176 protein-coding genes, 3 pseudogenes, 1 riboswitch and 1 other annotated feature (1 of these 181 only partly in view) are annotated in these 196449 nt (G+C 52.1%); of the genes and pseudogenes, 76 read left to right on the forward strand and 103 right to left on the reverse strand.

The features are described 5' to 3' along the window. The 7 genes from FDX22_RS07575 to FDX22_RS07605 form a co-directional block, all read left to right on the forward strand. On the forward strand, positions 1-127 hold the final stretch of the coding sequence (locus FDX22_RS07575) for a 1-propanol dehydrogenase PduQ (RefSeq protein ID WP_115258149.1). It extends 986 nt beyond the left edge of the window; only the last 127 of its 1113 coding nucleotides appear in the window; its start codon lies off the left edge, out of view; the stop codon is at positions 125-127. After that, positions 124-1479 carry a cobalamin reductase PduS gene (gene pduS / locus FDX22_RS07580; protein WP_137362955.1) on the forward strand — a complete coding sequence of 452 codons (1356 nt, stop codon included), beginning with the start codon at positions 124-126 and terminating at the stop codon, positions 1477-1479. The genes FDX22_RS07575 and pduS overlap by 4 nt, the downstream gene beginning before the upstream one ends. A gap of 2 nt (positions 1480-1481) precedes the next feature. Then, complete coding sequence (gene pduT, locus FDX22_RS07585; protein ID WP_146716952.1) at positions 1482-2036, forward strand: propanediol utilization microcompartment protein PduT; 555 nt, start codon at positions 1482-1484, stop codon at positions 2034-2036. Further along, entirely contained in the window at positions 2036-2386 is a 351-nt protein-coding gene (gene pduU / locus FDX22_RS07590) for a propanediol utilization microcompartment protein PduU (protein ID WP_096756638.1), read from the forward strand. The genes pduT and pduU overlap by 1 nt, the downstream gene beginning before the upstream one ends. Positions 2387-2390: 4 nt before the next feature. Further along, positions 2391-2843, forward strand: a complete 453-nt coding sequence (pduV, locus tag FDX22_RS07595; protein WP_135911850.1) for a propanediol utilization protein PduV — start codon at positions 2391-2393, stop codon at positions 2841-2843. Continuing rightward, the gene (locus tag FDX22_RS07600; protein ID WP_146716953.1) at positions 2828-4042 is read left to right on the forward strand and encodes an acetate/propionate family kinase; all 1215 of its coding nucleotides are present in this window, start codon (positions 2828-2830) and stop codon (positions 4040-4042) included. The genes pduV and FDX22_RS07600 overlap by 16 nt, the downstream gene beginning before the upstream one ends. Before the next feature lie 94 nt (positions 4043-4136). Beyond that, on the forward strand, positions 4137-5003 hold the full coding sequence (locus tag FDX22_RS07605; protein WP_146716954.1) for an L-threonine kinase: 867 nt from the start codon (positions 4137-4139) through the stop codon (positions 5001-5003). Between the two features lie 41 nt (positions 5004-5044). Here FDX22_RS07605 and FDX22_RS07610 read toward each other — a convergent pair whose 3' ends face one another. The 7 genes from FDX22_RS07610 to phsA form a co-directional block, all read right to left on the reverse strand. Further along, positions 5045-5380: a DUF496 family protein gene (locus FDX22_RS07610; RefSeq protein ID WP_003834176.1), complete on the reverse strand. Its 336-nt coding sequence runs from the start codon at positions 5378-5380 to the stop codon at positions 5045-5047. A 238-nt stretch (positions 5381-5618) separates the two neighbouring features. After that, positions 5619-6677, reverse strand: a complete 1059-nt coding sequence (locus FDX22_RS07615) for an FUSC family protein (protein ID WP_146716955.1) — start codon at positions 6675-6677, stop codon at positions 5619-5621. Positions 6678-6784: 107 nt separating this feature from the next. After that, a complete protein-coding gene (gene sbmC, locus FDX22_RS07620) occupies positions 6785-7252 on the reverse strand; it encodes a DNA gyrase inhibitor SbmC (protein WP_117343309.1) in 468 nt (155 codons plus the stop codon). A gap of 124 nt (positions 7253-7376) precedes the next feature. Further along, the gene (gene dacD / locus FDX22_RS07625; protein ID WP_146716956.1) at positions 7377-8549 is read right to left on the reverse strand and encodes a serine-type D-Ala-D-Ala carboxypeptidase DacD; all 1173 of its coding nucleotides are present in this window, start codon (positions 8547-8549) and stop codon (positions 7377-7379) included. A 150-nt stretch (positions 8550-8699) separates the two neighbouring features. After that, positions 8700-9467 carry a thiosulfate reductase cytochrome B subunit gene (gene phsC / locus FDX22_RS07630; RefSeq protein WP_146716957.1) on the reverse strand — a complete coding sequence of 256 codons (768 nt, stop codon included), beginning with the start codon at positions 9465-9467 and terminating at the stop codon, positions 8700-8702. Further along, positions 9464-10042, reverse strand: a complete 579-nt coding sequence (gene phsB / locus FDX22_RS07635; protein WP_115258140.1) for a thiosulfate reductase electron transport protein PhsB — start codon at positions 10040-10042, stop codon at positions 9464-9466. The genes phsC and phsB overlap by 4 nt, the downstream gene beginning before the upstream one ends. Positions 10043-10056: 14 nt before the next feature. Then, positions 10057-12330 carry a thiosulfate reductase PhsA gene (gene phsA, locus FDX22_RS07640; protein ID WP_146716958.1) on the reverse strand — a complete coding sequence of 758 codons (2274 nt, stop codon included), beginning with the start codon at positions 12328-12330 and terminating at the stop codon, positions 10057-10059. A gap of 399 nt (positions 12331-12729) precedes the next feature. Here phsA and sbcB point away from each other — a divergent pair, with 399 nt between their 5' ends. Then, on the forward strand, positions 12730-14154 hold the full coding sequence (gene sbcB / locus FDX22_RS07645; RefSeq protein WP_135911843.1) for an exodeoxyribonuclease I: 1425 nt from the start codon (positions 12730-12732) through the stop codon (positions 14152-14154). A 102-nt stretch (positions 14155-14256) separates the two neighbouring features. Here sbcB and FDX22_RS07650 read toward each other — a convergent pair whose 3' ends face one another. The 4 genes and pseudogenes from FDX22_RS07650 to FDX22_RS07665 form a co-directional block, all read right to left on the reverse strand. Further along, a complete protein-coding gene (locus FDX22_RS07650; protein ID WP_162604171.1) occupies positions 14257-15618 on the reverse strand; it encodes an APC family permease in 1362 nt (453 codons plus the stop codon). Continuing rightward, positions 15608-15670, reverse strand: a complete 63-nt coding sequence (gene yoeI / locus FDX22_RS07655; RefSeq protein WP_101706264.1) for a membrane protein YoeI — start codon at positions 15668-15670, stop codon at positions 15608-15610. Before yoeI ends, FDX22_RS07650 begins: the two co-directional genes overlap by 11 nt. Before the next feature lie 212 nt (positions 15671-15882). After that, a pseudogene (locus FDX22_RS07660) lies at positions 15883-16816 on the reverse strand (LysR family transcriptional regulator). 41 nt (positions 16817-16857) lie between these two features. Continuing rightward, positions 16858-17682: an SDR family oxidoreductase gene (locus tag FDX22_RS07665; protein WP_117343303.1), complete on the reverse strand. Its 825-nt coding sequence runs from the start codon at positions 17680-17682 to the stop codon at positions 16858-16860. Positions 17683-17857: 175 nt separating this feature from the next. Between FDX22_RS07665 and hisL the strand changes: the two genes are divergently transcribed. The 9 genes from hisL to hisIE all read left to right on the forward strand — a co-directional run bounded on the left by hisL (position 17858) and on the right by hisIE (position 25180). Beyond that, on the forward strand, positions 17858-17905 hold the full coding sequence (hisL, locus tag FDX22_RS07670; protein WP_100250077.1) for a his operon leader peptide: 48 nt from the start codon (positions 17858-17860) through the stop codon (positions 17903-17905). Beyond that, positions 17881-18003, forward strand: a sequence feature (His leader region). (Overlaps the previous gene by 25 nt.) Before the next feature lie 46 nt (positions 18004-18049). Further along, positions 18050-18949: an ATP phosphoribosyltransferase gene (gene hisG, locus FDX22_RS07675; RefSeq protein ID WP_146716959.1), complete on the forward strand. Its 900-nt coding sequence runs from the start codon at positions 18050-18052 to the stop codon at positions 18947-18949. 96 nt (positions 18950-19045) lie between these two features. Beyond that, a complete protein-coding gene (gene hisD / locus FDX22_RS07680; protein ID WP_146716960.1) occupies positions 19046-20350 on the forward strand; it encodes a histidinol dehydrogenase in 1305 nt (434 codons plus the stop codon). Continuing rightward, positions 20347-21426 carry a histidinol-phosphate transaminase gene (hisC, locus tag FDX22_RS07685; RefSeq protein ID WP_146716961.1) on the forward strand — a complete coding sequence of 360 codons (1080 nt, stop codon included), beginning with the start codon at positions 20347-20349 and terminating at the stop codon, positions 21424-21426. Before hisD ends, hisC begins: the two co-directional genes overlap by 4 nt. Continuing rightward, the gene (gene hisB / locus FDX22_RS07690; RefSeq protein ID WP_146716962.1) at positions 21423-22490 is read left to right on the forward strand and encodes a bifunctional histidinol-phosphatase/imidazoleglycerol-phosphate dehydratase HisB; all 1068 of its coding nucleotides are present in this window, start codon (positions 21423-21425) and stop codon (positions 22488-22490) included. Before hisC ends, hisB begins: the two co-directional genes overlap by 4 nt. Continuing rightward, positions 22490-23080, forward strand: coding sequence for an imidazole glycerol phosphate synthase subunit HisH (hisH, locus tag FDX22_RS07695; protein ID WP_117343300.1), 591 nt, complete (start codon positions 22490-22492; stop codon positions 23078-23080). The genes hisB and hisH overlap by 1 nt, the downstream gene beginning before the upstream one ends. After that, positions 23080-23817 (forward strand): 1-(5-phosphoribosyl)-5-[(5-phosphoribosylamino)methylideneamino]imidazole-4-carboxamide isomerase, encoded by a 738-nt coding sequence (hisA, locus tag FDX22_RS07700; RefSeq protein ID WP_146716963.1) that lies wholly within the window; start codon positions 23080-23082, stop codon positions 23815-23817. The genes hisH and hisA overlap by 1 nt, the downstream gene beginning before the upstream one ends. Then, positions 23799-24575 (forward strand): imidazole glycerol phosphate synthase subunit HisF, encoded by a 777-nt coding sequence (gene hisF / locus FDX22_RS07705; RefSeq protein ID WP_096756618.1) that lies wholly within the window; start codon positions 23799-23801, stop codon positions 24573-24575. The genes hisA and hisF overlap by 19 nt, the downstream gene beginning before the upstream one ends. Next, a complete protein-coding gene (gene hisIE, locus FDX22_RS07710) occupies positions 24569-25180 on the forward strand; it encodes a bifunctional phosphoribosyl-AMP cyclohydrolase/phosphoribosyl-ATP diphosphatase HisIE (RefSeq protein WP_146716964.1) in 612 nt (203 codons plus the stop codon). The genes hisF and hisIE overlap by 7 nt, the downstream gene beginning before the upstream one ends. Before the next feature lie 59 nt (positions 25181-25239). Here the strand turns inward: hisIE and wzzB are convergent, their stop codons facing one another. Next, on the reverse strand, positions 25240-26223 hold the full coding sequence (gene wzzB, locus FDX22_RS07715) for an LPS O-antigen chain length determinant protein WzzB (protein WP_146716965.1): 984 nt from the start codon (positions 26221-26223) through the stop codon (positions 25240-25242). 350 nt (positions 26224-26573) lie between these two features. Between wzzB and FDX22_RS07720 the strand changes: the two genes are divergently transcribed. Further along, positions 26574-27578, forward strand: a complete 1005-nt coding sequence (locus tag FDX22_RS07720; RefSeq protein ID WP_146716966.1) for an NAD-dependent epimerase — start codon at positions 26574-26576, stop codon at positions 27576-27578. Between the two features lie 62 nt (positions 27579-27640). Here the strand turns inward: FDX22_RS07720 and ugd are convergent, their stop codons facing one another. From ugd to FDX22_RS07880, 32 genes are all read right to left on the reverse strand, one after another. Then, positions 27641-28807 carry a UDP-glucose 6-dehydrogenase gene (gene ugd / locus FDX22_RS07725; protein WP_146716967.1) on the reverse strand — a complete coding sequence of 389 codons (1167 nt, stop codon included), beginning with the start codon at positions 28805-28807 and terminating at the stop codon, positions 27641-27643. 206 nt (positions 28808-29013) lie between these two features. Continuing rightward, on the reverse strand, positions 29014-30420 hold the full coding sequence (gndA, locus tag FDX22_RS07730) for an NADP-dependent phosphogluconate dehydrogenase (protein ID WP_146716968.1): 1407 nt from the start codon (positions 30418-30420) through the stop codon (positions 29014-29016). 149 nt (positions 30421-30569) lie between these two features. Further along, positions 30570-31241 carry a DapH/DapD/GlmU-related protein gene (locus tag FDX22_RS07735; protein WP_146716969.1) on the reverse strand — a complete coding sequence of 224 codons (672 nt, stop codon included), beginning with the start codon at positions 31239-31241 and terminating at the stop codon, positions 30570-30572. 32 nt (positions 31242-31273) lie between these two features. Then, positions 31274-32317 carry a DUF1972 domain-containing protein gene (locus tag FDX22_RS07740; protein ID WP_146716970.1) on the reverse strand — a complete coding sequence of 348 codons (1044 nt, stop codon included), beginning with the start codon at positions 32315-32317 and terminating at the stop codon, positions 31274-31276. 15 nt (positions 32318-32332) lie between these two features. After that, the gene (locus tag FDX22_RS07745; protein ID WP_146716971.1) at positions 32333-33451 is read right to left on the reverse strand and encodes a glycosyltransferase family 4 protein; all 1119 of its coding nucleotides are present in this window, start codon (positions 33449-33451) and stop codon (positions 32333-32335) included. A 4-nt stretch (positions 33452-33455) separates the two neighbouring features. Beyond that, a complete protein-coding gene (locus FDX22_RS07750) occupies positions 33456-34574 on the reverse strand; it encodes a hypothetical protein (protein WP_146716972.1) in 1119 nt (372 codons plus the stop codon). A 105-nt stretch (positions 34575-34679) separates the two neighbouring features. Continuing rightward, a complete protein-coding gene (gene wzx / locus FDX22_RS07755) occupies positions 34680-36005 on the reverse strand; it encodes an O-unit flippase-like protein (RefSeq protein ID WP_146716973.1) in 1326 nt (441 codons plus the stop codon). A gap of 71 nt (positions 36006-36076) precedes the next feature. Next, the gene (rfbC, locus tag FDX22_RS07760) at positions 36077-36634 is read right to left on the reverse strand and encodes a dTDP-4-dehydrorhamnose 3,5-epimerase (RefSeq protein ID WP_146716974.1); all 558 of its coding nucleotides are present in this window, start codon (positions 36632-36634) and stop codon (positions 36077-36079) included. 3 nt (positions 36635-36637) lie between these two features. Continuing rightward, a complete protein-coding gene (rfbA, locus tag FDX22_RS07765) occupies positions 36638-37516 on the reverse strand; it encodes a glucose-1-phosphate thymidylyltransferase RfbA (protein ID WP_146716975.1) in 879 nt (292 codons plus the stop codon). A gap of 54 nt (positions 37517-37570) precedes the next feature. Beyond that, positions 37571-38470, reverse strand: coding sequence for a dTDP-4-dehydrorhamnose reductase (rfbD, locus tag FDX22_RS07770; protein ID WP_146716976.1), 900 nt, complete (start codon positions 38468-38470; stop codon positions 37571-37573). Further along, on the reverse strand, positions 38470-39555 hold the full coding sequence (gene rfbB, locus FDX22_RS07775) for a dTDP-glucose 4,6-dehydratase (protein WP_146716977.1): 1086 nt from the start codon (positions 39553-39555) through the stop codon (positions 38470-38472). The genes rfbD and rfbB overlap by 1 nt, the downstream gene beginning before the upstream one ends. A 374-nt stretch (positions 39556-39929) precedes the next feature. Next, the gene (galF, locus tag FDX22_RS07780) at positions 39930-40823 is read right to left on the reverse strand and encodes a GalU regulator GalF (protein WP_146716978.1); all 894 of its coding nucleotides are present in this window, start codon (positions 40821-40823) and stop codon (positions 39930-39932) included. Positions 40824-40988: 165 nt separating this feature from the next. Continuing rightward, complete coding sequence (gene wcaM / locus FDX22_RS07785; RefSeq protein WP_146716979.1) at positions 40989-42383, reverse strand: colanic acid biosynthesis protein WcaM; 1395 nt, start codon at positions 42381-42383, stop codon at positions 40989-40991. 11 nt (positions 42384-42394) lie between these two features. Continuing rightward, a complete protein-coding gene (gene wcaL, locus FDX22_RS07790; RefSeq protein ID WP_146716980.1) occupies positions 42395-43615 on the reverse strand; it encodes a colanic acid biosynthesis glycosyltransferase WcaL in 1221 nt (406 codons plus the stop codon). Next, positions 43612-44892, reverse strand: a complete 1281-nt coding sequence (gene wcaK, locus FDX22_RS07795) for a colanic acid biosynthesis pyruvyl transferase WcaK (protein WP_146717041.1) — start codon at positions 44890-44892, stop codon at positions 43612-43614. Before wcaK ends, wcaL begins: the two co-directional genes overlap by 4 nt. A gap of 65 nt (positions 44893-44957) precedes the next feature. Then, complete coding sequence (locus FDX22_RS07800; protein WP_146716981.1) at positions 44958-46436, reverse strand: MOP flippase family protein; 1479 nt, start codon at positions 46434-46436, stop codon at positions 44958-44960. 2 nt (positions 46437-46438) lie between these two features. Further along, on the reverse strand, positions 46439-47833 hold the full coding sequence (gene wcaJ / locus FDX22_RS07805; RefSeq protein ID WP_096756594.1) for an undecaprenyl-phosphate glucose phosphotransferase: 1395 nt from the start codon (positions 47831-47833) through the stop codon (positions 46439-46441). Between the two features lie 54 nt (positions 47834-47887). Next, positions 47888-49258 (reverse strand): colanic acid biosynthesis phosphomannomutase CpsG, encoded by a 1371-nt coding sequence (gene cpsG / locus FDX22_RS07810; RefSeq protein ID WP_146716982.1) that lies wholly within the window; start codon positions 49256-49258, stop codon positions 47888-47890. Positions 49259-49407: 149 nt separating this feature from the next. Continuing rightward, complete coding sequence (gene cpsB, locus FDX22_RS07815; RefSeq protein WP_146716983.1) at positions 49408-50844, reverse strand: mannose-1-phosphate guanyltransferase; 1437 nt, start codon at positions 50842-50844, stop codon at positions 49408-49410. A gap of 3 nt (positions 50845-50847) precedes the next feature. Then, positions 50848-52071, reverse strand: coding sequence for a colanic acid biosynthesis fucosyltransferase WcaI (gene wcaI, locus FDX22_RS07820; protein ID WP_137399498.1), 1224 nt, complete (start codon positions 52069-52071; stop codon positions 50848-50850). Next, positions 52068-52547: a GDP-mannose mannosyl hydrolase gene (locus tag FDX22_RS07825; RefSeq protein WP_146716984.1), complete on the reverse strand. Its 480-nt coding sequence runs from the start codon at positions 52545-52547 to the stop codon at positions 52068-52070. Before FDX22_RS07825 ends, wcaI begins: the two co-directional genes overlap by 4 nt. 2 nt (positions 52548-52549) lie before the next feature. Beyond that, the gene (locus FDX22_RS07830) at positions 52550-53515 is read right to left on the reverse strand and encodes a GDP-L-fucose synthase (protein WP_146716985.1); all 966 of its coding nucleotides are present in this window, start codon (positions 53513-53515) and stop codon (positions 52550-52552) included. Positions 53516-53517: 2 nt separating this feature from the next. Continuing rightward, positions 53518-54639 carry a GDP-mannose 4,6-dehydratase gene (gene gmd, locus FDX22_RS07835; protein WP_146716986.1) on the reverse strand — a complete coding sequence of 374 codons (1122 nt, stop codon included), beginning with the start codon at positions 54637-54639 and terminating at the stop codon, positions 53518-53520. 24 nt (positions 54640-54663) lie between these two features. Next, complete coding sequence (wcaF, locus tag FDX22_RS07840) at positions 54664-55218, reverse strand: colanic acid biosynthesis acetyltransferase WcaF (protein WP_096756587.1); 555 nt, start codon at positions 55216-55218, stop codon at positions 54664-54666. Positions 55219-55227: 9 nt separating this feature from the next. Beyond that, a complete protein-coding gene (gene wcaE, locus FDX22_RS07845; protein ID WP_146716987.1) occupies positions 55228-55974 on the reverse strand; it encodes a colanic acid biosynthesis glycosyltransferase WcaE in 747 nt (248 codons plus the stop codon). A gap of 5 nt (positions 55975-55979) precedes the next feature. Next, positions 55980-57197, reverse strand: coding sequence for a colanic acid polymerase WcaD (gene wcaD, locus FDX22_RS07850; RefSeq protein ID WP_135911806.1), 1218 nt, complete (start codon positions 57195-57197; stop codon positions 55980-55982). Next, the gene (gene wcaC, locus FDX22_RS07855; RefSeq protein ID WP_146716988.1) at positions 57172-58389 is read right to left on the reverse strand and encodes a colanic acid biosynthesis glycosyltransferase WcaC; all 1218 of its coding nucleotides are present in this window, start codon (positions 58387-58389) and stop codon (positions 57172-57174) included. Before wcaC ends, wcaD begins: the two co-directional genes overlap by 26 nt. Beyond that, on the reverse strand, positions 58386-58874 hold the full coding sequence (gene wcaB / locus FDX22_RS07860; protein ID WP_146716989.1) for a colanic acid biosynthesis acetyltransferase WcaB: 489 nt from the start codon (positions 58872-58874) through the stop codon (positions 58386-58388). The genes wcaC and wcaB overlap by 4 nt, the downstream gene beginning before the upstream one ends. A gap of 2 nt (positions 58875-58876) precedes the next feature. Further along, entirely contained in the window at positions 58877-59719 is an 843-nt protein-coding gene (wcaA, locus tag FDX22_RS07865; RefSeq protein WP_096756582.1) for a colanic acid biosynthesis glycosyltransferase WcaA, read from the reverse strand. A gap of 75 nt (positions 59720-59794) precedes the next feature. After that, positions 59795-61957: a tyrosine-protein kinase Wzc gene (gene wzc, locus FDX22_RS07870; protein WP_146716990.1), complete on the reverse strand. Its 2163-nt coding sequence runs from the start codon at positions 61955-61957 to the stop codon at positions 59795-59797. Then, positions 61954-62403, reverse strand: coding sequence for a low molecular weight protein-tyrosine-phosphatase Wzb (gene wzb / locus FDX22_RS07875; RefSeq protein ID WP_096756580.1), 450 nt, complete (start codon positions 62401-62403; stop codon positions 61954-61956). The genes wzc and wzb overlap by 4 nt, the downstream gene beginning before the upstream one ends. A 5-nt stretch (positions 62404-62408) precedes the next feature. Beyond that, positions 62409-63548: a polysaccharide export protein gene (locus FDX22_RS07880; protein ID WP_096756579.1), complete on the reverse strand. Its 1140-nt coding sequence runs from the start codon at positions 63546-63548 to the stop codon at positions 62409-62411. 655 nt (positions 63549-64203) lie between these two features. Here FDX22_RS07880 and FDX22_RS07885 point away from each other — a divergent pair. Next, positions 64204-65790 (forward strand): TerC family protein, encoded by a 1587-nt coding sequence (locus tag FDX22_RS07885; protein WP_115259923.1) that lies wholly within the window; start codon positions 64204-64206, stop codon positions 65788-65790. A gap of 48 nt (positions 65791-65838) precedes the next feature. Here the strand turns inward: FDX22_RS07885 and asmA are convergent, their stop codons facing one another. The 3 genes from asmA to udk all read right to left on the reverse strand — a co-directional run bounded on the left by asmA (position 65839) and on the right by udk (position 69033). Continuing rightward, the gene (gene asmA, locus FDX22_RS07890) at positions 65839-67692 is read right to left on the reverse strand and encodes an outer membrane assembly protein AsmA (RefSeq protein WP_146716991.1); all 1854 of its coding nucleotides are present in this window, start codon (positions 67690-67692) and stop codon (positions 65839-65841) included. A gap of 26 nt (positions 67693-67718) precedes the next feature. Continuing rightward, the gene (gene dcd, locus FDX22_RS07895) at positions 67719-68300 is read right to left on the reverse strand and encodes a dCTP deaminase (protein ID WP_096756576.1); all 582 of its coding nucleotides are present in this window, start codon (positions 68298-68300) and stop codon (positions 67719-67721) included. A 91-nt stretch (positions 68301-68391) separates the two neighbouring features. Beyond that, positions 68392-69033, reverse strand: coding sequence for a uridine kinase (gene udk, locus FDX22_RS07900; protein WP_005128328.1), 642 nt, complete (start codon positions 69031-69033; stop codon positions 68392-68394). A gap of 315 nt (positions 69034-69348) precedes the next feature. On the opposite strand from udk, the gene FDX22_RS07905 reads away from it, so the two are divergent. Next, positions 69349-72678 carry a diguanylate cyclase gene (locus FDX22_RS07905; protein WP_146716992.1) on the forward strand — a complete coding sequence of 1110 codons (3330 nt, stop codon included), beginning with the start codon at positions 69349-69351 and terminating at the stop codon, positions 72676-72678. On the opposite strand, the gene alkA is transcribed toward FDX22_RS07905, so the two are convergent. Then, entirely contained in the window at positions 72646-73515 is an 870-nt protein-coding gene (alkA, locus tag FDX22_RS07910) for a DNA-3-methyladenine glycosylase 2 (RefSeq protein WP_146716993.1), read from the reverse strand. The two genes, FDX22_RS07905 and alkA, sit on opposite strands and share 33 nt — an antisense overlap. A gap of 137 nt (positions 73516-73652) precedes the next feature. Between alkA and yegD the strand changes: the two genes are divergently transcribed. Further along, positions 73653-75005 (forward strand): molecular chaperone, encoded by a 1353-nt coding sequence (yegD, locus tag FDX22_RS07915; protein WP_146716994.1) that lies wholly within the window; start codon positions 73653-73655, stop codon positions 75003-75005. 99 nt (positions 75006-75104) lie between these two features. Here the strand turns inward: yegD and FDX22_RS07920 are convergent, their stop codons facing one another. Further along, the gene (locus FDX22_RS07920; protein WP_106672390.1) at positions 75105-75164 is read right to left on the reverse strand and encodes a type I toxin-antitoxin system Ibs family toxin; all 60 of its coding nucleotides are present in this window, start codon (positions 75162-75164) and stop codon (positions 75105-75107) included. 278 nt (positions 75165-75442) lie between these two features. On the opposite strand from FDX22_RS07920, the gene FDX22_RS07925 reads away from it, so the two are divergent. The 9 genes from FDX22_RS07925 (at position 75443) to yegQ (ending at position 90807) form a co-directional block, all read left to right on the forward strand. Continuing rightward, entirely contained in the window at positions 75443-76690 is a 1248-nt protein-coding gene (locus FDX22_RS07925; protein ID WP_146716995.1) for an MdtA/MuxA family multidrug efflux RND transporter periplasmic adaptor subunit, read from the forward strand. Beyond that, on the forward strand, positions 76690-79812 hold the full coding sequence (locus FDX22_RS07930) for an MdtB/MuxB family multidrug efflux RND transporter permease subunit (protein WP_137362238.1): 3123 nt from the start codon (positions 76690-76692) through the stop codon (positions 79810-79812). The genes FDX22_RS07925 and FDX22_RS07930 overlap by 1 nt, the downstream gene beginning before the upstream one ends. After that, positions 79813-82893 (forward strand): multidrug efflux RND transporter permease subunit MdtC, encoded by a 3081-nt coding sequence (gene mdtC / locus FDX22_RS07935; RefSeq protein ID WP_117343265.1) that lies wholly within the window; start codon positions 79813-79815, stop codon positions 82891-82893. Beyond that, on the forward strand, positions 82890-84302 hold the full coding sequence (locus FDX22_RS07940) for an MFS transporter (RefSeq protein ID WP_137399511.1): 1413 nt from the start codon (positions 82890-82892) through the stop codon (positions 84300-84302). Before mdtC ends, FDX22_RS07940 begins: the two co-directional genes overlap by 4 nt. Further along, complete coding sequence (gene baeS / locus FDX22_RS07945) at positions 84302-85705, forward strand: two-component system sensor histidine kinase BaeS (RefSeq protein WP_096756568.1); 1404 nt, start codon at positions 84302-84304, stop codon at positions 85703-85705. The genes FDX22_RS07940 and baeS overlap by 1 nt, the downstream gene beginning before the upstream one ends. Next, positions 85702-86424, forward strand: coding sequence for a two-component system response regulator BaeR (gene baeR, locus FDX22_RS07950; protein WP_115258084.1), 723 nt, complete (start codon positions 85702-85704; stop codon positions 86422-86424). The genes baeS and baeR overlap by 4 nt, the downstream gene beginning before the upstream one ends. A 79-nt stretch (positions 86425-86503) precedes the next feature. Continuing rightward, positions 86504-88612 carry a DUF4034 domain-containing protein gene (locus FDX22_RS07955; RefSeq protein WP_146716996.1) on the forward strand — a complete coding sequence of 703 codons (2109 nt, stop codon included), beginning with the start codon at positions 86504-86506 and terminating at the stop codon, positions 88610-88612. After that, complete coding sequence (locus tag FDX22_RS07960; RefSeq protein ID WP_186805284.1) at positions 88612-89325, forward strand: tetratricopeptide repeat protein; 714 nt, start codon at positions 88612-88614, stop codon at positions 89323-89325. The genes FDX22_RS07955 and FDX22_RS07960 overlap by 1 nt, the downstream gene beginning before the upstream one ends. A 120-nt stretch (positions 89326-89445) precedes the next feature. Then, positions 89446-90807, forward strand: coding sequence for a tRNA 5-hydroxyuridine modification protein YegQ (gene yegQ, locus FDX22_RS07965; protein ID WP_115258081.1), 1362 nt, complete (start codon positions 89446-89448; stop codon positions 90805-90807). 246 nt (positions 90808-91053) lie between these two features. Here yegQ and clpA read toward each other — a convergent pair whose 3' ends face one another. Together clpA and clpS are read right to left on the reverse strand one after the other, a co-directional pair. Further along, positions 91054-93330, reverse strand: a complete 2277-nt coding sequence (gene clpA, locus FDX22_RS07970; protein ID WP_096756564.1) for an ATP-dependent Clp protease ATP-binding subunit ClpA — start codon at positions 93328-93330, stop codon at positions 91054-91056. Positions 93331-93359: 29 nt separating this feature from the next. After that, positions 93360-93680 (reverse strand): ATP-dependent Clp protease adapter ClpS, encoded by a 321-nt coding sequence (gene clpS / locus FDX22_RS07975; protein ID WP_003036810.1) that lies wholly within the window; start codon positions 93678-93680, stop codon positions 93360-93362. A gap of 322 nt (positions 93681-94002) precedes the next feature. Between clpS and cspD the strand changes: the two genes are divergently transcribed. Beyond that, positions 94003-94227 carry a cold shock-like protein CspD gene (cspD, locus tag FDX22_RS07980; RefSeq protein WP_096756563.1) on the forward strand — a complete coding sequence of 75 codons (225 nt, stop codon included), beginning with the start codon at positions 94003-94005 and terminating at the stop codon, positions 94225-94227. Positions 94228-94311: 84 nt separating this feature from the next. Here cspD and macB read toward each other — a convergent pair whose 3' ends face one another. Together macB and macA are read right to left on the reverse strand one after the other, a co-directional pair. Continuing rightward, the gene (macB, locus tag FDX22_RS07985; protein WP_117343262.1) at positions 94312-96258 is read right to left on the reverse strand and encodes a macrolide ABC transporter ATP-binding protein/permease MacB; all 1947 of its coding nucleotides are present in this window, start codon (positions 96256-96258) and stop codon (positions 94312-94314) included. After that, on the reverse strand, positions 96255-97370 hold the full coding sequence (gene macA / locus FDX22_RS07990) for a macrolide transporter subunit MacA (RefSeq protein WP_115258079.1): 1116 nt from the start codon (positions 97368-97370) through the stop codon (positions 96255-96257). The genes macB and macA overlap by 4 nt, the downstream gene beginning before the upstream one ends. Positions 97371-97539: 169 nt before the next feature. Between macA and FDX22_RS07995 the strand changes: the two genes are divergently transcribed. Next, positions 97540-98487, forward strand: a complete 948-nt coding sequence (locus FDX22_RS07995; RefSeq protein WP_146716998.1) for a VirK/YbjX family protein — start codon at positions 97540-97542, stop codon at positions 98485-98487. On the opposite strand, the gene FDX22_RS08000 is transcribed toward FDX22_RS07995, so the two are convergent. Next, the gene (locus tag FDX22_RS08000) at positions 98484-100142 is read right to left on the reverse strand and encodes an ATP-dependent endonuclease (protein ID WP_096756559.1); all 1659 of its coding nucleotides are present in this window, start codon (positions 100140-100142) and stop codon (positions 98484-98486) included. The two genes, FDX22_RS07995 and FDX22_RS08000, sit on opposite strands and share 4 nt — an antisense overlap. Before the next feature lie 371 nt (positions 100143-100513). Between FDX22_RS08000 and aqpZ the strand changes: the two genes are divergently transcribed. The 4 genes from aqpZ to hcr all read left to right on the forward strand — a co-directional run bounded on the left by aqpZ (position 100514) and on the right by hcr (position 105165). Next, positions 100514-101209 carry an aquaporin Z gene (aqpZ, locus tag FDX22_RS08005; protein ID WP_186805285.1) on the forward strand — a complete coding sequence of 232 codons (696 nt, stop codon included), beginning with the start codon at positions 100514-100516 and terminating at the stop codon, positions 101207-101209. A 269-nt stretch (positions 101210-101478) separates the two neighbouring features. Next, positions 101479-102378, forward strand: coding sequence for a lysine exporter LysO family protein (locus tag FDX22_RS08010; RefSeq protein WP_096756557.1), 900 nt, complete (start codon positions 101479-101481; stop codon positions 102376-102378). Positions 102379-102532: 154 nt separating this feature from the next. Continuing rightward, on the forward strand, positions 102533-104185 hold the full coding sequence (gene hcp / locus FDX22_RS08015) for a hydroxylamine reductase (protein ID WP_096756556.1): 1653 nt from the start codon (positions 102533-102535) through the stop codon (positions 104183-104185). 11 nt (positions 104186-104196) lie between these two features. Beyond that, complete coding sequence (gene hcr / locus FDX22_RS08020) at positions 104197-105165, forward strand: NADH oxidoreductase (protein ID WP_096756555.1); 969 nt, start codon at positions 104197-104199, stop codon at positions 105163-105165. A 165-nt stretch (positions 105166-105330) separates the two neighbouring features. Here hcr and FDX22_RS08025 read toward each other — a convergent pair whose 3' ends face one another. Beyond that, a complete protein-coding gene (locus tag FDX22_RS08025) occupies positions 105331-106224 on the reverse strand; it encodes a dihydrodipicolinate synthase family protein (RefSeq protein ID WP_146717000.1) in 894 nt (297 codons plus the stop codon). 63 nt (positions 106225-106287) lie between these two features. Beyond that, on the reverse strand, positions 106288-107178 hold the full coding sequence (locus FDX22_RS08030) for a DMT family transporter (RefSeq protein WP_146717042.1): 891 nt from the start codon (positions 107176-107178) through the stop codon (positions 106288-106290). Between the two features lie 104 nt (positions 107179-107282). On the opposite strand from FDX22_RS08030, the gene FDX22_RS08035 reads away from it, so the two are divergent. After that, positions 107283-108617 (forward strand): PLP-dependent aminotransferase family protein, encoded by a 1335-nt coding sequence (locus FDX22_RS08035; RefSeq protein WP_146717001.1) that lies wholly within the window; start codon positions 107283-107285, stop codon positions 108615-108617. 175 nt (positions 108618-108792) lie between these two features. Here FDX22_RS08035 and FDX22_RS08040 read toward each other — a convergent pair whose 3' ends face one another. From FDX22_RS08040 to FDX22_RS08050, 3 genes are all read right to left on the reverse strand, one after another. Next, complete coding sequence (locus tag FDX22_RS08040) at positions 108793-109233, reverse strand: GNAT family N-acetyltransferase (protein WP_115258074.1); 441 nt, start codon at positions 109231-109233, stop codon at positions 108793-108795. Between the two features lie 130 nt (positions 109234-109363). Then, positions 109364-110068 (reverse strand): class I SAM-dependent methyltransferase, encoded by a 705-nt coding sequence (locus FDX22_RS08045; RefSeq protein WP_146717002.1) that lies wholly within the window; start codon positions 110066-110068, stop codon positions 109364-109366. 156 nt (positions 110069-110224) lie between these two features. Beyond that, positions 110225-110677 carry an NUDIX hydrolase gene (locus tag FDX22_RS08050; RefSeq protein WP_146717003.1) on the reverse strand — a complete coding sequence of 151 codons (453 nt, stop codon included), beginning with the start codon at positions 110675-110677 and terminating at the stop codon, positions 110225-110227. 671 nt (positions 110678-111348) lie between these two features. Between FDX22_RS08050 and FDX22_RS08055 the strand changes: the two genes are divergently transcribed. Beyond that, complete coding sequence (locus FDX22_RS08055) at positions 111349-112965, forward strand: FAD-NAD(P)-binding protein (RefSeq protein ID WP_146717004.1); 1617 nt, start codon at positions 111349-111351, stop codon at positions 112963-112965. A gap of 74 nt (positions 112966-113039) precedes the next feature. Here the strand turns inward: FDX22_RS08055 and FDX22_RS08060 are convergent, their stop codons facing one another. Continuing rightward, positions 113040-113474, reverse strand: coding sequence for a DoxX family protein (locus FDX22_RS08060; RefSeq protein ID WP_115258070.1), 435 nt, complete (start codon positions 113472-113474; stop codon positions 113040-113042). A gap of 151 nt (positions 113475-113625) precedes the next feature. Here FDX22_RS08060 and poxB point away from each other — a divergent pair, with 151 nt between their 5' ends. The 4 genes from poxB (at position 113626) to FDX22_RS08080 (ending at position 118935) form a co-directional block, all read left to right on the forward strand. After that, the gene (gene poxB, locus FDX22_RS08065; protein ID WP_117343253.1) at positions 113626-115344 is read left to right on the forward strand and encodes a ubiquinone-dependent pyruvate dehydrogenase; all 1719 of its coding nucleotides are present in this window, start codon (positions 113626-113628) and stop codon (positions 115342-115344) included. Between the two features lie 36 nt (positions 115345-115380). After that, a complete protein-coding gene (gene ltaE, locus FDX22_RS08070) occupies positions 115381-116382 on the forward strand; it encodes a low-specificity L-threonine aldolase (protein WP_146717005.1) in 1002 nt (333 codons plus the stop codon). Between the two features lie 10 nt (positions 116383-116392). After that, positions 116393-117823 carry an SDR family oxidoreductase gene (locus FDX22_RS08075; RefSeq protein WP_117343251.1) on the forward strand — a complete coding sequence of 477 codons (1431 nt, stop codon included), beginning with the start codon at positions 116393-116395 and terminating at the stop codon, positions 117821-117823. Between the two features lie 98 nt (positions 117824-117921). Beyond that, positions 117922-118935 carry an NAD(P)-dependent oxidoreductase gene (locus FDX22_RS08080; protein ID WP_096756546.1) on the forward strand — a complete coding sequence of 338 codons (1014 nt, stop codon included), beginning with the start codon at positions 117922-117924 and terminating at the stop codon, positions 118933-118935. On the opposite strand, the gene FDX22_RS08085 is transcribed toward FDX22_RS08080, so the two are convergent. From FDX22_RS08085 to cspG, 6 genes are all read right to left on the reverse strand, one after another. Next, positions 118932-119762: an N-acetylmuramoyl-L-alanine amidase gene (locus FDX22_RS08085; protein WP_146717006.1), complete on the reverse strand. Its 831-nt coding sequence runs from the start codon at positions 119760-119762 to the stop codon at positions 118932-118934. The genes FDX22_RS08080 and FDX22_RS08085 overlap by 4 nt on opposite strands. Next, complete coding sequence (locus FDX22_RS08090; protein ID WP_096756544.1) at positions 119759-120082, reverse strand: heavy metal-binding domain-containing protein; 324 nt, start codon at positions 120080-120082, stop codon at positions 119759-119761. The genes FDX22_RS08085 and FDX22_RS08090 overlap by 4 nt, the downstream gene beginning before the upstream one ends. A 119-nt stretch (positions 120083-120201) precedes the next feature. Further along, positions 120202-121500 carry an AppA family phytase/histidine-type acid phosphatase gene (locus FDX22_RS08095; RefSeq protein ID WP_146717043.1) on the reverse strand — a complete coding sequence of 433 codons (1299 nt, stop codon included), beginning with the start codon at positions 121498-121500 and terminating at the stop codon, positions 120202-120204. Between the two features lie 286 nt (positions 121501-121786). Further along, complete coding sequence (locus tag FDX22_RS08100) at positions 121787-121960, reverse strand: GnsA/GnsB family addiction module toxin (RefSeq protein ID WP_096756542.1); 174 nt, start codon at positions 121958-121960, stop codon at positions 121787-121789. A gap of 294 nt (positions 121961-122254) precedes the next feature. Further along, positions 122255-122443, reverse strand: coding sequence for a cold-shock protein (locus FDX22_RS08105; protein WP_115259921.1), 189 nt, complete (start codon positions 122441-122443; stop codon positions 122255-122257). Between the two features lie 10 nt (positions 122444-122453). Then, positions 122454-122666: a cold shock protein CspG gene (gene cspG, locus FDX22_RS08110; protein WP_046479624.1), complete on the reverse strand. Its 213-nt coding sequence runs from the start codon at positions 122664-122666 to the stop codon at positions 122454-122456. Between the two features lie 542 nt (positions 122667-123208). On the opposite strand from cspG, the gene FDX22_RS08115 reads away from it, so the two are divergent. The 7 genes from FDX22_RS08115 (at position 123209) to yegS (ending at position 128759) form a co-directional block, all read left to right on the forward strand. Continuing rightward, the gene (locus FDX22_RS08115) at positions 123209-123724 is read left to right on the forward strand and encodes a lipoprotein (RefSeq protein ID WP_115258065.1); all 516 of its coding nucleotides are present in this window, start codon (positions 123209-123211) and stop codon (positions 123722-123724) included. 226 nt (positions 123725-123950) lie between these two features. After that, positions 123951-124679, forward strand: coding sequence for an arginine ABC transporter ATP-binding protein ArtP (gene artP / locus FDX22_RS08120; protein ID WP_096756540.1), 729 nt, complete (start codon positions 123951-123953; stop codon positions 124677-124679). Positions 124680-124695: 16 nt separating this feature from the next. Further along, positions 124696-125427, forward strand: a complete 732-nt coding sequence (gene artI / locus FDX22_RS08125; protein ID WP_096756539.1) for an arginine ABC transporter substrate-binding protein ArtI — start codon at positions 124696-124698, stop codon at positions 125425-125427. A gap of 6 nt (positions 125428-125433) precedes the next feature. Then, complete coding sequence (gene artQ, locus FDX22_RS08130; RefSeq protein WP_096756538.1) at positions 125434-126150, forward strand: arginine ABC transporter permease ArtQ; 717 nt, start codon at positions 125434-125436, stop codon at positions 126148-126150. Beyond that, positions 126150-126818 carry an arginine ABC transporter permease ArtM gene (artM, locus tag FDX22_RS08135; RefSeq protein ID WP_096756537.1) on the forward strand — a complete coding sequence of 223 codons (669 nt, stop codon included), beginning with the start codon at positions 126150-126152 and terminating at the stop codon, positions 126816-126818. The genes artQ and artM overlap by 1 nt, the downstream gene beginning before the upstream one ends. Before the next feature lie 179 nt (positions 126819-126997). Continuing rightward, entirely contained in the window at positions 126998-127729 is a 732-nt protein-coding gene (gene artJ / locus FDX22_RS08140) for an arginine ABC transporter substrate-binding protein ArtJ (RefSeq protein WP_096756536.1), read from the forward strand. A gap of 130 nt (positions 127730-127859) precedes the next feature. Next, complete coding sequence (gene yegS, locus FDX22_RS08145; protein WP_096756535.1) at positions 127860-128759, forward strand: lipid kinase YegS; 900 nt, start codon at positions 127860-127862, stop codon at positions 128757-128759. On the opposite strand, the gene FDX22_RS08150 is transcribed toward yegS, so the two are convergent. The 7 genes from FDX22_RS08150 to fbaB form a co-directional block, all read right to left on the reverse strand. Further along, positions 128756-129529 (reverse strand): ABC transporter ATP-binding protein, encoded by a 774-nt coding sequence (locus tag FDX22_RS08150; RefSeq protein WP_146717007.1) that lies wholly within the window; start codon positions 129527-129529, stop codon positions 128756-128758. The two genes, yegS and FDX22_RS08150, sit on opposite strands and share 4 nt — an antisense overlap. Further along, a complete protein-coding gene (locus FDX22_RS08155) occupies positions 129526-130398 on the reverse strand; it encodes an ABC transporter ATP-binding protein (RefSeq protein WP_117343245.1) in 873 nt (290 codons plus the stop codon). Before FDX22_RS08155 ends, FDX22_RS08150 begins: the two co-directional genes overlap by 4 nt. Beyond that, a complete protein-coding gene (locus FDX22_RS08160) occupies positions 130370-131275 on the reverse strand; it encodes an ABC transporter permease (protein WP_096756532.1) in 906 nt (301 codons plus the stop codon). The genes FDX22_RS08155 and FDX22_RS08160 overlap by 29 nt, the downstream gene beginning before the upstream one ends. Next, complete coding sequence (locus tag FDX22_RS08165) at positions 131272-132309, reverse strand: ABC transporter permease (RefSeq protein ID WP_115258061.1); 1038 nt, start codon at positions 132307-132309, stop codon at positions 131272-131274. Before FDX22_RS08165 ends, FDX22_RS08160 begins: the two co-directional genes overlap by 4 nt. Further along, the gene (locus FDX22_RS08170; protein WP_096756530.1) at positions 132306-133922 is read right to left on the reverse strand and encodes an ABC transporter substrate-binding protein; all 1617 of its coding nucleotides are present in this window, start codon (positions 133920-133922) and stop codon (positions 132306-132308) included. Before FDX22_RS08170 ends, FDX22_RS08165 begins: the two co-directional genes overlap by 4 nt. A gap of 73 nt (positions 133923-133995) precedes the next feature. Further along, positions 133996-135150, reverse strand: a complete 1155-nt coding sequence (locus FDX22_RS08175) for a mandelate racemase family protein (protein WP_146717008.1) — start codon at positions 135148-135150, stop codon at positions 133996-133998. A gap of 259 nt (positions 135151-135409) precedes the next feature. Continuing rightward, a complete protein-coding gene (gene fbaB, locus FDX22_RS08180) occupies positions 135410-136462 on the reverse strand; it encodes a class I fructose-bisphosphate aldolase (protein WP_005129139.1) in 1053 nt (350 codons plus the stop codon). Between the two features lie 253 nt (positions 136463-136715). Between fbaB and FDX22_RS08185 the strand changes: the two genes are divergently transcribed. From FDX22_RS08185 to FDX22_RS08195, 3 genes are read left to right on the forward strand one after another with little or no spacing between them, the layout of a single operon-like run. Further along, positions 136716-137993 (forward strand): nucleoside permease, encoded by a 1278-nt coding sequence (locus FDX22_RS08185; protein WP_117343241.1) that lies wholly within the window; start codon positions 136716-136718, stop codon positions 137991-137993. Beyond that, complete coding sequence (locus FDX22_RS08190; protein ID WP_146717009.1) at positions 137990-138994, forward strand: ADP-ribosylglycohydrolase family protein; 1005 nt, start codon at positions 137990-137992, stop codon at positions 138992-138994. Before FDX22_RS08185 ends, FDX22_RS08190 begins: the two co-directional genes overlap by 4 nt. After that, positions 138991-139956: a PfkB family carbohydrate kinase gene (locus FDX22_RS08195; RefSeq protein WP_117343239.1), complete on the forward strand. Its 966-nt coding sequence runs from the start codon at positions 138991-138993 to the stop codon at positions 139954-139956. The genes FDX22_RS08190 and FDX22_RS08195 overlap by 4 nt, the downstream gene beginning before the upstream one ends. On the opposite strand, the gene FDX22_RS08200 is transcribed toward FDX22_RS08195, so the two are convergent. Genes FDX22_RS08200 through thiM form a run of 3 tightly spaced genes read right to left on the reverse strand, consistent with a single transcriptional unit; the run spans position 139930 to position 142314 of the window. Beyond that, positions 139930-140676 carry a GntR family transcriptional regulator gene (locus tag FDX22_RS08200; RefSeq protein ID WP_146717010.1) on the reverse strand — a complete coding sequence of 249 codons (747 nt, stop codon included), beginning with the start codon at positions 140674-140676 and terminating at the stop codon, positions 139930-139932. The two genes, FDX22_RS08195 and FDX22_RS08200, sit on opposite strands and share 27 nt — an antisense overlap. A 52-nt stretch (positions 140677-140728) precedes the next feature. Further along, the gene (gene thiD / locus FDX22_RS08205; RefSeq protein WP_146717011.1) at positions 140729-141529 is read right to left on the reverse strand and encodes a bifunctional hydroxymethylpyrimidine kinase/phosphomethylpyrimidine kinase; all 801 of its coding nucleotides are present in this window, start codon (positions 141527-141529) and stop codon (positions 140729-140731) included. Further along, positions 141526-142314, reverse strand: coding sequence for a hydroxyethylthiazole kinase (gene thiM / locus FDX22_RS08210; protein ID WP_096756523.1), 789 nt, complete (start codon positions 142312-142314; stop codon positions 141526-141528). Before thiM ends, thiD begins: the two co-directional genes overlap by 4 nt. Before the next feature lie 32 nt (positions 142315-142346). Continuing rightward, positions 142347-142443: riboswitch (TPP riboswitch) on the reverse strand. A 267-nt stretch (positions 142444-142710) separates the two neighbouring features. Here thiM and FDX22_RS08215 point away from each other — a divergent pair. The 6 genes and pseudogenes from FDX22_RS08215 to FDX22_RS08240 all read left to right on the forward strand — a co-directional run bounded on the left by FDX22_RS08215 (position 142711) and on the right by FDX22_RS08240 (position 145889). Further along, positions 142711-143205, forward strand: a pseudogene (locus FDX22_RS08215) (Hcp family type VI secretion system effector). Then, entirely contained in the window at positions 143205-143573 is a 369-nt protein-coding gene (locus FDX22_RS08220) for a tlde1 domain-containing protein (RefSeq protein ID WP_146717012.1), read from the forward strand. Before FDX22_RS08215 ends, FDX22_RS08220 begins: the two are co-directional and overlap by 1 nt. A 2-nt stretch (positions 143574-143575) precedes the next feature. Further along, positions 143576-144022, forward strand: coding sequence for a Shiga toxin A subunit (locus FDX22_RS08225; protein ID WP_146717013.1), 447 nt, complete (start codon positions 143576-143578; stop codon positions 144020-144022). A 662-nt stretch (positions 144023-144684) separates the two neighbouring features. Further along, complete coding sequence (locus tag FDX22_RS08230; protein WP_096756520.1) at positions 144685-144912, forward strand: hypothetical protein; 228 nt, start codon at positions 144685-144687, stop codon at positions 144910-144912. 8 nt (positions 144913-144920) lie between these two features. Next, positions 144921-145091, forward strand: a pseudogene (locus FDX22_RS32570) (hypothetical protein); the annotation flags it as partial. A gap of 465 nt (positions 145092-145556) precedes the next feature. After that, positions 145557-145889, forward strand: a complete 333-nt coding sequence (locus tag FDX22_RS08240; protein WP_096756518.1) for an RcnB family protein — start codon at positions 145557-145559, stop codon at positions 145887-145889. A 43-nt stretch (positions 145890-145932) separates the two neighbouring features. On the opposite strand, the gene FDX22_RS08245 is transcribed toward FDX22_RS08240, so the two are convergent. The 6 genes from FDX22_RS08245 to apbC all read right to left on the reverse strand — a co-directional run bounded on the left by FDX22_RS08245 (position 145933) and on the right by apbC (position 152741). Continuing rightward, on the reverse strand, positions 145933-146955 hold the full coding sequence (locus FDX22_RS08245) for a fimbrial protein (protein ID WP_146717015.1): 1023 nt from the start codon (positions 146953-146955) through the stop codon (positions 145933-145935). Positions 146956-146973: 18 nt separating this feature from the next. Beyond that, positions 146974-149454 carry a fimbrial biogenesis outer membrane usher protein gene (locus FDX22_RS08250; RefSeq protein WP_146717016.1) on the reverse strand — a complete coding sequence of 827 codons (2481 nt, stop codon included), beginning with the start codon at positions 149452-149454 and terminating at the stop codon, positions 146974-146976. 12 nt (positions 149455-149466) lie between these two features. Further along, positions 149467-150150, reverse strand: coding sequence for a fimbria/pilus periplasmic chaperone (locus FDX22_RS08255; RefSeq protein ID WP_146717017.1), 684 nt, complete (start codon positions 150148-150150; stop codon positions 149467-149469). A gap of 114 nt (positions 150151-150264) precedes the next feature. Continuing rightward, positions 150265-150807, reverse strand: a complete 543-nt coding sequence (locus tag FDX22_RS08260) for a fimbrial protein (protein WP_146717018.1) — start codon at positions 150805-150807, stop codon at positions 150265-150267. A 278-nt stretch (positions 150808-151085) separates the two neighbouring features. Continuing rightward, entirely contained in the window at positions 151086-151367 is a 282-nt protein-coding gene (locus FDX22_RS08265; protein WP_115259920.1) for a DUF2574 family protein, read from the reverse strand. 264 nt (positions 151368-151631) lie between these two features. Continuing rightward, positions 151632-152741: an iron-sulfur cluster carrier protein ApbC gene (gene apbC, locus FDX22_RS08270; RefSeq protein WP_096756512.1), complete on the reverse strand. Its 1110-nt coding sequence runs from the start codon at positions 152739-152741 to the stop codon at positions 151632-151634. A gap of 163 nt (positions 152742-152904) precedes the next feature. Here apbC and metG point away from each other — a divergent pair, with 163 nt between their 5' ends. Next, positions 152905-154938, forward strand: coding sequence for a methionine--tRNA ligase (gene metG / locus FDX22_RS08275; protein ID WP_146717019.1), 2034 nt, complete (start codon positions 152905-152907; stop codon positions 154936-154938). A 76-nt stretch (positions 154939-155014) separates the two neighbouring features. Here metG and FDX22_RS08280 read toward each other — a convergent pair whose 3' ends face one another. The 3 genes from FDX22_RS08280 to FDX22_RS08290 are packed head-to-tail and all read right to left on the reverse strand — an operon-like array spanning position 155015 to position 157933. Beyond that, positions 155015-155485 (reverse strand): DUF1456 family protein, encoded by a 471-nt coding sequence (locus FDX22_RS08280; protein ID WP_115259919.1) that lies wholly within the window; start codon positions 155483-155485, stop codon positions 155015-155017. A gap of 46 nt (positions 155486-155531) precedes the next feature. Continuing rightward, positions 155532-156251: a two-component system response regulator BtsR gene (gene btsR / locus FDX22_RS08285; RefSeq protein ID WP_115258047.1), complete on the reverse strand. Its 720-nt coding sequence runs from the start codon at positions 156249-156251 to the stop codon at positions 155532-155534. Next, positions 156248-157933 carry a sensor histidine kinase gene (locus FDX22_RS08290; RefSeq protein ID WP_096756509.1) on the reverse strand — a complete coding sequence of 562 codons (1686 nt, stop codon included), beginning with the start codon at positions 157931-157933 and terminating at the stop codon, positions 156248-156250. Before FDX22_RS08290 ends, btsR begins: the two co-directional genes overlap by 4 nt. Before the next feature lie 226 nt (positions 157934-158159). Here FDX22_RS08290 and mlrA point away from each other — a divergent pair, with 226 nt between their 5' ends. Beyond that, on the forward strand, positions 158160-158891 hold the full coding sequence (gene mlrA, locus FDX22_RS08295; protein WP_115258046.1) for an HTH-type transcriptional regulator MlrA: 732 nt from the start codon (positions 158160-158162) through the stop codon (positions 158889-158891). A gap of 52 nt (positions 158892-158943) precedes the next feature. Beyond that, positions 158944-159051 (forward strand): protein YohO, encoded by a 108-nt coding sequence (locus FDX22_RS08300; RefSeq protein ID WP_003027354.1) that lies wholly within the window; start codon positions 158944-158946, stop codon positions 159049-159051. Here the strand turns inward: FDX22_RS08300 and FDX22_RS08305 are convergent. The 5 genes from FDX22_RS08305 to bglX form a co-directional block, all read right to left on the reverse strand. Next, the gene (locus FDX22_RS08305) at positions 159032-159763 is read right to left on the reverse strand and encodes an ABC transporter permease (RefSeq protein ID WP_135911741.1); all 732 of its coding nucleotides are present in this window, start codon (positions 159761-159763) and stop codon (positions 159032-159034) included. The genes FDX22_RS08300 and FDX22_RS08305 overlap by 20 nt on opposite strands. After that, the gene (locus FDX22_RS08310; RefSeq protein ID WP_115258044.1) at positions 159747-160694 is read right to left on the reverse strand and encodes an ABC transporter ATP-binding protein; all 948 of its coding nucleotides are present in this window, start codon (positions 160692-160694) and stop codon (positions 159747-159749) included. The genes FDX22_RS08305 and FDX22_RS08310 overlap by 17 nt, the downstream gene beginning before the upstream one ends. Then, the gene (locus FDX22_RS08315) at positions 160687-161835 is read right to left on the reverse strand and encodes an ABC transporter permease (RefSeq protein WP_146717020.1); all 1149 of its coding nucleotides are present in this window, start codon (positions 161833-161835) and stop codon (positions 160687-160689) included. Before FDX22_RS08315 ends, FDX22_RS08310 begins: the two co-directional genes overlap by 8 nt. Before the next feature lie 33 nt (positions 161836-161868). Further along, positions 161869-162786: an ABC transporter substrate-binding protein gene (locus FDX22_RS08320; RefSeq protein WP_115258042.1), complete on the reverse strand. Its 918-nt coding sequence runs from the start codon at positions 162784-162786 to the stop codon at positions 161869-161871. A gap of 229 nt (positions 162787-163015) precedes the next feature. Beyond that, a complete protein-coding gene (bglX, locus tag FDX22_RS08325; protein ID WP_117343472.1) occupies positions 163016-165313 on the reverse strand; it encodes a beta-glucosidase BglX in 2298 nt (765 codons plus the stop codon). A gap of 232 nt (positions 165314-165545) precedes the next feature. Between bglX and dld the strand changes: the two genes are divergently transcribed. Beyond that, a complete protein-coding gene (dld, locus tag FDX22_RS08330) occupies positions 165546-167258 on the forward strand; it encodes a D-lactate dehydrogenase (protein ID WP_135911736.1) in 1713 nt (570 codons plus the stop codon). Positions 167259-167322: 64 nt separating this feature from the next. Here dld and pbpG read toward each other — a convergent pair whose 3' ends face one another. Beyond that, the gene (gene pbpG, locus FDX22_RS08335) at positions 167323-168270 is read right to left on the reverse strand and encodes a D-alanyl-D-alanine endopeptidase (protein ID WP_146717021.1); all 948 of its coding nucleotides are present in this window, start codon (positions 168268-168270) and stop codon (positions 167323-167325) included. A gap of 180 nt (positions 168271-168450) precedes the next feature. After that, positions 168451-169038 carry a Yip1 family protein gene (locus FDX22_RS08340; RefSeq protein ID WP_146717022.1) on the reverse strand — a complete coding sequence of 196 codons (588 nt, stop codon included), beginning with the start codon at positions 169036-169038 and terminating at the stop codon, positions 168451-168453. Positions 169039-169201: 163 nt separating this feature from the next. Between FDX22_RS08340 and FDX22_RS08345 the strand changes: the two genes are divergently transcribed. After that, positions 169202-169780: a DedA family protein gene (locus FDX22_RS08345; RefSeq protein ID WP_115258037.1), complete on the forward strand. Its 579-nt coding sequence runs from the start codon at positions 169202-169204 to the stop codon at positions 169778-169780. An 18-nt stretch (positions 169781-169798) separates the two neighbouring features. Here FDX22_RS08345 and mdtQ read toward each other — a convergent pair whose 3' ends face one another. Continuing rightward, entirely contained in the window at positions 169799-171238 is a 1440-nt protein-coding gene (gene mdtQ, locus FDX22_RS08350) for a multidrug resistance outer membrane protein MdtQ (RefSeq protein WP_117343469.1), read from the reverse strand. Positions 171239-171407: 169 nt separating this feature from the next. On the opposite strand from mdtQ, the gene FDX22_RS08355 reads away from it, so the two are divergent. Further along, positions 171408-172142: a bifunctional 2-polyprenyl-6-hydroxyphenol methylase/3-demethylubiquinol 3-O-methyltransferase UbiG gene (locus FDX22_RS08355; RefSeq protein ID WP_146717023.1), complete on the forward strand. Its 735-nt coding sequence runs from the start codon at positions 171408-171410 to the stop codon at positions 172140-172142. Positions 172143-172211: 69 nt separating this feature from the next. After that, a complete protein-coding gene (yohP, locus tag FDX22_RS08360) occupies positions 172212-172295 on the forward strand; it encodes a small membrane protein YohP (RefSeq protein ID WP_000698460.1) in 84 nt (27 codons plus the stop codon). Between the two features lie 56 nt (positions 172296-172351). Here the strand turns inward: yohP and dusC are convergent, their stop codons facing one another. Further along, positions 172352-173290 carry a tRNA dihydrouridine(16) synthase DusC gene (gene dusC / locus FDX22_RS08365; RefSeq protein ID WP_115258034.1) on the reverse strand — a complete coding sequence of 313 codons (939 nt, stop codon included), beginning with the start codon at positions 173288-173290 and terminating at the stop codon, positions 172352-172354. A gap of 214 nt (positions 173291-173504) precedes the next feature. Between dusC and FDX22_RS08370 the strand changes: the two genes are divergently transcribed. The 7 genes from FDX22_RS08370 to preA all read left to right on the forward strand — a co-directional run bounded on the left by FDX22_RS08370 (position 173505) and on the right by preA (position 179498). Next, positions 173505-173903, forward strand: coding sequence for a CidA/LrgA family protein (locus tag FDX22_RS08370; protein ID WP_146717024.1), 399 nt, complete (start codon positions 173505-173507; stop codon positions 173901-173903). Beyond that, complete coding sequence (locus FDX22_RS08375) at positions 173900-174595, forward strand: CidB/LrgB family autolysis modulator (protein WP_096756493.1); 696 nt, start codon at positions 173900-173902, stop codon at positions 174593-174595. The genes FDX22_RS08370 and FDX22_RS08375 overlap by 4 nt, the downstream gene beginning before the upstream one ends. A gap of 147 nt (positions 174596-174742) precedes the next feature. Then, a complete protein-coding gene (gene cdd / locus FDX22_RS08380) occupies positions 174743-175627 on the forward strand; it encodes a cytidine deaminase (RefSeq protein ID WP_146717025.1) in 885 nt (294 codons plus the stop codon). A 205-nt stretch (positions 175628-175832) separates the two neighbouring features. Then, on the forward strand, positions 175833-176552 hold the full coding sequence (gene sanA, locus FDX22_RS08385; protein WP_117343464.1) for an outer membrane permeability protein SanA: 720 nt from the start codon (positions 175833-175835) through the stop codon (positions 176550-176552). Between the two features lie 2 nt (positions 176553-176554). Further along, entirely contained in the window at positions 176555-176794 is a 240-nt protein-coding gene (locus tag FDX22_RS08390; RefSeq protein ID WP_096756490.1) for a DUF2542 family protein, read from the forward strand. Between the two features lie 233 nt (positions 176795-177027). After that, on the forward strand, positions 177028-178269 hold the full coding sequence (locus FDX22_RS08395) for an NAD(P)-dependent oxidoreductase (protein ID WP_146717026.1): 1242 nt from the start codon (positions 177028-177030) through the stop codon (positions 178267-178269). Then, entirely contained in the window at positions 178263-179498 is a 1236-nt protein-coding gene (gene preA / locus FDX22_RS08400; RefSeq protein WP_096756488.1) for an NAD-dependent dihydropyrimidine dehydrogenase subunit PreA, read from the forward strand. Before FDX22_RS08395 ends, preA begins: the two co-directional genes overlap by 7 nt. A gap of 61 nt (positions 179499-179559) precedes the next feature. Here preA and mglC read toward each other — a convergent pair whose 3' ends face one another. From mglC to folE, 6 genes are all read right to left on the reverse strand, one after another. Then, positions 179560-180570 (reverse strand): galactose/methyl galactoside ABC transporter permease MglC, encoded by a 1011-nt coding sequence (mglC, locus tag FDX22_RS08405; protein ID WP_115258030.1) that lies wholly within the window; start codon positions 180568-180570, stop codon positions 179560-179562. A 15-nt stretch (positions 180571-180585) separates the two neighbouring features. After that, a complete protein-coding gene (gene mglA, locus FDX22_RS08410; RefSeq protein ID WP_096756486.1) occupies positions 180586-182106 on the reverse strand; it encodes a galactose/methyl galactoside ABC transporter ATP-binding protein MglA in 1521 nt (506 codons plus the stop codon). Between the two features lie 71 nt (positions 182107-182177). Further along, a complete protein-coding gene (gene mglB / locus FDX22_RS08415; protein ID WP_096756485.1) occupies positions 182178-183176 on the reverse strand; it encodes a galactose/glucose ABC transporter substrate-binding protein MglB in 999 nt (332 codons plus the stop codon). Between the two features lie 296 nt (positions 183177-183472). Next, positions 183473-184495, reverse strand: coding sequence for an HTH-type transcriptional regulator GalS (gene galS / locus FDX22_RS08420; protein WP_096756484.1), 1023 nt, complete (start codon positions 184493-184495; stop codon positions 183473-183475). Positions 184496-184639: 144 nt separating this feature from the next. Continuing rightward, entirely contained in the window at positions 184640-185797 is a 1158-nt protein-coding gene (yeiB, locus tag FDX22_RS08425; protein WP_146717027.1) for a DUF418 domain-containing protein YeiB, read from the reverse strand. Positions 185798-185810: 13 nt separating this feature from the next. Next, positions 185811-186479 (reverse strand): GTP cyclohydrolase I FolE, encoded by a 669-nt coding sequence (gene folE / locus FDX22_RS08430; protein WP_096756482.1) that lies wholly within the window; start codon positions 186477-186479, stop codon positions 185811-185813. 322 nt (positions 186480-186801) lie between these two features. On the opposite strand from folE, the gene fghA reads away from it, so the two are divergent. Both fghA and FDX22_RS08440 read left to right on the forward strand, forming a co-directional pair. Continuing rightward, the gene (gene fghA, locus FDX22_RS08435; protein ID WP_096756481.1) at positions 186802-187638 is read left to right on the forward strand and encodes an S-formylglutathione hydrolase; all 837 of its coding nucleotides are present in this window, start codon (positions 186802-186804) and stop codon (positions 187636-187638) included. A 275-nt stretch (positions 187639-187913) separates the two neighbouring features. Then, a complete protein-coding gene (locus FDX22_RS08440; RefSeq protein WP_115258026.1) occupies positions 187914-189899 on the forward strand; it encodes a ligand-gated channel protein in 1986 nt (661 codons plus the stop codon). A 67-nt stretch (positions 189900-189966) separates the two neighbouring features. Here the strand turns inward: FDX22_RS08440 and lysP are convergent, their stop codons facing one another. Next, positions 189967-191442 (reverse strand): lysine-specific permease, encoded by a 1476-nt coding sequence (gene lysP / locus FDX22_RS08445; protein ID WP_096756479.1) that lies wholly within the window; start codon positions 191440-191442, stop codon positions 189967-189969. A 160-nt stretch (positions 191443-191602) separates the two neighbouring features. Further along, positions 191603-192472 (reverse strand): DNA-binding transcriptional regulator YeiE, encoded by an 870-nt coding sequence (gene yieE, locus FDX22_RS08450; protein ID WP_115258025.1) that lies wholly within the window; start codon positions 192470-192472, stop codon positions 191603-191605. 131 nt (positions 192473-192603) lie between these two features. On the opposite strand from yieE, the gene FDX22_RS08455 reads away from it, so the two are divergent. Both FDX22_RS08455 and nfo read left to right on the forward strand, forming a co-directional pair. After that, positions 192604-193653, forward strand: coding sequence for a YeiH family protein (locus FDX22_RS08455; protein ID WP_146717028.1), 1050 nt, complete (start codon positions 192604-192606; stop codon positions 193651-193653). 149 nt (positions 193654-193802) lie between these two features. Then, positions 193803-194660 carry a deoxyribonuclease IV gene (gene nfo, locus FDX22_RS08460; protein WP_115258023.1) on the forward strand — a complete coding sequence of 286 codons (858 nt, stop codon included), beginning with the start codon at positions 193803-193805 and terminating at the stop codon, positions 194658-194660. A 63-nt stretch (positions 194661-194723) separates the two neighbouring features. Here the strand turns inward: nfo and fruA are convergent, their stop codons facing one another. Continuing rightward, entirely contained in the window at positions 194724-196409 is a 1686-nt protein-coding gene (fruA, locus tag FDX22_RS08465; RefSeq protein ID WP_117343459.1) for a PTS fructose transporter subunit IIBC, read from the reverse strand. Between the last annotated feature and the right edge of the window lie 40 nt (positions 196410-196449).

Raw genomic sequence — 196449 nt, forward strand, 5'->3', positions numbered from 1 at the left:
AAAGCAAACCTGGTCACAGCGTATTCCCTCGATGGTTCAGGCGGCTCTGGCGGATGCCACGCTGCAAACGAATCCCCGCGATGCTGATGCCGCTGCCATCCAGGAACTGCTTGAGGAATTATTATGAATACAGCCATGACGGCTGAACCCATTTGTTATGATGCTCAGACAATACGCGATCGCGTGCGCGCTGCAGGTGTAGTGGGAGCCGGTGGTGCCGGCTTTCCTGCCCATGTCAAACTGCAGGCGCAGGTCGATACGTTTCTGGTCAATGCTGCAGAATGCGAGCCGATGCTGAAGGTTGATCAGCAATTAATGGCCGTGCAGGCGGCCCGACTGATACGCGGCGTGCAGTATGCCATGAAGACCACTGGCGCCAGCGCCGGCATTATCGCCCTTAAAGAAAAATATCAGAAAGCCATCAGTGCGTTAACACCTCTCCTGCCCGCCGATATCAGGTTACACATTTTGCCTGATGTCTACCCGGCTGGCGATGAAGTGCTGACAATCTGGATGGCAACCGGACGGCGGGTGCCTCCTGCTGCTCTCCCGGTTAGTGTGGGCGTGGTGGTCAATAACGTCCAGACCGTACTTAACATCGCACGAGCCGTTGAACAGCAGTTCCCCGTTACGCGTCGTACATTAACCGTCAATGGCGCAGTTGCCCGGCCGGTTACCCTGACCGTACCTGTCGGTATGTCGCTGCGCGAAGTGCTGGCATTGGCTGGCGGCGCTACCGTCGATGACCCCGGATTTATTAACGGCGGTCCGATGATGGGCGGTCTGATTACTTCTCTGGATACACCAGTCAGTAAAACGACCGGTGGCCTGCTGGTACTACCGAAATCCCATGCGCTGATCCAGCGACGAATGCAGGATGAACGGACCGTGCTCTCAGTTGCCAAAACCGTCTGCGAGCAGTGCCGCTTGTGCACGGATCTGTGTCCACGACACTTGATTGGTCATGAACTCTCACCACATTTGCTGGTTCGCGCGGTCAACTATCAGCAGGCCGCCACACCGCAATTACTGCTCACCGCCCTGACTTGCTCAGAATGCAACGTCTGTGAAAGCGTGGCCTGTCCGGTGGGGATTTCTCCGATGCGCATTAACCGCATGCTGAAACGCGAGCTACGTGCGCTCAATCATCGTTATGAAGGCCCGTTAAACCCTGAAGATGAAATGGCGAAGTACCGTCTGATTCCGGTGAAACGGCTTATTACCAAACTGGGTCTCAGTGACTGGTATCACGATGCACCATTAGACCAGACAGATCATCCCACTGAAAAAACAACGTTGTTGTTACGCCAGCATATTGGTGCCAGTGCCATTCCTTGTGTGCAAAAAGGGGAGCGCGTTGTGCGCGGCCAATGTGTTGCAGAGATCCCCGAGGGCGCATTAGGTGCGCAGGTTCACGCCAGTATTGACGGTATTGTCAGCGAAATCACAGATCAGTCCATCACGGTAATAAGAGGTTAACCATGTCTCAGGCTATAGGGATTTTAGAACTCACCAGCATTGCCAAAGGAATGGAAGCCGGCGATGCGATGCTGAAAAGCGCTAATGTGAATTTGCTGGTCAGTAAAACCATCTGCCCGGGAAAATTTTTGCTGATGCTGGGTGGTGACGTTGGCGCAATACAGCAGGCCATTGCCGCAGGAACCTCACTTGCTGGAGATATGCTCGTCGACAGCCTGGTCCTGCCTAACATTCATGCCAGCGTTCTGCCGGCGATCAGCGGACTCAATAGTGTAGATAAACGTCAGGCGGTAGGGATTGTTGAAACCTGGAGCGTTGCGGCTTGTATTTGTGCCGCCGACCGCGCGGTAAAAGCCTCCAATGTCACGCTGGTAAGAGTGCATATGGCGTTTGGTATTGGCGGTAAGTGCTACATGGTTGTCGCGGGCGATGTTTCCGATGTGAATAACGCCGTGACGGTCGCCAGCGAAAGTGCTGGTGAAAAAGGTCTGCTGGTCTATCGCTCGGTGATCCCACGTCCGCATGAAAGCATGTGGCGCCAAATGGTGGAGGGGTGATGGAAATGCAGCCGACGACGGATCGTATGATTCAGGAATATGTGCCCGGAAAACAGGTCACACTGGCGCATCTTATTGCTAATCCTGGTAAAGATTTGTTCAAGAAACTTGGCTTGCAGGATTCAGTCTCGGCGATTGGCATTTTAACTATTACGCCCAGCGAAGCCTCCATTATCGCCTGTGATATCGCCACTAAATCGGGTGCAGTAGAGATTGGTTTTCTGGACCGCTTTACCGGCGCAGTCGTATTAACCGGTGATGTTTCGGCCGTTGAGTACGCGCTGAAACAAGTTACCCGCACGCTGGGCGAAATGATGCGTTTTACCGCCTGCCCGATTACGCGGACATGACGTAATGAAACGCATCATGTTCATTGGACCCAGCCAAAGTGGGAAAACATCGCTCACCCAGTGTATGCGTGGCGAAGCGCTTCATTATCAGAAAACCCAGGCTATCGTCTGGTCTCCCACGGCGATAGACACACCTGGGGAATATCTGGAGAACCGCTGCCTGTACAGTGCGCTGCTGGTCAGCGCCTGTGAAGCCGACGTTATCGCGCTGGTGCTCAACGCTGACGCGCCCTGGTCACCTTTTTCTCCTGGATTTACCGGCCCCATGAACCGACCCGTTATCGGTCTGGTGACCAAAGCCGATTTAGCTAACCCGCAGCAGATTGCCCTCGTCGAGGGTTGGTTGATGCAGGCCGGGGCGCAAAACGTTTTTATTACCAGCGCGGTGAACAATACCGGCGTTGATGAGATGTTCAATTTTCTGCACGCAAAGGAATCGTCATGTCTCACAAAATAATGGCCATTAACGCAGGCAGCTCTTCTCTGAAGTTTCAGTTACTGGCGATGCCACAGGGCGAGATGCTCTGTCAGGGGCTGCTCGAGCGCATCGGGATGCCTGATGCAAAGGTCACGATAAAAACCCCGGTGCAAAAATGGCAGGAAACACTGCCGATTGCCGATCACCGTGAAGCGGTAACGCTGTTACTGGAAAAACTGCTCAGTCACAGCATCATTAATAGCTTACAAGACATCGACGGTGTTGGGCATCGCGTCGCGCACGGCGGAGAATCCTTTAAAGATTCAGTTTTAGTCACCGATGAATCGCTGGCAGAAATAGAACGTCTGGCAGAACTGGCTCCGTTGCATAACCCGGTTAATGCGTTGGGCATTGCTGTTTTTCGCCAACTGTTACCGTCGACACCTGCTGTAGCAGTTTTCGATACGGCCTTCCATCAGACGCTCGACGAGCCTTCTTTTATTTATCCCCTGCCCTGGCGTTATTATTCGGAGCTGGGTATTCGTCGCTACGGCTTCCATGGTACCAGCCACAAGTACGTCAGCCATACGCTGGCAGAAAAGCTGGGTGTGCCGCTCAGCGCTCTGCGAGTTGTGTGTTGCCATCTGGGCAACGGCAGCAGTATCTGCGCCATCAAGGGCGGACAATCCGTTAATACGTCAATGGGCTTTACCCCACAGTCTGGTGTGATGATGGGCACCCGTAGCGGCGACATCGATCCGTCGATTTTGCCGTGGATTGCCCAACGTGAAGGCAAAACACCACAGCAGCTAAATCAGCTACTCAACAACGAGTCGGGGTTACTTGGCGTATCCGGCATCTCTCCTGACTACCGTGACGTGGAACAGGCGGCTGATAGCGGAAACCGTCAGGCAGCGCTGGCGCTGACGCTGTTTGCCGAAAGAATTCGAGCCACCATTGGCAGCTACATTATGCAAATGGGCGGTCTGGATGCGCTGGTGTTTACCGGTGGTATCGGCGAAAACTCTGCTCGTGCCCGGGCAGCAATTTGCCACAACCTCAATTTCTTAGGGCTGGCGGTAGATGAGGACAAAAACCAACGTAATGCGACCTTCATTCAGACAGAAAACGCGATGGTCAAAGTGGCCGTCATCAATACCAACGAAGAGCTGATGATCGCGCAAGACGTAATGCGTATAGCGATTGCAGAAACTGTGACGCTGAGCATTCCCGCTTAACACTGCTGCGCCGCAGATTGCGGCACATCATGGTAATAGCGCGATCGCCATGACACTATGCGCCGAAGATTGCTAATCACAAAGGTGAAAAGACGTGGCTGTTGCGCAATGCCCCGCATCATGCGGAGAACTTATCCAGGGCTGGATTCTGGGCAGCGAGAAATTGGTCTCCTGCCCGGTTGAATGGTACAGCACCGTTGAAGTCAGCTCCGGCTCGCCGCTTGCCGATGAGCGGCCTCTTTCACGGTCGATGGTTGACCGCTTGTTGCAGCACTGGCAATATCCGGCACATGTCAGTCAGGATATTCGTATTGATATCCACTCTACGATCCCCATCGCCAAAGGGATGGCCAGCAGTACGGCAGATATTGCCGCCACCGCCATCGCTACCGCCCACCATCTGGGCCATCAGTTAGATGAAGCCACGTTAGCGCAGCTTTGCGTTTCGCTCGAACCTACCGACAGCACCGTTTTTCGCCAGTTAACGCTTTTTGATCATAACGACGCATCCACTCAGATCGCCTGCGAAGCGCAGCCCCACCTCGACCTGCTGGTTCTCGAAAGCCCGGAAACGTTACGCACGGCAGACTATCACCGGATCCCGCGCCTGGCCGGGTTACAGGCAGGCGCACCTGCCCTCAAACGAGCTTGGGAAAAAGTGCAGGAAGCTTGCTCAAGTCAAAACCCGTACCGGATGGGCGAAGCGGCCACGCTAAGCGCCATTGCCAGCCAGATGTTGTTGCCAAAACCGGATTTCGATTCGTTATTATCGCTGGTTGAAGAATGTGATTTATACGGTGTGAACGTTGCCCACAGCGGCAGCGTGGTTGGCCTGATGCTGGACAGAACGCGTCATGACATTGACTACATCAAATGGATGCTGGTGCAGAAAAAACTGACTACACACTGGCCGGAACAGCATTTGCTACGGATGGTAACGGGCGGGGTTGAATTACAGTAGGGACGATAGGGGCCGCATTACGCCCCTATCGTTTGCAACAATTACTCTGCTTTCGCTTCGCCGTTTTTCACTTCGCCCATGGCTTTAAGCTTTTTAGAAATGTCGCGACGCTCTTTAGAGATCTCGGCATTTTTGATGATGTAATCATCCACGCGATCTTCATAGTCGCTTTTCATGCTGGCAATAATGCCCTGGATCGCTTCAACGCTCATACCTGGCTTGATGTAGTCGCTCAGGTTGTCCAGCAGCAGGACACGTTTCTGGTTGTCACGGATCTTTTTCTCAACGTCCTGGATTTCACGTTGCAGTTTGTTCTTACGACGGAACAGACGAACAAATTCCAGCACGTCCTGGAAAGAAGGCTTGGTAGTTTCCATTTTTACACCCCTGATAATGTGAGATTCGGATTCGTTTAAACAACGGCTAAAGTGGGTCAACATTACTTTCATGCCCGCCATACTTCAAGTTGCATCTGCATTGACAATACACGGTTGAAACCTGAATTATCGAGGGTAAAGCCATTGCAGTTACCAATGGTTTTAGCCTTTTTCAGTATCATACCCTTAATCGTTGCTGAATCGAAGCAGCAGTAGAACCAATCCCCTCATCTGCGCTTTATTTGCGCAAAGCACGACATATTAAACGTGAGAGGAGTTCCAGCTGTCGTGCCATCTCCATATTCAGCCAGACATAACCATGAATAGGTGTTTCTGCAACGTTGTCGCCCTTATGTTCATCAATGAGCTGACGCATCTCGGTCACCGTATCATTGAGTTTTTCGGTGTTGGCAAGCACCGGTTGCGGATTACCTTCATAGAGAGCGTGCGTTATCGTCAGCAGCGCCTGTTGCATTCTGAGCTGAGTTTCACGCAGCGTATGCGCATTCAACATCACAAAATGACTGGACCGCGTTGCCCACAGCGCGTTGATTTGCAGTTCAAGCATGCACACCAGATTTCGATTAATCGTTTGAATGGCTTCAAAAACTGATTTTTGAATGCGCGTTTCTTTGCTGGCCGGAATGATTAAGCCGCGCATTTTAACGACGTCACTCAGCAACTGCTGTAAGTGCTTATCCAGCCGGGGTTGTTCGAGTAAGTTGGGTGATAGCGCGGCCTGATATACACGGTTATAGCCGGTAATGCAGTGCGCCAGTTGGATACGCCAGTGTATAAATGCGCGTTGCGGCCAGATCCAGGTAAACAGCATTGCCAGTAGCGAGCCGAGAATCACATCCCCCCCGCGCCAGAGTGCCGTGTTCATATCGCCCGCAGGTGCGCCAACCACGACGGCCAGCGTGATGCCGATCAGCAGCGCTTGATACGGTTTTTTACCCAATGCCAGCCAACCGCACAGGAACATCGCCACCGCACACCATATCAGCATCAGCGGCAATGAAAAGAGCTCCAGCCGGAGCGCCACCAGCCCAAGGACCGAACCCAGAATCGTGCCACCAATACGCTCAAAAGCTCGGGGGACGACATTGCCCCAAAAGGAAATCGGCCCCATGATCACCACCAGCGTGATCAGAGGCCAGGTACCTTCAGGGATGTCCAGCAGGCGAACCAGCAGAAAAGTGAGAAGAAACGCCAGCGAGATGCGAATACCATGCACCACACGATAATGACGATACAAGCGAATTTCAAAAGGACTCAGTGACTTATCTGCACGCACTCATGCACTCCGTCAGGGAATAGCAAAGAACAGAATTGTACCTGTTTTTTCAGTGAAAACATCACCGTTATCAACAGGCCTTTTATCCTGATTCACACCCAAAACCGTTACTTCGCCTGCACCGGCACGTACATTTCAATATCCCAGTATCCGTCCTCCACACCATTGTTTCGGTAAATTTCAAAACACGGTTTGGCCGATAACTGCCAGGACGAATCCTGCAACAGACGGTCAAAAAACTGATACCAGGGTGTGGCAAAGTCATGGTTTTCAACACGGGCAACGGCCACGGCATAGTCGCCGCCCGCCAGTTCAGTCAGGATCACCCCTTCGCTGTTTTCGGGGATCTCAAAACCTTCAGGCACTGAAACTACGGTATCGCAGCGCAGTTTATCTGCCGGAACCACGTCTGGGTTGTCGTAATAGACGGCTATCCATTCCAGCGGCACAATCTGGTTACCGTCGACCCACATAACCAGCTGTTCAAACCCCTGCTTTACCGTGTGTTCCCACGGTCCAACCATGTGAAACCCGGCAATCCTGCGTCTTTCTACCTGCTTTATCTCATACTCCATATAACCTCCCGCATGATACTGTATAAAAATACAGTATAATTTCTGCGTATTACGGCCTCAAGGAAATAGTGATTATTATGTGAGCAGATTCGCAGTCTTGCCAGTTTGGTGCACAAACAGAAATCTACACCTTATGGTGAAAATAATCGCTCAGGCGCGAAAACACGCCCCCCTCACCGACTGACTCCAGCGTCATCAGCGGCCAATGCGCCACCAGCTGATCCCGGTCGTAGAGTTCAATTTCGCCCACGCGCTGATGTGCGGCAATGGGGGCGACCAGCTCTTTCTTATCAAGCACATACTTTGCTTTAATATTCGCCACTTCGGCTTTAGGCAGCGCCATCCAAAAATCCTGCTCGGTACCGAGACTGATTTTTTCTTTATCGCCATACCAGATCCGCTCAACGCCGACCTGCTTACCACTTCGCAGAACCTGCACTGTGTCAAAGTTTTGCTGTCCCCATTGCAGCAGCTTACGCGCCTGATCTTCACGCCCCTTCGCACTCTCGGCCCCCATTACAACGGCGATTAATCGACGCTGTCCGTCTACCGCAGATGCAATCAGGTTAAACCCGGCACCAGAGGTATGTCCCGTCTTTAGCCCATCCACGTTCAGGGTTTTATCCCACAATAAACCGTTACGGTTCTGCTGGGTGATGCCGTTCCAGGTGAGGCTTTTCTCGCTGTACATATGATAGAAATCAGGCTCGCCGTGAATGATAGCCCTCGATAACACAGCCAGATCGTAAGCCGAACTGTGCTGGCCTGGGGCATCCAGTCCGTGCACCGTTTCAAAATGGGTGTCCTGCAACCTCAGCTTTTGCACATAACTGTTCATCATCGCGACAAACTGTGGCTGCCCACCGGCGATATAATCCGCCAGCGCAACGCAGGCATCGTTGCCGGAATCGACAATTAAGCCGCGACTTAAATCACGTACTGAAACGCGGTCACCTTGTTTTAAAAACATTAACGATGAACCGACAAATACCGGATTGTCTTTCGCCCACGCGTCACGCCCAACGGTGACAATATCTGACGGGCTAATACGCTGGCTGTCGATGGCGCGGTCAACAACATAGCCGGTCATCAGCTTGGTCAGACTGGCGGGGTTGCGCTGCTGGTGCTCATTACCTGCGGTAAGAATTTGGCCTGTGGTGTAATCCATCAGCACCCACGCACCCGCATTGATAGCCGGAGGTTGGGGAGCAAAACTGGCGACATCCGCCGCAAAAGCGGAGGAAAAACTCATCGCGAAAAGGGAAGCGGTAATAAACAAACGGCGTTTCAACAGCATGTCCTCAGGAAAAGGAAAAATAGCCGTTCTTTTTACGGAAATTCTGAAGAACAAACAGGGATAAATTGCAAGAAAATGTGACTTAAAGCACATTTTCTTGCAATGGAATGCAGGTATCAGATAAACGGGTAGTGATAAATTCGCACAATATTACCCTTTCCGCGGTGATACATCTGCGTGATGGCTGCGATGCCGGTGATAGCCGTCGATCATGCTGCGAAAGATTTGCCCCGGCGTGTCGCCCAGTGTGCACAGGTAGATATGCGCACAAATAAACAGAATGCCAATAATCGCCAACGCCATATGCAACACCAGCATAACCGGACCTGCGCCGATAACTTGTGGGTAAAGACACAACAAACCGGTGATGATCAACAGCGGTACCAGCGCATACATGATGGCCAGATAGGCCAGTTGTTGTAGCGGGTTAAATTTACTCTCTGCCGTCGCGGCAAACGGATGCGCTTCACCCTTCATTATCCCATACAGGTAAAAGCGCGTTTGCTGCAGGCAGCGCGAAATCAGTCCGCTACATTTCACCCGATAGTGGCAGCCGTTGCCGGTAGTGGCATTTATCAGCACGAAACCCACCCAGAAGGCCAGTAATGCAAAGCCACACCAGGTGTGTACCTGCACCATGAGCGCCACCGGCCCTATCGAAAAGTGACCAAACAACCCGCTTACCAGCAGCAGAACGAACAACAGCGCATTTCCCCAGTGCCAGCGGCGGACCGCTAACGAGTAAAGGTAGTCACGATGCTCTTCACCGGTTGCGGTTTTAGGTGCCAGCATCCGTCGCAGCAGCGCGTGCGCTACCAGACCCACAATCATCAGCTGGATGACCACACCTGCGTAAATGAGCCACAGCGGCCAGTAGTCCGGCGCATAGTTAAGCTCTGCTCCCCAGATAGCATTCATACTTTCCCCTCCTGATGATACTCTTTACGCCGATAAAGACTCACCTCACCACTGCGCGTATCCTGCTGGCGATATACCTCTTTTTGACTTATCCAGTGCTGGATCTCCGGGTCGTCGCGACGGCCAAACTTCAGCGCATCGGTTGGACAAACAGAAACACAGGCCGGCGCTTGCCCGGCATCGAGGCGGGTATCTGCACAAAAATTGCATTTGTCAGCGATACTCGTTTGAGGATTCAGATAACGCACATGGAACGGGCAGGCCGCAACACAATAGTCGCAACCAATACAGCGCGACTTGTCCACCTGCACAATACCGTTTTCGTCACGAAATGAAGCACCGGTCGGGCAAACGCTCACGCAGGGCGCATCTTCACAGTGCTGGCAAGAAACCCGCACAAACTGAAAATGAGACAGGACGTCTGACTCTTTTTCCGGGGTGCGGATCTGCACCTGCAGGCGGCTGTACCCCTCCGGCACATCGTTCAGAACCTTGCAAGCAACCGTACATGCCTGGCAGCCAATGCAGCGTTTTTCGTCATGCAGCATGACATAGGGGTTTGTGGATTGATTCATGATGTTCTCCTTGTTCATGCCCGACGCAGCGTCACGCCAGCGGTGTGCACCACCGTTCCGGAAACCGGACTGGTCACGTGCGGAAGTAAATTACCGCAGTGAATACCGTGCGTTGTTGCCGCCGTTTTAGCCCCGGCCTTGGCGCCAAACCCCATATAAACGAACAGCGTATCGGGTCGAATACCGGCCGTGACCAGCGCCTTACCTTTTTCTTTGCCGGTGGCGTTTTCCAACCAGATGTCGTCACCGCTTTTAATCCCTTTTTCACGTGCGGTCGTCGGGTGGATCCACACCGCGTTGTCCCACATCAGTTCACTGAGTAAAGGCACATATTGCGTCGCTCCGTTGGTGTGAACCGCTACCTTGCCCTGGATGAAATAGAGTTCATTTTCACCCTTCAGGGCAAAATTGCGGGCGCGTGGAATACCGTAGCCGGGAAGTAACGATTCCAGCTCTGCGGAATAAAGCTCGATTTTGCCTGACGGGGATTTGAATCGCAGTTGCTCCCCGTAGGTACCATCGCTGTCCGCGGGCACTGCGCCAGGATAGCGCGCGACAAACTGGCGCACGGCCTCAGGTTCACGAAATAACAGCGGTACGCCCCACTCCCGATATCCCTTCTGACGCAGTTCTGCGGATAAAGCGTGATCGCCATTGAGCTGGTACAGCTGGCGCGTCTGCATATCCTGCCACGGGTAAAATTGCCCGAGACCCAACTGTTCACCCAGTTCTTTCCAGATTTGCCAGCTCGGACGAGCATCGCCAATGGGCTCAACTACCTGTTGGCGTAATGCATAAGCTGGATTCAGCCCTGACATATCAGAGACTTCTTCATCACGCTCAAGGTAGGTGCATTCCGGTAACAGATAGTCAGCATAGGCCGCGCTTTCACTTAAATAGACGTCGCAGCTGACCACCAGATCCAGTTGTTCCACGGTTTTGACCAGATCGGGTCGGCAGGTCACGGTCTGGAAAGGATTATGTCGGGACATGATCCATCCCTTCACCGGGTAAGGAGTCTGCTTTAACACGGCATCAATAATGCTTTGCACGACCCCGCCACCCGCGGCGATATATTTAAACTGCGGTGCCACCAGATCAATGCGCTGCGCGGTTGGCTTCGGTAATTTCACATCCGGTTTTGCCAGCACCGGCGCGACCTTTTCGCCAGCCAGCTTGTTGTAGGTTGCCGCCGCCTTTTTCTGGTACATGCCACCTTCACGTTCGATATTGCCCAGCAGCACGTTGAGGGTGAAGATCATCCGCCGCATGTCGATCTCTTCCTGAGAAAACGTCGCGCGGTGGCCTGGGCTGACGATGGCACGAGGCGCGCTGGCCGCCATTTCTCGGGTTACGCGGGTAATAACTTCAGCAGGAACATCAGCCAGCTTTTGCGCCCATTCAGGCGTTGTCTCTTGTACGGCCTCTGCCAGCTGTGCAAACCCCGTGGTATAACGCTCCACAAACTGCGCGTCATACAGGTTTTCTTTAATCATGACGTGGCACATTGCCATCAGTACCGGCAAGTCGCCGCCAGGCCTGATGGCATGCCATTCATCCGCTTTACTGGAAAATACGGACAAGCGAGGGTCGAAGCTGACCATCTTCGCGCCTCTCTCCTGCGCGGTCATCAGTTCGTGCGTGTCGGCAACCTCAATACCTTCATAGAGGTTATGGCCAAAAGAGACCATATAACGGGTGTTGGCAATATCCATGGCCAGATCGCCGCCCATCATCACTTTAGCGGCAATGGATTTCCCGGCGGGACATGTCGAGGCATGGGTAAAAGTGTTCGGCGAACCGAAGGCCGTCGCCAGGTGAAATAAATGACCGGAAAGCGAGCCGGATTTAGAAGAGAAGACAACGCCCTGAGGACCATATTGCGCTTTTATGGCACTCATCTTTTCGGCAATTTCTTGATAGGCTTGCTGCCAGCTAATGACCTGCCATTCTCCAGCGCCACGCGGGCCAGTGCGCTTCATCGGTTTAACAATACGGTGCGGATCGTTAACCAGGCTCACGCCGCTGCCCCCTCGGGCACAGACCCGGGTACCCTGCTGCGGCGCATTAGGGTTCCCCTGGATGAAAACGGTTTTATTATTAATGACCTGAGCTTGAATGGGACAGCGAAATGAACACATTTCGCACAGACTTGGCGTGAGTGAGGTTTTCCCCTTGATACTCTCTGGTGCATTACGCGCCAGTGCCCCCGGTGGAAAAGTTCCTATTGCGCATGCGGAGCAGCCAATACCCACGCCGCGCAAAAAGTTACGTCGACTAATGCTCATATAACCTCCTGTTATTAGATATATCCAATTATTATATGGAGTTTATATTATTAATTTTTAACCTCACTCACATTTCCTTACAATGAAGCAAGAACATCCTGACGAATCAGAACCTATTGTTTACAAAGACTTTTAAAACTTCCAAAACTCAACAATTAACCGTAAAAATAACAATAATGGTTATCAATAAAATTATTAAAATGAAATTATCCTTGATGATAATCATGCCAATAAATACAGTTTCGGTCGTTTAATTAATTCAATAAATATATAAAAGCACCGTTCATCTCAATTTTATTGCGACCTGATTCCCCGAACAGATAATCGCTTTGCTGATTACCTCGCTAATTTTTGGTACTCTTATAAAAGCGCTAAATTGATCCCGGACATAACTGAACAATGAATGACGGCAAGCAGCACCCTACGTTTCTCTTCCACGATTACGAAACCTTTGGTACCCATCCGGCGCTGGACAGGCCCGCGCAATTTGCGGCCATCCGCACGGATAACGATTTCAACATTATCGGCGATCCAGAGGTTTTTTATTGCAAGCCTGCGGACGACTATCTGCCGCACCCGGAAGCGGTACTTATAACAGGTATTACCCCGCAGGAAGCGCGTGAAAAAGGAGAGAACGAAGCAACGTTTGCTGCCCGCATTCACGCCCTGTTTACCGTGCCCAAAACCTGTATTGTGGGCTATAACAATGTGCGCTTTGACGACGAAGTGACGCGCAATATCCTGTACCGCAATTTCTACGACCCCTACGCCTGGAGCTGGCAGCACGATAATTCACGTTGGGATTTACTGGATGTTATGCGCGCCTGTTATGCCCTGCGTCCGGAAGGCATTAACTGGCCAGAAAACGACGACGGGTTACCCAGTTTCCGCCTTGAGCATTTGACCAAAGCCAACGGCATTGAACACGCCAACGCCCACGATGCGATGGCCGACGTGTACGCCACCATTGCGATGGCGCAGTTGGTTAAGTCGCGTCAGCCTCGTCTGTTCGACTATCTCTATAGCCACCGGAACAAACACAAGCTGGCCGCCCTGATCGATGTCCCACAAATGAAACCGTTGGTTCATGTCTCAGGCATGTTCGGCGCATGGCGCGGCAATACCAGTTGGGTTGCGCCGCTCGCCTGGCACCCGGACAATCGCAACGCGGTCATCATGGTTGACTTAGCCGGTGATATTTCTCCCCTGCTTGAGCTGGATAGCGACACGCTGCGTGAGCGCCTTTACACCGCCAAAGCCGACCTGGGCGATAACGTAGCGGTACCCGTGAAACTGGTGCACATCAACAAATGCCCGGTTCTGGCACAGGCCAACACACTACGCCCTGAAGATGCCGACCGACTGGGAATTAACCGTCAGCATTGTCTGGATAACCTCAAAATCCTGCGTGAAAACCCGCAGGTTCGCGATAAAGTGGTGGCTATTTTTTCCGAGGCAGAACCCTTCACACCGTCAGACAACGTGGATGCCCAACTGTATAACGGTTTTTTCAGCGATGCCGACCGCGCTGCGATGAAAATCGTGCTGGAAACCGACCCACGCAATTTACCGGCACTGGATATTACCTTTGTTGATAAGCGTATTGAAAAGCTGCTGTTTAATTACCGCGCGCGTAACTTCCCCGGCACGCTGGATGAGTCTGAACAGCAGCGCTGGCTGGAACATCGCCGTCAGGTGTTTACCGCAGAGTTTTTACAGCAATATGCCAATGAATTGCAGATGCTGAGTCAACAGTATGCGGATAATAAAGAGAAGCTGGTGCTGCTGAAATCACTCTGGCAATACGCCGAAGAGATTGTGTAAGAAGAGAAACTGACACGCAGGTATAAAAAAACCGGAGAACATGTCTCCGGTTAGGCAATTTGCCGGATGGTGGCGCAAGGCCCCCAGTCCGGCAAACATCAATTACTGCGCGATATCTTCGTACTGTGGAACCGGATTGCGGAAGCTTTTGGTCACGCAAGCCAGGTAAACCAGACCAATACCCGCCCAGATCAGACCCAGAACCATCGAGCTTTCTTCCAGGTTAACCCACAGTGCGCCGACGGTCAGAGCACCACACACCGGCATGACCAGGTAGTTGAAGTGGTCTTTCAGCGTCTTGTTGCGTTTTTCGCGGATCCAGAACTGTGAAATCACAGACAGGTTCACGAAGGTAAACGCCACCAGCGCACCGAAGTTGATCAGCGCCGTCGCCGTCACCAGGTCAAATTTGATTGCCAGCAGCGCAATCGCACCCACCAGCAGCACGTTCCATGCAGGAGTACGCCATTTCGGGTGAATATAACCGAAGAAACGGGTCGGGAAAACGCCATCGCGCCCCATCACGTACATCAGACGAGAAACGCCCGCATGTGCCGCCATACCGGATGCCAGTACGGTGACGCTGGAGAACACCAGCACGCCCCACTGGAAGGTTTTACCCGCAACGTACAGCATGATTTCCGGCTGTGACGCGTCCGGATCTTTAAAGCGAGAGATATCCGGGAAGTACAGTTGCAGGAAGTAGGAGGCACCAATAAAGATCAGGCCACCAATCAGCGCGGTCAGGAAGATAGCCTTCGGAATAACGCGCTCTGCGTCTTTGGTTTCTTCTGACAGCGAAGAGATGCCGTCAAAACCAAGGAACGAGAAGCACAGGATAGTTGCACCGGTAATCATCGGCACCACATGCGCGCCTTCAGACCAGAATGGACGGGTGCTGGTCAGCGTGCCTGCGCCTTCGCCGTGCATAATGCCGTAAATGATCAGGCCAACAATCACTGCCACAATACCCATCTGCAAAATAACAATCAGGGTATTGAAGTTCGCGACGGCCTTGATGCTGCGCAGATTCGAGATGGTCATAAAGCCCACCAGCGCGACAACAAAGATCCACGACGGTACCGACGGCACCAGCGCTTCAAAGTAGATTTTAGCCAACAGGATGTTGATCATCGGCATGAACAGATAGTCCAGCAGCGATGACCAGCCCACCATAAAGCCTACGGTCGGGCTAATGGATTTCTGAGCATAGGTGTACGCAGAGCCAGCAGACGGGAAACGGCGAACCAGTTTACCGTAGCTCAACGCAGTAAAGAGAATGGCAACCAACGCAAAAGCATAAGCCGTCGCGACATGACCATCGGTCAAGCCCGAAACGATACCAAATGTATCGAACAGCGTCATCGGCTGCATATAGGCAAGGCCCATCATGACAACCGGAACCAACGTAAGCGTTTTACGTAATTCCACGCGAGAGGTGTTTGGAGTAACGTTATGCGACATGGTCATTCCCCTTTACGGTGAATACCGTCGCGTAAGCAAAAAATTGCCCCATTTTTACGAATTCCTCAGCGACAACAACTGTCGGTTTTTAGTAAGTATCTATCCGGTACGAAGCCCGGCCTCTTTTATGAATGATTGGTTTGATGCAAAAAAATAACCGACGCGTATTAAAACGTCGGCTAATGTCATTTTTTGCAAGCGGCGTATTTTGCACTAAATTGGAGAGAAATAACAAGAGAATGAGATAGCCAAAAATAAATATTTTTATCTAACCGCCTGATTTATCGACACTCGATTTTACATAAACGCCTGCGATAGCACTATTTGCTAAAATCTGATCTCGCCACCAGGCGCTGGCTAATCCTGACGTCTGTTCATTCCAGCCAATCCACACCGGTTCAAACATAATTTGTGCGACCACTTTCTTCTCTATCAGGGCACCGCTGTCCAAAAAACGTTGTGCCAGATAGCGCGGTAAATACCCGCATCCCAGCCCACTGATCTGCAGTTCCAGCTTGGTTTTAAAGTCAAAAACGGTGATTGCATCCTGATCGTCAAGCAGTTGAGAACCCGACAAGCTCGCCAGATGAGGACTGTCCCCCACCACAATGGCACGGAAACGTTTAATGGTACGCCGTTGCAGTGGTTCGTCTTCCTGCGCCAGCGGATGATGAGGTGCGATCACAAACACCTGTTCGAGGTCACCTAAACGCGCAAAACCAAAATTACTCGCGGAAGGCGGTTCATGCATCGCCCCGACGATAATATCGGCCCGCCCTTGGGTGAGCGCCTCCCAGGAACCGCCCAGTACACCGTTGATAAATTTAAGCCGCGTGACGCTGTGGTGCTGGTAGAAGGATTCGATAAGCGGGGCCAGCAGTGAAAAAGGAAAGGTGTCATCCACGCCAATAACCAGCTGGTTCTCCCAACCTTCGTGCAGTTTGATGGCCTGTTTTTCGAGTTCGCGGACGGTATGCAGTACCTCCCGCCCCTTTTCCAGCAGCATCTGCCCGGTGCGGGTAAACGTCGCCCGATGCCCGCTGCGATCCAACAATTGAATATTCAGATCGCTTTCCAGCTTATGGACGGTATAACTCAGCGCGGACGGCGTCTTAAACAATTTTGCCGACGCCGCAGCGAAACTTCCCTCTTTATCTAACGCGTCGAGGATGATCAGAACGTCCAGCAGTGGTTTCATACTCGCCCCCTGGCGGTATATGACGGCACGCTGCTGGTCTGTCACTCCATCGGCATCACCAGCGGGTCGGGATACTGGTACTCAAACCCAAGTTCATTGCAAATTCGGTTGCCGTCAATGACTTTACCTTTACCGTTATCCACACCGTCCCGGAATTCCGGCGGTTCCAGCCCCAGCAAACGCGCCATCTGGGGATAGAACACATTACGCGCCGGATGCATAGGCGCACATATATTATAGATGTGTCCTCCTTTCGGTGCCTGGAGCAGCAGGGTGATTGCAGACACGACATCATCCAGATGCACCAGATTGACGCCATGCTGTCCATCCGGTGCCGTTTTACCGGCGAAAAAACGCCCTGGGTGTCTGCCCGGTCCAACCAATCCGGCGAGGCGCACAATGTCTACCGAGGTCCCCGGCAGGTTATGCAACCAGTCCTCAAGTTCTTTCAGCACACGACCGCTTGCCGTCACCGGATTACGCGGAGAGCCTTCTTTCACGGCACCCTGTACGTCACCATACACCGACGTCGAGCTGGTAAAAATAATCCGTGGAATGCGGTATGCCAGCGCACTGTCGACCAGCTCCTGCATCGCCTGCAGATAAAAATCTTCACCCGGACCGCTACGGCGGGCGGGCAGCGTGATGACCAGCGCATCGACATCCATCAGCGCATCGAGATCGTCTGACGCGCACACCAGCTCAGGTTCAAGGCGCAGCGAGTAGCTTTCGATACCGCTCATACGGGCCGCTTCCACCCCATCCAGCGTGGTTTTGCTGCCGGTGACCTGCCAGCCTCGCGCCGCCAGCGACATGGCTAACGGCATGCCTAACCAACCTAACCCGACAATTGCGACCTTTTTCATGCCTTCTCTCCTGACTTGTGGCCTGTTACCCAAGGCTACGCCAGCCCACGGTGGCTGACAATTCATAGTATCAATATGAAATGAATTAATGATCAAAAAAAGCCCTTGCTATCGGTGACTAAAGTGGTTTAGGTTAAAAGACATCAAATGAATAAACATTCATCGAGAAAATTTTATGACACGCGCTCAATTTAAACACCATCATCACCATCATCCTGACTAGTCTTTCAGGCGATGTGTGCTGGGAGACATTTAACTCTTCCAGTGGTGCATGAGCGCATGAGAAAGCCCCCGGAAGAATTCTTCCGGGGGCTTTTTTTTGGTGCGTGACCCAGACCGATTCAGACAGGATAACGAGGACAAGAGAATGTTAGACAATACCCGTTTACGCATAGCTATGCAGAAATCAGGCCGCTTAAGCGATGATTCACGCGAATTACTGGCCCGCTGTGGCATTAAAATTAATCTTCACACCCAGCGCCTGATTGCGATGGCAGAGAACATGCCGATTGATATTCTCCGCGTGCGTGATGACGATATTCCGGGTCTGGTGATGGACGGCGTGGTTGACCTCGGCATCATTGGCGAAAACGTTTTAGAAGAAGAGTTGCTCAACCGCCGGGCGCAGGGCGAAGATCCGCGCTACTTTACGCTGCGTCGTCTCGACTTCGGTGGCTGTCGCCTCTCGTTAGCCACCCCGGCTGACGAAGCCTGGGACGGCCCGGCTTCGCTGAACGGTAAACGTGTTGCCACTTCCTACCCGCACCTGCTGAAACGTTATCTCGATCAGAAAGGCATCACGTTTAAATCCTGCCTGCTAAACGGCTCGGTGGAAGTTGCCCCGCGTGCGGGCCTGGCCGATGCGATTTGCGATCTGGTCTCAACCGGTGCCACGCTGGAAGCCAACGGCCTGCGTGAAGTCGAAGTAATTTACCGCTCCAAAGCCTGCCTGATCCAGCGCGACGGCGAGATGGCGGAAGCCAAGCAGCAGCTGATCGATAAATTGCTGACCCGCATTCAGGGCGTGATCCAGGCCCGCGAATCCAAGTACATCATGATGCACGCCCCAACCGAACGTCTGGACGAGGTCATCGCCCTGCTGCCAGGCGCAGAGCGCCCAACTATTCTGCCACTGGCAGGCGATCAGCAGCGCGTGGCCATGCACATGGTCAGCAGCGAAACCCTGTTCTGGGAAACCATGGAAAAACTGAAAGCGCTCGGTGCCAGTTCGATTCTGGTGCTGCCAATTGAGAAGATGATGGAGTGATCCACATCCACTTAACGTTGCCCGGTGGCGCTTTGCTTACCGGGCCTACAGGCCCCGTAGGCCGGATAAGCCATCCGGCAAAAAAGGAAGACGATTATGAGTTTTAATACCATCATCGACTGGAATACCTGCAGCATCAAACAGCAACGCGAATTGCTGATGCGCCCGGCAATCTCTGCCTCAGACAGCATCACCCGTACCGTCAGCGACATTCTGGATAACGTCAAATCACGCGGTGATGCGGCGCTGCGCGAATACAGCGCCAAATTTGATAAAACCACCGTCAGCGCGCTGAAAGTCAGTGCCGAAGAGATTTCCGCCGCCAGCGCGCGTCTGAGTGATGACCTCAAGCAGGCGATGGCGGTCGCGGTGAAAAATATTGAAACGTTTCACAACGCGCAAAAACTGCCCGCGGTAGATATTGAAACGCAGCCCGGCGTGCGCTGCCAGCAGGTAACCCGTCCGGTCAGCTCCGTCGGTTTGTATATTCCGGGGGGATCGGCCCCACTCTTCTCTACGGTATTAATGCTCGCCACTCCAGCCCGTATTGCCGATTGCCAACGCGTTGTGCTGTGCTCGCCACCGCCTATCGCCGACGAAATTTTGTATGCGGCGCAGCTGTGCGGTGTGCAAGAAGTGTTTAACGTCGGTGGCGCCCAGGCAATTGCCGCTCTGGCCTTCGGTAGCGAATCGGTACCCAAAGTCGACAAAATTTTTGGCCCCGGTAATGCCTGGGTAACTGAGGCCAAGCGCCAGGTAAGCCAGCGTCTGGACGGTGCGGCCATTGATATGCCGGCCGGACCTTCCGAAGTCCTGGTGATTGCCGACAGCGGCGCGACCCCGGATTTCGTCGCCTCCGATCTGCTCTCGCAGGCCGAGCACGGCCCGGACTCTCAGGTGATCCTGCTGACGCCAGATGCCGGGATAGCCCGCCGCGTGGCTGACGCCGTTGAACGCCAGCTTGCTGAACTACCACGCGCGGAAACAGCGCGTCAGGCGCTGAGCGCCAGCCGTCTGATTGTGACCCGGGATCTGGCGCAGTGCATCGCCATTTCTAATCAGTACGGCCCAGAGCACCTGATCATTCAGACCCGTAACGCCCGTGAACTGGTCGATGACATCACCAACGCCGGCTCCGTGTTTCTCGGTGACTGGTCACCGGAATCCGCCGGTGATTATGCCTCAGGGACAAACCACGTGCTACCGACCTACGGTTACACCGCGACCTGTTCAAGCCTCGGGCTGGCAGACTTCCAAAAGCGGATGACCGTCCAGGAACTGTCGCCACAAGGTTTCTCAGCTCTCGCCTCAACCATCGAAACGCTGGCCGCCGCGGAGCGACTGACCGCCCACAAAAATGCCGTCACCCTGCGTGTTAACGCCCTCAAGGAGCAAGCATGAGCACTGACAACATTCTTAGCGTCACCGATTTAGCCCGTAAAAATGTCCGCGAACTGACGCCCTATCAGTCTGCCCGTCGTCTGGGCGGTAATGGCGACGTCTGGCTGAATGCCAACGAGTTCCCGACGGCCGTTGAGTTTCAGCTCAGCCAGCAGACGCTTAACCGTTACCCGGAATGTCAGCCAAAAGCGGTGATTGAGAATTACGCACAGTACGCGGGCGTTAAACCGGAGCAGGTGTTGGTTAGCCGAGGGGCAGATGAAGGTATCGAACTGTTGGTACGCGCGTTTTGTGAACCCGGCCAGGATGCCATTCTTTACTGCCCGCCGACCTACGGCATGTACAGCGTCAGCGCTGAGACCATCGGCGTGGAATGCCGCACCGTGCCTACGCTTGCCGACTGGCAGCTCGATCTCCAGGGCATTGCCGACAAGCTTGATGGCGTGAAGGTGGTTTACGTTTGCAGCCCTAACAATCCGACCGGCCAGTTGATTAACCCACAAGATCTACGCTCGCTGCTTGAAATGACCCAAGGTAAAGCCATTGTGGTCGCCGATGAAGCGTACATTGAGTTCTGTCCGCAGGCGACGCTGGCCGGCTGGTTAACGGAATATCCACACCTGGTGGTTCTGCGTACCCTTTCCAAGGCGTTCGCGCTGGCAGGGTTGCGCTGCGGATTTACGCTGGCCAATGAAGAGGTGATTAACCTGCTGTTGAAAGTGATCGCCCCCTACCCACTGTCGACGCCGGTAGCCGATATCGCCGCCCAGGCGCTGACGCCACAAGGCATTGCCGCCATGCGTGAACGCGTAGCGCAGATCCTGCTAGAACGTCAGTATCTGGTGGATGCACTGAAAACCATTCCGTGCGTGGAGCAGGTTTTCACCTCTGAAACCAACTATATTCTGGCCCGCTTTACCGCTTCCAGTTCTGTGTTTAAATCTTTGTGGGATCAGGGCATTATCCTACGAGACCAGAACAAACAACCTTCATTAAGCGGCTGCCTGCGGATCACCGTCGGCACCCGTGAAGAAAGCCAGCGCGTCATTGACGCTTTACGTGCGGAGCAAGTATGAGCCAGAAGTATCTTTTTATTGACCGTGATGGAACCCTGATTTCAGAACCGCCAAGTGACTTTCAGGTTGATCGCTTTGACAAACTAGCCTTTGAGCCAGAGGTTGTCCCCGCCCTGCTCAAACTGCAAAAAGCCGGTTATAAACTGGTGATGATCACCAACCAGGACGGATTGGGAACGCAAAGCTTCCCGCAGGCTGAGTTTGACGGGCCGCATAACCTGATGATGCAGATTTTCAACTCGCAGGGCGTGGTGTTTGATGAGGTGCTGATCTGCCCGCACCTGCCAGCAGACGAATGCGACTGCCGTAAACCAAAAGTGAAGCTGGTCGAACAGTATCTGGCTGAACAGGCGCTGGATACCGCGAACAGCTACGTGATTGGCGACCGCGCAACCGACATTCAGCTGGCTGAAAACATGGGAATCGGCGGGTTACGCTACCACCGTGACTCCCTGAACTGGTCGATGATTAGCGAACAGCTGACCAAACGCGACCGCTACGCCCACGTTGAGCGTAATACCAAAGAAACGCAGATTGACGTCAAAGTGTGGCTGGACCGCGAGGGCCGCAGCAAAATTAATACCGGCGTCGGCTTCTTTGACCACATGCTGGATCAAATCTCGACCCACGGCGGTTTTCGCATGGAAATCACCGTCAAGGGCGACTTGTATATTGACGATCACCACACCGTAGAAGATACCGGTCTGGCGCTGGGCGAAGCGTTAAAACTGGCGTTGGGTGACAAGCGTGGCATCAACCGCTTCGGGTTTGTGCTGCCAATGGACGAATGCCTGGCCCGCTGCGCGCTGGATATCTCCGGACGTCCGCACCTGGAATACCGGGCTGAATTCACCTATCAGCGCGTTGGCGATCTGAGCACCGAGATGATCGAGCACTTTTTCCGTTCGCTCTCTTACACCATGGGCGTGACGCTGCACCTGAAGACCAAGGGCAAAAACGATCACCACCGTGTGGAAAGCCTGTTCAAAGCCTTTGGCCGCACGCTGCGCCAGGCGATTCGCGTTGAGGGCGATACCCTTCCCTCCTCAAAAGGAGTGCTGTGATGAACGTGGTGATCCTCGACACCGGCTGCGCCAACCTCAACTCGGTGAAATCTGCTGTGGCGCGTCACGGTTATGACCCCATCGTCAGCCGAGACGCCGATGTGGTACTGCGCGCCGATAAGCTTTTTCTGCCCGGCGTCGGGACCGCGCAGGCGGCGATGGATCAGCTGCGTGAACGCGAACTGATTGAGCTGATCAAAGCCTGTACCCAACCGGTTCTGGGGATTTGTTTGGGTATGCAACTGCTCGGTCGGCGCAGTGCAGAGAGCAATGGCGTCGATATGCTGGGTATTATTGAGCAAGACGTACCTAAGATGACCGACTTTGGTCTGCCGCTGCCGCATATGGGCTGGAACCGGGTGTATCCGCAGGCGGGAAATCGTCTGTTCCGCGGCATTGACGATGGCGCGTATTTTTATTTTGTTCACAGCTACGCAATGCCGGTCAATCCCTCAACCATTGCCCAGTGCCATTACGGTGAACCGTTCACTGCAGCGGTACAAAAAGATAATTTCTTCGGCGTACAGTTTCACCCCGAGCGCTCGGGTGCCGCTGGGGCGCTGTTGCTGAAAAATTTTCTGGAGATGTGATGATTATTCCGGCATTAGATTTAATCGATGGCACAGTTGTGCGTCTCCACCAGGGCGATTACGCCACCCAGCGTGATTACGGCAACGATCCCCTGCCGCGCTTGCAGGATTACGCCGCACAAGGTGCACAGGTTCTGCACCTGGTAGATTTAACCGGCGCGAAAGATCCGCTCAAGCGTCAGATCCCGCTGATTAAAACGCTGGTCGCCGGTGTCAACGTACCGGTGCAGGTTGGCGGCGGTGTGCGCACAGAAGAGGATGTTGCGGCCCTGCTGGCAGCCGGTGTGGCGCGCGTTGTGGTTGGCTCGACGGCGGTAAAATCACCTGAAGTCGTCAAAGGCTGGTTCGAGCGTTTCGGTGCGGATGCACTGGTGCTGGCGCTGGATGTGCGTATTGACGAACAAGGCAACAAGCAGGTCGCGGTCAGCGGCTGGCAGGAAGACTCCGGCGTTTCGCTGGAAGAACTGGTGGAAACCTACCTGCCCGTTGGCCTGAAGCATGTGCTGTGCACCGATATCTCCCGCGACGGCACGCTGGCAGGCTCTAACGTATCGCTATATGAAGAAGTCTGCGCTAAGTATCCGCAGGTGGCCTTTCAGTCATCCGGCGGTATTGGTGATATCGCCGACGTTGCCGCCCTGCGCGGAACCGGCGTGCGCGGCGTGATCGTCGGACGCGCGCTACTGGAAGGAAAATTCACCGTTGAGGAGGCGATTCAATGCTGGCAAAACGCATAATTCCGTGTCTGGACGTTCGCGATGGTCAGGTAGTGAAAGGCGTCCAGTTTCGTAATCACGAGGTCATCGGTGACATCGTCCCGTTGGCGAAACGCTATGCCGACGAGGGCGCAGATGAGCTGGTGTTCTACGATATCACCGCCTCCAGCGATGGACGTGTAGTCGATAAGAGCTGGGTATCGCGCGTAGCAGAAGTGATCGACATCCCGTTCTGCGTGGCGGGCGGGATTAAGTCAGTGGACGATGCTGCGAAAATACTGACTTTCGGCGCTGATAAAATTTCTGTCAACTCCCCTGCGCTGGCTGACCCGTCGCTGATTACTCGCCTTGCCGAGCGCTTTGGCGTGCAGTGCATCGTGGTTGGGATCGATACCTGGCATGACGCCGAAACCGGGAAGTATCACGTTAATCAATACACTGGCGATGAAAGCCGAACCCGCGTCACCCAGTGGGAAACCCTCGACTGGGTTCAAGAGGTGCAAAAACTCGGCGCAGGTGAAATCGTCCTCAATATGATGAACCAGGACGGCGTGCGTAACGGCTACGATCTCGAACAGCTGAAAAAAGTACGTGAAGTATGCCACGTTCCGCTGATCGCCTCCGGCGGCGCAGGAACCATGGAACACTTCCTTGCTGCCTTCCAGGATGCGGATGTCGATGGCGCGCTCGCCGCTTCAGTGTTCCACAAGCAGATTATTAATATTGGTGAATTAAAAACGTACCTGGCAACGCAGGGCGTGGAGATCAGGATATGTTAACGAAGCAACAATGCCACGAACTGGACTGGGAAAAAACCGACGGACTGATGCCGGTTGTCGTACAGCATGCGGTCTCCGGCGAAGTATTGATGCTGGGTTATATGAACCTTGAAGCACTGGACAAAACGCTTGAAAGCGGCAAAGTGACCTTTTTCTCGCGCACCAAACAGCGCCTGTGGACCAAGGGCGAAACCTCCGGCAACTTCCTCAATGTGGTCAGCATTACGCCCGATTGCGATAACGACACGTTGCTGGTGCTGGTGAACCCGATAGGGCCCACCTGCCATAAAGGAACCAGCAGCTGTTTTGGCGAGGCCAGCCACCAGTGGCTGTTCCTGTATCAGCTTGAACAGCTACTTGCTGAGCGTAAAACGGCGGACCCGGAGAGTTCCTACACGGCTAAGCTGTATGCCAGCGGCACTAAACGCATCGCCCAGAAAGTCGGTGAAGAAGGCGTGGAGACCGCGCTGGCCGCAACGGTACATGACCGTTTCGAACTGACCAATGAAGCATCCGATCTGATGTACCACTTGCTGGTACTGCTGCAGGATCAGGATCTCGATCTGACCACGGTAATAGAGAATTTGCGTCAGCGGCATCAGTAAACTTCGGGCGTAAAAAAACCGGGCGGTACCCGGTTTTTTTAGCTCTGCGTCATACTGACTTACTGCGCTTTTGCTTTGTAGCCCCGTAACGCATTGCGCCCCAGCACTACGCCCGCGCCAATCATCCCACCGAGCAGTACCGCCAGTACCAGCGTAATGGCTTTCTTCGGGCTGTCACGACGAATCGGTAACGTCGGTTTCATTACATAGCGGTAAGCGTGCACACTATCCGGTTCCACTTTCAACGCCTGAACAGACAGCAGATTTTGACGCGTCTGATAGTATTGGTCAGAGAACGTTAACGGGCGAGTCGCTTCGTTCTTCACCATGGAAGAAAGCGCCTCACTGCCCAGCATAAACATGGTGTCCTGAGAAACCTGATCGGCCTGCTGGACCTGTGGCAACTTAATATTGGACTGTTCCGCCACCTTGAGCGCCTGAGTCATCTGCGCAATGCGCAATGCTTTTTGCTCTTCCGCCACCGTTTCTTGTGCTTCGAGCGACTTTTGCAAATCTGCGACTCGGTTTTTCACGCTCATGGACAGGTCAGCATTCAACTCCTTCGCCACACTTTCATCGACCTGCTGAATATATTGCGCCAGCGTTTTTTGTGCTTCCTCAGCAGTACGGCTGGTGTAGGAAACCTTTAACGGTAATGTCTGACCTTTCACCGCCGCATCAATAGTCAGTTTTTCCGGCATATCCTGGTTATCCAGCGTTTCCGCTAATGCAGAGAATGCTGAGCTAAAACGACCAATAAACCCCGTCTGCACATCGGTGACTTTGGGCGCATTGTCGCCAAACAATACACTCATGGCATTATTGTAGCTGGCTAGCTGACCTACATCTGGCTGAGTCACAATCGCCGTCGAGGTCCATTTCTCTTTCGCTACCGCCAGATAGCCCACTGCAAGGAGGATAGCAACAACAACACAGACAACAATCGTCATTTTGCCGCGCCACAACTGCATCACTAAATCAATTAAATCAATCTGTTCCGGATCGTTACTGCGCCCGGATATGTTGTTATCACCGACAGACATAATTACCCTAAATGAGGAAAGACTTAACGCCAATAGTTTAGCCATAAATTCAGGTAATGCCATAGGATTACTGATAAAAAATACAGATTATTTAAGTGATATTGATTGGTATTTTAATCACTACTTAAAAAGTTAAGCGGGCAATCATCGCAGTCAACAATGAAAATCTGACTGGCGCGACTATTCATGCCATCCTATCAATTCACGTTGTGAATAAAATTGACGTAACCAGAAAAACCGAACAGGGTAATAACAGATAACGATTATCTTTTTTATCGTCAAACGGTATGATTCTCCCTTTCTGGCGCCTGATGGCGCCTGGCAACAATAAAGCCAGACAGAGGTAAAAAATGAAATACCTGGTTACGGGTGCCGCCGGTTTTATCGGCTTCCACGTTAGCAAACGCTTGCTGGACGCTGGCCACCAGGTGGTCGGTTTGGATAATCTCAACGATTACTACGATGTCAGCCTTAAGCAGGCGCGCCTGGCGTTGCTGGTACACCCCGGATTCCATTTTCATAAGCTTGATTTAGCTGACCGGGAAAGCATGGCGGTACTTTTCGCGGACGAGCGCTTTGATCGCGTAATCCATCTCGCCGCACAGGCGGGCGTTCGATACTCAATCGACAATCCACATGCTTACGCAGACTCCAATCTGACCGGCTTTTTGAACGTACTGGAAGGGTGTCGGCATAACCAAATCCAACACCTGCTCTATGCCTCCTCCAGCTCGGTCTACGGCCTGAATCGCAAAATGCCTTTCTCAACGGATGATTCCGTTGATCACCCCGTATCCTTATATGCGGCAACCAAAAAAGCTAACGAACTGATGGCGCATACCTACTCTCATTTATATGGCCTGCCGACCACGGGGTTGCGTTTCTTCACCGTGTACGGCCCGTGGGGTCGCCCGGATATGGCGCTGTTTAAGTTCACCAAAGCAATGCTTGAAGGGAAAAGCATCGACGTCTATAACTTTGGTAAAATGAAGCGCGACTTTACCTATATTGATGATATCGCCGAGGCGATTGTTCGCTTGCAGGACATTATTCCGCAGACCGACGCACAATGGACCGTTGAAACCGGCACTCCGGCTACCAGCATTGCCCCCTATCGCGTCTACAATATTGGCAATAGCGCCCCGGTCGAGTTGATGGATTACATCAAGGCACTGGAAGAAGCGCTAGGTATTGAAGCCACTAAAAATATGCTGCCACTGCAACCCGGAGACGTGCTGGAAACCAGCGCGGATACTCAAGCGCTGTACGACGTGATTGGCTTTAAACCCGAAACAACCGTTAAGAATGGCGTGAAAAACTTTGTGGGCTGGTATCGCGATTTCTACGCGGTATAAATTCATTCGTTCTGAAATATAAAAGAGGCCTTTTAAAAGGCCTCTTTTATTCGCGATATAGGTTAGTCATTACCAAACAGATCGCGGGTGTACACCTTATCGGCGACATCACTTAGTTCCGGCGTCATACGGTTAGAAATGATAATGTCCGCTTCATTTTTAAACACGTCTAAATCACGTACCACGCGCGAATGGAAAAATTCATCCTCTTTCATTACCGGTTCAAAAATAATCACCGGCACGCCTTTGGCTTTAATCCGTTTCATGATCCCCTGAATGGACGATGCGCGGAAGTTATCAGAACCACTTTTCATGATTAAGCGATAAACCCCCACCACCTTCGGCTTGCGTGCAAGGATGGAGTCGGCAATAAAGTCTTTGCGAGTGCGGTTGGCATCCACAATGGCAGAGATAAGATTATTGGGAACCGACTGGTAGTTTGCCAGCAACTGTTTGGTGTCTTTCGGCAGGCAATAGCCACCATAACCAAATGAGGGGTTGTTATAGTGATTGCCAATACGCGGATCCAGACAGACGCCTTCAATAATTTGGCGGGTATCGAGACCTAAGCTCTCAGCATAACTGTCAAGCTCGTTAAAGTACGCCACGCGCATGGCAAGATAGGTATTGGCAAACAGTTTAATGGCTTCGGCTTCGGTTGAGTCGGTAAATAATGTGGGAATGTCTTGCTTGATGGCACCTTCCTGCAACAAGGCCGCAAATCTTTCAGCACGCGCGGAGCGCTCGCCAATCACAATTCGTGAAGGATGAAGATTGTCATAAAGCGCCTTACCTTCCCGCAGAAACTCCGGTGAGAAAATAATATTCTCCGTACCCAGGCGCTCTTTAATCGACTGGGTAAAACCAACCGGGATAGTTGATTTTATAATCATTACCGCCTGCGGATTTATTTCCAGTACATCCCGGATGACTGACTCCACGCTGGACGTATTGAAGTAGTTGGTTTTAGGATCGTAATCGGTTGGCGTAGCAATAATGACGTAGTCAGCATTGCGATAAGCCTCTTGCTTGTCGGTGGTTGCGCGGAAGTTGAGATCTTTTGTGGCCAGATACTCTTCAATTTCTTTATCAGCAATCGGTGACTGTTTCTGATTCAGCATGTCCACTTTGGATTGCACAATATCCAGCGCAACCACCTCGTGGTGCTGGGCAATCAGAATACCGTTCGATAGCCCCACATAACCTGTACCTGAAATCGTTATTTTCATTAGCTCTAACTTCTTCTGGTTAAACATTAAAGAGTGAACAACTCACCATCGTTAGACCCAACGTTGTCGTATCGGATCAGCATAGTTGCATTATATCGTGATTTAGCACAGCTACGCCTATCAGACCTGACCGAATGCCGTTTTTTGCCCATAAAAAAGCCCGGAGGAGTGCTCCGGGCCTGCATTTTCGTTAGGGCTAAATCAGATTAATCCAGCCATTCCGTATGGAACACGCCTTCTTTATCTGTGCGCTTATAGGTGTGCGCACCGAAGTAGTCACGCTGCGCCTGGATCAGGTTAGCAGGCAGAACTTCTGCACGATAGCTGTCGTAATAGGCAACCGCCGCGGAGAAGGTCGGAACCGGAATACCGTTCTGCACGGCATACGCCACCACATCACGCAGCGCCTGCTGATATTCATCAGCAATGTTCTTGAAGTACGGATCAAGCAGCAGGTTAGCGATACCGGAATTTTTAGCGTAAGCATCGGTGATCTTCTGCAGGAACTGCGCACGAATGATGCAGCCGGCACGGAAGATCTTGGCAATCTCACCGTAGTTCAGATCCCAGTTGTGTTCGTCAGAAGCGGCACGCAGCTGAGAGAAGCCCTGGGCGTAAGACACAATTTTACCCAGATACAGTGCACGACGCACTTTCTCGATAAATTCGGTTTTGTCGCCCGCAAGCTGAGCTTTAGGTCCGGTCAGGACTTTAGAAGCTGCAACACGCTGCTCTTTCAGAGAGGAGATATAACGCGCAAATACGGATTCAGTGATCAGCGACAGCGGCTCTCCGAGATCCAGAGAACTCTGGCTGGTCCACTTACCGGTACCTTTGTTAGCGGCTTCATCCAGAATGACGTCAACCAGGTATTTACCTTCTTCATCTTTTTTGGTGAAGATGTCTTTGGTGATGTCGATCAGATAGCTACTCAGTTCACCGTTGTTCCATTCGGTGAAAGTGCTTGCCAGCTCTTCGTTAGACAGGTTCAAACCACCTTTCAGCAAGGAGTAGGCTTCAGCAATTAGCTGCATATCGCCATACTCGATACCGTTGTGAACCATCTTCACATAGTGACCCGCACCGTCAGCACCGATGTATGTTACGCACGGCTCACCGTCTTCTGCAACAGCAGCGATCTTAGTCAGAATCGGCGCAACCAACTCGTACGCTTCTTTCTGGCCGCCAGGCATGATAGAAGGCCCTTTCAGTGCGCCCTCTTCACCACCGGAAACACCGGTACCGATGAAGTTAAAGCCTTCGGCAGACAGTTCACGATTACGACGGATAGTGTCCTGGAAGAAGGTATTACCGCCATCAATGATGATGTCGCCTTTATCCAGGTACGGCTTCAGGGAATCGATGGCAGCGTCGGTGCCTGAGCCCGCTTTCACCATTAACAGGATACGACGTGGGGTCTCAAGAGACTCAACGAACTCTTTCACCGTGTAATAAGGAACCAGTTTCTTACCCGGGTTCTCGGCAACAACTTCTTCAGTTTTTTCGCGGGAGCGGTTGAAGATAGAGACGGTATAACCACGGCTTTCGATGTTGAGCGCCAAGTTGCGCCCCATCACTGCCATACCGACGACGCCGATCTGTTGCTTGGACATTACATACTCCTGTCTGGTGTGGTCACCGCGCGACATATGCGCGATGGTTCAATACGTTTTTATAGTATCTTAGCTTTATTCAAATATAAATAGCTATGTTTAACCCAGTGAAACCGAAGGTAGCTGTAATTTAGTACGACTATATTGTTTTATATTTGTTTTATCAATTTAGCAGGCACACCACCAATAAGTGAATTTGGCGGAAATGATTTAGTAACAACTGAGCCAGCTGCAATAACGCTGCCATTACCAATATTAACTCCGGCCAGGACAGTAACATTGCACCCAATCCAAACATTGTTTTCTATTTTAATCCTTTCTCTTTTGACACCTTGATCCTTTATTTTTATTTGACGATCAGAGTAATTGTGATTTTCTGATATAATTGTAAAATGAGGACCAATGATTACGTCATCACCAATTTCGATGAAACCAGAACATCCAATATAAGAGTTTACACCAATAGCTGAGCGGTCGCCTATTACCAATCCTTCCCCTCTATCGCCACCATAAAAACCAGATGGTCTAATACTTGTCCCTGAACCAATTGTACATGAATTTCCAATTCTTATTCCATTTATTGATTCAGTTTGTATAATCACATTTGACTCAATTTTGAGAAACTTGCCTGCAATGAATTTGTTATAAGGACCGATAACCCGCACATTTTTAGATGAAAATACAGGAAATGTAACTCTATTTAATGTAAATACCGAAAGCCAACTGCCTCTTAATAACATACACAAAACACGGATTATTACCCTGATATTAAATGATTCATCGCTGTAAGATAACGAAGAAAATATTCTAGTTATTTTCATATTGCCTCTATGTAGTTATCGCAAAGTACCATCTATAATTCAAAAATATTGTAATACTGTTCTCTAATTTTATCCCAAGTGTATTTTTCCCTGGCGATTTCCAACATATCTTTGTTTTCACCAAAATGCTTAGCAGACTTCATTATCTCGGATAGAGAATGCTCATCCTGAAAATAGATGGCCTTATGGTCAGTAGTTTCTCGATTGTAACTACAATCAAAACATATTATGGATTTCCCAAAATGCATCATCTCTACTAACGATGGATTTGTACCACCTGCAGAGTGTCCATGTATATAGCATGAGCAAAACGCGCGTAGTTCAGCCAATTTTGACGTATCATAAATAGGATCAAGCATTTCTATATTTTTACACGAATTATATTTTTTTCTTAACTCCTGACCATAGCTACTATTGTTCCAATTTCCAACAATAACAAGTTTCTTGTTAACAACACTAAATGCGCCTAATATCATTGCTATATTATTCTCTGGCTCGATTCTGCATACGGTAAAAGCATAATCTTTGTCATCGAATGTAATTTCCTTAGTAATAGCATGATCTCCACCATATGCAATTACTTGGCTATCAAACGCATACTCATTTTTTACATAATCAGCAATAGCTTTGTTATCTGAAATCACAACATCAGAAAATTTCACTGCCAATTCTTCTGATTTTTTTAGAAATGACTTCGCTAGTGAATTCCATTTATCGCGTCGCCACTCTAAGCCATCAATATTTGTAACAATTTTCGCATGACTAATTTTCCGTAGCACCGGTAAAAAAAAGCAACCAGAAACACCTAGCACTAATATTATATCTGCCTTTTTTGTAGCAGCAAAAAACATTGAGTAAACATCATAGGCAACACTCTGTATACCATTAGCGTTTATTGGCACATAAACTAAATTCGCTCCCTTATATTTCTCAACTTTTTTATTTTTATATGTTTTCGAGCTACAATAGACCGTAATATCAAACCTTTCGTCATCTAATAAATTATCAACTAAGGTTTCAAATCCGCCATAACATGCAGGAACACCTACGGTACCAATAATATGAATTTTTTTCATTATTAACCTAAACCATCATAAATATTTGCTTAAAACATTAATAAAGCGTTTTTCGAACTGTTCAATTGTATATTCCATTGAATAAGTTAATCTGGCATTTTTACCCATTAACTCTCTTTCAGATACAGACATACAAACAATATCACTTAAAACTGCAGAAAATTGTTTTGCATCGCTCTGGTTTATAGAAAATCCATTGACTCCATTTTCAATGACTTCTTTAGCCCCACCATGGTTTGTTGCAATAACAATTTTTGATGCCCTCATAGCCTCTAAAACTGTTGTTGGAAAAGGATCAGGCATTAATGATGGTACAAGACAACAATCAAGTTCTTGTATTTTTTCTGAAGCTAAAGGTTCAAAACCATACACAATAACAGTTTCATGTAAACCAGCCAAATTTATATCATCAACAAATTTCAACATTAAAGACTTTCTGGTTGGTGGAGCATCGCCATACACATGAATTTTTAATTTTGCTAAATCCTTTTCAGGCATAACCTTCAGAGCATCTAACAAAAACCACTGTCCCTTTTCAGGCATGATTCTTCCGACCATTGCAAAGTTAACAAAACCATTATTTATTGGTTTTGTTTCAAATGTACAAAGATCAGGGATGCCGTTATGAATGACATAGCTATTAGGTCTATCATCAGATATATATGATGCAACATGTTTGGATACACTAATTATTACCGTGGCACATTGCTGAACTGTCTTTTTAATGAACCTGCCATATACACTTCCTTGTAGAAATTCATGGCAATGTACAAGGTTTTTGATATTCAATAACTTTGATATTATAGAAATGCTAAACAAAGCTAACGTATTTATATATATGAGATCATATTTTTTTCTCATTTTCCTTATTAAATTAAAGGTTTTGATATTCATAGAAAGCCAATTAGCAACACCTTTAAGGTTATACATTCCCCGATGTATAACTGGTAGATAAGCAACTTCAATAAAGTTCACATTTTTATTACCTTTAACCATCCCTTCAATAACTTTATTATTCTTTGGGAGGTATACGTCACAGATATATTCCTTTGACAAAAAACCTATTACGTAAGCTAAAATTTTACTGGCACCATAACTATCATCTACAGGATGAAAAATAGCTATTCTTTTCATGTACTTACCCTTTATTTAATACTATTACGTCTCTATTCTTCACATAAGCACAATACATTAACAAGTAAATTATTTGCGGAAAAATAAACGACACAAATTCATTTGTGAAATTTTGAACAACAATTAGATAGAATATGGCGTAAAGAGCTAACAATTTATACCCTTCCCTAAATAAGGCTATGGCTAGTAGAGAAGTAAAGGCGACATACGTAATTAAACCTAATACCCCGAAATATTTAAAGATAAAAAGGAAGCCATTCTCAATATAATTAATATCTACAAAATATTCTGGTAAATAAAAATGTATGCTATTAAAAACTCCAAATAAAAGTTGCCAGACATCATTAAAATCAATTGTTGAGATCACCCCTAAGATTAATGCCAATCGACTTTGCACTGTCTGCAAAAGAGTACCATCTAATGATAAATAAGATATCGTAATTGAACAAAGAATCACGCCAAAAAATGCCATACAAAACAATATTAACATGCCGCCAAATTTTCTTTTAAGCAGAGTGACTATCTTCCATAACATATAAAAAAGTATATTCACTCTATTAAGACTTAACAGCATGACACCAAGGGCAGTATATTTACAAATATTATTGTAAATATCGTTGCGTGAAATATTGCCACCAAATACTGGTTGAAATAAAAGGAACGCAATACATACACTGGCTAGTAATTGTGGTGTGGCGAAAATACCTGCCAATGCATAGAACCCAGAAAACCCTTTTGCAGAGCCTGCGTCGATTAACATTGAATTGTTAATCCCTATATACCCAACAAGACCAAGTAAAATTGATAGCAAAATTTGCCATTTCATGGCTTCAAGCACCAACCGAGGTTGTTCTTTTTTATAATCCAGCGTTAATAAAAAAAGAATTTGAAGCAGAAAATTACCCACTACCGGATCAATATTATCACCTAAGTAAAGCGTATAGAATGAATTTGCCAAAAAAATTGTCAGGAGGGCAAATATTATAACATATCGTTTATTTTTATGACTATTTTTAAAAACATTAATTACTATTAAAATACTCAAGGCTAAATAAGAAACAATACCCAAATAACGAGCACCAGATGAAATAACCATTAAGAGTACGATCATAATGTTGGACATTTTTTAACCCACTAAGCAAATCAAGACTTATTTTTCCTATAGAGAGCATCACTACTCCTTGTGAAACAGCAATAAATTCAACAACACTTGCTTTTCTAAACATCATTATTTTATATAGTCTTGATAAACCATAAGTGGCCATCTCCAATTATTATAACTCAACTGGACAACTCCCTGGGCAGCAATAAGCCCAATGACCCCCATGTTGAGTGGTACCGCCAGCATCCAACCCAGAATTGCAATTAGCATTCCCGATATAATAACAGGTACCACGAAAGGGATTTTATTACCTGCTGTAAGTATAGATGCGCAAATATTATGATTCAAATCAAAGAGGAAAACGAACCCTAAAAGAATAATGTATTTCGTCTCTAAAAAACCAACTTTCGCCCCAGTTAGCTTTATTATTAAATCTGAAAAAAATGCGAACATAGTAACGCCAAGAAAATAAAACACAGCAGAGTATATGATTATTTTTATGATTAGAGACCTAATTTCATTTCTTTGATTTTTTAAGACCAACTGTGAGAGTTGTGGGATTTTAATTGCTAAATAAACATTACTCACAGATATAATCGCTAAAAATATCTGCATTGTTAACGTAAACTCACCTGCGGTATTTAAACTGAATGCAATACCTGCAATTATTATTGGAGCACGATTTATAACAACATTACCTGCGGTTGCTAGTCCTAATTTGATAGCACTCCCCGAGATATATGGAATTGTTGAGTTCTTCTCAGGCTCGGTTTTTTTAACCATCCTTGCAAATTGATTTCTGTTATAGAAAAACAGACATGATATTCTTGCAACAATAACAGATAACAAAAATGACAACGATAGATTTATCAGCGTCAACCCAAATGGAATACACAGCAAGCTAAAAACAAGCCAACTTAATCTTCCATATATGTTGGCTAAATTTGCATACTGTATCTCTCCAAAGCCACTCAAAATCGGGGTGTAATACAAGTAATACAAACTCAAAAGCAAACCAGTACTGAATATAAACCACGCGACCATTGTTTCATAAAAAATATCATTCGGCGCAACAAAAAAGAAATACCCGCCGCCACAAAAAGCAATAAAAAATACCGCAAGTAAGGTTAGTTTTTTATAGAGTGATTTTATATCGGAAATTAATCTGCCAAGAAGTGCGAATGATATAGAGTCGCCGAAATTTATATTACCCAGATCATTTTTGGATAAACGTTGAGCACCTGCAATTACATAACTTATATTTCTTATTATCGTCGGTGATAATCCAAAGTCGAAAAGACTAACAAGGATAACCATAGACAAAAACATTAACCATAAACTACCCTGTTCTTGTGGTAGAATTTTCAACGAAACAAACGTGATAACAAATGGTACAATAATATTACACGATTGGTTTATTAACCCCACTATCAGCTGAATATTCTTAAACATAACTCTTAACATTGTTACTATTCTCATCCTTCAAGAATCGGGGCGACCAATTACAATTAACCACCTAAATTTCATTCAAAAACATTCGCATTTTTGAGAAAATGCTGTGATTTATCTTTTATAGAAAGAGTGTAATCGTCATTTTTATCATCTTCACTCCACTTTATATCTAATTGCGGATCGTTCCATAATATGCCTTTCTCATATGCAGGCATATAATAATTATTTGTTTTATACACGAATTCAGCAACATTGCTTAGCACCAAAAAACCATGCGCAAATCCTTCAGGGATCCAAAGTTGCTTCTTATTTTCAGCGGTAAGCTTCACCCCCACCCATTTCCCAAATGTTTCGGAACTTTTACGTATATCAACTGCAACATCAAAAACCTCACCAACGATACAACGCACTAATTTCCCTTGGGCAAAGGGAGGAAGTTGGTAATGCAATCCACGTAAAACCCCTTTACCTGATTTTGAATGATTATCCTGAACGAAATCGACCTTGCGTCCTACAGCCTCTTCAAAAACCTTTTGATTAAAACTTTCCATGAAAAAGCCACGTTCATCACCAAACACCGTTGGTTCAAAAATTAGCACATCTGGAATTTCAGTTTTGATAACATTCATGTCTTAATAACCCTTGATCATTTTAATTAAATATTGGCCATAAGCATTTTTCGATAATGGTATTGCAAGTCTTTTGATCTGCTCAGCATCGATAAATCCCTTGCGATACGCGATTTCTTCCGGACAGGACACCTTTAACCCCTGACGCTCTTCAATTGTGGCAATAAAATTGCTAGCCTCAATTAAACTCTGATGTGTTCCCGTATCTAACCAAGCATATCCGCGACCCATCATCGCCACAGATAAACGGCCCTGCTCCATATAGAGGCGGTTAATGTCGGTGATTTCGAGTTCTCCACGAGCGGAAGGCTTCAAATTTTTGGCTATCTCAACAACATCGTTGTCGTAGAAATACAAGCCAGTTACCGCATAATTACTTTTCGGTTCAAGAGGTTTTTCTTCAAGACTAATGGCGGTGCCATTTTTGTCAAACTCAACGACACCGTAGCGTTCAGGGTCATTAACATGATAAGCAAATACGGTTGCGCCGCTTCCCTGGTTGACAGCAGTGTCCATTAATTTTGGCAGGTCGTGGCCATAAAAGATGTTATCACCCAACACTAAGGCACAATCATCATTACCGATAAACTCTTCACCAATGATAAAAGCTTGAGCCAAGCCATCAGGGCTTGGTTGGACTTTATACTGCAGATTGAGTCCCCACTGGCTGCCGTCACCAAGTAGCTGTTCAAACCGTGGAGTATCCTGCGGGGTACTAATAATCAGGATATCCCGAATGCCAGCCAGCATCAGAGTAGAAAGCGGATAATAGATCATTGGCTTGTCATAAATGGGTAACAGCTGTTTGCTTACTGCCATCGTCACAGGATATAAACGGGTACCCGATCCACCAGCTAAAATAATCCCTTTACGCGTTTTCATTTCATCATCTCTTTTATATACAAAATGCCCGTAAAACGGGCATTAATAATGGGTTCAAGCTGTGGTTGACGTAAATAATTCAGCCAACATACGTTTTACGCCTCTCTCCCACTCAGGTAATACAAGATCAAAACTCAGCTGGAATTTTTCAGTATTCAGGCGAGAGTTATTTGGACGGCGAGCAGGTGTGGGGTATGCACTGGTAGGCACAGCTGTCAGTTTGTTAATCGCCAACTCTATCCCTGCTTTACGAGCTTCTTCGAACACGAGTGCCGCGTAGTCATGCCAGGTGGTTACACCACTTGCCACGAGGTGATAAAGTCCTGCAACTTCCGGTCGTTTCAGTGCGACACGAATTGCATGTGCTGTACAGTCCGCCAGTAGCTCTGCTCCCGTTGGTGCGCCATATTGATCGTTAATGACTGACATTTCTGTGCGTTCTTTTGCAAAACGCAGCATGGTTTTAGCAAAGTTATTACCTTTACCCGCGTAAACCCAACTGGTACGGAAAATCAAGTGCCGGGCACAGTTTGCCTGGAGAGCTTTCTCACCAGCCAGTTTTGTTTCACCATAAACATTCAATGGAGCAGTAACATCATCTTCTCGCCATGGTGTTTCACCAGTACCCGGGAAAACGTAATCTGTCGAATAATGTACCACCCACGCGCCCGTTTCAGCGGCCGCTCTAGCGATAGCCTCTACGCTTGTCGCATTGAGCAATTGCGCAAATTCCGCTTCTGCTTCTGCTTTATCTACAGCAGTATGCGCTGCAGCATTCACAATGACATCTGGGCATATTTTTCTAACGGTATCAGCAACACCTTCAGGATTACTGAAATCTCCGCAGTAATCTGTAGAATGAACGCCAAGGGCGATAATATTTCCCAAAGGCGCTAAAGCTCGTTGCAATTCCCAGCCTACCTGACCATTTTTCCCAAAAAGCAGAATGTTCATTACTGACGCTCTCCGTAATTCTGCTCAATCCAGGTTTTGTAAGCACCACTTTTTACGTTCTCTACCCATTGGGTATTGCTCAAGTACCATTCCACCGTTTTACGGATGCCACTTTCAAACGTTTCCAGTGGCTTCCACCCCAGTTCATCGCTGATTTTTGCCGCGTCAATCGCATAGCGACGATCGTGGCCAGGTCTATCTGCCACATAAGTGATTTGATCACGGTAAGAGCCTTCTATCGGTACGATTTCATCCAGCAGGTCACAAATCGTATATACCACGTCCAGGTTTTTCTTCTCGTTATGACCGCCGATATTGTAGGTTTCTTCCACCACACCTTGAGTTACCACGATGTACAAGGCTCGGGCATGATCCTCCACATAGAGCCAGTCGCGAATCTGATCGCCCTTGCCGTAGATAGGTAAAGGTTTGCCTTCAAGCGCATTAAGGATCACCAGCGGGATGAGTTTTTCCGGGAAATGATAAGGACCATAATTGTTAGAGCAATTAGTCACAATGGTTGGGAAGCCATAAGTACGCGACCACGCACGAACCAGATGATCGCTGGATGCCTTTGAAGCTGAGTATGGGCTACTCGGCGCATAAGCTGTCTTTTCGGTAAATAGAGGCAGCATGCTACCAGCAACCACTTCATCCGGATGTGGCAGGTCGCCGTATACTTCATCAGTGGAGATATGATGGAAACGGAATGCCTGTTTTTTATCTGCATCCATATCGTTCCAATAACCACGGGCAGCTTCTAGCAATACATAAGTACCGACAATATTCGTTTCGATAAAAGCTGCTGGACCTGTAATGGAACGGTCAACGTGACTTTCAGCAGCCAGATGCATCACCGCATCCGGTTTATGGGTGGCAAAAATACGTTCCATCGCCGCTTTATCGCAAATATCCGCATGCTCGAAATAATATTGATTACTATCGCTGACTTCAGCAAGGGATTCCAGATTACCGGCGTAGGTAAGTTTATCAACATTAACAACGGTATCTTGGGTATTTTTTATTATATGACGAACAACTGCAGATCCAATGAAACCAGCGCCACCAGTAACAAGTATTTTCACGTTATAATTCCGAGTCTCGTTTATAGGTATATGACTACTATTAAAATGCTGATGCACAATGCAAGTATGTAGACATTTACGCACGCTACCGCCCCTGGCTTAACAGCTACCAGAGTACTAACTAAATGCCAAGATGTGAGTAGTCCCGCAAACTCCTGCAGAACTCTCTAAAACTGAGACCAATTGTCTTACCAAATGCCGCCAGAAACAAGGATAAATACAACAAAAAGCAGATTAAACTTAGTAGGTTAACTTGTTGTTATTCTTTGTTTTTAACAAAAAAACGACAGTAACATTCCCGTGCATCAAGCATAGACGCTGGGATGTTAACTGCCGCTATTTTTTTGTTGCAAATCGTCACTTAAGGCTAAAATCTATTCGTTCAGTAGATTCTCAATGCCCTTGCGGAACTTCGCCCCTTCCTTCAGATTGCGCAGTCCGTACTTCACAAATGCCTGCATATAACCCATTTTTTTGCCGCAGTCGTAACTATCGCCGGTCATCAGCATGGCATCAACAGACTGTTTTTTCGCCAGCTCAGCAATTGCATCGGTCAGTTGGATACGTCCCCAGGCACCAGGTTCCGTTTTTTCCAGTTCTGCCCAAATATCAGCCGACAGCACATAGCGACCTACTGCCATCAGATCGGAATCCAGCGTTTGCGGCTGATCGGGTTTTTCAATGAACTCGACGATGCGGCTAATGTTACCTTCGTTGTTTAAAGGCTCCTTCGTCTGAATGACCGAATATTCAGAAAGATCGCCTTGCATACGTTTAGCCAGTACCTGGCTGCGCCCGGTTTCATTAAAACGAGCCACCATTGCGGCCAGGTTATAACGTAACGGATCGGCACTTGCCGTATCAAGCACAACGTCGGGCAGCACCACCACAAAAGGGTTGTCGCCAACGATGGGCCGCGCGCACAGAATCGAATGGCCCAGGCCCAGCAATTGCGCCTGACGCACGTTCATGATCGTCACGCCCGGAGGACAGATGGACTGCACTTCGGCCAGCAGCTGACGCTTCACACGCTGCTCAAGGAGTGATTCTAATTCATAAGAGGTGTCGAAATGGTTCTCAACGGCATTCTTGGATGCATGCGTCACCAGAACGATTTCTTTGATCCCAGCAGCCACAACTTCGTCGATAATGTATTGAATCATCGGTTTGTCGACTATCGGCAGCATCTCTTTAGGGATTGCCTTCGTGGCAGGCAGCATATGCATCCCCAGACCCGCTACCGGAATAACTGCTTTCAAATTAACCATTACGTCATTCACCTATTCTTTAGTTGCTGAATTATAGCTTTTTAGCGTGTTTTAGCCAGTATGAATTACATTGCTCAGTTGGCGGGTATGTTACGCCGCTTATCTACGGAATGCAGTAATCTTAATCCCAAGCGTGCGTAACTTTAGCCAGGAATGGTCGTAAAATTACCGCCCCCGCTCCGGCAGGCGAAAATTCACCGCCTCGACGTTCACCACCTGATGATTCACTCTGTCGATATCAACCGAACTTTGCCCGGCTTCGTTCACCGCATGGACGTTGGCCAGCGACAGCAGCGTGTCCTGTTTAGCCATAAACTTGCCGCGCACATCTTTACGGAGGTCGAAGTGCATCTTCAGCGCAGGTCCAACGGCGGATTTTTGCATCACCTTAATATTGCGTAAAAAAAGATGCTGCGGTTGATTGTGCAGTTCCAGCGTTGCCCGCCTCATATCCACGTTGGTGATGGCGACAAACGATGTTGCATTGCCTGATGAAATTTGAATGCCGCGTAAAGTAGAGTCGAGCTGACTATTATCCAGATGAATATTATTCAGCTTAAAGTTTTGCGGAATAGATAAATAACGCCCTTTGATTACGCCGTAACCAATTAACATGCCTGCGCTCTGTTTTATATTGATATTATCAATCACGAAATTGTCACAACCATAAATAGCTATCGTGGCATTATCAATGCCCGCTTTCTTACTGAAATCCGGGGTGATATTGCGAGCCTTAACGTTACGAATGATAAAGTGTTTGCCGTTCTCAACATGGACCAGTTGGCGACAATCAGATCCGGTGATATTCGCCACCACAAAGTTTTTCACCGCCTGCGCGTCTGGGTAGCTATTGTCATACGTGCTGCCCGCCAGTCCGATGCCAATCCCCCAGTTCACGTTGCCATTGGTGCAGTTAATGCGCTCAATAACATGATCCGAGATGAGGATGTCGCGGTCGTTAATCGCCACATTCCACTCGATGGCATCGCCCTGCAGATCACTAAAATGACCGTTGGTGATCTGCACACCGTCCATCTGGTTGTGAAATCCCTGGCGCAGGATGCCATAGTTCGCGTGGCTGACGGTGATATCATCAATGATGAGATTGCGCATCTGCCGCGGGGTCTTGCCGCCGATATAAATTTGTGTCACCGGGCCGAAACCGCTCATCGCGAGTCCTTTGATAACACAATCTGAACCCCGCACGTCGAGGGTGATATTGTGCAGGCTCCCATTGCCCTCCCCGGTTACCTGACTTCCCTCCTGCAGAACAAACCGCCCGCGCCCGTTGCCGCTCACGCGCCCGAGTATGCGTAACGTTTTGCCCGGTGGGATAAATACGCCGGTATTCATGTTTTCACAGACCACACCCGCAGGGACCACGACGGTTTGCCCTTCAGCGAAGGCCTGGCAGAAAGAAGCGACCCAGTCATTCGGGTTATAATCCTGAATATTGACGCTGCGCGCGGCTTCCAGCGCCCTTACAGCAGGAGAATGGAGTACGACAAGCGCAGAGCCTGCCGTAATAAAGGTACGTCGGGAGAGTTTTTTCTCTGGCATACAACCTCGGTTTACAGCGCGTGTAGCAGGCTGGCTAACTGTTTATTGATAACGGATTGATTGAATTCCGTGGCGATTTTTTCACGCGCGCGCAGCACAATCGGTGTCACCTCCTGACTATCAAGCTGACTGAACGCCGCCAACCGTTCAGCCAGCGACTGCGCATCGTTTTCAGGCGCCAGCCAGCCGGATTTACCGGACTCCACCAGCTCGGGAATACCGCTGTGCACGGTAGACACTACCGGGATCCCCACCGCCATCGCCTCCATCAGCGCTACCGGGATCCCCTCCATGTCGCCATCCGCTCCCGTGATGGAGGGCAGCAGAAATACATCCGCCTGTTCTAACATCGCTTTGACCTGATGACTGGGCATAAAGCCGGGCATCTCAATCACATCATCGAGTTGATACTGCTCAATCAGCGTGCGCAGGCGCCGCTCCCACGGGCCAATTCCCAGAATGCGATACCGAAACGCCACACCCTGCGCTTTTAGCTGACGACAGGCTTCGATAGCCACATGCAGCCCTTTTTTCTCGGTGAGTCGCGCAACCGAAAGAATTTCCAGCTTTTCTCCCGGCGCTTTCACCTCACGAGGGGTAAAGCGCGTCATATCAATGCCCATGCGCGATACGGCAATCTTCTGTGGCGGGCAGCCCATATTTTTTAACCGTCCGGCCCACAGATGGCTGATGGGTAGCATCAGATCGCCGCGCTGAAACAGCGTTTGATATTCCGGGGTATAGCGGGCGAGCACTTCCCGGTGCGAAATATCGATGCCATGAAACACCGTGGCGATTTTGCCGCTTATCACGCCCAGTTCACGCAGCTTCGCCGCCGTCACGCCCGCCGGTCCAAAGTGGGCAATAAACACGTCGGCATGAAACGTTTTACGGGTTAACCCACATATCGCTGCCAGAATCAGGTTGCGCGCTTCTTCGCCATAGCGAGAGATATTCAGCGCTTTCCAGGTCGCCGCCCGGGTAATGCCCTGCCACGCCGCCGCGCCTCGGTATTGCAGCTTGGCTCGCTTGCCTTGCGGCTCGTCGAGTAGCCAGTGCGTTTTGTCGGCCAATCGGTACGCCTCATAGGCGGCATGTGTGTTTTCGAGATCGCCCTTGTGCAATGCGACAATTTCGACGTCATGACCCATATCGATAAACGCAGTTATCTGATTCAGCACAAAGGTCTCAGATGAGAGCGGAAATTTAAGCAGGAAAAAGCCAACCTTCATTTTTGCTCCTCAATGCGCGTCAGTACCGATTGCACCATGCGCATGCCGTGTTCACGCTCACGCTGCACGGCCTCTTTCAGCCGTATACTGAGGGCTGGCAACTGCCCGAGCACGTCGGCCACCTGCGTTTGCAGACTGCCGTCCAGCAGATGGCTGATGTCAATCGCCATCTCCGGCAACCCCAGCTGCTGCATAATTCCCGCTGATTTATGCTCGTAGTTGATGGCAATTGCCGGGGTGTCAAAGTTCATGGAAATAATGGCGGAGTGCAGTCGGGTGCCCACGGTTAACTCGCACGCCCCGAGAATTTTCCCCATTTCGAGGTCATTCAGTTCGTCCATCACCACGTGATACCGGGCCGGATCGTTAACGTAGTGGCGCAGGTTCAGTGCTACCATGCGGTCATCTTTGTTGTAACTGTCGATGCCGGTACAGGTTGACAGCGCCATCACCTGGTAACCCTCGTCGAGGATACGGTTCACCACCCCGGCAAACGCCTGCTCATAGGCCTGCTGCGTGGTGCCCAGACGTTTATCAAACGGCGCCAGCTCCCGCAGGGTGATGGCCACGGTTTTTTGCTGTGCCACTGTGTGTAGCCAGTGCCGGACGGCATAGCTGGGTTCAAAATCGTCCTGATGATTATCAACCAGCCAGGCGGTATCGACGCCGTGCTCCACTTTCTCGGTCGTGATTTCGCTGCATTTCATTAAGTCCAGACTGACGGACTCACGCAAAATCAGGGCATTACAGTGGCCGAAGACGTAATTCGCCAGTTGGTTAAATTGTGCATCCTGGAACGGCCCAACGCTGTGACCAATCATGTACAGCGGCTTTTTCGCCATAAATGTGCACAGAGCATGTTCAAACTGCGGCACGCCGTACAGATCGACAAAAAACGATCCCCCCACCTGGATGATGGCGTCATAGCGCGACAGCAGACGGACAAAATCAGTAAAGCCCTGGGCGATGGCGATATTGCGCAGGTTACCGGAATCGGTCACGCGCGAGAGCAAAACCTGATGCTGATAGCGCCGACGCAGGACTTTCTTCACCCGCCCCACTACGCCGGCGGCGTTATTGTGCTGCTTCATCTGCGAATACAGCGGATCGCCCATCACCGGGCGATTGAGCAGCCAGGAAGAGCTCACCGGATAACGGCTCATCACATCCACTTCCGTCTGCGGTTGCAGCGTGTTAATGGCATCCAGCAAACCGCGCAAAATGGCGCTGTCGCCACGGTTGCCGCAGGTATGGTTGCCGAGAATTAATACTTTCATCATGACCTCTTTCAATCATTGCCGGATGGAGGCTGTCGCCTTATCCGACCTACAACAAACCCAATTCAGCCTGCGCGGAGCAAGGTTTTCATTTTTTCACTGCGGCAAAACGGGCGCTTGAGTTCCGCCACCAGCGGGTGGCGCGACAGCACAATCGTCACCGCAAATGCCAGCGCGCCCGCCGCTACCTGCAGACCCAGCAGCAGGCTTAACGCCAGTTGGCCCTGCAGCACAATGCCCAGTCCATAGCTAATCACCAGCGTCGGTATGGAGAGATAAAACGGCAGCCACAGGCTGAGCATGTACTGCCTGTAGCTCGGCCCCAGCACCGGTTTAATCATCACGAAGTAGCTGAGAATGGTGTTAACTACCTGCACCAGCAAAAAGCCCAGCGTCACGCCCATCGCGCCTGCCAGATGTCCGCCAACGAGAATGGCCGGAATAAACAGACAGGTTTTGAAGACATTGAATTTGAAGCTGATATCAACGCGGGCTTTTGCCATCAGTAACGAACCTATCGGATTACCGACAGAGCGCAGCAGCCCAACGACACACAGCAGTTGCAGGATCGGGACGATGGCGCGCCATTTCTCACCGAACACCAGCGGTACCAGATTGTTCGCCACTACCATCAGGCCCAGTAGTGCCGGGAAGTTGATAATGCCGACCACCGACAGGAGTTTGTAGAAGTTCACCCGCAGTTTTTCACTGTCGTCCTGTATTTTGGCAAACGCCGGAAACAGCACGCGGGTGATAATCGGGTTCAGCTTGATGGGCGGGACCACCGCCACGTTCCAGGCCAGATTAAATCCGCCCGCCACGCCTGCGCCCAGCGTTCGGGCCAGCACCAGCGTGGAAAGATTGGTGTTGATATAATTGATGATGCTGTCCGCCGTCAGCCAGGCGCCAAAGCGCAAGTTCGACGTCACCGATGCGAGTGAAAAATGCAGCCCGGGGCGGTAAATCTGGCGGCCAAAATAACCAAACAGCAGCGTACGCAGCGCGCAGTTCACCAGATACCCCAGAATGGCAGTCATCGCCAGCGGCCAGAAATGGGCGCCGATCACGGTCACGGTAAACCCGGCCAGTACCGCGCTGGTTTCAATCATGCCAATTTTGTTGAACGCCATGTCCTTTTGCATCAGCGCACGGAACTGCTGCCCGTGCGGGATCAGCACAAACGCCAGCGACAGCGTTTTAATCAGCGGTGCCAGGTCGGGGTTATTCAGGACATCAGCAATCACCTCACCGAGCAGGAACATCGCCAGGCACACCAGCATCCCTAGCCCGACGTTCAGCCAATACAGGGTGGTAAGTTCAAGATAGCCAATCGCTTTGCGCTGGATAATCGAGTTGGCAATGCCGAAGTCGGAGAGCGTATCGGCCAGTGCGATAATCACCAGCGACACGGTCAGCAGACCGAACTGATGGGCGTCAATGATGCGCGCCAGCACGGTCATCTGAATCAGCCCAAGGCCAATGATGAAAACCGTGGCAATCGCCGACCACTTGGCACCGTTAAGGGTTTTTTCTCGTAAGCTCATGTTTAATACGCCGCTTTGTTAACAAAACCCTTAAATACCGTCAGAAAAACAATCTTGATATCGAACCACACGCTCCATTCGCGAATGTACTCGAGGTCAAACTCCACCCGTTTTTCCATTTTTTCCAGCGTGTCGGTTTCCCCGCGCCAGCCGTTGATTTGCGCCCAGCCGGTAATGCCGGGTTTCACCTTATGGCGCAGCATGTAGCCTTCGATAAGCGTGCGGTATTGCTCGTTGTGTGCCACCGCGTGCGGGCGCGGCCCGACGATCGACATGCCACCGGTCAGCACGTTAATAAACTGCGGCAGCTCATCGAGCGAGGTGCGGCGCAGGAAATTACCCACGCGGGTGACACGCGGATCGTTTTGCGTCGCCTGGGTGACGACCGCGTCGTTTTCCATCACCTTCATCGAGCGAAACTTCCACACCTTGATCGGCTTACCGTCCATGCCGTAGCGGGTCTGGCGGAAAATCACCGGCCCCTTTGAGGTGAGCTTCACCGTCAGCGCAATGCCGCACAGCACCGGGGAAATCAGCAGCAGGATTAGCGAAGCCAGCACGATATCTTCCGCGCGTTTCAGCAAGCGATTAATGCCCGATAGCGGCGTGTCGTACAGCGGCACCACCGGCACACCGTTCATCTCTTCAATGCGTGAATGCAGGATGTTGAAGGTAAAGACGTCGGGGATCAGGATCACCGAACAGGTGGTGTCGGCCAGGTCGCGCACCAGTTTTTTTACGCGGGTGCCGTCATTCATCGACATGGCAATATAGACGTTGTGAATGCGGGCAGCTTTAGCGTCATCCACCAGCTGTTGCAGATTTCCGGCCCAGTCGCGGGAGTTTTTTCCTGGGACGGGATCGTGATAGACGCCCGCCACTTCAAAGCCCAGCCACGGTTCATGGCGAAAGCTGTCCAGCAGCAGCTGTCCGGCAGGGAGATCGCCCGCTACCGCCACCCGACGGGTGTTATATCCACGATTGCGCAGCCACCCTGCAATGTAGCGAATAAACGCGCGGCACAGCAGCAGACCGACGCTGGACAGCAGATACCACGCCAGCCAGACGGCGAATCGGTTATCAAAATCGTTGTTAAAGGCAATTAACCCCGCGCTGAAAACCAGGCTCAGCGTCCAGTTTTGCAGCAGCAGCACCAGCTCGGTGGAAATTTTGACCCCGCGCCAGGAACGGTAAAAATCGGTGATCCCCCCCAGCATCTGAAAAACCACCAGCGTGATCAACGCCACCAGCAGGTGCATGTACAGGAAGGGCAAACCGCTCAGTTCACAGACCAGCCACAGTCCGCCAAACATGATGGTGATATCTGAAAAGCGTTGCACCATTGAGATTAACGACGCATTGGTTTTCGCGCGTTGGCGCTTTTTTAGATGTGTCATCGTGGTTCCTGTTAGTCACCCCTTGCCCACTGTCGGGCAAGGGAAGCACCGACATTACTGATTCAGCAACGCCAGAAGAGTGCGCGTTCGCGCTTCCATCAACGGAATGTCTCCGCGCGATTCCACGTTCAGGCGCACCACCGGTTCGGTATTGGAGGAACGTAAATTGAAGCGCCAGTCGACAAACGACATGCTGATGCCATCGGTTCTGTCCACCGCCAGCGCCTCGCCGGAGAAATGCTGCTCTACCCGGTCAATCGCCACCTTCGGTTCTGCCAGAGTGCTATTGATTTCCCCGCTCGCCGGATACGCCGCCATGCGGTCGCGAACCAGTTCGCCAAGCCGCTGTCCTTTCAGGCACACCAGTTCCGCTACCAGCAGCCACGGGATCATTCCGCTGTCGCAGTAGGCAAAATCACGAAAATAGTGATGGGCGCTCATTTCGCCGCCGTAAATGGCATCTTCATGGCGCATTCGTTCTTTAATGAAGGCATGACCGGTTTTCGACATCACCGGCTTACCGCCCGCCGCCGTCACCACATCGACCGTGTTCCACGACAGACGCGGGTCATGAATGATCTTCGAGCCCGGATTTTTCTCCAGAAACGCCTCCGCCAGCAGGCCGACAATGTAGTAGCCCTCAATAAACTGGCCGTTCTCATCAAACAGGAAGCAACGGTCAAAATCGCCATCAAAGGCAATCCCCATATCCGCGCCGTGTTCAATCACCGCATTACGGGTATCCGCCCGGCATTCCGGCAGCAGCGGGTTGGGAATACCGTTCGGGAAGGTGCCGTCAGGCGTGTTGTGGATCTTGATCAATTCAACCGGGACACCGAGAGACTGAAAACGGGCTTCAATGGCGTCCAGCACCGGGCCTGCCGCGCCGTTACCGGCGTTAAGCACCAGCTTCATCGGTTTAAGGTTTTTGACGTCGATGTAACCAAGCAGATGGTCAATGTAAGCCGCGCGCGGATTGATGGCGGTGTAACGGCCACGTCGGGACGCATCCACAGGCGGGAAGTCGTTGGCTTCCGCCAGCCGTTGGATCTCGCGCAGACCGTTATCGCCGCTGATGGGCCGCGCGCCCTCACGTACCAGCTTCATGCCGTTGTAATCCAGCGGATTATGGCTGGCGGTCACTTCAATACCACCGTCCACGCCGAGGTGGAAGGTGGCGAAGTAAATCTCTTCGGTGCCCGACATGCCGATATCCAGCACATCCACGCCCGCATCCTGCAGCCCTTTTGCCAGCGCCATCTTCAATGCGTTGCTGGTCAGGCGGACATCACCGCCCAGCACCATGGTTTTCGGTTGCAGAAACTCACCGCAGGCGCGGCCAATGCGCCAGGCGATGTCTTCATTGAGCTCTTCGCCCAGCCTGCCGCGAATGTCGTAGGCTTTGAAACAGGTTAATGTCGTCATGTTTTACCCTTCTTCAGGCAACAGTTGGCCCTGACTCTTAATGAGCCTTTTAATGAGTGTTAAATGCATTGCCCGGTGCGCTTCACTTACCGGGCCTACGGTGTTGTAGGCCGGATAAGCGCAGCGCCATCCGGCAAGATATTCAGTGCCTAAACCCGACCGTAGCGATCGGCAAAGCGCACTACGTCGTCCTCTTCAAGGTAGGATCCCGATCGCACTTCAATCAGATCGAGCGGGATTTTTCCGGGGTTCTCCAGACAGTGCGTCGCTCCCAGAGGGATATAGACAGACTCGTTTTCGCCGAGCAGTTTGATGTCTTCATCGATCGTCACCTTCGCCGTCCCAGCCACCACCACCCAATGCTCTGCGCGGTGATGGTGCATCTGCACCGACAATCCCTCGCCAGGTTTTACGGTAATGCGTTTAACCTGGTAACGTTCTCCGGCGTCGATGGAGTCATACTTGCCCCACGGACGGTACACTTCGCGGTGAATATGATGCTCATGGCGGCCGTCAGCTTTAATCTGCTCCACCACTTTTTTCACATCCTGTACCGCGTTGCGATCGGCTATCAGCACCGCGTCTTTGGTCTGCACCACCACCAGGTCTTTCACTCCGACTGTGGTCACCAGTCCGGACTCCGCGTACACGTAGCTGTTTTCGGTTTTGTGACTAATCACGTCGCCGTGATGCACGTTGCCTTCGGCGGTATGAGCGCTGATCTCCCACAGCGAAGACCACGATCCCACGTCACTCCAGCCCGCGCTCATTGGCATCACCACCGCGTCCACGGTATGTTCCATCACCGCATAGTCCACCGACTCTTCCGGGCAGGCGAGAAACGCCTCTTCATCGACGCGGATAAAATCGAGATCGGGATCGACCGTGCTCATTGCCTTTTCGCAGGCACTCAGAATGTCGGGTCGGTACTTTTTCAGCTCTTCCAGATAGCGCCCGGCACGGAACAGAAACATGCCGCTGTTCCAGTAATAATCGCCGCTTGCCACGTAGGCTTGTGCGGTGTCCTGATCCGGTTTTTCCACAAACTGCGCCACCGTAAAGGCAACCGTATCGGTAGTTGCGGGGCAAACGTCACCGCGACGAATATAGCCGTAACCGGTCTGTGCCGAGTCCGGCACGATACCAAATGTCACCAGCTTGCCCGCCTCGGCATGCGGCATCGCATTGCGAACCGCCTCGCGAAACGCCTCTTCGTCGGTAATCACGTGATCTGCCGCCAGCACCAGCATCAGCGGGTCAGCGTCCGGACTGTGACGTTTTGCCGCCAGCGCGGCCAGCGCAATCGCCGGGGCGGTATTACGTCCGGCGGGTTCCAGAATGATATTTTCGGTCAGCTTGTTGAGCTGTCTAAGTTGTTCGGCAACGATAAAGCGATGCTGCTCGTTGCAGATAACCACCGGGCTTTCGCACTCCACGCCGTTCAGACGGCATATCGTGGTTTGCAGCATGGTGAGATCGCCCTTCAGGCACAAGAACTGCTTGGGATACAGGACGCGGGACAGCGGCCATAACCGGCTACCGGAGCCACCGGCCATCACCACTGGAAAGAGTGTGCGTTGACGCATGATTTATCCCCGTATATCTGCAATAAATTGGCTAAGCACGCGGTCTTTTTCCAGCGTGCGTTCGGCATAGTCACGTGCCACCGTGTTGATGTCAGGCATGATTAGCGCCTGGGTAATTCCGGCCACCAGCGCACTCACCGACTCCGGCTCCACGCATACCGCAATCCCCGGATGGTCCTCGCAGAGTTGGCCCAGTTCGGTATCAGGCTCCGCGGTGATCACCGCATTGCCACCCACGGCAAGAATATTGGTCAGCTTGGAGGGTAATACCGCATCCGCCGCACCGCGCTTTTGCACCACTAAATGACAGTCGGCCATCTTCAGCAGCGCAGGCAGTGCGTCATAAGATTGCAGGGGAAAAAATTTAACGTTTTCCAGGCCGCGCTCGCGGACCCTGTTTTCCAGTCGCGCCTTGCCGCCACCCTGCCCGACAATCACAAACAGCCAGGGCTGAGCACTCAGCTCGTCGGCGGCATCAATCACGCTCTCCAGTCCCTGCTTTTCACCGATGTTGCCCGAGTAAAGAATGATTTTTTTTCCTTCAGGCACACCGAGTTTTTGCCGCAACGCCCGGGCATCATCCGCGGTCACGTCGCGAAATCGCGCCACTTCCGACCAGTTAGGAAAGAAGATGACCTTTTCTTCAGCGACCCCTTTTTCCTGCGCTTTATTCATCATCGAACGCGAGATGGTTGAGACATAGTCGACGTTATGCAGGCCGCTGCGTTCAAACGCGCTGGCCAATGTGGCCACTTTGCCGCCCCTGCTGTTCCCGGCCATTCCGAGGCCAAGCATGGCGTCAACTTCATAATCCTGAATGTGCAGCAGCGTGCGTGCCCCGGAGAGTTTCGCCAACAGGCGCATCCCCGGTGTGCAAAACAGCGTCGGCACCACGCCAATAATGCGATCGGGCTTCCAGCGTCGCTGCGCCATCAGCGGGAAAAAACTGCTCACGGCAAAACTGCCCAAATGCAGCAGACGTTTCAGCGTTGAGGGCTGCTTTGGCACATACAACGGACAGCGCCAGACGGTGGCATCGCCTTCTTCCCGACGATAACGCCAGGCGGAATAACGGCCGTTCACTTTCCACTGCGGGTAGTAAGGCGGCGCGGTGATCACCCGAACGTCATGCCCGGCTTGCGCCATCCACTCCACCATTTCGCCGGTGTATTTGCCGATCCCGGTCAGTTCCGGCGAATAATTAATGCCGTACACCAGAATTTTCATAAGCCCGGCACTCCGGCCTGACGTTGCGGCATAAAGTACGCCCGGCTGTTATCGTGAACGTTATCGCTGGCCAGCAACGCCTTCGGCGTCAGCCAGCGGTAGTCGTCATGCTGGGAATCGGGCAGACGCAGGTCTGCCTCACTCACCTTCAGGCGAAAACCGAGCACCACATAATGGGTGGTGAAATCGGTGCCCGAAAAGTTATCGTCATAGAAGTGCTGCCAGACGCCGTAAAACTCCGCGGAAGACAGCGGCAAACGTAACCCCAGTTCCGCCAGCGTCAGGCGCTCAAACGCGTCTTCGAGCCGTTCATCCTTCTGCACCCGTCCACCTGGCACAAACCAAAATCCCTGGGCGGGACGGTTGAGGCGTTGGCCCAGCAGGTACTCACCGCGCGCATTTTCCACCAGCAAATCAATGGAAATCAGCGGCGCACAGCGAACTACCGTGGCAAATTCTTCCTGACGTAAAAACATATTTACCCCCGGTACCGCTGCTGATTTTCAAGGAACCACTGATACGTGCTGGCTAGCCCGTCCTCCAGCGAGACCTCGTGGTACCAGCCCAACTGGTGTAAACAGGTAACGTCCAGCAATTTGCGTGGCGTACCGTCGGGTTTGCTGGCGTCAAACACCACGCGACCTTTGTAGCCCACGACCTTCGCGACCGTTTGCGCCAGTTCGCGAATGGTGCAGTCCACGCCGGTTCCCACGTTGATGTGCGACAACATCGGCTGGGTGTGCTCCTGCCACACCTCGCGGTCCAGTTCCATCACATGAATGCTGGCGGCAGCCATGTCATCCACGTGCAGGAACTCGCGCATTGGCGTGCCGCTCCCCCACACCACTACATCCGGCGCATTTTGTGCGCAGGCTTCATGAAAGCGGCGCAGCAGTGCCGGAATCACGTGCGAGTTACTCGGATGAAAGTTATCCTGCGGCCCGTACAGATTGGTGGGCATCACCGAGCGGTAATCGCGGCCGTACTGACGGTTATACGACTCGCACAGTTTGATCCCGGCAATTTTGGCAATCGCGTAGGGCTCGTTAGTGGCCTCGAGCGTTCCCTGCAACAGTTCGCTTTCGCGCATCGGCTGGTTAGCCCGCTTCGGATAAATACAGGATGAGCCGAGGAACAACAGCTTATTCACGTTATGGCTGTGCGCCGCGTGAATGATGTTGCTCTCAATCATCATATTTTCGTAAATAAAATCAGCGGGGTAAGTATTGTTCGCCACGATTCCACCCACCTTCGCCGCCGCCAGGTACACCTGGTCGATACGTTCGGTGGCAAAAAACTGCTGCACCGCACGGGCATCCAGCAGATTCAGTTCATCACGGGTACGCAGCACCAGCTCCACGTTGTCGCGCGTGGCCAGCAGCCTGACGATGGCGGACCCCACCATCCCGCGATGGCCCGCCACAAAAATACGTTGTTTCATCATCCTCAGTACTCCAGCGCGATGGCGACCTCATAGCCGTGAGATTTCAGCAGAGAATGTTTCTTCGCCGCTTCCAGATCGTTGGCAACCATTTCACTGACCATCTGGCTCAGGGTGATTTCCGGCTTCCAGCCTAGCTTGTCGTGCGCTTTTGCCGGGTCACCGAGCAACGTTTCGACTTCTGCCGGACGGAAATAACGCGGATCGACCGCAATCATCACGTCACCCGGCTTCACGCCCGGCGCATCGTGTCCGGTCACCGACACGACAATGCCTTTCTCCTCAACCCCCTGCCCTTCAAAACGCAATTTAATGCCCAGCTGCGCGGCCGCCATTTCGACAAACTGGCGCACGGAGTACTGCACGCCGGTGGCAATAACAAAATCTTCCGGCTGATCCTGTTGCAGCATCATCCACTGCATGCGCACATAATCTTTGGCGTGACCCCAGTCACGCAGGGAATCCATGTTGCCGAGATACAGACACGACTCCAGCCCCTGCGCAATGTTGGCAATCGCCCGGGTAATTTTGCGGGTAACAAATGTTTCGCCCCGGCGCGGAGACTCATGGTTAAACAGAATGCCGTTACAAGCGAACATGCCGTAGGATTCGCGGTAATTGACGGTTATCCAGTAGGCGTACAGTTTGGCGACCGCATACGGAGAACGTGGGTAGAACGGCGTAGTCTCTTTCTGCGGCGTTTCCTGTACCAGGCCGTACAGTTCAGATGTGGAGGCCTGATAGAAGCGGGTTTTCTTTTCGAGGCCGAGGAAGCGGATCGCCTCCAGCAGGCGCAGCGTACCAATCGCATCGACGTCCGCGGTGTATTCCGGGGATTCAAACGATACTGCCACGTGGCTCATCGCCCCGAGGTTATAGACTTCATCCGGCTGAACTTCCTGTAAAATACGGGTCAGGTTGGAGGTATCCGTCAGATCGCCGTAATGCAGATGAAATTTTGGATTACCCGAGTGCGGATCCTGATAAATATGATCCACTCGCTCGGTGTTAAACGACGACGCACGACGTTTAATCCCATGAACTTCATACCCTTTTTCCAACAGAAATTCTGCCAGGTAAGAACCATCCTGCCCGGTTACGCCAGTAATGAGAGCGACTTTTGACATGTTTACACCTCTTAAATGATCCCCTCAGGGAGTAACTTTCTCAACGCGTTCGCGCGTTACGACCGCAGGATTTCCCCGACAAACGGCATTGGCGGGCAGCGATTTAAAAACGCTGCTTCGCGCCCCAACGACAGTGCCCGCCCCAATCGTCACGCCGGGTGCGACAAATACATCTGTCGCCAGCCAGCATTTCTCGCCAATCACAATCGGCGTGGCGTTAATATCAAAGTGCGGGCTGGCATAATCATGGCTACCGGTACATAAATAACTTTTTTGCGAGATAACAGCATTGGCACCAATCGTAATCGTGCCCAGCGTATATAACACCGCGTCATCACCCACCCATGCGTAATCACCCAGGGTTAATTTCCACGGATAGGTTATTTTTACTGAAGGTCGAATAACGACGTTTTTTCCTATCTTCGCGCCGAATAAACGTAATAAAAATGCGCGCCAGCGGTACATCACCTGCGGTGATAGTCGAAATAATGTTGACTGTACCGCCCACCATAATTGCACTTTAATTGCACCACCTCCGCGAAAGCCTTTCGGCATCGTGAAGCCTTTTAAATCCTGCATATTTACCCCTTACATTTTGCCATATAAGGTTTTGGCCTTACCGGTGGTGCGTAAGCGCAAATGCCAGGACAGTTCGGCCCAAAAGCCCGGCATATGTAATATCTGACGCTGGACCTTTTTTGCATCCCGACATAACTCAAGATTATTTGTCGTCGATACGCCGCCCATAGAAAACTCAGAGACCAGTCCGCTTAATTTTTTAAAGGCATAACCAGATTTATATAATTTTGCGGCCAGCGCATAATCAGACGACACGTTAAATTGCAGATCGTAGCGCCAGGCATGCAGTCCATTGAGCGGAAAAAATATCGCCTGATGACTGGCCGGCAGGCTGTGATAAATATACCAACCGGGCTTGGCACGACGCTTAATTTTGTTTCCATCACCAAAATCCAGCAGCGCATCGCCGATCACCATCGCCTTGTCGCTTTGCGTTTTGAGCTGGCGGATAAATGACGCAGCATCCGCATGCAGAATATCACCGGAGTTCAGAAACAGTGCGAACCGCCCTCGCGCCAGGGCAATGCCTTTGTTCATCGCATCATAAATACCGTTGTCCGGTTCGCTGACAAACCGTAACCGGTGCTCACCGTTGAGACTCTCCAGAAACGCCTGCGTACCGTCCGCAGAACCGCCATCGATCACAATCCATTCAAAGCTGATGTCGCCCGCCTGCGCCAGATGGGCTAGCGATGCGTGGGTTTTGACGATCCCTTTCAGATTACGAAAGGCGACGGTGATAATAGTGAGCAGCATAGGAATTACCTCGCGATATTTAGCGCCTTGCGCAAAATAAACGGACAAACAATTAAAAACGCATATTCCGGGCTAAATACTGAACCGGTAAAAAAAAGCGACAGAGGCGTAAAAAGATAAAGCTGCACCTGATAATTCGGATTATCGCCAAACGCATTTAACATCATTTTCAGAACCTTTCCCATGTACCACACCGCTAATATCACAGCGAACCATGAGAAATAAATAATCAGCAGATACAAACCATTGTCTATTGTTTTTCCGACATCTGCACCGTTAAAAATTCCGAATGACGCTACATATTCATAAAGTGAGCCAAATCTGACTACGCCATCGATATTGAGCAATGAATAACCGACCATCACCAGCGGCCCCACAATACGGTAATACGATGACGACCCTTCCGTGCCTAAATCACCAAGTCGTGCGGCAATGTAGGGAAAAGCAAATATTACGCCAACCATAAACACGCTAAGTGAGATTATCGCCAGCGGTAACTTCTTTTTTATCGCTTCTTTGTTCAGATACTGAAACGCCCACTCCAGCAGGTAAAATAAAATAAAAGTCATTACCCCTGAAAACGATCCTGATAATATCACCCCTGCCAGAATCATAGCATCGGTCTTAGGCGTTTTGATACCAAACTGTTTGATGCTGAGCCAAATTGAGATTAATGCCAGAGCAAAGAATGCCGGTTCGAAATAAAGCGCGGTAGTTCGTTTACCACCAAACTTAATAAAGTTCAGAACATAACTGTTGCTGTAAATAAGATATTTCGAAATTGCTTCCATTAAACTGCTGCCACCGGTGAGAATAATCTGCGCCATCTCAACCGCAGCCAGCGCCACCACCAGCCCCACCACCAGCCAGAAAAAACGTAAAATCTTACGGTGGTTATGCGGGGAGACGGTTTTAAAGCGAATACTCCAGACCATGCCAATAATGATCACCGTATAGACAAACAGCATGGTGGAGGTCACATATTTGCTGGCATCCAGCGACTGACCAAACAGGTAATTAAAGGCCGTCAGCCCACCGCCAATCCCCAGCGCAATCAGCAGTTTTTTGATATTGATACGCTCAACAAACAGCAACAGCAGCAGCGGCAAAAACGTAACCACGGTGACCGGAAAACTTTCCCCCAACTGCACAAGCTTAACGTTGACCAGCAGGTACAGCAGCGGCAGCATCAAATAGCTACAGATTCTGATAGAACGAGACATAGTCCTCCAGCATCTGTTGGCCGCTGTAAGCGCTGCGGCTGCGCTGGCGAAAGGCCGCCAGCGACGTACCAAATACCGCCTGCGCGATCGCCGTTTTATTGCACTGCACCAGCTGCAGGACATCCTCTTCACTGAAGGTTTTTCCCCCCGATTTCGCCAGCACTTCCTGTGCGGCCTCACTGTGCGTGGCAATCACCGGTACGCCGATAGAAAGCGCTTCGCATAAAATCAGCGGGTAGTTATCCACTCGCGAGCTGAACACCAGTCCATCCATCAGGTTAAGCGCACTCATCAGTATGCGCTTGTCGGTTTCAAATCCATGATTGACCACGTTCGCGCCGCTAAACGGCGAGAATTTGCCGAAGGTATGCAGCTCTATTTTGTCGCCCAGCGCTATCATCTGTCGCACCAACTGTTGGTTGGTTTTGCCGTCATAGCGCAGGTCGTGAGCCACGATGGCGATTTTCGGCCGGCTGCGAGGCTCATCGTTTAGCGGCAAATCACTGAGAATGGCTTCGGTCGCGACATCGATCCCGTTGTTGATAATGGCGCAGCGCCCCGCGCCGTACAGGCTGTTAAACGCGTCAGCCACATGCTGACTGGGGGAGATAAACTGACAACCCAGCGCCAGCATGGCGCGAAACATCTGGCGTTTGCCGGGCAGTTGTTGATGCGCTTTATCAACCTTAACCGGCGGATAATTACTCAGCGTCGGGCATTTCCGGCAGCCGGTTTTCCAGCCTTCGCAGCCGTCAGTAAACGCGCAGCGCCCGGTCACGCTCCAGTGATCGTGCAGCGTCCAGACAAAGGTGATATCCGGTTTATGCGCCTGCACCTTTTGACAAAACGTCACCACCTCTTCCAGATTCAGCCAATAGCTGTGCAGCACGTGAAAATGCAGCACCAGTGGGCCTGCGGTGCGGGTGACTGTACGATACAGATTGTCGAGATTGCCAAACAGGTCGCGGTTAGCGAAGCGAAACAGCGCAATATTCAGCGCCGACGTCAGGCGCGGCGTATGCTTGAACACCTGCGGATAGTGATGGTGGCTGAGGCTTTTCTTACCGCTTTTGCCGTAGCCATAAATGAAGCGCGACGACAGCCCATGCTCCAGCGCCCGCAGGTGTAAATCCATCGCCACCCCTGCCGCGCCGCCTTCTGCCAGTCGGACATTAAATTGCAGGATATTCATTTTACGTCCTTTACTCGCGCTTTCTCACCCACCACCAGCGTATTGTCCGGCACGCTGTCCACAACGACGCTGCCAGCGCCAATCGTCACGTTATGACCAATGATGACATCGCCCAGCAAGGTGACATTGGCCCCCAACTCAACGCCGTTGCCGATCGTCGGACAGGCCAGATCGTTTGCGCCGAGGTTGCCGATGGTCACGCCATGACGCAGGGTAAAATCGTCCCCGGCCACCACGCGTTTGTTGATGACTACGCCATAGCCATGATGAATAGTAAAACGACGGCCGATAGTCGCAGCCGCCTGGATTTCATAGCCGAAAATACATTCGGTAATCAGGCGATACATCACCAGCACCGGTGCGGCCCACAGGTTATTCAGCACGTTTTTTTTGCGACAGACAGAGCAAAAATGGGCGGCCCGATAGGCCATCACCATGCAGCACGGCCGCAGACTCCAGCTATTGGCGCGGATATCTTCCAGCATACTTAGCGCCCCCGTAGACCGTCGGCCAGGCGTTTACCGTTACGCAGCGATAACAGGGTCAGCAACGTGCGCCAGTTCATGCGTTTGTTGCGGATCTGATACAGCGTAAACAGCTGATATTTTTTGCTGGCGCGGTCAAATTTGCCTTTGTGCTTACGGTAAAACTGGAAGTAACCGGAGAATTTTTTCGGCGATGAAGTAATGCGCATCTCGCCGTGATTCACATGCAGGATCTGCGTGGCTTCATTGACCTTCCATGGCTCGCCATAGGCCACCACCATGCGCAGAAAAATGTCGTAATCCTGTGCCGCTTTCAGCGAGGTATCGAACAGGCAGGCTTTGAACCGCCACGCCCAGGTAAAGACCTGATTGCCAATAATGTTGCGTTTATAGAACCTGCGCCGTGAGTACACCGACTTGGGATACAGCGGCAGGCTGGCGGGCTGGGAATAGACTTCGCCTTCGCAAATATAATCATTGGCATACAGAAACGCCCGAGTGACCAGCTGATGGCGATCTTTTAGAAACACGCTCAGGCGATTCGGCGTCCACTCATCGTCGTCGTCAATACCGGTAATGTACTGCCCGCTGGCCTGCATAATGGCCTGATTGCGCACCGCACACGCCCCGGAATTAAAGGCATTATGGGTATAGGTGACGCGCGGATCGTTCAGCTCTTCTACATACTGCTTTAATTGTTCATACGCAGAGGAGCAGTCATCCACGATGATCATCTCCCAGTGCGGATAATCCTGTCGCAGGACCGATTTAATCGCCCGGATCGCCAGTTGCTGACGATTCCAGGTCGGCATATAAATTGAAATGAGCGGGTTGTCTGTGGTCATTTTCATTCCCAGGGTATAAATATGTTTCTGTCGGCCGGATAAGGCGTTTACGCCGCATCCGGCAGGGTTGGTTATTTATTTCGAATCCGACGTGTATGCATATTCGTAGTAGCCGTAATCCTGATACCCGCTTGCGCGTCGGAAGATGGAGTTGAGGATCACGCCCTTAACCTGAATCCCGTTTTGCTCAAAGCGGCTCAGGCTGGTTTCCACCTCTTTCAGGGTGTTGACGGCATAACGAGCGACCATCAGCGTGGTGCCAACATGACGGCCAACAATGGCCGCGTCGGTCACCGCCAGAATGGGCGGGGTATCAATCAGTACCAGGTCATAGCGCGCACTGGCCCAGGCAATCAGCTCGCCAAAACGCTCGCTCATCAGCAGTTCAGAAGGGTTGGGTGGCACCTGACCGCGCGGGACCAGATCGAAATGAGGAATAGACGTCGGTTTGGCGCAAGTGGCCATATCGCCCTTACCCACAAGGATGTCGGACAGACCGTTGACGTTATTGGTGCCCAGCAACTCATGCGTGTACCCTTTGCGCATATCGCAGTCGATCAGCAGCACGCGTTTATTGGTCTGGCTGATCACCGCCGCCAGGTTGGCACAGACAAAGGTTTTGCCAATTGATGGGCTGACGCCAGTGAGCATCAGCACATTATTGCGCGCCTGCATCATGGCGAAGTGCAGGCTGGTGCGCAGGCTGCGCACCGCTTCTATCGCCAGGTCCGTGGGGTTACCCACCGCGAGCAGTTGGCTTTGCTTGTAACGTTTGATGCCTTTAATGGTCTGCACGTTATCACGCGCTTTTTGCCATTCCGACAGCGGAATACTGGCATATACGTTAATCCCCTGTTCTTCCAGCGCCTGCGGGCTTTCGATACCGCGGTTGAACAGCGAACGCAGCAGCACGCCGACCACTGATAGCATCAGGCCTAGCAGAATACTGCCGAGAATAATCAGCGCAGTTTTCGGCTTCAGCACGCCGGGCTGAGCAATGGCCGGGTCGACAATACGCACATCCCCTACCGTGCTGGCTTCGGTTATCTTCAGCTCCTGCTGCTTGTTCAGCAACTGCATATAGACCTGCTGACCGGACTCCACATCGCGGGTCAAACGGACAATTTCCTGCTGCGTTTTTGGCATCGCCGTCACCCGGCCGTTCAGTTTGCCTTTCTCATCTTCCAGCGCCTGACGTTTTTCCAGCAGCGTGCGGTAAGCTGGATGCGCTTTGGTGAACAGCTTGGAGATTTCCGCCTCCTTGAACGTCAGTTCATTCAACTGGGCGTCAATGTTAACCATCGAATCCAGCACCGCTTTGGCTTCCAGCGGTAAATCGACCGAATCTTTATCCTGACGAAAGGCGTTCAGTTTGTTTTCGGCAACGTCCAGACGGTTACGCACCTCCGGCAACTGCCTGGCCAGAAATGCCAGGCTTTTGGCAGCCTCTTCGGATTTACGTACGATGTTTTGTTCAAGGTAGTTACGGGTGATGCTGTCAAGGATCTGGCGGATCTGCTCGCGGTCCTCGCCGGTGAACGTCAGGCTCAAAACGCCGGTGTCTTTGCCGGTTTCCGTCACGCTGAGGTTATTTTGCAGGGCGTTTATCATGCCCAGCGTGGAATATTTGCTGACAGTAAAGGCGCTGCCAGCAGCAGCATGAATAGCGTTAACCTGCATCGTGACGCCGCCGCGGTTTAACGGCTGTCCAACCTGACCCTGGGCGCTAAAACCGCCGTCACTGATCAGCTGATAACTTTTATTATTCAGCACCTTAATGGTGAACGCTTGCTCATTCATTGCCTTTGGTAAGGTGAACGTCGTCACGTTAACCGTTTCGTTCTGGCGGCCCATCAGCCGGTCCCAACCCGCCCCAAACAGCGGGAATGTCTCCTTGGTGACGGCGATATCCAGATCCAGATCGTCCACCGTTTTCCCCAATACCAGCCGCGACTTAATCAGCTGAATTTCGGCTTCCGAGGCGGGTGGTTTATTCGATAACGCCGAGCCGATATCCTGCACCAGTGAATTGCCGGTGTTTTGCTCAATCTGCACCAGCGCATCGGCACTGTAGATAGGCGTGGCAAACAGCGTGTAAATGGCCGCGCACAGCGTAAAGGCCGCGGTAATACCCAGCACCCACCAGCGCGCTTCCAGCACCGTCCCGACCAGGCGACCGATATCAATTTCATCATTGCCGGTTGCTGACGCAGCAGACTGTTTTACGTTCTCTGTCATTGTTTTCCCTGCTCCGCGTTCAGTGCCTGAGCCCATTGGCGGGCAGACTGTTCAAGTAAGGCGTACACCGCGTCAAACGCATCCTGGCTTTTACGGTAAGGGTCAGGTATTTCGCGCTCACTGTCCCAGTGACCAAATAGCATCACCTTGCCGCGCATCTCCGGTGCCATATCACACAGCGCGGTAATGTGACGCTTCTCCATGGTGAGGATCAGGTCGTAATCCCGGCACATTTTTCCTGAGATTTGCCGCGCACAATGATTCTCCAGCGACAGGTTATGTGCCTGCGCCACGCTCACCGCACACGGGTCGGCTCCCTTGCCCACCAGCGCCCCGAGACCTGCAGAGGCGACCGTCAACGCCGGATGAAACTGCCTTAACAGGCGCTCTGCCGTTGGGGAACGGCAAATGTTCCCCACGCAGACAACTAAGATTTTGTTAAACATGTCGATTACCAGTTGTGAAGGTCGCTGGCCGTATCCGTCATATAACGAACACCGCTAATGGTCGGCAGCAACTGATTGATCAAACGGTTCCAGCGGGCGACCGGTGCGGTAGTGACATACACCACGTCGTAAGGCTGAAGGCGGAATTCCGTCGCCATCACCAGAGAGGTGGCATCGGACATATCGAGCTGATAAATATTGGCAATCTTGCCGTTGCGTGCGCCCTCGCCTTTCAATGGTCGAATGACGAAGATGCCGCTGGCATTGGAGGTGGTCAGGTCGATCCCTTCCGCATTGCCCAACGCTTCGGTTAGCGTCATACCGCTGAAGTCCATTTTGAGGGTGCTCTGTTTCTTCACTTCCCCCATTACGAAGACTTTCAGATCGTCGTTGCGTGGAACAAACAGAATGTCGCCTGGGTAAAGCAGTCGGTTCTGGCTGAGATCGCCATTTTGCATCAGTGCCTGCAGGGAAATTCGCTGCTCCTGACCGTTATGGGTCAGCACGACGTTACGCCAGTCCGCCGCCTCGGTCAGGCCGCCAGCGGCATTAATGGCGTCGAGAATGGTTAACGGTACGTTGGTAATGGCCTGCTGGCCGGATTTGTTCACCTGCCCGGAGACGTAAGCCTTCTGCGAGCGGAAAGCGGCGATATTAACGTCCACCTGCGGGTCAGCAATGTACTTCGCTAAGCGCCCGGTAATATCACTGCGGATTTCTGCCAACGTTTTCCCGGACACGTTGACTTTGCCAATGTAGGGATAAAACATGGTGCCATCGGGCTGAACCCAGTTGCCGGCATCGCTGGAGCTGCGGTATTGCCCCGCTGGCGTGGTCAGTTCCGGATGGTCCCAGACGGTCACATTCAGGACGTCGCCCGGGCCAACGCGATACTGGTATCCGGAAATCTCCTGGTCCAGCGAAGTATTGGGTTGGGCGACGTTTGGACGTGGGCGTAATTGTTCTACCAGTCGGGGCGTCAGTGGATAAACATTCACCATACGGTCGAGATCGAAATCAGCGTCCTGCTGCTTAATCACGTCTTTACCCATCGTCGACATATTGCTGCCCGGTAGTACGGTACAACCGTTTATCAAGATCACCGACACCAGGACGGGTATCAATTTAATTTTGGATTTCATCATTGATTATTTATCACTTTGGCAGAGTCATTATCACGTGCTTTCTAAATGGCAGTTTCACCTGTTCACATTTACCTTGCCGTTAATTGAAAAGAAATTTAACTGGCATCAATCCTAAAAATATTGAATTCATCTTCGGTCTGTTGACTGAATAAATCAGGCTGTTCATCAGGCGGCCAGGCACGCTACCGCCCCTGGCTTTGTTAGCTACCAATGCACTGATTAATTTAAATTTTTACCTTCCCCTTTATTTTCGCCATACCCTTCTCCGCGTCACATCAGAAAATGCAGCACGGAGCAAGGAAGAAATAGGCTTCTTGTTATATACGGAAAGAATTGTTGCAGCTAAAGGAATAGCAGGCAAGATAACAACACCGCTACCTCTTGCTTTTAAGATTAATATTAAGAATGAAATTTGAATATTTTTAGGATTTTATTGATATTGACAGCGCCAATATAAAAAACAGACCACCTGCGATATTTCCTAAATATATGCCGCGTTAAAAAATTATTTCCTGCAGCAACATTAAGGCTATTTCTCGACTGACTGCCGGATATCAATAACAGAGAAATCCGTTCCCGGCATTGCATTTTTCGCTGGCTTTATCCATGATCGAATTGTGACAATTGTCATACAACTATGGGTATCATTTTTACTATGGAATGGATTGCCGATCCGTCAATCTGGGCCGGACTCGTCACGCTAATCGTGATCGAACTTGTTCTTGGCATTGATAATCTTGTTTTTATTGCCATCCTCGCGGAGAAATTACCTCCAGCCCAGCGGGACAAGGCGCGTATTACCGGGCTCCTGCTGGCGATGGTGATGCGTCTGCTGCTGCTGGCCTCAATCTCCTGGCTGGTCACGCTGACCACCCCGCTGTTTAGCATTCGGGATCTGAGCTTTAGCGCACGGGACCTGATCATGCTCTTCGGGGGCTTCTTCCTGCTGTTCAAAGCCACGATGGAGCTCAATGAGCGGCTGGAGGGGAAAGACAGCGATAACCCCACCCAGCGTAAAGGCGCGAAGTTTTGGGGCGTGGTCGCACAAATCGTGGTGCTGGATGCCATCTTCTCGCTCGACTCGGTGATCACCGCCGTCGGGATGGTCGATCATCTGGCCGTGATGATGGCCGCCGTCATTATTGCCATTAGCCTGATGGTGCTGGCCAGCAAGTCGTTGACCCGCTTTGTCAACAGCCACCCTACCATCGTTATTCTGTGTCTTAGCTTCCTGCTGATGATCGGCTTCAGCCTGGTCGCCGAAGGGTTTGGTTTCCGCATTCCAAAAGGCTACCTGTACGCGGCTATCGGCTTCTCGGTCATGATTGAGGCATTAAATCAGCTGGCCATCTTCAACCGCCGCCGTTTTCTGTCAGCCAATCATACCCTGCGCCAGCGTACCGCTGAGGCGGTGATGCGTCTGCTGAGTGGACAAAAAGAAGATGCCGAACTGGATGCTGAAACAGCAGCCATGCTGGCCGATCATCATGAAGGTCAGATTTTTGCCCCGCAGGAGCGCCGGATGATTGAACGTGTGCTGAATCTGAATCAGCGCACCGTCAGCAGCATTATGACCTCGCGCCATGATATTGAGCATATCGACCTTAACGCACCCGAAGCGGAGATCCGCGCCCTGCTGGAGAAAAACCAGCACACGCGTCTGGTGGTCACCGGAGAAGATGAGCAGGAAGAACTGCTCGGAGTGGTACACGTCATCGACCTGCTGCAACAGTCGCTGCGCGGCGAACCGCTCGATCTACGCGCCTTGATCCGCCAGCCGCTGGTATTCCCGGAGACCCTGCCGCTACTGCCGGCGCTGGAGCAGTTCCGTAATGCCCGCACCCACTTTGCGTTTGTGGCGGATGAGTTTGGTTCCGTAGAGGGGCTTGTGACGCTGAGCGACGTGATGGAAACCATCGCCGGAAACCTGCCGAATGAAGTGGAAGAGATCGACGCCCGCCACGACATTCAGAAAAATGCTGACGGTTCATGGACGGCTAACGGGCATATGCCGCTGGAAGATCTGGTGCAATACGTCCCGATTCCCCTTGATGAGAAACGGGAATATCACACCATTGCCGGGCTGTTGATGGAATATTTGCAGCGTATACCGAAAACCGGGGAAGAAGTGCAGGTGGGCGACTATCGACTGAAAACGTTGCAGGTGGAAAACCACCGGGTGCAAAAGGTCCAGTTAATACCGCTGCACACTAATGACGAAGAGATGGATTACGAAGTGTAGGTGACGTGCCGGATGAGACGCTCTCGCGCCGTCATCCGGCATTATCCGTCAGAGTTTATCCAGCAGTTTTTTCACATCTTTGCCGCTACGGGACTCTTTGTTGCGATCGGCCCAGTCGTTCAGCCGACGTTTCGCTTCATCCTGTACATGCTTACGCAGCAGCTGGTCCACCTGCAGGTTATAGTTCAACGCCTGCCATGGCCCATAAATACGCAGCGGAACCGGCGTGGCTTTCAGGAAGTCAATCAGTTTGCTTTCCCCATCCCAGCCGCCCAACACACGCACGTTAAACTGCGTGTCACACGTCTGCTCAACCAGATCCAGCGTCCCTTTACCGGAAAGCGCTAACATGGAAGACAGCCCTTCCATCTCATCCAACGACACCTTGCCGTTATCCAGCGACAGCTCGGTGACAAAACGATCCAGTCGGGTCACGTTGTCCAGACTCTGCTGAGACTTCACGTCGCCGCCGCTGCGCTCAACGGCCTGCTGTACCAGCTGCTGGAAGTTCATCCCTTCCATGCGTGCGTCGCTCATATCAACATGGGCCTGCCCTTGCCAGCTGTGACGGAACGCCTGCGCGTCAATATCAGAACCGGAAAAATCGCCCGCCAGCGACAGCTTGCCGGTAAGCGCAATCGGATAGTTAAAGGCTTTCAGGATGGTACCGATTTCGACGTTTTCCAGACGCGGATGAAAGACTGCGTGCGGCTGCGCCTTTCTGGCATCCAGCTTGCCGGGCAGCGAAATCAACCCACCCTCACTCGTCCCCTGCAATTCAGTGATACTCAGCAAGCCTGACTGATTCGCCATTTTGGCTGAAACGTTATCAAAGGCCATTTTACGCCACAGGACTTTGTCTGCCTGTAGCGCAATATCTGCGGAAAAACCCCTGAGCCCCTGATACGACACGGCATCGACCTGGGACGCAATCACCGGTCGAGCGAGCGTTGACTGGCTTTGCCCCTGTTGCACCTCGCCGCTCGTTGCCGCCGCGGCGTCACGTTGCACCAGCAAGTTATCCAGATTGAGCAGACCAAAGCGCAGATCGACGCCCCAGTCCGGTTTATCAGACAGCGACACACGGGCTTGCCCGGACAGTGTGCTGTCGTTGGCCGTCAACGCAATCTGGTTAAACGCGAGCTGTTTATTCTCTTCCTGCCACTGAACCTGCAGCTTACCCTGCCCCTGAATCCCCTGCTGCGGCAGATCGGCGCCCTGTAACTGCCAACTGAGCTTCTCGATATTGGCCGCCAGGTTATGCGGGTAGTCAGAAGCATCAACGCTACCGTTAAAGGCTAAGGCCAGATCGCGCTGATCGCGGTTTACGCGACCAGAGAAGTCAAAGGTACCGCGATGCTGGGTGTCCTGTTCCATTTCCAGGTGAATGTCGCGAACCGTAATCTGTTCATCATCTTCATGCTGGAACACCAGCACGCTGTCGGCAACGCGCAGACGCGCGATGTCAAACGACCATCCACGGTCTTCGGCGACATCGGGCAACGTATTGTCTTTCGGGGCAATGGGCGCATCTTCGCCACGCACCGCTTCGGTCTGCGGCGTCAGCTGAATAACAGCACCTTTGAGCATCACCTGCTTCACACTGAGCTGGTGGCTCAACAGCGGCCATAACGCGACGTCCAGACGCATATTGTCAGCACGAACCAGCGGTTCGCTGGCCCCTTCAGCCGTTAACACCATGCGTCCAGAGAGGATGCTAAGCTGGGGCCAAACGTGCCAACGCAGTGGGCCGTCCAGTTGCAATTGATATCCGCTACGTGCAGCAACCTGCTTCACCATATACGCGCGAAAATCATTGGGATTCACCAACATTACTAACGCAGAAAAACCGGCCACCAGCACGACCAGGAGAATCATCAGCGTCGTCAGAAATCGTCTCATGCTATCCCCAAAGGACTGAAAATAAATCAGTCTTTATCAATCCGGCTGGCTACTGCACCCTGCTGGTCGCGATACTTCGCATCCTGGCGGCGATTGTAGGGACGCGCAGCCGGACCGGAGAGCGGTTCAAAACTCAGCGCACCAATCGGCATGCCCGGACGCAAGGCCAGCGGTAATTTCCCGGAGTTATAAAATTCCAGCACAATGCACCCTGACCAGCCCGGATCGATACGGTGCGCGGTCACGTGAACCATCAGGCCCAGACGCGCCAGCGACGAACGGCCGTCTAACCAGCCAACCAAATCTGCCGGAAGCGTGACGGATTCAAAGGTTACGGCCAACGCTAACTCGCCGGGATGCAGGAAAAATGCTTCGCCTTCGGCAAGGACAATTTCATCACTCATCACGCGATCCAGCGCGGCGCTAACTTCATCCTTCGGCCCGCTCAAATCGATATACGCTGCCGTATGACCGCGGAACGTACGAAATTTATTGCCAAGACGCACATCTACTGTTGCGCCATTAATACGCTCGACAGGAGGACGTGGATTGATCGACAGACGACCTGCATCCAACCAGGCTTCAATATCTCGGTCACATAAACGCATGGCACTTTCTCCTTTCGTGCTTCAACCCCTTAACGCCAGGTGCGTTAAGGGTGAACCAGGTTATTACTGAACGGTACACAATTCGCTGAACTTATTCAAAGAACTGACTGATTTTCGCCTTCAGAATATCGATGGCAATGCGGTTTTTACCCCCGCGCGGCACGATGATATCGGCGTATTGTTTTGAGGGTTCAATAAATTGCAGGAACATTGGACGCACAGTTTTCTGGTATTGCGCCATCACCGAATCCATCGAGCGGCCGCGCTCGTTGACGTCCCGCTTGATACGGCGCATCAGACAAATGTCGAGCGGGGTATCTACAAAAATAGAAAAATTCATCTCGTCACGCAAACGTGCATCCGTCAGCAGCAAAATGCCTTCGAGGATAATCACTTTTTTGGGTTCAATATGAATAGTCTCTTGCGTACGCGTGTGTTCAACATAGCTGTAGACGGGTAATTCAATCGCCGAGCCGCGTTTCAGCGTTTGCAGATGCTGGAACAGCAGGCTGTGATCCATCGCGTTCGGATGGTCGTAGTTGGTTTTTACACGTTCTTCCATCGACAGATGGCTTTGATCTTTGTAATAACTGTCTTCGGGAATAACGCCAATATGTTCGTCACCCACTTGTTCACGCAATTCGCGATAGAGAGTACTGGCAATAAGACTCTTGCCGGAAGCCGATGCGCCGGCAATGCCGATAATGACGCACTGATGAGACTGATCAGTCATAAATTTAGCGACCTGATTAACCTGGATGTTAGGAAGGGGGCGTCGAAACGCCAAACGCGGCAATTATAGGGATTTCAGCGGCGCGACGCCAGCCCAGGCTGCACCAATGCAGTCCCTGTCGCAAATTAAAATGGTCAGTTTTAAAGCAGGCACAAAATTTATTCACCCACCTTAGGAATTAATAGCTTGAGAGTGTTATTTTATGAGCAGCTGGCGTATAAATTGTAAAATGTTTGTACTAGCATAATCACAGATTAAACATGATGCTTCCGGCATCTTCGCCACGGCGACATCGGCTATTCGGGTAAAGCGGTAATGAGTAAACCATCCCAACATGTTTTAGTTACCTTACCGCATCCTCTACTGCGCCTGGCCAGTTTAGGTCTGGTGGCATTCATCTTTACGTTGTTCTCGCTGGAGCTGTCCCGTTACGGCACGCAGCTGGCACCGCTGTGGTTCCCGACCTCAATTATGATGGTGGCTTTTTACCGTCATGCAGGAAAGATGTGGCCGGGGATCGCGCTGGCATGCTCCCTGGGCAGCATCGGTGCCTCTTTGTTGTTCTTCCCGACCGACACGCTGAATTTCACCTACACTGCCATCAATATTATTGAGGCCGTTGCGGGCGCCATGTTATTGCGCAGGCTGTTGCCCTGGTACAATCCCTTACAAAATCTTAACGACTGGGCGCGTCTGGCATTCGGTAGTGCCGTAGTCCCGCCGCTGCTGGGCGGTTTTTTGATGTGGCTGCTGCTTCCAGGTGAAACGTCGTTAAATACGTTTCTAATTTGGGTGCTTTCAGAATCCATCGGCGCGCTCGCGCTGGTACCGTTAGGTTTGCTGTTTAAGCCGCACTATCTGCTGCGTCACCGCGATCCCCGTTTATTGCTGGAAACGCTCATCACCCTACTGGTAACTTTAGCGTTCAGCTGGCTGTCGATGATGTATCTTCCATGGCCGTTTACCTGCGTGATCGTTTTGCTGATGTGGAGTGCCGTGCGTCTGCCGCGCATGGAAGCGTTTCTGATTTTCCTCAGCACCGTAATGATGGTCTCGCTAATGCTGGCCGCCGACCCTTCACTGCTCTCCACCTCGAAAACGTTTGTCATGTCCAGCATGCCGTGGCTGCCGTTTTTGATGATTCTGTTACCGGCAAACATGATGACCATGGTCATGTACGCGTTTCGTGCCGAACGTAAACACATTTCAGAGAGCGAAACGCGTTTTCGCAACGCCATGGAATACTCCGCTATCGGCATGGCGCTGGTGGGCACCGAGGGGCAATGGCTACAGGCCAATAAAGCCTTGTGTCATTTTCTGGGTTACAGCCAGGAAGAGCTGCGCTCGCTGACCTTCCAGCAGTTAACCTGGCCGGAAGATCTGAATAACGACCTTGAGCAGCTGCAAATGCTGTCGCGCGGTGAAATCAATAGTTATTCAATGGAAAAACGCTATTACACCCGTGCAGGCGAGGTGGTCTGGGCACTGCTGGCCGTTTCACTGGTTCGTCATAGCGATAACACCCCACTCTACTTTATTGCCCAGGTTGAGGACATTAACGACCTGAAACACACGGAGTGGATCAATAAGCGGTTAATGGAACGTATTACGCTGGCGAATGAAGCAGGCGGCATTGGCATCTGGGAATGGGAATTGCAGCCTGACGTAATCAGCTGGGATAAGCGCATGTTCGATCTTTATGAGGTCCCTGCGCACATCAAACCCAGTTGGCAAGTCTGGTATGACTGCGTGGTCCCTGAAGATCGCGAACATGCCGAAAGCGTGATTCGCGATTCGCTGGCGGCACGTGTTCCTTTCAAACTTGAATTCCGCATTGCGGTCAAAGACGGCATTCGGCATATCCGCTCGTTGGCTAACCGGGTGCTGAATAAAGACGGCGAAGTGGAACGTTTGCTCGGTATCAATCTCGACATGACCGAAGTGAAGCAACTCCACGAGGCGCTGTATCAGGAAAAAGAGCGTTTGCATATTACGCTGGATTCCATCGGTGAAGCGGTGATTTGTATCGACGTCGACCTGAAAATCACCTTTATGAATCCGGTGGCCGAGAAAATGAGCGGCTGGTCGCAAGAGAGCGCATTAGGGATCCCGTTGCTCACGGTGCTGCGTATTACTTTCGGTGATAACGGCCCGCTAATGGAAAATATCTACAGCGCCGACATGTCGCGCACGGCTATTGAGCAAGAAGTGGTCCTGCATTGTCGTAACGGCACCAGTTACGATATTCAGTACAGTATCACGCCGCTCAGCACCCTCGACGGCGGTAGCATTGGCTCCGTGTTGGTGATTCAGGATGTCACCGAATCACGCAAGATGTTGCGTCAACTCAGTTACAGCGCATCGCATGATGACCTCACGCATCTGGCCAACCGGGTCAGCTTCGAAAACCATCTGAAACAATTGCTGCATACGGTACACAACTCCCATCAGCATCACGCGCTGGTCTTCATCGATCTGGATCGTTTTAAAGCCGTCAACGATAGCGCCGGTCATGCGGCGGGAGATGCCTTGCTGCGCGAGCTCTCTTCTCTGATGCTGAGCATGCTGCGCACCAGCGATGTGCTGGCGCGTCTTGGCGGCGATGAGTTCGGCTTGCTGCTGCCAGATTGTAATATCGAAAGTGCCCGGTTTATCGCGGGTCGCGTCATTAGCGCCATCAATGATTACCACTTTACATGGGAAGGCCGTTTACACCGTATTGGCGCCAGTGCTGGGATCACGCTAATTGATGACAAAAATCGTATCGCCACCGAGGTAATGTCGCAGGCAGATATTGCCTGCTACGCGGCCAAAAATAGCGGACGTGGGCGGGTATGCGTCTATGAACCCCAGCAGAGCCAGATGCATGCGACGCGAGGGATACTGTCACCCGATGAACAACGCAACATCATTACCCATAACCCAATATTGATGATCGCCCACGGCGTCGCGTCTCCACGGGTTCCTGAGACCTTTAGCTTCTGGCTGTTGTCGCTGCGCTTATGGAACAGCGAAGGCGACGTCATTGAGGAGCAGGCTTTCCGCGCCGGTCTGGTCGATCCTGCACTCAATCATGCTCTCGACCGTCGGGTCTTTACTGAATTTTTCCAGCATTCTGCCTCCGCTGTTGCCGGTAAAGGGCTTAGCGTTGCCCTGCCTCTTTCCGCCGCCGGGTTGCTCAATCCCGTGCTGGTTGATGAACTGCTGGCATTGATGGAAAACAGTCCGCTTCCGCCTCGTTTATTGCATCTGAGCGTACCGGTAGAAGTGATGAAAACGCATCCAGCGCAGGCCATACCCGCCATGCAACGATTACGCCAGGCGGGTTGTCGCATCATTTTAAGCCAGGTCGGTCGCGATTTAGAGGTCTTTGACAATCTCAAGTATCACGTCGCTGATTACCTGTTACTTGACAGCGAACTGAGCGCCAGCGCGCACGGCAATCTGACGGACGAAATGTGGGTTTCCATTATTCAGAGCCACGCACAACGTCTGGATATCAAAACTATCGCTGGACCGGTAAACATGCCGCTGATTATGGATGCCCTGTCTGGCATCGGTATTGATATGATTTTTGGCGATATTATTGCCGACGCCCAACCGCTGGAGTTGCTACTCAACACCAGCAATTTCGCCATCAACTGATGGTTGCCAGCCTTCCGTATACCAGATATGCAGTAGCGCGTAGGAACGCCAGGGCTTCCAGCGCTCTGCGTAGCGCCGGATTTGCGCTGGCGTCATGCCTGGAAAACGCTGTTTAATCAAGTAATCATCGGGAAGAAAAATGTCCTTCGCCTGCCACCCGCGCAGCGCGAAGTAATTGGCCGTCCAGCGCCCAATGCCTGGAAACGTTTGTAACTGCTTCACCCCCTGCTCGATATCAGGCGGGGTAACAGGCTTAAGCGTGCCATCCAGCGCCGCCCGGGCAAGGTGAATCAGCGCTTCCGCACGTTTAAGCGGCATGCCCAGCGCTTTCAGCTCCAGCGGTTGTGCGGCGGCCAGCGCCTCAGGGGTAGGAAAGCACACGTACTCTGGTGCGTCGGCAAGCCTATCGCCATACAGATGCACCACCTTCGCCGTCAGTTTTGCCGCCATCGCCACGCTGACCAACTGACCTAAAATCGCGCGAACGCCCTGTTCGAACGCATCAACCGATCCCGGTAGACGCAATCCAGGGCGTGCGGCTCCCAGACGCCCCAACGCGCTGACAATGTGCTGCGGACAGCAGTTCAGATCGAACAACTGCGCCATTTTGGCCAGACACTCGCGGGCAACGGGCTGAAGTCCCGGGCTTAACGTTACCTGCAGCACGTTGGCCTCCAGATCCGGGGCAACACTCACCACCCCACGATGCTGGCCAATCGCCAGGCTTCTTGCATACGTCAATGTGCCTACAGTTTCTACGCCATCCACGGCACGGTCAGCGAGAAACCCCAGCATCCAGGGCCAGTCATAGGGCGATTGCCAGTTCAGTGTATACATGTCCGCGTCCTTTTTTTTACCAGCCTACAGCATAAATGCTATTCCGCCGATGCGCCTTGCTTTCATATTCCAGTTGTCGGGACGACAACATTTCGCTAAAGTCTCGCCCCTTCTTGACTGCCCTGGGGAGCTTTACGGTGTTTATTGGTTTTGACTATGGTACGGCGAACTGTTCAGTGGCCGTCATGCGTGACGGGCAGCCGCAATTGCTCAAAATGGAAAATGACAGCACGCTACTGCCCTCCATGCTGTGCGCCCCGACGCGTGAAGCGGTCAGCGAGTGGCTGTATCGCCATCACGATGTCCCGGCAACGGATGACGAAACGCAGGCATTACTGCGTCGTGCGGTGCGCTTTAATCGCGAAGAAGACATCGATGTGAACGCCAATAGCGTGCAGTTTGGTCTGGCATCACTGGGCCAATATATTGATGACCCGGAAGAAGTCTACTTCGTTAAATCACCAAAATCGTTTTTAGGTGCCAACGGTCTGAAACCGCAGCAGGTTGCGCTATTTGAAGATTTAGTCTGCGCGATGATGCTGCACATCCGCAACCAGGCACAAAACCAGCTACCCGAAGCGATCACCCAGGCCGTTATCGGTCGTCCGATCAACTTCCAGGGGTTAGGCGGCGACGACGCCAACGCCCAGGCACAAGGTATTCTTGAGCGTGCGGCCAAACGCGCCGGTTTCCAGGATGTGGTGTTTCAGTACGAGCCAGTCGCGGCGGGACTGGATTATGAAGCCACGTTGCAAGACGAAAAACGCGTGCTGGTGGTGGACATCGGCGGTGGTACCACCGACTGCTCGTTGCTGCTGATGGGTCCGCAGTGGCATCAGCGCGCCGATCGCGAAACCAGCCTGTTAGGCCACAGTGGCTGTCGCGTAGGCGGTAACGATCTGGACATCGCGCTGGCCTTTAAACACCTGATGCCATTGCTCGGCATGGGAGGCGAAACCGAAAAAGGCATCGCCTTACCTATTCTGCCGTGGTGGAACGCCGTCGCCATTAACGATGTTCCGGCCCAAAGTGATTTTTACAGTACCGCCAACGGACGCTTGTTAAACGATCTGATCCGCGACGCGCGTGAAGCAGACAAAGTCGCGTTACTGCTCAAAGTCTGGCGCGAACGTCTGAGCTACCGGCTGGTACGCAGCGCAGAAGAAAGCAAAATTGCGCTTTCCGCACAGGCTAACGTCACGGCGGCGCTGCCGTTTATCAGTGATGAACTGGCGACAGCAATCAGTCAACAGGGGCTGGAGGCGGCGCTCAATCAGCCACTGGCTCGTATTCTGGAGCAGGTGCAGCTGGCGCTGGATAATGCCCAGGAAAAACCGGATGTTATTTATTTGACCGGTGGCAGTGCACGCTCACCGCTTATCAAAAAAGCGCTCGCCGAACAGCTACCGGGGATCCCTATCGCCGGTGGTGATGATTTCGGCTCGGTGACTGCCGGTCTGGCACGCTGGGCCGATGTGGTTTTCCGCTAAGCGGCTCGCAGGCTGAAAAGTGTGCGTATTGACATCATCGTGACTGTGGCTTATGGTCAGGAGTGAGGGTTAGGGAAGGTTTCCCCTCCCCCTGGTGTCTTAGTAAGCCGGTAAGCTAATGACTAAGAGTATCACCAGTATGATGACGTACTTCATCATAACCCTTTCCTTATTTTGGCCCCTTCCTCGGGAGGGGCTTTCCCGTTCCAGCGTCCGGCTGAAATCTCTGGCTTTCCTCCTTTTGCCTTATCCGCACTCTAGCGCACTCTTCCGCATTGGCGATTTTCACCGCCCATTGTTGCGTAACGCCTCGCAAAGCCGCACCGCCATTCAGACGAATCCCGACAGTGTTTCATAATTCCTCCATCTTTCGCCCTTGATCGCTGGCTAAACTAGTATCATTACGCGAAACGTTTCAGGATGAGAAACTTATAACAATGAAAGGCAGTAACAAATCCCGCTGGGTGATAGCAATCGTGACCGTCGTGGCGGCCATCGCCGCATTTTGGTTCTGGCACAGTCGCAGTGAATCTCAGGGGAATGCCCCCGGTGCAACCGGGCAAGCACAGCACGCCGCAGGCTCAGGGCGTCGCGGAATGCGTTCTGGTCCGCTAGCCCCCGTGCAGGTTGCCACCGCCACTGAACAAGCCGTTCCACGTTACCTGACGGGACTGGGCACCGTGACGGCCGCGAATACCGCAACGGTTCGCAGTCGGGTAGACGGTCAGCTCATCGCGTTACACTTTCAGGAAGGACAGCAGGTCAAAGCCGGCGACCTGCTGGCTGAAATAGACCCCAGCCAGTTCAAAGTCGCCCTTGCCCAGGCGCAGGGACAGTTAGCCAAAGATACCGCGACGCTGGCAAATGCCCGTCGCGACCTGGCCCGCTATCAGCAACTGGTGAAAACCAATCTGGTCTCCCGTCAGGAACTGGATGCTCAACAGGCATTGGTGAACGAAACGCAAGGGACGATCAAAGCCGATGAAGCCAGCGTCGCCAGCGCCCAGTTGCAGCTCGACTGGAGTCGCATCACCGCCCCTGTCGATGGCCGTGTCGGCCTGAAACTGGTCGACGTGGGTAACCAAATCTCCAGCGGTGATACCACCGGGATTGTCGTCATTACGCAAACCCATCCCATCGACCTGATCTTCACCTTGCCAGAAAACGATATTGCGACCGTGCTACGGGCGCAAAAAACAGGCAACCCGCTGAAGGTCGAAGCCTGGGATCGTACCAATTCGCAGAAACTCAGTGAAGGCGTACTGCTGAGCCTCGACAACCAGATTGATGCCACCACCGGCACCATCAAAGCGAAGGCTCGCTTCAACAATCAGGATGACACGCTGTTTCCGAACCAGTTCGTTAACGCCCGCATGCTGGTCGCCACCGAGCAAAACGCCATCGTGATCCCCACTGCCGCCTTACAAATGGGCAATGAAGGTCACTTTGTCTGGGTGCTGAATACAGAGAATAAAGTCAGTAAACATCTGGTCAAACCGGGCATTCAGGACAGTCAAAAAGTGGTGATTACCGCCGGGCTGTCGGCGGGCGATCGCGTCGTCACCGACGGTATTGACCGCCTGACGGAAGGGGCAAAAGTTGACGTTGTAGAGGCGCATAGCGCCACAGCCACAAACAATAAAGCCACCGCACGCGAGTACGGCAAAAAAGGAGCACGCTCCTGATGCAGGCGTTACCTCCGGACAACACCGGCGGCCCATCCCGCCTGTTTATTCTGCGCCCTGTTGCCACCACGCTGCTGATGGTGGCGATTTTACTCGCCGGGATTATAGGCTATCGCTTCCTGCCCATCGCGGCGTTGCCGGAAGTGGATTACCCGACCATTCAGGTGGTGACACTCTACCCTGGCGCCAGCCCGGATGTGATGACCTCCGCCGTGACGGCTCCGCTTGAGCGCCAGTTTGGGCAGATGTCGGGTCTAAAACAGATGTCCTCACAAAGCTCCGGCGGTGCATCCGTGGTGACATTGCAGTTTCAGCTCACGTTACCGCTGGACGTCGCCGAACAGGAAGTCCAGGCCGCGATTAACGCCGCCACCAATTTATTACCGAGCGATCTGCCTAATCCACCAGTGTACAGTAAAGTGAACCCGGCGGATCCGCCGATCATGACGCTGGCGGTGACCTCTACCGCCATGCCCATGACGCAGGTGGAAGATATGGTCGAAACCCGCGTGGCGCAGAAAATCTCTCAAGTCTCCGGCGTGGGCCTGGTTACACTGTCTGGCGGACAACGTCCCGCCGTGCGCGTAAAACTTAACGCACAGGCCATTGCCGCGTTAGGGCTGACCAGCGAAACCGTCCGCACCGCCATCACCGGCGCCAACGTCAATTCAGCCAAAGGTAGCCTGGATGGCCCGACGCGCGCCGTCACCCTGTCAGCAAACGACCAGATGCAGTCTGCCGATGAGTATCGTCAGTTAATCATTGCCTATAAAAACGGTGCGCCAGTGCGCCTCGGCGATGTCGCAACCGTCGAGCAAGGGGCGGAAAACAGCTGGCTGGGCGCGTGGGCCAATAAGCAACAAGCTATCGTGATGAACGTTCAGCGCCAGCCTGGTGCGAACATTATCTCCACCGCGGACAGCATTCGCCAGATGCTGCCTGCGCTAACAGAAAGCCTGCCAAAATCGGTCAATGTCACGGTGCTTTCGGATCGTACAACCAACATTCGCGCTTCCGTTTCCGACACCCAGTTTGAACTGATGCTGGCGATTGCGCTGGTGGTGATGATCATTTACCTGTTCCTGCGCAATATACCGGCCACGATTATTCCCGCGGTCGCCGTACCGCTATCGCTGATAGGTACCTTTGCGGTAATGGTATTCCTCGATTTCTCGATCAATAACCTGACGCTGATGGCGCTGACCATCGCCACGGGTTTTGTGGTCGATGACGCGATTGTGGTTATCGAGAATATTTCGCGCTATATCGAAAAAGGGGAAAAACCGCTGACCGCCGCGCTGAAAGGCGCAGGCGAGATTGGTTTTACTATCATCTCATTGACGTTTTCCCTGATCGCGGTGCTGATCCCACTACTGTTTATGGGCGATATCGTCGGGCGATTATTCCGCGAGTTCGCCGTCACGCTGGCGGTGGCGATTTTGATTTCCGCCGTCGTGTCACTGACGCTCACGCCAATGATGTGCGCCCGCATGCTCAGCCAGGCGTCATTGCGCAAGCAAAACCGCTTCTCCCGTGCCTCGGAAAGAATGTTCGAGCGCGTCATTGCCGGGTACGGTCACTGGCTGGCAAAAGTGCTTAACCACCCATGGCTGACGCTTGGCGTCGCGCTCGGCACGCTGGCATTAAGCGTGATGCTGTGGATCTTTATCCCGAAGGGCTTCTTCCCGATCCAGGATAACGGCATTATTCAGGGCACATTGCAGGCACCGCAGTCCAGCTCATTTGCCAGCATGGCTCAACGCCAGCGTCAGGTCTCTGATGTGATCCTTAAAGACCCGGCAGTAGAAAGCCTGACCGCGTTCGTCGGCGTTGATGGCACCAACCCGGCGCTGAACAGCGCGCGCCTGCAAATTAACCTTAAGCCGCTGAATGAACGCGATGACCGCGTGCAAAAGGTCATCGCTCGCCTGCAGGATGCAGTGGATAACGTGCCCGGCGTCGACCTCTATCTCCAGCCTACCCAGGATCTGACCATTGATACGCAGGTGAGCCGCACCCAGTATCAGTTTACGCTGCAGGCCACCTCGCTGGACGCTCTCAGCACCTGGGTGCCGCAGCTACTGGAAAAACTGCAGCAGTTGCCGCAGCTGTCTGACGTCAGCAGTGACTGGCAGGACCAGGGACTGGTGGCGTATGTAAATGTTAATCGCGACAGCGCCAGCCGTTTAGGCATCAGCATGGCAGATGTCGATAACGCGCTGTATAACGCTTTCGGACAGCGGCTGATTTCAACCATCTACACCCAGGCAAACCAATATCGGGTGGTGTTGGAACATGATACCGCCAGTACGCCGGGGCTTTCCGCGTTGGACTCCCTTCGCCTGACCAGCAGCGACGGTGGGATCGTCCCGCTTAGCACCATCGCCAGCATTGAGCAGCGTTTTGCCCCGCTGTCGATAAACCATCTCGATCAGTTCCCGGTCACCACCATCTCGTTCAACGTGCCAGATGACCACTCGCTGGGCGATGCGGTAGAGGCAATACTGCAGGCGGAAAAAACGCTGGACCTGCCGTCAAGTATTACCACCCAGTTCCAGGGCAGTACGCTGGCCTTCCAGGCCGCGCTCGGCAACACAATCTGGCTGATTGTAGCGGCGGTCGTCGCGATGTATATCGTGCTCGGCGTGCTGTATGAGAGCTTTATTCACCCAATCACCATTCTCTCCACGCTGCCGACGGCGGGCGTCGGGGCACTGCTGGCGCTGATGATTGCCGGTAGTGAACTGGACGTTATTGCGATCATCGGTATTATTTTGCTGATCGGTATCGTCAAGAAAAACGCCATCATGATGATCGACTTTGCCCTTGCCGCTGAACGCGAACAGGGGATGGCTCCGCGCGACGCCATATTCCAGGCGTGCCTGCTGCGTTTTCGCCCGATCCTGATGACCACGCTGGCGGCTCTGCTGGGAGCATTGCCGCTGATGTTAAGTACCGGCGTGGGCGCTGAGTTACGCCGCCCATTAGGTATTGGTATGGTCGGTGGACTGCTGGTCAGTCAGGTATTAACCCTGTTTACCACCCCGGTGATTTACCTGCTGTTTGACCGACTGTCGCTGTACGTGAAAAACCGCTTCCCGCGTCAGGAAGAGGACGCGTAAATGAAATTTTTTGCTCTCTTCATCCATCGTCCGGTAGCGACCATTCTCCTTTCCGTCGCCATTACCCTGTGCGGCATTCTGGGTTTTCGCCTGTTACCGGTCGCGCCGCTGCCGCAGGTAGATTTCCCGGTGATCATGGTCAGCGCCTCGCTGCCGGGAGCATCACCCGAAACCATGGCGTCGTCCGTCGCAACGCCGCTGGAACGCTCGCTTGGGCGTATCGCAGGTGTGAATGAAATGACGTCAAGCAGTTCGCTTGGCAGCACGCGCATTATTCTTGAGTTTACGTTTGATCGCGACATCAACGGCGCAGCGCGGGACGTTCAGGCGGCCATTAACGCCGCCCAAAGCCTGCTGCCCAGCGGAATGCCCAGTCGGCCAACGTACCGAAAGGCCAATCCATCCGATGCGCCTGTCATGATCCTGACGCTAACCTCGGATACTTATTCTCAGGGCGAATTGTATGATTTCGCCTCGACACAACTGGCGCAAACCATCGCGCAAATTGACGGCGTTGGCGACGTCGACGTCGGCGGCAGCTCCCTGCCCGCCGTGCGCGTTGGCCTGAACCCACAGGCGCTGTTTAACCAGGGTGTCTCTTTGGATGACGTGCGTAGCGCGATCAATAGCGCCAACGTGCGTCAACCACAGGGCGCGCTGGAAGATGAAACCCGCCGCTGGCAGGTGCAAACCAACGACGAGCTCAAAACCGCGGCTGAGTATCAACCGTTGATTATTCACTACAACAACGGTGCGGCCGTACGCCTGGGTGACGTCGCCTCTATCACTGACTCGGTGCAGGACGTGCGTAACGCCGGGATGACCAATGCCAAACCGGCCATTCTGTTGATGATCCGCAAACTCCCGGAAGCCAACATCATCCAGACGGTGGACAGCATCCGGGCCAAATTACCAGAGTTACAAACGCTGATCCCGGCCGCCATTGATTTGCAAATTGCCCAGGATCGTTCGCCGACCATTCGTGCGTCGCTGGAAGAAGTGGAACAGACGCTGATTATCTCCGTGGCGCTGGTTATCCTGGTGGTGTTTGTTTTCCTGCGCTCCGGGCGCGCGACGCTGATCCCCGCCGTAGCAGTGCCCGTCTCGCTGATTGGCACGTTTGCCGCCATGTATCTGTGTGGATTCAGTCTGAACAACCTGTCGCTAATGGCGCTGACCATTGCCACCGGGTTTGTGGTCGATGACGCCATCGTGGTGCTGGAAAATATATCCCGGCACCTGGAAGCGGGAATGAAGCCGCTCCAGGCGGCATTACAAGGCACGCGCGAAGTCGGATTTACGGTGCTTTCCATGAGCCTGTCGCTGGTGGCGGTGTTCCTGCCGCTGCTGTTAATGGGCGGTCTGCCGGGACGATTACTGCGGGAATTTGCCGTGACCCTGTCGGTTGCCATCGGGATTTCACTGCTGGTCTCGCTGACGCTTACGCCAATGATGTGCGGATGGATGCTCAAATCCAGCGCCCCACGAGAACAGTCTCGTAAGCGAGGATTTGGCCGGGTGCTGGTTGCCTTGCAACAAAGTTACGCCACCTCGCTGCAGTGGGTGTTACGCCATACCCGAATGGTGGGCGTGGTATTACTGGCAACCATTGCGCTCAACGTCTGGCTGTATATTTCCATCCCCAAAACCTTTTTCCCGGAGCAGGACACCGGCGTACTGATGGGGGGGATCCAGGCCGACCAAAGCATTTCTTTTCAGGCCATGCGCGGAAAGTTGCAGGATTTTATGAAGATCATCCGTGACGATCCGGCGGTAGACAACGTCACCGGTTTTACCGGCGGCTCCCGTGTTAACAGCGGCATGATGTTTATTACCCTGAAGCCGCGCGCAGAGCGCCAGCAAACCGCTCAGCAGGTGATTGACAGGCTGCGCGTGAAGTTGGCCAAAGAGCCGGGGGCGAACCTGTTTCTGATGGCGGTACAGGATATTCGCGTCGGGGGACGGCAAGCCAACGCCAGCTACCAGTACACGCTGCTGTCGGACGATCTTGCCGCATTACGGGAATGGGAACCGAAAATCCGTAAAGCGTTAGCCACCCTGCCCCAACTGGCTGACGTCAACTCCGATCAGCAGGACAACGGTGCAGAGATGAGTCTGACCTACGATCGTGACACCATGTCACGTCTGGGGATCGACGTCGAAGCCGCCAACAGCCTGCTGAATAACGCCTTTGGTCAGCGGCAAATATCGACCATCTACCAGCCGATGAACCAGTACAAAGTGGTGATGGAGGTCGACCCGCGCTACACCCAGGACATCAGCGCGCTGGATAAAATGTTTGTCATTAATAGCGATGGCAAAGCCATCCCGTTGTCGTACTTTGCTAAATGGCAACCGGCGAACGCCCCGCTGTCGGTGAACCATCAGGGGCTGTCTGCCGCCTCAACCGTGTCGTTTAACCTGCCGACCGGCGCATCACTTTCTGAGGCCACAGAAGCCATTAACCGGACCATGACCCAGCTTGGCGTCCCGTCAACGGTGCGCGGCAGTTTTGCCGGTACGGCGCAGGTTTTTCAGGATACGATGAACTCGCAGGTGATCCTGATTATCGCCGCCATCGCCACGGTCTACATCGTGCTGGGTATGCTGTATGAAAGCTACGTTCATCCGCTAACTATCCTCTCAACGCTGCCTTCTGCCGGGGTGGGTGCGCTACTGGCACTGGAACTGTTCAATGCCCCGTTCAGCCTAATCGCCCTGATAGGGATCATGCTATTAATTGGCATTGTGAAGAAAAACGCCATCATGATGGTCGACTTTGCGCTTGAGGCGCAGAGAAACGGCAAACTGACGCCGGAAGAAGCCATTTTCCAGGCCTGCCTGCTGCGTTTTCGTCCCATCATGATGACCACGCTGGCTGCTCTCTTTGGCGCGCTGCCGCTGGTGCTATCGGCTGGTGACGGTTCGGAACTGCGCCAGCCGTTGGGGATAACTATCGTCGGCGGGCTGGTAGTGAGCCAACTGCTGACGCTGTACACCACCCCGGTGGTGTATCTCTTTTTCGACCGTCTGCGGATGCGTTTTTCGCGTAAAAACAGCAACCCGGTAGCAGACTTATGACAGAACTTCCCGACAGCACCCGCTGGCAGCTTTGGATTGTGGCGTTCGGCTTTTTTATGCAATCGCTGGATACCACCATCGTCAATACCGCGCTGCCTGCAATGGCCAAAAGCCTCGGCGAAAGCCCGTTGCATATGCATATGGTCATTGTGTCGTATGTCTTAACCGTCGCGGTGATGCTGCCCGCCAGCGGCTGGCTGGCAGACAAGATCGGCGTACGTAATATTTTCTTCACCGCCATCATCCTGTTCACGCTGGGATCGCTGTTTTGCGCCGGGTCCAGCACGCTCAATGAGCTGGTAATGGCCCGCGTGTTACAAGGCGTCGGCGGTGCGATGATGGTGCCGGTCGGCAGGCTGACGGTGATGAAGATTGTCCCGCGCACACAGTATATGGCGGCAATGACCTTCGTCACCTTACCGGGGCAAATTGGCCCGTTACTCGGCCCGGCATTAGGCGGCATTCTGGTGGAGTATGCGTCCTGGCACTGGATTTTCCTGATTAACATTCCCGTCGGCATTATTGGGGCAATAGCCACCTTAATGCTGATGCCTAACTACACGTTGCAAACCCGGCGCTTCGATCTTTCGGGATTTATGCTGCTGGCCGTTGGCATGGCGGCACTGACACTGGCGCTGGATGGCAGCAAAGGCAGCGGGATCTCAGACATTACGCTGGCGGCGCTGGTTATCTGCGGCGTGCTGGCAATCCTTCTGTATATCAGACACGCCAGCAACAACCCGCGTGCACTGTTCAGTCTGCATCTGTTTCGCACCCCCACCTTCTCATTAGGCCTGCTTGGCAGTTTTGCCGGGCGCATTGGTAGCGGAATGTTACCGTTTATGACGCCGGTGTTTTTGCAGATTGGGCTGGGCTTTTCGCCGTTTCATGCCGGGCTGATGATGATCCCGATGGTACTGGGCAGCATGGGCATGAAGCGTATTGTGGTTCAGGTCGTCAACCGGTTTGGTTATCGTCGGGTGCTGGTTGCCACCACGCTGGGCCTGTCGCTGGTCTGCCTGTTGCTGATGACGACCGCCCTGCTCGGCTGGTATTACGTGCTGCCCTTCGTGCTGTTTTTACAAGGCATGGTCAACTCCACCCGTTTTTCATCGATGAACACCCTGACCTTAAAAGACTTACCTGACGATCTCGCCAGCAGCGGTAACAGCCTGCTGTCGATGATCATGCAGCTGTCGATGAGTATCGGGGTAACCATCGCTGGCCTGCTGTTGGGCATGTTTGGTCAACAGCATATCGCTCTCGACAGCGGCAGCACCCATACCGTCTTTATGTATACCTGGCTGTGCATTGCCCTGATTATCGCGCTGCCAGCGATGATTTTTGCCCGCGTGCCAAACGATACGCAAACCAACGCGGTGATTTCACGGCGTAAAAGGAGCAACTGATGAAGTTATGGCGACCCGGAATAACCGGCAAACTGTTTCTGGCGATTTTTGCCACCTGCATTGTGCTACTCATTAGCATGCACTGGGCCGTACGGGTAAGCTTCGAACGCGGATTTATTGACTACATCAAACACGGCAATGAACAGCGGCTACAAATGCTGAGCGACGCGCTGGGCGAACAATATCAGCAACATGGCAACTGGCGGTTTCTGCGCAATAACGATCGTTTTGTTTTTCAGATCCTGCGTTCTTTTGAACACGACAACAACGATGACAAGCCAGGCCCCGGTATGCCGCCGCACGGCTGGCGTACCCAGTTTTGGGTCATCGACCAAAACGCCCGCGTGCTGGTCGGCCCACGTGGTCCGGTTCCCGGCGACGGCACGCGCCGCCCAATCACAGTTAACGGGATCGAAGTGGGTGCCGTCATCGCGTCGCCCGTAGAACGCTTAACGCGTAATACAGATATTAATTTCGATAAACAGCAGCGCCGTACCAGTTGGCTGATCGTCGCGCTCTCCACTATCCTGGCGGCGCTGGCTACGTTTACACTGGCGCGTAGTCTGCTGGCCCCCGTCAAGCGTCTGGTGGACGGCACGCACAAGCTGGCCGCGGGGGATTTCACCACCCGCGTTGCCCCCACCAGCACCGATGAACTGGGCAAACTGGCGCAGGATTTCAACCAGTTGGCCAGTACGCTGGAAAAGAACCAGCAGATGCGCCGTGATTTTATGGCCGATATTTCTCACGAACTGCGCACGCCGCTGGCGGTGTTGCGCGGCGAGCTGGAAGCGATTCAGGATGGTGTTCGCCAGTTCACTCCAGATTCGGTGGCCTCTTTACAGGCCGAAGTGGGCACGCTGACCAAACTGGTGGACGATCTCCATCAGCTCTCAATGTCAGATGAAGGCGCCCTGGCCTACCAAAAAACCTCCCTGGATCTGATCCCGTTACTGGAAGTCGCAAGCGGCGCGTTTCGCGAGCGTTTTGCCAGCCGCGGACTGACAATACAACTCTCGCTGCCGGACAGCATGACGGTGTTTGGCGACCGGGATCGTCTGATGCAACTGTTCAATAACCTGCTGGAAAACAGCCTACGTTATACCGACAGCGGCGGCGGGCTGCGTATTTCCGCCGAACAGCGCGAGCGCCAGGTCTTACTGACCTTCGCCGATTCAGCCCCGGGCGTAAACGATGCACAGCTGCAAAAACTGTTTGAGCGATTTTATCGCACCGAAGGTTCGCGTAACCGCGCCAGCGGAGGCTCCGGTCTGGGTCTGGCGATTTGCGTCAATATTGTTGAGGCGCACAATGGGCATATCCGCGCCGCCCATTCGCCTTTTGGCGGGGTAAGCATTACAGTAGAGTTACCGCTGGAACGCGATTTACAGAGAGATGTATGACAGAGTTACCCATTGATGAAAACACGCCGCGTATTCTGATCGTGGAAGATGAACCCAAGCTGGGACAATTGCTTATCGACTACCTGCGTGCCGCGAGCTATGCCCCGACGCTCATCAACCACGGTGACCAGGTTTTACCGTACGTGCGCCAGACACCACCCGATCTGATTTTGCTGGATCTGATGCTGCCAGGCACTGACGGCTTGACCCTATGCCGGGAAATTCGACGTTTCTCTGAAGTGCCGATCATGATGGTCACCGCCAAAATCGAAGAAATTGACCGTCTGTTGGGACTGGAGATCGGTGCCGATGACTACATCTGTAAGCCCTACAGCCCGCGCGAAGTTGTCGCCCGCGTGAAGACAATACTGCGCCGCTGTAAACCCCAGCGCGAACTGCAGCAACTGGATGCTGCCAGCCCGCTGATCGTTGATGAAGGCCGTTTTCAGGCGTCATGGCGCGGGAAGATGCTCGACTTAACCCCGGCGGAGTTCCGCCTACTGAAAACGTTGTCGCATGAGCCGGGAAAAGTCTTCTCCCGCGAGCAGTTGCTTAACCATCTCTATGATGACTACCGGGTCGTGACCGATCGCACCATCGACAGCCATATCAAGAACCTGCGGCGCAAGCTGGAGTCGCTGGACGCCGAACAGTCGTTTATCCGTGCAGTGTACGGCGTCGGGTATCGTTGGGAAGCGGATGCCTGTCGGATAGCGTAATTAAAAAAATCTCACGCTTCGCAGTTATAGGCTACAGTGTAGGGAATTTACACCTACATCGTAGCCAAAAGGACTGTCCATGGTTCAGGATGAACGCATACTCAACGCAATGCGTGAGATGTGCAATACCAAACTGCCGCATACTGACGAGCAACGTGTCTGGCATATCGCCAATATTCCCGTACTGCTGCGCGAAGCGCGCTACGATGAGCTAGACGCCCGCTTCAACCAGGCGCTGACGGACAGCTTCACCAGCCGTGAAGCTGAAAAGCGTTACTTCCTCGCCTGGACCCAAATGTGCAACCGTTTTTATGATATGGATGCTCTCGTCGATGCAGGTCCGCAAGGATTAGCTCTCATCAAAGCCTGGCAGCACGCCCGCCCGCGCTCGACTCACGCCTGGCTTGCCGAAGCCCAGTACTGGAACCACCGCGCGTGGCTTTACCGTAGCTATGGTTGGGCAGAGGAGACGTCTGCCGCAATGTGGGTTTGCGCCGGGGCCTGCAACGAGCGAATGGTCATTGCCGCATTGAATGCTATCGATTGCGAGCCACGCCAGTGGATGGTTGCCTTATTAACCAGCACCAACACAAAAGTCTTCGGTCAACCCGACTGGTTAATTGAATTTCTTGAGGGTACCGATTTCACCGGGCAACCGCTGATGCAGGTGTTAGCCAAATATCATCAGGATTCGCCGCAGGAAATGGAAACGCTGATGGCCTTTTCCGGGCTTTCTCTGGAAGATGCAGCGAGCCCAAATCTACCGCGTCCAGCGGTACTGCCGGATTGCAAGGGCGATGCCGAGGCTGAATACTGGCTCTCTGTGTGTCTGGCTATTTTTCCGCGCGCATTTTACGCGCTGGATGAATACATTCCATTTCAGATGCCACGCTGGGGTGGTTCACACGAGGGCATTCGTGAATTTCTGGCCTCACCAACCTGCGGCCATCTTTGTGCCGCCGAGCGCGAGCATCTGGAATTATTAATCTGGTGGGACACCTGTCGCGATTTGCGTATTAAGGAACTCGAGTACCCACCGGAACGGGAAACGTTTATCGCCAAAGCCGAAGATATTGCCCAGCGGGCGCATAGCCAAAGTTCTCGTCATCATGCGCTGGAGTGGCTGTTAACCTGCTATAACGATCTGAGCGATCTCGACGCCCTGTGGTATACCATTCAACGTGCGGTCGCGGAAAACCTCAAGCTGAGTCATTACTACACCGTGTACGCGCTAAAATTTGCGCTACGCGACTTCCCGGACACCTGGTGGATTTATAATTTCTTGCACCAGAACGCCAGGCAAACCGAGTTTTACGCCGCCAGAATCTACAGCGGCTATTTCCAGTACGCGGGATTATTCGGGTTTGAAAAAGATGAAGCACAGGGTATTGCCGTACTCGATAGCGTAGCTGCACTGGAATATAACAATAACTGGCAGTCAGCCATCAAAGATATTGACTGGCTCGATCTCCCGCAGCATTTTGCCTTACTGGCAGAGCTGGGTGCTCAGAGAAACCTGCCCTGCGCCTACTACTTGCAGGCCCTCGAATACAATAACCCAGACAACAATAGCCTGCTTCCTTATGATCCCGTTACCGCGCTAAATTATTTTCAGCGTGCAGCGGAGATTTTGCACCAACAGGTCGCGCTGCAAGAGAAGACCCCCTATCGACTGGTCGTTAACGCCGGATACCACGCGTATCAACATGACCTGCAGGATATTCACAGCAAAATCGCCGATTGCTACGAACGTTTAGCCCGGCAAGAAACCCATGCCGGCATGCGTTCCGTTTACGAAAAAAACCTGCTTGATAATTTACATCAGGCCGATCGGTTCGGTTCGAAACAAGCCTGGAGCGTCTTCCTGCTGAAACTTCGCGAGGTAAATGATTTTACCCTGGCGCATTCCTATCTGAACATCCTGGAGGAAGAAGGCTACAACGGTACGGCGGAAGCCATGGTGACGCTGTCGTGGCTGTATGGTAATAAACACGACAAGAAACTGTTCAACATGAAAGCCAGTGCGCGCTGGGCCTATTTCTTTATTACGCTTTTCCCGGATCACGCGTTATTTACTGAATTATCTCCGCTACATTTCGATACCCTCGCGAAACGCTGTCGCTTTGCCTGGCATACCTCGAAAATTGCTGATTCAGAACTGCCGAATAAAGATATATGGAACAGATAATGCGCTTAATATTACTCTCCTTCTGCCCTCTGTTGCTGCTTTGCACGCCTGCCAGAGCAGAAATCACCGAGCAGCAGTTGCAAGCCGACTGCGCGAAAGTCCCTACCTACGCCAGCCAGGGTGAGCAGTTCTATAAAGCCAGGAACTATGCCAAAGCGCGTGAAGCCTTTGAAAAACAGGTGACCTGGAGCGAAGGTTGTCGGCTTGATGATAAAACCGTGGCGACAGCCTATAACAACGTGGCGCTAACCTGGATGCGTCAGGGTGAATGGCGCAAAGCGCAAGCCTGGCTGACCATTAATCCCAACGATGCCAAATCAATCTACAATCTGGGGCTTATCAAAGAAAAGTTAGCCGCATTGCCGAAAAGCGACTCCCCTGCCGGGGAATACTGGAACTACGCCGGTCTGGCAACCTGGGAAACGCTGATTGTTAAACCTACAGAGAAAAAACCAGACTTTCAGGTTGATTTCCAAGGGTATTATTTCGGCATGATGGCCCTCTATTACGGACCAAACATCGGCGAATTCTCAGAACTGGTCACGCTGAAAAACAGTAAAGGCGTGATTGCACTCAGAGAGAGTGACTACATCCACTGCGATATCTCGCTGACGGTCACACCTGAAGGCATCGACGCCAGTACCGACGATCCGCAAAACTGCGGCTTCGGTATGTACGTGCGCGCCGACGGGCACTATCTGCGGGTTGATTGAACCCGCAAGGTTTACTGTCTCCTCGCGCAGCGCTACAATGCCCGCCCTTAATATGGGGGCACTCCCCTAACCGCCTCACCGAGTGAGGCGAGTCTGACCTGTCATCAGAACGAGAAAATTATGTTTAAACCGGAACTCCTTTCCCCGGCGGGAACGCTGAAGAACATGCGTTACGCTTTTGCCTATGGCGCAGATGCCGTCTACGCGGGCCAACCACGTTACTCCCTGCGCGTACGCAACAACGAATTCAACCACGAAAACTTACAGCTCGGCATCAATGAAGCCCATGAACTGGGTAAAAAATTCTATGTAGTGGTCAACATTGCGCCACACAACGCCAAGTTGAAAACCTTCATTCGTGACCTGAAGCCGGTGGTGGAAATGGGGCCGGATGCATTAATCATGTCCGATCCAGGTCTGATTATGTTGGTGCGTGAAAACTTCCCGGACATGGATATTCACCTGTCAGTACAGGCGAACGCCGTAAACTGGGCGACGGTAAAATTCTGGAAACAGATGGGGCTGACCCGCGTGATCCTGTCCCGCGAACTGTCGCTGGAAGAAATCGAAGAGATCCGCACCCAGGTGCCGGATATGGAGCTTGAAATCTTCGTTCACGGCGCACTGTGCATGGCCTACTCCGGCCGCTGCCTGCTCTCCGGTTACATCAACAAGCGTGACCCAAACCAGGGAACCTGCACCAATGCCTGTCGCTGGGAATACAACGTGCAGGAAGGCAAAGAAGATGTGGTGGGTAACATCGTGCACAAGTACGAGCCTATCCCGGTACAAAACGTTGAGCCGACGCTGGGTATTGGCGCGCCAACGGACAAAGTGTTTATGCTCGAAGAAGCCCAGCGTCCGGGCGAGTACATGACCGCGTTCGAAGACGAACACGGCACCTACATCATGAACTCCAAAGATTTACGCGCCATTGCCCACGTTGAGCGCCTGACCCAAATGGGTGTGCACTCGCTGAAAATCGAAGGTCGCACCAAGTCTTATTACTACTGCGCACGTACCGCGCAGGTGTATCGTAAAGCAATTGACGATGCCGCCGCCGGTAAACCGTTCGATCCGCAGCTGCTGGAAACGCTGGAAGGCCTCGCGCATCGCGGTTATACCGAAGGTTTCCTGCGTCGCCATACGCATGACGACTATCAGAACTACGAATATGGTTTCTCCGTTTCCGAACGCCAGCAGTTTGTCGGTGAATTCACCGGTGAGCGTAAAGGCGAACTGGCTGCGGTTATCGTGAAAAATAAATTCACCGTCGGCGATAGCCTGGAGCTGATGACCCCGCAGGGCAACGTCAATTTCACGCTCGAGCAGATGGAAAATGCCAAAGGCGAAGCGATGCCTGTGGCGCCGGGCGACGGTTACACCGTCTGGATGCCGGTCCCGGAAGATATCGATCTGAATTATGCATTGTTAATGCGTAATTTTGCCGGTGAGTCCACGCGCAACCCGCATGATAAGTAGTTAGTTACGGTTATTTTTCAGCGTTCGGAAGATTCTTAGAAATCGATCACATACCGTTTCGTTCAATAAGGGTATTATCCGTTTCGCTGAAAAACATAACCCATAAATGCTAGCTGTACCAGGAACCACCTCCTTAGCCTGCGTAATCTCCCTTACGCAGGCTTATTTTTTGCCTGTAATCTACCTTTCCGAAAACCAGGCGAAAAAAAACCGGGCATTACGCCCGGTCTGTGATGCGATAGAAGATTAATGTGCGGCTTCTGGCTTGTGCTTTTGTGCACTCTGGAAGCCATAGGTCAGCTCATTTTTCTCTTTATCCAGCGCTACGGTCACCTGACCGCCATCGACAAGCGAACCGAACAACAGTTCGTTGGCCAGTGGTTTCTTCAGGTTATCCTGGACTACACGCGTCATCGGACGTGCGCCCATTGCACGGTCATAGCCTTTCTCTGCCAGCCAGTCACGCGCTTCCTGACTCACTTCCAGAGAGACGCCTTTCTGATCCAGCTGCACCTGAAGCTCAACAATAAATTTATCGACCACCTGATGGATTACCTCGGTAGAGAGGTGATCGAACCAGATAATGTTGTCGAGACGGTTACGGAACTCCGGCGTAAATACTTTTTTGATTTCCCCCATCGCATCAGTGCTGTTGTCCTGATGAATAAGGCCAATCGATTTACGTTCGGTTTCACGCACCCCGGCGTTGGTGGTCATCACCAGCACCACGTTGCGGAAATCCGCTTTGCGCCCGTTATTGTCGGTCAGCGTACCGTTGTCCATCACCTGCAGCAGCAGGTTGAAGACATCCGGGTGCGCTTTCTCAATTTCATCCAGCAGCAGCACCGCGTGCGGATGCTTAATGACCGCATCGGTCAGCAAACCACCCTGGTCATAGCCGACATATCCCGGAGGCGCACCAATCAGACGGCTGACGGTGTGGCGTTCCATATACTCAGACATATCAAAACGCAGCAGTTCAATGCCCAGCGCTTTGGACAACTGCACCGTCACTTCGGTTTTCCCGACACCAGTCGGACCGGCAAACAGGAACGATCCCACAGGTTTGTGCTCGTGGCCCAGGCCAGCACGGCTCATCTTGATGGCTTCGGTCAGCGCCTCAATGGCTTTATCCTGTCCGAATACCAGCATTTTCAGACGGTTACCCAGATTCTTCAGCGTATCGCGATCGCTTTGCGACACGCTCTTCTCCGGGATCCGCGCTATGCGGGCTACCACGGACTCGATATCCGCCACGTTGACGGTTTTCTTACGCTTACTGATCGGCATCAGACGCGCACGCGCGCCCGCTTCATCGATCACGTCAATCGCTTTATCCGGCAGGTGACGATCGTTGATGTATTTCACCGCCAGTTCCACCGCCGCACGTACCGCTTTGGCGGTGTAGCGAACGTCATGGTGCGCTTCGTATTTCGGTTTCAGCCCGTTGATGATCTGCACGGTCTCTTCCACCGACGGTTCCGTAATATCAATTTTCTGGAAGCGACGCGCTAACGCACGGTCTTTCTCGAAAATGTTACTGAACTCCTGGTAAGTGGTTGAGCCAATCACGCGGATCTTACCGCTTGAGAGCAGCGGTTTGATCAGGTTTGCCGCATCCACCTGGCCGCCCGATGCCGCACCCGCACCGATAATGGTGTGGATCTCATCGATAAACAGAATGCTGTTGGTATCCTGTTCCAGCTGTTTCAGCAGCGCTTTAAAGCGTTTTTCGAAATCCCCGCGGTATTTGGTGCCCGCCAGCAGCGAACCAATATCCAGAGAGTAAAGCGTGCAGTCGGCCATCACTTCCGGCACATCGCCCTGGACAATACGCCAGGCCAGACCTTCGGCAATCGCGGTTTTACCGACGCCAGACTCACCGACCAGCAGCGGGTTGTTTTTACGACGACGGCACAGTACCTGAATAGCCCGCTCCAGCTCTTTTTCGCGGCCAATGAGCGGGTCAATCCCACCCACGCGAGCGAGCTGGTTAAGGTTAGTGGTGAAGTTCTCCATACGATCCTCCCCGCCAGCTTGCTCTTCGTTATTTGGCTGATTACCGGAGTCAGCAGACTGACTCGGTTCGTCTTTGCGCGTGCCATGAGAAATAAAATTCACCACGTCCAGTCGGCTAACTTCATGCTTGCGCAGCAGATAGGCCGCCTGGGATTCCTGCTCGCTGAAGATGGCAACCAGTACATTGGCGCCCGTCACTTCATTACGCCCCGAGGACTGAACATGGAAGACCGCGCGTTGCAGCACACGCTGAAAACTCAACGTCGGCTGCGTGTCGCGCTCTTCTTCGCTCTCAGGCAATACGGGAGTGGTTTGTTCAATGAAGGCTTCGAGTTCCTGACGGAGCGCCACCAGGTCCACAGAACACGCTTCCAGCGCTTCGCGGGCCGATGGGTTACTGAGCAACGCCAGTAACAAGTGCTCGACGGTCATAAACTCATGTCGGTGCTCGCGCGCTCTGGCGAAAGCCATGTTTAAACTGAGTTCCAGTTCTTGATTGAGCATAGGCACCTCCCCCAATGTTTATGCCTGATTCAGGCTTTTTCCAGCGTACATAGCAACGGATGCTCGTTCTCCCTCGCATATTTGTTCACCATCGCCACTTTGGTCTCAGCCACTTCGGCGGTAAATACGCCGCAAATAGCCTTACCTTGATAGTGAACAGCAAGCATCAGTTGCGTTGCACGTTCTACATCATAAGAAAAGAATTTTTGTAACACGTCAATAACAAACTCCATCGGAGTGTAATCATCATTGACTAATATCACTTTATACATAGATGGCGGTTTTAGCGCGTCGCGCAATTTATCTTCCGCCAGCAGATCGAAATCCAGCCAGTCGTTCGTCTTACCCATTGTCAGTCGTCATCTTCAGTTACGGTTACCGGCAGAATAACTTGCCGCTGACAAGAGCCTATGCGCACAATCAATCTACCTCAATTATTAGATAACTATCATCTATCAGTGTCATCCGCGACATCTGTCACATATCCGACAATAGCGTTAACTGCTTCAAATTTTGATGCATTTTTACCCGATTCCGCCCGTCTGGCGCTTGACGCCCCGCCTGATTTCTCTAAATTGTAGTCTCGAGAGTTGGCGAGGTTTTGAACAGCCCCCACTCCGCCACCGGTTCATTCCATCTTACTTATATAAGATTTACGAAGGATGTCGAAGTATGGAAACGGGTACTGTTAAGTGGTTCAACAATGCCAAAGGGTTCGGTTTCATCTGCCCTGAAGGCGGCGGCGAAGATATCTTCGCTCATTACTCCACCATTCAGATGGATGGTTACAGAACGCTAAAAGCCGGACAATCTGTCCAGTTTGATGTCCACCAGGGTCCAAAAGGCAATCACGCCAGTCTTATTGTGCCCGTACTTGAAGCAGAAGCTGTCGCATAGCTCTTCTGTCTCATTGTGTACATCCTGCAGACAAAATGCCAGCCCCCAGAGCTGGCATTTTTATTTCTTTTTCAATACAACACGTTATTCCCGCGCCAGGGCATCCACCGGGTCCAGCCTTGCCGCGTTGCGCGCCGGGAGCCAGCCGAACAAAATCCCGGTCGCCGTTGAACACAGGAAAGCCGTCAACAGGGCGAAAGGTGAGAATCCGATTTCCCAACCGGGCAGGAAAAGCTGTAGCGTGAAAGCAATCAGCATCGATAAACTGATACCGAGCGCCCCACCAACGAGACACACCAGCACCGCTTCAATCAAAAACTGCTGCAGTACATCACTGGCGCGCGCGCCAACCGCCATACGAATGCCAATCTCACGCGTTCGTTCGGTGACGGAAACCAGCATAATATTCATCACACCGATCCCGCCCACCACCAGCGAAATGACCGCCACCAGCGTCAGGAACAGCTGTAAGGTGCGCGTGGTTTTTTCAGCGGTTTTCAGAACGCCATCCATATTCCAGGTGAAGAAATCTTTTTTACCATGCCGCAACGACAGCAGTCGGGTAAGCTGTTGCTCCGCCTGAGTGCTGTCAAAACCTTCCTTCACGCGAACGGTAATAGAGTTCAGCCACGATTGCCCCATAATGCGCCCGGACATGGTGCTGTAAGGCAGCCAGACCCGCAGAATTTTGCTGCTGCCAAACATCGACTGCTTCTCTTCCGCCACACCAATCACGGTGGCCGGCATATTGCCGACCAGCACGACCTCACCCACCACCTTCGCTTTATTCGGGAACAACTGACGTCGGGTGTTACTGTCCAGCACCACCACCTGCGCCCGACCATTTAACTGCTCGGTGTTAAAGGTGTTTCCCTCGCTGAACGTCATACCATAGACATTGAAGTAATCGCCGCTCACACCATTAGCGCTGGCTGCCACGTCGATGTTGCCATAACGCAGCCGTAGGTTCTTCGACACGGCAGGCGTCACGGAACTGACCCACGGTTGCTTCTGAATCGCCGTCAGATCGTCATACTTCAGCGCTTGCTGATATTGCGGGTCATCGTCACCAAAATCTTTGCCGGGATAGATATCAATAGTATTTGTGCCGATAGCGCGAATATCGGCCAGTACCAGCTGTTTTGCTGCATCGCCGACCACCACAATCGACACGACCGACGCGATACCAATAATGATGCCCAGCATAGTGAGCAACGTACGCATCTTGTTGGCAGCCATGGCCAGCCAGGCCATGGTCAGCGCCTCGCGAAAACCACTGACAAACTGACTCCAGCCGGATGCCGTCGTTACCGTAGGTTCGGTTATGCCGTGTCCGCTGGCTGTTTTGTGCGACGGTGGATTGCGCACAATTTCACCGTCACGAATTTCAATCACCCGTTCAGCCTGCGCCGCAACCTGCGGGTCGTGGGTGACAATAATCACCGTATGCCCGCGATCGCGCAGCTGATGCAGAATGGCCATCACCTCTTCGCCGGAATGGCTGTCCAGCGCACCGGTAGGTTCGTCTGCGAGAATGACCTGTCCGCCGTTCATCAGCGCACGCGCAATACTGACGCGCTGCTGCTGGCCACCGGAAAGCTGGGAAGGTTGATAATCCACACGATCGCCCAACCCCAGGCGCTGCAGTAACGCGTGTGCCCGCGCCAGACGCTGCTTGCGTTCGGTTCCGGCATAGACCGCTGGCACCTCCACGTTTTGCGCCGCCGTTAAATGCGAGAGCAAATGATAGCGCTGAAAAATAAAACCGAAATGCTCGCGCCGCAGTTGCGCTAACGCATCACTATCGAGCGTGGAGACGTCACGCCCCGCAACCCGATACGTGCCGCTGGAAGGCTTATCCAGACAGCCGAGGATATTCATCAGCGTCGATTTCCCCGAACCCGACGCCCCGACAATCGCCACCATTTCACCCGCCTGGATGCTCAAAGAGACGTCCTTTAGCACCTCTACCTGCCCTTCGCCTGACGGGTAGCTGCGGCGGATATGGCTCAGCTCAAGCAACGCCGTCATTGTGCCGCTCCGGGTTTCGCCTCGCTGATGATAACTTCATCACCCTCTTCCAGCCCTTTAACGATTTCCACATCGGTATCGTTACGGGCACCGATAGAAACTTCGCGCTCGCGGGTTTCGCCGTTGCGCAGCAGCCTGACGTTATAGCGGTTGTCGCCAACAGGCTCGCCCAGCGCCGCAAGCGGGATGGTCAGGACGTTTTTGACGTCCGTCAGTTGGATATGTACCTGCGCGGTCATATCCAGGCGCAGGATCCCTTTCGGGTTGGGTACTTCGAAGCGAGCATAGTAGAAAATCGCATCGTTCACTTTCTCAGGCGTCGGAAGCACATCTTTGAGCGTACCTTCGTAGCGCGTCTGCGGATCGCCCAGCACGGTAAACCAGGCTTTTTGCCCCGGATGCAGGTGAATGACATCTGCCTCGGAAACCTGGGCTTTAACCAGCATGGTGCTCATGTCAGCCAGCGTAAGAATGTTAGGTGCCTGCTGGGCGGCGATCACGGTTTGCCCCTGCAGGGTGGTAATTTGCGTCACTTCGCCAGCCATTGGCGCCACAATACGGGTGTAGTCGAGGTTCGTTTTTGCCGTATCAAGAGAAGCCTGATTACGCTTAATTTGTGCATCAATGGTGCCAATTTGCGCCTGTTTGACCGCCATCTGCGTGGCTGCTGTATCGAGATCCTGCTGCGAAACCGCCTGCGTTTTCGCAAGCTGTTGCTGGCGAGAAAGCGTCACCCGCGCCAGTTTCCACTCGGCCTCGGCCTGCATACGTTGGGCGCGTAATTCCATCAGCGTAGCTTCGACTTCTTTGATCTGGTTTTGCGCCTGCTCAGGATCAATGACTCCAAGCAGCTGATCTTTTTTAACTTTATCGCCAATCGCCACGGACAGCGTTTTTAACTGCCCGCTCACCTGCGCCCCGACGTCAACTTTACGCAGCGCATCCAGCTTCCCGGTTGCCAATACACTTTGCTGAAGATCGCCGGGTCGCACAATTAATGTTTGATATTGCGGCAATGGCGCATTAAGCGTTCGCCAAAGTGCAATTACCGCCACAATAATGATGACGGCGAAGATAAAATAGCGTTTTTTGATTTTTCCCTTGAGCTTCATAAATGTCCCAATTCCCCCAAAACGTCCACCAGAGTGGAGTGTTAAACGTCAACGATAAATAAATAACCGTTGAAAAGCGCCAAGAATAACAGAGTTATTGATGAATGGTTAAGATCCGCTGTGCTGAAATTACTACAAATACGTCTCAGGCTTCCATCGGATTTATATTATGAGTCAGCTAACTGAAAGCACTTTTCATTCCAGCAATCCTGTCACCAGCTTTAACCTTTTTTACAGCCTAAGCCGTGGTCAATTACGTCCCGGGCAATGCTGGGATAAACGGAGTTTTCGCCGTAAGTTTATCTGGCGTTCTTTACTAATACCCCACCTCACCCGAGAATGGATGACTGAACTGGCTCAGTGGCCGGATCTTGATAGCCTGCTCACCCGCCAGCCCCGAATCCCAGTTCGTTTGCATCGCCCTTACCTTGCCGCTAACTTCGATCGTAAAATGCGCTTAGATGCCGTGCGTTTTCACTATCATGTTATCCGCCAGACATTTTTACCTGCTGAATTTAAAGCATTGTTAAGTAATAGCGGCTTACAACTGGCACAAATTAAAGGCAAAGACGACGAAATATTTACCGTCACCATGATGATGTTCCCGGTACTGGACAAAGAGGGAGAAAGTACCATTCTGGTACAAAATGGCGCTGGAGATGTTCTGACTAAAATAACCTTTACGTTCTGCGAATATCACGGAAAAAGTACGCTTTTTATTGGTGGCATGCAGGGCAATTCACAATTGCCTCACGAGACAACACAAAAAGCAACGAAGTCCTGTCACGGAATTTTCCCAAAACGGATTGTAATGGAAGCGATTTGTCGTTTAGCCGAACGGTTGAATATAGAAAACGTGATGGCTGTCAGCAATGAACAGCATATCTTTCGCAGCCCACGTTACCATGATAAAAATAAGGTTATTCTCTCCGACTATAATGCGTTTTGGGCGTCGGTTGGCGGTGAATGCGACAGCCGCGGGTATTACCATATTCCACGCACGCTGGCACGAAAAAGCGAGGCGGAGATTGCCAGTAAGAAGCGGGCTGAATATCGCCGCCGCTATCAATTACTGGACTCTATCCACGAACAGCTGTCGCTGATGTTCCGCCACTAATCAGCACGTCCGCGTGCCAGCCACAGCACGCGCGAAAACATTTTTCGCAGCAGGGTGGGAACGGCATCAACACCGCGCCGCCCTGCTTCCATCGCCACTTCAATCGCCAGATCCGGTTTTGACGAACGATGAATCGCCTTGGAGATAATTTTACGCATATTCATCGGCACATTCTCCGGGATTTGTGCCACCCGGTGAAAGACATCTGAGAAGCCCTGGCGATACATAAAGTGCTCCATATCCAGCGCGGGCAGCATTGTCAGGTGATCGCGTTCTTCTTCACGGTCGTTACTCAACAGACTGCGTACGGTGGCGGCATATTTTTTCCCGGCTTCATCGCCATCAACCAACACGTGCCACTCTATTCCCATCCGCCGGGCAAATTTCACCAGCGGCTTAAGCCCGGACTGGGCAAATTCAATCACTTTAATCCCTTCGGCATCAAAGTGATGACCGCACTGACGAGCCAGTTCGTTGATCACCCAGGTTTCCGTTTCGCCTTCCACCAGCAGCCAGCAGCGGGCAAATAATGACGATGCGCGATTAAAGCGAATATGAAAGGCAATCCGCCGCCCGTCTTCCGCGCTCAGACCGCCTGGTCCCAAACGCCAGGCGGCGACACGGGAAGATTCACGCACCAGGCGCACCACATGTTCAACGGGGGTAAGCGACAGCAATTCACCGGAGTTGGTAGTCGCCACACGCTGCAGAGGTAACAGATTCAGCAACTGCCAGGCCACTGACAACATGATGGGGTGCAAACGCGTTTCCGGATCTTCGACCAACAGCAAAGGACGGGCGTCTTTGTCCAGCCTGAGCGTACCTTTGGCCTGGAGCAACGTTGAAAACAGCCCCAGCAGGATCACGCGATGCGTACGTCCGCCAGGCTTATCAATCATCCGGTTGATAATATCCAGATAGCGCCAGCTACGCTGCTCATTATTGGAACGCCGACGCATCAGACGATAGCGAGACTGGCCCGCACCTTGTTCAGAAAAGTAGTGTTCCAGCAGTTGTACCATCGCCGACAGCCCCTGGCGGATCTGGCCGTCCGTCAGATTTTGTGGCCGGGTTGCCAGTTCACGCGCCAGGAAATCCAGCTGGCGGGCGGTCACTTCGACTTCCGCAATATTCGGCACCGTGCCGTTGCGGATACGCCGCATAAAGCGCGCATCGCGCAGTCGCAACACCGGCATCAGACGCACGAGGTGGCAAGCCAGGTCGTTAATATTGTCGAGCGCGAGCGGACGCCCTTCGCCATCAAGGAAACTGCGCAGCGTCAGGACGCTACCGTCATCCGCACACTCGCCCTCCAGACGATAGAAAATACGGTGATAGTCATCGTGACAGGGAGACCAGCAGGCTTCCAGCGGACGATAGCGGCGCACCCGATGACGCCCCGGCTGCGATTCACGAAAAGTAAGAATAATATGTAGATGATGTTCCCGGCCCTGGATATCGCCCGGCGGAAACCAGAAGTCTTCACGGTCAAAATGATACAAGTCCGATTCCGGTGACAGCAGCAAGGTCAACGCATCCAGCAGGCTGGACTTACCCCACGCGTTCTCCCCAATCAGCACGTTGTTCTGCTCCAGCATCAACGACAGCCGATTAATACCACGAAACCCAACAATCTCAACGCGTTCGAGAATCATATAGCCTCCGGAAATGCTAACTTTTTCCTTCAAGTTATCAGGAGTATAGCGTCAAGCTGGCGTGCAGAACACCTGAGATCTCACAGACAGAAATCAGAACAATAAAAAAAATAAGAATATTCTTCTTTAAATTCACGCCAGATATTATTACAGCAGACAACCATTTGCTTTTCGCTAATTGAACTATGCTGTATTCACCTCAACACCAAAAAGGATTCACATCATATTGCCTTAAATCAAATTTTTTCATTAATTTAAGTGGCAAAGGGATGATATTTTTTTCTAGAATACACGCTCTTTAATCATCGTCCCTTTTAGCGATGAAATACCGGGCCAGGAAAACGAACCCGGAACTTTTAATTGAGGTGGTTATGTTCAGGAAATTAGCAGCTGAATTCTTCGGTACGTTTTGGCTTGTGTTTGGTGGGTGCGGAAGTGCCGTGCTGGCCGCAGCATTCCCGGAGTTAGGAATTGGTTTTGCCGGTGTCGCACTGGCATTCGGTCTGACAGTATTAACCATGGCATACGCCGTGGGACATATTTCAGGCGGCCATTTTAACCCGGCCGTGACATTAGGCCTATGGGCGGGCGGTCGCTTCCCGGCAAAAGACGTGATTGGTTATGTTGTTGCGCAAGTTATCGGCGGAATTGTTGCGGCAGCGGTGCTGTATCTGATCGCCAGCGGTAAAGCAGGCTTTGACGCCACGGCCAGCGGTTTTGCATCAAACGGCTATGGCGAACATTCGCCAGGCGGTTATTCCATGCTTTCTGCCATTGTTATTGAAATTGTGCTGACAGCAGCTTTCTTGTTAGTGATCCATGGCGCCACGGATAAACATGCTCCGGCAGGTTTTGCACCGATTGCTATTGGTCTGGCACTGACCCTGATTCACCTGATCAGTATTCCGGTAACTAACACCTCTGTAAACCCGGCGCGTAGCACCGCGGTAGCCCTCTTCCAGGGCGGTTGGGCGTTACAACAGCTGTGGCTGTTCTGGGTTATGCCGATTATCGGCGGGATCATCGGTGGCCTTATTTATCGCACGCTGCTGGAAAAACGTGATTAATCGATAACGAAAAAGACCTGGCATTACGCCAGGTCTTTTCCTCCCCGCTTTATTTCCTTTTATTTGCAACTTTACTCCCCTCTTTGCTTTCAGTAGTGTGTATACCCGTCATACTTCAAGTTGCAGATGTGTTGGCTGCGCTCTTTCCCCCCAGTCACGTACTTATGTACGCTCCCGGGGATTCACTCCCTTGCCGCCTTCCTGCAACTTGAATTATTTAGGTTATAGTGGCGCATTTCGTCTTACTTCTCAGCAAGGACCGGGTTTTCATGTTTTCAGGGCTGTTAATCATTCTGATTCCACTTATTGTGGGCTATCTTATTCCGCTTAGGCACAGAGCGGCATTAAAACTCATCAATCGCCTGTTGAGTTGGATCGTTTACCTTATTCTCTTCTTTATGGGTATCAGTCTGGCGTTTCTGGATAATCTCGCCAGCAATCTGCTATCGATATTGCATTATTCTGCGGTCAGCGTGACGGTCATTCTGCTATGTAATATCGCCGCGCTGTTGTGGCTCGAGCGTTCACTTCCCTGGCGGCACAACCATCGGCAGGAAAAGCTGCCATCACGCATTGCCATGGCGCTGGAGTCGCTACAACTTTGTGGCGTTGTTGTGCTGGGGTTTTTGCTGGGACTCACCGGGTTCTCATTCTTACAGCACGCCACCGAAGCCAGCGAATATACGCTGATCTTTTTATTGTTCCTGGTCGGTATCCAACTGCGTAACAGCGGCATGACCTTAAAACAGATTGTGCTGAATCGTAGGGGGATGATTGTGGCCGTCGTCGTGGTGGCAAGTTCAATGCTGGCTGGCGTGATTAATGCGCTGATCCTCGGACTGCCGCTGAAAACCGCGCTGGCGATGGCCTCGGGTTTTGGCTGGTATTCCCTGTCCGGCATTCTGTTGACCGAGTCATTCGGTCCCGTCATTGGCAGCGCCGCCTTCTTCAACGATCTGGCTCGTGAGCTGATCGCCATTATGCTGATTCCGGGCTTAGTCGGCCGCAGTCGTTCCACCGCATTAGGACTGTGTGGCGCCACCTCAATGGATTTCACCCTACCCGTTTTACAACGCAGCGGCGGGCTGGAAATGGTACCTGCGGCCATCGTTCACGGCTTTATTCTTAGTCTGCTAGTGCCTTTGTTGATGGCCTTTTTCTCCGCCTGATACAGCACAAATACCCCTCTGGCGGTAGTCACCTACCGCCAAAATTGCGCTAAATCAATCTCCCTGCAAGTAGTAGCAGAAATCCCTTTAATCCCTTCGCGCGCAGGCATAATCTTAAACATGTATATTAAATATAACTTTAAAAGGTGTGACCATGTTTTGTGTGCAATGTGAACAAACCATCCGTACTCCGGCAGGGAACGGCTGCTCTTACGCGCAAGGTATGTGCGGTAAAACAGCAGAAACCTCCGATCTGCAGGATCTGCTGATTGCTTCCCTACAAGGTCTGTCTGCATGGGCTGTTAAAGCGCGTGAATACGGTATCATCGATCATGAAGTGGATAACTTTGCCCCGCGCGCATTCTTCTCTACCCTGACCAACGTTAACTTCGACTCCCCACGTATCGTCGGCTATGCCCGTGAAGCCATCGCCATGCGTGACGCCCTGAAAGCGCAGTGTCTGAACATTGATGCCAACGCAACGGTTGAAAACCCAATGGCTGACCTGCAGCTGGTGAGCGACGATTTGGGCGACCTGCAGCGCCAGGCGGCTGAATTTACCCCGAACAAAGACAAAGCGACTATCGGCGAGAACATTCTCGGCCTGCGTCTGCTGTGCCTGTACGGCCTGAAAGGTGCGGCAGCTTACATGGAGCACGCGCACGTTCTGGGTCAGTACGACAACGATATCTACGCGCAGTACCACAAAATCATGGCGTGGCTGGGTACCTGGCCTTCCGATATGAACGCTCTGCTGGAGTGCTCTATGGAAATCGGCCAGATGAACTTCAAAGTGATGAGCATTCTGGATGCCGGTGAAACCACCAAATACGGTCACCCAACCCCAACTCAGGTCAACGTTAAAGCGACCGAAGGTAAATGCATCCTGATTTCAGGTCACGACCTGAAAGATTTATACAATCTGCTGGAGCAGACCGAAGGCACCGGCGTTAACGTCTACACCCACGGTGAAATGCTGCCAGCACACGGCTATCCGGAACTGCGTAAATTCAAACACCTGATCGGTAACTACGGCAGTGGCTGGCAGAATCAGCAGGTTGAGTTCGCCCGCTTCCCTGGCCCAATCGTGATGACCTCTAACTGCATCATCGATCCAACCGTTGGTGCATACGACGACCGCATCTGGACCCGTAGCATCGTCGGTTGGCCGGGTGTGAGCCACCTCGAAGGCGACAACTTTGGTCCGGTTATCGCGCAGGCACAACAAATGGCAGGCTTCCCGTACAGCGAAATCCCGCACCTGATCACCGTAGGTTTCGGTCGTCAGACGCTGCTGGGTGCTGCTGATACGCTGATCGACCTGGTGAGCCGCGAAAAACTGCGTCACATCTTCCTGGTCGGCGGTTGCGATGGCGCACGCGGCGAACGTAACTACTTCACCGATTTCGCCACCAGCGTACCGGACGACTGCCTGATCCTGACCCTGGCCTGTGGTAAATACCGTTTCAACAAACTGGATTTCGGTGATATCGAAGGTCTGCCGCGTCTGGTTGATGCCGGTCAGTGTAACGATGCATACTCTGCCATCATCCTGGCGGTGACCCTGGCTGAGAAACTGGGCTGTGGCGTGAACGACCTGCCGCTGTCTCTGGTGCTCTCCTGGTTCGAACAGAAAGCGATTGTTATTCTGCTGACCCTGCTGTCTCTGGGCGTGAAAAATATCGTCACTGGCCCGACTGCACCGGGCTTCTTCACGCCGGACCTGCTGGCTGTGCTCAACGAGAAATTCGGTCTGCGTTCCGTGACCACCGTTGAAGAAGACATGAAGCAGCTGCTGAGCGCGTAAGGAGTTAAGTCATGACAATGCCAACCCATCAGTGCCCGTGGCGGATGCAGGTTCATCACATCCATCAGGAAACGCCGGATGTATGGACGATTTCGTTGCTGTGCCACGATTATTATCCTTATCGTGCCGGGCAGTATGCACTGGTCAGCGTACGTAACTCAGCGGAGACGCTGCGTGCCTACACCATCTCTTCAACGCCAGGCGTTAGCGAGTACATCACGCTGACCGTCCGCCGCATTGACGACGGTGCGGGTTCACAGTGGCTAACCCGTGACGTGAAGCGCGGCGACTATATCTGGCTGTCTGATGCCATGGGTGAGTTTACCTGTGAAGATAAAGCAGAAGACAAGTTCCTGATGCTGGCGGCCGGCTGTGGCGTGACGCCTATCATGTCGATGCGTCGCTGGTTGGCGAAGTACCGTCCGCAGGCCGATGTGCAGGTGATCTTTAACGTTCGTTCGCCGGAAGATGTCATTTTTGCCGACGAATGGCGCGAGTATCCGGTGACGCTGGTCGCTGAAAACAATGCCACCCATGGCTTTGTTTCTGGCCGACTGACCACCGACCTGCTGAAAAGCGTACCGGACTTAACTTCACGTACCGTGATGACTTGCGGCCCTGCTCCGTACATGGATCTGGTCGAAAAAGAAGTGAAAGCGCTCGGCGTAACGCGTTTCTTTAAAGAACAGTTCTTCACGCCGGTAGCGGAAGCCGCCACCAGTGGTCTGAAGTTCACCAAGCTACAACCGGCAAAAGAATTTTATGCGCCGGTAGGCAGCACGCTACTGGAAGCACTGGAAAGCAATAAAGTGCCGGTTGTCGCCGCATGCCGTGCAGGCGTGTGCGGCTGCTGCAAAACCAAAGTGGTTGATGGTAACTACACGGTTTCCAGCACCATGACGCTAACCGATGCGGAAATCGCCGAAGGCTACGTACTGGCCTGTTCCTGCCACCCGCAGGGTGATTTAGTGCTGGCGTAGTTGCTGAGCATCTGAGATTAAAAGGCTGCCTGGTTATGCTGGGCGGCTTTTTTTTTGCTTGTGAGGCACGTATGGTGATTTGCAGGTTGTGTATGTTGAGGTGATTGTCTGCCATGTGCCAGGAGCGGACCTTTGGGATACCCGTGAATTCACGATATTGTCGGTTCATGCCAGAAAGTCTAAGCGCGCCAGTGTTTTTTCTAGGTCCGATCGTTCTTTCCCTATCAGTGTCTGAAGCGGGAAGGGTAAGCAAGGAGATGGAACGGTGCCCAGGAGCTCAGCTACCGTGGCGATAACTCTCAGACTGCCGTGACGGCGGTAAAACACCCACAGAGGTTCAAGTGCCGTATTGAGCTGATGTGTCTCGCTTTCGTCCTTACTCAATGCAGCCTGCGCCAGGCTCAGGGAATAGTGAGGGAACAGTCCACCAAGCACTGAATACCAGACATCGCAGCCAGCAATCATACCGGAGGCAGACTGTGCGTCACCGCTGATCCCAATGGTAACGCCTTCAGAAACCCTGCTTTTCAGGCTGCCTACACGCTCCAGGGCTGCATTCCTGTCAGTTGGAAGATCGCCGATTTTAATCGAGCCAATGTTATTGAGGTGTGAAAGTGCAACCAACAATTCATCCGTGAACTCGAATCCTGTGGTGGCCGCATTATCATAAATGCAAAGCGGGACAGACAGCTCTGTTGATACTCTGTCATACAGACGAAACACTTCATCGGATGTAATTCTTTGATAGGACACTGGTGCCAGAAGCACACCGTTGACACCGGCGTTTTGTGCATCTTCCGCGAGTCTCATCACTTCATCCGTACTGACATGTCCAATACTGGTCATTACCGGGATGCCGGCAGCTGCGCTCACCGCCAGCCTTGTAGCTCTGAGCCGTTGTTCGCGAGTCAGATAGGCATAACTGCCTGTCGAACCCAGCGCGCCGATAGAATTCACTCCTGCGTCAGCCAGATTCTCAATCAACGATACAAATGAAGCTTCTGCTATTTCACCATCGACAAGGGGCGTGAGGGGAAATGCACTCAGACCAGTAAACATGTTTGCTGCCTTATAAAAGAAATAATCATTCTCCGGACCGGGATGGTTTCCGGGGAGCGTTTCCTATCGGGCGAACTTACGGGAGCCGATCACACACAGAATGACTCCCAGTGTGATCAGCACCATCAGGGGGCTGACGGTTTCATGCAGGAGTGTGGCCGAAAGACCTAAACCAAAGAAAGGCTGTAGAAGTTGCAGTTGGCTGACCGCAGCAATGCCTCCGATTGCCAGCCCTTTGTACCAGAAGATAAAACCAATCAGCATGCTGAAGAGCGACACATACCCCAGCGAGACCCAGGCTGACGTTCCGATGCCGGAAAATGTGGTCGGCATGGTGAGCAAGGACGCGATGAGCATGAAGGGCAGAGAAATAATCAGTGCCCAGCTGATAACCTGCCATCCGCCCAGTACGCGGGTCAGTTTGGCACCCTCGGCATAACCCAGACCACAGGCAATCACCGCCGACAGCATCAGTAAATCACCGGTAAGCGATACGGAGGCGCCTTGCGAAAGAGCAAATCCCATCACCAGCAGACTGCCAATCACTGAGAAGATCCAGAATGTCAGCTTGGGTCGTTCGCCACCCCGCAGGACACCAAAAGTCGCGGTTGTCAGGGGCAGAAGCCCCAGAAAGACGATCGAGTGGGCAGAGGTGACATGTTGCAACGCCATCGCCGTCAGTAGTGGAAAGCCAATCACCACGCCCAGTGCCACGATGACAATTGGGATAAGGTGCGATGCGTGTGGACGTTTTTCCCGGAAACCGAAGATCAACATGACTGCCAGTATTCCGGCAATGGACGCTCGGAGGAATGTCAGGAAGAACGGATCTATATCAAGTACGGCGACACGCGTGGCAGGTAACGAGCCACTAAAAATCACGACTCCCAACAGGCCGTTAACCCAGCCGGAGACTGAGCTGGGATCGGTTTTATGTACCACTGAATTAACCACGTTGACCTCGTTATCTACGTTTTGCCCGCAGGCTTGAGCATTTGTCAGGCGGATGGTAATTTCAGTAACCTGATACAATCAAATTATTGTCATGGATACATTTGATGAAAGCGCGTTACAAAGCCATCGTGGATAAATTTGCGGAGATGATTCGCAGCGGGAAAATCCTGCCCGGCAGCCGTTTGCCGACTCACCGCGATCTTTCTGCTCAGGAACATATCTCGCTGGCCACGGCGACACGGGTCTACAGCGAATTAGAAGCAATGGGTCTTGTGAGCGGTGAGACCGGTCGGGGGACATTTGTCCGGGAAATTTCGTTGCCTTATGGCCATGGTATCGACCAGCTTGCCGTGGCAACGGACGTGCTGGATCTTAATTTCAACTATCCCGCCCTGCCAGGGCAAGGTGAGCTGCTGCGCGACGCGCTCCGGCAGATATCTACCGCCGGGGATATCGAATCGCACCTGCGTTACCAGCCTCATGCAGGCAGGCTCTCTGAGCGAGAGATCATTGCAGAACACCTGTCAGGAAGGGGGTTTAAACCGACGGCGGACAATGTTGTTATTGTGAATGGCGCACAACATGGGCTGACGGTGACAGCAATGGGCCTGCTGAGGCCTGGAGACGTTGTAGCTGTAGATGCACTTACCTACCCGGGATTTAAAGTCCTGGCCGAGTTGTTCCATCTTGAACTCATCGCGATCCCGTCACTTACTAATGGGCCGGATTTCAGTGTACTCAGGCAGTTATGTCAGAAAAGACATATCAGGGCAGTGTATGCCATGCCGACCTTACATAACCCCCTGGGATGGGTGCTGACACATCGCCAGAGAAAGGATCTGGCGACCATTGCCCGTGAACATGACTTACTGGTTATTGAAGATACCGCCTATTCCTACCTGATCCGTCGCCCCCCTCCACCGATTGCATTTTACGCACCTGAGCGTACGGTTTACGTCACCGGCTATTCGAAGAATGTCGCAACCGGTCTTCGGGTTGGCGCCGTTGTATGCCCTGAAGCATACCGTTCCGCCCTCGAAAGGGCCGTCCGGGCAACAACATGGAATACCCCGTCAGTAATGACCACGCTGGTATGCAACTGGATACAGGATGGCACTGTTGAACGCTTTGAAGAACTTAAGCGCCAGGATGCCCGTCAGAGACAAACGGTGCTCAGAGATGCTCTGGGCGATATTCCCTGTATTACACATCCAGGCTCCTATTTTGCCTGGCTGCCACTTTCCGATGAATCACGGGCCGATCGTGTCGTTAAGGTTCTGATGGATAGCAATATTTCGGTTTCAACTGCCGAACCGTTCTGCACCTCACAGACCATTCCCCAGGCTATTCGGGTAGCGCTTGGCTCTGTCTCGATTGAGAACTTGTACAAAGCATTGTTGAAAGTACGCAACGCCGTAGAAAATGAACAATATCGTTAATTTCAGAGGTAGGGGGTCAGTAATGAAAAAACCTAATTTTATCCAGCTAAAAAAGAGAACGTTCACTATATAAACAATTATGCGAACGTCCGCTTTTCGCTCACAGCGGACCTTCAGCTCAGTCAGCAATGTCCGCTGCGTGCCAGGAGCGGATATTAAAGAAGAGGATCTTTGCTTAAACGCAGCGGGGTTTCTCCAATCTAATATCAGATTCACTAATATTTTCTTTTTTAACCCAGCCCAGTCGCATGTAAAATTTTGCCGCACGACTGTTTTTGTCGGTTTCAAGCCAGACTGCCTTATGGTGTTTGAATAATTCCTGCTCTGCGAGGTCAACAAGGCTGCGACCTACACCTCTGCCTTCATATTCAGGGAGAACAAAGACCGCAAAAAGACATCCTTCATCTGGCAAAATCATCGAGAAACCAATCACTTTTCCGTCATCTACGGCAACCCATGCGCAATGACTTTTCTCAATCATATCGGTGACAACGCTCTCGGTAATTCCCATCTGCTCCATTTCTTCTCGACTGAGATGATTTTCTTTAACCGAAGTTCTGACTTCAAAAATACCCTCTATATCAGTGGATAGAGCTAATCTTGTCCTTATATTCATTTGTCTTATTCCATGCTTGAGACAGTTTAGTTTTGATGATCAGGCAGTGATATTCTCTGAAGATATAGAATCCTGAGTAAAATTGCCGCTGATGTCCGCCTCTTGCTCAAAGCGGATCCAAAGTCAGCTTTTAACCACTCGATACTTGTTGCAAATCACCGAGTGATGAGTTCACCGAACATACCAGTGTGGCATGATCCCACCACGCATTGTTATTCACTCTTATTGCAAGCACGTTAAATTGTGCTTTCTGTATCTCATCAATTAAAGCCGGGAGTGGTTTCAGAGTACGCCAGGGTTGACCATCTTTCACTAAATGGTGCCTGACCGGATCATAAGAACTAATGTCGGCCGAATAACCGGGGGTTCCGCACATGGAACTGATCACAAAACGACCTCCGGATTTGAGCAATCTCTTCACCTCTGCGAAAAAGAGAACCCGGTCATTATCTATCAGGCAATGCAAACAACTGCCGTCAATAATCAACTCAAACGTTGAGTCCTTACATTGATGTATACAGCAAACATTTCCGACAAAAAATTGTGCGGAGATACCAGCTTGCTGAAAACGCTTTTCTGCCCATCTGATAGCAGTCTCAGAAAAATCCACACCCCACACAGAATACCCTCGTTCAGCAAGGGACTGTGATGCCATAGCTCCGTTACCACACCCCATTTCAAGTACCGGCGCACCTGAGCGGGGTAAATAGTGATGTAAATTGAGCCAATGAAAGATTTTTTCCTGCTGTTTTTTTGCCCTAATATAACCTTCGCCAGCCCAAGCGACAGCTCCGTTTGCTATCAGTTGCCTGTATTGATTTTCATAGGGATTCATATTGAAGACGCCTTTTTTGCAACAATCCGCTTCACGTTTTACGCCATTTGTCGATGAAGTGAAGTTTATGGGCCTGGGTGCCAGTAATATCAGTAGACTTCACGACTCTTCAAGGGCCGCTTCATTCCAGAAGCGAAATCCAAGCCGTTCAGAGGGTTAAGTGCTGGGAAAGCCTTCAAGTATGTTAATTATCAAATCGAGTGGGAAGATGATTTCATTGGTCTGTCTGAGCTCTTCTAAGTTCCACCAGTAGTGATCGCGAATGACTTCTTTTTCGTTGTTACTCCAACCTGATCGGTCAATATCTGATTTATCTGCACTAATAATAAAGAAACGTTCTTCAGCAAGAACGTTTTCACCACTTGGCAGCATCATAGGGAAGGTTCTGGAGGCTATTTGTAGTCCTGTAGTTCTTCTTGTCAGGCCCGTTTCTTCAAATAATTCACGTAACGCCGCCTGCTCAAAAGACTCGTTGTGCTCAAGTCCTCCCCCTGGCGTTGCCCAGTATGTTTTCCCTTCCAGAGCATCATCTTTATGGCAGAACCTGAAGAGCAGAACATGATTTTCAGGTGAAAGGACTATCAATCGAGAGGCAGGGCGAGTACGCATATCTTCCCTCTTAAATAAAATTTAAACTCTTATTTCGGATGTTCATCTAAACATAAATTGCAGTCTGCAAGTACACATTGAGAATACTTTTTCTTGCCACGTCAACTGCGTTTATCGTCTTCTCTTTGCTCAAAGCAGACTGCCATCAATCACTAAATTTTTTGAAAAAATTGGTACTCTTCGTAAAGGTCTTCTTGAGTTCGACATTTTCCAGCATCAACACCGCCGCCTAAAAAATCCAGCCAATCGCTGGGTTCAGATTGCTGACAAAAGTATCTTCGGGTAGCCCGGCCGAACGAAGTGACGCCGGGAACATCCCCGGAGTCGGTACTTATGCGCCTCGTCCGGGCTACTCGGGGATGCCCCCTGATACCGCCCCTTCCTTTATCCCACTGCTTTCACCGCCAACTTCGGTATCAAACCCGGGCTCCGGCCACCCCTTGCCGCTCAAATTCAGCGCAGGCGTGCTGGTACGCGGTTAGGTACATAACCTATGGCGTAAAGACTTTTATTTTTAACAGGTTACTGAGAAATTGGTGAGTCTGTGTGGGGATCGTAGTCGCAAAAAGGTGAGCATAAACATTTCACCCCTCAATTTTTCAACCACAATTAACATTCACAAACTAATCAATACCCCCGACCATCGTCGAGCTTTTCAAAAAAGGATCCCCATGAAAAAAGTGGCCATCGTCGGCATCGGCCCCACTGGAATCTATACCTTCCATGCCCTGGTTGAACGCGGTGAACCGATGACCGTTCAACTCTACGAGCAAGCGGAAGAAGCGGGTGTGGGCATGCCTTACAACAACGACAATAACGCGGACCATATGCTGGCGAATATTGCCAGTATTGAAATCCCGCCGATTTACATCACCTATCTGACGTGGCTACAAAACCAAAGCGATGACTACCTGACACAATTTGGTATAGAACGCACGTCATTGCATGAACGGCAATTTTTACCCCGCGTGATCCTTGGCGACTATTTTCGCGATCGCTTTTTAGCCATTGTCGATAAAGCCCGTGAGTCCGGTTTTGAGGTTTGTGTTCTTGAGTCCAGCGAAGTCACCGATCTGCGCGCAAACCCGCAGGGTGTTACGTTGTGGGTAAACCACGCACCACAGCCTGTCGAGGTGGATTTTGCAGTTATCGCCACCGGCCATCTGTGGCCTGAGGGAGACGACACACCACGTGAGTTTTTCCCCAGCCCGTGGACCGGCCTGATGGACGCACAAATTAACGCCTGCAGAGTGGGCATTCTGGGTACGTCGTTAAGCGCTATCGATGCGGCAGTAGCCGTGGTCAGTCAACATGGCGCCTTCACCACCGATGCTGATAACACCCTCCATTTTACGCGCAAACCCGGTAGTCAAAGCCTGAAGTTGACTCTGATGTCACGCAGCGGTGTGCTGCCGGAGGCCGATTTTTACTGCCCTCTCCCTTATGAACCGCTGAACATCGCCACCGGTCAGGCGATTGAACACGTCATTGAGCAGGGGCAACGCGGATTACTGGATCGCCTCTTCTCGCTTATCGTCAAACAGCTGCAAGACGCGGCACCGCAGTGGAGCCAGCAGATAGCGCTTGAGACACTGACGGCAGATACGTTTTCTGACATCTATTTTGCTGACCGAATTCAGCACAATCCTTTTGATTGGGCGAAACGCAACCTGCAGGAAGTCGAACGCAACAAGCGGGAGCAACGCACCGTCACGTGGCGCTATACCCTGCTGCGGCTGCATGAGGTCATCGAACAGGTCGTGCCTCATCTTGACGATGGCGACAGAGAACGCTTCAAGCACGGTCTGGCACGCGTGTTTATCGATAACTATGCGGCGATCCCTTCGGAATCCATTCGCCGCCTGCTGGCGCTGCATGAGGCCGGGTTAATTGAAATCCTCGCGCTGGGCTCAGATTATCAACGCCCAAATGAGCAAGGTATGACGGTTATTTACCACAACAATCAGCGTAGCGAATTTGATGTGTTTATTGATGCCCGAGGGCAAAAAGCGTTGAAGAGCAAAGATATCCCGTTCCCCACGTTGCGCCATCAACTCCTCGCCTGTGGTGATGAGATCCCGGATATCAGCGAAAATTATACGCTACGTGCGCCAAAGGATGCCTGTGGTCGCATCGCCTTTGGCGGGCTGCCATGGCTAATGCACGACCGCCCTTTTATTCAGGGTCTGGTCGTCAGCGCTGAAATCGGCGCAGCGATGGCAAACGCCCTGACACAAGGCACGGTGGGACGTCGGCGAAAACGCTGGGACCGTAACGAGGAAGACTAACGACCTGATAGAATCAGGAGGCGAGCAGCAATGTAACTACGTTGTCGCCTCCGCATTTGTCGTCCGATGGCAAACTAGCGCCAGGCCGACTGACCGCCCAATGCGTATTTTCCGGCACCCAAAAATGCCACCGCCAGTGCGCCAATAAAGAAATACACCAGACTTTCAATAGCCCATGCGCCGGTTTTATCCAGCGACCAGGTTTCGCCCATTCCGACCATCAGCCACGCGACAACCATAGTGAATGCCAACCCTAACGCAGCCGGACGCGTCAGAATGCCGAGAATAATCAGGCACGGTGCCAGCACCTCGCCAAGCAAAACGCCGTAGGCAATGAAACCCGGAAAACCTTTCGCTATTAGCATGCCGCTAATGCCATCAATTCCGGCAAACAGTTTATGCAGACCGTGAAACAGCATCAGTCCCCCCACCGCCAGGCGTAACAAAAACTTGCCAAAGTCCTCATGCGTCAGCATGCGATTTACTGCATTTAATAAGTTCCTAACCATTTGAATTCATTCCTTGTTTGCCATGTCCACAGTCAAGCTACGCGTTATCTTCGTCAAATGTAAGCTGCCGAAAATAAGGGGTAATGAGAAGCATAACTATTATCTTCATCTAAACTTGTAACCGGTATCACATTAAAGGAGATGGAAAACCATGAAACAAACGGTTGCCGCTTTTATTGCTAAAACGCTTGAACAGGCTGGTGTGAAACGTATTTGGGGCGTAACGGGTGATTCACTGAATGGTCTTAGTGACAGTCTCAATCGCATGGGAACGATCGACTGGATGCCAACCCGGCATGAAGAAGTTGCCGCCTTCGCCGCAGGCGCGGAAGCGCAACTGACCGGTGAACTGGCGGTGTGTGCCGGTTCATGTGGACCGGGAAACTTGCACCTGATTAACGGCCTGTTTGATTGCCACCGCAACCATGTCCCAGTGCTGGCGATTGCCGCACATATCCCCTCCAGTGAAATTGGCAGCGGCTATTTTCAGGAGACCCACCCGCAAGAGTTGTTCCGCGAATGTAGCCACTATTGCGAGCTGGTTTCCAGCCCTGAACAGATCCCACAGGTGCTGGCGATTGCCATGCGCAAAGCAGTGTTAAACCGCGGTGTGTCAGTCGTCGTGCTCCCGGGCGATGTTGCACTGAAAGCCGCGCCGGAAAGTGCCAGCACGCACTGGTATCATGCGCCGTTACCGGTGGTCACCCCGGCGGAAGAAGAGATGAGAAAACTGGCGCAGCTGCTGCGCTATTCCAGCAACATTGCGCTGATGTGCGGCAGTGGTTGCGCGGGTGCGCACAAAGAGCTGGTGGAGTTTGCCGCAAAAATCAAAGCGCCGATTGTCCACGCCCTGCGCGGCAAAGAGCACGTCGAATATGACAACCCCTACGATGTGGGTATGACCGGACTGATCGGTTTTTCATCCGGTTTTCATACCATGATGAATGCCGACACGCTGCTTTTACTGGGCACCCAGTTCCCCTACCGCCCCTTCTACCCCACCGACGCCAAAATTATTCAGATTGATATCAATCCGGCAAGCATTGGTGCGCACAGCAAGGTGGATATGGCGCTCGTTGGAGATATCAAAGCCACGCTGCGTGCCCTGCTGCCGCTCGTAGAAGAAAAAACCGACCGCAAATTCCTCGATAAAGCCCTGAGTGATTATCGCGATGCGCGCAAAGGACTGGATGATTTAGCCAAACCCAGCGAAAAAGCCATTCACCCGCAGTATCTGGCGCAGCAAATCAGCCACTTCGCCGCTGATGACGCCATCTTTACCTGCGATGTCGGCACCCCCACGGTGTGGGCCGCGCGCTATCTGAAAATGAACGGCAAGCGCCGCCTGCTCGGGTCGTTTAATCACGGGTCGATGGCGAACGCCATGCCGCAGGCGCTGGGTGCACAGGCAACGGAACCCGGACGCCAGGTGGTCGCCATGTGCGGCGACGGCGGCTTCAGCATGCTGATGGGCGATTTTCTTTCGGTGGTGCAGATGAAGCTACCGGTGAAAATCATCGTGTTCAATAACAGCGTGCTGGGCTTTGTCGCGATGGAGATGAAGGCCGGTGGGTATCTGACCGACGGAACGGAACTGCACGACACCAACTTTGCCCGCATTGCCGAAGCCTGCGGGATCACCGGTATCCGCGTGGAAAAATCGTCGGACGTCGACGAGGCGCTGCAAAGAGCGCTGTCGATTGATGGCCCGGTGCTGGTCGACGTGGTGGTCGCGAAAGAAGAGCTCGCCATACCGCCGCAAATCAAACTCGAACAAGCGAAGGGTTTCAGCCTGTATATGCTGCGCGCTATCATCAGCGGACGCGGTGATGAAGTGATCGAACTGGCGAAAACCAACTGGCTAAGGTAAAACAGTGGGCATTACCTCACTTAAAAAGGAATGCCCGTGATCGACCTACGTAGTGATACTGTCACCCGCCCGAGTCGCGCCATGCTGGAAGAGATGATGGCGGCCCCGGTCGGGGACGACGTCTACGGCGACGACCCTACCGTCAATGCCCTTCAGCAGTATGCCGCTGAACTTTCTGGTAAAGAAGCGGCTATTTTCTTACCGACCGGCACCCAGGCAAATCTGGTGGCGCTGCTCAGCCACTGTCAGCGCGGCGAGGAGTACATCGCAGGCCAGGGCGCGCATAACTATTTATACGAAGCCGGTGGTGCCGCGGTGCTCGGCAGCATTCAGCCACAGCCTATCGACGCCGCGCCGGATGGCACGCTGCCGCTGGACAAAGTCGCCGCTAAAATCAAAGCCGATGATATTCATTTTGCCCGTACCCGCCTGCTCAGTCTGGAAAACACCCATAACGGTAAAGTGCTGCCGCGTGAGTATTTGAAGGAGGCCTGGGAATTCACCCGCGAACGAAATCTGGCGCTGCACGTTGACGGCGCGCGTATTTTTAACGCCATCGTCGCCTACGGTTGTGAGCTTAAGGACGTCACCCAATATTGTGACTCGTTCACCATTTGCCTCTCCAAAGGGCTGGGGACGCCGGTCGGGTCACTGCTGGTCGGCAGCCGTGATTACATCAAACGTGCGATTCGCTGGCGCAAGATGACCGGCGGCGGTATGCGCCAGGCCGGTATTCTGGCGGCTGCCGGGCTGTATGCGCTCAAAAATAACGTGGCGCGTTTGCAAATTGATCACGACAACGCTGCCTGGATGGCAGAACAATTGCGTGAAGCGGGTGCCGACGTTATGCGTCACGACACCAATATGCTGTTTGTCCGCGTGGGTGAAGAACACGCTGCTGCGCTGGGCGAGTACATGAAATCTAAAGACGTGCTGATTAACGCCTCGCCGATTGTGCGTCTGGTGATGCATCTGGACGTTTCGCGTGAACAACTTGCTGAAGTCGCCGCTCACTGGCGTGCTTTTTTAAACCGCTAAGGAGACCGGCGTGCCGCAACGGATTTTGGTACTTGGCGCCAGTGGTTACATTGGTCAACATCTGGTAAAAGCGCTCAGCCAGCAAGGGCATCAGGTGCTGGCGGCGGCACGTCGCATCGAGCGACTGGACAAACAGCAACTGCCCGGCGTCAGTTGTCATAAGGTTGATTTAAACGAACCAGATACCCTGACGCCGCTGCTAGCCGACGTTGATACGGTCTATTACCTGGTGCACGGGATGGGTGAAGGTGGTGATTTTATCGCCCACGAGCGTCAAGTGGCGCAGAATGTCCGCGACGCCCTGCGCCATACGCCAGTGAACCAGCTGATTTTCCTGAGCTCCTTACAGGCCCCCAAGCATGAACAGTCCGATCACCTGCGCGCACGGCAGATAACGGCTGACACGTTGCGCGAATCTGGCGTCCCGGTTACGGAGTTACGGGCAGGTATTATCGTCGGCGCGGGCTCTGCGGCCTTTGAGGTGATGCGTGATATGGTCTACAACCTGCCGGTACTCACCCCGCCGCGCTGGGTACGATCGCGTACCACACCGATTGCACTGGAGAATCTGCTGTACTATTTAGTTGCGCTGCTGGCGCACCCGGCAAACGGCCACCGCGTACTCGAGGCGGCGGGGCCGCAGGTATTAAGCTATCAAGAGCAGTTCGAACATTTTATGGCGGTCAGCGGCAAGCATCGCCTGCTTATCCCCATCCCTTTCCCGACCCGCTGGATTTCAGTGTGGTTTTTAAATGTGATCACCTCGGTTCCACCGACGACCGCCCAGGCGCTGATACAGGGCCTGAAACACGATCTGCTGGCCGATGACACCGAACTGAGGGCATTGATCCCCCAAAAGCTCATCGCCTTTGACGATGCGGTACGCAGCACGCTGAAGGAAGAAGAGAAACTGGTCGACTCCAGCGAGTGGGGATACGACGCGCAGGCCTTTGCCCGCTGGCGACCGGAGTACGGCTATTTCGCCAAACAGGCCGGGTTTAGCGTCGAGACATCCGCCAGCCTGAAGGCGCTGTGGCAAGTGGTGAATCGCCTCGGCGGCAAAGAGGGCTATTTCTTTGGCAATATTCTGTGGAAGACGCGCGCAGCCATGGATCTGCTGGTGGGGCATAAACTGGCAAAAGGTCGGCCGGAGCGTCCGCTTTTACAGGTCGGCGATACCGTGGATAGCTGGAAGGTTATTATCGTCGAACCGGAGAAGCAGCTAACACTGTTATTTGGTATGAAGGCGCCAGGACTCGGTCGTCTGAGTTTTACCCTGGAAGATAAAGGCGATCGCCGTCGCATTGACGTCCGCGCCTGGTGGCACCCGCACGGTATGCCCGGTCTGTTCTACTGGCTGCTGATGATCCCGGCTCACCTGTTTATTTTCAGGGGGATGGCAAAGCGTATCGCCAAACTTGCAGAACAAATCACAGACTAAAGACAAAAAGAGGCTGTATTCTTTCATGTTTCCCATTGCATACAGGCGTAATTCACGGAAGAATGCGCACGAAGTTCTATTAAACACAGCGGATTGATATGAAGGTACTGGTTACCGGAGCCACCAGCGGCTTAGGCCGAAACGCGGTTGAGTTTTTACGCAAGAAAGGCATCAGCGTCAGAGCTACCGGTCGCAACGAAGCGATGGGTAAGTTGCTGGAGAAAATGGGCGCAGAATTTGTGCATGCGGATTTGACCGAGCTGGTCTCTTCGCAAGCAAAAGTGATGCTCGCAGGCATCGACACGCTATGGCACTGTTCCAGTTTTACCTCGCCGTGGGGAACACAGGAAGCCTTTGACCTGGCTAACGTCCGCGCCACCCGCCGTCTGGGCGAGTGGTCGGTTGCCTGGGGCGTGCGTAACTTTATTCATATCTCCTCCCCGTCGCTCTATTTTGATTATCACCACCATCGCGATATCAAAGAGGACTTTCGACCTCACCGCTTCGCCAACGAATTCGCCCGCAGTAAAGCAGCCGGCGAAGACGTGATTGCGCTGTTAGCCCAGGCCAATCCGCAAACTCGCTTTACGGTACTGCGTCCGCAGAGCCTGTTTGGCCCGCATGATAAAGTTTTTATCCCCCGCCTGGCGCACATGATGCATCACTATGGCAGCGTCCTGCTCCCACACGGCGGCAGCGCACTGGTGGATATGACCTACTATGAAAATGCGATTCACGCGATGTGGCTGGCAAGTCAGGAAGCCTGTGACAATCTGCCATCAGGTCGTGTGTATAACATTACCAACGGTGAGCATCGCACGCTGCGCAGCATCGTGCAGAAGCTGATTGACGAACTGAATATTGATTGCCGCATCCGCTCCGTGCCTTATCCAATGCTGGACATGATTGCCCGCAGCATGGAGCGTCTGGGGAATAAATCGGCAAAAGAACCCAAGCTCACACACTACGGTGTCTCAAAGCTCAATTTTGACTTTACGCTGGACACCACCCGCGCCCAGGAAGAGCTGGGTTATCAGCCTGTCGTGACGCTGGATGAAGGGATTGAGCGTACCGCGGCCTGGCTGCGCGACCACGGTAAGCTGCCGCGTTAACCTTGCCCGTATTTCTCCAGTAGCGCTTCGGCAATGGCCTGCGTTTCGGCATCCGCCACGCCGTTCCACAACGCCGGGCGGAAGTGCATCTGGAACGCCATAATCACCCGCTGCTGTTCACGCGGCGTCAAGTCCGGTTTCACCTCGTAGCCGTAGCGCGACAGCAAATCAAGTAACGATGCGGTGTCCACCGGCGTATGGGGTGCGCGTCCGCCAAGATAAAACGCGACGCGCTGAGCATCCGGCCAGGCGCCAATACCCTGCGCGGCCAGTTCACGCCACGGAAACAGCGGGCCGGGATCGTCTTTACGCTGCGGAGCGATATCCGCATGCGCCACCACGTTCTGCGCCTTGATGTCGTAGCGGGCAATAATGTCCTTTGCCAGCGGGATCAACGCCTGGATCTGCGTCGCTTCAAATGGCGCAAAATATTTCACGCCCGCTGATTTTTGCCAGCCACGGTTTTCCAGTTCAATCCCAATCGACGTGTCGTTAATCCGCGTAGCGCCTCGCCAGAAGCTGATCCCTGCATGCCAGGCCAGATCCTTTTCCGGGACCAGCTGCCAGATCCGCGGCTTGCCGCCGTGCAGCGGTGGTACTGCCGGGATCAGATAGTGCGAGCTGACGTTTTTATCCGTCAGCGTGGCCAGCGATGAGTCAAAATCATCAGCCGTGTAGTGAATTACCAGCACTTTAATGCGTGGATATGCCGCCTGCGCCTGGCGTCGGGTATCCAGTTGATACCCGTTTTTGTCGACAATCCCTGGCTCGCGCGCACAGCCCGTCAGCAACACAGCAAATGCCAGCAGCCATAACAGACGCTTCATCGGCGAGTTTTCACCGCAGTCCCGCTGACGCTCACCATCAGCATGCTGCCATCTTTACCCACGGTTTCGTAATCAATATCAATACCAACGACCGCATCTGCTCCCAACGCTTTCGCCTGTTCGCCGAGTTCCTGAAAGGCAATTTCACGCGCTTTGCGCAGCTCTTTTTCGTATGAGCCAGAGCGACCGCCGACAATGTCCCGGATCCCGGCAAAAAAATCGCGGAAGATATTCGCGCCTAAAATCGCTTCACCGGTTACCACACCGCAATATTCCACGATGCTTTGCCCTTCCAGCGTAGGGGTGGTCGAAAACTGCATGGTATATCTCCTTATTACGCTAACAACGCTGCCTTAAAGCATTATCGAACCAATACCCTATCATTGAAAGGTTCCGATTGTTTAATTTTCAACATGATCGAAATGATGCAATAAAAATATTATTTCTCAGCACATTCGGACACGCGAACGGAATCAATGAGTGTAGAAAAACTTTTTAATGAGCACATTCCCTGCGTATTTTTCTCATCGCAGGCCGCTAAGGGCAGCACAATTTTTCCGGGAGGCGATTGCAACGACAAAGGTTGCATATCACGCATTTCCTGCAATGTCTGATACATAAAAGAAACCTGCACCCAATCAGAATGATCGCTAACCCGTTTCCACCTTTCGAAAACAAACTCTCCACCCGGCGGCGTATTATCTGGCTGACCGGGCAGAGACACGTTAAGGCCTAATGCCCCGCTGATATTGGCAAGATTGGTGTCATGCCCCGCAATAAACAACAAAGAGACGGGCAACTGAATTGCGTATTTATTTTCTGTTGCCCCCTGTGTTACGAGCGCTGTACGTATCAAATCAAGTAACGGTGTGGCCCTGCTACGGGCAACCTCCGGGGTTTTCTGCAGAAGGTCAAACTGCGCATTGTGCAGACTTAATAATGTACGCCATTCTTTATCGCCATGAATACGCCCCCAGGCCACCTGCGACATCCCTTGTGCTTGTTGCAGCAGGAAGATTTCCGTCAGGGTTGAAGCCAGTCCCCATGAGCCTGACAACGATATATTTTCTGGAGAGACCTTGAGTTCAGCAGGTAAGACGTCGGTTAGCGTACACTGTGCAGACTGCCCAGCTGCTTGACACTTTTCTGACTGGGAGAAATTTAACACCCGTTCCAGGGCTTGAAATGCGGGTTGGTAGTGGCGCGTGTACTCATCAAGACTTCCGCCAGCCCGGGTCAGGATGGCCTCTTTCACCTGCGATGTGTTCAGCGAACACTGCCCCGCCTTGATGGGATTAAAAAGGGGATCAGATTTTGACTTATCTTGTTGATAATGAACCTGTACTTTACATTCCGGGGCCAGTCCTGCCAGGAATGCTTCACCCGTTTTACGGGTACGTTGATCGCTATCGGCAATGACCGCGACCTGCCCTGCCGTTGGACACGTTTTATTATCCAGCAGACCTTTGTCCGCCAGGCGTAAACGTTGATACCGTCCTAATTCAGTAATGAGTGCCCCGCCGCGAGGAGTCAACCACCCCAGAGGAACGTCCCATTGCGGCCAGCGGTCGGGAGTGACTTGCTGCATAAGCGGCGTGAACTTTGTCGGTGCCCTGACGCCATGACGACTGACGATGACAACACGCTCAAGCTGCATTCCGCTCTGTTCATCGGCGCGTAATGAAACAGGGGCCAATATAATCGTTAAGAACAATAAACGAATGATCAGTGTACTCATTACCAGCACCACCTCGTCGTTAATGAATAATCAGAAGCCCGCACACGACAGGACGAACGTCTTATCTTGTCGACAGCCAAATCATCCTACGCCTGTGATAATAAATATCCACCAGGATGAAATACTGGGTTATCGCGTACGGCTGAAATTCACACACTTTTGCCACCGCCTCGTTCACACACGGAACGAGATCACACTTATAATTTCATTTTGAAATTATAAAAATAAAAAGCACCGCCTCAGCTGGACGGCGATGCTTTAACGCATACTGGATGGTATTTGAAAATTAGATCAACTTAATTTTAATGTCATAACTTTCAAGCCCGGTCATTTTCTCACGAGCGATAAACTGAATATCGGAAACTTCTTTCCCGGTCTTTTTCTTCAGCTCAACAATTTTCTTTGTGATGAACTCAGATATATCCGCTTCAGTTTTATTTTTTAATTTCTCGACGTCCATTATGCACCTCTTCTGGTCTGTAACGGCATCAACGCGCCAGTAGATAGTATTATCTGTATAACCATGGATATCTATAAACTATACGATAAAAAGATTCAATAACCCAGGCGAAACTGGTCATTACACACCCAGAAATTGTTTGCAGATTAAACGACAAGAGAGGGACTGAAGGCAGGTTCGCAGTAAACGATGTTCTGGCATCACGACAACAACGTCAAGATGACGATCTCACGATAAACAGGTAGGGTCATCTGTTAAGTCATTAAAAAAGGCCCCTTGAAGGGGCCTAAAAAATTATTTTCTGAAATCCAGCGGAGTCTGGCCGGACTGAATGTACATTGCAACATTATCAAATGTAATCATTTTAGATTTGCAAAAAATACATTTCGCGCCAAACGGATTTCCCTCAGTCACATCGAAGCTCGATGTTCTGTACTGCGAACCATGGCAACATGGGCAGCGAAAGTGAATATGATTAGTAATAATAGTTACCTTAGAGCGCCACAACATTAACAGCGGATGGGCCTTTAGGTCCCTGCTCCACGCTAAACTCGACTTCCTGATTTTCATTCAGCGTTTTAAAGTCGTTACTTTGGATAGCAGAAAAATGCACAAACACATCTTTGCTACCATCTTTGGGCGTGATGAATCCAAAACCTTTCTCAGGATTAAACCACTTAACTAAACCCGTCATTTTATTAGACATATATTTTATTCCTTAATTTGAGCCCTTCGGCATATTTGGTTTTATTACAGAATCGACTTAGTGCTTAGCGGAGTGACTCAAAGAAGGGATAAATGGATAAACCTGAAAATGAGAACTGCGGAAGTAAACTACTTTGTAAATCGTCTATTATTCAAACCGACTCAACTATTAACGCATGAGCCCAGGAATTAATCAACCCTTATTTTAGCCATCCGGATACCCTGATAGCCTAAGGACTGCTCCGTCATTGTGCACTTATACATACCGTCGCAGTCCGGCTTCCACATTTTGTTGCCTCGTAAATAAGCATGCAGATACGTGGATGGTCTATACACTATAGGGAGCATCCTTGGCGACAACATCATGCCGCAGTTTGATATACTGAACCGAGGTAAGCAGTCAATAGCCACAGATGTACCAGTCGGTGAAATTTGCGAAGTTATGCAAGTAAAAACAAAGTGTTAATCGATTACACAGTCATTGAAAGGATAGAATTTTTCATCGTAGAATACTATTAGTAGAAAGCTAATAAGGAAATCATTATGCGCTACTCGAAACTCTCTCTGTTGGTCCCCTGTGCACTTCTTCTCAGCGCCTGTACCACCGTAACTCCGGCTTATAAAGACAACGGCCCGCGTAGCGGCGCTTGCGTGGAAGGTGGGCCAGACAGCGTGGCACAACAGTTCTATGATTACCGCATTCAGCATCGCAGCAACGACATCACCGCCCTGCGTCCGTACTTAAGTGACAACCTGGCGAAATTGCTGACCGATGCCAGCCGCGATAACTCGCACCGCGAGCTGCTGACCAGCGACCCCTTCTCCAGCCGTACCACCTTACCGGACAGCGCCAGTGTCGCCAGCGCCTCGACCATTCCGAATAGTGATGCACGTAACATTCCGCTGCGCGTAGAGCTTAAGCAGGGTAATCAAACCTGGCGTGATGAAGTACTGATGATCCGTGAAGGCCAGTGCTGGGTCGTGGATGATGTTCGCTATCTGGGCGGTAGTGTACATGCGCCAGCCGGGACGCTGCGCCAGTCTGTCGAAAACCGTTAATCCCGCCATTCATTCGTTCAAATCATAAACCCCATAAATTGTCTGGCATTCTGCATAGAATGCCGACAATTATTCTTGCCCACTGGTGACCCCGCTATTTTGTGCTATGTTTAGAGAAGAATGCGGTTTGCATTTAACTTTTAACGCATAAATATTGCATAACTATTCTGTCAAAGGTAGTATCTGCGGCTTCAATAGCTATCAGACTGCCAGTATACGAGTGTCAATGAGTATTCAATTAAACGGCATTAACTGCTTCTACGGCGCACATCAGGCGCTGTTCGATATCACGCTGGATTGCCCTCAGGGCGAAACACTGGTGTTACTTGGCCCAAGTGGAGCCGGGAAAAGCTCGCTACTGCGCGTACTCAACCTGCTTGAGATGCCGCGTTCGGGCACGCTCTCTATTGCCGGTAACCGTTTCGACTTCACGAAAACACCTTCTGATAAAGCCATTCGCGAACTGCGTCAGAACGTGGGCATGGTCTTTCAGCAATACAATCTTTGGCCGCATCTTACTGTGCAGCAGAACCTGATCGAAGCGCCCTGCCGCGTGCTGGGTCTGAGCAAGGACCAGGCGCTGGCGCGTGCCGAGAAGCTGCTGGAACGTCTGCGACTGAAGCCCTATAGCGATCGTTACCCACTGCATCTTTCCGGCGGCCAGCAACAGCGTGTGGCCATTGCCCGCGCGTTAATGATGGAGCCACAGGTGCTGCTGTTTGATGAACCGACCGCAGCGCTTGACCCGGAAATTACCGCACAAATCGTCAGCATCATTCGTGAGCTGGCAGAAACCAATATTACTCAGGTGATCGTCACCCACGAAGTGGAAGTCGCCCGTAAAACGGCCAGTCGTGTGGTGTATATGGAAAACGGTCATATCGTCGAGTTTGGGAATGCGAGCTGCTTTGCCAACCCGCAAACCGAAGCGTTTAAAAACTATCTCTCTCACTAAGATTCGGGACAATACAATGAAAAAAGTTCTGATTGCCGCGCTAATCGCAGGTTTTAGCCTTTCCGCTACCGCAGCCCAAACCATTCGCTTCGCTACGGAAGCGTCTTATCCTCCGTTTGAATCCATTGATGCTAATAACAACATCGTGGGTTTTGACGTTGACCTGGCAAATGCGCTGTGTAAAGAGATCGACGCCACCTGTACGTTCACTAACCAGGCTTTCGACAGCCTGATCCCAAGCCTGAAATTCCGCCGTTTTGACGCGGTAATGGCCGGAATGGACATCACGCCGGAGCGTGAAAAGCAGGTGTTGTTCACTACGCCTTACTACGACAACTCAGCGTTGTTTGTTGGTCAACAGGGTAAATACACCAGCATTGACCAGCTGAAAGGCAAGAAAGTGGGCGTACAAAACGGCACCACGCACCAGAAATTCATCATGGATAAACATCCGGAAGTCACCACCGTCCCGTATGACAGCTACCAGAATGCCAAACTCGACCTGCAGAACGGGCGTATTGATGGCGTCTTTGGTGATACCGCTGTCGTGACCGAATGGCTGAAGGACAATCCGAAACTGGCCGCCGTTGGCGATAAAGTTACCGATAAAGATTACTTCGGTACCGGTCTGGGCATCGCCATGCGCCAGGGCAATACCGAGCTGCAGCAGAAATTCAATGCTGCGCTGGAAAAAGTGAAGAAAGATGGGACGTACGAAACCATCTATAACAAATGGTTCCAGAAGTAATATTAGATGAATGAATTTTTTCCTTTAGCAAGCGCCGCCGGGATGACCGTCGGCCTTGCCGTTTGTGCGCTGATCATTGGCCTGGCTCTCGCAATGTTGTTTGCCGTCTGGGAGTCTGCTAAATGGCGTCCAGTGGCATGGACGGGTTCAGCCCTGGTGACGCTCCTGCGCGGACTGCCGGAAATTCTGGTGGTTCTGTTTATCTATTTCGGTTCCTCCCAGTTGCTGCTGACGCTGGCCGATGGGTTTACGATAAATCTTGGCATCGTGCAGATCCCGGTGCAGATGGAGATCGAAAACTTCGACGTCAGTCCGTTCCTGTGCGGCGTCATTGCGCTGTCATTGCTGTATGCGGCCTATGCGTCGCAAACGCTGCGTGGCGCACTGAAAGCCGTCCCGCTCGGGCAATGGGAGTCTGGTCAGGCGCTGGGGCTGTCCAAAACCGCGATCTTCTTTCGTCTGGTGATGCCGCAAATGTGGCGTCATGCCCTGCCGGGACTGGGTAACCAGTGGCTGGTTTTGCTGAAAGATACCGCGCTGGTAAGCCTGATCAGCGTCAACGATCTGATGCTGCAAACCAAAAGCATTGCCACGCGTACTCAGGAGCCGTTTACCTGGTACATCGTGGCGGCGGCCATTTATCTGGTGATAACGCTGTTGAGTCAGTACATTCTCAAACGCATTGACCTGCGCGCGACACGTTTTGAGCGGAGACCGGGCTGATGCTTGAGTATTTACCAGAACTGATGAAAGGGCTGCATACCAGCCTGACGTTGACGGTTGCCTCCATCGTGGTTGCGCTGGTCATGGCGCTGATTTTCACCGTCATCCTGACGCTGAAAACTCCGGTGCTGGTGTGGCTGGTACGCGCCTACATTACGCTGTTTACCGGTACGCCGCTGTTGGTGCAAATCTTCCTGATCTACTACGGTCCGGGGCAGTTTCCCGCGCTGCAGGAGTATCCGGTCCTCTGGCATCTGCTGTCAGAACCCTGGCTGTGCGCCTTGATTGCGCTGTCGTTAAACAGTGCCGCGTATACCACGCAGCTGTTCTACGGCGCTATTCGCGCAATCCCGGAAGGTCAGTGGCAATCCTGTGGTGCATTGGGGATGAGCAAGAAAGATACGCTGGCCATCTTGCTGCCGTATGCCTTTAAACGCGCCCTCTCCTCGTACTCCAACGAAGTGGTGCTGGTGTTCAAAAGTACCTCCCTGGCCTACACCATCACGCTGATGGAAGTCATGGGTTACAGCCAGCTGTTGTATGGTCGCACCTATGACGTCATGGTCTTCGGCGCGGCGGGCGTGATTTATCTGATTGTTAACGGCCTGCTGACGTTGATGATGCGCTTAATCGAGCGTAAAGCACTGGCGTTTGAACACCGCAATTAAGTCAATAACTGCATAAAGCTGAATAGTAAAGGCGGACATGTCTCTGGACTGTCCGCTTTTTTTTATTCCACATAAAATATTTAATCATTTTTATTGCATATAAATTCATTAAATGGCATTGTAAATCAACGCCGCAGACACGGTGAATCATCATAAGATTGACAGACGGGAGTTCCACCATGAAAAAGTTAGTCCTGGCCGCATTACTTGCTACCTTCGCCACCGGCGCCTCTGCTGCTGATAAAATCAATTTCGGTGTCTCAGCAACCTACCCGCCATTCGAATCGTTGGATGCCAGCAATAAAATCGTTGGTTTTGACATCGACCTGGCTTCAGCATTGTGCAAACAAATGCAGGCTGACTGTACTTTTACTAATCATGCGTTCGACAGCCTGATCCCTGCGCTGAAATTCAAAAAATACGATGCGGTGATTTCCGGTATGGACATCACGCCAGAACGTAGTAAGCAGGTCTCCTTTACTCAGCCCTACTATGCCAACTCAGCGCTGGTCATTGCGAAAAAAGACACCTATAAAACCTTTGCTGATTTGAAAGGCAAACGTATCGGCATGGAAAACGGCACCACGCACCAGAAATACCTGCAGGATAAACATCCTGAAGTGAAAACCGTGGCGTACGACAGCTACCAGAATGCGATCATTGACCTGAAAAACGGGCGTATTGATGGCGTATTTGGCGACACTGCCGTGGTTAACGAGTGGCTGAAAACCAATCCGCAGTTAGGCGTAGCAACGGACAAAGTAACTGACCCGCAATACTTCGGCACCGGCCTTGGCATTGCCGTTCGCCCGGATAACACCGCACTGCTGGAAAAACTGAACACCGCGCTGGCCGCCATTAAAGCTGACGGTACCTATCAAAAAATCAGCGATCAGTGGTTCCCGCAGTAATCCCTGCCTTACCTGAAAAAGCCGCAAATCGCGGCTTTTTACGTTTAACGTCCGCGCTTTCGGTCAGTTCTTACGCCATAAACCCATTCCTGGCATACACTTGTTAAAACGATAAAAGTGAGGCAACAGGATGATAGCATTCCCAGCCAGCTTACTGATCCTGAATGGAAAAAGTGCTGATAATCCCCCGCTGCGCGAGGCGATTGCCCTGCTACGCGATGAGGGCGTTGAGATCCATGTGCGCGTCACCTGGGAAAAAGGCGACGCCCGGCGTTACGTTGATGAGGCCCGCCAGTTGGGCGTTGCCACCGTCATTGCGGGCGGCGGTGATGGCACCATCAACGAAGTCTCCACCGCGCTCATCCATTGCCAGGGGGAGGATATACCCGCACTGGGGATTTTGCCGCTGGGAACCGCAAATGACTTCGCCACCAGCGTGGGTATTCCTGATGTTCTGGATAAAGCCTTGAAGCTGGCCATCGCCGGCAATGCGGTTGAAATAGATATGGTGCAGGTCAATGATAAAACCTGTTTTATCAATATGGCGACGGGCGGATTCGGCACGCGGGTCACGACAGAAACACCAGAAAAACTCAAAGCCGCGCTGGGCGGCGTGTCGTACTTTATTCATGGGCTCATGCGCATGGACACGCTGAAGCCCGACAGTTGCGAAATTCGCGGGGAAAACTTTCACTGGCAGGGAGACGCGCTGGTGATCGGCATCGGCAATGGTCGTCAGGCTGGCGGCGGGCAGCAACTTTGCCCCACGGCACTGATCAACGACGGTCTGCTGCAACTGCGCATTTTTACCGGCGATGAGCTTCTTCCGGCGCTACTTTCGGCACTTACCCAATCCGACGACAACCCCAATATTATTGATGGCGCGTCATCCTGGTTTGATATCCGTGCCCCGCATGAAATCACGTTTAATCTCGATGGCGAACCGCTAAGCGGGCAGGAATTTCACATCGAAATCCTCCCCGCCGCGCTGCGCTGCCGGTTACCGCCTGGTTGTCCCTTGTTACGCTAGTACGCCGCCACTTCCCGCGCCAGTTCGCGGGAATAGCGCTGGCTGCCGCTTATTAACATCCGGGTATACTCGGTTTGCGCCTCACCGTTGACCAGCGCATCCACGGTGAGCGTTTCAAGAATTTTTCCGTATTGCATCACCGCCACTTTCTGACACAAATGCGCAATAACCCCCAGATCGTGGGTGACCAGCAGATAGGTCAGGCTGGACTCCTTTTGCAATTCAGCCAGCAGGTTAAGAATTTCGGCCTGTACCGATACGTCCAACGCAGAGGTCGGCTCGTCCAGCAACAGCACCTGCGGTTCGAGGATTAGCGCCCGCGCAATCGCCACACGCTGACGCTGCCCGCCAGAAAGCTGATGCGGATACCGGTCGCGAAATGCCCGGTTCAGACCGACCTTATCCAGCAGCCCGTTAACCCGCCGATCCCGGTCAGCAATGCCGTGGATCAACAGCGGCTCTTCGAGGATATCGCTGATGGTATGCCGGGGATGCAGCGAACCATATGGGTCCTGGAATACCATCTGTACCAGGCGGCAGCGTTCGCGGCGAATACGGTGATCCAGGGCTTGTCCGTCGATCGCCAGTTCACCCTGCCAATGGGTAAACAGTCCAGCCAGACACTTCAGTACGGTTGTCTTTCCCGAACCAGACTCTCCAACCAGACCGTAGACCTCTCCGGGCTGAACCCCAAACGTCACGTCATACAGCACCTGATTGCGTTTTTCTCCCTCACCAAATGCCAGGTTCAGATTTTTAACGTCGATCATATCCCCTCCTCACTCAGCCAACTGGGCTGACGTTGCAGCACCGGCAGCACCGCCCGGCGGTTGTGGATTTCTGGCAATGCGCTAATCAGCCCCTGAGTATAGGGATGCTGCGCATGATGGAGATCGCCTGCGGCGATGGATTCCACCACCCGCCCGGCATACATCACCAGGACGCGATCGCAGAAGCTGCGCACCAGGTTGATGTCATGGCTGATAAAAATAAGCCCCAACCCGCGCGACTCCACCAGCGAGTCAAGCAGCCCCAACACCTGCAGACGCACCGACACGTCCAGCGCCGAGGTGGGTTCGTCGGCAATCACCAGTTCCGGATCGGTGATTAACATCATCGCGATCATGACACGTTGCCCCTGGCCACCAGAAATCTCGTGCGGATAGAGCTGATACACCCGCTGCGGCTGACGAATACGCACCACCTCCAGCATTTCCAGCGCCCTGGCTTTGGCCTCAGCCTTGCGCCCCGGATGATGGGTAAGCCAGGCTTCGGCAATCTGATCGCCAACGCTCACCACCGGATTAAGGGAGTATTTCGGGTCCTGCATAATCATCGAGATACGCTTGCCGCGAATTTGCCGCATCTGCGCCTCGCTGGCATGGGCTAAATCCACATCGCTAAACTGCATTTTGTCTGCCGTAACCCGTGCTTTTTTCGGATGCAGGTGCAGCAGCGCTCGCCCGACAGTGGATTTACCGGAGCCTGACTCACCCACAATCGCCAGTTTTTCACGTCCGAGTTGAAAGGAGACGCCGCGCACCGCCTGGGTGACCGCGCCGCCGTTGATAAAATCGACGTGCAGGTTACGCACATCAAGCAGAGGCGAATCATTCGCTGCGAGGATCGAGGATGTCACGTAAGCCATCTCCTAAGAAGTTGAACGCCAGGCTGTTGATCAAAATCGCCAGCCCCGGAATAGTCACTACCCACCAGCATTCCATCATGTAGGTGCGCCCGCTGGAGATCATCGCCCCCCATTCCGGATCCGGTGGCTGAGCCCCTAACCCCAGAAACCCAAGGCCCGCAGCGGTCAGAATGATCCCCGCCATATTCATGGTGATACGAATAATCACCGACGGCAGGCATAGCGGTACGATGTGACGCCACAGCACACGTCCTGCCGATGCCCCCTGCAGGCGAACGGCAGAGATAAAATCGGCCTGACGCAACGAGAGCGTTTCCGCACGAGCCAGACGCGCAATCGGCGGCCAGGCGGTCAGCGTAATGGCAATTACTACGTGCTCCAGCCCCGGACCGAGTGCCGCGACAAAGGCCAGTGCCAGTACCAGGCTTGGAAAAGAAATGAAAATGTCGGTGACGCGCATCAGTACCATGTCGACCTTGCCACCGAAGTAACCCGCCGTGACGCCAAGCAGCAGACCGAGCGGCCCTACGGTGACCGACACCAGCAGCACGATATACAGCGTGATGCGCGAGCCATACACCAGGCGGCTAAAGATATCGCGGCCAAACTCATCGGTCCCGAACCAGTGCTGCGCGTTCGGCGCCACCAGCGCACTGTTTAAATCCTGCACCAACGGGTTGTACGGTGCGATAAGCGGGGCAAAAATGGCCACCAGCAATAACAACGCAATAATTCCTCCGCCAATGGCGGTCAGCGGGTTACGCGCCATCTTGCCCATGAACCCGCGCGCTCGCAGCAGCGCCTGCTTCGCCCGCAGACGTTGTTCGCTATTGCCGCTATCCCGCGGCGTATCCAGAGAAACCGTCATGATTTTGTCCTCGGATCAAAGAATTGATACAGCATGTCGGAGAGCAGATTGAGCATGACGAAAATCACCCCAACCAGCAGCACGCAGCCCATCACCGCATTCATGTCACCCAGCAGCAGGCTGCCGGTTAAATAGGAGCCAAAACCGGGCCAGGAAAAGACGGTTTCAATCAGCACCGCGCCTTCCAATAGCGAACCGTAGGCCAGCGCGACAACCGTGAGCAGTTGCACCAGAATATTGCGAAACGCATGGTTCCAGATGACCTGACGCTCGGTCAGCCCTTTGACGCGCGCGGTGATAATGAACTCCTGTGAAAGCTGCGCCAGCATAAAGCTACGGGTCATACGGCTGATGTAAGCCAGCGAGTGAAAACCCAATAGCGCAGCAGGCAAAACCAGATGATTAATGGCATTCCAGAACACGGTGGCATTACCGGCCAACAGCGCATCGACGGTCATTAATCCGGTCTGGCGCGGCACCAGCCCGTCCAGTCCGAGATCCAGACGCCCCGCGCCGCCCACCCAACTTAGCCAAGCGTAGAACACCAGCAACCCCATCATCCCCACCCAGAAAATCGGTGTGGAATAACCTGCCAGGCTAATGATGCGCACCACGTAATCCGACAGGCTATTGCGTCGTGCCGCTGCCAACACCCCCAGCGGGATCCCCAGACCCGCCCCTACCACAATGGCCATCGTCGCCAGCTCAATGGTGGCCGGGAAAACGCGTACAATGTCATCCATCACCGGCTTACCGGTCAGCAGCGCATTACCCAGATCGCCGTGCAGCAGATTGGTGAAGTAAATACCAAACTGCGCCGCCAGCGATTTATCAAAGCCTAACTGGTGATACACCTGCTGATAGGTACTCTGATCCGCATCAGGTCCCACGATCGCCAGTACCGGGTCGATCGGCATGACGCGACCGATAAAAAAGGTCAGCAGCAGCAATCCAAACAACGTCATTGCCACCTGTATCAGACGGGTCGAGACACGCCGGGCGCGTGAGCCAGGTGCAAGTATGGCAACGCTCATTGTTCACCTCCGGTTTTATACACATCACGCAAAAACGTGGTGGCCGACGGATGCGGCTGATAATTCTGCACCTCACGGCGCACAACGACCGAATCCACCATTTGCGACAACGGAATTAGCGCGGGAACAAGCTGGTCGTAGCGGGTCTGGATCGCCTGATACGCGCGAGTCTGCGTTTGCGGGTCACGCTCCAGCAGGGCGCTGTCGATCATGTCATTAAGCGGTTTATCGTAGAAACCAGTGCGCCAGCCCTGAAAGTTGGTAAGCCGGGCTGCATCGCTGTTATCCGGGTTATAGACCAGCGCCCGCAGGCTGGAGTGCGGATGCGGTTCCATGCCGCTGCCGCCGCGCCCGACCAACATGTCAAATTTACGCTCGCGCATTGCGCCGTAGATCTGATTACCGGTTCCGGTGATGATTTTGGCGTTAATACCCGCCTGCATCAGCGTGGACTGCACGGCAATCGCGATATTCTGGAAAGGCTGGTCAGCCAGCACCCGAAGCGTGGTGTCGAAACCGTCCGGGTATCCCGCCTCCGCCAGCAGCTTTTTAGCGCGCGGAATGTCGAGGCGATAGCCGGGGTCAGGCAGCGTGGAGGGCATTCCTGCCTTGATAGGTCGCTGATGCAATACGCCGTATCCCGGCATCAGCGCTTTATTGATCCCCTGATAATCAATCAGGTAACGCACGGCTTCACGGACTTTCGGATTGGCGAAGTGCGCCTCCTTCATGCTCATTGCCACGTAATACATCGTGCCTCGCTGGACGGCATCCACGCTCAGGTCAGGATCGCTACGCAGGGCATTGATGTCTGAAACCGCCATATTACTGGCAATATCCAGATCGCCCTTGGCAATCATCAGACGCAGGGTCTGGGATTCCTGAAAATGACGCAACACCACGCGGCTCATTTTCGCCTCGCCGCGCCAGTAGTTCGGGTTACGCGTCATGCGCAGGACATCTTTCGCCTGCCAGGTATCAAGGGTAAACGGGCCAGACCCGGCTTCATTGGTGGTCAGCCAGTGGTTGCCCCAGTCGTTATTCAGCACATGTTGCTGCACGGTTTTGCTGTCCAGCACGCCGAGATTCCCCAGCGCCCCCAGTGAATAGATAATCAACTGCGGATCGTTGGCTTTGGGCAGCGTGATTTTCACTGTAAACCTGTCCGGGGCGCTGACCTGTTGGTCGATATTTTTTTTGCTAAAGCCGTAGGATTTCCACACCGACGACTGCGCCAGATTCAGGTGCAGGATCCGACGCATCGACCACACCACATCGTCAGCAGTTAGCGGATTACCGGAGTGAAAGGTCACGTCATCGCGCAGATGAAAAGTCAGGGTGGTGCCATCCGGGCTGACATCCCAGGATGTCGCCAGCGCGGGTTTCACATGGGTCAACTGGGCAGGATCCAACTCCACCAGCGAGTCATATAAATTCACCACAATGCCCACCACTTCGTTGCCGGTCATGGCGGCCGGATCGAGGGTCAGCAGGTTATTCATGTTCATACCAATGATGAGCTGATCGGGCGGCGTTTTGGCGTACGCCGCACTGCTCCCCATCGACACGGCGAGTGCGAGTAAACACGCGCCCAGTAAGGAAGTTTTTTTCATCTATTGTTTGCCTGTACTGTAGGGTACATGTTGCCGGATGACGCTTGGCTTATCCGGCATTTATTGTTTTCAGTCAGTCGTGGCTGACGGTGTTGGCTTCGATATAGGCAAAATTGATGTCTTCCCCCAGACCGGGGCGCTGTGGCAGATGCACAAAACCGTCGGCGTCCATCGGGTCAACAATGCTGTTCAGGTAGGCGGCCGGTTCGTCGTAGTCGAGGAACGGATGCAGCAGGCCGCGCTCGTACCAGCGACAGTTTCGAATCGCGCCAATCACCGCGAGGCTCGCCGCACCGTTGCCGTGTACTTCGCAGTCCATGCCAAACGACTCGGCCAGGTTGGCCACTTTCAGGGTGGGCGAGATCCCCCCCACACCGTTGGCACCAGCACGTAAAATGTCGCATGCGCCCGCCTTCACCCAGTCCGCGCGGCTGTGGTGTTTTCCACCGAGGCTTTCCGGGCCAATGATCGGAATGGAGAGATTTTCGGCAAGCCAGGCGTAAGACGCCATGCTCTCTTCTTCCATCGGCTCTTCAAACCAGGCAAAGTTGAGTTTTTCCAGTTCCTTGCCGATGTACAGCGCTTCTGTACGGCTGTACCAGTGATAGCCGTCGATCATCAGATCAATATCCGGCCCGACCGCCTCGCGCACGGCGGCACAGGCTTTCACATCCATCTTCGGATTTGGCGCGAAGGAGACCGGCGGCATCCAGGTATGCAGTTTGATCGCCTTATATCCACGAGCGACCAGTTTTTCGGCAAAGCAGGCATATTCTTCCGGCGTCGACAGTCCGCCGGGCAGATCGTCACCACACATGGTGCTGCCGTAGGCCGGGACCTTATCGCGAAAACCACCCAGCAGCTTGTAGACCGGCATGTTGAGCTTGCGGCCTATCAAATCCCACAGCGCCTGCTCAACAAAAGACAGCGCGCGTTCGGTCAGTTGATGCGCGCTTCCCCGCTGCCAGTGCACCAGATCCTGCCAGATGCGCTCCCGATTAAACGGGTCCTGACCGACCATCACTTTGCGAAAAAAGGTATTCACCACAAACGGGCGCACCACTTCCGGCGGTGCAAACGAATACCCCTGGGTTCCGTCATCGGCGGTAATGGTCAGCATGGCCATTTTGGCGAGGTTTTCCGGCCCCGGATGGGAATGTCCGGCGGTATCAGAAACCCGGCGGGTGGGATACTGGAAGACGGAGACATTGATAGCTTCAATTTTCATTATTGGGTCCTTAGCGCAACTTTGAAATGCTGTTTCACATCTAAATGTATGTGCAAAAAAGCAACTTTGCCTCGGACATTCCGCGCTAAGGCATGACTATTTTCTGTGCAAGTGCACAGGGAGAGGTGATGCTTTTCACAAAAGGCAGGAGAAACGTGAGGTAGATCGGACTAATATTGCGATTATACTGAAATGATATTTTGAATTTAATTTTTCAAGAAACGCGGGTTGCCGTGACATGACCACAACCCGCGATAATTTACGCAATGGTTACTTTGTTATCCAGATAAACGTCTTGCACGGCGTTAATCAACTTAACACCATCTGCCATGGTTTTCTTGAACGCTTTACGTCCGAGGATCAGACCCATACCACCGGCACGCTTGTTAATTACCGCCGTGCGCACCGCATCGCTGAGATCGGTTTCGCCCCCTGCCGCACCGCCGGAGTTAATCAGCCCGGCGCGGCCCATATAGCAGTTCGCCAGTTGATAACGCACCAGGTCAATCGGGTTGTCGCTGGTCAGCTTGCTGTAGACGCGATCGTCGGTATAGCCAAAGTTAACGGCCTTATACCCGCCGTTATTTTCCGCCATTTTCTGCTTAACAATATCCGCCCCGATGGTGGCCGCCAGGTGGTTTGCCTGCCCGGTCAGGTCGGCGGAAACGTGATAATCCACCCCGTCTTTCTTAAATGCGGAGTTGCGCAGATAGGCCCACAGCACCGTCACCATCCCCAGTTCATGCGCACGTTCAAACGCTGCAGAAATCTCTTCAATCTGACGACGCGATTCCTCGGAGCCAAAATAGATCGTAGCCCCGACCGCCACCGCGCCCATATTGAATGCCTGCTCCACACTGGCATACAGCGTCTGGTCAAAAGTATTCGGGTAGCTGAGCGTTTCGTTGTGGTTAATTTTTACGAGGAACGGAATACGGTGTGCATAGCGACGAGATACGGAAGCCAGCACGCCGTAGGTCGACGCCACGCAGTTACAGCCCGCTTCGATAGCTAGCTCCACAATATTCTTCGGATCAAAGTACAACGGGTTGGCGGCAAACGAGGCTCCGGCGGAATGCTCCACACCCTGGTCGACCGGCAGAATCGACAAGTATCCCGTGCCAGCGAGTCGGCCCGTGTTGTACAGCGTCTGCATATTACGCAGCACGGCAGGCGGACGATTATTGTCTACCATCACGCGGTCGACGTAATCATGCCCTGGCAGGTAAAGTTGGTCAGAAGGAATGGTCATACAACGATGCTGTAAAAGGTTGTCGGCATCTTTGCCAAGCAACTGCGCAATATCAGTCATAGCTATGCTCCCGTAAGTTCCGGTTGGATACCGGAATGTGAATTGTCCTGACCCGCCTTGTTGCGGGCAGCCATAAGCCTGGTACCGACTGCGCTTTTTTTCCATCTTTAGCGCACTTTTCAGTCATTTCCGCTGGCTCGATTCAGGCATTAAAAAACGTTAAGGCGGTCAAAATTAAAACACAAAGGTATTTTAAAGGTATTATCTACTGGTACTATGAAAACGTACCTTACCTGTCATGAAGGATGTAAAGATGAAAACTACAGCAAAGCTGTCGTTCATGATGTTCGTGGAGTGGTTTATCTGGGGCGCCTGGTTTGTACCGCTTTGGCTGTGGCTGAGTAAAAGCGGATTCAGCGCCGGAGAAATTGGCTGGTCCTACGCCTGTACCGCCATTGCCGCAATCCTGTCACCGATTTTTGTCGGTTCGCTCACTGACCGCTTTTTCTCCGCGCAAAAAGTCCTGGCGGTGTTAATGTTCGTCGGCGCCATTCTGATGTACTTCGCCGCGCAGCAGACCACCTTCGGCGGCTTCTTCCCGCTATTGTTGGCGTATTCACTGACCTATATGCCCACCATTGCGCTGACCAACAGTATTGCCTTTGCCAACGTCCCGGACGTCGAGCGTGACTTCCCACGTATCCGTGTGATGGGCACCATTGGCTGGATTGCCTCCGGTTTAGCCTGCGGGTTCTTACCGCAAATGCTGGGCTACAGCGATATTTCCCCCACCAATATCCCGTTGCTGATCACCGCCGGGAGCTCCGCGCTGCTGGGTGTCTTCGCCTTCTTCTTACCGGATACGCCGCCAAAAAGTACCGGCAAGATGGATATCAAAGTCATGCTGGGGCTGGATGCACTGATCCTGCTGCGTGATAAGAACTTCCTTGTCTTTTTCTTCTGTTCGTTCCTGTTTGCGATGCCGCTGGCGTTTTACTATATCTTCGCCAATGGTTACCTGACCGAAGTCGGAATGAAAAATGCCACCGGCTGGATGACGCTGGGTCAGTTCTCGGAAATCTTCTTTATGCTGGCGCTGCCGTTCTTTACTAAGCGCTTTGGCATTAAAAAGGTATTATTGCTTGGTCTTATTACTGCAGCGATCCGCTATGGCTTTTTCGTCTACGGCGGCGCGGAAGAATATTTCACCTACGCACTGCTGTTTCTCGGCATTCTGCTGCACGGCGTCAGTTACGATTTCTACTATGTTACGGCCTATATCTACGTGGATAAAAAAGCGCCTGTGCATATGCGTACCGCCGCACAGGGGTTGATCACCCTCTGCTGTCAGGGATTCGGCAGTCTGCTGGGCTATCGCCTGGGCGGGGTGATGATGGAAAAAATGTTTGCGTATAAAGAACCGGTTAACGGTCTCACCTTTAACTGGGCGGGCATGTGGGGATTTGGCGCAGTCATGATTGCCGTCATTGCCGTACTGTTTATGATTTTCTTTCGCGAGTCTGACAAAGAAATCACCGCAATTAACGTGAACGACCGCGATCTGGCATTGAAAAAAGGGGAAGTAAAATGAAAGCAGAGCGTATTCTCGGTGCTCTTTATGGGCAAGCGTTAGGGGATGCGATGGGCATGCCGTCAGAGCTATGGCCCAGAACCCGCGTGAAAGCACACTTTGGCTGGATCGACCGCTTTTTGCCCGGCCCCGCGGAAAATAACGCCGCCTGCTATTTTAACCAGGCGGAGTTCACTGATGACACAGCCATGGCGCTGTGCCTGGCAGATGCTCTGCTGGAATGCGACGGGGAAATTGTCCCCGACGTCATTGGCCGAAATATCCTGGCCTGGGCGGAAGATTTCGATGCCTTCAATAAAAACGTGCTGGGCCCCACCTCGAAGATTGCCCTTAAGGCCATCCGCGACGGAAAACCCGTTACTGAGCTGGAAAACAACGGTGTCACCAACGGTGCGGCCATGCGCGTTTCACCGTTAGGCTGCCTGCTACCCGCACACGATCTTGATGCCTTCATTGATGATGTGGCGCTGGCGTCCAGCCCGACGCATAAATCGGATCTGGCGGTGGCCGGGGCCGTGGTAGTCGCGTGGGCAGTGTCGCGCGCGATCGACGGCGAACAATGGTGCGATATTGTCGATGCGCTTCCCGCCATTGCCCACCACGCCCAGCAAAAACGGATCACCACCTTTAGTGCATCGCTCGCGGCGCGCCTCGAACTGGCACTGAAAATCGTCCGCGATGCTAACGGTACCGAGTCTGCCAGTGAGCAGCTGTATCAGGTGGTGGGAGCTGGCACCAGCACCATTGAATCCGTGCCCTGCGCTATCGCCATGGTGGAACTGGCACACACCGACCCTAAGCGCTGCGCTATTTTGTGTGCGAATCTTGGCGGTGACACCGACACCATCGGTGCCATGGCGACGGCAATTTGCGGCGCACTGCACGGCGTCGGCGCGATTGACCCTGTGTTGAAACAGGAACTGGATGCGGTCAATCAGTTGGACTTTACCCGCTACGCCAGCGGATTAATGCGCCTGCGTGAGCAACGGGAGGCGCGATGAGCACCACGCGTTTGCAGGCACTTATCCCGCAATTGCACACCCAGCGCCCGGTGACGGTAGTCGGTGCAGCGGTGATCGATGTGATTGCCGATGCGTATGCCCTGCCCTGGCGCGGTTGTGACATCGAGCTTAAACAACAAGGCGTTAATGTTGGCGGCTGTGCGCTGAACATCGCCGTCGCGCTTAAGCGTTTAGGTATCGACGCCAGCAATGCCTTGCCGCTAGGTCAAGGCGTGTGGGCAGATATCATCCGCAACCGGATGGCAAAAGAGGGTTTACACAGTCTGATTGACCATGCCGAAGGTGATAATGGCTGGTGTCTGGCGCTAGTTGAGCCGGACGGTGAACGCACCTTTATGTCCTTCAGCGGCGTCGAAAATCAGTGGAACGCCGACTGGCTTGCGCAGTTGACGATCCCGCGCCACAGTCTGGTGTATCTTTCCGGCTATCAGCTGGCTTCGCCGTGCGGCGAGCTGCTGGTGCAGTGGCTGGAGAGTCTGGATGAGGTGACGCCATTTATCGATTTTGGGCCACGCATCGGCGACATCTCCGATACCTTAATGGCGCGAATACTGGCCTGTCACCCGCTGGTGTCACTGAATCGGCAGGAAGCAGACATTGCCGCAGAACGGTTCAGGTTAAGCGTGGATGTCGAGGGTTTTGGCGCTGAGTGGGTGAAGCGCTTTGCCACGCCGGTGGTAGTTCGCCACGATAAAGACGGCGCATGGTATTTCAGTGAAACGACATCCGGCTGCGTGCCTGCATTTCCAACGACCGTGGTTGACACCATTGGCGCTGGCGACAGTCACGCAGGCGGCATGCTGGCCGGGCTGGCATCTGGCTGGTCGCTAGCCGATGCCGTGTTGCTTGGCAACGCGGTGGGATCGTGGGTGGTCGGGCATCGCGGCGGCGATTGCGCCCCCTCGCGCGACGCGTTACTCCTCGCACACAAAGACGTATAGGTCGCTGCGGCAGTAACTGATGCTGTATTCAATGGGCCGGTGCTGCTGGTCAAGCGCGACCTGCTTGATCACCAGCACCGGCACTTTGCTGTCCATCTGAATGTGCGACTGGAACTCCGCATCCGGCATGCGGGCGCTGACGCGGGAGCGCGTACGCTGCGGGAAAATATGCTGGTTGCGAAAATAGTCGTACAGCGAGACGCCGATGGCATCCACATCATGAATAAGATGCGCAGGGACCCAGGACTCTTCAATGGATACGGCGTCTTCATCCACATAGCGAATACGCTTAAGCAGAAAAACGTCACTGCCGGCGGTAATCGCCAGCTGCTGCGCCACCTCTTCCGGACACGGCACCACGCGTTTATTGACCCACAGCGTATCTGGTTTTTTTCCGCGTAACACCACCTGCTGAGAAAAGCCGCGCGCTTCTTTTAGCGAATACTCAAAGATATTGTTGATCTGCGTTCCGTAACCACGGGCGCGGGTCACTACCCCTTCTTCCTCCAGCGCCTGCATCGCTTTACGCACCGTAATGCGCGAAACGCCGGTCAGCTGGCTGAGATCGCGCTCACCAGGCAGAATATTGCCATGCTCGAGGATGCCGCTGCGGACAGCGTTCTTCACCGTTTGGGCGAATTTAAGATACAGCGGCGTGTTATCCGCCGCCGAAATGCGTTCATTCAGTTGCGCGATAAGCTGGGTATGCGCTTGTTCCATTTATCTTTTTCCTGACCGCTGAATCTTCAGCCAGTATACGCATTTATCCCTGTTACCACCACGCGTGGAAATGGTGTACCGGACCTATCCCCTCGCCCACTTCCAGGGAATCTGCCTGGGCCAGTGCCGCCGAGAGCCACATTTTGGCCTCCTGCACCGTATCGGCCCAGTTTGCATGACGCGGGCGTAGCGCAGCCAGCGCTGCCGACAGCGTACAACCGGTGCCATGGGTGTTTTTGGTCTTCACTCTTGGCGCGGTAAAGCGCTGCTCGCCCTCGCGGGTAAACAGCCAGTCAGGGCTTTGCGCGTCATCCAGATGACCGCCCTTCATCAGCACCGCCTCGCAGCCCAATGCCCGCAGAGCACGCCCCTGCGCCAGCATTTCCTGCTCCGTTTGGGCATGGGTTGTTTCGAGCAATGCGGCGGCCTCCGGCAGATTCGGGGTAATGATCGACACCTGCGGCAGCAGGCGAGTACGCAGTGTTTCTACCGCAGAGGAGGACAGCAGCGGATCGCCGCTTTTCGCCAACATCACTGTATCAAGCACCACATTTCGTACCTGAAAGCGGCGTAAACGCTCAGCGACCGCTTCCACAATATCCGTTTCTGCCAGCATACCGATTTTGGTGGTATCTATGCGTACATCGCTGAACACGGAGTCCAGCTGCGCGGCAACAAAATCAGGTTCGATCCGATAAACCGACTGCACACCGCGCGTATTTTGCGCCACCAGAGCCGTGATGACCGAGCAGCCATAGGCCCCGAGCGCAGAGAATGTTTTTAAATCCGCCTGAATACCTGCACCACCGCTGGGATCGGTTCCGGCAATTGTTAATGCGTTAATCCGTTTCATGCCAGCTCCTGCGCGTTCAGGTTATATAAAGCATCAAGGAATGCAGGAATAAAGCTTCCTGGCCCTGTCGAGTGCTCAGTGGCGAATTCACCAGCCTGTTTCATCCAGCTACAGGCAGACGCGACGTTACTCAGCCGATCCCCCTGCAACGCACAGCTGGCAGCCACCACCGCCGACAGCGCACATCCGGTGCCAACGACACGCGTCATCAATGGATCGCCACCGCGAATACTCACGGTACGCTGGCCATCGGTAACGTAATCCACCTCCCCGGTTACCACGACGATGGAGGCGACCCGGCATGCCAACGCCTGTGCCGCTGGCAAAGCAGCGGCGGCTGTATCGGTGGTATCTACACCGCGCCCACCTCCGCGCATTCCCGCTAGCGCGAGTATTTCAGAGGCGTTACCGCGAATGGCAGCAGGCTGGAGCGAGAGCAAATCCAGGCAAAAACGACGGCGAAACTCCAGTGCCCCAACGGCAACGGGATCGAGCGTCCAGGGCGTATTCGCCCGCTGCGCCTGCTCGACCGCCGCACGCATAGCAATGGCACGGCTCTCGGTCAGCGTACCGACATTAATCAACACTGCATGGGCAACAGCCGCAAACTGGCTGGCTTCTTCGGGTTCAATCACCATCGCAGGTGACGCGCCCAATGCCAGAAGCGTATTGGCGGTAAAATTCTGCACGACCTCATTGGTCATACAATGCGTGAGCGGAGAAAGGGTTCTAAATTGCTGTAAGGCGTGGGCCGCGAGTGCGCGGCTGTGCAGGTCAGGCTGCATGGTTCAGCTCCTGCCCGCGTGAAAGAAGGGACACGAGCAGTGTCAGACTTCCCTACGCTGGCATTATCCAGATCAGGTGGTACGGGTATTTCTCAGCCTTCACAAGGAAGGGCACCCCGAGTCATTTAATTTATAAAACAATCACTTACACATTGAAAATGTGTAGATATTTAGTGTAACCGGGGCTTAGCCCCAGGAGCAAGAATTTTCGATTTAACACAGCATTTATCACAGTGCTTATCTCACCGGTTTTTCGGGGGGATTACCCTAACACCCAATGTAGTTTTACTTAAATCACTTTTATTTCAATAGGTTTCTCGGAAAAATATTCTCCGTATACATCCATAAGTAGTACAATTAACGCTCAATACCAGCATAATTAAGAGGGATTTTGATATGGCAATACCTGTGTATCTATGGCTTACCGATGATGCAGGAAATCAAGTTAAAGGCAGTGTTGATGTGCATGGTAGAGAAGATTCTATAGAGATTTTAGAGCTTATGCATAATGTATAGTTACCAACTGACGACAAAACCGGAAAGATCACCAGTAAGCGCCAGCATGGAGATTACGCACTAATCAAAGAAGTCGATTGTTCATCTCCTTACCTCTATCAAGGTGTATCATCCGGCAGAAAATTTAAACAAGCTGTATTGAAGTTCTACCGCATAAACTATAACGGACAAGAAGAAGAATATTTCCGTGTAACAATGGATAATGTCAGAATTAATGAAATTGAACCTTTCATGTTTGACATAAAAAACCCTACATTTGAAAAACACAACCATCTTGAAGCATTCTATTTGGCATATGAAAAAATCACCTGGCATTATCTTGATGGAAATATAATTCATTCTGATTCATGGAACGGAAATAAGGAGGCAGCGTAATGACTTGGGTTTATAAAGTAAGTGCCCACAACTTTTATCTGAATGGAACCTATCAATTTGATGCTAAATATTCTGGCAGACCTGGATATAAAAATGATTCTGCTAATGAGTGTGTAAAAGATAACGGCCCACTTCCTAGAGGCACTTACACTATCGGCCCCGCTTTCTACCATCGTAGAACTAGAGCATGGACGATGAGACTTACGCCATACATTGAAAATCAAATGTGTGGGCGTGATGGTTTTATGATTCATGGTGATAGTGCTGCCAATCCTGGAGAAGCTTCTGATGGTTGCATTATCCTTAACTTGCCATATCGTAAAATCATTGACGCTAGCAGCGATAAAGTTTTAGTAGTGGAAGATTAATTATGTTTAAAAAACTGTTAGTCTATTCATTTGCTTTAATCCCAATATTTGCATATGCAAAAGATTATGGATGCGCCGCTGTTGGCTTATCAATGGAATCATCTTTATTTGATGCGCTATCAAAAGATCTAAAAATTGATACATCAACTGTTGATAAAAATAAAGCCAAAGTAGATATCATTGATATTTCTCCAATCTCTGAAACCTATGCGGAATCTTTAGCACGAATTGATTACAATAAAGATCCTAGTAAGGAGAAAACAGAACATACATATAATAAGATTTATTTCTCTAGCTATTATTATAATGGTGTAAAATCTATCACAGCTAAATATACTTATATGAATAAGGCGAAAAAAAAAGATGTGTTTATTGCATCCAGCCTGATGAACAAGGATGAATGCTCTATTAGATTTAATGGATACATCACGTTATCAAGAGAGTTTTGATACTTATGGGGCAGTAATGCCCCTCTTAAAAAGAGTACTTTAGAAGTACAACCATCTCATTAACCCCCTATCCTAATACAAAAAGCATTTTCAAGATAAAACACCTGCGACCTGATCAGCAATAAATAATTGATTAAATCCACTAATACGTATTTAATATAGAATAAAGAGATAAAAGGTAGTTTTCCATTCGATCATCATGAGCAGTTAAGGAGCTATTTTGTTAATGCTAGATTGTAGGTGGTTAAATCACCTATTTAAAGATAACTTATCTACATGTAAACATTAAATAAAAAAACACACCCTAAAGCCATAGCCCCGGATGTTTTTTTGTGTTCTCTGTTGTCATCTAAATCCTTGGCCTATCAGATAGTTATTTCACTTCACTAAAAAAGATTATGATTTAAAGATTAATCTGTATTGATTTATACCGATAACCGCGGTTAGGCTTTATATCAATCAAACACATTGATGTTTCATATGGATAAAAAGGTTTTTGTCTATACCTCTTAAGGTTAACAACAACATGACAAAAGGAGTGATTGTTTCCGCAATCGTTTCTTTATGTCTTGTAGCTCCAGGTGTATTTATCAGGTGATGTATAACATCGTCATTTCAAAAATGGCGGGTTAGTGTAATAATAATTAATTATAGGCTTGGGAATGAAGTATAATAAATTAATGATGATAGCTATCGTAGCAGGCGCTTTTTCACTTTCCGGTTGTAATCTGGAAAAACAATATCTTGATGATTGTGAAGCTAACGGCATTGATCGTACCGCGTGCTTTGAGCAATATCATGCTGATAATCGCGCCAACGCCGATCGTTACCAGGTTTACACGGAGAATAGCCGTAAACTGGACGCGAAAAAACATTCTCATCATAACTAAGGTTTATCATGAAAACTAAATTAGCCCTGATTGCTCTTGTATGCTCTTTCGCCGTTATGCCTGCCCATGCAATTAATGCACACTATCGCGCTCAATTAGAACGTTCTGGTTGCACACAAGTTAGTGATGGTGATGGGACTTGTGATATTCACAAAACCAAAGCGCAAAATGCGAAGGCTAAATCAGGCTCTAACGCATTTACTGCTGATGCCGATCACGTACTAAATCAACCAATTTCTACCAGTGCTGAATATCTCCTTGCTAAAGGATGGAAACCTAATAACGGTTTATGGAAGAAACAAGGTTATGTACTCTCTCTTAAAGTTGAAGCCGATACAGTCGTAAAAGCCCAACTTTCCAAGGGGTAAACAATCATAAGGCGACTTCGGTCGCCTTTATTGGTTGAAGATAGTAAAGATGCTGACATCTTGCGATGTCGTCCTGTGACTGCATCACAACAAACTGATGTAAATTGCAGAGCAGCAGCGGTATTGCTAAATTGCGGTTCAACGTTGCCGCCTGCTCGTACTTCATTTACACTTTTTACGAAATAACTGGAGTTCTCACAAAATAGTGCTTGTCAGATATCCTGTAAGCCCGGAATGATACACGACCGTTGTTGACGACCCGAATGAGTAGAGAGGATGGGTATGAAGAATAAAATGTTGCTGGGTGCACTGCTGCTCGTAACCAGCACCGTCTGGGCAGCGCCTGCCGCCATCGCAGCCCCTAAAGGCATCGATAAATATGAGCTGAGCGGCTTTATTGCTGACTTTACCCATTTCAAACCCGGTGACAAGGTTCCGCCCCTGTATCTCACCGAAGAATACACCATTAAGCAGTGGAACCTGCGTAACCTGCCCGCACCGACGGCAGGCACCCACTGGACCTACATGGGCGGCGCGTATGTGCTGGTCAATGATGCCGATGGCAAGATCATCAAAGCCTACGACGGCGAGATTTTTTATCACCGGTAAAAAAAACGCACTCGCTCTTATGGGGAGTGCGTAATTAAAGATGCTAATTATATGAAACAACAATTAGTGCATTTGATTGCAACTCACCTGATTTTACTTTATTGACATCAAATACATAATACCTAACTATCAAAGGAATGGTTTCAATGTTATTTATTACATTTCCCTTAGGGAATTTCTTCAGTACACTACCAGACCCATTTCCCTGATTAACGTGTATCAAGCTATTCGTAATTCCATCTCTTAAAACAAAACCAACCCCATTATCGCTATTGGATTTTAAGACTGACTTATTCCCATCCCAAACCAAATCACTATGTAGTGACACCAGTACATCCCGACTAGCCAGTGATGATACCCCTATACCATCCTTACATTCCAGAGTGATATCTCCGCGCTGAGATGGAGTATTAACTTCACCCGCCCCTTTCAGTTCATTCATTGCAATAGAATCAAGTGTTATTGATAAATTCCCCGGGATACAGGTTGTCATTTTTTTATTGTAAGATATCGTTAAATGAGTACTATACAAACCTTTTCCATTTAACTTACTTAAGATAGTGTTAATGCACGTCCCCCAGTTTTTCGGATTAGTAGCACATATCAACCATTGCAAGAATGCGTTACCTGAATTCCAGATTGTTGCCCCAGTCATCACTGCAACATTATTTAGTGTTATGCTATATCCGCCATTTGCACTTACATCTACAAAACCAGGTGAACTTAACTCTTGAATGGAAACAGTATAGTCCCCAGAGAAGGCACCATTCTTTTTCGATAAAGAAATGCTATTGCTAGCATTCCATTTAACGCTTACCTTTAGTCTAACACTATCACCTTCACCCATCCCAATTATATAATCAGCGGTATCTAATTTACTTATATTATCTGACTCTTCACATGTTGAGTCAATAAATGGATTATTGAAAACTTGTGTTTGCACTCCACCGTCTATAATTATCAAATCTTTGACTTCAAAAATATCCTGACGTTCAATCGTCCCTTTACATGCTGAATAGCTTAATGAAGGAAATACACAGAAAACCAATAATATAATTATTTTCATATTGATATCTCAGACTAATCACCGACAAATATAAACTTTACTTTCATCAATCGTTTTGCCGAAAGTGATTGAGCATGAAAGTCCCTGTTGTTTATCAACCGCCACGTTTATCTCCGGTGGCACGTCGTTGGTACGAATAAATAGCTGGCTCCCCTGACCTACCACACCAATATTGTGTCCGTGATTGTCTTCAACTTCATAACCAAACGTCAGCGGTGAGCCATCAGGACGTAGTGCCCGGATGTACCAGGGTTTGCGTTGGTCAGTATCAAACCTTGCCAGCACTACCGCTCCGCGATACGGCGCGGCGCTGCGACGGTTGCCTTGCAGGTCGGTTTCACTGTTGGTATTGGAGACATCCAGCATCAGGTGGTTTTCACGATATGGCGTCAAGCCATCGTAAACGACCACGCCATTACGGTTGGTGGTACGGTATTTCTGCCCATTTACATACGCCCCTTCCAGACCCGGCGCGTGCATCACGGCAAACGTTTCCGATAGTCGGTTGGCTAAATTCACGCCCCCAGACCAGGCCACCAGCCCCCCGGAAATACTGCCGCCAGTTTGTGTATATTTAGACGACTGACTGTAGCTGCCGTTCAGTGTCGCAACTGGCGCATTCCACGTCAGATTCCCCCCCGCCGTTGTCTCGCTGTCCTGTCGTTGATGGCTGAGGTTGACGCCATAGTTAAACTGATCGCGACTGCCTGCGGTGCCGGAAAGTCCGGTATTATTGGAGGCAAAACCATCATCATCAAAGGTGGTCGAGTTCGATACATATAGATGCCGGCGCGGAGCGCTAATATCATCTCCCCAATCGAACGGAATAGAGATAAAGACGTTAAAACGCTTATCTTCGTGATGATCCTCGTTGTAAGTCTGACTGGCTGAAAAAGTATAGCTAATCCGTTGCCAGCTATTAGAATAACTCAACTGATAATCTTTACTGTTACCGCTACGCCCCCAGTAATCGCGCCACAGCGTACTGAGCGAAAACGAGCCCCAACCCTGCGGCAAAGACTGGCTGACGTTAGCTGAAAAACTGTTCTTACGACCAAAATCATTCTGATAATAGTCTGCGATGTCGTACACATCATTTTCATCACGATGATAACTGTTTTTATTATTTGCCCAAACGTGATCGTTAAAAGTGCGATAATCTTTGGAAGAGTAGCGATACGCCGCCAGGCCAAAACGGGTGGCGGTTTGCGTCAAATATTTATTATAAGCAATCTGGTAGCTCTGCCCGTCAAACACGTCACCGCTATCCTGCTTGCTGTGGGACTGGGTTGCATCGACGGAAATCGCGCCAATACGCGTATTCCAGCCGGTACCCAACGTAAACGCATTATAGTTATCCGCCAGCATGGTACCGCCGTACAGCGTTAACAGATTATTCAGCCCATATTGGTAGCTCATCTGTGCAAAGTCTGTCTGGTTGCTGGCCCCTTCAATATGGCTACGCCCGGCGGCAAAATCATATTTTGACACCCCAGGTTGCAGCATATTGGGCACCGCAGCATACGGCACCAGATAAGTTGTTACCGATCCGTCAGCCTCTTTGATACTGACGTCAAGATCCGCACCGCCGCCGGCCAGTTGCAAATCAGCAATAGAGAACGGGCCAGGTGGAACCTCTTTCTGGTAAACGACAAAGCCGTTCTGTTCGATGGTGACCAGCGCGTTGCTCTGCGCAATCCCCTGCACTAATGGCGTGAAATTTTGTTTAGAGTTCGGCAACATCTGCATATCGCGATACAGACGCACACCGCTAAAGCGCACCGCATCAAAAATATCCGATGAGGTATACATATCCCCGGCACGCAGAGTGCCCAAAATTTGCGGGATGCCGCGTTCCAGATACAGGGTATTACTTTTCCACTCCCCGCTGCTGTCATCAGTTTTGTTATAGCTGGCATCAGAATGCAACTGCCACCCCAGCAGGTTTAATCCACTGGTAAAGCGGGCATAGGTGCTTTTACTGTTACCTGAATCTTTATAGTCGCTGTAATACTGGCTGGCGTAATACGAAGTATAAAAGGCGTTAATTCCGCGATCCCAGTTTTCCGGGGGAACATAGCCATTCTCCAGTTCATCCACATAGGCCTGCGGGACGCTGAGGTCCAGACGAAACGTACCAATATTCCAGGCATAGCTCCCACCTTGTACAGCCTGTGTTAATGTGGGGCATTCATTCTTCTTATCCAACGCCTGCGTATTTATCCCCAGACGTGTTAACGTATCGCGAGATAAACAGGTGTCATCCGGATTATCCTTAACGGTAATATCATACTTACCACGCCACTGCTTATTGACGTAGATATCGATGTCATATTGTCCGGGTAGCAGTTGATTATCATCGAGGCGGAAATCGGAAACCTTCTCGCCCTTCATACCACCCATCATAAAGTTAGTGTCAAACGTTTCTTCTGCGGCGTGGCCGTCGATACCGAGCAGCAACAGTAATACCGCCGAAGCAATCGGAGTCATCCTTAACATAATCAACTCCTGTTATTTTAGGCTGACGTTATCGCTGATATAATTACCGTGGTCGTCAATAATGGTCATTTCATACTGATTAGCATTCGCACTTTTTAATGTCACATCTGCACTGGAAAGTGGTGCAAGCATAATGCTTTCGTTATTTATTTTTACATCATTAGCTTTTACTTCCGTCACCGTGACCCAGTTAGCGGCATCATTCTTAATGGAATAAATACTGGCGCTACGTTTCATAGACAGTTTTTGAAACGTAAGCTTATTAACTGGTGAGATACCTTTAGGTCGATAAAATAGTTTAATCCTATTCTGCATCGCGAACTTGAGTACATTCTTTCCTACACTGTCAGGATTGTTCGGAGGAATATCCAGTACATTGAGGTAAAAAAGACTCTCTTTATTATTGGGCAACATATTGGGCATTTTTTTAATTTTCAACTGCTGGCCTGATTTGGCCGCTACTTTAGCAACCGGAGGAGTCAGCAGAAAAGGGACCTGGATCTTTTCTGGCGATAAAGATATATCACCATCATCAATCCATGACTGTACCAGCGATGAACGTTCTCCCTGGTTCATCAGTTGCACCAATACTTCATTTTTTTCCGCAGGGTAGATAATGCGAGTACCGTAGATCACAATTCCCGCATGCGCTGGCAGAACTATAGATGCAATGAATATGACTGTGAGTCCTTTCATTTTGATGCCTCTTATACTTAAATTTATTCTCTACAGTCTGTGTAGTTGCTTAATAATAACCGTCACCCTTACCAAAGGATAAAAACTGGCGGCGACAATGCCGCCGACATAAAACTAATCTTCAGAAACGCGCAGAACTAGATTTGAAATCACATCACCAGCGACCACATCATCACTGGTTAACTTCAAATATTTAGCACTAAAAGGTATTGAATAATTCCCTTTGGTAGTTTCATACTTTGAAATATTTAATGGTTTGGATACATCAAGTTCTGTAGTTTCCGCGCCTAAATATAAATAATAACCTACAGTGTTATTACCACTTTTAACTGCTTTATCATTACCAGTGATTTTACCTCCACTAATTAATGAAAGCTTAAGACCAGCCGTATCACCTGTACATTTAATTTTTAGTACGTCACTGGTTACACCAACTGCATCGTTATACGTTGAATATATAGACAATGCTGAAAAAACGCTGGTTGGTACAGTAGGCATATTTATACTTACAGAGTCTCCACCTGTTTCGAAGGTGCATGGTGCCCCAGTTACTTTCCCTGTAATGGTCAGCTGTCCTGTTTCGGTATCAGCAGCAAAAGCCCCAGCGCTCATAAATACAGCAGACAGTACAGCAGCAGAAATAATTGAACGTTTCATAGTATCTTCCTTAATGAATTAATTTCTATTTGTTAAGAGGTTCAACTCTTGAAATTAAATTCGCACACAAGAAACGTTACCGCAATGTAAACACCTTGTTTTATTGATTTAAAACAAGTTATAAACAGCAATATAATTACAACAAATAAGTAAGAGCGAATACTATTTTTGCATTTAATAAATTAGCGTAATTAATCATTCGACATTATTCGTGAAGGCAATAAAAAAGCACCAATCATTCATAATCATGATTAGTGCTTAATAGTAATTTCCGTATATTAATCGTAACGGCTTAACACTATTTGCCGAGTGGCATCCCTTCCCAGGGGCACAAGCTCGGTCACCACGCCTCTTACAGGATGAGACGCAACCTCGTGGAGGTCAGGAGTTAAGGTTACGATACCACAGCGTTGCTGCACTTTATTGTTAACAACATCAGCGCTACACGTCGGTTCAGTCACCCTGCCACTGATGGTTAATGTGGCGCTATCTGAAGCGAAGGCAGACGAACTCATTCCATAAGCCAGAGTAATAAGTCCCAACAATAAACCAATTTTCATTGCATTCATTATTCCTGTATGGGTGGAAAACAGCGCATTCGCCGTCGGTCCGGTTAATTATGGGTTAACTTCCTTGCTAAAACCAATTGAGATTGTAGATTAATTGGTTTTATTTGATCAATTATAATGATGCATTGAGGTGATTTATTCGGAAAAAGACATGAATTATACAGGCAGGATAAACAATATTACGAAGCTTTTTCACTCTAAGTATTCACCGCATCAATAATACATTGATGCGGTGAATATCTGTAACGCTATAAATTACACCGCGCGGAAGGCAATCTCACCGGGGATAACTTCGCCCTGCCAATACAGCTGTGCGGCGATACGTCCTGCCAGGTCACGGTAAATGGCGGTAAATTCGCTGTCTGGACGGCTGATAACCGTCGGCGTACCGCGATCGAGGTCTTCACGCAGAGAAATATGCAGCGGCATTTGTCCCAGCAGTTGAGTACGATATTGCTCCGCCAGCTTCTGCGCGCCACCGGTGCCGAAGATCGGCTCATGATGACCACAGTTGCTGCAGATATGCATACTCATATTCTCAACAATGCCCAGAACCGGCACTTCCACCTTCTCGAACATCACAATGCCTTTTTTGGCATCGATAAGCGCAATGTCCTGCGGTGTGGTTACTACAACCGCCCCCGTTACCGGGATGTTCTGCGCCAGCGTCAGCTGAATGTCACCGGTGCCCGGCGGCATATCCAGGACCAGATAATCCAGATCTGGCCATAACGTTTCTTGCAGCATCTGCAGCAGCGCTTTACTGGCCATCGGGCCGCGCCACACCATGGCGTTATCGTCGGTGACAAGATAACCAATGGAGTTGGTTGCCAGGCCATGAGACATAATCGGCGCCATATGGGTGCCGTCCGGTGAGGTCGGGCGCTGATTTTCTGCACCGAGCATCGTCGGGATAGACGGGCCATAAATATCGGCATCGAGAATACCGACCTTCGCCCCTTCCGCAGCAAGCGCCAGCGCCAGGTTAACGGCGGTTGAGGATTTCCCTACCCCGCCTTTACCGGAACTGACGGCAATGATGTTTTTCACACCGTTGATGCCCGGCTGGTTTTTCACGCGTTTCAGCGTCGCAATATTGTGCGACAGCTTCCAGTCAATGGCTTTCGCGCCGGTGATACGCAGTAGATCGGCACTGCATTGCTCTTTTAATACTTCAAACGCGCTGTGCCAGACGAACGGCATCACCAGCTCAACGTGCAGCGTGTCATCCATCCAGGCGACATGGTGCAACGCTTTTAGCGTCGTCAGATTATGCTTCAGGGTTGAATGTTGAAAATTCGCCAGCGTCCCGGCGACCATAGCGCGCAGGGTTTCTGGTGATTTGGCCTGGGATTGTGCGTTCATCCCGACTCCTTTTTGTTGTTCTGAAAGACGATTGTCACCAGCTAGTTTACTCCAACCGCGACAATTATTCATTTACGGATAAATGCCCTTATCACTTGGCGCAGTAATTACCATTTTGGTACTATCAAAGCCCTTTTCACTACAAAAGAAGTAATTGCCCACTATGACTCAAGTCGCGAAGAAAATTCTGGTAACGTGCGCGCTGCCGTACGCCAACGGCTCCATCCACCTCGGCCATATGCTGGAGCACATCCAGGCTGATGTCTGGGTCCGTTACCAGCGAATGCGCGGCCACCAGGTAAACTTCATCTGCGCGGACGACGCACACGGTACGCCAATCATGCTGAAGGCTCAGCAGCTTGGCATTACACCAGAGCAGATGATCGGTGAAATGAGTCAGGAGCATCAGACTGATTTTGCAGGGTTTGATATCAGCTACGACAACTACCACTCCACGCACAGCGATGAGAACCGGGAGCTGTCCGAGCTTATTTACACGCGCCTGAAAGAAAACGGTTTTATTAAAAACCGCACGATCTCCCAGCTGTACGACCCGGAAAAAGGCATGTTCCTGCCGGACCGTTTCGTTAAAGGCACTTGCCCGAAATGTAAGGCTGCGGATCAGTACGGCGATAACTGCGAAGTGTGCGGCGCGACCTACAGCCCAACCGAACTTATCGAGCCGAAGTCCGTGGTGTCTGGCGCGACGCCGGTCATGCGTGACTCCGAACACTTCTTCTTTGACCTGCCGTCATTCAGCGAAATGCTGCAGGCATGGACGCGCAGCGGCGCGTTGCAGGAACAAGTTGCGAACAAAATGCAGGAGTGGTTTGAATCCGGCCTGCAGCAGTGGGACATTTCCCGCGACTCACCGTACTTCGGTTTTGAAATCCCGAATGCGCCAGGCAAATACTTCTATGTCTGGCTGGATGCGCCGATTGGCTATATGGGCTCGTTCAAAAACCTGTGTGACAAGCGCGGCGATACCACAAGCTTTGATGAATACTGGAAAAAAGATTCTGACGCCGAGCTGTATCACTTCATCGGTAAAGATATCGTTTATTTCCACAGCCTGTTCTGGCCTGCCATGTTGGAAGGCAGTAACTTCCGTAAACCGACTAACCTGTTCGTCCACGGTTATGTGACGGTGAACGGCGCGAAGATGTCAAAATCTCGCGGAACCTTCATTAAAGCCAGCACCTGGCTGAAGCACTTTGATGCCGACAGCCTACGCTATTACTACACGGCGAAGCTTTCTTCACGTATCGATGACATCGACCTGAACCTCGAAGATTTTGTTCAGCGCGTTAACGCCGACATCGTCAACAAAGTGGTCAACCTGGCGTCCCGTAACGCGGGCTTTATCAGTAAGCGTTTTGACGGCGTACTGGCAGTTGAACTGGCCGATCCGGCACTGTACAAGACCTTTACCGACGCCGCTACAGTGATTGGCGAAGCGTGGGAAAGCCGCGAGTTCGGTAAAGCCATTCGTGAAATTATGGCGCTGGCCGACGTGGCTAACCGCTACGTTGACGAACAGGCTCCGTGGGTTGTCGCCAAACAAGAAGGCCGTGACGCCGATCTGCAGGCGATTTGCTCCATGGGTATTAACCTGTTCCGCGTCCTGATGACCTACCTGAAACCGGTTCTGCCAACGTTGAGCGAGCGTGTCGAAGCATTCCTGAACAGCGAACTGACCTGGGATGCCATCCAGCAGCCGCTGCTCGGCCACAAGGTCAACACCTTCAAAGCGCTGTACAACCGCATCGACATGAAACAGGTTGAAGCTCTGGTTGAAGCATCAAAAGAAGAAGTGAAAGCGGCTGCCGCACCGGTTACCGGCCCGCTGGCGGACGACCCGATTCAGGAAACCATCACCTTTGACGATTTTGCCAAAGTTGACCTGCGCGTGGCATTGATCGAAAACGCCGAGTTCGTTGACGGCTCCGACAAACTGCTGCGCCTGACCCTGGATCTGGGCGGTGAAAAGCGTAATGTCTTCTCCGGCATCCGTTCAGCCTACCCTGACCCGCAGGTACTGATTGGCCGCCAGACCATTATGGTGGCTAACCTGGCACCGCGTAAAATGCGCTTCGGCATTTCTGAAGGTATGGTGATGGCCGCCGGCCCTGGCGGGAAAGATATCTTCCTGTTAAGCCCTGACGAAGGCGCCAAACCTGGCCAACAGGTGAAATAAACAAAAAAAGCCGGATTATTATCCGGCTTTTTTTTGCCCGTTAGCGCTACGCATGCACGGACCTGCGGGTATTAAATCACGCTTTCGTGTGATGTACCCGGTGAGTCAAACCACGCAGGAAATAACGTAAAAACTGGTCTCCACACTCGCGGTAGTTTTTATGTTCCGGCGCACGCATCATGGCGGTAATTTCCGGCATCGACACGCGGAATTTCTGCTCGGTCATAATGGCCAGAATATCATCGGTTTTCAGTGAAAAGGCGATACGCAGCTTTTTCAGCACCGTATTGTTGTTCACCCGACGCTCAAGCGCCAGCTCCGGCGCCGAATCATCTTTACCGCGCAGATGGTAGATCAGGCCGTTTAGAAAACCGGAGAGAATGATGTCCGGGCAACGAATAAACCCGTCTTCATCTTCTTTCGTCATCCAGGTGTCGAAACCTGCGGCGGTGGATTCCATGTCAGCAAGCGCAAGGATCCGCACCATGTCGTTATTGTTCGCTTTCAGGGTGTAGCGCAGGCTACGAAGAATGTCGTTACTTAGCATAGAGCCTTCAACTGTCGGTGATGCAATGGCGCGCAGTGTACCAGTTTTACAGACCAATCGCCTCTTTTAGGCTTTTAAGATAACGGCGGCTCACCGGCACGGTCAGGCCGTTACGTAAAATCAGCTCGGCCTGGCCGTTATCTTCCAGGCGAATCTCCTGCAACTGCGCCATGTTCACCAGGTATTGTCGATGGCAGCGCAACAGCGGCGTGCGGCTCTCCAGCGTTCTCAGTGTAAGCTCGGTAAAGCCTTCTTTACCGTCGCTGCTGGTGACAAAAACGCCGCTCATGCGGCTGCTGACAAACGCCACATCGTCCATTTGCAGCAGATAAATGCGGCTGTGTCCGGAGCACGGAATAAATTTTAGCGCCTGCTGGTTTTCCGGCAGCACCGACACATCCTGCTTCGTGCGCTCCTGGCGTAAACGGATCAGCGTTTTCTCCAGCCGGGTTTCTTCAATCGGTTTGAGCAAATAATCAAAGGCATGTTCTTCAAAGGCTTTCACCGCATACTCATCAAATGCGGTGAGAAAAACAATATACGGACGGTGTTCAGGATCGAGCATGCCCACCATTTCCAGACCGCTAATACGTGGCATCTGGATATCGAGAAACAGCACATCAGGGCGCAATTTATGCACCGCGCCGATGGCCTCAACGGCATTCGAACATTCCCCCACAATCTCAATGTCGCTTTGCTCCTGCAACAGGATCCGCAGATTTTCCCGCGCTAACGGTTCGTCATCCACAATCAACACTTTGATCATGCCAGTTCCTCCAGGGGAAGTCGTAAAGTGATTCGGGTAAAGAGGTCAGGTTCACACACTACGCTGATGCCAAAATCATCGCCAAACCGTTCACGTAGTCGCTTATCCACCAGATTCATCCCCAGCCCGCTGGCCTCGGTTGTCGGCAGATACAGGCCGGCATTATCTTCGATATCCAGCATCAGATACTGCCCTTCTCGCCGGGCGGTAATGGAGACCTCACCGGTATCAAGTAGCTGAGAGGTGCCGTGCTTAATCGCATTCTCGACAATGGGCTGCAACGTAAATGCTGGCAATTGCTGATGCGAAAGTTCATCCGGTACCGTTAAAGTGACCTGTAGGCGCGACTGAAAGCGCGCCTTTTCAATTTGCAGATAGGCGTTAACGTGTTCAATTTCATCTGCCAGCGTCACAATTTCTGACGGCCGTTTGAGGTTTTTGCGAAAGAAGGTCGACAGATATTGCACCAACTGACTGGCCTGCTCGCTGTCGCGGCGGATCACCGCTTTAATGGTATTGAGCGCATTAAACAGAAAATGGGGATTCACCTGCGCATGCAGAAGCTTAATTTCTGACTGCGTGAGCATCGCTTTTTGCCGTTCATATTGCCCGGCAAGGATCTGCGCTGACAGCAACTGCGCAATCCCTTCGCCAAGCGTGCGATTGATCGAACTAAATAAGCGGTTTTTGGCTTCATACAGTTTGATGGTCCCCATCACCCGCTGGTTTTCACCACGCAAAGGGATCACCAGCGTCGAGCCTAATTTGCAGTGCGGATGCAGCGAGCAGCGGTAAGGTACCTCGTTGCCGTCGGCATACACCACTTCACCGGTATCAATCGCTTTTTGGGTATAAGAGGATGAAATCGGTCTGCCTGGCAGATGATGGTCGTCACCAATTCCGGTAAAGGCCAGCAGCTTATCGCGATCGGTTATCGCCACTGCACCAATGTCCAGCTCCTCATACAGTACCTGGGCCACCTTCATGCTGTTAACCTCGTTAAACCCCTGGCGCAATATGCCTTCCGTTGAGGCGGCAACTTTTAGCGCAGTGGCTGAAAACGCCGAGGTGTATTTTTCGAACATGGCCCGTTTGTCGAGCAAAATACGCATAAATAAGGCTGCACCCACGGTATTGGTAACCATCATCGGCGCGGCAATATTGCTCACCAGATGCAGCGCATTATCAAAGGGACGCGCAATCAATAAAATGATCAGCATCTGCACCAGTTCGGCAAAAAAGGTGATCGCGCCCGCCGTCAGCGGGCTAAAGACTTTATCAGTGCGACCGCGGCGGGTCAGTACGCTGTGTACCAACCCGCCGAGAAGTCCTTCAACAATGGTCGAGATCATGCAGCTCAGCGCGGTCATTCCGCCCATCGAATAACGATGCAGGCCGCCAGTCAACCCGACTAGCCCCCCAACCACCGGGCCACCAAGCAAGCCGCCCATCACCGCGCCAATCGCACGGGTGTTGGCAATGGAGTCTTCAATATGCAGCCCCAGGTAGGTACCCAGAATGCAAAAGATGGAAAAGGTGACGTAGCAAAGGAGTTTGTGCGGCAGCCGGATAGTGACCTGCATCAGCGGGATAAATAAACGCGTTTTGCTCATTAACCACGCAATAACAAGAAACACGCACATCTGCTGTAGCAGCAGCAACACCAGATTAAACTCGTACATACCCGCCAACCACAGTCTTCTTAAAAGCGCGTAACATACATGGGCTGCGCGTAACTTTCTTTGAACTGTTGCAAAAAATGAGGAATTTGTGAGAACGGTCACTCAAAAGCGTGGGTATGACTACAAAATCACCCATTCTTTGAGCAAAAAACAGACAAAACTACCTGGTTCGCAAAAGAGCGTCTAAAGTAAAACTGGGACCTCGCGAGCAAGAGTGAGACAACAAATGGCGCTTTACACCATCGGTGAAGTGGCTTTGCTTTGTGATATTAACCCTGTCACTTTACGTGCGTGGCAGCGGCGATATGGATTACTGAAACCGCAGCGCACAGACGGCGGTCATCGTTTGTTTAACGACGCGGACATCGACAGGATCCGCGAGATCAAACGCTGGATAAACAACGGTGTGCAGGTCAGTAAGGTTAAAATGTTGCTCAGCAATGAGAGCATTGATGTGCACAACGGCTGGCGCGAGCAGCAAGAAACGCTGTTGAGCTATTTGCAAAGTAATAATTTGCATAGTCTGCGATTGTGGATCAAAGAACGTGGCCAGGATTATCCCGCCCAGACGCTGAACACCCATCTGTTCATTCCGCTGCGGCGACGCCTGCAATGTCAGCAACCTATTCTTCAGGCACTGCTCGGCATTCTTGACGGCGTGCTGATTAACTACATTGCGATTTGCCTCGCCTCAGCCCGTAAGAAACAAGGTAAAGACGCGCTGGTCGTCGGCTGGAATATTCACGATACCACCCGGCTATGGCTGGAGGGCTGGGTCGCCAGCCAGCAAGGATGGCGGGTTGACGTACTGGCTCACTCGCTCAATCAACTGAGACCGGAACTGTTTGAAGGCCGGACACTTCTGGTGTGGTGCGGCGATAACCAGACGGCCGCTCAACACCAACAATTAACCGAGTGGCGTGCGCTAGGCCACGATATTTATCCACTCGGTATTTAATATTCCATTAACAAACGTGTACAATCCTTTTATATACCATAAGGAGTACATCATGAGCGCAGCTAAAATCGGCGTGATCACCCTCTTCCTGTTGATGGCCATCGGCGGAATCGGCGGTGTGATGCTTGCAGGCTATACCTTTATTTTACGTGCCGGGTAAGGTGTTGCGCGACTCGCTCAAACCCGCGATCGACAATGATGGCCGCCAACGCGACCAGAAGCGCCCCCTGTATCACATAGGCAGTATTAAACCCGCTCAGCCCGATGATTATCGGCGTACCCAGCGTGTTTGCCCCCACAGTTGAGGCGATCGTTGCGGTGCCAATGTTAATAATCACCGACGTGCGAATACCAGCCAGAATAACCGGCGCGGCCAGCGGCAGCTCCACTTTGCGCAGCCGTTGACCGCTGCTCATCCCCATTCCACTGGCAACATCCAGCACGCTGGCTGATATCCCGCCCAGACCCGCCAGCGTCGCCTGTAAAATCGGTAACACGCCGTACAAGATCAGCGCGATGATGGCCGGCTGTGGACCAAACCCCATCACCGGAACAGCGATGGCCAGCACGGCGACCGGCGGAAAAGTTTGCCCCACGGCGGCAATGGTTTCCACCAGCGGTCTGAATTCAGTTCCCCATGAACGCGTGACCACGATCCCCGCCCCCATGCCAATGATCACCGCCACCAGGCTCGAGATCCCCACCAGACTAAAATGGGCCAACGCCAGCGCCAGAAAACTCTCCTGCTGATAAACCGGTCGCGGCAGCTGCGGGAACAGCGCGCTAAACAGCGCCTGGCTATGAGGCAACCCTGCCAGCAGCAGCAGAAAACAGATAACCAGCCATAACAGCGGATCAGTCAGACGTTTCACGGTGCGGCCTCGGTGAGAGTAAATCCTGAAAATGGAGCGTCCCGCAGGCTCCGCCCTTTGCGTCAACCACCGGCAGAACGTCGCACCCCCGTGCCACAAAAATAGAGAGCGCATCGCGCAGTGTCATCTCGTCTACCAGCGGCTCGCCGCTGAGCTGCTCATGGCGGCGGGTAAAATCACCGACAGTGCGCAGCGCCAGTAGCCGAACACCCAGTTCGCTGCGGCCAAAAAAGGTGTGCACGAAGTCGTTAGCCGGTGCTGTGAGCATCGATAGCGGCGTGCCTTGTTGCACCACCTGACCTGCGTCCATCAGCACCAGGTGTTCCGCCAGCCTCAGCGCTTCGTCAATATCATGGGTAACCAGCACAATGGTGCGTCCCAACAGCCGGTGAATGCGGGTCATCTCCTGCTGCAAGGCGCTGCGCGTTACCGGATCCAGCGCACCAAAAGGTTCATCCATCAGCAGCACCTGGGGATCGGCGGCCAGCGCACGCGCCACTCCCACCCGCTGTTGTTGCCCACCGGAGAGCTGATGAGGATAACGATGACGCAACCCCTCTTCCAACCCCAGCAACGCCATCAGTTCATCTGTTCGGTCATCAATACGTGAACGCGACCATTTCTGCAGCTGCAATACGGTGGCAATGTTCTGTGCAACGGTCCAGTGCGGAAACAGTCCAATAGACTGAATGGCGTATCCCATCCGTCGTCTTAATTCCAGCACCGGCAGGCTGCGGATCTCATCGCCAGCAAAGCGAATCGTCCCGCTATCATGCTCCACCAGACGGTTAATCATTTTGAGCGTGGTGGACTTCCCCGACCCCGACGTACCAATCAAGACGGAAAAGCTGCCTTCGCGAAAATGCAGATTGAGATCGTTGACCGCGTGTTGTTGGCCAAAGGTTTTACAGACATGGCTAAATTCAATCATCAACGGTCACCTTCAGCAGAGCTAAACCTAAATCAAACAGGGCATCGATCAGCACCGCCAGCACCACCACCGGGACGACACCCAGTAGTACTAAATCGACGGCACTGCTGAGCAATCCCTGAAAAACCAATGCGCCAAATCCCCCCGCGCCAATCAGTGCGGCAATAACGGCCATCCCCACCGTCTGCACCATCACGACGCGTAAACTGCGCAAGAAGACAGGTAACGCCAGCGGGAGTTGTACCGAACAAAAGCGCTGACGCGAGCTCATTCCCATTGCCCAGGCGCTTTCCAGCACATCGAGAGGAACCTGGTTCAGCCCCGCCACCACGCCGCGCACCAGCGGCAGTAGCGCGTACAGCACCAGCGCAATCAGCGCAGGGGCCAACCCGGTTCCGGCAATGCCCAATGCACGTAACCAGGGAAAATGCTGAACCAGCCCGGCAAGCGGGGCAATCAGCAGGCCAAACAGCGCCACGGAAGGAATGGTCTGAATAATATTCAGTACGGCAAATACCGGCCCCTGGCGCGACGTAGAGAAGGCGCACCAGATGCCCAACGGGATGCCAATCACCAGCGCTGGCAGCACGGTTCCGAGCAGGATAGTCAGATGTTGCGCCAGCGCATCGTCGAAGACATCCTGACGATTGGCATACTCTTTGAGCAGCGAAAGGTCGTTGAACATCCCGGTCAGCAGCAGCGCAACGGGGACGATGGCAATGTGCATATGCAGTAACCAACGCCACAGTGGCCTCGCGGTGAGACGACGAATCGCGTCGCTGAGCGCCAGCAGCATCAGTCCCAGCCCAAGCCAGAATCCGCTACCCAGACTGGTTCTCGCCAGCGGACTTCCCGTCTGCGCCAGCCCGCTTGCCGTTTTACCGGCGGCAATCAACGCCGCTATCAGCAGCAGTTGCACTACGATCAGGGTTAACACGTTGCCGGCGCGACCGGGGATAAAACACAGCGCCACCAGTAGCAGAAACATCGCCGCCAGCCCCCACGCAAAACCGGGCCAGAGTTCCCAGAGTTGTCGACCTTCGCCAGAGACCAGACGATTGGGGGCATAACTGATGAAAGGCAGCACGGCTGCCGCCATTAGCAGAAATACCAGCAGCAACAGCACTCGATTAACAGACATCGTTGATACAACACTCACCTGATGCAAACTCCGTTACTTCACCCATCCTTTTTGCTTCAGGTAATCTGCTGCGACTTTTTTCGCATCCAGCCCTTCAACGGCGATACTGGCATTAAGCTGTTGCAGCGTTTTTTCATCGAGACTGGCAAAGACCGGCTGCAGCCATTCCGCCATTTGTGGGTAGGCCTGCAGTACTGATTCACGCACCACTGGCGCAGGAGCATAGATCGGCTGGACACCTTTTGGATCGCTGAGCGTTTGCAGCCCCAGCGCCGCAACAGGGCCGTCGGTCCCGTAGGCCATCGCGGCATTGACGCCTGAGGTTTGCTGCGCAGCGGCTTTAATGGTCACCGCCGTGTCTCCCCCTGCCAGCGATAAAAGCTGATTTTGATTGAGCGTAAAGCCATATGCTTTTTCAAACGCAGGCAACGCATCCGCACGTTCGATAAACTCTGCCGAGGCGGCCAGTTTGAACGTGCCGCCGTCTTTCAGGTAGCGTCCCAGGTCAGCCAGCGAAACGAGCTTATTCTTTTCGGCGACATCCTGACGGAGGGCAATGGTCCAGGTGTTATTAGCGGGCGCAGGCGTTAGCCAGACCAGTTTGTTCTGTTCCGCATCCAGTTTTTTGACTTTTTCATAACCGGCCTGCGCATTTTTCCACGCCGGGTCATTTTCATCTTTAAAGAAGAAAGCCCCGTTTCCGGTATATTCCGGGTAAATATCCAGTTCGCCGGAGGTGATGGCCCCGCGCACCACTGGCGTGGTTCCCAACTGGACTTTATTGACGGTTTTCACGCCGTGGCTTTCAAGCACCTGCAAAATCATATTGCCGAGCAGCGCCCCTTCCGTATCAATTTTTGATCCCACCGTGACGGGTGATGCGGCCTGCAGGGGTAAGCTCATCGCGGCAAACAGCGCCAGCGAGCCCGCCCAGACCTTTGAGATTATCATGCTGCTCTCCTCATCCTTTGACAGTCCTTTTCAGGACATAGAGGGAAAAGCATAGTCGAAAAATCTGACCTTAACCTGGCAATTGAGGGGTAACGGAGGGAAGGATTAGCAGTAACTCGGTGATAAATATAAAAAGACCGGCAAAACCTCAGGGGCTTTGCCGGTGGGGATGAATCTATGGACCTGACACGTGTGGAGCCATCAGGTCTGACGCAAATTCACCTGATCATTACAGCAGTTCAAACTCGCCCTGCTTCACTCTGGCAGAATCTACGCCGATAAAGACGTTGAATTTGCCCGGCTCCACATCGTATTGCATACGCTGGTTCCAGTATTTCAACGCCTCAATATCAATCGGGAAACTGACCGTTTGCGTCTCGCCCGGTTTGAGATTCACCTTCTCAAATCCTTTCAGCTGTTTGACAGGACGACTCATGGAAGCGGTCACATCCTGTAAATACATCTGAATCACCGTCGCTCCTTCGCGTTTGCCGGTGTTGGTAACCTGCACGCTGGCGGTGACCGTTCCATCACGCTTCATCGTCGGTGCAGAAAGCTTCACATCAGAAACGGTAAAGGTGGTGTAGCTCAGACCATAGCCAAAGGGATACAGCGGGCCGTTGGCTTCGTCAAAGTAGCGTGAGGTGTATTTGTTCGGCTTATCGGCGTTATACGGACGACCGGTATTCAGGTGGCTGTAATAGACCGGGATCTGTCCGACAGAGCGCGGGAAAGACATCGGCAGTTTACCTGACGGGTTGTAATCGCCAAACAGGACATCGGCAATGGCGTTGCCGCCTTCCGTCCCGGCAAACCAGGTTTCCAGAATCGCGTCGGCCTGCTGGTCTTCTTTCACCAGCGCCAATGGACGCCCGTTCATCAGCACCAGCACCAGCGGCTTGCCGGTGGCTTTCAGCGCGGTAATCAGGTCACGCTGGCTTTGCGGAATCGTGATATCGGTCCGGCTGGAGGCTTCATGCGCCATACCTTGCGCTTCACCGACCACAGCGACCACCACATCAGACTGCTGCGCGGCCTTGACCGCTTCATCAATCATGGCCTGCGGCGAGCGTGGGTCGACTTTCACCGCCTCTTCATACAGATTGAGGAAGTCGACAATGCCTTTATCGTTAGTGATATTCGCCCCTTTGGCGTACACCACTTTGCCCTTATCGCCGAGCGCATTTTTAATGCCCGTCAGAACCGTCACTGACTGTTCGGCAACGCCTGCTGCCGACCAGCTGCCCATCACATCACGCTTGCTGTCCGCCAGTGGTCCCACGACTGCCACAGTCCCCGATTTCTTCAGCGGTAACGTTTCCAGACGGTTTTTCAGCAGCACCAGACTTTCGCGGGCAACGTCACGCGCATCTTTACGGTGTAAACGGCTTTCCGCGTTGGTGTCCTGCGGGTCAGTCTCTTTGGCCCCCAGATGGCTGTACGGATCGTTAAACAGCCCCATATCATATTTGACGTTCAGCACATGACGCGCGGCATCGTCCAGTTCAGCCATCGTCACCTTACCTGACTTAATCAGGCCCGGTAGATACTTACTGTAATACTCATCGCTCATGCTCATGTTAATGCCGGACTTGATCGCCACGCGCACCGCGTCTTCCGGATCGGAGGCGGTACCATGTTTGATCAACTCTTTAATCGCGCCGTGATCGGAAACGGTAATCCCTTTAAAGCCCCACTCATCGCGCAGCACATCTTTCAACAGCCAGGCGTCAGAAGTCGCAGGGGTGCCGTTCAGCGAGTTAAGACCCACCATCACCGCCCCGCTCCCGGCGTCTAACCCGGCTTTGTACGGTGGCATATAGTCGTTAAACAACCGCTGCGGACTCATATCCACGGTGTTGTACTCTTTTCCGCCTTCTACCGCGCCATAGGCGGCGAAGTGTTTGACGCTGGTCATCACCGAATAGCGATCGGCCGGGCTTTTACCCTGCATCGCTTCGACCATGGTTTTGCCCATCGTGGCGGTCAAATAAGTATCTTCCCCGAAACCTTCTGAGGCGCGTCCCCAGCGCGGATCGCGCGAGACATCAACCATTGGCGCCCAGGTCATATTCAGGCCATCGTCTGCGGCTTCATAGGCAGAAACGCGCCCCACCGTTCTGACCGCATCCAGATTAAACGATGACGCCAGACCGAGGCTTATCGGGAACACGGTGCGCTGACCGTGCAGTACGTCATAGGCGAAAAAGAGAGGGATTTTCAGGCGGCTGAGTTCCATCACCTGATCCTGCATTTTACGGATATCCTCGCGGGTAACGGTGTTAAAAATCGCCCCAACCTGCCCGTCTTTGATCATCTCACGGATGGCTTCTTTCGGGTTATCCGGCCCGACGCTTATCAAACGTAATTGGCCGATCTTCTCATCGACGGTCATCTGTTTGAGTAAATCGGTAACAAATGCATCCCGTGCTTCAGGGGTCAGAGGATGGTTACCAAACAAGGAGTCCGCCAGCGCTGGCTGCAACGCCAGGCTCACCGCGATACCTACAGAACAAAGCCATTTCATGTTGATTCTCTCTTTATTTTTTCCCGACGAGGCAGCGAAAATATAACAAAAACCGCAGTTTGCCGTAAGCCTAAACGGGAGAGATAAAGAAAGCTAAGGTTATTCTCCTAATTTTGAAATCCGGGATGAATGAAGCACAGCCAATTCAGAGACAACCTGAATGAGAAAGCGTATTGTCATACAGAGCGCTATGCTTGTTTCTGATATTTTTGCCCACCACAAGGAGTGGAGAATGTCTTCCATTACAACAACCGATAATAAAGCGTTGCTTAACGAACTGGCCCGTCTGGTGGGTCATTCGCACCTGCTTACCGAACCGTCTAAAACGGCCCGCTATCGCAAGGGCTTCCGCTCAGGTCAGGGCGAGGCGTTAGCCGTTGTCTTTCCTGGCTCATTGCTGGAACTGTGGCGTGTGCTGAACGCCTGCGTCGTCGCCGACAAAATTATCCTGATGCAGGCCGCCAATACCGGGCTAACCGAAGGCTCTACGCCCAGCGGCAATGACTACGATCGCGAGATTGTTATTATCAGCACCCTGCGCCTCGACAAACTGCATGTCATCGGCAAAGGCGAACAGGTTCTGGCGTATCCCGGCACTACGCTCTATTCGCTGGAAAAAGCACTCAAGCCATTTGGTCGCGAACCGCATTCGGTGATTGGCTCTTCATGCATTGGCGCATCGGTGATTGGTGGGATTTGCAACAACTCCGGCGGCTCGTTGGTACAGCGCGGCCCGGCATATACCGAGATGTCGCTGTTTGCACGAATTGACGAACAGGGCAAATTACAGCTGGTCAACCATCTGGGTATCGAACTTGGCCAGACGCCGGAGCAGATCCTCAGCAAACTTGATGACGAACGCATTAAAGATGACGATGTGCATCACGACGGGCGTCACGCGCACGATCACGATTACGTTACCCGCGTCAGAGATATCGAAGCCGATACCCCCGCACGCTATAACGCCGACCCGGACCGGCTGTTTGAATCTTCCGGCTGCGCGGGAAAACTGGCGGTGTTTGCGGTGCGCCTCGACACCTTTGAAGCCGAGAAAAATCAGCAGGTGTTTTATATCGGTACCAATCAGCCAGAGGTGCTGACGGAGATCCGCCGTCATATTCTGGCAAAGTTCGAACACCTGCCGGTCGCCGGCGAGTACATGCACCGTGATATCTACGATATCGCCGAGCAGTACGGCAAAGATACGTTTCTGATGATAGACAAGCTCGGCACCGACAAAATGCCGTTCTTCTTTACCCTGAAAGGTCGCACCGACGCGATGCTGGAAAAAGTGAAAATTTTCCGCCCGCACTTTACCGACCGTGCCATGCAGAAATTTGGCCATTTATTCCCCAGCCATTTACCGGCGCGGATGAAAAGCTGGCGCGATAAATACGAACACCACCTGCTGTTAAAAATGGCCGGTGGCGGCGTGGCCGAAGCACAAAGCTGGTTGACCGAGTTTTTCAAAACGGCCGAGGGCGATTTCTTTGCCTGTACGCCGGAAGAAGGCAGTAAAGCCTTTTTACACCGCTTTGCTGCAGCCGGAGCGGCGATTCGCTATCAGGCCGTCCATGCCGATGAGGTCGAAGATATTCTGGCGCTGGATATTGCGTTGCGCCGTAACGACACGGAATGGTATGAGCATCTGCCGCCCGAGATCGACAGTAAGCTGGTGCATAAGCTCTATTACGGACACTTTATGTGCTATGTCTTCCATCAGGATTACATTGTGAAGAAAGGTGTGGATGCGCATGCGCTGAAAGAGCAAATGCTGGAACTGTTGCAGGCTCGCGGGGCGCAGTACCCGGCAGAGCACAATGTGGGACACCTGTACAAAGCGCCGGAAACCTTGACGCGTTTTTATCGCGCCAACGATCCGACCAACAGCATGAACCCAGGGATCGGTAAAACCAGTAAACAGAAGTTCTGGAAAGAATCGTAGGCCCGATAAGCGTAAGCGCCATCGGGCACGTTGCCGGGGGCGCTTCGCTTGCCCGGCCTACGGTTTAATCGTTCTGCGCCGTTTGTTCGCTCGTCGCTGACCCCGTCGCCGCCATCTGTGCGGCTTTTTGCTTTTTATAGCTCAGTGCCGCCGCCGGAACCGGCATCACCTTGCCAGTTTCTATCCAGGTACGTAAACGGCTGGCATCGGCAAAATGGGTGTATTTACCAAACGCATCCATCACCACCAGCGCCACCGGTTTGTTGTTGATGACCGTGCGCATCACCAGACAGTGACCCGCCGCGTTGGTAAAGCCGGTTTTGGTGAGCTGGATATTCCAGTTATCGCGATACACCAGATGGTTGGTGTTGCGGAACGGCAGCGTATAGGCCGGGTTGGCAAAGGTGGCCATGTCTTCACGCGTGGTACTTAACTGACCAATCAGCGGATACTGTTTGCTGGCAATCAGTAATTTAGTGAGGTCACGGGCGGTCGACACGTTATGAATGGATAACCCTGTCGGTTCCACAAAGCGGGTCTTAGTCATCCCCAGTGATTTCGCTTTGGCATTCATCGCTTTGATAAACGCGTTATAACCGCCAGGATAATGATGCGCCAGGCTTGCCGCCGCACGGTTTTCCGATGACATCAGCGCCAGCAGCAGCATGTCTTTGCGGCTGATTTCACTGTTCAGCCGTACACGAGAATAGATGCCTTTCATTTCTGGCGTCTGGCTGATGTCTACTTTCAGCTTTTCGTTCAGCGGCAGTCGTGCATCCAGCACCACCATCGCCGTCATTAATTTGGTGATCGACGCAATCGGACGCACAAGGTCCGGATGGTTCGAATAGATGACCTTATTGGTATTCAAATCAACAATCATCGCACTACCAGACGCAATCTCGGGTTGAGAGGCCGCTGCGGTAGCCGCCGTTTTCGCCACGGCTTGGGGTGCAAAAGGAACTGCCAGCACCAGGGCAAGGCTTAATAATGAAACTCGAAATTTAAGCATGATGAGATTTCTGATAATGGTTCACGCACGTCACAACGCACACCGCCCGAGATAGAGAATAATCTCAAGCTAGCGCAGGCATCATAACCACCCGGCAGCATTGCCGCCACCGGAGAATCATCTCGAAATGCTGCGTTGCTGGCTTTTACACCAGCAACGCAGAGTAGACAGGTTGTTAGCTTAGAACAATCGGTATCCGTACCCCCACAGGATAACCGTAATCGCCAGCAGAACTTCGAGCACCAGGACGCCAATTGCCAGCGTTGAGCTGGAAAAGCTGAGTCCTTCCTCTCTGCTGATATTCAGGAATGTCGGGATGCCGAGATACAGCAAATAGCCGGTGTAAAACAGCGCGATAGTTCCGACTAAGGCACACAGCCAGACCAGCGGATACAGCGCCACCAACCCACTTAAAAACAGCGGCGTGGCGACATAGCCGGCAAAGACCATGCAATGTGCCAGCGACGGACGCTGCGGATAGTTACGTGCCATCCACCAGATAACCCTGCCCATAACAGCAACACCGGCGAGCATCACACCGTAAAACAGAATTGCCATCGCAAATCCGGTCAACAGGGATAACTGCAATACATTGCCGTCGCCAAAATTCCAGCCGATTTGCGTGGTGCCAATAAATGCGCAGACGACCGGGATGGCCGCCATCAGCAGGACATGGTGGGTATAGTGATGCGAAACGCTTTCGTTTTCGCTGTTGATCACGTGCATTTCACGATCGGGATGGGAAAATAGCCCCCAGACATGGTTCATACCGCCCCCTTCTTGTCAGCTCCGGACCTCAACACTTCAAGTATAATTCAGCTTTTGATTATTTTATGTACACGGTAAAAATACCGATGCGCTGGGTGACGGCTTTTCCGGCATCAACAATTCATCAGGTGTATGCTAATGGTTGTGGAGGTCATACAGACGTATGGATATAAACAATCTTATTGCCCAGTACGGCTATGCGGCGCTCATCATTGGCAGCCTGGCCGAAGGCGAAACCATTACCCTGTTGGGCGGCGTGGCGGCGCATCAGGGATTACTCAAATTTCCGCTGGTTGTTGTTTCTGTCGCGCTGGGGGGAATGATTGGCGATCAGTTGCTGTATCTGCTTGGTCGTCGTTACGGCGGCAACATTCTCCGTCGCTTCTCGCGTCATCGGGCAAAAATTCAGTATGCACAGAAAATGATCCAGCGGCGCCCATACCTGTTCGTGGTCGGGACACGTTTTATGTATGGCTTTCGGGTCATTGGCCCCTTGCTGATTGGTGCCAGTCACCTGCCGCCGAAAATCTTTTTACCGCTGAATATTCTCGGCGCACTGGTCTGGGCCTTGCTGTTTACTACCCTTGGTTATGTGGGTGGAGAAGTGGTCGCGCCGTGGCTGCACAGCCTCGACCAGCATATCAAGCATGGGGTATGGCTGATTCTGGTTGTTGGGCTGGTGGTGGCGGTCCGCTGGTGGATGAAACGGCGCAATAAACAAAAAACCGACCCGACAGCCTGAATCTGCCGGGCCAGACTCTCAGGATGCGTGGTATCCGCCACCCAGGGCGCTGGTGAGCTGAATAGACGCATCCAGCCACTGACCTTGTAGTATCAGGCCGTTACACTGTTCACGCAGTGCCGGAATTTTTGCCTCACTGACGCGGGAGCCGGCGATAATCCCGGCGTTGAACCGCGCCTGCGCAAGCCCCACTACCCGCTGCGCGTCATGTTCGATCTGCAGCTGATGCTGATTCTTCTGCGCCAGCGTATCCACCTGCGTTGCCGCACGCGCGACATCATTCACCGCATCAACCACCGCTTTATTGTAATTGGCCACGGTCAGGTTACTTTGCGCTTTGGTGATGTCGAGATTCGCATTCAACCTGCCGCTGTCGAAGATCGGGAGCGTTAATCCGGCGGTGACCCCCATTTGTTGGGCAGAATGGCGGAACAGATCGCTCAGATGTAAAGCATCCTGCTGCAGGAAAGCCATCAGGTTAACGTCGGGATAAAATGCCGCTTTTGCCGCATCAATACTGCTCAGAGAAGATTCAATGTACCAGTGAGCCGCCTGCAGGTCCGGTCGGCGGGCCAGCAAGGAATAACCTAACTGGGACGGCAACTGGCTTTCGACGACCGGCATCGTGGTGGCATGCAGCTTCAGCGAGGTGGACTGCGTGTTGGTCAGCGCGCTCAACCGCGCCTCGATGACCTTCATTTTCCCGTTGACGTCGTTGAGTTGCTGCTCCGTTTTACCGGAATCAATATCGGTTTCAACGCCTTCTACCGAGGAGGTCAACCCGTTTTGGTACAGCTCGCGATCGACGGTAATCACATTTTGCTGCTCGGTTTCGATTTGCGTCAGCACGGTCTTCAGCGCCGCCTGCGTCTGCCATTCCCAGTATAAGCGGGAGACACCGCTCGCCAACAGCTGTCGGGTTTGCTCGCGCTCAGCTTCACGCGCTTTGACTGCACCAATGCGTGCTGTTACCTCCGCCCGATTCTTACCCCACAGATCCAGGTTCCAGCCAGCGGTTAATCCCATGGTGCCATTGGTGTACCACGGCCCGGTGGTGCCCGCCGCCGGATCGGTGAGGGCAAACGGTCCCATCAAGCCTTCTGCCGACATTTTCTGGCGCTCGACGTCTGCCGAGAAATCAATCTGCGGACCATCCTGCGCCTCAACGGCCTTCGCCTGCGCCTCTGCCAGTTGGATACGCTGCTCTGCCACCTGCATATCAGGCGAATTCTTTAATGTGCTGTCAATCAACGCATTCAACTGGGGATCGTGATATGCCTTCCACCATTGGCTATCCGGCCAACCATTTTTTAATGCCGCGGGTAACGCAGAATCCACATTTTCAGCGGGCGTCTGCTGTGAGAGCGACTGGCGGGTATCGTGCATTGGGGCACAACCGGGCAGCAGAATAAAAAGCGGCAAGCATGCCGCTGCAAGAAGCACAGAATTACGATTCATGGGGATATACTTGTAAGAAATGATGTGCAAAGAGTACGACTTGTCGCAGATGCTTTTTTAGTTACGCGTGGCAATACATCTTTGGACATCAAAATATATAATTAGAAAAATATATTCCCGTTTAATAATACGGATAAAATAATTCTAATAATTTATGAATGGAGGCACGATGTCACAAAATATCTATGATGATCCGCACTTCTTTGCCGGATATGCCACGCTGGACCGCTCCGTAAAAGGACTCGACGGCGCGCCCGAATGGCCAGCATTGCAGGCCATGCTCCCTCCGTTACAAGGTCAGCGCATTCTCGATCTAGGCTGCGGATACGGCTGGTTTTGCCGCTACGCACGCGATAACCACGCGGCAAGCGTCGTGGGCTTAGATATTTCAGAGAAAATGTTAGCCCAGGCTCGCAACATGACCACCGGAGAGGGTATTTCGTACCAGCGCGAAGATCTTGACACGCTGACGTTGGCCACGGATTCCTTTGAGCTGGTTTATAGCTCGCTCGCCTTGCACTATTTGCAGGATATAGAGCGATTATTGGTAACCATTTACCAGGCGTTAACACCAGGCGGAATGTTGGTCTTTTCGGCAGAACACCCAATTTATACAGCGCCCCTCACCCAAGGTTGGATAAAAGACAAAACCGGGCAACTCTCCTGGCCGGTGAATCACTATCAGCAGGAAGGTGAACGCATCAGCAACTGGTTTGCTGAAGGGGTAAAAAAACAACACCGCAAGCTGGCAACCTGGATCAACGCGCTTATTGGCGCCGGGTTTGAGATTGTCTGTGTTGATGAGTGGGGACCGTCTGCTGAACAGATTGCCGCCAACCCCGCGCTGGATGAAGAGAAAGAGCGCCCGATGGTGTTTCTGCTCAGCGCACGTAAGCCGGCATAACAGTGCCTGCAGGCAGAGTTTTCAATAGTTTCCTATACTAAATTTGAACTTACCAAAAAGGGAAGGCTAATGAAAATTCTGCTGTGGGCTATTTTAATTATTTTTCTGATTGGACTGTTGGTGGTGACTGGCGTGTTTAAGATGATTTTCTGACATCAATGCCGGATGGCGGCGTAAACGCCGTCTCCGGCCAGTAATATAATGACCGGTTAAATCTCAATGGCCTGAATCGCCCGCGCGATATCCGGTGAATTATTGAGAGCGCGAATCTCCTGAAACAGCGTCGTCGCTTCGGCATATTCTTTGCGTAAATATCCCAGCCACTGCTTAATACGCGCCACATGATATAGCCCGGTATCACCCTGCTTTTCCAGACGGGTATATTTTTTCAGTAATGTCACCACGTCGGGCCACGGCATCCGCGGTTCGTTATATTTCACCACCCGACTCAGGTTCGGGATATTTAGCGCCCCGCGTCCGATCATCACCGCATCACATCCGGTGACCGCCATACAATTTTGCGCGCTCTGCCAGTCCCAGATTTCACCGTTGGCGATAACCGGAATCGTAAGACGCTGGCGGATCTCACCGATAGCCTGCCAGTTGATATGCTCCGCTTTATACCCTTGCTCTTTGGTGCGGCCATGAACCGCCAGTTCGCTGGCACCCGCCTGCTGAACGGCATCGGCGATTTCAAACTGCCGGTCGCTGCTGTCCCAGCCCAGGCGCACTTTCACCGTTACCGGCAAATGACCCGGCACCGCCTCGCGCATCGCCTTCGCACCCTGATAGATAAGTTCAGGATCTTTCAATAGCGTTGCGCCGCCACCGCTGCCGTTAACCAGTTTTGACGGGCAGCCACAGTTCAGATCAACACCGTACGACCCCAGCTCAACCGCGCGGGCCGCGTTCTCTGCCAGCCATTGTGGATGCTGCCCCAGCAGTTGGATGCGCACCTGCGTGCCGGATGGGGTACGGCTGTTGTTATGCAGCTCCGGGCAGATCCGATGAAATACTTTTGCTGGCAGGAGCTGATCCACCACGCGCACAAATTCGGTGATACACAGATCATAATCATTAACTTCAGTCAGCAGCTCGCGCACCAGTGAGTCGAGCACGCCTTCCATCGGCGCCAGTAAAACACGCATATTGTTACCTGCAAAAAAGAGAGGCGCTATGGTAGCGTCTCCGTACAAGAGATCAAAGCACTGTCAGCAGCACACAGGCGTCAGCCTGTCGATTGGGGCTATTGCCTGATGTTCCAGTTATCTATTTCCACTATGCTTAGAATTCATGATGTGATCGGTAGCACGTTTTTAAGTTTAATTGTATGATGAATAGGTCTCGTCAAGGGTTTCTACTATGAGCAAGTCACTGAACATTATCTGGCAATATTTACGCGCGTTTATCCTGATTTATGCCTGCCTGTATGCGGGTATTTTTCTTGCCTCACTGCTGCCTATCACCATCCCGGGTAGCATTATTGGCATGCTGATTCTGTTTGTTCTGCTGGCATTACAGATACTGCCAGCGAAATGGGTTAACCCCGGTTGCTACGTCCTGATTCGTTACATGGCGCTGCTGTTTGTCCCGATTGGCGCCGGGATCATGCAGTACTTTGACTTGCTGCGCGCGCAATTTGGACCGGTCGTGGTGTCCTGCACCATCAGTACGCTGGTCGTTTTCCTGGTGGTGAGCTGGAGCTCACACCTTGTGCACGGTGAACGCAAAATCGTTGGGCAAAAAGGGTCAAAAGAATGATGGCGTATATCTGGTGGTCGTTACCCCTCACGCTGGCGGTATTTTTTGGCGCACGTAAGTTGGCAATGCGGATCAAAATGCCGCTGCTAAACCCGCTGCTGGTTGCCATGGTGGTGATTATTCCTTTTCTGATCCTGACCGGCATTCCCTACGATCACTATTTCAAAGGTAGCGAAGTGCTGAACGATTTACTGCAACCAGCCGTGGTCGCGTTGGCATACCCGCTGTACGAACAGCTGCACCAAATCCGCGCCCGCTGGAAATCCATTATTGCCATCTGCTTTGCTGGTAGCATTGTGGCGATGGTCACCGGGACCACTATTGCGTTACTGATGGGGGCATCGCCAGAAATTGCCGCATCTATAATGCCTAAATCGGTCACCACGCCGATCGCCATGGCAGTGGGGGGTAGCATCGGCGGTATTCCTGCTATCAGCGCCGTCTGCGTCATCTTTGTCGGGATCCTGGGCGCCGTGTTTGGCCACACACTGTTAAATGCGATGCGCATTCGCACCAAGGCGGCGCGTGGACTGGCAATGGGGACCGCGTCACACGCCCTGGGTACGGCACGCTGCGCGGAGCTTGATTACCAGGAAGGTGCGTTCAGTTCCCTGGCACTGGTTATTTGCGGGATCATCACCTCGCTGGTGGCCCCCTTCCTGTTCCCGGTGATTCTGGCTGTAGTCGGTTAGCGCCATTTTTAGTTCATTTATTTGCGATGCGTTGCACATTTTTAATTTAAGTTTCATGAGTTGCATACACAGTGAGATTTGGATCACATATAAAGCCGTAACAGGCCCGTAAACTACGATTCCATTACATTGTTATGAGGCATCGCCATGCATCCACGTTTTCAAACTGCTTTCGCCCAACTCGCGGGTAACGTGCAATCAGCCCTGGCCCCCCTTCTGGCGGATGTCCATTTCCCCGCCATGTTGACTGCGGAGCAGGTCTCTTTGCTGAAACGCGAATCGGGACTGGACGAAGACGCGCTGGCATTCGCTCTGCTGCCGCTGGCTGCCGCCTGCGCACGTACCGATCTGTCCCATTTTAACGTTGGTGCCATTGCGCGCGGCGTCAGTGGCAACTGGTATTTTGGTGGCAATATGGAATTCCTCGGCGCGACGATGCAGCAAACCGTTCATGCCGAGCAAAGCGCCATCAGTCACGCCTGGCTGCGCGGAGAAAAGGGACTCGCCGCCATTACCGTCAACTACACCCCCTGCGGCCACTGCCGTCAGTTTATGAACGAGCTGAACAGCGGGCTGGATTTACGCATTCATTTGCCGGGTCGTGAGCCGCACGCGCTGCGTGACTACCTGCCGGATGCTTTTGGTCCGAAAGATCTCGACATCAAAACATTGCTGATGGATGAACAGGATCACGGCTTTGCGCTGCAAGGTGACGCGCTGACGCAGGCGGCGATCGCCGCAGCCAACCGCTGCCATATGCCGTACAGCAACGCCCCAAGCGGTGTGGCACTGGAATGCAAAGACGGTCAAATCTTCAGCGGTAGCTACGCTGAAAACGCCGCTTTTAACCCCACGCTGCCTCCGCTGCAGGGTGCATTAAACCTGTTGAATCTGAACGGCTACGATTACCCGGATATTCAACGCGCCGTACTGGCAGAAAAAGCCGATGCGCCGTTGATCCAGTGGGATGCCACTGCCGCTACCCTAAAAGCTCTGGGCTGCAACCACATCGAGCGCGTTTTGCTAGCATAAAAAGGTCGTCATGTAGGCCGGATAAGCCAACGCCGCCATCAGGCATTATCGCCATAGCCTGATGGCAACGCGTTAGCGTCTTATCTGACCTACATGATCTAAACAGTATTGCTGAAAATCCCCTCAATCAGACTGCTGTTTCTTGCGCTACGCCGTCGAGTACAGTAGCCTGATTAACATTCCATCCCATTGCCGAGTTATCTACATGTTAAAGCGCGTGTTTTACAGCTTGTTAGTCCTGATAGGCTTACTGCTGTTGACGGTGCTTGGCCTCGACCGATGGATGAGCTGGAAGACGGCACCCTATATCTACGACGAATTGCAGGATTTACCCTACCGTCAGGTCGGCGTGGTATTAGGCACCGCGAAATACTATCGCACCGGCGTGATTAACCAGTATTACCGCTACCGCATTCAGGGCGCATTAAACGCGTATAACAGCGGTAAGGTGAATTATCTGCTGCTCAGCGGCGACAATGCCCAGCAAAACTACAACGAACCGATGACGATGCGTAAAGATCTGATTGCCGCTGGCGTCGATCCTGCCGACATCGTGCTTGATTACGCCGGTTTCCGTACACTTGACTCCATTGTGCGCACCCGCAAAGTATTTGATACCAACGATTTCATCATTATCACTCAGCGATTCCACTGCGAGCGCGCGTTGTTTATTGCGCTGCATATGGGCATTCAAGCCCAGTGCTACGCGGTACCGTCACCAAAAGATATGCTGACCGTACGCGTACGCGAATTTGGCGCACGTTTTGGCGCCCTGGCCGATCTCTATCTTTTTAAACGTGAGCCGCGTTTTTTAGGTCCGCTGGTGCCCATCCCGGCCCTGCACCAGGTTCCGGATGATGCGCAGGGCTACCCGGCGGTCACGCCTGAACAATTGTTAGAATTACAAAAGAAACAAGGAAAATAAGCATGGATGTGCAAACCCTCTTCGTCGTTTTAGCCTTTCTGTTAATCCCTGTATTTTGTTTTCGTGAAGCCTGGAAGGGCTGGCGTACAGGTGCGGTGGATAAAATAAAGAAGAACGCCCGTGAACCCGTTTATGCCTATCGTCATCAAGAACCGCTGCAATTCTGGTCATACGTTCTTGTTTACGCCGGATGCGGATGTTTATCTTTTGGCATGGTGATTTATTTAATCTTTTATCGATAAAATCCAGTTATTAATATTAGCGCTTGAGAATAGCTAATATTATGATAATAATTCCTATTTTAACATAAGGGATTAATGCTGCTTATCGGCATTTCCCTCACACCATCTTTTATTTGTGAAACCTTTCACAGAATACTCTTCCTGCAATGCTTAGCCTTAAGAAAGGCTTTTTTATTTTTATATTTTGTTATTAACAGTTCGCCTTAATTTACTCAAGCATTAAGGAAGAAAAGATGCCACAACAAAATTATCTGGATGAGCTAACGCCCGCTTTCACCCCCTTATTAGCAATAAAAGAGGCCTCGCGCTGTTTATTATGTCACGATGCCCCCTGTAGTCAGGATTGTCCGGCACAAACTGACCCAGGGAAATTTATCCGCTCCATCTATTTTCGCAATTTTAAGGGGGCAGCCGAAACTATTCGCGAAAATAATGCGCTCGGCGCCATTTGTGCTCGGGTATGCCCCACCGAAAAATTATGCCAGCGTGGATGTACGCGCTCAGGAATAGATAAACCGATCGATATTGCACGGCTGCAACGTTTTATTACCGATTTTGAACAGCAGACTGCGATGAAAATTTATCAACCGGCAACCAAAACACGTGGCAAAGTCGCCATTATCGGCGCAGGGCCAGCTGGGTTGCAGGCCAGCGTGACGTTGAGTAACCTGGGTTATGACGTAACGATCTACGAAAAGCAGGCTCAGCCGGGTGGCTGGCTACGCTTTGGCATTCCTGAGTTTCGCCTGCCTCAATCCGTGTTGGATCTTGAGATTGCCCGTATCGTTGAAATGGGCGTCACCATCAAGTGCGATTGCGAAGTCGGCAACACGATCGCCGTCGAACAACTCAAAGCTGAAAATCGCGCCGTGCTGGTGACTGTTGGGATGTCTTATGGTTCCACCCTGCCATTGTTTGATGAGGCGGATAACGTTGAGATCGCCGTCGATTTCTTGCAACGCGCGCGACAGGCGCACGGTGATATCACCTTACCGCAGAGTGCGTTAATTATCGGCGGGGGCGATGTCGCCATGGATGTCGCCAGCACGCTGAAACTCCTCGGCTGCCCGTCAGTTACCTGTGTCGCTCGTGAAGAATTAGCTGAATTTCCCGCCAGTGACAAAGAGTTTACCAGCACGCAGGCATTAGGCGTGTCGATCATCGACGGTTTTACGCCGGTAGCGGTTGCCGGAAATAAAGTCACCTTTAAACACGTGCGTCTGCCAGGGGAACTCTCTCTTGAAGCCGAGCATATTATTCTCGCCGTCGGTCAACACGCGCAGTTGGATGCATTTCACGCGTTAACAGCGCAACGTAATCTTATTGAAACCCACAATTATCAAACCGCCGATCCGGTTATTTTCGCCGCTGGCGATATTGTCAAAGGAGATAAAACCGTGGTGTCTGCCGTGAAAACCGGTAAAGAAGCCGCTCAGGCAATTCATCACTATTTAGAGGGGGTTTGCTCATGTTAACGAAAGATCTTTCTATTACCTTTTGCGGCGTAAAATTCCCCAACCCGTTTTGCCTCTCTTCTTCTCCGGTAGGCAACTGCTTTGAGATGTGCGCCAAAGCCTATGACACCGGCTGGGGCGGCATTGTGTTTAAAACAATTGGTTTTTTTATTGCCAACGAAGTCTCCCCACGATTTGACCATCTGACAAAAGAAGATACCGGCTTTATTGGCTTCAAGAATATGGAGCAGATTGCCGAACATCCGCTGGAAGAGAACCTGGCCGCCATTCGTAAACTGAAACAACATTACCCTGATAAGGTGCTGATTGCGTCAATCATGGGCGAAAATGAGCAGCAATGGCAGGAGCTGGCACGACTGGTTGAAGAAGCCGGTGCAGATATGATTGAGTGCAACTTCTCGTGTCCGCAGATGACTTCACATGCGATGGGCAGCGATGTCGGGCAAAGCCCGGAGTTGGTTGAGAAATACTGTCGGGCAGTTAAACGCGGTTCCTCCCTGCCGATGTTAGCCAAAATGACGCCAAATATCGGTGATATGTGCGAAGTCGCTCTGGCGGCTAAACACGGAGGCGCTGACGGTATCGCGACCATTAACACCGTAAAATCCATCACCAATATCGACCTGAAGCGGAAGATCGGCATGCCGGTGGTCAACGGGAAATCCAGTATTTCTGGCTATTCCGGCAAGGCTGTAAAACCCATCGCACTGCGCTTTATCCAACAACTGCGTTCACACCCAGAACTGCATGATTTCCCGATTAGCGGCATTGGCGGTATTGAAACCTGGGAAGATGCTGCCGAATTCTTGCTGTTAGGCGCAGCCACGCTGCAGGTCACCACCGGGATCATGCAGTACGGCTACCGTATTGTGGAAGATATGACCAGCGGACTGTCGCACTATCTTGCCGATCAGGGGTTTAACTCACTGGAAGAGATGGTCGGTCTTGCCAATGCCAATATTATTCCGGCTGAAGATCTTGACCGTAGTTACATCGTCTACCCCCATATCAACCTCGAAAAATGCGTCGGCTGCGGACGCTGCTATATCTCCTGCTATGACGGAGGACATCAGGCGATGGAGTGGGATGAGCAGACCCGTACACCGCACTGCGACACGGAAAAATGCGTCGGCTGCTTGCTGTGTGGTCACGTTTGTCCGGTCGCCTGCATCGATTTAGGCGAGGTCAAATTCAAAACAGGTGAGAAAGCACATGCCGTAACGCTGTAACACAAGTAACAAAAAGCCCGGTGCAGTCATTTCTCTGCCCCGGGCTTTTTGTTGTCTATCGTTACTTCTTACGCGCGTATTTCAGTGAGTCCAGCGCCACGGCGAAGATAATAATGCCGCCTTTAATGATGTACTGCCAGTAAGGGTTCACGCCGATGTAGGTCAGGCCATAGTTGATGACGGTGAAGATTATCACACCGGTCACTACACCAAAGACGGTACCGACCCCGCCACTGAACGACACGCCGCCCACGACACAGGCCGCAATGGCATCAAGCTCATACATAAAGCCGAGGTTGTTGGTTGCCGAGCCGATACGCCCTGCTTCCAGCAAACCACCGAAGGCATAGAACACCCCGGACAGCGCATAGATAATCAGCAGGTTCAGCGCAACGTTAACACCCGACACTTTCGCCGCTTCCGGGTTACCGCCAATGGCAAAAATGTTTTTACCGAAGCGGGTCTTATTCCACAGTACCCAAACAAAGGCCACCGCAATCAGCGCATAGAAGGTGATGTAGGAGAGTCGGAAACTGCCCAGCGCAATAAAGCCCTGCGCAAAGGTGGAGAACCCGCTGTCAAAGCCAGAAATAGGCGATGCCCCAACGAAATCGTAATACAGTGAGTTGATCCCGTACACGATGATCATCGTACCAAGGGTAGTAATAAACGGCGTCACGTTCAGGTAAGCAATGATGATACCGTTCACCAGGCCGATAATGGCACCGATGGCACAAACAATCAGTACCACCACGATGATCGGCATAGTGGCCATTTCCGGGAACACCTTGTTGGCGTTCTCCATAGATTGCAGCAACGTTGCGGCAACCACCGCCGCCAGGCCAACCTGACGCCCGGCTGACAGGTCAGTACCCTGGGTAACAATCAGTCCGGCTACGCCCAGCGCGATAATAATACGCACCGAGGATTGGGTCAGAATGTTACTCAAGTTCAGTAAACTTAAGAATGTGGGGTCCTGGAAAATAATAATGGCCAGCAGAACTAAAAGAACAACGTAAATTCCGCCTTCTTTCAGGTAAGTAAGAAAACTTTTCTTATTTAACGCACTCATGAGGAGCCCCTAATCTTAAAGGTGCAAAGACGCAAGACGGAGGATTTCGTTTTGCGTTGTTGTTTTCGTGTCAACAATTCCAGCCACGAGACCATTGCTCATAACCAGAATACGATCGGTAATACCCAGCAGTTCCGGCATTTCAGAGGAGATGATAATAATCCCCTTCTCCTTTTTCGCCAGTTCTGCAATTAGCTGATAAATTTCAAATTTTGCACCAACGTCGATTCCTCGCGTGGGTTCATCCAGCATCAGTATCTCTGGCTGCGTTAACAACCAACGACCAATAACCACCTTTTGCTGGTTACCACCGGACAGGGAACCAATTTGCGTACGATGGCCCGGTGTTTTTACCCTCATTGAGTCAATAACCCATTGGGTATCGCTCTTCATGCGGGAATTATCCAACAGACCCACTTTGTTTTTATAGTTCTGAATATTGGAGATTAACGAGTTAAATCCAATATCCAGATAGGCATAAATACCGGTTGAACGGCGCTCTTCCGTGACCAGCGCAAAACCATGGTTAATGGCTTCATTGGCGCTGTGGTTATTAATTTTTTTGCCGTGGAGCGTAATCGTACCCGATGATTTTTCACGAATACCAAAAAGGGTTTCAACGATATCCGTGCGTTTTGCGCCGACTAAACCGGCAATACCGAGGATTTCCCCTTTATGCAGATCAAAAGAGATATCACGAATTGACGGTTGACGTAACGACGTCAGATTGCGTACTTCAAGAATCACTTCACCAGGCGTGTTCTCTTTGTCCGGGAAACGTTGGTTCAGCGAACGTCCCACCATCATGGCGATGATCTTATCCATATCCAGCCCTTCAAGCGGCTGGGTGGCAATCCACTGGCCATCACGCAGGACGGTGATTTCATCGCACAACTGGAAGATTTCTTCCATTTTGTGAGAAATATATACGATACCGCAGCCACGTTCTTTCAGCTTACGGATGATGGTGAACAGATGATTAACCTCTTTTTCGGTTAACGATGAGGTCGGTTCATCCATGATGACGATTTTGGCGTCATACGAAAATGCTTTGGCAATTTCTATCATCTGCATTTGTGAAACCGATAACGTACCGACACGCGCACGCGGATCGATATCAATATCCAGCTCATCAAATATCGCTTTGGTATCACGGTACATTTTATCCTGGTCGACAAACATGCCTTTGGTGGGATAACGCCCCAGCCACATGTTGTCCATCACAGAACGTTGTAAAACCAGGTTTAATTCCTGGTGTACCATTGAAATACCGTTTTCAAGCGCTTCTTTAGCAGAATGAAAATCGATTTCTTTACCCTGAAATAAAATACTGCCGGAATCTTTTTGATAGATCCCAAAAAGACATTTTAATAATGTCGACTTTCCAGCACCATTCTCGCCCATCAAGGCATGAATAGAATGTGGGCGGACTTTTAAATTAACATTATCAAGAGCCTTAACGCCCGGAAAGGACTTGTTGATGCCGCTCATTTCCAACAAGTATTCGCCTGACGACTGAGTATTAGTGCTGACCATAATTATACCTTGTTGGCCTTGCAAAGCGTGTTATTAAGGGCGCAACCAAATTGCGCCCACAGACGGAGTATTTATTTGTTAGTGAACTCTGCCAGATTATCTTTATCGACGCCGACGTAAGGAATACGAACGATTTTATTCTCGATTTTCCAGGTCGTGCCATCCGCTGCGCCTTTGCCGGCTGCCAGGTTTTTCGCCAGATCGAAAGTCGCTTTCGCCTGGTTGTTAGCATCGTTCAGCACGGTACCGGCCATTGCGCCAGATTTAACCAGTGCCAGTGCTTCTGGCAATGCATCCACGCCAAATACCGGTACGCTGGTTTTGTTGTGTGCTTTCAGCGCTTCTATCGCACCCATTGCCATAGCGTCGTTGTTCGCGATAACGACTTCAATTTTGTTAGCATTTGGACCGGACATCCACGCATCAACTTTATCTTTCGCCTGAGCGGTATCCCACATAGCGGTATCTAACTGCAACTGCTCAGTTTTAATGCCCTTGTCGTTCAGCTCTTTAATCACGTAGGTGGTACGTGCTTCAGCATCCGGGTGTCCCGGCTCGCCTTTCAGCAGAACAAACTGAATTTTACCGTCTTTGTTCAGGTCCCAGTTCGGGTTTGCCGCCCAGTGCTTAGCAATCAAATCGCCCTGAATGATGCCGGATTCTTTGGAGTCAGTACCGACGTAGAAGGCTTTGTCATAGCTGTCCAGCGCTTTACGAGAAGGCTCTTTGTTGAAGAACACGATAGGAACGTTCTGACCGCGTGCTTTCTCAATGACCGTGCCCGCTGCTGCCGGGTCAACCAGGTTGATCGCCAGAGCTTTCACGCCTTTTGCCAGCAACACATCAATCTGATCGTTTTGTTTAGACTGATCGTTCTGGGAGTCATTCATCAGCAGCTGTACATCTGGCGCCGTTTTGGCATCTTTTTCGATTGCTTTACGTACCACAGACATAAAGTTATCGTCATACTTATAAATCGTCACACCAATACGGGTATCAGCAGCGTGCGCAGCCGCACCGAATAACATGCTTGCCATTACAGCAGACAGGGTCAACACCTTCTTATTCATGGTATCTCCGGTTTTATTATGCAGGGTAGTACTTGAGATAAATGCTCGGCGGGACAGAACGTTACTAAACTGTTACTGAACGCCGAAGCTCACTTTTAAAAATATTTCTTCCGTGTCTGGCAACGCTCCAAAAACAGGCTTTAATTGTTGTTTAAGACGCCCACACCTCGATGAAAGTGATTATTCACCGTTACATAGTAGTTACAGCGCAACAAACAGTGTCATCATAGCTATCGCATTGTTAAGATACTGTGAATTTACTCACAGATTGAAAGCGGTTACATCAGGTGACATTATCAGTTAGTGATCGGTGCCGCATTCTGTCGCAACGCCACAGAATGACGTCGCACCAGTGTCGGCATAAAACAGTGCGTTGCCGCCGGATCCAGCGTACCCGCCGCCCCTTGTAGCGCAAGCTCTGTCGCCATTTTCGCCATTGACGCAATGGGGTAGCGCACGGTGGTCAGTTGAGGGTCAGTGTAACGGGCAATCGGGATATCATCGAAACCAATGATAGACAGGTGTAATGGAATGGCGATGCCGTTGTCTTTTAACGCCGTCAGCGCTCCGGCAGCCATGTTGTCGTTGTAGGCAAAAACCGCCGTCAGCTGCAAATTGCGCCCCAACAACTCCACCATGGCTGATTCGCCCCCCGGCATATCCGGTGAACCGGTACCTACCCAGCTTTCCGCCGGCGTAATACCGTGTTCCTGCAACGCGCTCATCCAGCCCTCTTTGCGCATCGCATCATCTTCAATTCGGTGGCTTGACGCCAGGTAGCCAATACGTTGATGACCGTTATTGAGCAGCATGCGGGTGGCCATTTTAGCTCCGCTGATATTGTCCAGGCAGACACAGCGATGGGCGTAACCCGGCACAATGCGATTGATGAGCACCATGCCCGGGATGTGTTCCATAAACTCGCCTAGCTCGCGATCGCTCAGCGCTTTTGAGTGGACAATCAAGGCATTACAACGTTGGCGGATCAGGACTTCGATGGCATGACGTTCTTTTTCAGCTTCATGATAACTGTTGCCAATCAGCACATATTTCTGGTGCTGCTGAGCCACCAGATCCACGGCTTTCACCAATGCACCAAAAAACGAATCTGATACATCCATCACCACGACCCCAATGGTGTCGCTCACCTGCGTCGCCAGCGCTTGCGCATTGGCATTGGGTCGATAGCCTAACTGTGTCACAGCCTTCATTACCGCTTCACGGGTGTCAGGACTCACCAACGCACTGTTATTCAGTACGCGGGAAACCGTCGCTACAGAAACGCCAGACTGCCGTGCCACATCACGTATGGTTACCATATTCACTGCCCTGTTTAAGATTGCGGTTGCCCACGGACACCCCAGGCTGTGTATTTTGTCAGCACGAGGTACAGGACTGCGTGAGTCATGTCACAGGAATGAAAACGGTTACATCCATTTTGTTAATGAATGTGATCCAGATCGTTATCTGGATGTTCGCGGCAATGATGTCCCTGAAGCACGCAGGGTTAATTGACGCCATAGCCACTCCACCGGGCCCTGCCGGTAAAAATGCAGCCAAATGACGGAGAAAAGCAGGTTAACAGCCCAGACGGGAATAACGAAAAACAGCAGCGTCAGCCGGTCGAATTGCATAAACAAACCGAACTGATAAAACACCGTGGTGCAGATAAGCGTCTGCAGCAGATAATTAGTCAGCGCCATACGTCCTACGCAGGCAATAGCGATAACAATCTTAACGCGACTCAGTTGCGGCCAGAAACCAAACATCAACGCAGCGTAGCCGATGGTCTGAAACGGCGCGCTCAGTTCACGCGGGGCTTGTAGCAGGAAAGCACACCAGCGGTACGCCCAGTCGAGATGCCACTGCAGCATAATCGCAGGCAAATTGATTGCCATACCGGTCACCACCAGCAGCATGCCTGTACGTCGATAATGCGACAAACTGTACTGCCCTTTCAGCCAGCCACTGCGCATTAATGCGGCCCCCAACAGCATCATCCCCGCCAGTTGCCAGCCGTATTGCGCCCCCAGCGCCAGCAGGCTGTTTGACAGCATATCCACGCGGTTACTCACCGCCTCCATGCCGCCATTAATCTTCCAGTACTTTTCATACAGCAACGCGGAGGCATCCGGTGTCCAGGCGCGACTGGTTTCCCCCCCAGAAATCGAACCCAGCAGCAGCAGTACGCCGATCCCCACCAGATACAGCAGAGCACCGGTGTTAAACAGGCTTTTTACCGATGGGGCATCACGAATCAGCCGCCAGCCGATCAGACCGATTAAGCCATACGCCAGCAGGATATCGCCATCCCAGAATAGTAAGCCGTGAATAAACCCCAGTAAGACCAGCAGCGTGAGTCGCGACTGGATCCAGCGTTTTCCGCGTGGCAGCAGCATTTGCAGGCCCGCGCCGAAGAGCAGAGCGAACAGCGTGAGGAATTTCACCTGCGCGAAGAGATCGAGCACCGCCCAGGTCCAGGCATCCGATAAAGTAATGCTGCCAGACCAGGCCGGGTTGAGATATGCCGCCTTTGGCAAACCAAAGGCGCTGATATTGAGAAGCAGGATCCCGAGGATGGCAACGCCACGAATAAAATCCAGCGTGACATTACGCTCCATGGTCCTGCCCTTGTCAGTTGTGGTGACGTACAGCGCGCAGGAATTCCTGACGCGTATTCTGGCTGGATTTAAATAATCCGCCCAGTGAGGTGGTCGTAGTGGCGCTGGTCGCATCGCGAATACCGCGCGCTTTCACACAGTAATGCACCGCATCAATCGACACCGCCACATTATTGGTTCCCAGCAGGGTTTGCAGTGCAGTCAGGATTTGTTGGGTCAAACGCTCCTGTACCTGCGGACGCTGGGCAAAGAATTGCACGATACGGTTAATCTTCGACAAACCAATCACGGATTCTTTCGGGATATACGCCACCGTCGCTTTGCCATCGATAGTGACAAAGTGATGTTCGCAGGTGCTGGTCAGCGTGATATCACGAACGGTGACCATTTCATCAACCTTCATTTTGTTTTCAATGACGGTGATTTTAGGAAAATTGGCGTAATCGAGACCGGAAAAAATCTCATCGACATACATTTTTGCGATGCGATGCGGCGTTTCCATCAGGCTGTCATCGCTCAAATCAAGATTGAGCAATTGCATAATCTCGGTCATATGGCCGGAGATAAGACGTTTGCGCGTTTCGTTATCCATCTCTTGCACGGGCGGGCGCAGCGGTGTTTCGAGACCACGCGCAACCAGCGCTTCATGAACCAGGGCCGCTTCTTTACTGAGTGATGACATTTATTCTTCTCCTGCAGGTGTGGCGCCTCTGCCCTGCGTGGGGCAAAGTTTTTAGGCTGTGTCACAGCCAGAACATTGTGCGTGAGGCTGCGCACATAATCCAGTATTCACCGCGATAATTATTGAAATTGGCACCGCCTTTCAACGTGTGGCTTTCATGCACCGCTCGATCGGGTCGATACGGAGTGTTAACGCGAGGTTATATAGATGATGATGTATGTTTGCCCATTGCGGAAGTGAAAGTTACTCACGGCATCATGAATTATCTGTATTATGGTGAATTCGCAAACATATTCAGATTCAACACAACAAGGAGCCGTGCATGGAAATGCTCGAAGAGCACCGCTGTTTTGAAGGCTGGCAGCAACGCTGGCGTCATGATTCCGCCACCTTAAATTGCACCATGACCTTCAGCATTTTTCTCCCACCGCCGCGCGAAAATACGCCGCCTCCGGTACTGTACTGGCTGTCGGGCCTGACCTGTAATGATGAAAACTTTACCACCAAAGCGGGTGCGCAGCGCATTGCGGCTGAGTTGGGGATCGTACTGGTGATGCCGGATACCAGCCCACGCGGTGAACATGTTGCGAACGATGACGGGTACGATTTAGGCCAGGGCGCCGGCTTTTATCTCAATGCTACCCAGGCCCCCTGGGCCGCGCATTTCCGCATGTATGATTATTTGCGGGATGAGCTGCCGCAGCTTATTCAAGCGCATTTTAACGTCAGCGAGCGCTGCGCCATCAGCGGACATTCGATGGGCGGTCACGGCGCATTGATTATGGCGCTGAAAAATCCCGGCAGATACACCAGCGTTTCCGCCTTTGCACCGATTGTTAACCCCTGTCGCGTGCCGTGGGGCGTGAAGGCGTTTAGCGCCTATCTGGGCGAGGATAAATCGACCTGGGCCGAATGGGACAGCTGCGCATTAATGTTAGCCAGTAAACCGGAAGAGGCAATTCCAACGCTTATCGATCAGGGTGATAGCGATCAGTTCCTTGCCGATCAGCTCCAGCCCGCCGTACTGGCGGAGGTAGCCCGTCAGACCGCGTGGCCGATGACGTTACGTATCCAGCCAGGCTTTGATCACAGCTATTACTTTATTGCGTCGTTCATTGAAGATCACCTGCGCTTCCACGCGCAGTATCTGCTGAAGTAACCCCCCGAGGGCGCAAGCCCTCTTTGTTTCTCCATCATTCCTTCACTTTTTCTCCTTTTTTATTTAACAGCTATCTCTTTGATTTTATAAACACTTCCCAGAATATCATATCAAACACAAATGATTTCTATTATCATTTGTGTTTACAATAATTCATACTTTTGTACAATCCCTCCGCTTCTTTACTGAAAAGAGTCCTTAAAAGACAAATACATACAATTGTCATGGCCTTTCACATGACACGCAGTTAGATTCATTTAAATGGAATGATACAAATGACTATACCTCACGTTAAGGCCGTTGCTGCCGCAGTATGCGTCGCCAGCCTCCCATCACTCGTCTATGCCGCTGACCAGGATACCGTAGTGGTCACCGCGACCGGTTTCGAGCAAAAGATTCAGGATGCCCCCGCCTCTATTTCTGTGATCACCAAGCAGCAAATTGAGGATAAAGCCTACCGCGATGTCACCGATGCGCTCAAAGACGTGCCTGGCGTCGTCGTCACGGGTGGCGGTAGCAGCAGTGATATCAGCATCCGCGGGATGGCCTCGCAGTACACGCTCTTCCTGGTCAACGGTAAGCGGATCAGCACACGCGGCACGCGACCGAACAGCGATAACTCCGGCATTGAACAAGGCTGGCTGCCGCCGCTGGAATCCATTGAACGCATCGAAGTGATCCGTGGCCCCATGTCATCGCTGTACGGCTCCGATGCAATGGGCGGGGTGATTAACGTGATCACCAAAAAGGTATCGAATACCAAAGGCTGGAGTGGTTCTCTACATGGTGACGCCACCTTCCAGGAAGACCGTGACTCCGGCGATATTTACCAGACTAACGCCTATGCGTCCGGGCCGCTGATTGACGGATTACTCGGCGCAAAAGTCACCGGGTTATTCTCTCACCGTGCCGAAGATGAAATCGTCAATGGTTATAACGAACAGCGTATGCGTAATGGGGGATTAACCCTGAACCTTACGCCGGATGATAAAAACGACATTGACTTCGATTACGCCCGTGAACTGCAGGATCGCGACAGTACGCCAGGTAAATCCACAGCAGAAGAAAGCTGTCGCAACGGAAGCTGTAAGCCAAACAGCAAAAGCGAAAACAAGTATGTGCACACGACCTATTCATTAACCCACAGCGGTTACTACGACGACTTCAACACCACCAGCTATATTCAGCAGGAAGAGACCGATAACCCGGGTCGTCAGATGAAGTCCTATAACACTATTTTTAACAATCAGAACCAGATTTTCCTCGGGGCACATACCCTGACGGCAGGCGGACAGTACCGTTATGAAAAACTGCGCGATAATGGTAACCAGCTGGAAGCGGCAGACGGTCTGAACAAGCTGACCCGCTGGAGCTGGGCGCTGTTTGCTGAAGATGAATGGGCCGTAACCGATACCTTCACGCTGACCGGCGGCCTGCGTATGGATAAAGATGAAAACTACGGTGATAACTGGACACCACGCGGCTACGGCGTATGGCATCTCAGCGATCAATGGACCCTGAAAGGCGGCGTGTCTGCAGGTTACCGCGCGCCGGATCTGCGCCAGTCGTCAGCAAGCTGGGGACAGGTGACTGGCGGTGGTCGTCTGAACGGCATCATTGTGGGCAACCCGGATCTGAAACCGGAAAAGAGCCTGAGCGAAGAAATCGGCCTGCTGTGGGATAACGGCAACGACCTCAACGCGGGCGTGACGCTGTTCAACACCGACTTCAAAGACAAGATCACCGAAGTTCGCCGCTGTAACAGCAGCGCCGATCCGGCCTGTACCATCGGCGGAACCCACTATGATTTTGTCAGCGATCGCGTTAACGTCGATGAAGCCAATATGCGCGGCGTAGAATCCACCTTCGGCTGGAAAATCACCTCCGATCTCAACTGGACGGCAAACTACACGTTCACCGAATCTGAACAGAAAAGCGGTCAGTTCTCCGGTCAGCCGTTAAACAAAATGCCGAAGCATATGTTTAACACCACGCTGGACTGGCAGGCCACGCAGGATCTCGGTTTCTGGAGCCGTCTGAACCTGCGCGGGAAAACCTCTGAGTACCTGAGCCGTACGTCGATGGCTCAAGGGACACCATCCTATACTCAGGTCGATGTTGGTGTGCGTTACTACGTGAGCAAGGATGTGCTGGCCACCGCTGGCGTGTACAACGTGCTGGATAAGCAAATCGATTACGAGACCTATGACACCATACTCGATGGTCGTCGTTACACGGTTGGCCTGACCTATAACTTCTAAGTTTGACGCAATAAAAAACCCCGGCATTTACCCTGCCGGGGTTTTTTGTTATTTCCTGCCAAAATGCTTAAGACGATTTCTTCACGCGATCCGGGAATTGCATTTCGCTGTAACGCACGAAACGCGTCCCTCTGGTCAGTTTATAGCCGAACCAGATAATCAGGAACAGCGGAATACCAATATAGGTCGCCATCACGCCGCCCCAGTCAATGGTGTCTCTCAGGAACGCTTCGTAGTTTTGCCCCAGGGTGATAATCAGGCACAGCACGAACGCAAAGATCGGTCCCAGCGGGAAGAAGCCTGAACGATACGGCAGATCGTTTATATCACGCCCCTGCATCACATAACCGCGACGGAAGCGATAGTGGCTGATGGCAATCCCCAGCCAGGCGATAAAGCCCGTCATACCGGAGGTGTTCAGCAGCCACAGGTACACGGTCTGGTTGCCAAACATAGAGGTCAGGAAACACAAACCTGCCACCACCGTGGTCGCATACAGCGCATTACGCGGGACGCCGCCACGAGACAATTTGGCGAAAATACGCGGCGCTTTGCCGTCGCATGCCAGGGTGTAGAGCATGCGCGTTGAGGCATACATACCGGAGTTACCCGCCGACAGCACCGCGGTCAGGATCACAGCGTTCATTACCGCAGCCGCAGAAAGCAGGCCCGCGTGCTGGAAGACCAGCGTAAACGGACTGACGCTAATGTCTTTCACATCGTTGCGCAGCAGGCTTGGATCGGTATACGGAATAATCAGACTGATAATCAGGATCGCGAACACATAGAACAGCAGGATTCGCCAGAACACCTGACGCACCGCGCGCGGAATGTTCTTCTCGGGATCTTCAGATTCACCCGCCGCAATACCGATAAGCTCAGTACCCTGGAAGGAGAAGCCGACGATCATCGCCACACCAATCATGGCTGCAAAGCCACCGGCGAAAGGTGCATCTCCCGTAGTCCAGTTGCTCCAGCCCACCGGCTGAGCGCCTTTGAAGATGCCGAAAATCATCAGCACGCCAACCGCGATGAAGATAATAACGGTGGTGACTTTGATCAGCGAGAACCAGTACTCTGCTTCACCAAAACCGCGAACAGAGATGTAGTTCAGCAGGAAGATGACGCACAGGAACAGCGCACTCCAGATCCAGCCTGGCGTATCCGGGAACCACCAGCTCATCACCAACTGCGCAGCGACCAGGTCGACGGCAATGGTGACCGCCCAGTTGTACCAGTAGTTCCAGCCCAGCGCGAAGCCAAAGCCTTCTTCTACATAGTTCTGACCGTAAGTGGAGAACGAACCAGAAACCGGCATGTACGCTGCCAGTTCACCGAGACTGGTCATCAGGAAGTACACCATCAGGCCAATCAGAATATAGGAAAACAGCGCGCCGCCTGGACCCGCCGCAGAAATGGTTGCACCAGATGCAACGAAAAGACCCGTACCGATGGAACCGCCAATGGCAATCATCGTCAGGTGGCGCGCCTTCAGTTCACGACGTAGCGTGGGCGCTTCTGTGGTTTTAGTTTCGGAAACCATGGGAAAATGCTATCCATCCAAAAAATGAGGCGCGATTGTAGCAGACGAAATGGCATTCTTCCGGCACAAATACGCTGTTATAAGAGACCTTCATGACTGGCCGTGGATTATAAGTAAAGCCGAAAATAGTCGGCATGCTGCCTGAAAAAATATCGCCGCCCTACTGCTGGTCGCTGTAGCGTAAAAAGCGCAGCAGCGCATTGGAGAGATGTTTTTGACGGTGATGGACACGCCAAAGAGTACGGACTAAACGCGGTAACGGTACAGGCACTTCACTCAGCGTTCCCGCCTGTAGCTGCTCCTCAATCACCCGACGTGACAGGCAGCTAATCCCTAATCCATGACGCACAGCATGCTTAATGGCCTCGGAGTTACCCAACTCCATGGCCATCTGAAATCGCGGCAAATGAGATAACAGCAAGTAATCCACCAATTCACGCGTACCGGACCCGCGCTCACGCAGGATCCACGGTGAAGCCGCCAGTTGTTCCAGCGTAACGGGACCTTTTACCAGCGGTGACGTCGGTGCAGCAAACACCACCAGCTCATCCTCCAGCCAGGGTTCTGAGATGATTTCCGTACTGTGGCATGGCCCTTCTATCAGTCCAATGTCGACCCGGAAATCCAATACGGCATTAATTACGTCCAGGCTGTTCCCCACGCTCAGTTCCAACGGCAGATCGGGAAAATCATGACGATAGTGGGCAATCATGGCAGGTAAAATGTAATTGCCGATGGTGCTGCTGGCATAGACGCGAATCGCCCCATTATCTTCCCGGAAAAGCTGTTCTATCTCGGCCGTTTGCTCAAGCAGCGCCAACGCGCGGGGATAGAGTAAACGCCCGTGCTCATTGACCACCAGACGTTTACCTACGCGATCGAACAGCTGTACACCAAGCTGGCCTTCTAAATCAGTCAGCGCTGCGCTCACTGCGGATTGCGACAATGACAGCATGACAGAGGCCTGGGTTGTCGAGCCACTTTTCAGTACCTCGGCAAACACTTCAAGTTGTCGCAGGGTGATATGCATGGTCGTTTTCCTCTAGATGGCCCGTGTTTACCACTTATTCAGATTAATTATAAATATATAATCAATTTTATTTTTATACCACTTCACCTTACTATTTTCTCCAAGAAATCATTCCATTGACAGGAGGGGTTATGACCGAACTCGCCCTAAAGAATCATCGACGTACAGTGTGGCATTTTATTCCGGGGCTTGCCCTGAGCGCAGTCATCACCGGAGCCGCGTTATGGGGTGGTTCTATCCCCGCGGTTGCGGGGGCCGGGTTCAGCGCCCTCACCTTAGCCATTTTACTGGGGATGGTCCTCGGCAACACCGTCTATCCGCACATCTGGAAAAGCTGTGACGGCGGCGTACTGTTTGCGAAACAATATTTATTGCGACTGGGGATCATCCTTTACGGCTTTCGTCTCACCTTCTCGCAGATTGCTGACGTTGGCGTCAGCGGGATTGTGATCGATGCGTTGACGCTGACCAGCACCTTTATGCTTGCCTGCTTCCTCGGCCAGAAGGTGTTTGGTCTGGACAAACACACCAGTTGGCTGATTGGCGCCGGGAGCAGCATTTGTGGTGCCGCGGCGGTACTGGCAACAGAGCCGGTCGTGAAAGCAGAAGCCAGTAAAGTGACGGTCGCTGTCGCCACCGTGGTCATCTTCGGTACCATTGCTATCTTCCTGTACCCGGCGATGTATCCGTTGCTTTCGCACTGGTTTAGCCCTGAAACCTACGGGATTTACATTGGGTCAACCATGCATGAAGTCGCACAGGTTGTCGCTGCCGGACATGCCATTAACCCGGATGCAGAAAACGCAGCCGTTATTGCCAAAATGCTGCGCGTCATGATGCTGGCTCCGTTCCTCATCCTGCTGGCAGCTCGTGTGAAACAACTGTCTCCGGCTAACGGCGGCGAAAAGAGCAAAATCACCATTCCGTGGTTTGCCATCCTGTTCATTGTGGTGGCGATATTTAACTCGTTCCACCTGCTGCCGCAGTCTGTGGTGAACATGCTGGTCACCCTCGATACCGTGCTGCTGGCAATGGCGATGGCCGCACTTGGGCTGACCACTCACGTCAGCGCGCTGAAAAAGGCCGGTGCCAAACCGTTACTGATGGCGCTGGTGCTGTTTGTCTGGCTGATTGTCGGTGGTGGTGCAATCAACGTTTTGATTCACAGCGTGATGGCATAATCAAACACGACTAACCCCCGTTGACCCGCTATACTCTCCCCTTTTGTATTTGAGTATGGCGGGTTTTTCCCGTCATATTTCGAGTTGCAGGCGCTGCTCAAAACGTAATGCGTTTTGTCCTGCAACTCGAACTATTTGGGGAATCAATTATGAAATATATTGGAGCGCACGTAAGCGCCGCTGGCGGTCTGGCCAATGCCGCTATTCGCGCCGCAGAAATCGATGCCACCGCATTCGCCCTGTTCACCAAAAATCAGCGCCAATGGCGCGCCGCGCCGTTGACTACTGACGTCATTGATGACTTCAAGTCGGCCTGCGAGAAGTATCACTTTAGCAGCGCACAAATTCTTCCTCACGACAGCTACCTGATTAACCTCGGCCACCCGGTCAGCGAGGCGCTGGAAAAATCACGCGATGCCTTTATTGATGAAATGCAGCGTTGCGAGCTGCTGGGGTTATCCCTGCTTAACTTTCATCCGGGCAGCCATTTAATGCAGATTCCGGAAGACGAATGCCTGGCACGCATTGCCGAGTCCATCAACATTGCCCTCGCGCAGACCCAGGGCGTAACCGCAGTTATTGAAAACACCGCCGGTCAGGGCAGCAATCTTGGTTTTAAGTTTGAGCATCTGGCCGCCATTATCGATGGCGTAGAAGATAAATCCCGCGTGGGCGTCTGCATTGATACCTGCCACGCCTTCGCCGCCGGATACGATCTGCGAAGCGCCGCCGAGTGTGAAAAGACCTTTGCCGAATTTGAACGTATTGTCGGCTTCAACTATTTACGTGGGATGCACCTGAACGATGCCAAAAGCACGTTTGGCAGCCGCGTTGACCGCCATCACAGCTTAGGTGAAGGCAATATCGGTCACGACGCCTTCCGCTGGATTATGCAGGATGACCGTTTTGACGGCATTCCGCTGGTGCTGGAAACCATCAATCCGGATATCTGGGCGGAAGAAATAGCCTGGCTGAAAGCGCAGCAAACCGATTCTGCCGCCGCCTGATCGGGCGGATTGAGTGAATAAAAAAGGGCCGAATCATCGGCCCTTTTGTGTCAGCAGCAGAAATTATGCTTTCGCCACCGCGTCCTCTTCTGGACGTTTCAGGAAGGCATAAGACAGACCCGCTACCAGCGTACCGGCAATAATCGCCAGCAGGTATCCCACTACCGGCGTAATCGCGCCAGGGATCAGCAGCACAAACAGGCCGCCGTGAGGCGCCATCAGCTTCGCACCCACCGCCATCGACAGTGCGCCGGTCAACGCGCCACCGACGATGCAGCATGGCAGCACACGCATCGGGTCACGGGCGGCGAACGGGATCGCCCCTTCGGTGATGAAGCACAGGCCCAGCACCAGAGCCGCTTTGCCCCCTTCACGCTGTGCGTTGTCGAATTTACGACGCGCCACCAGCGTAGCCAGACCCAGCGCCAGAGGGGGAACCATCCCCGCCGCCATAATAGCCGCCATCGGTGCATACGTCTGCGTACTGAGCAGGCCGACACCGAAAGCATACGCCGCTTTGTTGACCGGACCGCCCATGTCGGTACACATCATGCCGCCAAGAATCGCCCCAAGCAGCACTGCGTTCGCCGTTCCCATGGTTTGCAGCCAGTGGGTCAGGCTTTCCAGAATACCGGCAACCGGTTTACCAATCAGGTAAATCATTGCCAGCCCAACCACCAGGCTCGAGAGCAGCGGAATGATCAAGATTGGTTTCAGCGCTTCCATACTTTGCGGCAGCTTCAGCTTGGTGCTGATGAGTTTCGCCACGTAACCGGCAAGGAAACCGGCGATAATCCCACCAATAAAGCCAGAACCGGTACTAACCGCCAGCATACCGCCGATAAGACCCGGCGTCAGACCGGGACGGTCAGCGATGGAAAATGCAATATAACCCGCCAGAACCGGCACCATGAGCGCAAAGGCTGAACCGCCGCCAATTTGCATCAACGCCGCAGCCAGTGTGCCCGGCTCTTCAAATGCTTTAATACCAAAGGCAAAAGACAGTGCAATACACAGACCACCGGCAACCACCATCGGCAGCATGTAAGACACGCCGGTCAGCAGGTGACGGTATGCACCTGCGCTCTCTTTCTTACCTTCTGTTGCTCCGGACTGCCCATTCCCTACAGGCTGGTACGGCGTCGCTTCGTCTACGGCTTTATCCAGCTCCTGCTTGGTTTTCTTCAGCGCCAGTCCGGTAGAGGTGCGGTACATCGGTTTTCCGGCAAATTTCGCCAGATCAACTTCAATATCCGCCGCCACAATAACCAGATCGGCCTGCGCCACCTCTTCCGGGGTAATCGCATTGCCTGCGCCTACTGAACCACGGGTTTCAACCTTCACCCACCAGCCGCGTTTTTTGGCTTCAGTTTCAATGGCTTCAGCCGCCATAAACGTATGCGCCACGCCGGTCGGACAGGCCGTTACCGCCACCACGCGTTTGGGGCCACTGCTAGCTACAGGCGCTGCCGCAACCGGTGCGCTGTAGGGTTTCGCATGACCTTTCGCTTCGCTCAGGAACAGTTCAGGATGCGCCACCGCACGGGAGATGTCTCCCAGCCAAACTTTTTTGCCGTTCAGCGCACTGTCGTTAGGGAGGGTGTCACCCAGGACAATCGCCATCTCTGCATCATTCGGATTATCGATAATATCCAGATGCGCTTTTTGTGCCGCCGCTCCAAGCAGGGTTTTCGCCATGTAAGCGCGAGCCTGGCCGAGATTAGCGTCAATAATCAGCAGCGTTTTCATTATGCCTCTCCTGCTGTCAGTTAAACGGTTTTAAGTCGAC

Origin of the sequence: Citrobacter sp. TBCS-14, assembly GCF_005280805.1 — a bacterium.
Taxonomy (GTDB): Bacteria; Pseudomonadota; Gammaproteobacteria; order Enterobacterales; family Enterobacteriaceae; genus Citrobacter; species Citrobacter gillenii.

Excerpts from the sequence above, each read along its gene's own strand:
- thiM (WP_096756523.1), bottom strand. The coding sequence starts at position 142,314 with ATGCAGCCTGACCTGCACAGCCGCGCACTCGCGGCCCACGCCTTACAG.
- preA (WP_096756488.1), top strand. The coding sequence starts at position 178,263 with ATGTTAACGAAAGATCTTTCTATTACCTTTTGCGGCGTAAAATTCCCC.
- FDX22_RS07745 (WP_146716971.1), bottom strand. The coding sequence starts at position 33,451 with ATGAAAAGAATAGCTATTTTTCATCCTGTAGATGATAGTTATGGTGCC.
- wcaD (WP_135911806.1), bottom strand. The coding sequence starts at position 57,197 with ATGTCTCGTTCTATCAGAATCTGTAGCTATTTGATGCTGCCGCTGCTG.
- FDX22_RS08165 (WP_115258061.1), bottom strand. The coding sequence starts at position 132,309 with ATGAGCGTTGCCATACTTGCACCTGGCTCACGCGCCCGGCGTGTCTCG.
- mglA (WP_096756486.1), bottom strand. The coding sequence starts at position 182,106 with ATGGTCAGCACTAATACTCAGTCGTCAGGCGAATACTTGTTGGAAATG.
- FDX22_RS08170 (WP_096756530.1), bottom strand. The coding sequence starts at position 133,922 with ATGAAAAAAACTTCCTTACTGGGCGCGTGTTTACTCGCACTCGCCGTG.
- cspG (WP_046479624.1), bottom strand. The coding sequence starts at position 122,666 with ATGTCTAATAAAATGACGGGTTTAGTTAAGTGGTTTAATCCTGAGAAA.
- baeR (WP_115258084.1), top strand. The coding sequence starts at position 85,702 with ATGACAGAGTTACCCATTGATGAAAACACGCCGCGTATTCTGATCGTG.
- FDX22_RS08340 (WP_146717022.1), bottom strand. The coding sequence starts at position 169,038 with ATGAACCATGTCTGGGGGCTATTTTCCCATCCCGATCGTGAAATGCAC.
- yohP (WP_000698460.1), top strand. The coding sequence starts at position 172,212 with ATGAAAATTCTGCTGTGGGCTATTTTAATTATTTTTCTGATTGGACTG.
- alkA (WP_146716993.1), bottom strand. The coding sequence starts at position 73,515 with ATGTATACACTGAACTGGCAATCGCCCTATGACTGGCCCTGGATGCTG.
- wcaL (WP_146716980.1), bottom strand. The coding sequence starts at position 43,615 with ATGAAGGTTGGCTTTTTCCTGCTTAAATTTCCGCTCTCATCTGAGACC.
- hisIE (WP_146716964.1), top strand. The coding sequence starts at position 24,569 with ATGTTAACGAAGCAACAATGCCACGAACTGGACTGGGAAAAAACCGAC.
- hcp (WP_096756556.1), top strand. The coding sequence starts at position 102,533 with ATGTTTTGTGTGCAATGTGAACAAACCATCCGTACTCCGGCAGGGAAC.
- hisH (WP_117343300.1), top strand. The coding sequence starts at position 22,490 with ATGAACGTGGTGATCCTCGACACCGGCTGCGCCAACCTCAACTCGGTG.
- rfbA (WP_146716975.1), bottom strand. The coding sequence starts at position 37,516 with ATGAAAACGCGTAAAGGGATTATTTTAGCTGGTGGATCGGGTACCCGT.
- yieE (WP_115258025.1), bottom strand. The coding sequence starts at position 192,472 with ATGCATATCACCCTGCGACAACTTGAAGTGTTTGCCGAGGTACTGAAA.
- FDX22_RS07905 (WP_146716992.1), top strand. The coding sequence starts at position 69,349 with ATGAGTAAACCATCCCAACATGTTTTAGTTACCTTACCGCATCCTCTA.
- artI (WP_096756539.1), top strand. The coding sequence starts at position 124,696 with ATGAAAAAAGTTCTGATTGCCGCGCTAATCGCAGGTTTTAGCCTTTCC.
- galS (WP_096756484.1), bottom strand. The coding sequence starts at position 184,495 with ATGGTAACCATACGTGATGTGGCACGGCAGTCTGGCGTTTCTGTAGCG.
- yeiB (WP_146717027.1), bottom strand. The coding sequence starts at position 185,797 with ATGGAGCGTAATGTCACGCTGGATTTTATTCGTGGCGTTGCCATCCTC.
- fbaB (WP_005129139.1), bottom strand. The coding sequence starts at position 136,462 with ATGACTGATATTGCGCAGTTGCTTGGCAAAGATGCCGACAACCTTTTA.
- FDX22_RS08060 (WP_115258070.1), bottom strand. The coding sequence starts at position 113,474 with ATGGTTAGGAACTTATTAAATGCAGTAAATCGCATGCTGACGCATGAG.
- hisG (WP_146716959.1), top strand. The coding sequence starts at position 18,050 with ATGTTAGACAATACCCGTTTACGCATAGCTATGCAGAAATCAGGCCGC.
- wcaA (WP_096756582.1), bottom strand. The coding sequence starts at position 59,719 with ATGACCACAGACAACCCGCTCATTTCAATTTATATGCCGACCTGGAAT.
- FDX22_RS08345 (WP_115258037.1), top strand. The coding sequence starts at position 169,202 with ATGGATATAAACAATCTTATTGCCCAGTACGGCTATGCGGCGCTCATC.
- cspD (WP_096756563.1), top strand. The coding sequence starts at position 94,003 with ATGGAAACGGGTACTGTTAAGTGGTTCAACAATGCCAAAGGGTTCGGT.
- FDX22_RS08440 (WP_115258026.1), top strand. The coding sequence starts at position 187,914 with ATGACTATACCTCACGTTAAGGCCGTTGCTGCCGCAGTATGCGTCGCC.
- apbC (WP_096756512.1), bottom strand. The coding sequence starts at position 152,741 with ATGAACGCACAATCCCAGGCCAAATCACCAGAAACCCTGCGCGCTATG.
- artM (WP_096756537.1), top strand. The coding sequence starts at position 126,150 with ATGCTTGAGTATTTACCAGAACTGATGAAAGGGCTGCATACCAGCCTG.
- FDX22_RS08100 (WP_096756542.1), bottom strand. The coding sequence starts at position 121,960 with ATGGACGTCGAGAAATTAAAAAATAAAACTGAAGCGGATATATCTGAG.
- FDX22_RS07885 (WP_115259923.1), top strand. The coding sequence starts at position 64,204 with ATGGAATGGATTGCCGATCCGTCAATCTGGGCCGGACTCGTCACGCTA.
- rfbC (WP_146716974.1), bottom strand. The coding sequence starts at position 36,634 with ATGAATGTTATCAAAACTGAAATTCCAGATGTGCTAATTTTTGAACCA.
- macB (WP_117343262.1), bottom strand. The coding sequence starts at position 96,258 with ATGACGGCGTTGCTTGAGCTGAGCCATATCCGCCGCAGCTACCCGTCA.
- FDX22_RS07600 (WP_146716953.1), top strand. The coding sequence starts at position 2,828 with ATGTCTCACAAAATAATGGCCATTAACGCAGGCAGCTCTTCTCTGAAG.
- btsR (WP_115258047.1), bottom strand. The coding sequence starts at position 156,251 with ATGATCAAAGTGTTGATTGTGGATGACGAACCGTTAGCGCGGGAAAAT.
- FDX22_RS08050 (WP_146717003.1), bottom strand. The coding sequence starts at position 110,677 with ATGCGTACTCGCCCTGCCTCTCGATTGATAGTCCTTTCACCTGAAAAT.
- wcaB (WP_146716989.1), bottom strand. The coding sequence starts at position 58,874 with ATGCTGGAAGATATCCGCGCCAATAGCTGGAGTCTGCGGCCGTGCTGC.
- FDX22_RS08200 (WP_146717010.1), bottom strand. The coding sequence starts at position 140,676 with ATGGAACAAGCGCATACCCAGCTTATCGCGCAACTGAATGAACGCATT.
- FDX22_RS08040 (WP_115258074.1), bottom strand. The coding sequence starts at position 109,233 with ATGAATATAAGGACAAGATTAGCTCTATCCACTGATATAGAGGGTATT.
- dacD (WP_146716956.1), bottom strand. The coding sequence starts at position 8,549 with ATGCTGTTGAAACGCCGTTTGTTTATTACCGCTTCCCTTTTCGCGATG.
- cpsB (WP_146716983.1), bottom strand. The coding sequence starts at position 50,844 with ATGCGTCAACGCACACTCTTTCCAGTGGTGATGGCCGGTGGCTCCGGT.
- cpsG (WP_146716982.1), bottom strand. The coding sequence starts at position 49,258 with ATGACGACATTAACCTGTTTCAAAGCCTACGACATTCGCGGCAGGCTG.
- FDX22_RS08245 (WP_146717015.1), bottom strand. The coding sequence starts at position 146,955 with ATGAAAATAATTATATTATTGGTTTTCTGTGTATTTCCTTCATTAAGC.
- FDX22_RS08045 (WP_146717002.1), bottom strand. The coding sequence starts at position 110,068 with ATGAATCCCTATGAAAATCAATACAGGCAACTGATAGCAAACGGAGCT.
- phsB (WP_115258140.1), bottom strand. The coding sequence starts at position 10,042 with ATGAATCAATCCACAAACCCCTATGTCATGCTGCATGACGAAAAACGC.
- FDX22_RS08390 (WP_096756490.1), top strand. The coding sequence starts at position 176,555 with ATGGATGTGCAAACCCTCTTCGTCGTTTTAGCCTTTCTGTTAATCCCT.
- FDX22_RS08260 (WP_146717018.1), bottom strand. The coding sequence starts at position 150,807 with ATGAAACGTTCAATTATTTCTGCTGCTGTACTGTCTGCTGTATTTATG.
- mdtQ (WP_117343469.1), bottom strand. The coding sequence starts at position 171,238 with ATGAATCGTAATTCTGTGCTTCTTGCAGCGGCATGCTTGCCGCTTTTT.
- nfo (WP_115258023.1), top strand. The coding sequence starts at position 193,803 with ATGAAATATATTGGAGCGCACGTAAGCGCCGCTGGCGGTCTGGCCAAT.
- phsC (WP_146716957.1), bottom strand. The coding sequence starts at position 9,467 with ATGAATGCTATCTGGGGAGCAGAGCTTAACTATGCGCCGGACTACTGG.
- mlrA (WP_115258046.1), top strand. The coding sequence starts at position 158,160 with ATGGCGCTTTACACCATCGGTGAAGTGGCTTTGCTTTGTGATATTAAC.
- FDX22_RS07960 (WP_186805284.1), top strand. The coding sequence starts at position 88,612 with ATGCGCTTAATATTACTCTCCTTCTGCCCTCTGTTGCTGCTTTGCACG.
- wcaC (WP_146716988.1), bottom strand. The coding sequence starts at position 58,389 with ATGAATATCCTGCAATTTAATGTCCGACTGGCAGAAGGCGGCGCGGCA.
- mglB (WP_096756485.1), bottom strand. The coding sequence starts at position 183,176 with ATGAATAAGAAGGTGTTGACCCTGTCTGCTGTAATGGCAAGCATGTTA.
- pduV (WP_135911850.1), top strand. The coding sequence starts at position 2,391 with ATGAAACGCATCATGTTCATTGGACCCAGCCAAAGTGGGAAAACATCG.
- FDX22_RS08265 (WP_115259920.1), bottom strand. The coding sequence starts at position 151,367 with ATGAAAATTGGTTTATTGTTGGGACTTATTACTCTGGCTTATGGAATG.
- FDX22_RS08010 (WP_096756557.1), top strand. The coding sequence starts at position 101,479 with ATGTTTTCAGGGCTGTTAATCATTCTGATTCCACTTATTGTGGGCTAT.
- FDX22_RS07955 (WP_146716996.1), top strand. The coding sequence starts at position 86,504 with ATGGTTCAGGATGAACGCATACTCAACGCAATGCGTGAGATGTGCAAT.
- lysP (WP_096756479.1), bottom strand. The coding sequence starts at position 191,442 with ATGGTTTCCGAAACTAAAACCACAGAAGCGCCCACGCTACGTCGTGAA.
- FDX22_RS08310 (WP_115258044.1), bottom strand. The coding sequence starts at position 160,694 with ATGATTGAATTTAGCCATGTCTGTAAAACCTTTGGCCAACAACACGCG.
- fghA (WP_096756481.1), top strand. The coding sequence starts at position 186,802 with ATGGAAATGCTCGAAGAGCACCGCTGTTTTGAAGGCTGGCAGCAACGC.
- sanA (WP_117343464.1), top strand. The coding sequence starts at position 175,833 with ATGTTAAAGCGCGTGTTTTACAGCTTGTTAGTCCTGATAGGCTTACTG.
- FDX22_RS08280 (WP_115259919.1), bottom strand. The coding sequence starts at position 155,485 with ATGCTAAGTAACGACATTCTTCGTAGCCTGCGCTACACCCTGAAAGCG.
- dld (WP_135911736.1), top strand. The coding sequence starts at position 165,546 with ATGTCTTCCATTACAACAACCGATAATAAAGCGTTGCTTAACGAACTG.
- FDX22_RS08115 (WP_115258065.1), top strand. The coding sequence starts at position 123,209 with ATGCGCTACTCGAAACTCTCTCTGTTGGTCCCCTGTGCACTTCTTCTC.
- gndA (WP_146716968.1), bottom strand. The coding sequence starts at position 30,420 with ATGTCCAAGCAACAGATCGGCGTCGTCGGTATGGCAGTGATGGGGCGC.
- pbpG (WP_146717021.1), bottom strand. The coding sequence starts at position 168,270 with ATGCTTAAATTTCGAGTTTCATTATTAAGCCTTGCCCTGGTGCTGGCA.
- FDX22_RS07940 (WP_137399511.1), top strand. The coding sequence starts at position 82,890 with ATGACAGAACTTCCCGACAGCACCCGCTGGCAGCTTTGGATTGTGGCG.
- pduU (WP_096756638.1), top strand. The coding sequence starts at position 2,036 with ATGGAAATGCAGCCGACGACGGATCGTATGATTCAGGAATATGTGCCC.
- FDX22_RS07610 (WP_003834176.1), bottom strand. The coding sequence starts at position 5,380 with ATGGAAACTACCAAGCCTTCTTTCCAGGACGTGCTGGAATTTGTTCGT.
- FDX22_RS08080 (WP_096756546.1), top strand. The coding sequence starts at position 117,922 with ATGAAGGTACTGGTTACCGGAGCCACCAGCGGCTTAGGCCGAAACGCG.
- poxB (WP_117343253.1), top strand. The coding sequence starts at position 113,626 with ATGAAACAAACGGTTGCCGCTTTTATTGCTAAAACGCTTGAACAGGCT.
- baeS (WP_096756568.1), top strand. The coding sequence starts at position 84,302 with ATGAAGTTATGGCGACCCGGAATAACCGGCAAACTGTTTCTGGCGATT.
- FDX22_RS08230 (WP_096756520.1), top strand. The coding sequence starts at position 144,685 with ATGAAGTATAATAAATTAATGATGATAGCTATCGTAGCAGGCGCTTTT.
- metG (WP_146717019.1), top strand. The coding sequence starts at position 152,905 with ATGACTCAAGTCGCGAAGAAAATTCTGGTAACGTGCGCGCTGCCGTAC.
- FDX22_RS08000 (WP_096756559.1), bottom strand. The coding sequence starts at position 100,142 with ATGATTCTCGAACGCGTTGAGATTGTTGGGTTTCGTGGTATTAATCGG.
- FDX22_RS08185 (WP_117343241.1), top strand. The coding sequence starts at position 136,716 with ATGAAAACTACAGCAAAGCTGTCGTTCATGATGTTCGTGGAGTGGTTT.
- aqpZ (WP_186805285.1), top strand. The coding sequence starts at position 100,514 with ATGTTCAGGAAATTAGCAGCTGAATTCTTCGGTACGTTTTGGCTTGTG.
- FDX22_RS07830 (WP_146716985.1), bottom strand. The coding sequence starts at position 53,515 with ATGATGAAACAACGTATTTTTGTGGCGGGCCATCGCGGGATGGTGGGG.
- cdd (WP_146717025.1), top strand. The coding sequence starts at position 174,743 with ATGCATCCACGTTTTCAAACTGCTTTCGCCCAACTCGCGGGTAACGTG.
- FDX22_RS08160 (WP_096756532.1), bottom strand. The coding sequence starts at position 131,275 with ATGACGGTTTCTCTGGATACGCCGCGGGATAGCGGCAATAGCGAACAA.
- FDX22_RS07650 (WP_162604171.1), bottom strand. The coding sequence starts at position 15,618 with ATGTCGCATAACGTTACTCCAAACACCTCTCGCGTGGAATTACGTAAA.
- wzx (WP_146716973.1), bottom strand. The coding sequence starts at position 36,005 with ATGTTTAAGAATATTCAGCTGATAGTGGGGTTAATAAACCAATCGTGT.
- fruA (WP_117343459.1), bottom strand. The coding sequence starts at position 196,409 with ATGAAAACGCTGCTGATTATTGACGCTAATCTCGGCCAGGCTCGCGCT.
- hisB (WP_146716962.1), top strand. The coding sequence starts at position 21,423 with ATGAGCCAGAAGTATCTTTTTATTGACCGTGATGGAACCCTGATTTCA.
- FDX22_RS07735 (WP_146716969.1), bottom strand. The coding sequence starts at position 31,241 with ATGAAAATAACTAGAATATTTTCTTCGTTATCTTACAGCGATGAATCA.
- FDX22_RS08035 (WP_146717001.1), top strand. The coding sequence starts at position 107,283 with ATGAAAGCGCGTTACAAAGCCATCGTGGATAAATTTGCGGAGATGATT.
- FDX22_RS08220 (WP_146717012.1), top strand. The coding sequence starts at position 143,205 with ATGACTTGGGTTTATAAAGTAAGTGCCCACAACTTTTATCTGAATGGA.
- macA (WP_115258079.1), bottom strand. The coding sequence starts at position 97,370 with ATGAAGCTCAAGGGAAAAATCAAAAAACGCTATTTTATCTTCGCCGTC.
- clpA (WP_096756564.1), bottom strand. The coding sequence starts at position 93,330 with ATGCTCAATCAAGAACTGGAACTCAGTTTAAACATGGCTTTCGCCAGA.
- ugd (WP_146716967.1), bottom strand. The coding sequence starts at position 28,807 with ATGAAAATAACGATTTCAGGTACAGGTTATGTGGGGCTATCGAACGGT.
- FDX22_RS08175 (WP_146717008.1), bottom strand. The coding sequence starts at position 135,150 with ATGAAAATTGAAGCTATCAATGTCTCCGTCTTCCAGTATCCCACCCGC.
- FDX22_RS08355 (WP_146717023.1), top strand. The coding sequence starts at position 171,408 with ATGTCACAAAATATCTATGATGATCCGCACTTCTTTGCCGGATATGCC.
- wcaJ (WP_096756594.1), bottom strand. The coding sequence starts at position 47,833 with ATGACACATCTAAAAAAGCGCCAACGCGCGAAAACCAATGCGTCGTTA.
- FDX22_RS08370 (WP_146717024.1), top strand. The coding sequence starts at position 173,505 with ATGAGCAAGTCACTGAACATTATCTGGCAATATTTACGCGCGTTTATC.
- hcr (WP_096756555.1), top strand. The coding sequence starts at position 104,197 with ATGACAATGCCAACCCATCAGTGCCCGTGGCGGATGCAGGTTCATCAC.
- phsA (WP_146716958.1), bottom strand. The coding sequence starts at position 12,330 with ATGAGCATTAGTCGACGTAACTTTTTGCGCGGCGTGGGTATTGGCTGC.
- mdtC (WP_117343265.1), top strand. The coding sequence starts at position 79,813 with ATGAAATTTTTTGCTCTCTTCATCCATCGTCCGGTAGCGACCATTCTC.
- wcaF (WP_096756587.1), bottom strand. The coding sequence starts at position 55,218 with ATGCAGGATTTAAAAGGCTTCACGATGCCGAAAGGCTTTCGCGGAGGT.
- FDX22_RS08090 (WP_096756544.1), bottom strand. The coding sequence starts at position 120,082 with ATGCAGTTTTCGACCACCCCTACGCTGGAAGGGCAAAGCATCGTGGAA.
- artP (WP_096756540.1), top strand. The coding sequence starts at position 123,951 with ATGAGTATTCAATTAAACGGCATTAACTGCTTCTACGGCGCACATCAG.
- FDX22_RS08190 (WP_146717009.1), top strand. The coding sequence starts at position 137,990 with ATGAAAGCAGAGCGTATTCTCGGTGCTCTTTATGGGCAAGCGTTAGGG.
- FDX22_RS07740 (WP_146716970.1), bottom strand. The coding sequence starts at position 32,317 with ATGAAAAAAATTCATATTATTGGTACCGTAGGTGTTCCTGCATGTTAT.
- rfbD (WP_146716976.1), bottom strand. The coding sequence starts at position 38,470 with ATGAACATTCTGCTTTTTGGGAAAAATGGTCAGGTAGGCTGGGAATTG.
- wcaK (WP_146717041.1), bottom strand. The coding sequence starts at position 44,892 with ATGAAAGTATTAATTCTCGGCAACCATACCTGCGGCAACCGTGGCGAC.
- FDX22_RS08240 (WP_096756518.1), top strand. The coding sequence starts at position 145,557 with ATGGGTATGAAGAATAAAATGTTGCTGGGTGCACTGCTGCTCGTAACC.
- FDX22_RS08290 (WP_096756509.1), bottom strand. The coding sequence starts at position 157,933 with ATGTACGAGTTTAATCTGGTGTTGCTGCTGCTACAGCAGATGTGCGTG.
- wcaI (WP_137399498.1), bottom strand. The coding sequence starts at position 52,071 with ATGAAAATTCTGGTGTACGGCATTAATTATTCGCCGGAACTGACCGGG.
- wcaE (WP_146716987.1), bottom strand. The coding sequence starts at position 55,974 with ATGCTGCTCACTATTATCACCGTCGCCTTTCGTAATCTGAAAGGGATC.
- FDX22_RS08225 (WP_146717013.1), top strand. The coding sequence starts at position 143,576 with ATGTTTAAAAAACTGTTAGTCTATTCATTTGCTTTAATCCCAATATTT.
- FDX22_RS07750 (WP_146716972.1), bottom strand. The coding sequence starts at position 34,574 with ATGTCCAACATTATGATCGTACTCTTAATGGTTATTTCATCTGGTGCT.
- gmd (WP_146716986.1), bottom strand. The coding sequence starts at position 54,639 with ATGTCAAAAGTCGCTCTCATTACTGGCGTAACCGGGCAGGATGGTTCT.
- FDX22_RS08320 (WP_115258042.1), bottom strand. The coding sequence starts at position 162,786 with ATGATAATCTCAAAGGTCTGGGCGGGCTCGCTGGCGCTGTTTGCCGCG.
- sbmC (WP_117343309.1), bottom strand. The coding sequence starts at position 7,252 with ATGGAGTATGAGATAAAGCAGGTAGAAAGACGCAGGATTGCCGGGTTT.
- thiD (WP_146717011.1), bottom strand. The coding sequence starts at position 141,529 with ATGAAACGGATTAACGCATTAACAATTGCCGGAACCGATCCCAGCGGT.
- FDX22_RS08150 (WP_146717007.1), bottom strand. The coding sequence starts at position 129,529 with ATGATCGACGTTAAAAATCTGAACCTGGCATTTGGTGAGGGAGAAAAA.
- artJ (WP_096756536.1), top strand. The coding sequence starts at position 126,998 with ATGAAAAAGTTAGTCCTGGCCGCATTACTTGCTACCTTCGCCACCGGC.
- FDX22_RS08395 (WP_146717026.1), top strand. The coding sequence starts at position 177,028 with ATGCCACAACAAAATTATCTGGATGAGCTAACGCCCGCTTTCACCCCC.
- FDX22_RS07825 (WP_146716984.1), bottom strand. The coding sequence starts at position 52,547 with ATGTTTTTACGTCAGGAAGAATTTGCCACGGTAGTTCGCTGTGCGCCG.
- hisD (WP_146716960.1), top strand. The coding sequence starts at position 19,046 with ATGAGTTTTAATACCATCATCGACTGGAATACCTGCAGCATCAAACAG.
- FDX22_RS07930 (WP_137362238.1), top strand. The coding sequence starts at position 76,690 with ATGCAGGCGTTACCTCCGGACAACACCGGCGGCCCATCCCGCCTGTTT.
- artQ (WP_096756538.1), top strand. The coding sequence starts at position 125,434 with ATGAATGAATTTTTTCCTTTAGCAAGCGCCGCCGGGATGACCGTCGGC.
- FDX22_RS07800 (WP_146716981.1), bottom strand. The coding sequence starts at position 46,436 with ATGAGCTTACGAGAAAAAACCCTTAACGGTGCCAAGTGGTCGGCGATT.
- asmA (WP_146716991.1), bottom strand. The coding sequence starts at position 67,692 with ATGAGACGATTTCTGACGACGCTGATGATTCTCCTGGTCGTGCTGGTG.
- FDX22_RS08055 (WP_146717004.1), top strand. The coding sequence starts at position 111,349 with ATGAAAAAAGTGGCCATCGTCGGCATCGGCCCCACTGGAATCTATACC.
- clpS (WP_003036810.1), bottom strand. The coding sequence starts at position 93,680 with ATGGGTAAGACGAACGACTGGCTGGATTTCGATCTGCTGGCGGAAGAT.
- wzb (WP_096756580.1), bottom strand. The coding sequence starts at position 62,403 with ATGTTTAACAAAATCTTAGTTGTCTGCGTGGGGAACATTTGCCGTTCC.
- FDX22_RS08025 (WP_146717000.1), bottom strand. The coding sequence starts at position 106,224 with ATGTTTACTGGTCTGAGTGCATTTCCCCTCACGCCCCTTGTCGATGGT.
- pduS (WP_137362955.1), top strand. The coding sequence starts at position 124 with ATGAATACAGCCATGACGGCTGAACCCATTTGTTATGATGCTCAGACA.
- bglX (WP_117343472.1), bottom strand. The coding sequence starts at position 165,313 with ATGAAATGGCTTTGTTCTGTAGGTATCGCGGTGAGCCTGGCGTTGCAG.
- FDX22_RS08250 (WP_146717016.1), bottom strand. The coding sequence starts at position 149,454 with ATGTTAAGGATGACTCCGATTGCTTCGGCGGTATTACTGTTGCTGCTC.
- FDX22_RS08455 (WP_146717028.1), top strand. The coding sequence starts at position 192,604 with ATGACCGAACTCGCCCTAAAGAATCATCGACGTACAGTGTGGCATTTT.
- wzzB (WP_146716965.1), bottom strand. The coding sequence starts at position 26,223 with ATGTCTGTCGGTGATAACAACATATCCGGGCGCAGTAACGATCCGGAA.
- galF (WP_146716978.1), bottom strand. The coding sequence starts at position 40,823 with ATGGTTAATTTGAAAGCAGTTATTCCGGTAGCGGGTCTGGGGATGCAT.
- FDX22_RS08085 (WP_146717006.1), bottom strand. The coding sequence starts at position 119,762 with ATGAAGCGTCTGTTATGGCTGCTGGCATTTGCTGTGTTGCTGACGGGC.
- wcaM (WP_146716979.1), bottom strand. The coding sequence starts at position 42,383 with ATGCCAGAGAAAAAACTCTCCCGACGTACCTTTATTACGGCAGGCTCT.
- yegS (WP_096756535.1), top strand. The coding sequence starts at position 127,860 with ATGATAGCATTCCCAGCCAGCTTACTGATCCTGAATGGAAAAAGTGCT.
- hisC (WP_146716961.1), top strand. The coding sequence starts at position 20,347 with ATGAGCACTGACAACATTCTTAGCGTCACCGATTTAGCCCGTAAAAAT.
- FDX22_RS08300 (WP_003027354.1), top strand. The coding sequence starts at position 158,944 with ATGAGCGCAGCTAAAATCGGCGTGATCACCCTCTTCCTGTTGATGGCC.
- FDX22_RS08095 (WP_146717043.1), bottom strand. The coding sequence starts at position 121,500 with ATGAGTACACTGATCATTCGTTTATTGTTCTTAACGATTATATTGGCC.
- FDX22_RS08195 (WP_117343239.1), top strand. The coding sequence starts at position 138,991 with ATGAGCACCACGCGTTTGCAGGCACTTATCCCGCAATTGCACACCCAG.
- FDX22_RS08375 (WP_096756493.1), top strand. The coding sequence starts at position 173,900 with ATGATGGCGTATATCTGGTGGTCGTTACCCCTCACGCTGGCGGTATTT.
- sbcB (WP_135911843.1), top strand. The coding sequence starts at position 12,730 with ATGAATGACGGCAAGCAGCACCCTACGTTTCTCTTCCACGATTACGAA.
- yegQ (WP_115258081.1), top strand. The coding sequence starts at position 89,446 with ATGTTTAAACCGGAACTCCTTTCCCCGGCGGGAACGCTGAAGAACATG.
- hisF (WP_096756618.1), top strand. The coding sequence starts at position 23,799 with ATGCTGGCAAAACGCATAATTCCGTGTCTGGACGTTCGCGATGGTCAG.
- FDX22_RS07720 (WP_146716966.1), top strand. The coding sequence starts at position 26,574 with ATGAAATACCTGGTTACGGGTGCCGCCGGTTTTATCGGCTTCCACGTT.
- FDX22_RS08255 (WP_146717017.1), bottom strand. The coding sequence starts at position 150,150 with ATGAAAGGACTCACAGTCATATTCATTGCATCTATAGTTCTGCCAGCG.
- dcd (WP_096756576.1), bottom strand. The coding sequence starts at position 68,300 with ATGCGTTTATGTGACCGAGATATTGAAGCCTGGTTGGATGCAGGTCGT.
- wzc (WP_146716990.1), bottom strand. The coding sequence starts at position 61,957 with ATGACAGAGAACGTAAAACAGTCTGCTGCGTCAGCAACCGGCAATGAT.
- mglC (WP_115258030.1), bottom strand. The coding sequence starts at position 180,570 with ATGAGTGCGTTAAATAAGAAAAGTTTTCTTACTTACCTGAAAGAAGGC.
- udk (WP_005128328.1), bottom strand. The coding sequence starts at position 69,033 with ATGACTGATCAGTCTCATCAGTGCGTCATTATCGGCATTGCCGGCGCA.
- FDX22_RS07995 (WP_146716998.1), top strand. The coding sequence starts at position 97,540 with ATGAGTCAGCTAACTGAAAGCACTTTTCATTCCAGCAATCCTGTCACC.
- dusC (WP_115258034.1), bottom strand. The coding sequence starts at position 173,290 with ATGCGTGTTTTACTGGCGCCGATGGAAGGCGTGCTCGACTCACTGGTG.
- FDX22_RS08315 (WP_146717020.1), bottom strand. The coding sequence starts at position 161,835 with ATGTCTGTTAATCGAGTGCTGTTGCTGCTGGTATTTCTGCTAATGGCG.
- folE (WP_096756482.1), bottom strand. The coding sequence starts at position 186,479 with ATGTCATCACTCAGTAAAGAAGCGGCCCTGGTTCATGAAGCGCTGGTT.
- hisA (WP_146716963.1), top strand. The coding sequence starts at position 23,080 with ATGATTATTCCGGCATTAGATTTAATCGATGGCACAGTTGTGCGTCTC.
- FDX22_RS07880 (WP_096756579.1), bottom strand. The coding sequence starts at position 63,548 with ATGATGAAATCCAAAATTAAATTGATACCCGTCCTGGTGTCGGTGATC.
- pduT (WP_146716952.1), top strand. The coding sequence starts at position 1,482 with ATGTCTCAGGCTATAGGGATTTTAGAACTCACCAGCATTGCCAAAGGA.
- FDX22_RS07665 (WP_117343303.1), bottom strand. The coding sequence starts at position 17,682 with ATGAAAAAGGTCGCAATTGTCGGGTTAGGTTGGTTAGGCATGCCGTTA.
- FDX22_RS07925 (WP_146716995.1), top strand. The coding sequence starts at position 75,443 with ATGAAAGGCAGTAACAAATCCCGCTGGGTGATAGCAATCGTGACCGTC.